This is a genomic window from Pseudomonas grandcourensis (genome assembly GCF_039909015.1).
GTDB classification, from domain to species: domain Bacteria; phylum Pseudomonadota; class Gammaproteobacteria; order Pseudomonadales; family Pseudomonadaceae; genus Aquipseudomonas; species Aquipseudomonas grandcourensis.
Genome location: NZ_CP150919.1, coordinates 162,501 through 393,186 on the forward strand (window position 1 = coordinate 162,501; position 230,686 = coordinate 393,186).

Consider the following 230,686-nt stretch of genomic DNA (forward strand, 5'->3'; position numbering starts at 1 on the left):
CATAGCTCAGCTGGGAGAGCGCCTGCCTTGCACGCAGGAGGTCAACGGTTCGATCCCGTTTGGCTCCACCACTAACTGCTTCTGATTGTATAAAGCTTAGAAATGAGCATTCCATCGAGACGATGGTGAATGTTGATTTCTAGTCTTTGACTAGTTCGTTCTTTAAAAATTTGGGTATGTGATAGAAAGATAGACTGAACGTTACTTTCACTGGTAACGGATCAGGCTAAGGTAAAATTTGTGAGTTGCTCTTAGGAGCTCAATCGAATTTTCGGCGAATGTCGTCTTCACAGTATAACCAGATTGCTTGGGGTTATATGGTCAAGTGAAGAAGCGCATACGGTGGATGCCTTGGCAGTCAGAGGCGATGAAAGACGTGGTAGCCTGCGAAAAGCTTCGGGGAGTCGGCAAACAGACTTTGATCCGGAGATGTCTGAATGGGGGAACCCAGCCATCATAAGATGGTTATCTTGTACTGAATACATAGGTGCAAGAGGCGAACCAGGGGAACTGAAACATCTAAGTACCCTGAGGAAAAGAAATCAACCGAGATTCCCTTAGTAGTGGCGAGCGAACGGGGACCAGCCCTTAAGTGGCTTTGAGATTAGCGGAACGCTCTGGAAAGTGCGGCCATAGTGGGTGATAGCCCTGTACGCGAAAATCTCTTAGTCATGAAATCGAGTAGGACGGAGCACGAGAAACTTTGTCTGAATATGGGGGGACCATCCTCCAAGGCTAAATACTACTGACTGACCGATAGTGAACTAGTACCGTGAGGGAAAGGCGAAAAGAACCCCGGAGAGGGGAGTGAAATAGATCCTGAAACCGTATGCGTACAAGCAGTGGGAGCCCACTTTGTTGGGTGACTGCGTACCTTTTGTATAATGGGTCAGCGACTTATTTTCAGTGGCGAGCTTAACCGAATAGGGGAGGCGTAGCGAAAGCGAGTCTTAATAGGGCGTCTAGTCGCTGGGAATAGACCCGAAACCGGGCGATCTATCCATGGGCAGGTTGAAGGTTGGGTAACACTAACTGGAGGACCGAACCGACTACCGTTGAAAAGTTAGCGGATGACCTGTGGATCGGAGTGAAAGGCTAATCAAGCTCGGAGATAGCTGGTTCTCCTCGAAAGCTATTTAGGTAGCGCCTCATGTATCACTGTAGGGGGTAGAGCACTGTTTCGGCTAGGGGGTCATCCCGACTTACCAAACCGATGCAAACTCCGAATACCTACAAGTGCCGAGCATGGGAGACACACGGCGGGTGCTAACGTCCGTCGTGAAAAGGGAAACAACCCAGACCGTCAGCTAAGGTCCCAAAGTTATGGTTAAGTGGGAAACGATGTGGGAAGGCTTAGACAGCTAGGAGGTTGGCTTAGAAGCAGCCACCCTTTAAAGAAAGCGTAATAGCTCACTAGTCGAGTCGGCCTGCGCGGAAGATGTAACGGGGCTCAAACCATACACCGAAGCTACGGGTATCACTTAGGTGATGCGGTAGAGGAGCGTTCTGTAAGCCTGTGAAGGTGAGTTGAGAAGCTTGCTGGAGGTATCAGAAGTGCGAATGCTGACATGAGTAACGACAATGGGTGTGAAAAACACCCACGCCGAAAGACCAAGGTTTCCTGCGCAACGTTAATCGACGCAGGGTTAGTCGGTCCCTAAGGCGAGGCTGAAAAGCGTAGTCGATGGAAAACAGGTTAATATTCCTGTACTTCTGGTTATTGCGATGGAGGGACGGAGAAGGCTAGGCCAGCTTGGCGTTGGTTGTCCAAGTTTAAGGTGGTAGGCTGGAATCTTAGGTAAATCCGGGATTCTAAGGCCGAGAGCTGATGACGAGTGTTCTTTTAGAACACGAAGTGGTTGATGCCATGCTTCCAAGAAAAGCTTCTAAGCTTCAGGTAACCAGGAACCGTACCCCAAACCGACACAGGTGGTTGGGTAGAGAATACCAAGGCGCTTGAGAGAACTCGGGTGAAGGAACTAGGCAAAATGGCACCGTAACTTCGGGAGAAGGTGCGCCGGTGAGGGTGAAGGACTTGCTCCGTAAGCCCACGCCGGTCGAAGATACCAGGCCGCTGCGACTGTTTATTAAAAACACAGCACTCTGCAAACACGAAAGTGGACGTATAGGGTGTGACGCCTGCCCGGTGCCGGAAGGTTAATTGATGGGGTTAGCTAACGCGAAGCTCTTGATCGAAGCCCCGGTAAACGGCGGCCGTAACTATAACGGTCCTAAGGTAGCGAAATTCCTTGTCGGGTAAGTTCCGACCTGCACGAATGGCGTAACGATGGCGGCGCTGTCTCCACCCGAGACTCAGTGAAATTGAAATCGCTGTGAAGATGCAGTGTATCCGCGGCTAGACGGAAAGACCCCGTGAACCTTTACTATAGCTTTGCACTGGACTTTGAATTTGCTTGTGTAGGATAGGTGGGAGGCTTTGAAGCGTGGACGCCAGTTCGCGTGGAGCCAACCTTGAAATACCACCCTGGCAACTTTGAGGTTCTAACTCAGGTCCGTTATCCGGATCGAGGACAGTGTATGGTGGGTAGTTTGACTGGGGCGGTCTCCTCCTAAAGAGTAACGGAGGAGTACGAAGGTGCGCTCAGACCGGTCGGAAATCGGTCGTAGAGTATAAAGGCAAAAGCGCGCTTGACTGCGAGACAGACACGTCGAGCAGGTACGAAAGTAGGTCTTAGTGATCCGGTGGTTCTGTATGGAAGGGCCATCGCTCAACGGATAAAAGGTACTCCGGGGATAACAGGCTGATACCGCCCAAGAGTTCATATCGACGGCGGTGTTTGGCACCTCGATGTCGGCTCATCACATCCTGGGGCTGAAGCCGGTCCCAAGGGTATGGCTGTTCGCCATTTAAAGTGGTACGCGAGCTGGGTTTAGAACGTCGTGAGACAGTTCGGTCCCTATCTGCCGTGGACGTTTGAGATTTGAGAGGGGCTGCTCCTAGTACGAGAGGACCGGAGTGGACGAACCTCTGGTGTTCCGGTTGTCACGCCAGTGGCATTGCCGGGTAGCTATGTTCGGAAAAGATAACCGCTGAAAGCATCTAAGCGGGAAACTTGCCTCAAGATGAGATCTCACTGGGACCTTGAGTCCCCTGAAGGGCCGTCGAAGACTACGACGTTGATAGGTTGGGTGTGTAAGCGCTGTGAGGCGTTGAGCTAACCAATACTAATTGCCCGTGAGGCTTGACCATATAACACCCAAGCAATTTGCGCTTAAAAGCCAGATTGCGGTGTGTGAAGACGAAACGAACCGAAAGTTCGGCTGTACTCACAAAAGCAGCACAAAACACCGAAAGCTATCACATACCCAATTTGCTGAAGCGAGGCCAGCCGGCCACGACTCAGTACCCGAATTTCTTGACGACCATAGAGCGTTGGAACCACCTGATCCCATCCCGAACTCAGCAGTGAAACGATGCATCGCCGATGGTAGTGTGGGGTTTCCCCATGTGAGAGTAGGTCATCGTCAAGATTAAATTCCGAAACCCCTATCTGCGTATGCAGGTAGGGGTTTTGTCTTTATAGTAGAAGCATCAAGAATTCGCTGACACGTCGCTATAGACGGATCGGCACACAGAATTTCTTGACGACCATAGAGCGTTGGAACCACCTGATCCCATCCCGAACTCAGCAGTGAAACGATGCATCGCCGATGGTAGTGTGGGGTTTCCCCATGTGAGAGTAGGTCATCGTCAAGATTGAATTCCGAAGCCCCTGTCTGCTAACGCAGACAGGGGCTTTGTCGTTTCAGGGGTACTGAAAAGCCCGTTGTGGAGCCTCTCCACAACGGGCTTTTTCATGTCTTACGCAAACAGCTTCAGCACATGGTTCATCGCATCATCGGCAAAACCCTGTACGAAATCCTTGAAGCCCGGCAGCGCCTCAGCGCCACCCTGCGCCGGTTCGGCAATGATGGTCCAGGTAGCTCGGGACTTGCCCACTTCCAGTGGTTCAACGCTCATCGCTGCCCACAGATTGGCCACACCCAAGGTGTTGTAGATAGTGCTCCATGTCATGTGCCGTGCCTGGTCGTCCCGGGAGTTGAGTTGTTCGACTACCAGATTGCCGTCCCTAAAGAATTTTTTGCGCAGCGATGATACGCCTTCACCCGTCATTTCGATGTGAGACAGCGCCGGGATGAAGCGATCGAAGCCGGCAAAGTTGCCGACTACGGCCCATACCCGAACTGCATCGGCGGGCAGGTCCACCGAGGACACCACGTGGCAGCCTTGAGGGTTTTTGATCAGGGTATCGGGTTGCAGAGTACTCATGGTCTTGCTCCGTTGGGTTGAGTCAGATGAAGTTGATTTCTTTGAGGTAGTCGCAGCCACGACGCAGCAGCGCCGGGGACTTTTGCGGGTAGTGCGCGCCCATTAGCCGAACACCGGCCCGGGCGTTGTCGTGACCGATCATCGAGATGTCGCCGATATCCTCCTCGAAGCCGTTGAGGTAGAACCCCAGCACGCCGAACAGCGCGTTGTCGCTGCCGACCTGGCCCAGTTTCTGTTGCCAGTCGGCGACGCTGACCATCGCGAATTCGCGCCCCGCCTCGCGGAAGGACGCCACGTAGTTGTCCCAGCTCAAGGGCTCGGGGTTGTGCAGGTTGAATACCGCTTGTTCCGGTTGATAACGACTGGCGTGGAAGGCGATGAATCGGGCGAGAAAGTCCACCGGCATCAAGTCGAAGTTCAAGGCGAACTCCGGCACCTGTCCCAGCTGGATCGAGCCCTTGAGCATCAGCATCAGGCGGTTCTTGTGCGGCTGGCACACGCCCGTGAGGCTGTTGAAGCTGATGTTCCCGGGGCGGTAGAGATTGACCCGCACCCCAAGCTCGCGCGCCCGTTCGAGGACTCGCTCGCCGACCCATTTGGACAGGTTGTAGCCGTTCTTGATGTAGATCGGTGGCGTCGGTGCGGCCGGTAACTCAAGCACTCGGCCGTCGGCCGATATCGTGCTGGAGGCCGAGAGTGTCGAGACGAAGTTGAAGATTTTTTTGCTGCGTCCTTCGCACAGGCGCAAGCATTCGAAAATCGGCTCGACGTTGTCCCGGGCGAGCGACTCGTAATCGAGGACGTGATTGACGTTGGCCGCGTTGTGCACCAGAGCGCCAAACTCCTGATCCAGTCGCCGGTAAACCTCGGGCGCCAAACCGAGTTCCGGCCGCGTGATGTCTGCCGCGTAAACCAGCACCCGGCTCCTATCCAGATGCTCCATACGGTTCTCCCGCAGCGCCTGGGCAAAGCGCTCGTTCGCCGATTGCCCGTTGCCGTCGCGAACCAGGCAGGCGACTTCGCTGGCACCCCAGGCCAGCAACGCCTCGACGATGTGTACACCGACAAAACTGTTGGCACCGGTGACGATCACTTTGTGCACATCGCCCATGCGGCTGACGGGCAGCGGCTGAACATCCAGTTCGCGGAAGGCATCGCGCATGGCCTGTTCACTCAGCACTTCTTCGCTGCCGGAACCGCGCACCAGAGTCGCCAGCTTCGCGAGGGTGGGCATTTCGATGAAACGGTTGATCGAGATGCTGCGCCCGAACTCCTCGCGCAGTCGCAGGAGCATGCGCGACAGCAAGATCGAGTGACCGCCCAGATTGAAGAAGCTTTCGTCGGTGGAAATGTCGCTTGCCGGCAGCTCCAGCAACTCGGCCCAGATTTCCAGCAGCCGGGCCTCATCGGCGCTGGCGGGCAGACGTCGTGGAGGGTGCTCGGTGGCGTTGAGCGGCAACTCCAGAAGCGCCTTGCGGTCGACCTTGCCATTACTGGCGTAGGGCATGACTGCCAGCTCGGTCCATGCAAGGGGGCGCATGTAGTCCGGCAGGTGCTGTGTCGCGTGGGCCTTCAGCGCTTGGCGAGCGCTGCCGGGAAGACCTTCCCGGGGTTGGGCAAGGAAAGCCAGAATCCGCCGCTGGCTATCGATGACCACGGCAACCTGGCGGTACAACTGGCTTTCGCGCAGGCAGCGCTCAATCTCTTGCGGCTCGACCCGGAAGCCACGAATCTTCACCTGATTGTCACGCCGACCGCACAGCTCGATCCCTTCAGCCGTCCACTTCGCCATATCCCCGGTGCGATAGACGCGCAAGGTCCGGCCATCAGGCAAGTTTAAGTGCAGATAGCGCTCAGCGCTTTGCTGCGGATTGTTCAGGTAGCCCAGGCACACTCCCGGGCCGGCGATGTACAACTCGCCGACCGTCTGTTCGGCCACCGGTTGAAAGTCGTCATCGAGAATCAACACCTGGCTGTTGGCGATTGGAGCACCCAGCGAACGGTTGTTGTCGCCTGCCTGGAGATTGCGCGCGGTAATCAGCACCGTGGCTTCGGTGGGCCCGTAGAGGTTGTAGAGCTTGCCCTGGCGGCTCAGTTGCTCGATGACCCACGGCTCGCAGACATCGCCGCCAGTCATCACATGGTCCAGGCACTGCAATTGCTCCAGCGGCAGGATGCTCAACAAGGCCGGCGGTAAAAAGGCGTGGCTCAGTTGCCGATGACGAATCAGCTCCACCAGTTGCAGCGGATCGCGGCGTTGGTCATCGCCGGGCACGATCAGTTCCGCGCCCTGCAACAGGGTGGGGAAGATGTCGATCAGCGACGAGTCGAAACCCAACGAAGAAAACTGCAACACCCGGCTCTGGCGCGTCAGCTGAACATAGTCGGCGTACCAGTGGGTGAAGTGCGCGAGGTTAGCCTGGCTGAGCAGCACACCCTTCGGATGGCCGGTGGTGCCCGAGGTGTAAAGGGCCATGCAGGGCGCATCGAGGTCGGGGCGTTGGCGCATCAAGGGTTGAGTGAGGTCTGCCTCATGGATGTCGATACTGCTGATGTCCAGCCCTGGCATCTCGCTAGCCAGGGGATGCTCGCCGTCATGCAGCAACAACACCGCGCCGGCATTCGACAGGATGTACTGCTGACGTTGCAACGGATGGCTCGGCTCCAGCGGCAAGTACACCGCGCCGCTGCCCAGGATCGCCAGGATTCCCGCATACAGCGCAGGACATTTGGGCAGGCAGATCCCGATGACGACCGGGCCTTGATGCTGCTCCAGCAGCGGTCGCAGACGTTGTTCGATGGCGCGGCTGTGGACGTACAACTGGCGATAGTCGAGGGTGTTGCCGTCGATGCTCAAGGCCGGGTGGTCGGCACTCTGGATGCACTGTTGCTCCAGTCTCTCGATCATCGGCGTTTGCGCGAGTTCTTGCAGTCGCGGGTCGGCGGTGGCATTGAGGCGATGCACGAACGCGAGGCTGTCCAGGAACCGCAGGCTCTCGATGCGCTCGAAGCGAACATGTACGGCAGGTTCGGCGAGACGAAAATAGTCGGCATCGCGCGAGTAGCGGCTGACCAGCAACGCCACGTGGTCAACCAGTGCTGCCATGGCCCGCATACGCAACGCCTGGCCGTTACCCGACGGTTCATCGGCGATGGGTACACGGGTCAGCAGCGTTGAACCATGGCTGCACAACACGTCCAGCGATGGCAGGACGGACGCCTGCGACAGGCCTAGGCCCAATTGCAAAGTCAGTCTTGGCGCCTGGCAGGCGAACGGAGGTGACGTGCCATCGTCGATCAGTAGATCTGCAGGCCCCGGTAGTTCGTCGAGTGCGGAAATCCGCGTCAGTGAGTGACCGTGTTGTTCGAGTTCCAGCGCCAGGTCGGTCAGGGCCTGGCTTTGGCCGCTAAGCAAAATGTCGAGACGTCTCATGATGGGCTCCTCGTCAAACCAGGTAGTCGCTGAGGGCGGTTTGTACGCACGGCGAATCGAGCAGCGAACTGCTGTGGAAAAACCGCACAATGTTGGCCACCAGCGGGTGATGGCGATTGATCGGGAAAGCCAGGGCCGACATTTCGCTCTTGAGGGCGTGGCGCGCCGCGTCGTTGATCTGCAATGCGTCGATCAGGCGGAAGTCGAAGGATTTCTGGATGTCGTTGGTCAGGTAATGAGCAATGAACACCGGCAGGATCTGCGCGATGCACTGGCGCTCATCAGCACTTGCTGTATGCCAGTAGATGCGCACCAGCCGCGCCCAGAAACCGGAATGGCGCCCCTCGTCCAGCAAGTGATCGGCCATCAGGCCCTTGATCGATTGCTTGACAGTGTCGTCCTTGGCGAACGCGGCGACATCACCGGTCACCGTGTTTTCGGCGATGGCCACGCAGATCAGCTCCACAGCGCTACGCAGGTGCTCCGGTGCGAGCGCCACGGCCGCCGGTATCGCCCGGCTCAGCTCGATCTCATCCGGCAACTCAATGGGGCTGATGCCGGTCATGGAGATGGTCTGTTGCATGAAATCCATCGCCACCAGGGCGTGGTAATCCTCGTCCACCACCACAGTCATGGCGTCGTAGCGGCAAGCGAACGGAAACTCGACCGCGAAGCGGTTCTTGGCGATGCTGCGGGCGGTTTTGTCGACGATCTCGGTTTCGAAGATCACCACATCGTTGATGAACTTGTAGAGCGTCTGCACCAGGGCGAAGTCGCGCTGTTCCGGGCATTCGCGCAGGAAGGTTTCGCTCAGCACCAGCGGTTGGCGGCTCAAGGGGTAGATCAGTTTGTCGTCGTTCTCCAACACGCGGCGCGGGCGGGTGCGGATGGTCGCCCGGCTCTCCCAGGCGTCGGCGAAGGATTGGTAGTCGGTGGCGTTCATGCGCTCACCTCTGTGACGGATTCGTTCATGCTCAGGCGCAAGCCGTCCCACAGGGCGATACGACTTTCCACGGCGGCAATGGCGCTGGCGTACACGTCTTCCTGCCGTTGCGGGTCGCTATCGACCAGTCGCGACAGGAGCTTTTCCGCTGCCGGACCGTGGTCCTCGGAATCGACCTCAATGTGCCGTTCGAGGTAGTACCGGAAAGTCGGCGCCTGTTCGATGCCGATGCCCCAATCGTCGAGGATGCGCTGGAACATCTGCGGGATAACGCTCTCGCGACCGTGAAGAAACGCCGCCGCCACACTGTGACCCGGCGCATGCAGTGCGGTGTGTAGGGTATGGCGGACGAAATTGGCGGCCGCCGGATCGACCTTGACGCTCTGCAAGGCCACTTCGTAGCTCACCCCCTCTTGCTGCAGGGCCACGAAGCGTTCGATGGCAACGGTGCAGGCGCCGACCTCGCGCATTGCATCCAGGTACAACTCGAAGTGGCTGTAATGACCCTGGGCCGGACGATCATCTGACTCCTCACCCAGTACGATCTCGTTGATCAACCGCGCGGCCTGGGGATCCTGCGGCGGCAGCCAGGGCAGTCGCACGCAGGTCAGCTCCTGTTGCAGACGCTTGGTCAGCGACATGAAGTCCCATACGGCAAACACGTGGGTTTCCATGAAGCGTCGCAGGACCGGTAGCGAATGTATTTCAGAGAAGATCGGGTGTTCGCCAAGTTCGGATTTTCTTTGCAGCAGACGTTCTTTAGTTGGTTTCATGGATGAGCCTTTAAGTGATCTCAGGTGAGAAGTAATCAAACACTGAAGTTCGCTGGAGGTTTTCTTCTGGCGAACGGGTACCTCAAACTAATTGATCTTTGTCAGTGCTGTGGATGCCGGATAGCTGAGGCGTTGCAGCCGTTTGTGGCTGGCGGCGAAGAAAAACTAATACACATGTAAAGTGTTGATCAAGTTGTTTTGTTATTATTTAAATATTCAACTTTTTCGAAGGTGATAAGTTCCAATAAAACTTTTTATATTGGTTTTATTTTGGCGTGGTTACTCCTTCCGACTTATATAAGTCAGAATTGAATAAAGAGTGAATGCCTCACTCGAAGTAACTTTTTTACGGGCGTCGTTGGGGGTGTCTGAGGGGGGGAAGTGGGACACGAGTGATGCCGATCCTTCCGTTCCCGTGATGAGGCTCCTTCCTTCGCTTCTGGGGGCAGGGACTGCTCCATTCGCACGGAGCGTCACCCGTTTTTTGTCCTGGTTATCCAGAGTGGGCGTAAATCGAGGTGGCCGCCATTACTGAGGCATCACGCAAACGTTGCAATGGTCGGGTTTCAAGGCGGCGGGGCTTTGGGGCGCGGTATGGCGTCGCAAGGGCGGTGTGGTATGGGGGCGGGGGATTTGTAATCAAATTATTCGCGGAGCATTTTTTGGGGGGATGCGCGGCAAGCGGGGTGAACCCTTCGCAAGGTTCCCCCGGGTTTGCCGCCGCGGGCTACTTCGACCTGTTCCTGGCCTGGGCTTCAGGGCTGTTGAGGTAGTGCGTAATGACCTCGACCCCTCGGTTCAGGTGATGCTCGAGCAACTGCACGGAGCGTTCGACGTCCCGGGCTTCGGCAGCCTGCAACAGTGCCTTGTGGTCATCCTGGGAAAGTTTGCCCAAGCCCATGGCTTCCAGGTTGAAGCGCAGGAACCGCTCTTCTTCGTTCAGGCCGTCTTCGACCAGTTTCAACAGCCGGCGATTCGGCGCCCGGGTGTAAAGCGCCATGTGGAACAGGCGATTGAGCCGGCCGATTTCGGTGTAGTCGCTTTCCGTTTCGAGTGCGTCGATGTAACGGGCAGCCTGTTCGAGATCTTCTTCCCGAAGCAGTGGCACCGAGAGACGCAGCGCTTCGGATTCCAGCAGGATACGCAGCGCATAGGTTTCCACGGCGTCGCCCTGGACCAGCGGCGCGACCACGGCGCCCTTATGGGCAACCACGTTGAGCAACGATTGTGCTTCGAGTTGACGCAAGGCTTCGCGTACGGGCATGCGGCTCACGCCGAACAGGTCGGCGAGGTCTTGCTGGCGCAGGGCCGCACCGCAAGGAATGCGCCCGTCTAGTATGGCCGCGCGCAGGGTTTCTTCGATCACCGAGCGTGCCATGTGTGCGGGAATTGGCCCGTTGACCTTGATACTGCTGAGAGGGTTGGGCTTTTGTGTCACTAAACGCACCCTGATTGATGGAATATTTTTGGATCCAAATGACACTAGTAACTGACTGACTGCTTGTCAAACAAGCTCTCGAGTGCCTTTCTTGCAGTTTAGCGCGCCGCCAGTGATCTCACCGTGCCATTGTCTTTTTCCGGGCTAACCTTCACCATTCGAACGACTCCCTCCTGCCTATCCAGGATGCCTCGCATTGGCGGCAAGTTTAACGATCCCCCGGGTTTTACGCTGGCTGTGCAGCGCATTGGTGCTGGCTGGTGTGATGCTGGGCAGCTTGAGCGCCGATTGGGATTTTTCCCTGATCAGCCGGCGGGCGCAGGCATTGTACGGACCTTTGGGAGAAGGTCAGCAACGCATTAATGATTGGCAATACTTATTGACTAGCCAGAAGCAGCTCGGCGAGCTGGAACAACTCAATGTGGTCAATCGCTTCTTCAATAAACAGCTGCGATACGTCGAAGACACCGATCTGTGGCATGAAGTCGACTACTGGGAAACCCCGATCGAAGCCCTCTGGAAAGGCGCCGGCGACTGTGAAGACTACGCTATCGCCAAGTACTTCAGCCTGCGGCACCTCGGTGTAGCCAGTGAAAAGTTGCGTATCACCTATGTCAAGGCGCTGACCCAGAACCGCGCGCACATGGTGCTGACTTACTATTCAAGCCCGGAAGCCGAGCCCTTGGTGCTCGACAGCCTGATTGATGCAATCAAGCCGGCAGGCCAACGAAAGGATTTGCTGCCGGTCTACTCTTTCAATGCGGAAGGGATGTGGTTGCCGGGTGCCAAGGGCAATAAAAAGGTTGGCGATACAAAGCGCCTTTCGCGTTGGCAGGATGTGTTGAAAAAAATGCAGGCCGAAGGATTCCCGGTCGAGACGACTAACTAGGAGCACATGCTCAGATGTCTTTGTTCAAACAGCTGTTGATTGCTATCTGTCTGTTCCTGGTGGTCGCCTTCACCGGCAGTTTCATGGTCAGTCTGGAGAGCTCGCGCACTCAGTACGTCAACCAGTTGCGCTCCCATGCCCAGGACGCCGCGACGGCGCTGGCGCTGTCCTTGACACCGAACATCGACGACCCGGCGATGGTCGAGTTGCTGGTCAGCTCGATTTTCGACAGCGGTTACTACGCGAGCATACGCGTGGTCGATCTGAAGAACGACCAGACCCTGGTCGAGCGCACGGGCATTCCTGCGGTCAACAGCGTTCCCGACTGGTTCGTCAAATTGATCGGCCTGGAGCCCGCCGGTGGTGATGCGATCGTCAGCCGTGGCTGGGAGCAGGCTGCCAGGGTAGAGGTGGTCAGCCACCCGATGTTCGCGCTGGCCAAGTTGTGGCAAAGCGCTTTGGGCAGCCTGGGCTGGTTGCTGCTATGTGGCGCGGTCAGTGCGGTACTCGGCGCACTGTTGCTGCGTCAGCAATTGAGACCGCTCGATTACATGGTCAAGCAATCCCACGCCATCGCCCGGCGGGAATTCCTCAGCTTGTCGGAGCTGCCACGTACCCCCGAACTTCGCCGGGTCGTGCAGGCCATGAACCAGATGGTCGAGAAACTCAAGGCGCTGTTCCAGGAGCAGGCCGAACGCAGTGAAAAACTTCGGGTCGAGTCCTATCAGGACTCGTTGACCGGGTTGGCCAACCGGCGTTATTTCGAGATGCAGCTGAATGCGCGGGTAAGCAACCCGGAGCAGGCCAGTTCCGGTTACCTGCTTCTGTTGCGAGTCAAGGATCTGGCCGGACTCAATCAGCGTCTCGGTGGCCAGCGCACCGATGAAGTGCTCAAGGCTGTCGGTGAGCAACTGTCTCGTGAGTGCGCCAAATACCCGGAAACCCAGAACCTGGTCACCCGTATCCGCGGCGGCGAATTTGCCGTGTTGGCACCGGGCCTGGTGCGCGAAGAAGCGCTGCAATTGGCACAGAACCTCGACAGTGCCTTGGCCAGTCTTCACGCTACCGGCGCCACCGATGTGGCTGCCGTGGCGTCTATCGGCCTGGCGCCTTTCGCTCACGGCGACTCACCGCAAACGGTGCTCAGCCTCGGCGACCAGGCGCTGGCGCAGGCCGAAGGCCAGGGCGAGCAGAACTGGGCCTGTATCGAGCACAGCCTCTCGGCCAGTGTCGGCGACGATCACCACGCCTGGCACCTGATGCTCGACCGGGCGCTGACACAGCAACGTTTCGAGCTGTATTTCCAACCGGTAGTGGCCGCACAGGACACGCAACTGGTACTGCACTACAAAGTGTTGTCGCGACTGCTCGACGAACACGGTCAGACCATCCCCGCCGGGCGTTTTCTACCTTGGCTGGAGCGCTTCGGCTGGACTGCCCGTCTGGATCGGCTGATGCTCGAGCGGGTGCTGGAGCAAATGAGCGGGCATGAGGAGTCGCTGGCGCTGAATCTGTCGTCGGCTACCCTGGCCGACCCGCAGGCGCAAAACAAAATCTTCGAAATACTGCGCGCGCACTCCAACCTCGGCCCGCGTCTGACCCTGGAAATTGGCGAAGAACAGCTACCTGACCAGGCGGTGCTGGAGCAACTGACCGGGCGCTTGCGCGAACTCGGGTTCTCCCTGAGCCTGCAACGTTTTGGTGGCCGCTTCAGCATGATCGGCAACCTGGCTCGGTTGGGGCTGGCCTACCTGAAAATCGATGGCAGCTACATTCGGTCGATCGATCTGGAGAGTGACAAACGTCTGTTCATCGAAGCGATCCAGCGGGCGGCGCACAGCATTGATCTGCCGCTGATTGCCGAGCGGGTCGAGACGGAAGGCGAGTTGTCGGTGATTCGCGAGATGGGGCTATACGGTGTGCAGGGCCAGTTGTTCGGCGAGCCCAAGCCCTGGAAGTAACTCTTTAGATCCGGGTTGTCAGTGATGCCATCATCGCGGGCAAGCCCGCGATGACGGCTGGAACAGTCACTGAAGATCAATGATCAGATCAACCCGCCTTCATCCTCATCGATCAACTGACTCAACCCACCCAACGCCTCACGCGCCTGGGTACGGTCCATCAGTTTGGCCTGGGCTGCCGTCGGCAGGTCGGTGACGCGTATCACGCCTTTCTGGGTCAGCACCTGAATCAAGTCATCGAGTACCCGGATCATTTCCAGGTCACTTTGCTTGAGCTGTTTGAGGCTGTTTTCCACAGCCGCGTTGGCAAACCAGGCCAGGATCTCATGATTGTCGGCCGCCAGCGTTTCCGTGGCCTCGGCATAGGCGGCGGGTTCCACGCGTACCAACAGGCCCTGCGCATCGCGTTGCACGTAAAACATTGAGCATCCCTCGGAATTGAACCAGCGTCGTGCTGTCAGCAGCATAGGTCAACGGCACGCCAGTATGTGGCGCAGCGACGAAATCGTCACCGGGCAGTGAGCGCAAACGTGACGGCCGCCCCATAGGGAGCGGCCGTTTTCATGCATCAGCTGTTGTTGTGATCGATTTTGATGGTCGGGTCGCTACCGGCAATCAGGTTGTGCAGGTTGGCGCTTGACCAGTTGTTGCCCTCCAGCTTGATCGTCACGTCCGGCGTGGCGGCTGCGGCGTTGCCAGAGTTGAACTGGCCGGCCGAGCTGACTTGCAGCGACGACACGCCATCGACCGTGCTGATCTTCAGGAAGTTGTCGATGGTGCTGCCGGTTTCGCCCTGCAACAGATCGCGCAGGTCGATCCGGTCGCCTTCGCTGGCCTTGAAGTCCTTGATCACGTCGTTGCCGGTGTCGCCCGCTTTCCAGACGAAGGTATCACCGCCGGAACCACCGATCAGGATGTCGTTGCCCTGTCCGCCCATCAACGAGTCGTTGCCGGTGCCGCCGAGCAAGATGTCATTGCCCTTGCCACCGTCGAGGTTGTCGTTACCGCCCGAGCCGAACAGGATGTCATTGCCCGCACCGCCCAACAGGGTGTCGTTGCCGTCATGGGCACCGGACACATCGAACGCGGTGTAATGCTCGGTGATGTACTGGTGCACGTTGCTGGCGGAGACTTTGCTCACGTCCACGCCGGATTGCTGCGCCACGAAGGCTTGCATGGCCTGGTAACCCTCGCCGGCAATGCCATTGAAGCTCACCAGGTCGCCGAACAGGATGTCGTTGCCTTCGCCCCCGCTGACGGTGTCGTGACCCGGCATCGTCGTTTCGGTGTGGCCGATGATCGAATTGGCCAGATCCTTCGGATCGATGTTGGTTTGCGGCGTCTGATTCGAGTCGTACGGCTTCAGGTCGTTGAGGCTCACTCCGCTGTTGAGGCCAATGGCCTCGACATTCGACAGGTTGCTCAGCAGTGCAAAACTGCCGGTGGAGTTGCTGGTGGTGTCCCAGTCGGTGTTGCTGCCGTCGCCATCACGACCCGAAAACTCGTAGGTGCCGTCACCCTGGGCATGCAGATAGCCGAAGTCCTTGGATGACCAGCCTCCGCTGCCGTTGCCGTTGCCGTTGCCGTTGTTGCCGTTGCTGGTCTTGGTCCAGACCGTCACTTGGCCCGAGGCGCTAATGTCGATCTGGTGCGTGCTGTCGGGGAACAGGCTGATCGCTTTACCCAGCTGATAGTTGCTGGTTGTGACCAGGCTATCGAGTGTGGTGCTGCCATACAGGGTCGGGTTGGTCGACTCGCCGCTCTGGTAGTAAGTCGGCTTGCCGTCAGTAATGAAATACGTGAGGTTCTTCGCCCCGGTGTTGGCTATGGCGCTCGCACTCTGGAACCAGTTGGCCGTGGTTTTGAACACGTCCTCGTAGTTGGTGCCGCCGCCGGACGACATCGAGTCCAGCGTCGCCTTCAACTGAGTCAGCGCATTGGAGTCATTGAGGTTCACCGATACCGACTTGTTGACCTGAGTATCGAAGTCCACCAGGAAGATGTTCACCGTGCCCGAGTTGCTGCCCAGGCTTTGCTTGAGGGTGTTGAACACCGACGTCAGCGAGTCCTTGGCCGAGTTGATCGACGAGGAACTCATACTGCCGGAGCTGTCGACCATGAAGGCGATGTTGTAGTTGGTGCCCGGCACCACAGTCAGGCCGCCGATGTCGGCGACGATGATGTCATTACCGTCGGTGCCGGTGACGGTGTCATCGGCCGCGGTGGCGGTGACGGCGTTGTAGGTCGCCGGGAACACGGTCACAGGGATCTGCGAAGTGCTGCTGGCCGAACCACCCAGGGTCTCGGTGGAGGTCGAGGTCACGGTCAGGTTGAACTGGCCGTTGTAGTACGGTGGTGGAGTGACGGCCAGAGAGCCGAGGCTCCAGCCTGTCACGTTGGCCTCGCCATTGGTCGCGGTGACCGTGAAGGTGTGTCCGGCGCTGTCGGTGAGCACCGAGCCGACAGGCATACCGCTGATCTTCAGGCTCAGGCTTTCCGAGCCGTCGGTGTCGGTCAGCGCGGTGGTGATGGCGGACAATTTCACACTGGTGCCTTCGGCGCCGGTATTGAATTTGTAACCGTCGTAGTAGCCTTCGCCATTGGTGCCGTGCAAGTCGGATACGGTCACGCCGGCATTCACCAGGTCCGACACACCGGTGTAAATCGGTACGCCGGCACTGCTCAGGTCGATCGGTGTGCTGCCATTGACCGACAGGTTGACGTCATAGCTGCCCGGGCCACTCTGGTTGTGGTGGTAGATGTCCAGGGTGTAGTAGCCGCTGGTGGTCGGGGTGTACGAACCATTGAGGTTGCCGCCCGCGCCCCAGGTGATCGCGGCGACGTTCTTGCCGCCGATGGTCACCAGCAGGCTGTCATCGCCAGTACCGCTGAAGGTGTAGGTCTTGCCGGCTTCGAGGTAGATCAGGCCGGAAGTTTTCGAGGCCGTACCGGCGGTCACGCTACCGTCGGACTGCACGTTGGTCACGGTGCCTTTGGAGTTCGGTGCGCCCGCGGCGTCGATCACGTTTTTCAGCGTGGTCGAGTCCGCGCCGTTTCCGCTGGTGCCCAGGCCCGACAGACCGGTCCAGACTTCCTTGATCAACCCGGTGGACCTTACGCTGTTGTCGGCAACGCTCAGGGTCGGGGCATCCGCCACTGGAGTGATGTCGATCTTGATCGTGCCGGTATTGCCCAGCGTCTGGCCGTCGGTTGGCTGGAACTGGAGTTGCGCGTAGTCAGCCTTTTGGTCGCCGGTGCCAGGGCCGTAACCGTCCACGCCCGATTCGTTGGCATCCGGCATGAAGCGCAGTTTGCCAGCGTCGATGTCGGCTTTGCTGAAGGTCTGGTTGGCGGCGACGTCTTTCCAGGTCGAACCGTCCAGGTACTGCAGTTTGCCCTCGCCCGGCAGTTGGGTGATTTTCACGCCCAGGCTGGTCGCCGGACTGTCGACGTCGCTGACGCCGAAGGTCGACCAGCCGAGGACCAGCGGCGTGTCTTCGATGCCGGTGACATTGGCCGGTGCTGCGACCGGTGCATCATTGACCGCCACCACGTTGACCGTGGTGGTCGCGGTGTTGGAGTAGTTGCTGCCATCGGTCACCGTCACGGTGATGGTGCGTGGCACGGTGTTCGGGTTTTCACTGTTGTTGGTGAAGGTGATGTTCTTGATCTGCTGCATGTAGTCGGCCAGCGTCGCGTTACCCGACAGGGTCAGGGTGACGGTGCCATTGGTGCTGTTGGCATTGATGGTGATGCCGTTGACGCTGTTGCCCAGGTTCAGCGCATCGCCGTCCTGACGGTTGGTCAGCACGATGGTCGCGCCGGTCAGCTTGGTGCTGTCCGGATCGGTGATGCTGATGTCGGTGTCGGCGATCGACACGCCTGCACCCGGGGTGTTCTCGGTGAAGGTCACCTTGTAGTCGGCCCCGGTAGTGCCGCTGGAGTTGTTGGCGTCGAGGTCCAGTACTGGTGGTGCATCGTTGTCGATGATCGAAGTGTTGACGCTGCCATTGGAAGCGCTGATCGCCAGTTTCTCGAAGTTACCGCCGGTGGCCGAGTCGATCTTGACCACGAAGTTTTCGGTGCTTTCGGTGATCCGGTCATCGATGGTCGAAATGTCGAACGGCACGCTGCTGGCATTCGCCGGGATCTTGACCGTCGTCACGCCAGTGAAGTCCACACCATTGGCTGCTGTGCCGGAGTAGGTCAGGGTTACGGTCACTTCACCGTGAGCCGGGTTGGTCAGCGCGAGGGTGTAATGCGAGGCCTGACCCTCGACGACGGAGGTATCACCCGAGATGCTGATGGTGGTGACGTCACCGGTGTTGGCCGGCGTATTCGGCGTACCCGAACCTGCTTCGTCGGTGACGGTGGTGGTGAACTGGTCCTTGCCTAGGGTCAGCTTCTCGAAATTGTCAGCGCCGCTGACCGATTCCAGCTTGTTGACGATCGGCGCTTGGCCGCCGGTATAGACGTCATCCTTGGCGATGATGGTGGCGGAAGCAGAGGTCCCGTTCGCTGGAACGGTGATTTTGGTGCCGTCCGACAGCGTGAACTCCAACGGACCGTGGTTATTGATCGGCAGACCGGCCGCGTTGGTCAGGGTCACGGTGTAGGTGATCGAGCCACCTTCGGCGACGGTGGATTTGTCCGCGGTCAGGGTGGCAATGACTTCGCTGACGGTGTCGGTGATGGCCACATTGGCCGCCGTACCGTCGATCACCAGGTTTTCGAAGGACTTGCCGTCGACGCTGGCCGAACCGACGGTCAGGCTCAGGTTGCTCGGGTCTTTGTAGACGTCGTCGCCCTGCACCGGTGCGGTGTAGATGGCCGACAACTTGCCCGCTTCAATGGTGACGGTGTCGCCATTGCTCAAGGTGACCTTGAGGTCGTGATCGAGCTTCTGGTCAACCTTGACGGTGAAGGTCGGCGCGACGTTTTCCTGCACACCGCCGTTGCTGGCGATGCTCACCGTGACCTTGTCGCCCTGGCCGGATGGCTCATCGGTGACAGTGGTAGTGAACTGATCCTTGCCCAGGGTCAACTTCTCGAAGTTGTCCGCGCCGCTGACCGACTCCAGCTTGTTGACGATCGGCGCTTGGCCGCCGGTGTAGACGTCATCTTTGGCGATGATGGTGGCGGAAGCAGAGGTCCCGTTCGCTGGAACAGTCACCTTCGTGCCGTCGGACAGCGTGAACTCCAACGGACCGTGGTTATTGATTGGCAGGCCGGCCGCGTTGGTCAGGGTCACGGTGTAGGTGATCGAGCCACCTTCGGCGACGGTGGATTTGTCCGCGGTCAGGGTGGCAATGACTTCGCTGACGGTGTCGGTGATGGCCACGTTGGCCGCCGTACCGTCGATCACCAGGTTTTCGAAGGACTTGCCGTCGACGCTGGCCGAACCGACGGTCAGGCTCAGGTTGCTCGGGTCTTTGTAGACGTCGTCGCCCTGCACCGGTGCGGTGTAGATGGCCGACAACTTGCCCGCTTCAATGGTGACAGTGCCGCCGTTGCTCAAGGTGACCTTGAGGTCATGGTCCAATTTCTGGTCGACCTTGACGGTGAAGGTCGGCGCGAGGTTTTCCTGCACGCCGCCATTGCTGGCGATGCTCACCGTGACCTTGTCGCCTTGGCCGGATGGCTCATCGGTGACGGTGGTGGTGAACTGGTCCTTGCCCAGGGTCAGCTTCTCGAAATTGTCAGCGCCGCTGACCGATTCCAGTTTGTTGACGATCGGCGCTTGGCCGCCGGTATAGACGTCATCCTTGGCGATGATGGTGGCAGATGCGGAGGTCCCGTTCGCTGGAACGGTGATCTTGGTGCCGTCGGAGAGGGTGAACTCCAACGGACCGTGGTTATTGATCGGCAGACCGGCCGCGTTGGTCAGGGTCACGGTGTAGGTGACCTGGCCACCTTCGGCGACGGTGGCTTTGTCCACGGTCAAAGTGGCAATGACTTCGCTGACGGTGTCGGTGATGGCCACATTGGCCGCCGTGCCGTCGATCACCAGGTTTTCGAAGGCCTTGCCATCGACGCTGGCCGAACCGACGGTCAGGCTCAGGTTGCTTGGGTCCTTGTAGACGTCGTCGCCCTGCACCGGTGCGGTGTAGATGGCCGACAACTTGCCCGCTTCAATGGTGACGGTGTCGCCATTGCTCAAGGTGACCTTGAGGTCATGGTCCAATTTCTGGTCGACCTTGACGGTGAAGGTCGGCGCGACGTTTTCCTGCACACCGCCGTTGCTGGCGATGCTCACCGTGACCTTGTCGCCCTGGCCTGAAGGCTCATCGGTGACGGTGGTGGTGAACTGGTCCTTGCCCAGGGTCAGCTTCTCGAAATTGTCAGCACCGCTGACCGACTCCAGCTTGTTGACGATCGGCGCTTGGCCGCCGGTGTAGACGTCATCTTTGGCGATGATGGTGGCGGAAGCAGAGGTCCCGTTCGCTGGAACAGTCACCTTCGTGCCGTCGGACAGCGTGAACTCCAACGGACCGTGGTTATTGATTGGCAGGCCGGCCGCGTTGGTCAGGGTCACGGTGTAGGTGATAGAACCACCTTCAGCCACGCTGGATTTGTCCGCGGTCAGGGTGGCAATGACTTCGCTGACGGTGTCGGTGATGGCCACGTTGGCCGCGTTGCCGTCGATCACCAGGTTTTCGAACGCCTTGCCATCGACGCTGGCCGAGCCGACGGTCAGGCTCAGGTTGCTTGGGTCCTTGTAGACGTCGTCGCCCTGCACCGGTGCGGTGTAGATGGCCGACAACTTGCCCGCTTCAATGGTGACGGTGTCGCCATTGCTCAAGGTGACCTTGAGGTCATGGTCCAATTTCTGGTCGACCTTGACGGTGAAGGTCGGCGCGACGTTTTCCTGCACACCGCCGTTGCTGGCGATGCTCACCGTGACCTTGTCGCCCTGGCCGGATGGCTCATCGGTGACAGTGGTAGTGAACTGGTCCTTGCCCAGGGTCAGCTTCTCGAAATTGTCAGCACCGCTGACCGACTCCAGCTTGTTGACGATCGGCGCTTGGCCGCCGGTGTAGACGTCATCTTTGGCGATGATGGTGGCGGAAGCAGAGGTCCCGTTCGCTGGAACGGTGATTTTGGTGCCGTCGGAGAGGGTGAACTCCAACGGACCGTGGTTATTGATCGGCAGACCCGCCGCGTTGGTCAGGGTCACGGTGTAAGTCACCGAACCGCCTTCAGCCACGGTGGATTTGTCCGCGGTCAAAGTGGCAATGACTTCGCTGACGGTGTCAGTGATGGCCACGTTGGCCGCGGTGCCGTCGATCACCAGGTTTTCGAAGGACTTGCCGTCGACGCTGGCGTCGGTGACACCAATCGAGAGGGTCTGGCCGTCCTTGTAGACGTCGTCACCCTGCACCGGTGCGGTGTAGATGGCCGACAACTTGCCCGCTTCAATGGTGACGGTGTCACCGTTGCTCAGGGTGACCTTGAGGTCATGGTCCAATTTCTGGTCGACCTTGACGGTGAAGGTCGGCGCGACGTTTTCCTGCACGCCGCCATTGCCTTCGATGCTGATGGTGACCTTGTCGCCCTGACCGGATGGCTCATCGGTGACAGTGGTGGTGAGCTGATCCTTGCCCAGGGTTAACTTCTCGAAATTGTCAGCGCCGCTGACCGATTCCAGCTTGTTGACGATCGGCGCTTGGCCGCCGGTGAACACGTCATCGGCAGCGGCGATGGTCGCTGTGCCAGTCGCGGTATTGGCCGGAACGGTGATCTTGGTGCCGTCGGAGAGGGTGAACTCCAACGGGCCGTGGTTATTTATTGGCAGACCCGCCGCGTTGGTCAGGGTCACGGTGTAAGTCACCGAACCGCCTTCAGCCACGGTGGATTTGTCCGCAGTCAGGGTGGCGATCACTTCACTGACAGTGTCGGTGATTTCGACCTTGGCTTCGCCACCAATGACCAGGTTCTCAAACGATTTGCCATCAACCGTCGCATCGCTGATGCCAACCGTGAGGGTCTGACCATCCTTGTAGACGTCGTCGCCCTGCACCGGTGCGGTGTAGATGGCCGACAGCTTGCCGGCTTCAATGGTGACGGTGTCACCGTTGCTCAGGGTGACCTTGAGGTCATGGTCCAATTTCTGGTCGACCTTTACGGTGAAGGTCGGGGCGAGGTTTTCCTGCACGCCGCCATTGCCTTCGATGCTGACGGTGACCTTGTCGCCATGGTTGTCAGTCGGGGTGCCCGAACCCGGTTCGTCGGTGACGGTGGTTTCAACTGCGGTCTGACTCAGGGTCAGTTTTTCGAAATTGTCAGCACCGCTGACCGATTCCAGTTTGTTGACGATCGGTGCCTGACCGCCGGTGAACACGTCGTCGGCAGCGGTGATGGTCATCGTGCCAGTCGTGGTATTGGCCGGGACAGTGATCTTGGTGCCATCGGTCAGGGTGAAAGTGAGTTCACCGTGATTGTTCAACGGCAGTCCGGCCGCGTTGGTCAGGGTCACGGTGTAGGTGATCGAACCACCTTCAGCCACGCTGGATTTGTCCGCGGTCAGGGTGGCAATGACTTCGCTGACGGTGTCAGTGATGGCCACGTTGGCCGCGGTGCCGTCGATCACCAGGTTTTCGAACGCCTTTCCGTCGACGCTGGCGTCGGTGACACCAATCGAGAGGGTCTGGCCGTCCTTGTAGACGTCGTCACCCTGCACCGGTGCGGTGTAGATGGCCGACAACTTGCCCGCTTCAATGGTGACGGTGTCGCCATTGCTCAGGGTGACCTTCAGGTCGTGATCGAGCTTCTGGTCAACCTTGACGGTGAAGGTCGGCGCAAGGTTTTCCTGTACGCCGCCATTGCCTTCGATGCTGACGGTGACCTTGTCGCCATGGTTGTCGGTCGGGGTGCCCGAACCCGGTTCGTCGGTGACGGTGGTTTCAACTGCGGTCTGACTCAGGGTCAGTTTTTCGAAATTGTCAGCACCGCTGACCGATTCCAGTTTGTTGACGATCGGTGCCTGACCGCCGGTGAACACGTCGTCGGCAGCGGTGATGGTCATCGTGCCAGTCGTGGTATTGGCCGGGACAGTGATCTTGGTGCCATCGGTCAGGGTGAAAGTGAGTTCACCGTGATTGTTCAACGGCAGTCCGGCCGCGTTGGTCAGGGTCACGGTGTAAGTTACCGAACCACCTTCAGCCACGCTGGATTTGTCCGCGGTCAGGGTGGCAATGACTTCGCTGACGGTGTCGGTGATGGCCACGTTGGCCGCGGTACCGTCGATCACCAGGTTTTCGAACGCCTTTCCGTCGACGCTGGCGTCGGTGACACCAATCGAGAGGGTCTGGCCGTCCTTGTAGACGTCGTCACCCTGCACCGGTGCGGTGTAGATGGCCGACAACTTGCCCGCTTCAATGGTGACGGTGTCACCGTTGCTCAGGGTGACCTTCAGGTCGTGATCGAGCTTCTGGTCAACCTTGACGGTGAAGGTCGGCGCGAGGTTTTCCTGCACACCGCCATTGCCTTCGATGCTGATGGTGACCTTGTCGCCCTGGTTGTCGGTCGGGGTGCCCGAGCCCGGTTCGTCGGTGACGGTAGTTTCAACTGCGGTCTGACTCAGGGTCAGTTTTTCGAAGTTGTCTGCGCCAGTGACCGATTCCAGTTTGTTGACGATTGGCGCTTGGCCACCAGTGAACACGTCATCGGCAGCGGTGATGGTTACAGAACCGGAGGTCCCATTCGCTGGAACAGTCACCTTCGTGCCATCGGAGAGGGTGAACTCCAACGGGCCGTGGTTATTTATTGGCAGACCCGCCGCGTTGGTCAGGGTCACGGTGTAAGTCACCGAACCGCCTTCAGCCACGGTGGATTTGTCCGCGGTCAGGGTGGCGATGACTTCGCTGACGGTGTCAGTGATGGCCACGTTGGCCGCGGTGCCGTCGATCACCAGGTTTTCGAACGCCTTTCCGTCGACGCTGGCGTCGGTGACACCAATCGAGAGGGTCTGGCCGTCCTTGTAGACGTCGTCACCCTGCACCGGTGCGGTGTAGATGGCCGACAACTTGCCCGCTTCAATGGTGACGGTGTCGCCATTGCTCAGGGTGACCTTCAGGTCGTGATCGAGCTTCTGGTCAACCTTGACGGTGAAGGTCGGCGCAAGGTTTTCCTGTACGCCGCCATTGCCTTCGATGCTGACGGTGACCTTGTCGCCATGGTTGTCGGTCGGGGTGCCCGAACCCGGTTCGTCGGTGACGGTGGTTTCAACTGCGGTCTGACTCAGGGTCAGTTTTTCGAAATTGTCAGCACCGCTGACCGATTCCAGTTTGTTGACGATTGGCGTTTGGCCACCAGTGAACACGTCATCGGCAGCGGTGATGGTTACAGAACCGGAGGTCCCATTCGCTGGAACAGTCACCTTCGTGCCATCGGAGAGGGTGAACTCCAACGGACCGTGGTTATTGATTGGCAGACCCGCCGCGTTGGTCAGGGTCACGGTGTAAGTCACCGAACCGCCTTCAGCCACGGTGGATTTGTCCGCAGTCAGGGTCGCGATCACTTCGCTGACGGTGTCGGTGATTTCGACCTTGGCTTCGCCACCAATGACCAGGTTCTCAAACGATTTGCCATCAACCGTCGCATCGCTGATGCCAACCGTGAGGGTCTGACCATCCTTGTAGACGTCGTCGCCCTGCACCGGTGCGGTGTAGATGGCCGACAGCTTGCCGGCTTCAATGGTGACGGTGTCACCGTTGCTCAGGGTGACCTTGAGGTCATGGTCCAATTTCTGGTCGACCTTTACGGTGAAGGTCGGCGCAAGGTTTTCCTGCACGCCGCCATTGCCTTCGATGCTGACGGTGACCTTGTCGCCCTGGTTGTCGCTCGGGGTGCCCGAGCCCGGTTCATCGGTGACAGTGGTAGTGAACTGATCCTTGCCCAGGGTCAGCTTCTCGAAATTGTCCGCGCCGCTGACCGATTCCAGTTTGTTGACGATCGGTGCCTGACCGCCGGTGAACGCGTCGTCGGCAGCGGTGATGGTCGCCGTGCCAGTCGCGGTATTGGCCGGGACAGTGATCTTGGTGCCATCGGTCAGGGTGAAAGTGAGTTCACCGTGATTGTTCAACGGCAGGCCGGCCGCGTTGGTCAGGGTCACGGTGTAAGTTACCGAACCACCTTCGGCCACGGTGGATTTGTCCGCGGTCAGGGTGGCAATGACTTCGCTGACGGTGTCGGTGATGGCCACGTTGGCCGCGGTGCCGTCGATCACCAGGTTTTCGAAGGCCTTGCCGTCGACGCTGGCGTCGGTGACACCAACCGTGAGGGTCTGACCATCCTTGTAGACGTCGTCACCCTGCACCGGTGCGGTGTAGATGGCCGACAGCTTGCCGGCTTCAATGGTGACGGTGTCGCCATTGCTCAGGGTGACCTTCAGGTCGTGATCGAGCTTCTGGTCAACCTTGACGGTGAAGGTCGGCGCAAGGTTTTCCTGCACACCGCCATTGCCTTCGATGCTGACGGTGACCTTGTCGCCCTGGTTGTCGCTCGGGGTGCCCGAACCCGGTTCGTCGGTGACGGTGGTGGTGAGCTGGTCCTTGCCCAGGGTCAGCTTCTCGAAATTGTCCGCGCCGCTGACCGATTCCAGCTTGTTGACGATCGGTGCCTGACCGCCGGTGAACACGTCATCGGCAGCGGTGATGGTCGCTGTGCCAGTCGCGGTATTGGCCGGAACGGTGATCTTGGTGCCGTCGGAGAGGGTGAACTCCAGCGGGCCGTGGTTGTTGATCGGCAGACCGGCCGCGTTGGTCAGGGTCACGGTGTAGGTGACCTGACCACCTTCAGCCACGCTGGATTTGTCCGCGGTCAGAGTGGCGATGACTTCGCTGACGGTGTCGTTGATAGCAACCGACGCAGGACCGCCAATGACTAGATTCTCAAACGTCTTACCGGCAACGCTAGCATCAGCGATACCCAGTGAGGCGCTGCCGCCATCCTTGTAGACGTCATCACCTTGCACCGGTAATGCATAGCTAACTTGAGTTGCGCCTGCGGCGATGACCACAGTTTGGCCATTGCTGAGAGTCACCGTCAGGTCGTGATCCAACTTCTGGTCGAGTTTGATGGTGAAAGTCGGTGCCTGGTTCTCCAGTACCGGACCAGCGCTTTCGATGGTAACGGTGACCTTGTCGATCACATCGGAAATCGTGGTCACGGCTGGCGTGGTGTTCGGCACCAGGTTTTCAAAGTTGCCGCCGGTGGTGCCGGCAATGGTGGTGCTGACGGTGCTGCCATTCACGTAAACGTCGTTGGCCGCAGTCGGCACGTTGACGCTGCCACTGGTCTGGCCCGCTTCAATGGTAATGACCGAGCCATTGCTCAAGGTCACGGTCATCGGCGTGCCGGCCGGGTTGCTCAGGGTCGCGGTGTAGGTGATCTGACCGCCTTCGGTGATGTTGCCGGTGGCGGTGAGGGTCAGCCCGGTGTTGTCCACGGAGTCGGTGATGGTGGTCACGGCCGGCGTGGTGTTCGGCACCAGGTTTTCAAAGTTGCCGCCGGTGGTGCCGGCAATGGTGGTGCTGACGGTGCTGCCATTCACGTAAACGTCGTTGGCCGCAGTCGGCACGTTGACGCTGCCAGTGGTCTGGCCCGCTTCGATGGTGATGACCGAGCCGTTGCTCAAAGTCACGGTCATCGGTGTGCCGGCCGGGTTGCTCAGGGTCGCGGTGTAGGTGATCTGACCGCCTTCGGTGATGTTGCCGTTGGCCGTCAGGGTCAGGCCGGTGTTGTCCACGGAGTCGGTGATGGTGGTCACGGCTGGCGTGGTGTTGGGCACCAGGTTTTCGAAGTTGCCGCCGGTGGTGCCGGTGATGGTGGTGCTGACGGTGCTGCCATTCACATAAACGTCGTTGACCGCAGTCGGCACGTTGACGCTGCCAGTGGTCTGGCCCGCTTCGATGGTGATGACCGAGCCGTTGCTCAAGGTCACGGTCATCGGCGTGCCGGCCGGATTGCTCAGGGTCGCGGTGTAGGTGATCTGGCCGCCTTCGGTGATGTTGCCGGTGGCGGTCAGGATCAGCCCGGTGTTGTCCACGGAGTCGGTGATGGTGGTCACGGCCGGCGTGGTGTTGGGCACCAGGTTTTCGAAGTTGCCGCCGGTGGTGCCGGTGATGGTGGTGCTGACGGTGCTGCCGTTGTTGTAAACGTCGTTGGCCGGGGTCTCGACCACAACGGTGCCGCTGGTCTGGCCGGCGGCAATGGTAATGGTCGAACCGTTGGACAGAGTGACGGTTACTGGCGTCTGCGCCGGATTGGTCAGTGTCGCGGTGTAGGTGATCTGGCCACCTTCGGTGACGGTGTTGCCGGCCGTCAGGGTGATCGTGGTGTTGTCCACGGAGTCGGTGATGGTGGTCACAGCCGGCGTGGTGTTCGGCACCAGGTTTTCAAAGTTGCCGCCGGTGGTGCCGGTGATGGTGGTGCTGACGGTGCTGCCGTTGTTGTAAACGTCGTTGACCGCAGTCGGCACGTTGACGCTGCCACTGGTCTGGCCCGCTTCGATGGTGATGACCGAGCCATTGCTCAAGGTCACGGTCATCGGCGTGCCGGCCGGGTTGCTCAGGGTCGCGGTGTAGGTGATCTGACCGCCTTCGGTGATGCTGCCGGTGGCGGTCAGCGTCAGCCCGGTGTTGTCCACGGAGTCGGTGATGGTGGTCACGGCCGGGGTGGTGTTGGGCACCAGGTTTTCGAAGTTGCCGCCAGTGGTACCGGTGATGGTGGTGCTGACGGTGCTGCCATTCACATAAACGTCGTTGACCGCAGTCGGCACGTTGACGCTGCCAGTGGTCTGGCCCGCTTCGATGGTGATGACCGAGCCATTGCTCAAGGTCACGGTCATCGGCGTGCCGGCCGGGTTGCTCAGGGTCGCGGTGTAGGTGATCTGACCGCCTTCGGTGATGCTGCCGGTGGCGGTCAGCGTCAGCCCGGTGTTGTCCACGGAGTCGGTGATGGTGGTCACGGCTGGCGTGGTGTTGGGCGCCAGGTTTTCGAAGTTGCCGCCGGTGGTGCCGGTGATGGTGGTGCTGACGGTGCTGCCATTCACATAAACGTCGTTGACCGCAGTCGGCACGTTGACGCTGCCAGTGGTCTGGCCCGCTTCGATGGTGATGACCGAGCCATTGCTCAAGGTCACGGTCATCGGTGTGCCGGCCGGGTTGCTCAGTGTCGCGGTGTAGGTGATCTGGCCACCTTCGGTGATGTTGCCGGTGGCGGTCAGGATCAGCCCGGTGTTGTCCACGGAGTCGGTGATGGTGGTCACGGCTGGCGTGGTGTTGGGCGCCAGGTTTTCGAAGTTGCCGCCGGTGGTGCCGGTGATGGTGGTACTGACGGTGCTGCCATTCACATAAACGTCGTTGACCGCAGTCGGCACGTTGACGCTGCCAGTGGTCTGGCCCGCTTCGATGGTGATGACCGAGCCATTGCTCAAGGTCACGGTCATCGGCGTGCCGGCCGGGTTGCTCAGGGTGGCGGTGTAGGTGATCTGACCGCCTTCGGTGATGTTGCCGGTGGCGGTGAGGGTCAGGCCGGTGCTGTCCACGGAATCGGTGATGGTGGTCACGGCTGGCGTGGTATTCGGCACCAGGTTTTCGAAGTTGCCACCGGTGGCGCCGGTAATGGTAGTGCTGACGGTGCTGCCATTGTTGTAAACGTCGTTGGCCGCCGTTGGCACATCGACGCTGCCACTGGTCTTGCCGGCTTCAATGGTGATGGTCGAGCCGTTGGACAGAGTGACGGTTACTGGCGTCTGCGCCGGATTGGTCAGTGTCGCCGTGTAGGTGATCTGGCCACCTTCGGTGACGGTATTGCCGGCCGTCAGGGTGACTGTGGTGGTGTCGACGGTATCGGTGACCTGGGTCACGGCCGGGGTCGTCGGCGGCGTTACTGTGATGCCGTTGCCGCCGCTGGTGCCGGTGACAGTTACTTCGATCTGGTTCGCGTCGTTATAGACAGTGTCGTTCGCAGCCAGTGGCACGTTGACGGTGCCGGTGGTTGAACCCGCAGGAATCACGATCACGGCGCCGTTGGACAAGGTGACAGTCAGGTCGCTCAGCGGTGCCTGGGTCAAGGTCGCGGTGTACACCAGCACGCCACCGGCCTCGGTGATGGTCGGCGTGGCACTGAGGCTGAGGGCTGAATCACTCGGGGTATTGGCGTTGGCATTAACGTTGGCGTTGGTGGACTGGCTACCCGGGATTTCCAGGGTCGTTTGCCCGGCAGAGTTGATGCCCGCGGTCGGGAAACCAATGGTCGGGTCGACGCGGCCAGCCGTGGCGTCAAGCATCACAAAGCTGTGACCGCCACCGGCGGCACCACCAGAACCCGACGCCGTCGGACCTGCAGCGGTGGCTTCAAGATCTTTGGTCGGGTCGGCGCCGGCGGCAATGGCTTGTTGCAGCTCTTCAACGGACGGCGCGGCTTGTGCGGTGGCGGCTGCCAGATCAGTGCCGGAGTCCGGGGCGTCAGCGCTCCACTGGGTGTCACGGCCCAGATCGAGGGTGCGGCCATCGGCCAGTTCCAGGGACACGGCACCGGAAAGGCCAGTGTCGATCTGGTCGCCGGCAAACAGTTTGTCGCCTTCAACGAGAACGCGGCGGATGCCCTCTGGGGACACCACGAAAACCTGACCGACAATGCTTTTGACGATGGCAACAACACTGCTCATTGAAGACTCTCCGGGGTGTCACGTTCAGTTGACTTCCATAGACCTGATGGCGTCTGCGCCGACCAGTCTGGACGTACATTGCAAAATAGATGCACAAGTTTGACACGGCAATTAGTCAATATTTTGGCTATATTTTTTCGCTATTAACTTTATGCCAAACTATTGACCTTCTGGGTCCCATCCTAAACAATCGTCCCAGTAATGTCACATTGATATTTGAGCTGTGACCTGTCCTCGGTATGTGATCCAGTTCCGCTTTTGAGCTTTCCGACATACGGTCATTCCGCTTGCCATCTTCCGACACAGCGCGTTCTGTTGCTGTGATTCAAGACAAGAAGTCCTGGGAAATTCCTACAATGCGTTCGCCTTTGTTCATGGCTCTACCTTTCGTCCTTTCAGCGTCATTCATCCAGGCGCAATCCTTACCAGAAGCCATGCAACAAGCGCTGGATGTCCATCCGGAGGTCCAGGCTGGCGTCAACAGCCGGTTGGCTGCTGATTATCAGTTGAAGGCTGCGAAGGGTGGGTACTTGCCACGGGTCGACCTGCTGGGCGGTTATGGTCGTGAAGGCACCGATAGCGTGACGACGCGAGACGGCAGCAACAATCACTTCGAAACCCTGAATCGTGGTGAGTCAAGTTTGCGACTGACCCAGATGGTCTTTGACGGTTTTGCGACGTCGAGCGAAGTAGGGCGTCAACAAGCCACCGTCAACTCCCGCGCCTACTCGCTGCTGAGTACCTCCGAGCGCACCGGGCTGACCGTGGCTCAGGTCTATCTCGACGTGCTGACCCGCCGCGAATTCGTGCGTCTGGCCGAGGACAACCTCAAGAGCCACCAACGCATTTACGACCAGATCCAGCTACGCACCCAGCGCGGCGTCGGCAGCGGCGCCGACCTTGATCAGGCCGAGGCGCGGATGGCCCAGGCACGCAACAACCTGATCACCGAGCAGACCAATCTGGCTGACGCCGAAACCAACTACCTCTCCGCTGTCGGCCAGATGCCGGATCAACTGGAACGCCCGGCAAGTTTCATGGCGCTGATGCCGGCCAACCTGAATGAAGCCCGTGCGCAGATGCTGGAAAACAGCCCGATCCTGCGCTCGGCCGAATCCGATATCGCCGCTGCCGAAAAGCAGTACGACACGGCCAAGTCGACGTTCTACCCGCGCTTCGATGCTGAGTTGGGTCGCACCGCGGACAACGATATTGATGGTCAGAACGGCCACAACAACGAATGGCAAGCCATGCTGCGCATGCGCTTCAACCTGTATTCCGGTGGCAGCAACAAGGCCGATCTGGAATCCAAGTCCTACCTGTCGAACCAGGCGCTGGATATCCGCAACAACGCCCTGCGCCAATTGAATGAAGAGCTGGGCCTGGCCTGGAACGCCCAGAACAATGCCAACGCGCAGGTGCCGATCGCCCAGCAATACGTCGATCACAGCACCGCCGTGCGTACCGCCTACCAGCGTCAGTTCAGCCTCGGAGAGCGCACCCTGCTCGATTTGCTCGACAGTGAGAACGAACTATTCTCCTCTTCTCGCCGTCTGGCGGAGATCAAGAACATTCAGTTATTTACTCAGTACCGAATCAAGGCGACCATGGGCGAGTTGCTCAAGAGCCAGGGAGTGGTCGCACCATTGGCATCCGTTGTGCAGAACGACGTGAAGCCCAAGGTCCAATTGCCCGGTATGAATTGAGCAGGACCTTCATTGTTCAATTGTTAGCCAAGAGTGCCGAGCGTGGAATCAGAAGTCAGTCGGGTTCAACTCATTCATGATCCGCGCGCGTTGCATGACGATCCGCTACTGGATGGTCTGCTCGCACTTTGCATGCTGCACCAGAAACCTGCCAGCGCGGCAATGCTGACCACCGGCCTGCCGCTGCCCGAGCAGCGCTTGAGTGTCGAGTTGCTGCCTCGTGCGGCCGCTCGCGCGGGGCTGCAAGGCCGGGTGCTGCAACGCAAGCTGGAGGATATTCCGGCGATTGCCATGCCGGCATTGTTGCTGCTCAAGGACGGTCGCAGTGCCGTCCTGCTCGGCTGGCAAGGTGAAGATCAGGTACGGGTGCTGCTCAGCGAAAGCGATGGCGGCGAGTCCCTGGTCAGCCGCGAACTGTTGGCCGACGACTACACCGGCAAGGTCTTTTTCGCCCAGCCGCAGCACAAGTTCGACGTCAACCACGGCACGCTGATTCCGCGTGCGCGCTCGTGGTTCCGCGACACCCTCAAGCGTTCGCGCTGGTTGTATGTCGACGCCATCGCCGCCAGTTTTCTGATCAACATCATTGCCATGGCCGCGCCATTGTTCGTGATGAACGTCTACGACCGCGTCGTGCCGAACCAGGCCGAAGCGACGCTCTGGGTGCTGGCACTCGGCATCACGGGCGCCTACCTCTTCGACCTGATCCTGAAAAGCCTGCGTAGCCTGTGCCTGGATCTGGCCGGCAAGAAAACCGACCTGATCATCTCGGCCACGCTGTTCGAGCGCATCGTCGGCATGGCCATGAAATACCGGCCGGCACGGGTCGGCAGCTTTGCCCAGAACATCCATGAGTTCCAGAGCCTGCGGGACTTCCTCGCCTCGCTGACGCTGACCAGCCTGATCGACTTGCCGTTCACCATCCTGATTTTCATCGTCATCGCGATCCTCGGCGGGCACCTGGTATGGATACCGGTGCTGGCATTCCCGATCGCCCTGGCCATCGGCTATGCCTTGCAGAAACCCTTGGTGGCGACCCTGGAACGGACCATGGCGCTGGGGGCCGAGCGTCAGTCGAGCCTGATCGAAACCCTGGCCGGCCTGGACGCGGTGAAGGTCAACAACGCGGAAAGCGAACGCCAGTATCAGTGGGAGCAGACCATCGGCACCCTCAGTCGTCTTGAGTTGCGGGTGAAAATGCTCTCCGGCCTGGCGATGAACATCACCTTGCTGATCCAGCAACTGGCCGGGGTGATCATGATCGTCTTCGGCGTGTACCAGATCATCGACGGTCACCTGAGCATGGGCGGCCTGATTGCCTGCTACATGCTCAGTGGCCGTGCGCTCAGCCCGCTGGCGTCACTGTCCGGACTGCTGACTCGTTATCAGCAGGCGCGGGTGACCATGACCTCGGTCGACCAGATGATGGAACTGCCCCAGGAGCGCAATTTCGAAGAGCGTCCGCTCAGCCGCAAGGTGCTGCAGGGCGGTATTGAGTGCCGCCAGCTCAACTTCACCTACCCGCAACAGCAGAACCTGGCGCTGAAGAACATCAACCTGTCGATCAGTCCCGGCGAGAAGGTCGGCATCATTGGTCGAAGCGGCTCGGGCAAGAGCTCGCTGGCGAAATTGCTGGTGGGGTTGTACCAGCCGGATGACGGCGCGCTGTTGGTCGACGGTGTGGATATCCGCCAGATCGACGTCAGCGAGCTGCGCTACAACATCGGCTACGTGCCTCAGGACATTCAGTTGCTCGCCGGCACCTTGCGCGACAACCTGGTTTCCGGCGCGCGGTATGTCGAGGACGAACTGGTGCTGCAAGCCGCAGAACTGGCCGGCGTCCACGAGTATGCGCGCCTGCATCCGCAGGGCTATGAACTGCAAGTCGGCGAGCGTGGGCAGAACCTTTCCGGCGGTCAACGGCAAAACGTCGCCCTGGCCCGTGCATTGTTGCTCAACCCACCGATCCTGCTGCTCGACGAGCCGACCAGCGCCATGGACAACACAGGTGAAGAGCGCCTCAAGCAGCGCCTGGCGGCGGTGATCGAAAACAAGACCATGGTGCTGGTGACGCACCGCGCATCGCTGTTATCGCTGGTGGATCGGCTGATCGTGATCGACCGCGGGCAGATACTCGCCGACGGCCCGAAAGCCGCGGTGATGGAAGCGTTGAAGAAGGGGCAGATCAGTGTTGCTTAAGTCGGGTAAGGATTCGATCCGTCGCTACTTCAAAGGCTCTGCTTCACTTGAGGGCCAGCCGCTGCCGGAGGTCAACAAGGCGCTGATCGAGGATGCGCCACGCGTGGTGCGGCTGACGATCTGGGCGATCATCGCGTTCTTTGTGTTCCTGATGCTCTGGGCCAATTTCGCGGTGATCGACGAAGTGACCAAGGGCGACGGCAAGGCGATTCCATCGTCGAAGATCCAGAAAATCCAGAACCTTGAAGGCGGTATCGTTGCCGAGCTGTTCGTCAAGGAAGGCCAGATCGTCGAAGCCGGCGCACCGCTGATTCGCCTGGACGACACGCGATTTGCATCGAACGTCGGCGAAACCGAGGCCGATCGGTTGTCGATGCTGCTGCGGGTCGAACGCCTGAGCGCCGAGGTCGATGATCGTCCGCTGAACTTCCCCGAGGACGTGCTCAAGGCCGTGCCGGGTCAGGCCAAAAGCGAAGAGTCGCTCTACATAAGCCGCCGCCAACAGTTGCACGACGAAATTGGCGGCTTGCAGGAGCAGTTGATCCAGCGCCAGCAAGAGTTGCGCGAATTCACTTCCAAGCAGGCGCAGTATCGCCAGCAATTGGGCTTCCAGCGTCAGGAAATCAGCATGTCCGAGCCGTTGGTGGCCCAGGGCGCGGTATCGCCGGTGGAAGTCCTGCGCCTAAGGCGTGCCGAAGCGGAGACCCGTGGTCAGCTCGACGCCACCACCCTGGCCATTCCGCGTGCCGAATCGGCAATCAAGGAAGTGCAGCGCAAGGTCGATGAAACCCGCGGCAAGTTCCGCAGCGAAGCCCTGACCCAGCTCAACGAAGCACGCACCGACCTGAACAAGGCCCAAGCCACTGGGAAAGCCCTGGAAGACCGGGTCAGCCGGACGCTGGTCACTTCGCCAGTGCGGGGCATCGTCAACAAGTTGCTGGTCAATACCATCGGCGGGGTTATCCAGCCGGGCAGCGACCTGGTGGAAATCGTGCCACTGGACGACACCTTGCTGGTCGAGGCGAAGATCCGCCCGCAGGACATCGCGTTCCTGCATCCGGGACAGGAAGCGACGGTGAAATTCACCGCCTATGACTACACCATCTACGGCGGGTTGAAGGCCAAGCTGGAGCAGATCGGCGCCGACACCATCACCGATGAAGACAAGAAGACCACCTACTACATCATCAAGCTGCGCACCGACCGGAGCCACCTGGGCACCGATGAAAAGCCGTTGCTGATCATTCCGGGGATGGTGGCTTCCGTGGACATCATCACCGGCAAGAAGACCGTGCTGAGCTACCTGCTCAAGCCGATCATCCGCGCGCGGGCTGAGGCGCTGCACGAGCGGTAATCTTCATCAAGGCTAATGACCTCATCGTCGGAACGCCGCCCGGAGCAAGCTCGCTCCCACAGTGGATTTGTGTTGAAACGCAATTTTTGTGTTTCCACTGACCCCTGTGGAAGCGAGCTTGCTCGCGATAGCGTCCGCCAAAACACCACAACCCTGTCAGAAAGTGACAAATAACGTCACACCACAATTCCTCCCTTCCCTTAGCAATCGCCATATCGTTATTCATTAACGGTATTTAAATTTCAATTCTTATATCTATAAAGTCAATCTCCTGCGTACCTGCCGACCAATCGGCGCGCCGCACGACACGAACCAACACGGGACCTCCGTGAGTTTCTGATCGACGCGCGCGCCTTTGAGCGTGCCGTGCGTGGGAGTGATTTATGTCTGCAGCTTCAGCTTCGCCAAGCATCGCGCCACAATTCTTTGAAGTCCGCCCGTTCAGCGGAGCGGTGGGTGCCGAAATCATCGGTCTCGACCTGTCCCGCCCGATCAATGATCAGGACTTCGCCCGTATTCACCGTGCGCACCTGGATCATCACGTGGTGGTGTTCCGCGACCAGCGCATCACTCCTGAGCAACAGATCGATTTCAGCCGCCGTTTTGGCGTGTTGCAGATCCATGTGCTCAAGCAGTTCCTGCTGGCGGGGCATCCGGAAATCCTCATCGTTTCCAACATCGTCGAAAACGGCCAGAACATCGGCCTGGGCGACGCCGGCAAGTTCTGGCATTCCGATCTTTCTTATAAGGAACTGCCGAGCCTGGGCTCGATGCTGCATGCCCAGGAGCTTCCCTACGAGGGCGGCGATACGCTGTTCGCCGACATGCACAAAGCCTGGGACAACCTGCCGCTCGCGTTGCGCAAAGCGGTGGAAGGTCGCTCGGCGGCGCACTCCTACACGGCGCGTTACAGCGAGACCAAGTTCGAAGGCAATTGGCGTCCGACCCTGACGCCTGAGCAACTCGCCCAGGTCGCCGAAGTCGTCCACCCGGTCGTGCGTACCCACCCGGAAAACGGCCGTAAGGCGTTGTTCGTCAGCGAGGGGTTCACCACCCGCATCGTTGGCCTGCCGGAAGACGAGAGCCAGCAACTGCTGACCGAGCTCTATGCCCACAGTGTGCTGCCGCAAAACATCTACCGCCATCAATGGCAGCCCCATGATCTGGTGTTCTGGGACAACCGTTCGCTGATCCACCTCGCCGCCGGATGCCCCAGCCATCTGCGCCGCAAGCTGTATCGCACCACCATTCAGGGCGACGCGCCTTTCTGATTTGTCGGAGATCTGATCATGTCCAAACGTCTTCCATTCGCACCGCTGGCCGCGGCCATCGGCCTGGGTTTCAGCCTGATCGCCGGCAGCCTGGTGGCGCCGACCGTGGCCCACGCCGAAGGTGAAATCCGCATTGCCGAACAGTTCGGCATCGTTTACCTGCTGCTCAATGTGGTGCGCGATCAGAACCTGATCGAGAAATACGGCAAGCAGGAGGGTATCGACATCAAGGTCGATTGGACCCAGCTCTCGGGCGGCGCGGCGGTCAACGATGCGTTGCTGTCGGGCTCGATCGACATTGCCGGCGCCGGTGTTGGTCCGCTGCTGACCATCTGGGACCGCACCCACGGTAAGCAGAACGTCAAGGCTGTAGCATCCCTCGGCAACTTCCCTTACTACCTGGTGAGCAATAATCCCAAGGTCAAAACCATCGCCGACTTCACCGAGAAGGACCGTATCGCGGTGCCGGCGGTGGGCGTGTCGGTGCAGTCGCGCTTCCTGCAGTACGCGGCGGCCAAGCAGTGGGGTGACAAGGACTTCAATCGCCTCGACAAGTACACCATCGCCGTTCCACATCCTGATGCCACGGCTGCGCTGTTGGCCGGCGGCACCGAGCTGAGCGGGCACTTTTCCAACCCACCGTTCCAGGACCAGGAACTGGCCAATCCCAACGTGCACGTGGTGCTGAACACCTATGACCTGCTCGGTCCGAACTCGCCGACGGTGCTGTTCGCCACCGAGAAATTCCGCAATGAGAACCCGAAAACCTACAAGGCATTCATTGATGCACTGACCGAAGCGGCGCAGTTCGCGCAGAACGATAAAGGCGCAGCGGCGGACACTTACATCCGCGTTACCAAGGCCAAAATCGACCGCGCCGCGTTGCTGAAAATCATCGACAACCCGCAGTTCGAATTCAGCGTCACGCCGAAAAACACTTACCCGCTGGCCGAGTTCCTCTACCGCGTCGGCGCGATCAAAAACAAACCGGATTCATGGAAGGACTACTTCTTCCAGGACGCCAAGCCGCTGCAAGGGAGCTGACCGAAATGAACGCCCCTTTGCAAGGCCACACGGTCAGCAAACCGATCGCAGCAGCCCAGGCGCTGCTGTCGGTCGATAACGTCAGCCTCGAATACCGCACGCCGCAGCGGGTGGTGCGGGCGACCCATCAAGTCAGTTTCGAGATCGATCCGGCGGACCGCTTCGTCCTGCTCGGGCCGTCCGGTTGTGGCAAGTCGACGTTGCTCAAGGCCGCCGCCGGCTTCATCCAGCCAGTGGAAGGCGAGATCCGTCTGCAAGGCCAGCGCGTTGATGCGCCTGGGCCGGACCGGATCGTGGTGTTCCAGGAATTCGACCAACTGCCGCCGTGGAAAACCGTGAAGCAGAACGTGATGTTTCCGCTTCTGGCCTCGAAAACCCTCAAGCGCAGGGAGGCCGAAGAGCGGGCGCTGCACTATCTGGAAAAGGTCGGCCTGGCGGCGTTTGCCGATGCTTATCCGCACACCTTGTCAGGCGGGATGAAGGCCCGGGTCGCCATCGCCCGGGCGCTGGCGATGCAGCCGAAAATACTGTTGATGGATGAACCCTTCGCCGCCCTCGATGCCCTGACCCGGCGCAAAATGCAGGAAGAATTGCTGCTGCTCTGGGAGGAAGTGCGTTTCACGCTGCTGTTCGTCACGCACTCTATCGAAGAGGCGCTGGTGGTGGGCAATCGCATTCTGTTGCTGTCGCCCCATCCGGGTCGGGTGAGGGCGGAAGTCCACAGCCACCAATACGATTTGCACAGCCTCGGCGGTGTGGCGTTTCAGGAGTCGGCGCGACGTATTCACCGACTGTTGTTCGACGAAGGTCAATCACCGCACGCCGAACATGAACTGGATTTCGCCGACATCCACATCGCTTATTGAGCCAGTTGAGAGGAGGGCCCGATGAGCCATTTATCATCCCCGCGTGAAGAGTTCGAAACGGTTTTGCAGCCACTGACCAGCGTGCCGCTGGAGCGTGAACTACCCCTTGGCCAACGACTGTGGCAGCAAGGTTGGCTGCGCAAAACCCTGATCCTGATTTTGCTCGCAGTACTTTGGGAAGCGGTTGCCCGGTATCAGAACAACGACCTGCTGCTGCCGAGCTTTGTGCAAACCGCCCATGCGCTGTATGACGGCCTGCTCAGCGGTGAATTGCTGGGCAAGGTGTGGATTTCCCTGGTGGTGTTGCTCAAGGGTTACCTGATTGGCATCGTCCTGGCGTTTGCCCTGACCACGCTGGCGGTGTCGACGCAATTCGGTCGCGATCTGCTCAGTACCCTGACCTCGATGTTCAACCCCTTGCCGGCCATCGCCCTGCTGCCGTTGGCGCTGCTGTGGTTTGGACTGGGCCAGCACAGCCTGATTTTCGTGCTGGTGCATTCGGTGCTTTGGGCTCTGGCACTGAACACCTACGCCGGCTTCCTCGGCGTCTCGGAAACCCTGCGCATGGCCGGGCGCAACTATGGCCTCAAGGGCATGCGCCTCGTGCTGTTCATCCTGATCCCGGCGGCGCTGCCGTCGATCCTCGCCGGGTTGAAGATTGGTTGGGCGTTTGCCTGGCGGACGTTGATTGCCGCTGAGCTGGTGTTTGGTGCGACCAGTGGGAAGGGCGGGCTGGGGTGGTACATCTTTCAGAATCGCAATGAGCTGTATACCGACAAGGTGTTTGCCGGGCTGGCGGTGGTGATTCTGATTGGGTTGTTGGTGGAGAACCTGGTGTTTGATTCGTTGGAGCGGGTGACGGTTAGGCGGTGGGGGATGGTGCGGTAGGGAGGGCACGCCGCTGTACTCCATGTCCCCTTAATCCTCATGAATTGCGTATTGAAGACACAGCCGAATGAAAAGACTCGCTGGAAGACCAGTCACGACCGCGTTCCAATTGATTGAGTCGATTCCAAGACTCTTCCAGATCTCTAAGGCTTGCTGCATGGGAATACTGATCGCTATGAATGCTATTCCCCGTCGTTGTATTGGAGGCATTTGTCCCACTGGATGCATTGCTAGAAATCGACTCGTTGCTTGGCCAGTGGTCTTTACGTGGGAGGACCTCCCCACCTTGTAAATAGTTCTCCTCCTTCATGGGTCTTCCACTGGGGTTATCGGGTCTTCCACCGGAGCTGACGACTTGGCGACTTGTACTTGATGATGGACCGTCTTGTGCGGTACGACTCACTCGCCAAGGTGTCCCTCCAGTTTGCGGTTCCCAGCCGCCCACATTTTGCGGCGCAAGATCACCGCCTGGAGACGGAACGCGATTTCTAGGGCCTGGCGCTCCCATGATAAAGCCGCCTATCTGAGACCAAGCGGTGTCCTGGCGACTCGGTGGCGAGGGGGTATCTGGACGGGAGCTTCGGCCAAGGGTAGACATGGCTTTGTATCTTGCGTTTGCCTTGACGTTGGCAATGGCGAGTTTTTGGGGAGTTCGATATCTAATGTTCTCCCGTACAAAAAGCTTGATCACATCCCAAAAATGCCCTGTCGGATCCACCCGATTCACCGGATCCCCCACGCAATACATATACGCATTCAACCCACCCCCACGAAACGGACTCCAGCTGTCCGGGCTGTGAAAACGCATCAACCGCGGGTTGTAGGCGCGGTAGCCGTTGCCCAGCAAATACCAACCGATATCCGCTTCACGCAATTGGCCATTGAACCCCAGCCGAGTCTCGACTTTCTGCTGCGCGAACTGCTCGCCGTAAGCTGAGTAGGCGATGGTTTTGGCCTGGCCATCGACGATTTCGCCAATGATGGATTGACTGCGGTCGGTTGCCAGCAGCACGGTGCGTTGCCAGGTTTGGTTGTGCTGAGCCATTTTTGGAGCCTTCCTGAAAGTTACGTGCCTTTAAGTTGTACGAATGATTGCGACAACTTTTCCGGTCCCCTCGTTCAGCAGAGAGGTGTGCTTCTTTGCGTCCAAAGTCGTTTGTACGTGGTTGTAATTAGAGGATTGGATTTGAGTATTTTCCGCTTTTGTTCGACCACGAAAAGTAGAGACGGCAGACTTTTGTTGAGCAGACTTTATTTGTTGCCTGACCTGATTAGGTCGTTCTGAGTATCCAATCGGGTGCGACGGAGCGATCTGCGATTTCGAAGTTGAAACTACACGACTTGGTGGAACAGGAAATGGCTCACTCCCTACCGTGGCAGCAATGACGGATTTTTTTGCGTTTCCTAGTGCGGCGGACATCTTTGAAGCACCGCTACCAATAAGGCTCGCGGTGCTGTTCATTGCGCTTTTTGTCGCATAGGCCGTTGTCCTGACAGCTTGCGTGGCAACATTGGTCACCCGTTCGGTGAGCCGCTGTAAGGCTCTGGAGAACGCCCATATCGATTTCCCCGTCGGATCCGAATTCATCACCGGCTCCCCGCCGCAATACATGTACGCATTCAACCCGCCCTCGCCAAACGGACTCAAGCTGTCCGGGCTCTGAAAGCGCATCAGCAGCGGGTTGTATGCACGGTGACCGTTGCCCAACAAATACCGCTCGGGTTTAACCTCACGTAGTTCGCCGTTAAACCCTAGCCGCGTCATGACCCCAAGCTGTGACGATTGTTGGCCGTAGGGCGAGTACGCAATGAGATTAAGATTGCCCGCATCGACTTCGATCAATACCGAGTTTTTGAGATCCCCAGCCAGCAAGACCGAGCGTTGCTGGCTGGGGTTCTGTAGATCGACAGTTTTGGCCTGACTCATATCGGGGGGCTTCGCGGAAGTGGGATACGGCTTAATGTTTTACTCGCTTGAGCCCAACTAGATAACTATCAGAACTGATAGTGGTTCGGGTCGCGCACCTGGGCCGGTACAGTCAAAGCATCATTCGGAGGATGTTTGCTAGCATTGCATCTGACTCAACCAAGATCAGCCACGAGTGCTCACCATGCAACTCCCAGACATGAACCTGTTGGTCGCCCTCGATGCCTTGCTCGACGAGGGCAGTGTGGTGGGCGCGGCGCGGCGGATGAACCTGAGCCCGGCGGCCATGAGCCGGACGTTGACGCGCATCCGCGAAGCCATTGGCGATCCGATCCTGGTGCGCGCCGGCCGTGGCCTGGTGCCGACCCCCAAGGCACTGGAATTGCGCGAACAGGTGCGCAGTGTGGTGGAGCAGGCCGGGTTGTTGTTTCGTTCGGCCGATGCGGTGGAACTGAGCTCGCTGCGGCGGCGGTTCAGTATTCGGGCCAACGACTTCTTTGTCGGCGTCTACGGCGGCAAGCTGTTCGACACCCTCGACCGGCAGGCGCCGCACTGCGAATTGCGTTTCGTCCCTGAAGGCGATGGCGATGATGAGGCATTGCGCGAAGGGCGGATCGATCTCAGCATCAGCAACACACGGCCGTTGACCCCGGAAGTGAAGATTCAGAACCTGTTTTCCACCCACTTCGTCGGCCTGGTGCGCGAGGATCATCCGCTGCTGGACGATGAGATCACGGCGGAGCGCTATGCGGGTTATTCCCATATCAGCATGTCCCGGCGTGGCATAGCCCGGGGTCCGATCGACACCGCGCTCAATGCCCTGGGGCTGGAGCGGCGGGTGGCGGTGATCGCGCCAAGCTTTCATGCGGCGATGTTTGCCTTGCCCGATTCCGACCTGATACTGCCGGTGCCCAAGGAAGCCTTGCTGAGTGTGCGACGGCTTGGACTGAAGCTGCGCTCGTTCGATTTGCCGATCCCGTTGCCGACCCTGATGCTGACCCAGGCCTGGCACCCGCGTTTCGACAAGGATCCGGCCCACCGCTGGCTGCGTGAGACGCTGAAATCCTGCTGCGATGAAACGTGGCTGGCTGCGCAACCTGAAAGTCACCGCTGACCCCCTGTGGGAGCGAGCTTGCTCGCGAAGGCGTTGGGTCAGTCAGTATCAATGTTGAATGATAAGCCGCATTCGCGAGCAGGCTCGCTCACACAGAGGCTCTTCATCATTGCGTCAAACACACTTATAACCTGCCAATAAGTTGATTTTCGTCAGGCATCACGCTTCCTAGAATGCTTCGGTCTTTTCACGCCGGAGCTTGCAGTACATGACTTCCCTTACGGCCCCGGCACCCGTCGCCGCGACCGGCCCGACAGCTTCACCACAGGTATTCGGCCCTCGAATCATCATCGGCCTGGTGGGCGTATTGCTGGCAGTGCTGGTGTCGGGCCTGAACGAGATGGTGACCAAGGTCGCGCTCGCCGACATCCGTGGTGCGTTGGCCATCGGCTACGACGAAGGCACCTGGCTGGTTGCCTGTTACACCGCGACGTCGGTGGCGGCCATGGCGTTCGCGCCCTGGTGTGCGGTGACGTTCTCGTTGCGGCGTTTCACCCTGTGGGCCATCAGCCTGTTCACCCTGCTGGGTGTGTTGTGCCCCTTCGCCCCGAATTACGAAAGCCTGCTGTTGCTGCGCACCTTGCAAGGCCTGGCGGGAGGTGCATTGCCACCCATGCTGATGACCGTGGCCCTGCGATTTCTGCCCGCCAACGTGAAGTTGTATGGCCTGGCCGGTTATGCCCTGACGGCGACGTTCGGCCCGGGCCTGGGCACGCCGTTGGCCGGGTTGTGGACCGAGTATGTCGGCTGGCAATGGACCTTCTGGCAAATCATCGCGCCGTGCCTGATTGCAATGGTCGCAGTGGCGTATGGCTTGCCCCGGGACCCGTTGCGTCTGGAACGCTTCAAGTCCTTCAACTGGCGCGGTGTGCTGCTGGGTTTTCCCGCCATCTGCATGCTGGTGATCGGCATTCTGCAGGGCAATCGCCTGGACTGGTTCGAGTCGAACCTGATCTGCGGATTGCTCGGTGGCGGGCTGTTGTTGCTGGTGTTGTTCTTGACCGGCGAGTGGTCGCAGCCGATTCCGTTTTTCAAGATGCAGATGCTCGGTATCCGCAACCTGTCTTTCGCCCTTCTGACCTTGGCGGGCGTGTTGGTGGTGTTGCAGGCGGTGATCATTATTCCGTCCGGCTACCTGGCGCAGGTCCAGGGTTATCGCCCGGTGCAGACCGCGCCGATCATGCTGCTGGCGGCGCTGCCGCAATTGATTGCGCTGCCGTTGGTGGCGGCGCTGTGCAACTTTCGCTGGGTCGATTGCCGCTGGGTGTTGGGCATCGGCCTGAGCATGCTGGCGCTGTCGTGCGTCGGCGGCTCGCAACTGACGTCCGCGTGGATTCGTGATGATTTCTATGTACTGCAATGGCTGCAGATTTTCGGTCAGCCCATGGCTGTGTTGCCGCTGCTGATGCTGTCCACCGGCAGCATCAACCCGATGGAAGGGCCCTTCGCATCGGCCTGGTTCAACACCGTCAAAGGCCTCTCGGCGGTCATCGCTACCGGGGTGATCGAGGCGTTGACCACGGCCCGTTTGCATTTTCACTCGACCATGCTAGTCGATCGCCTCGGTAACTCGCCGCTGGCCGAGCACGACAGCGCAGGCCTCGCTCATCGACTGCATGAGCAAGCGGTGGTGCTCACTTCCTCTGATCTTTACCTGTGCATGGCCGGTATCGCCGTGACCTTGATCCTGCTGATTTTCTGGCTGCCGACGCGGATCTTTCCGCCGCGCGCACCGACCTGAATGCTCCACTGATACAGAAGGTTTTCATGAACACTCAAGCAAAGCAGAAAGTCGCGGTTGCCGTGGCCGCCGCGTTGGCCGTCGGCGTGTTGCTGTACCTGGCGATGCCCGGCCTGTTCGGCAAGCGTACCCAGCAGAACACCAACGATGCTTATGTCTCGGCGGATTTCACTCTGGTCGTGCCGCGGGTTGCCGGGTTTATCAAGCAAGTGCTGGTGGAGGACAACCAGCAGGTCAAGGCCGGGCAGTTGCTGGCACTGATCGATGACCGGGATCTGCGCGCAGCCGCCGATGCCGCCGATGCCGAAACGCTGGTGGCCAGGGCACAACTGCAAAACGCCCGGGCGACCCTCGAGCGCCAGGTGTCGGTGATTGCCCAGGCGCAATCCTCGGTGGTTTCGGCCAAGGCGGAAACGGCCTTTGCCGAGCATGAGTTGAACCGCTACAACCACCTCGCCGGGGTGGGCGCCGGCACGGTGCAAAATGCGCAACAGGCGCAAACGCGCATCGACCAGGCTTCGGCACGATTGGCCAACGCCACGGCGGTACTGGCGGCGGAGCGCAAGCAGGTGGAGATCCTCACGGCCCAGCGTGATGCAGCCGAAGGTGGTCTGAAACGGGCGCAGGCGAAGCTGGAAATGGCCAGCTACGAGTTGTCCTATACGCGGATCGTCGCGCCACAGGACGGCATGGTCGGCGAACGCGCAGTGCGGGTCGGCGCCTACGTTACCCCGGGCAGCAAAATCCTCGCGGTGGTGCCGCTGGCGCAGGCTTACGTGATGGCCAACTTCCAGGAAACCCAACTGACGGATGTGCAGCCGGGACAGGCTGTGCAAGTGCGCGTCGACAGCCTGGGCGGTGCGGCATTGAACGGTCGTGTCGAAAGCATTGCACCGGCCACCGGGGTGACATTCGCTGCAGTCAAACCGGACAACGCCACTGGCAACTTCACCAAGGTGGTGCAGCGGATACCGGTGAAGATTGTGCTGGAGCCGGGACAGGCGCTGGCCGAGCGCTTGCGGGTGGGGATGTCGGTGGAGGCGAGTATTGATACTGGCAGTGTCGCTGCGAATGAGGTGACTCAGCGATGAGTCTTTTCGACAGAGGCATGTACCTGTGGCGAGGGGGCTTGCCCCCGTTCGAGTGCGTAGCGCTCGCCAAAGCCAGGGCCGCTTCGCGACCCAACGGGGGCAAGCCCCCTCGCCACAAGAGACTCGTTCAGTCAGTGGTTTTGGCGTTGAACTTACTGGCAGTCAGCGCCTGCACCGTCGGGCCAGACTTCAAAAAGCCCGAAGCCACCGAAATCACCGAATGGGCAAAGCCAGCCAAATCCGCCGCCAGCCAAGCCATCACCGAAACGATGACCGAGCGCTGGTGGGAGGTGTTCCGCGATCCGACACTATCGGCCCTGAGCCAACGCGCCCTGACCGACAACCTCGACCTGAAGCTGGCCAGCAGCCGTTTGCAGCAAAGTCGTGCGGTGCGTCAGGTCATCACCGCCGAGCGTTACCCCAACACGGCTGCCAGCGGTCGTTACGGACGCAACCGCAACAGCGGTGAAGGCCTGAACGATCCGTCAGGACACAACGGCCAGTCCGCATTCAACCTGTGGGATGCCGGCTTTTCCGCCTCCTGGGAATTGGATTTCTGGGGCCGCGTTCGGCGTGAAACCGAAGCAGCCGACGCCAACCTGGAAGTCGCCGAGAACGACCGACGCGGTGTGCTGCTGTCGGTGCTGGCGGAAACCGCCCAGGACTACATTCAACTGCGCGGTGTGCAGAACACCCGGCTCGTCACCGAGCAGAATCTCGACGTCGCCCGCCATAGCCTGAAACTTTCGCAACTGCGCCTGGCCGACGGCGTCGCGACGGACCTGGATGTCGCCGAAGCCGCCGCACAAGTGGCGGCCATCGAATCACGCCTGCCCGCCCTGGAGCAGCGCCAGTGGCAACTGATCAACGACTTGAGCCTGTTGATGGGCGAACCGCCCCAGGCATTGGCGGCGGAGTTATCCACAGACGCACCGGTGCCACAAACGCCGCGCCAGGTCGCCATTGGCTTGCCCTCACAACTGGCTGAACGTCGACCGGACATTCGTCAGGCCGAAGCACGGCTGCATGCCGCCACTGCCAGCATCGGCGTGGCCAAGGGCGATTTCTATCCGCGAATCACCCTGTCGGGGAACATCGGTTCCCAGGCCATGCAACTGAGCGATTTCGGCTCCTGGGGTTCGCGTTCGTTCGGGATCGGCCCGCAATTCACTTTGCCGTTGTTCGATGGCGGCCGCTTGCGTGGCGTACTCGAGTTGCGTGAAGCGCAACAACAGGAAGCCGCTATCGCCTATCAGCAAACCGTGCTGCGTGCCTGGCATGAAATCGATGACCAGCTGACCGCCTACAACGCCAGCCAGTTGCGCCGCGACAGCCTGGCCGAAGCCGTACGCCAGAACCGCATTGCGCTGGACACCGCGCAACAGCAGTACGTCGAGGGCGTGGTGGATTTCGTCACCGTACTCACCGTGCAAGGAGCGTTGCTGGCGACGCAGGAGCAGTGGGTCGAGAGCTCGACCGGCGTGTCGCTGGCGGCCGTCGGGTTGTACAAGGCGTTGGGTGGGGGTTGGGAGTCGGTGTACCCGTTGGCCGAGACGGCGCAGCGTTAATACACAGGCAATGATGGCCATCTGCTTGACGCTAGTCACCGCTGCCGTAGACTCGGTTGATCCGAAAGGGAGTACGGTCATGCGGATTTTCTGTGTGTTGGGGTTGGGATCGGCCCTCGTCGCGAGCGTTGTCCAGGCGCAAACGCCTGGGGTAGACGATCCGCTTGCGCAAATGGATGCAGGCGCCAGTGCTGCGACCAGCGCCGAGGCCCGCGGTGTATTGCGGGCCCGGGATCAGGCCGTACTGGCCAGCGAAGTGCCCGGGCGGATTGTCGAATTGCCGTTCAGCGAGGGGGAATCGTTCAAGAAGGGCGATACCCTGGCGCGTTTCGATTGCTCGGCCTATCAAGCGCAGCTCAATGCCGCTCAAGCGGCCAGCCGTGGCGCAGGTGAAGAACTGGCGCACAATCGGCAACTGGCCGCGCTGAATTCGGTCGGGCGTTTCGAAGTGGCACGTGCCGAGGCCAAGGTCAGCGAAACCCAGGCGCAGTCCCAGGTGTATCAAGTGCAGGTCAAGCGTTGCAGCGTGCTGGCGCCGTTCGATGGCCAGGTCGTCGAGCGCAAGGTACAGCGCTATGAAAGCGTACCTGCCGGTGCACCCTTGCTGGACGTGGTCGATAATCGCACCCTGGAAATCCATCTGCTGGTGCCCTCGCGCTGGATGGCCCGACTCAAGCCTGGCCAGACCTTCAGTTTTGTCCCCGATGAAACCGGCAAGCCGTTGGACGCGACAGTCAAACGCCTGGGCGCGCGAATCGATGAGGGCAGCCAGACCCTGCTGCTGGTGGCCAGCGTGCCTGACGCCAGCGGACTGCTGGCGGGCATGAGCGGCACGGCGCATTTCGCGGAGTTCAAGTGAACGCGCCGGTGAGCGGCGGTGCCGAGCAGGTATTCGCACGCTTTCTCGACCTTGAGCGCCAGACCCGCGCGGCCCAAACGCCCGCTCAATTGGCCTACAGCCTGGTCAATGATGGTCAGGCACTGTTTGGCTTTCGCCATGCGGCTCTGTTGATCGCCGGGAAGGTGCAGGCCGTGACCGGTGTCAGTACGGTGGAGCCGAATTCACCCTTTGTAGCGTTCGTCGAGCAGGCGGTGGCGCAGTTGTTCATGCGCGAACAGTTGCAGCAGGCGCGGGTCGTTGCCGCCGATGTCCTCAGCGAATCGCTGCAGGATGAATGGCAAAGCCTGTCGGCTGCGCAGGTGTTCTGGCTGCCGCTGATCGATCGCCAGGGCGAGGTGTTTGGCGGGTTGTGGCTGGCCCGGGACGTTGCGTGGAACCCTGCCGAACAAGTACTGCTGGCGCAACTGGGCGATACCTACAGCCACGCCTGGCAGGCGTTGCAACCGCGCAAGCCATGGCGTCTGCGCTGGACCCGCAAACGCCAGGCGTTGCTGGTCGGGTTGCTTTTGCTTGGGCTGTTGATCCCGGTGCGCCAGTCCGTACTGGCACCGGCCGAAGTGGTGCCGCTGGGCGGTCGGGTCGTGGCCGCGCCGCTGGACGGTGTGATAGCCGAGTTCCTGGTCAAACCCAACCAGACGGTGAAGGCCGGCGATCTGCTGCTGCGCTTCGAAAGCACCACGCTCAAGGCCCAGGCCGATGTCGCTGATCGCGCCCTCGGGGTTGCCGAGGCGGAGCTCAAGGCCAACTCCCAGCGTTCGTTCGCCGATGCCGAGTCCAGCTCGAAACTGGATTTGCTGGCCGCCCGGGCTGAACAGAAACGCGCCGAGCGAGATTACGCCCGTGAACTGCTCAAACGCAGCGAAGTGCGCGCCGAGCGCGATGGTATTGCGGTGTTTGCCGATGCTGAACGCTGGACCGGCAAGCCAGTGCAGACTGGTGAACGACTGATGGAAATCGCCGATCCGACCCAGGCGCAATTGCGTATCGAACTGGCCGTGGGGGACGCGATATCCCTGGAGCCCGGCGCTGAAGTCGCCCTGTTCCTCGACAGTGACCCGCTGCAACGGCATCTGGCCAGGCTCGAACGTTCGGCTTATGAAGCGCAACCCACGGCAGGCGGGCAATTGGCCTATCGGCTGGATGCGAATTTCGACACGGCCCCCCCGCGCATCGGTTTGCGCGGCACTGCAAAAATCTACGGTGACCGGGCGCCGCTGGCGTTGTACCTGCTGCGTCGACCGTTGGCCGGTTTGCGTCAGAGCGTGGGCTTGTAAGTGAGCCTGCCTGGCCTGCGTGCCGACCTGCAATTGTCCCCGGCAGCGCCGGCACTGGACGGTGCGCCCAGCTGGACGCTGGCCGACCCGGTGCGAGGGCGTTACTTCAAGCTTGGTACGACGGCCATGCGTTTGTTGCGCCACTGGTCGCTGGGTGAGCCTGAGCAGGTCCTGCACGCAGCCAATCGTGAGCCGGGACTGGCGCTGGACGCTACGGACCTGGAGCAGTTGCTGGTTTTTTTGCGCAGTCACGACCTGATTACCGCTCTCGATCCCCAGCAGCGCGCCAGTTACAGCCTTAAAGCAGATGCCCAGCGCCGCAGCTGGTGGCAAGTATTGCTGCATCAGTACCTGTTTTTTCGTATTCCGCTGTGGCGCCCCGAGCGTTTTCTCAATCGTGCCTGGCCTTGGCTGGAGCGCTTTGGTCCACGAGCGCTGCGCTACGGATTACCCGCTGTGCTGGGGTTGGGGGTGTTTCTGGTGTCGCGGGACTGGCAGCGATTTATCGCGACGTTTCCGCATTTGTTCAGCCTTGGCGGTGCATTGGCATTTGCCGTGGCCCTGTTCTTCGCCAAGCTCTGCCACGAGTTCGGTCATGCGTTCATGGCCAAGCGCGCCGGGTGCCGGGTACAAAGCATGGGCGTGGCGTTCATGGTGCTGCTTCCGATGTTCTATACCGATGTCAGCGATGCCTGGCGGGTCAATGATCGCAAGGCCCGGTTGCTGATTGGTGCTGGTGGCGTGCTGGCGGAGTTGCTGTTGGCATGCATTGCCCTGCTGGCGTGGTCGTTGCTGCCAGACGGTCCCGCCCGCACCGCGGCGTTCATGCTCGCCAGTGCCACGTGGATCACGACGTTGGTGGTCAATCTCAACCCGTTCATGCGCTTTGACGGTTATTTTTTGCTCAGCGATTTCTGGCAGGTCGATAACCTGCAAGGTCGGGCATTTGCCCTGTGCCGCTGGCGCCTGCGCGAGTTTTTGTTCGGCTACGGCGCAGCGGCGCCGGAGCCTTGGTCGCCGACAATGCAACGGCGTTTGCTGATCTGGGGGTATGGCTCGTGGTTATGGCGCGCGGCATTGTTTTTCGGGATCGCTCTGGCGGTCTATCACCTGTTCTTCAAAGTGTTGGGGATTTTCCTGATGCTGGTGGAACTGGTCTGGTTCATCTTTCTGCCCATCATGAGTGAGTGGCGCCAGTGGTGGAGCCGCCGCGAGCAGGCGCATGGACCGCGGGTGCTGCTCAGCGGCCTGGCGTTGCTCGGGCTGTTGTTGGTGCTCATCCTGCCGTGGCGCAGTGCCGTCGAGGTGCCGGCCATGCTGGAGGCGGGCCGGGTCAGCACCTTGCATGCACCGGTGGCGGCACGGATCAAAGCGGTGAAGGTGCATGACGGGCAGTCACTGGCGCAGGGCGATGTCCTGATCGAACTGGAGTCTCCGGATCTCGATTCGCGCCAGGCCATTGCGCGCCGGGAAATCGAGATTCAGCAGTTGCAAATGCGCCGACAGGCCAGCCGCAGCGAAACGGCTTCCGATGCCGCCATCGTCGAGCAGCGCCTGGCCGAAGCGGTCGCCGAATACCGTGGGCTGGCGGCTCAGCGCGAGCGATTGCTATTGCGTGCCCCCCATGCCGGCACCGTGCGTGACCTGCTGCCGCAATGGACGGTGGGGCGCTGGCTGTCGACCCGGGAGCCGCTGGCCCGGGTGGTCGAGGACGGCGCGCGCTTGCGCGGCTATCTGGCCGAGGCAGAGCTCTGGCGCGTGGCACCGGGTGCCACCGGACGGTTTATCGCCGATGATCCAATGCATCCGGCGATTGCGGTGCAACTGAGCGAAATCGACACCAACGGTGTGGCGTTTGTCGATCAGGAGGCGCTGACTTCTGATCACCACGGACCGATTGCCGTGCGTCGCGATCAGCATCAACGGGCCGAGCCGGTACAGGCGCAGTACGGTGCGCGGTTGACCACCCTTGATCAGGCCTCGACGCCTGTGCAGCCATTACGCGGCGTGGCGGTGTTGCAAGGCCGTGGCGAATCGGTGCTGGGCGTTGCCTGGCGACGCATGGCGGCGCTGGGCGTCAGGGAAAGCGGTTTTTAGACCGGTCGGCCCTTGTCGCCGCAGGTCGTTGCGTCAGCGGGCCAGCATCGACGATGCTCGGGCTGAAGGTCTAAAGTGGATCGCGAGTAACCTGTCACTGAGCGTTGTAAGGGGAGGCAATGGAGGCGCACAGAGAAACGCCGATGGGCGACACGCAGGGGTCGCGCGCAAACCCTGGTTTCGCCAGGGGCGCGCAACCGATGATTCGCTGGGCGCGGGAGCATTGGCTGGTGCCGATTCTGGTATTGGCGGCGCTGGTGCGCTTCTACGATCTGACGGCGGCTGCGATCTGGGGTGATGAGGGTTCCAGCCTGTTGTTGGCGCGTTATTCATTGCCGGAAATCTGGCTTCATTCGGCCTATGACGTGCATCCACCGCTGTATTTCATGCTGCTCCACAGTTGGATGGCGGTCTTTGGCGACGGCATTTTTTCGATCCGCTGCCTCAGCGCCCTGCCAGGCATCGCCTCGGTCGGGCTCGGCGTGTGGCTGGTGGATCGACTGGCCACCCGCCGCGCCGCAATAATCGCCGGCGTCCTGTTGGCGCTGCTGCCCACGGCGGTTCGCTACAGCCAGGAAGTACGCATGTATTCGCTGTTGGGGCTGTGGTTGCTCGGGGCGACGATTGCCCTGGTGTACTGGATTCGCAAACCGCAGTGCCGACGCTATCTGGTGATCTACGTCTTGCTCATGAGCGCGGCGTTCTACACCCATTACTTCACTGCGCTATGCGTGCTTTGTCATTGGTTGTACCTGGGCATCATCCGCGTACAGCCGGGGTATCGCCTGCGGCACATCCAGCGCGGCGACTGGTGGCTGGCGAACCTGGCCATTGTCGTGCTGTACCTGCCGTGGTTGCCGGGGCTGGTCGATCTGTTGCAGCACATTGATCAACTCAAGGCCAATGGTGATGTCGGCTGGGAAACGCCGGTCACCTTCGGGTCCCTGCCGTCCATGGCGTGGTCATTGTTGATCCAGGACGATGGCGAAAACCTGCCGCTGCTGGTGTTTGCCACCTTGCCGCTGGCATTGCCGATATTGGCAGGGGTGGCACTGGCGCGGGATCGAAGTGTGTTCCGGGGCAGTGCGTTGCTGGCGGTCTATACCTTTGTTCCGATGCTGCTGGTGTTCGCGGTGTCGTTCATTTCGCCGATGTTCATCGAACGCTATCTCACCGCCTATGCCCTGGGCCTGCCCATGCTGGCGGCGTTGGCAATCGATCGCCTGTACAACGGCACCCGCGTGTTGGCGCTGACGGTGCTGGTGCTGTTTGCCGGTGTCGAACTGGTGGGCCTGAACAACAACGCCACGGTAGACATCCATGACCAGGTCAATGTCATGGTCGATGACGTCAACCAGCACTTCCAGCCCGGTGATCAAATCGTCACCAGTGACATGCTCTGGTACTTGAGCTACGTCTATTACAACCGCACCGAAGCCAAGCCGCTGCTGTACACCCCGCTACATGCCGACGGAACCTCGAGTCGTCCGAATGACTATGGTTTCGGCACCCTGACGACCCTGGATGAGTACCTCGACAGCCTCGGCGATTTGCCCAAGGGCACCAGGCGAATCTGGTTGATCAGCACCGCCGACGTGCCGGATGAGTTTGCTCCTGTGCCGGCTCAATGGCGGCTGGGACGTCAGGTGAAGGCCGGTGGCGTTGTCGCCAGGTTGTATTTGTCCGCAATGGCCGGGAAATAGGCAGCGGTGAAGCTTAAACGTTTCATCTGCACATTGGCTGTTAAAAAGCCGATTTCCCGTGGGTTTGACTTCGAATTGATATCAAAACACCACTAGTCGAGGCTTCATCGATCGACTACGCTTTGTCCTACAAAGGACTATCAAAAACGGTGAAGGGATTTGCACCATTTTCATTTCATTTCCGGCTTGCCGCGCTCGGGCTCGACCCTGCTTTCTGCAATCCTGTTGCAGAACCCGCGTTTCCATGCCGGAATGACCAGCCCCGTCGGTTCCCTGTTTTCCGGTGTTCTGGATCAGTGCGGCGCTGGCAGCGAGTTCGGCGCGGTGATCGACACCGACATGCGCCGCCGCCTGTTGCGCGGTCTGTTTGACTCCTTCTACGCCGACAAGGCCGACAAATCGGTGGTGTTCGACACCAATCGCCTTTGGAGCGCCCGGCTGCCGGCCATCAACGACCTGTTTCCCAAGGCCAAGGTGATTGCCTGTGTGCGCAACGTCGCCTGGATCATGGACAGCATCGAGCGGCTTTACCGCGCCAATCCCTATGAAAACACCAAGCTCTTCGGCGATGCCGTCGAGCGCAACACCGTCTACAGCCGTTGCGAAACCCTGGCCCAGCGCAATCGCCTGGTGGGTTTTGCCTGGGCGGCGCTCAAGGAAGCCTATTACGGCGAATATGCCGACTCCTTGCTGATCATCGACTATGACTTGCTGACCCAGGCTCCGGAGCGGGTGCTGCGGCTGGTCTACGACTTTGTCGACGAACCCTGGTTCGAGCACGACTTCGAGCATCTGGCGTACGACGCCCCGGAATTCGATCAAGCCCTCGGGGTGGCCGGCTTGCACAAGGTCAGACCCAAGATTGCCGTACAGGCCCGGCGCACCATCCTGCCACCGGATCTGTTCAAGCAATACTCAGATTTGTCCTTTTGGCTCGATGGCTCTGCCAGCGCCGCCAATGTCATTCGTATGAAGTCCGACGCCGCGACCATTTGATCGCGGCGTTTTTCATTGATGCCTTACGTATATTCGTTCGAATTCGGGTGAGCAGCATGTGGTGGACCATTTTTGACGGGGCAAAGGCAAAGTCACGGGCAACCGAAGGCCAACGGACGCCAGCGGCGCCCATGATCATGTCTCTTGAACCGCGCATGCTGTTCGACGGCGCCGTCGCCGCCACGGTGGCCGATACCGCGGCCCAGGCCGACAGCCATTCCACAGCCGATGCCGCCAAGGCACCGACCGCCGATCACCCGACGGTCAGCAAGGACACCCACGGCCAGGCCGATGCTACACCGGCGGCCAGCCCCGTTGCGGTGCCCGGGCAGAGCGTGGTGTTCGTCGACTCCCGGGTGAAAGATTCCGACAGCCTGCTCCAGGGCGTAGCTCCCGGGACCCAGGTCGTGAAGCTGGACGCGGGCAAGGATGGATTGCAACAGATCGCCGACTACCTCGATCAGCATCAGGGCATCAGCTCGGTGCAGATCATCGCCCACGGCAACGCCGGCGACCTGTGGCTTGGCGACAGCTATCTGTCGGCCGACAACGTCGCCGCCCGCAGTGCGGTGCTGGCGGAAATCGGCAAGGACATCAACGCTGGCGGCGACATCCTGATCTATGGCTGCTACACCGCCGAAGGTGAGCGTGGCTTGAGCTTTGTCGATTCGCTGGCGCAAATGACCGGTCGCGATGTAGCGGCTTCGAGCAACCGCACCGGTGTGGGCGGCGACTGGGATCTGGAAATCGTCACCGGCAACATCGAGAGCGCCAACGTCCTCTCGACCACGGCCATGAGCGACTACCAGTGGGGCCTGGCCACCTGGAACGCCACCAACAACGCCAACACGGGCGTCGGCTCACTGCGTGCGGCAATTGCCTCGGCGCAGAACGGCGATATCGTCACCTTCAGCTCCAGCATGACGGTGCAGTTGACCTCCGAACTGCTGATCAACAAGAACATCACCGTCGATGGCGACCTGAACAACGACGGCGTGGCAGACGTGGTTCTCGATGGTCAGTACAAGACCAGAGTGATTGAAATAGCGTCCGGTAAAACCGTGATACTCGATGGTCTGGTGATTACGCGAGGCCTGGTGTCGGGTACCGGCGGTAATGGTGGCTACGGTTCCTCGGGCGCGATGGCCGGGGGGATTTTCAACGCAGGGATTCTGACCCTGAACAACGTTGCCGTGACCTCCAACGCGGCGGCCGGTGGCGGCGGTGGTGGCGGTGTCACGGGCGCCTTTTACGGCGGTGGCGGTGGCGGTGGCGGCGGTTTGGGCGGCCAGGGCGGTGGGCATGGCGGTACGGCAGGGCCGGGTACCGGAACGTTGGGCGGCGGTGCGGGGGGCGGTGGCGTCGGTGGTTACGGCGGCGGTTATGACGCGACCCACATGGGCGGTCGCGGCGGCACTACCACTGGCGGAGCCGGGGGGATTGGCGTTGCCTACTACAGCAACGGCGGTAACGGTGCGACGGCCTCCAATGGCACGATTTCCATTGGCGGTGGCGGCGGCGGGGCCGGTTGGGACAAGGTGGGTGGCGCCGGCGGCAACGCGGTGGGCGGGATCTACAACGCCAGCAGCGGCACCATGACCATCGTCGGCACGTCGACCATTAGCAACAACATTGGCGCCGGTGGCGGTGGCGGCGGCGGCGGTGGCTACGGCAGCAATGCCACCAATGGCGGCGCGGGCGGCAAGGGCGTCGGTGCGATCTGGAACAAAGGCACGCTGCTGATCACGGCAGCCAACTTCGCAGCCCTGTCCGGTAATGCCGCAGGCAGTGGTTCAGGTGGCGCTGCGCTAGGTGGGGGAACAACCGGCACCTCGCCAACCTCCGTCGCGACAATCTATAACGACGGAGGTGTACTCAACACCGCGTATTCGCCGCCACCTACCGCGACCATTGTAGTTGCTGATACGACTCTGAGCATCGGCGAAACGTCCCTGGTGACGATCACCTTCTCCGAGGTCGTGACTGGTCTCACCAATGCCGACCTGACGATTGCCAACGGCACGCTCAGTGCAGTGAGCAGCAGCAATGGCGGCCTCACCTGGACGGCAACGTTTACGCCCTCCGCCAGTATTTCCGATACCACCAACGTCATCACTCTGGACAACACCGGGGTGATAAACGGTCTGGGCACCGCCGGTGTTGGCACCACCAACTCCAATAACTACACGGTCGACACCGTACGCCCGACGGCCAGCATCGTGTTTGCCGACACGGCCCTCAAAGTCGGCGAAACCTCGCTGGTGACCATCACCTTCAGCGAGGCGGTCACCGGTCTCACCAACGCGGACCTGACGATTGCCAACGGTACGCTCACTACGGTAAGCAGCAGCGATGGCGGCATCACCTGGACGGGGACCTTCACTCCGACCGCCAGCATCACTGACGCGACCAACCTGATCACCCTGGACAACACCGGGGTCAGTGACCTGGCGGGCAACGCCGGCAGCGGCACCACCGATTCCGGCAACTACGCCATCGATACCGTACGGCCGACCGCGACCATTGTGGTGACGGACACCAGCCTGAGCATTGGCGAAACCTCGCTGGTGACCATTACGTTCTCCGAGGCGGTGAGCGGTTTCACCAACGCCGACCTGACGATTGCCAACGGTACGCTCACTGCGGTGAGCAGCGGCGATGGCGGCATCACCTGGACCGCGACCTTCACGCCAAGCGCGAACATCAACGACGCCAGCAACGTCATCACCCTGGCCAATGCCGGCGTGGCAGATCTGTCGGGTAATGCCGGCACCGGCACCACCAATTCGAACAACTATGTGGTCGATACGCTACGTCCGACCGCCACCATCGTGGTGACGGACACGGCGCTGAGAATCGGCGAAACCTCCCTGGTGACGATCACCTTCAGTGAAGCGGTCAGCGGATTCACCAACGCCGACCTGACCATTGCCAATGGCACCTTGAGCGCGGTGAGCAGCAGTGACGGCGGCATCACCTGGACGGCAACCTTCACGCCAACCGCCAGCATCACTGATACGACTAACCTGATCACCCTGGACAACACCGGGGTCAGCGACCTGTCCGGCAATGCCGGCAGCGGCACCACTGACTCCAACAACTACGCCATCGACACCGTGCGGGCAACGGCCACCATCGTGGTGACGGACACGGCGCTGAAAATCGGCGATACCTCGCTGGTGACGATCACCTTCAGTGAAGCGGTCAGCGGTTTCACCAACACCGACCTGACGATTGCCAACGGCACGTTGACCGCGGTCAGCAGCAGTGACGGCGGCATCACCTGGACGGCAACCTTCACGCCTTCGGCGAGCATCACCGACACCACCAACCTGATCACCCTGGACAACACCGGGGTCAGCGACCTGTCGGGCAACGCCGGCAGCGGCACCACCGACTCCAACAACTATGCCATCGACACGGCCCGCCCGACCGCCACGATCGTGCTGGCCGATACGACGCTGACAGCGGGCGAAACCTCGCTGGTGACGATCACCTTCAGTGAAGCGGTGAGCGGTTTCACCAACGCCGACCTGACGATTGCCAACGGCACGTTGAGCGCGATCAGCAGCAGCGACGGCGGGATTACCTGGACCGCGACCTTCACGCCAAGCGCGAACATCAACGACGCCAGCAACGTCATCACCCTGGCCAATGCCGGCGTGGCAGATCTGGCGGGTAATGCCGGCAGCGGCACCACCAGTTCCAACAATTACGTCATCGACACCACCCTCCCGACCGCCACCATCGTGCTGGCCGATAACGCTCTGAAAATCGGCGAAACCTCACTGGTGACCATCACCTTCGATCAGGCCGTGACCGGTTTCACCAACGCCGACCTGACCATTGCCAATGGTACCTTGAGCGCGGTGAGCAGCAGTGACGGCGGCATTACCTGGACCGCAACCTTCACCCCGACTGCCAGCATCACTGATGCGACCAACCTGATCACCCTGGACAACACCGGCGTGCAGGCTACCGCCACCGGTAACGTGGGTAACGGCACTACCGACTCCAACAACTATTCGATCGACACCGTCCGCCCGACCGCCACCATCGTGCTGGCCGATACGGCGCTGAGAATCGGCGAAACCTCGCTGGTGACGGTCACCTTCAGTGAAGCGGTCAGCGGTTTCACCAACGCCGACCTGACCATTGCCAATGGCACGTTGACCGCAGTCAGCAGCAGCGACGGCGGCATCACCTGGACGGCAACCTTCACGCCTTCGGCGAGCATCACCGACACCACCAACCTGATCACCCTGGACAACACCGGGGTCAGCGACCTGTCGGGCAACGCCGGCAGCGGCACCACCGACTCCAACAACTATGCCATCGACACGGTCCGTCCGACCGCCACGATCGTGCTGGCCGATCCGACACTGAGCGCAGGTGAAACCTCGCTGGTGACCATTACCTTCTCCGAGGCGGTCAGCGGATTCAGCAACGCCGACCTGAGCATCGCCAACGGCACGCTGAGCGCGGTGAGCAGCAGCGACGGCGGCATCACCTGGATCGCGACATTCACGCCAACTGATGGCGTGAATGACGCCAGCAACGTCATCACCCTTGCCAACACCGGTGTGACAGATCTGACGGGAAACACCGGCAGCGGCACCACCAATTCCGCAAACTACACGATCGACACCGTGCAGCCGACGGCCACTATCGTGATCGCTGATCCTGCACTGAAAATCGGCGAAACGTCGTTGGTGACCATCACCTTCAGCGAAGCGGTCACCGGATTCAGCAATGCCGACCTGAGCATCGCCAACGGCACCCTCAGCGCGGTGAGCAGCAGCGACGGTGGCATCACCTGGACGGCGACTTTCACACCGACCGCGAGCATCACCGACGACACCAACCTGATCGTCCTGGATAACAGCGGCGTGCAGAACGCCTCGGGCAACGTCGGCAGCGGCACCACCGATTCCAACAACTACGCCATCGATACTGTGCGCCCAACGGCATCCATCGTGGTCGCGGACGCGGCGCTGGCGGTAGGTCAAACATCGGTGGTGACCATCACCTTCAGCGAAGCAGTGACGGGTTTCACACTGGCTGATCTGACCGTGGACAACGGCACGCTCAGCGGGCTGACCACGTCGGACAACATTACCTACACGGCGACATTTACCCCAACGGTGGGCATCACCGACACCACCAACCTGATCACCCTGGACAACAGCGGTGTGGTCGACGTGGCGGGCAACGCCGGCAGCGGCACCACGGATTCGAACAACTACGCCGTCGACAGCCAACGCCCGACCGCGACCATTGTGCTGTCCGACCCGACGCTGAGTGCCGGCGAAACCTCGCTGGTAACCATCACCTTCTCCGAAGCAGTGAGTGGTTTCAGCAACGCTGACCTGTCCGTTCCCAACGGCACGCTGAGTGCGGTGAGCAGCAGCGACGGCGGCATCACCTGGACGGGGACGTTCACGCCGACCGTCGCGATCAACGACACGACTAACCTGATCACTCTGGACAACACCGGCGTCGCGGACCTGGCAGGCAACGCCGGCACCGGCACGACCAATTCCGCCAACTTCACCATCGACACCGTGTTGCCGACCGCTACCATCGTGGTCGCCGATACCGCCCTGAGCGTCGGCGAAACCACGGTGGTGACCATCACCTTTTCTGAGGCCGTGAGCGGTTTCAGCAACGCCGACCTGAGCATCGCCAACGGCACCTTGAGTGCGGTGAGCAGCGGCGATGGCGGCATCACCTGGACGGCAACCTTCACGCCGACCACCAACATCGCTGACAGCTCCAACCTGATCACTCTGGACAACAGCGGCGTGCAGAACGCCTCGGGTAACGCGGGCAGCGGCACCACCGATTCCAACAACTACGCCATCGACACCGTACGCCCGACGGCGACCATCGTCGTGGCCGACGACAGGCTGGCCATCGGTGAAACTTCGCTGGTGACGATCACGTTCAATGAAGCGGTAACGGGGCTCACTACCGCCGACCTGAGCGTGGACAACGGCACGTTGAGTAGCTTGAGCAGCAGCGACGGCGGTATCACCTGGACAGCGACCTTCACGCCGAGCGCCAACATCACTGACACGACGAATCTGGTGACCCTGGACAACACCGGGGTTGTTGACCAGGCGGGCAACACCGGCAGCGGTACCACGGATTCGAACAACTATTTGATCGACAGCCAGCGTCCGACCGCGACCATTGTGCTGTCCGACCCGACGCTGAGTGCCGGTGAAACCTCGCTGGTAACCATCACTTTTTCCGAGACGGTGAGCGGTTTCGACAACGCAGACCTGTCCGTTCCCAACGGCACGTTGAGTGCGGTGAGCAGCAGTGACGGCGGCATCACCTGGACGGCGACGTTCACGCCGAACGTGGCGGTCAACGACACGACCAACCTGATCATCCTGGACAACAGCACAGTCGCGGATCTTGCGGGCAACGCCGGCAGCGGCACGACCAATTCCGCCAACTTCACCATCGATACCGTGTTGCCGACCGCCACCATCGTGGTCGCCGACAATGCCCTGAACGTCGGCGAGTCCTCGCTGGTGACCATCACCTTCAGCGAAGCGGTGAGCGGTTTCAGCAACGCCGACCTGACCATCCCCAACGGCACCCTGAGCGCGGTGAGCAGCAGCGATGGCGGCGTCACCTGGACGGCAACCTTCACGCCGACCGCCAACATCACCGACGCCACCAACCTGATCACCCTGGACAACAGTGGCGTCGCGAACAGCTCCGGCAACAGTGGCACCGGCACCACCGATTCGAACAACTTCGCCATCGACACCCAGCGCCCGACCGCCACCATCGTGGTCGCCGACAATGCCCTGAGCGTCGGCGAAACCTCGCTGGTGACCATCACCTTCTCCGAGGCGGTGAGCGGTTTCAGCAATGCCGACCTGACCATCGACAATGGCACCCTGAGTGCGGTGAGCAGCAGCGACGGCGGCGTTACCTGGACGGCCACCCTGACACCATTGCCGGGTGTCACCGACATCAGCAACCTCATCCGGCTCGATAACAGCGGTGTGCAGGATGCGGCGGGCAACGCCGGCAGTGGTGTCACGGATTCGAACAACTTCGCGATCGACAGCCAGCGCCCGACCGCGACCATTGTCATGGCCGACACCGACCTGCGTCCTGGCGAAACGACCCTGGTGACCATCACCTTCAGCGAAGCGGTCAGCGGTCTGGACAGTTCTGATCTGAGCGTCGCCAACGGCACCCTGAGCGGGTTGAGCAGCAGCGACGGTGGCGTTACCTGGACCGCGACTTTCACGCCGACCGACAGCATCACCGACACCACCAACCTCATCACACTGGACAACGCCGGTGTCACCGACGCGGCAGGTAACGGCGGGAGCGGGGTGACCCACTCGGCGAATTACCTGGTGCAAACCAGCGTGCCGACCGCCAGCATCGTGATCGCCGACACGGCGCTCAAGGCCGGCGAAACTTCTCTGGTGACCATCACCTTCAGTGAGGCAGTCAGCGGTTTCAGCAACGCCGACCTGACCATCGTCAACGGTACATTGAGCAACGTCAGCAGCAGCGACGGCGGCATCACCTGGACGGCGGCCTTTACGCCGGCCTCGAACGTTACCGACGCCAGCAACCTGATCACGCTCGACAACACTGGCGTGGCCAATACGTCGGGTAACGCGGGATCTGGCACTACCGACTCGAACAGTTTTGCCATCGACACCGCACTGCCAACAGCGACCATCGTGGTTGCCGACGCGGCGCTGAGTACCGGCGAAACCTCATTGGTGACCATTACCTTCAGCGAAGCGGTGAGCGGTTTCGACAACAGTGACTTGGCCATCGCCAATGGCACCCTGAGCAATGTCAGTTCCAGCGACGGCGGGATCACCTGGACCGCCACCCTTACCCCGACAGCCGATATCACCGACACCAGCAACACCATCACGCTGAACACAGCGGGTGTGCAGGATGTGGCCGGGAATGCCGGCAGCGGTACGGTCAACTCCAATTCCTACGCCATTGATACCCAAAGCCCGACCGCCACTATCGTGGTCGCAGACGGATCGCTGGTGGCTGGTGAATCGTCGTTGGTGACCATCACGTTCTCCGAGGCTGTGAGCGGTTTCACCAACGCGGACCTGTCCATCCCCAACGGCACATTGAGTGCCGTGAGCAGTAGCGACGGAGGCGTGACCTGGACCGCAACCTTCACGCCAACCGCCAACGTGAAGGACACGACCAACCTGATCAGTTTGAGCAACGCCGGGGTGTTCGACCTGGCGGGCAATGCCGGAACCGGCATCAGCAGTTCGGCTAACTTCACCATCGATACAGTGCTGCCGACGGCCACCATCGTGGTTGCCGACACGCAACTCGGCATCGGCGAAACCACCACCGTGACCATCACCTTTAGCGAAGCGGTGAGCGGTTTCGATGTGTCGGACATCAGCGTTGCCAACGGCGTGCTGTCGAACCTGAGCAGCAGCGATGGCGGCGTGACCTGGACCGCGACCCTGACGCCCACCGCCAATATCAACGACGCAACCAACCTGATCGTGCTCGACACCGGTCGCGTGCAGGACGTTGCCGGCAACTTCGGCGCAAGCATCGCCATCTCCAACAACTTCGCGCTCGATGCGACCCGGCCGACGGTGAACATCGTGGTTGCCAACCCGAACCTCGGTATCGGCCAGACCACCACGGTGACCTTCACCTTCAGCGAGGCCGTCAGCAACTTCGATCTGTCTGACTTGAGCGTGACCAACGGCGACCTGAGCAATCTCGCCAGCAGCGATGGCGGCAAGACCTGGACCGCGACGTTCACGCCGACGGCCAATGTCACCGACCCAAGCAACTTCATCGCCCTGGACACCCGTAACGTCACAGATCTGGTGGGCAACACTGGCAACACGGTGGCGGTGTCAAACAATTACACCCTCGACAGCGAACTGCCGACTGCCACCGTGGTGGTTGCCAATCCGAACCTGGGCGTGGGCCAGACCTCGCAGGTGACCATCACCTTCAGCGAAGCGGTCAGCGGTTTTGATTTGTCCGACATCAGTATTGCCAACGGCATCTTGTCCGACCTGCGCAGCAGCGACGGCGGCAAGACCTGGACCGCGATGCTGACACCGACCGCCAACGTCAATATCGCCAGCAACGCGATCAGCATCAACCGCGCAGGTATCAGCGACATGGCCGGCAACAGTGGCAGCGGCGTGAGCCAGTCCGACAATTTTGTCATCAATACGGTGCCGACTTCCTCGGTTGTCGTTGTAACGGTAGACCCCGAGTTCCAAAGCAGCACCCCGGTGACGCTGCCCGATGTGCCCAACGTGCCGCTGCAACCGGCCATTTTCACGGCTCCGACGGGCAACCTCACTTCACCATTGACCTTCCAGCCGTTATTCGAACAACGGGTGATTGGCAACGGTATCCGGCCGTTGGGCGATATTTTCATGAACCACGGCGCATTGACCCCGAGTTTCATCGCGCAGGTTTTCAGCAGCAATGACAGCGGTGGCGATGGTTCGGGGAATGGTTTCCTCGGTTTCGGTGGCGGTGACGGCGGTGTGTTCAGCACCAGCACGTTGTCGAGCCTGTTCAACCAGGACAGCAGTAGCGAGCGCGATTCGTTGAACTCCTTCGGCAGTCAGTCGATCAAGTCCGGCGATGTTTCCCAGGGCCTGCGCGGGGTGTTTGGCGCACCGACCCTGGGCCAGCAATTGCAACAACTCAAGGACAACGAGCAGCAGCAGGTCGACCACCTGGCCGCCGCTTTGAAACTGGCCGGCATCAGCGAAATGCAGGCCTGATGAGAACTTTCACTTTTGATGCGGCACCCAGGGGCGATGCAAGGATGAATAGAAATCATAAGTTGTTCGGCGCCAGTCTGCTGGCACTGGCAATCAGCGGATGTGCAGTCACCAGTGAGCCGATCGAACGCAGTGTCAGTGAGCAGCGGGCCAAAAGTGACCTGCAAAGCATGTACAAGGGGCAGGAGCCCCTTGGCGGCCCGTTGACCCTGCACCAGGCCATGGCCCGTGCGGTGAAGTACAACCTCGAAGGCCGGTTGAAAATCATGGAGGAGGCCCTGGCCAAGCGTCAGCTCGACCTCGCCAGTTTCGACATGCTGCCGCGCATGGCGCTGGACGCCGGGTACGTGGGTCGCAACAACGTCAACGCCTCCAGCAGCCAGAGTGTGCGCACCGGCACACAGTCCCTGGAACCTTCGACCTCCCAGGACCGCGACCGTGATGTAGCGGACCTGACCATGGTCTGGAACGTGCTCGACTTTGGTGTCAGTTACATCAGCGCCAAGCAGCAGGGCGACCAGCGCCTGATCGTTCAGGAGCGTCGGCGCAAGGTGATCAACACCATCGTCCAGGACGTGCGCTCGGCGTATTGGCGGGCGATGGCCGCCGAACGCCTGCTGACGCAGATCGACAGCCTGATGGCGCGGGTTGAAACCGCGCGCAACGACAGCCAGAGCATGAGCCAGCAACGCATTGGCGATCCGGTGCAGGCCCTCGGTTATCAGCGTTCGTTGATCGAAGCGACACGCCAACTGGAAGAGCAACGCCGTGCGTTGTCTCTGGCGAAGACCGAACTGGCGACCCTGATCAACCTGCCGATGGGCACGGAGCTGACCCTGGCGACCGATAACGGCTATGAGATTCCCGAGCTCAAGGTCGATCTGGCCAGCCTCGAACAAGAAGCCCTGACCAGTCGCCCGGAACTGCGCGAACAGGATTATCAGACCCGCATCAGCGCTGCCGAGACCCGCAAAGCCATGTTGCGTCTGCTGCCGGGCCTGGAGTTTTCCGCTGGCGGACATTACGACAGCAACTCGTTCCTGGTAGAGCAAGGCTGGGCCGATTACGGCGTCAAAGTCACCTGGAACCTGTTCAACGTGATCTCGGCTCCCGCGGCGATCAACGTGGCCAAGGCCGGTGAAGAAGTCGCCGCCGCGCGCCGTCAGGCGATGTCAATTGCGGTGCTGGCGCAGCTGTATGTGGCCAATGCCAATTACCGCGAGGCCTTGCGCCAGTTCAAGACCAATCAGCAGTTATCGGACATCGACGGGCAAATCGTCGGTCAGTTGCGCAACCGCCACCAGGCGGACGGCATCGGTGAACTGGATCTGATCCAGGGCGAACTCAATACCTTGCAGGCCGATCTGCGTCGTGACCTGTCCTACGCCGACTTGCGCAATGCCTACGGGCAAATTTTCGCCAGCGCCGGTCTCGATCCGCTGCCGGATCAGGTGCAATCGACGCAAGTCCAGTCGATCGCCACGGCCCTGGCCAACCGCGAAGCGGCTTGGGCGGCGGGAGATATTAGGGTTCCGGAGGCCCATGCCCCAGCGCGTTGATGTGAAGCCCTCGACCGCCAGCATCCGCCGTGCCCGGCGCGGCGTTGATGCCCTGGGCCGGTTGGCGCTCAGGCTTTCGACGACAAGTCCGCCATGCCCTTGAGCAATTCGATCGGCAGCGGAAAGACGATAGTCGAGCTCTTGTCGCCGGCAATCGAACTCAGGGTCTGCATGTAGCGCAACTGCATGGCCCCCGGTTGGCGGCCAAGCATTTCGGCGGCCTGCATGAGCTTTTCCGAGGCCTGCAACTCACCCTCGGCGTGGATCACCTTGGCTCGCCGTTCCCGTTCGGCTTCGGCCTGTTTGGCGATGGCGCGGATCATCGATTCGTTGAGGTCCACGTGCTTGATTTCGACGTTGGCGACCTTGATGCCCCAGGCGTCGGTCTGGGCGTCGAGTACTTGCTGGATGTCCAGATTCAAGCGTTCGCGTTCGGCCAGCAGTTCGTCCAGTTCGTGTTTACCCAGCACCGCCCGCAGCGTGGTTTGCGCCAATTGGCTGGTCGCGGCCAGGAAATCCTCGACCTGGATGATTGCCTTCTGCGGATCGAGTACGCGGAAATACAGCACCGCATTGACCTTGACCGACACGTTGTCGCGGGTGATCACGTCTTGTGGCGGAACGTCCAGCACCACGGTGCGCAAATCCACCCGGACCATCTGCTGGACCACCGGAATCAGCAGGATCAGACCAGGGCCCTTGACCTGCCAGAAGCGCCCGAGCTGGAACACCACCCCGCGCTCGTATTCGCGCAGGATGCGGAACGTCGCCCCCGCCAGTGCGATGATCAACAATAGCAGCGCGACAAGACCCAATTGCAAACCCATGACTATTCTCCGCCCGGCGCCGCGTCAGCCGCGGCCACTTGCAGCAGCAAACCCTTGCGCCCCACCACCCGCACCTGTTGCCCAGGTTGCAGCGGCGTTGCGCTGAGCACTTGCCATCGTTCTCCTTGCAGATGCACCCAGCCGCCATAGGCGTTGCCGAGCTGTACTGAAGTGACCGGCGTTTCGCTGCCGACCAGCCCGGCATCACCGCTGACAGTGTGGCGCGGTCGGGTCTTCAGGGCATGAAACACCAGGTAGACCAGCAACAGCGCGCTGACCAGTCCCAGGCCTATCATCAACGGCACGGGCACTTCGGTATTGGACAGGATCACGGCACCGATCACGAACATCACGATGCCGCCCAGGCCGATCACGCCGTAATTGGGCAGGGCCGCCTCGGCGATCAGGAACGCGATGCCGAAGGTGATCAGCCAGATCCCGACGGGGTTGGGCACCAGCACCACAACCGTGTCGGCAGCACCGGCCGATCCGCTCAACGCCAACAGCAACAACAACGCAACTGCACAGCAACGCGTGTTCACTTGACCCTCCGGGAGAGTCGTGGAGTGGCTCTGCATACAGTTTAGTTGAGCCTTGGCCTGTATGAATTTTGCTCAATTGTCGTCGGCGGCCGATGGGCGGATTTCCCGCCGGATCGCGCCGGCGGGCCTAGACTTTTACTACGCAAGTAAAGCTTTAACCATCGTCTGCCAGCGATCATGGCGGACACCGAGGTGCATCATGCGTATGGCAAGAACCGTGCAGCGAAGCCTGGAAAAGGCTCAATGCGAATATGACATCGTCAGCCACCCACACTCGGCCAGCAGCCTTGAAACGGCGCGGGTCGCAGGTATTCCTGCCGAACGGGTGGCCAAATCGGTGATCCTCGACGATCACCATGGGCATTACCTGATGGCCGTGCTGCCCGCCAGCCGTCACCTTGACCTGAGCAAAGTCCGCAATAGCGGTGAGTGGCAGGTTTCCCGCGAAAGCAACCTGGCGCACCTGTTCGATGATTGCGAACGCGGTGCCGTACCGGCGCTGGGTGAGTCCTATGGGTTGGAGGTGGTGATCGATCCGCTGCTGACCCGGCAGAAAGACATCTATCTGGAGGCCGGCAACCACGTCAACCTGGTGCGCATGGACATGCCCGAGTTTCTGAAAATGGTGCCGCATGCCGAGGTGCGGGAGTTGAGTCATTAGGTCTGCAGTGTCTTCGCTGCCGTCATCGCGAGCAGGCTCGCTCCCACAGGTTTTGTGATCGACACAGATCCTTGTGGGAGCGAGCCTGCTCGCGAATGACCGCTCAGTGGTCCCTAAATTGGTTATCAGGAGTTCGTCATGGAAAACCCGACCCACAACCTTCCCTCCCTGTTCAAGCAACTCGGCCTGCCGGACGACGCCGAAAGCATCGATAAATTCATCGCCACCCATTCACCGCTAAAACCGGAGTTGCACCTTGCGGATGCATTTTTCTGGAGTCCGAGTCAGGCAGATCTTCTGCGTGAAGAGATACTCGATGACGCAGATTGGGCGGAGGTGGTGGATCAGCTGGATGTGATGTTGAGGAAGGGGCGGGGGGTGTGATTAGTCATCATCCGGGCGGCCACTTTCGAGAGGTATGGACCAGGGCCAGTATCCAGATGGCGTCCAGTCCCTGTTCATAAACAATGCGGTAACTCTGATGTGGAATCAGCTCGCGAGTGCCAGAAATGATCCCTGCAGGGCCGCTTTTCGGGTATTGGGCAAGCCGGGATAGCGCATCGCTGAACCGGTTGTCCATGTCGATGGCTGCTTTCGGGTTAACGGCATGCAGGTAATCCCAAATGTCTGCACGGTCCTGTGCTGCTTCTTTCGTCCATATTATTTTCATTCCGGTAGCTTGGCCCGCCTGCGCCTGGCAGCGAACTCTGCCTCGACTTCATCATTTGTCAGCCCGTCGCCGGCGCGCATCGACACGCGTGCGGTGTCGACCTTGCGCTGCAGGAATGCTTCGTACTCGCGAGACTCCCGTTGGGTTTGAACAAACTGACGCATCATTTCCCGAACGATTTGCGAGGCGGGGCGATGAGCGGCTTCTGCCTCGGCCATGAACTGTTCACGCAATTCAGACTCAAGTTTCATTGTAAAAACGGCTTGTTTCGACATGGCTGCCTTCTCGGTTGTCGTGCTGACAAAGTATATACATATTCAGTGCGGTGGCAGGTTCACCCCCTATGGCTTCGCGACGGATGGAAGCCAATTTGTTTCAAAACTTGACGGAAAATCCCCTCCAATGCAATATTGATAGTTAGCAAACTAACAGTGTGTGTTTTCCCTCGTGCCGAATAACCTCGACGTTCTCCAGATGAGCATCAGCAGCGCCATGGTGGTGGCCGCCAGGCATTGGCGCAAAATCTGCCAGACCACGCTGGCCAACTATGGAATCTCCGAAGCCTGCGCCGTTCCGCTGTTGATGATCGGGCGTCTGGGCGAGGGTGTGCGCCAGGTGACGGTGGCCCAGGCAGCGGGGATGGAGAGCCCGTCGTTGGTGCGCCTGCTCGATCAGTTGTGCCATGGCGGCTACGTCTGCCGCACCGAAGATGCACAGGACCGCCGCGCCAAATGCCTGAGCCTGACCGAAACCGGTCGGGAACTGGTGCAGGCGGTCGAAGTGGAGCTGGTGCGCTTGCGCCACGAAGTCCTTGAAGGCATTGACCAGAGTGATCTGGAAGCTACGCTGCGGGTACTGAGAGCATTTGAAGCGGCCACGCCGCCATCGGTGGCCAACTCTTGAACGGATTTTTCTCTGGCATGCCCCCGGCGCGGGACTGGTTTTACGGAGTCCGCACCTTCGCCGCATCGATGATCGCGCTGTACATCGCCCTGCTCATGCAAATGCCGCGTCCGTACTGGGCGATGGCCACGGTGTACATCGTTTCCAGCCCGTTTCTCGGCCCTACCAGTTCCAAGGCGCTGTACCGGGCGGTCGGCACCTTTGTCGGCGCTGCGGCGGCGGTTCTGTTCGTGCCGATGTTCGTGCAGAGCCCTTACGTGCTGGTGGTGGTGATTGCGCTATGGACCGGGACGCTGCTGTTTCTGTCCCTGCATTTGCGCACCGCCAACAACTACGCCTTGATGCTCGCCGGTTACACCTTGCCGTTGATCGCCCTGCCGGTGGTGAACAACCCGCTGGGGGTGTGGGACGTGGCCGAGGCGCGGACCGAAGAAATCTTTCTCGGCATCGCCGTGGCGGCGGTGGTTGGCGCCATGTTCTGGCCCCGGCGCCTGGCGCCGGTGTTCAATGATTCGGTGAGCAAATGGTTCACCGATGCATCGACCTACAGCCTGCGCTTCCTCAGCCGTAACGTGCAGCCTGAAGAAGTCAGCGCGCTGCGGGCATCGATGGTTGCCACGTTCAACTCCCTGGAGTTGATGATCGGTCAGTTGCCCCACGAAGGCTCGCGTCCGCAGACAGTACGCAACACCAAGGAATTGCGCGGACGGATGATTCACCTGTTGCCAGTGATCGATGCCCTCGACGACGCGCTTTATGCCCTCGAACGGCGCACCCCTGAGCTTGTGGACAAGTTCACCCCCTTGCTGGCCGCCACCACCGAATGGCTCGAGCACAAGGATGCCGATCTCGACCGCTGGCAAGCCCTGAAGGATCAACTTGAGGCCCTGCAACCGGCTCCCGAAGCGCTGGATGAGCGCAAGCAACTGCTGTTCTCCAACGCCATTTACCGTCTCGGCGAGTGGATCGATTTGTGGCAGGACTGCCGTAGCCTGCAATACGCCATCCAGTGCGAAAGCCAGGACAGCTGGCGCGCGGTGTATCGGCACTGGCGGCTGGGACGGCTATCCCCCTTCCTGGATCGCGGCCTGATGTTTTATTCCGCGGCTTCCACCGTCACCGCGATTATCGTCGCTTCGGTGCTGTGGATTCTGCTCGGCTGGACCGATGGCGGCAGCGCAGTGATCCTGGCGGCGGTGGCGTGCAGTTTCTTTGCCTCGATGGACGACCCGGCGCCGCAGATTTACCGGTTCTTTTTCTGGACAGCGATGTCGGTGGTGTTCGCCAGCCTTTACCTGTTTCTGGTCCTGCCCAACCTGCACGACTTTCCGATGCTGGTGCTGGCGTTTGCCGTGCCGTTCATTTGCGTCGGCACCTTGACGGTCAAGCCGCAGTTCTACCTGGGCATGTTGCTGACTCTGGTCAACACCTCGTCCTTCATCAGCATTCAGGGCGCTTACGACGCGGACTTCCTCAGCTTCGCCAACTCGAATCTGGCCGGTCCCATGGGGCTGCTGTTCGCGTTCATCTGGACCCTGATTGCCCGGCCGTTCGGTGCCGAACTGGCAGCCAAGCGCCTGACCCGTTTCAGCTGGCGTGACATCGTCAGCCTCTCCGAGCCGGCCACGTTGTCTGAGCATCGGCTTCTGGGCATACGGATGCTCGATCGGCTGATGCAGCATCTGCCGCGCCTGGCCATGACCGGGCAGGACTCCGGCGTGGCGCTGCGGGAAGTGCGCGTGGCGCTGAATCTGTTGGACCTGCTCGCTTATACGCCGCGGGTCCTTGGTGTGCCGCAGGTGCTGCTGCGCCAGGTGGTGGCCGAGGTTGGCGAGTACTTCAAGGCTTGTCTCAAGGCCGGTGAGCGCTTGCAGGCCCCGAGCCCGTTGCTGATGACCCTCGACCGCACCCGTCGCGCCCTCAGCGGTGCCGGTGATGACGAAACCCGTCGGCATCTGCTGCACGCCCTGAGCGGCCTGCGCCTGGCACTGTTGCCCGGCGTCGAATTCGTCGGTGCCGCCGAGTCCGAAGAACCGCTTCCCCATGGCATTGATGGAGCGCCTTTATGATCGGTGACCTGGATCTGAGCGGGGTGTTCCTGCCCACGCTGCTGGTGCTGATGGGCATTACGTATGTGTTGTACCTGTTGGTGCACGGGGTGCTGACGCGCCTGCACTTTTACCGTCTGGTCTGGCACCGGGCATTGTTCAACGTGGCCCTCTACGCCTTGCTGCTTGGCGCCGTGGACTCACTCAGTCGATACCTGATGACATGAAAAAACCGTTTCTAACCCTGGGTCGCGTGGTGTTGACCCTGCTGATCGTGAGCTTCGCCGTTGTCGTGGTCTGGCGCATGGTGATGTATTACATGTTCGCGCCCTGGACCCGCGACGGGCATATCCGTGCCGACATCGTGCAAATCGCGCCGGACGTGTCCGGGCTGATCCAGCAAGTGGAGGTGCGCGACAACCAGTTGGTCAAGCGCGGTCAGGTGCTGTTCAGCATTGATCCTGACCGCTTCAAGCTGGCCCTGCGCCAGGCGAAAGCGGCAGTCGCCGACCGCGAAGAAACCCTGGCCCAGGCCCAGCGCGAGGCCAAGCGAAACAAGGGCCTGGGCAACCTGGTGCCGGGTGAGCAATTGGAAGAAAGCCAGTCGAAAGTGGCCCGCGCCCAAGTGGCCTTGATGGAAGCCCAGGTGGCGGTGGACAGCGCGCAGCTCAACCTCGACCGCTCGGTGATCCGCAGCCCGGTGGACGGCTACGTCAACGACCGTGCGCCACGGGCCCAGGAGTTCGTCAGTGCCGGGCGTCCGGTGTTGTCGGTGGTCGACAGCAATTCGTTCCACATCGACGGCTATTTCGAAGAAACCAAACTGAACGGCATCCATATCGGCCAAAGCGTCGACATCCGGGTGATCGGCGACAATGCGCGCCTGCGCGGGCACGTGGAAAGCATCGTTGCCGGTATCGAAGACCGTGACCGCACCAGCGGCAATAACCTGCTGCCCAACGTCAACCCGGCCTTCAGCTGGGTGCGGCTGGCCCAGCGGATTCCGGTGCGGATTGCCTTCGATGACGTGCCGGAAGATTTCCGCATGATCGCCGGGCGCACCGCCACGGTATCGATCATCGACGATCAGAAGCGGGAGCCGGCGCAATGAGCAAGGCCTCGGGTTTGGCAGTCGCCGGATTAGGCTTGCTGCTGTCGGCGTGTCAGATGGTCGGGCCGGATTATCATTTGCCTGAAGAAGCGGCTGTCCATCGTCCAGACCTCCAGGGCGATCTGGCGGTCGACGGTAAAACCGTGGTGTCCGCGCCGGTGCCGGCCGATTGGTGGCGCCTGTACAAGGACCCGCGACTCGACCAGTTGGTGCAGCAGGCCATGGCCTCCAACACCGATTTGCGCGTGGCGGCGGCCAGTCTGTCGCGGTCTCGTGCGCAGGTAGATGAGGCCGAAGCAGCGGGTGGCTGGAGCGGCGGCGTGCAGATGGGCGCCCAGCGCTTGCAGGAGTCCGGCCAGGCTTTCCTGCTGCCGGAAAAAGTGCCGGTGGCCAACATCGGCGATATCGGCATCAGCGCGTCGTACCAGTTCGACCTGTTCGGCACCTTGCAGCGCGGCATCGAAGCGGCCAAGGCCAATGCCGATGCGACGCAGGCCGCCGCCGATACTGCACGCATCACTGTGGTGGCCGATGTGGTTCGCGCCTACACCCAAGTGTGCGCGGCCAATGAAGAGCGGGAAATCGCCCAGCATTCCCTCGACCTGCAAGCCCAGAGCACCACGCTGATCCAGCGCTTGCGCGATGCCGGGCGTGGCGACGAAACCCAAGTCACCCGCTCGCAGACCCAATTCAAATCCCTGCGCGCCGACATGCCGCGCTATGAAGCCGCCCGTCAGGCCGGGCTGTATCGCTTGTCGATGTTGCTGGCCAAGCCGGTGGACCAACTGCCGACCGGCACCGCCACCTGCGACGAGCTGCCGAAAATCGCGCAATTGATTCCGGTGGGCGATGGCGCCGCGTTGCTCAAGCGTCGTCCCGATGTACGGCAGGCCGAGCGTCGGCTGGCGGCCTCGACGGCCGGTATCGGCGTCGCCACGGGCGAGCTGTACCCGAACATCAGCATCGGCGCGACCATCGGTACCGTCGGTATCCTGGACGATCTCGGCGATCCGTCTACCAACCGTTGGGGCTTCGGCCCGTCGCTGACCTGGAACGTGCCGACCAACGGCGCCCGGGCGCGCATCCGCGAAGCCGAAGCGGTGACCCAGGCGACCCTGGCGCATTTCGATGGGGTGGTGCTCAACGCGATTCGCGAGACCCAGACCGGTCTCGCCCAGTACACCGCGCAACTGCAACGTCGCGATGCCCTGGCGGACGCCGAACAATCGGCAAAACTGGCGGCCGACCAGACCCACCGCTTCTTCCAGGCCGGCCGCGCCTCGTTCCTGGCCGACCTGCAAGCCACCCGCACCTACATCGACGTCACGGCGCAACTGGCGGCCGCGAACACCCAGGTTGCCGCCAGTCAGATCGATTTGTTCCTCGCCTTGGGCGGCGGTTGGGAAAGCGGACGAACGCAAGCGTCGAACTCCGGCAAACCCTGAGGCCGTTGCTATGCTTTGAAGAGTTGGAGGGGCGCCCCGTGCAAAGCGCCCTTTCTTCGCACAAGGCTCGCGCAGTTCAGGGGGAAACCAATAATGAAAAACCCTTATGCTCTCGGCTTCTGGTGCGCCATCGTGGCGTTGGTGCTGCTGTCGGCCACCTATTTCTACGGCATCATGCTGGCCCACCAGATCGACAAGGCTCTGGCGTTCCTCGACAGTGCCGCCGCGCTGATTGCCGTGATGTCCATTGCGGTGGTGGCCTGGGCCTCGGTCCAGAACCAGCGCATCAAGAAAAGACAACTTGAACAAGGCAAGACCCTGGTGCTGATCTGGGACACCAAGGTGGCGCTGCGCCGTGTCGAAACGGTGTTCGACCGCTATTTCTGGGGCAGTTACTGGCAACCGGGGCGCACCTTTCAGGAAGTCATGGGCGAATTGACCGGCACGCCGCTGGAAAAAAGCCTCGAGAGCCTGAAAAAACAATGCCTGGCGCTGGACCGGCAAGTGGCTGACGACGGTCGGCACTGGCTCAGCAATGCCCGGGAACTGGCCGATGTCGCCACGGCCATGGCCCGCGAACGCTATCAACTGGACGTCTGCGACCCGCGCGCGGAAGTGACGGGCGGGGCGGTGATCAACCGCGACTTCGAAGTGCTGGTGTACACCTGGACTGCGCGGCTCAAAAGCTTTGATCATCAGCTGGATGAGATCGAGGTCCAGTATTCCTGATTTGATGTTGGTTGTTATGCCGTCTTCGCGAGCCTGCTCGCGAAGGCGATCTAACGTCCGCCGAAACTCTCCACCCGTTATGACCCCCCCCCAAGACACTCTTTCACCTTTAAACATTGAGCCGTTCGTCGCGCCCGGTGCTAATCTGCAATTCACTGTCAGCGCAGTCGAGCCGCAACCCGTCATGGGTTCAGGGAAGACGACCTCACTTTCAACAACGGACATTGAACGGGTCATACATGAATAAATCAGCAGGCGTGCTACTGGGAATTGTTGTCGCAATCGGTGCCATCAGCGCAGGCGGGGCCTGGTTCACCGGCACCAAAATCGAAGGTGTGCTGAACACCTCGATTGCCGATGCCAACAAGGAATTGCAAGCGGCGATGGTCGGTTCCAACGGCACTGCGTCGCTGGAACTGGTGTCGCTGGAGCGACATGTATTCAGCAGCACCGCGCACTATCGCCTGAAGGGCGAAGGCGAAATGTTCGGTGAAGCGCCGGTCGAGTTGCTGTTTGTCGATCACATCGAACATGGCCCGCTGCCGTTCTCGCGCCTGATGTCGCTCAAGTGGCTGCCGGTCCTGGCGACCAGTCACTACGAGCTGGAAAAGACCCCGCTCACCGAGAAGTGGTTTGCCGCTGCCAAGGACAAGTCCCCGCTGACCGGCGTGGTCAATATCGGCTATGACAACGCTACCAATGGCACCTTCGAGTTGCAGCCGCTGGAAATGGCCCTGGATGACAAGTCGAGCATGAAGTTCTCCGGCCTGAGCATGGACGTCGACGCCAGCGCCAAGGCGCAGAAGGTCAAGGCCAATGGCTACATGGACAGCCTGAAGGTGACCACCGTTTCCGAAGACCAGGCGCCGGTGCAGGTTGAGTTGAACGGCCTGACCCTGGCCAGCAACCTGACAAAAAGTACCTACGGTTTCTACACCGGCGAGAACGTCGTTGAACTGGCCAGCGGCAAATCGACTTTCGGCGTCAAGCAGTCGGTGCTGGACTTCAAGAAATTCGAAATGAAGAACCTGACTGAAGAAAAAGGCAGCAACGTCTCCGGGCGTGCCGACTACAAGGTCGGCGATGTGTCCCTCAACGGCAAGACCATCGGTTCCGGTGCGCTGGCCATGAGCCTGAAGAACCTCGACATTCCGGCGACCCTGTCGTTGATGCAGGTTTACCAGAGCAAACTGCAGCCGTATGAAAGGGCGGCGGCCGAAGCAACGGCGGCCGGCCTGCCGGCGCCAGAGCTGAAGCTGACCGAAGCCGAAGAGGCGCTGCTTAAGTCCAGCCTGGAAAAACTGCTGGCGGCCGGACCACAAGTGGCCCTGGAAAACCTGTCGTTCAACACCGCCAACGGTGAGAGCCGCGCCAACATGGTGCTCGACCTGACAAAGCCACAAGCCATCGATCTGCCGACCGATCAGTTGGTCAGGCAGCTGATCGCGCTGCTGGACTTCAAACTGCAAGTGTCCAAGGCCATGCTGGTCGATGTGCTCACCGTGCAATCGCAAATCGACGGTCAGACCGACGCCAAGCTGATTGCCGACCAGGCCACCGCCACCGCAGACATGTTCAGCAGCATGGCGGTCGGCAGCCAACTGGCAAAACTGGACGGCAATAACATCGTCACCAATTTGCGCTACGCCAATAATCAGGTGGACTTCAACGGCCAGAAAATGACCGTCGAAGAGTTTGCCGGTTTTGTGATGAGCAAGTTCTCAGAGGCTGGCGCCACCGAATAACGGCGGCTGTCAGCTCTGTAACGCCCGGCCTCTGCATCGCGCAGGCGCCGGGCGTTTTGCTGTCCGGCATCTCTAGGGGACGTCGCGGATCAGGCGCCATGCCTCTTCCCAGGGCAACGGTTGTTTCATCCGCTCGGCGAGCATCGCCATGGCCCGGTCCATCTCGCAGGCTACCGCCGCCGATACCACGCCGTTTTTTCCGAACAAGCCGATGAACGGCGGATCGTAAGGGTCGCCCTTGAACTCGACTTCGTCCCAAGCCTCGGCGTGGCCGAGGTAGTCGTAGGTTTTACCGAAATGCCAGGTCCAGAAATACGGCACGTCGAGGTAATGCTCGTCACCGCCCAGCATATTGGCCGCGGCGATCCGCGCCTGTTGTTGGGCCAGTCGCCAGTGTTCGATGCGCAGGTATTGGTTGTTCAGTGGGAACGTTGCGATATCGCCAGCCGCCCAGAGGCCGTTGGCCACGCGCATTGCGCCATCGACACGCAGCGAGCGGTCCTGCTCCTTCGGCAACCCGGTAAAGGCGGTAGTGGCTGGGGTGACGCCGATGCCGACCAGCACCAGATCGGCCGCCAAGCGCTGGCCGTTGTCCAGGCGCACGGCCTCGACCTTGTCCGTCCCTTCGATCCGTACCGCATTGCCCTGGGTATGAAACACGACGCCATTGGCTTCATGCCGCGCGCGAATGGCTTTGCCGACCGTGTCACCGAACTGTTTGGCAAACGGCACTTCGTGGCGGGCCAGCACGGTCACGTGCAGGCCAAGCTGACGCAGGGACGAGGCGGACTCCATGGCAATGAAACTGTCACCGATGATCACCACCCGCTGGCCGGCGCTGGCGCTGTCCAGAATCTGCTGCGCATGGGCTTTGGAGCGCAGGACGAACACTTGCGGCAGGTCGGCGCCGGGCAGCGTCGGCGGGTTGGGCGCGCCGCCGGTGGCCAGCAGCGCGGCGTCGTATGTCAGTGATTGGCCGTCAGTCAGCCGCAGCGTCCGGTTTGGCGCATCCAGGCTTGCCACTTCGCCTCGCAGGCGCTCGATTCGCTGCTCGCGGTAAAAATCCTCGTCGCGCAGCGGCGGGACTTCGTCCAGCGGCATCTCCCCGGCGATCACGTATTTGCTCAGCGCTGTGCGGTCGTATCCGGCATCGGCTTCACGGTCGATCAACAGCAACCGGCCGCCGAAACCTTTCTCGCGCAAACACGCAGCCGCCGCCGTGCCTGCCGCGCCAGCGCCGACAATGATGAAAGTTCGTGGGTCGTCGGTCGGTGGCGGGTGGGCCCCCGGCATCGGCTGGTCGCCGACCCAGATGTCGCCGTCACGGACTTCGAGGGGATAGCGCTTGAGGCTGTCCAGGGCTGGCGGTTCACACAGCCCGCCATCCTCGATCCGAAACTGCGCCTTGTGCCACGGACAGGTCAGGCGCCCGTGGCATATCGCGCCGTCCGCCAGCGGGGCGCCGGCGTGCGGGCATTCGGCCTGATAAGCGCGCAGTTGTTCACCGGCCCGCAACAGCAGAATCTTGCTGTCCTGGACCTGCACTTCCAGACCCCGGTCTTCGGGCACATTGGCGACACGCGCAACGCGATGCAGAGTCATGATCGCTCTCCAGACAGACGTTTCACTTATGAGTCTGGTACTTATCGCGAGGTTCAGCCAATTGCCCCTGCCACGGCGCGAACGGTCCGGCTATAGTTTGCACGCCGACGACGGCCCAACACGCATAAGGTGCTCCGGTATGCCCCGATTGACCTCAATGAACCCTTGGCTCGCGGCCTTGGCAGTCGCCCTTTGCCTGCAGTTCCCGGCGCAGGCACAGGAACGCTTCACCCTGAACATTCCCGGCGTCTCCGATGACCGACTGTTCACGTCGGCCGCCGCCAGCGATTCCGCGGGTTGTGGCGGGCACAACATTTCCCCGGCGTTGAACTGGAACGCCGGCCCGGCAGCCACCCAAAGCTACGCCATCGTCATGCACGACCCTGACGGCCAGAAAGGCCAGGGCGTCGATCAGTGGGTGCACTACGGCATCAAGGCCGGCACCCACCAGATCCCGGCCGGCGCAGGGAGCAAACCCGGCCTCGAGGGCGTCGGCGGTACCAACAGCAAGGCAACCACCGGCTACATCGGCCCTTGCCCACCTGTTGGCGACAGCGCGCACCACTACATCGTCCAGATCTACGCCCTGGACCTGCCCCCGGACGCCTTGCCCGCCGGCCTGACCCGTGCGCAGTTGCTGGAAAAAATCAAAGGCCACGTCCTGAGAAACAGCAGCGTGGTGCGGCGTTATCACCGCTAACCGTCTTAGGGAATAAACTGAGGTGCGCAGCGCTCGGGGAATTTGGCATCCCGACCCGAAAGCGCGCACTATCAGGCTATAGCCGATGCGTTGGAGGATGCCGTGGCAAAAAAAATCGACCGCATCGCCCAAATGCTCAACTGCCCCCAAAAGGGCGAGGAACTGCGGCGAGCGATTACCGAGAGTCGCAAGGATTTTCTGCTGAATCAGCCGGAAGAAGACGTTGTTGAAGACGACGACCTTGAAGAGGAGTTCTTCGAGGACGATGATGAGTACGACGAGTTCGACTGGACGACAGAATGAAAAAAACCGCTTCGGCGGTTTTTTTGTGGGCCAGGACAGCACCGGTCGGAGATTCGTTGACCCTCATGCAGGGAATGGAACACTATAAGGTACTTTTTTTAGTACCTTTGGAGCCGTCATGGAGCAGCTACTTGCAAGCCGTTCGGTCAGTATCACCGAGCTCAAGCGCAGCCCGAGCACTGTCATCGAGCAAGCGGGTTCCGAGCCTGTTGCCGTGCTCAACCACAATCGCCCTGCCGCCTATCTTTTACCGCACGCGGCCTATCAACAGCTGCTGGATCGGCTGCATGCTGCCGAACTTCGTGAGGCCATTGCGGCCAGCCGCAACGATCCGCGTCCGGCCATTGCTGCCGATACCGTGTTTGCCGAGCTTGATGCGCTGATAGATGAGGTAGCAGCCGAGCAAAGCCGACCATGAGGCAATTGCTTTTCTCTGCATTGGCACGGGACGATCTGCTGCAAGTCGCTCGTTTTATCGCCCGAGACAACCCTGAACGGGCCCGGACGTTTGTGCGCGAGCTACGCACGCAGTGCACAGGATTGATCGAACAACCGAACCTGGGTGTTTCAAGAGACGATTGCGCCAAGGGATTGCGAATGCTTGCCCATGGCCGATATCTGGTTTTCTACTGTTTGATGGGCGACGAGATCAAGATCGAACGCGTACTGCATAGTGCGAGAGACATCGCCCGGCTGTTTGAAAAAAACAGCATTGATCATTAGGCGCCAAGCTTTCAAACACGCACAAAAAAGCCCCAGACCCATAAGGCCTGAGGCTTTCTCGTTACAACGTATGGTGCACCAGGCGGGATTCGAACCCACGACCCCTGCCTTCGGAGGGCAGTACTCTATCCAGCTGAGCTACTGGTGCAGCGGGCGCCATGATACGCATATGCACTGCGGGCGTCCATGCTGCTGAATCGCCTGCGTTTTTTTAAAGCTGTAACGCGCGTTTGCTACGTTGATCAGAAAAAATAGGCAAAAGCGTCGTTTTCGTTCTTTTTTTCGAACAGGCTATTGTCCTTTACCCCCTTTGATCCTAGGATTCGTTTGAGATTTCAAACGCTCTTGTCTGGGTGCTGAACCGCACGATTTGAATCAGTGCGCTATTTATGTGCTTCAGCCCGGTGAATGATTTCCCTGACGGCAGCCTATCGAGGCGCCTTTCTACAATCATAATTTGCTCCGCATTCATTGCGGTGCTGTTAAGGAAAGCCGACATGCAGCTTAAAGACACCCAGTTGTTCCGCCAGCAAGCCTTCATCGATGGCGCGTGGGTTGATGCGGACAATGGTCAGACGATCAAGGTCAACAACCCGGCAACGGGCGAAATTCTGGGCACCGTGCCGAAAATGGGCGCTGCCGAAACCCGCCGTGCGATCGAAGCCGCTGACAAAGCGCTGCCGGCCTGGCGTGCACTGACCGCCAAAGAGCGTGCGAACAAGCTGCGTCGCTGGTTCGAGCTGATCATCGAGAACCAGGACGACCTGGCTCGCCTGATGACCCTGGAACAAGGCAAGCCATTGGCCGAAGCCAAAGGCGAAATCGTTTACGCCGCTTCCTTCATCGAGTGGTTCGCCGAAGAAGCCAAGCGCATCTACGGTGACGTGATTCCGGGCCACCAGCCAGACAAGCGCCTGATCGTGATCAAGCAGCCAATCGGCGTGACCGCTGCAATCACCCCGTGGAACTTCCCGGCTGCAATGATCACCCGTAAAGCCGGCCCGGCCCTGGCCGCCGGTTGCACCATGGTGCTCAAGCCTGCTTCGCAAACTCCGTTTTCCGCCTTCGCCCTGGCCGAACTGGCCCAGCGTGCCGGCATCCCGGCTGGCGTGTTCAGCGTTGTTTCCGGTAGCGCCGGCGACATCGGCAGCGAGCTGACCAGCAACCCGATCGTGCGCAAGCTGTCCTTCACCGGCTCGACCGAAATCGGTCGTCAACTGATGTCGGAATGCGCCAAGGACATCAAGAAAGTGTCCCTGGAACTGGGTGGCAACGCTCCGTTCATCGTGTTCGACGACGCGGACCTGGATAAGGCCGTCGAAGGCGCGATCATTTCCAAGTATCGCAACAACGGTCAGACATGCGTCTGCGCCAACCGCCTGTACATTCAGGATTCGGTCTACGACGCGTTCGCCGAGAAGCTGAAAGTGGCTGTGGCCAAGCTCAAGATCGGTAACGGTCTGGAAGCAGGCACCACCACTGGCCCGCTGATCGACGAAAAAGCCGTGGCCAAGGTGCAAGAGCACATTGCCGACGCCGTTTCCAAAGGCGCCACCGTGCTGTCCGGCGGCAAGTCGATGGAAGGCAACTTCTTCGAGCCGACCATCCTGACCAACGTGCCGAATAACGCTGCCGTGGCCAAGGAAGAAACCTTCGGTCCATTGGCTCCACTGTTCCGCTTCAAAGACGAAGCCGATGTGATCGCGATGTCCAACGACACCGAGTTCGGTCTGGCCTCGTACTTCTATGCTCGTGACCTGGGTCGCGTGTTCCGTGTGGCGGAAGCCTTGGAATACGGCATGGTCGGCGTCAACACCGGGTTGATCTCCAACGAAGTCGCGCCGTTCGGCGGCATCAAGGCCTCGGGCCTGGGTCGTGAAGGCTCCAAGTACGGCATCGAAGACTACCTGGAAATCAAATACCTCTGCCTGGGCATCTAAGCCCGGCACGGCATTGCTTCAAGCGCAAAGGGCACGAGAGCGCTGTCCCTTTGCGCCGCTTCAAACCGGAATTTTCTCGGTGACCGGGAACGCCGTGGCAGTCGATCATCGCATGCTGCCGCCGTTGCTCCCCGTCGCTTTATCCTTGAACCACGCCGCCCGATGAGCGGTGAATGAGGAATGTATGAGCAAGACTAACGCTTCTTTGATGGCCCGCCGTACCGCTGCTGTTCCACGTGGTGTTGGCCAGATTCACCCGATCTTCGCCGAATCCGCGAAGAACGCGACCGTAACCGACGTTGAAGGTCGTGAGTTCATCGACTTCGCCGGCGGTATCGCCGTGCTGAACACCGGCCACGTGCACCCGAAAATCATCGCTGCCGTGACCGAGCAGCTGAACAAGCTGACCCACACCTGCTTCCAGGTTCTGGCCTACGAGCCGTACGTGGAAGTGTGCGAAAAAATCAACGCCAAGGTCCCAGGTGATTTCGACAAGAAAACCCTGCTGGTGACCACCGGCTCCGAAGCCGTGGAAAACTCGATCAAGATCGCCCGTGCCGCCACTGGCCGTGCCGGCGTGATCGCTTTCACCGGCGCCTACCACGGTCGCACCATGATGACCCTGGGCCTGACCGGTAAAGTCGTGCCTTACTCGGCCGGCATGGGCCTGATGCCAGGCGGCATCTTCCGCGCGCTGTACCCGAACGAACTGCACGGTGTGAGCATCGACGACTCGATCGCTTCCATCGAACGCATCTTCAAGAACGACGCCGAGCCGAAAGACATCGCAGCGATCATCATCGAGCCGGTTCAGGGCGAAGGTGGTTTCTACGTCGCTCCGAAAGAATTCATGAAGCGTCTGCGTGCCCTGTGCGACCAGCACGGCATCCTGCTGATCGCTGACGAAGTACAGACCGGCGCTGGCCGTACCGGTACTTTCTTCGCCATGGAACAGATGGGCGTTGCCGCCGACCTGACCACCTTCGCCAAATCCATCGCTGGCGGCTTCCCGCTGGCCGGTGTGTGCGGCAAGGCCGAATACATGGACGCTATCGCCCCAGGCGGTCTGGGCGGCACCTACGCCGGTAGCCCGATCGCCTGCGCCGCGGCCCTGGCCGTGATGGAAGTGTTCGAAGAAGAGCACCTGCTGGATCGTTGCAAAGCTGTTGGCGAGCGTCTGGTAACCGGCCTGAAGGCCATCCAGGCCAAGTACCCGGTGATCGGCGAAGTCCGTGCCCTGGGCGCGATGATCGCGGTCGAGCTGTTCGAAAACGGCGACAGCCACAAGCCGAACGCTGCAGCCGTGGCGTCCGTTGTGGCCAAGGCTCGCGACAAGGGTCTGATCCTGCTGTCCTGCGGCACCTACGGCAACGTTCTGCGCGTCCTGGTACCGCTGACCTCGCCGGACGAGCAACTGGACAAAGGCCTGGCGATCATCGAAGAGTGCTTCTCCGAGCTCTGATCCCCGGTGTGACCTGATCCACAAAAAACCCGCTTCGGCGGGTTTTTTCATGCCCCTGGAAACACATCCTGCGCTTTAGCGCTGTATCGAATGGCCAGCATTGGCTAAGGTTCCTGCATTGCCAGGGAGAGCTGTATGACAACTGTCATTTTACCCGCGGTTCCGAGAGTACTGATCGCCGAGGCCGACCCCTGGTCCCGGGATCTGCTCAAGGAAGTGTTGTTGAACGTACGCTGCGATGCGCGGCTGGATTTGTGCGCCGATGGCCAGCAAGCGCTGGAGCTATTGGCTGCCAACCCCTATGACCTGGTCATCGCCGACTGGGAGTTGCCGGGCGTCGATGGCCTGAATGTCCTGCGCAACGTCCGTCAGCGCAAACGCAATCCGCCGCTGCCGTTCATTCTGATGAGTAGTCGCAACGACAGTGCCAGTGTGCGCGAGGCCTTGCCGCTGGTGCCGGCTGCGTACCTGACCAAACCCCTGAATATGGAAAGCCTGACTCATCGGTTGCAGGGGTTGCTGCTGAATGCTGGCGAAGAAGTCTCGTGCGAAGTGCCGTCGCTGGCACCGGGCATGACGTTGTCGGTGTTTCTGGAGCGTCGCCGGGAATTGGCCGACGGCGCGCCGCTGATGACCGACGTGCAAGTGGCGGTCAAACGCAGCCTCAACCCCAGCGGCCTCGACCTGACGGTGCTGGAAGACGAAATCCGCACCGATCCGCAGGTCACAGCCGTGCTGATCGCCGCTGCCAACAGCGCGGCCCAGCACCACGGCGCCGGTGTGCAAACCCTGTCCCAGGCGCTGCATCGCTTGGGCACCGGGCAGAGCATGAACCTGATTCTCGGCCTGGCGCTCAAGCGCAGCGCACGGCTGAGCGATCCGCAATTGGCCGACTATGCCGAGCGTTACTGGGATCTGTCACTGCACACCGCTGAATACGCGAGAACCCTGGCGCGCCTGCTCGATCTGGATCAGGAGCGTTGCTACTGCGCTGGCATGTTGCATCGTCTCGGCGATCTGGCGTTGCTGCGCTGTTTGCAGGAATGGAAGCAGGCCGGTGGAGAACTGGACGAGCTGGAGGAAGTGGGCGAAGCGCTGGTTGAATTTGGCGCGGCCTACGGTTCGGCCCTGCGCACGCGCTGGCGCCTGCCATTGGAGTTGCGGGAGCTGATTGCGGCGGCCTACCAGCTCGGTGGCGGGGTTTACTCCCGCGAAGCGCTGGTGATGAACATGGCGGCGCAGATGGCGCGCCTGACCGAGCATGAGAGCATCGAGGCGCTGGCGAAGAGCCGGACGGCGCGGTTGCTCAAGATCGGTTTACCGGAGTTGATGCGTTTGCGCAGGAAGTAAGTACACCACCAACCCCTGTGGGTTCCAGGGTGATCCTGTCAGGCGGTAACTATCCGGTTCTTGCCGTCGCGCTTGGCCTGGTACATCGCGGCATCTGCGCGGGAAAACAGGTTTTCCACGTTTTCATCCGCGGCGGTCAGGCTGGTCAGGCCCTGGCTGACGGTGATGCCGAACGTCTGGCCTTCATGGGTGAAACGCAATCGCTGAATCTGCAGTTGCAAGCGTTCAGCCACTTGCAGGGCCATCTGCGGCGTACAGCCGGGAAACACCGCTGCGAACTCCTCACCGCCAATGCGCCCGAACAGGTCGCCACGGCGCAACGCTGCGCGGCCGCTATCGGCGATGCGTTGCAACACGTTGTCGCCTTCCTGGTGACCGTAGGTGTCGTTGACTATTTTGAAGTCATCGATGTCCAGCATCAGGAATGACAACGGCTCGCCCCGTTGCCGGGCGTGTGCGAACTCGCGGTGGGCGCATTCGAAGAAATGCCGGCGATTGCTGCTCTGGGTCAGCGCGTCGGTGGTGGCCAGGCGATGCAGTTCGGTTTCCATCCGCTTCTTGTCGGTGATGTCTTCGGCGATGCCGACGATGATCATTTGTTGCCCCGGCTCGGCCTGGCGGTTGACGTAGCATTTGTCGCTGAGCCAGCGCACCTGGCCATCGGCGGCAATGATTCGATACTCGCGGTCTTCGACGGCACCCTTGTCCAGCACTTCGGCCAGGCTGCGTTCGGCGTAGTCCAGGTCGTCAGGGTAAATGCTGTCGCGCCATTGATTGCAGTCGGCCTGCAGTAGCTCGGCCGAACGACCAAAGATCCGCTCAAAGGCGGGGCTGACGTAAAGCACCTGGCGGGTTTCCCAATTGAATGCCCATAGCACCGCGTTTACGCTCATCAGCAAGGTGTTGAGCAACTGTTCGCGTTCGCTCAGGCGTGCGACTTCACCTTGGGCGTGCATCAGCGCAATCAGGGGCTGCGCGGCCTCGGGCCAATGGGACGGAGATGAGTCTTGCAGGTTTTTTTCGGCCATCGACACAAATCTCAAAGGGCACGCCGCGTGTTGGATGGCGGCCAACACCAAGCCCGCCGGGGATGGCGAAGTGTCTTTGAGATAGGGCTTTTCGGGTGAAGTTCCCGCCTTTTGTGGCGAGGGAGCGGGCTCCCGCCGGGCGGTACTGATGGCGCGATATTGCAGTCACACCACATAACCCTGTGGGAGCGAGCAAGCTCGCTCCCACAGGTTTTTTCAGGCAGCGGCAGGACGCAGGGAGTAGGTCTTCAACTGATCGGCGAAGTCGCGCAGGGACTGAATACCGCTGGCTTCGGCTTCGTGTACCCAGTCCTTGATGGCCGCCAGCATGTCGTGACCATTTGAGCTGGTCTTGACCCAGATCTGCTGCAGGGCCAGGCGTTTCTCGTAAATTACCTTCAGCGCCTGACTGTGCTCGAGCATGTTCTGGATGCGTACATGGTGTTTGTCATCCAGCAGGCTGGTCTCCCGCGAAAGCAGGCGTTTGGCCCGGTGGAACTGGTGACGTACCGAGTGATCGACCTTTTCCAGCTCTTGCTTGACCAGCGGGCCGATCACCAGTTTGCGGTACTGGGCCATGATCTGGAAACGGTTGTTGAGGATCGCCATGGCGGTGTCCATGTCCAGATTGCCCTTGCCTTCGACGCGATGGGCAATCGGCGCAACCCGCTGGACCTTGGCCAGGCGCAGGAAGCTGAAGACTTGAATCCACGCCCAGCCCAGGTCGAATTCCCACTTCTTCACCGACAGTTTTGCCGAGTTAGGGTAGGTGTGATGGTTGTTATGCAGTTCTTCACCGCCAATCAGGATGCCCCAAGGCACCAGGTTGGTCGCCGCATCGCGGCATTCGAAGTTGCGGTAGCCGATGGCATGGCCCAGGCCATTGACCACGCCGGCGGCCCATACCGGGATCCACATCATCTGGATGGCCCAGATGGTGATGCCGATGGTGCCGAACAGCAGAAGGTCGATAACGCCCATGATCGCGATGCCGAGCAGCGGGAAGCGGCTGTAGAGGTTGCGCTCGATCCAGTCTTCGGGGCAGTTCTTGCCGTAGATGCGCAGGGTCTCCGGGTTTTCCGCTTCGGCGCGGTACAACTCGGCGCCTTTGCGCAGCACCGTGGACAAGCCCTTGATGACCGGGCTGTGCGGATCATCAACGGTTTCGCATTTGGCGTGATGCTTGCGGTGGATGGCGGTCCACTCGCGGGTGTTCTGCGCCGTGGTCAGCCACAGCCAGAAACGGAAGAAATGTTTAAGGCCCCCATTCAGCTCCAGGGAGCGATGGGCGGAGTAACGATGCAGATAGACCGTGACGGCGATGATCGTGACGTGGGTCATCAGCAGGGTGACTGCTACCAGCGACCAGGGCGACAAGCCAAGAAAACCTTCGTACCACATAGGCTGTAGGGCCCTCGATAAAGAAAAAACAGCCGTTGCATTATCACTAAGCCCACACAGAAAACCAGTCGCCCTTTCAGATAAGAGTGGCTGGATGTGTCTTTTAACTATAATTCCAACCTTTTTGTAGGGACATGGATCGCCGGATGTCTGCCACCTATCGCGATGCCTTGCGCGCAACGCTGCTCTATCTGTTGCTTTCTGTGGTTTGGCTGCAGATCAGTGGCTATTTATTAAACAGTTTCTTCGATAGCTCTGCCGAGCGACTGCGATGGCAACTGATCAACGGTTATGTCTGGGTGCTGTTCAGCGCCGGGTTGATCTTCATTGCCCGGGCGCGGTTGCTGCGGTGTCTGGGTATCGGCGCCAAACTGCGTGAGCGCGATGCCGACCGCATGCGCTTGCGCCAGGCAGCGGCTGTGTTCGACTGCACCCGCGAAGGCGTGCTGGTCACCGATCGGGAAGGCGTGATCGTCCATGTAAACCGGGCGTTCATGGAAATCACCGGTTACGGGTGTGAGGACGTGCTGGGTCAGCGGCCCAATCTGTTCAAGTCCGGGCGACATTCCCCTGAGTTCTATCAGGTGATGTTTGCCACGCTCGCCAGTGTCGGGGAGTGGAGTGGGGAAATCTGGAACCGGCGCAAAAGCGGCGAGATTTACCCGCAATGGCAAACGATCCGACTGATCCACGACGATTTCGGCCGGCCGAGCCAATATGTGGCGGTATTTACCGACATCAGTGCAATCAAGAACTCCGAACACGAGCTGATGCACCTGGCGCACCACGATCCGCTGACCGACCTGCCGAACCGCCTGCTGTTCACCGACCGTGCCGAACAGGCCCTGGCCTCGGCACAGGTGCACAAGCGTGGCTGCGCGCTGCTGATGATCGATCTCGATCACTTCAAGATGATCAACGACAGCCTCGGGCACACCATTGGCGACCAGTTGCTCAAAGCTGTGGCCGAGCGCCTGGGCGCCATGTTCGGCCCGGGCATCACCCTGGCCAGGCTGGGCGGAGATGAATTCGCCGTGCTCGCCGAAAGCTGTCCGCAACTGGTTCAGGCCGCTGCGTTGGCCCAGCGGATCATCGACGGCCTCAAAGCACCCTTCTCAATCGATGACCATCAGTTGTTCATCAACACCAGCATCGGCATCAGCCTGTTCCCCAGCGATGCCTTGAGCGTCGAGCAACTGCTGCGCAATGCCGACTCTGCACTGTTCAAGGCCAAGAGCACGGGACGCAATGATTATGCCCTGTACACCGAAGAGCTGACGGCCCACGCCCAGCAACGGGTGGAGATCGCCTTCGAATTGCGCCGCGCCCTGGACCGGCATGAGCTGCGGGTCCATTACCAGCCTGTTCACGACCTCAAGACCCGTCGCCTGATTGGCGTCGAGGCGCTGGTGCGCTGGCAGCACCCGCAGCGGGGCCTGGTGTCGCCGGCGGAATTCATTCCGGTCGCCGAACGCACCGGTCTGATTGCTGAAATCGATGCCTGGGTCATGGCGCAGGCGTGCCGGCAGATGTGCCAGTGGCAGCAGGACGGGGTGGTGCTGTCGTTCGTCGCGGTCAACGTTTCTTCGCGCCTGTTCGCCCGTCGTGAGCTTTACCAGCAGGTGGCGCAGGTCCTGCGCGAAACCGGGCTGGAGCCGGCGTTTCTGGAGCTGGAAGTCACCGAAAGCGCGGTGATGGAAGACCCGGAAGTCGCACTGGAACAAATGCATCGCCTGCGCGAGCTGGGTGTGCGCCTGGCCATCGACGACTTCGGCACTGGCTATTCATCGCTGCTGCGACTCAAGCGTCTGCCGGTGCAAAAGTTGAAAATCGACCAGGGCTTCGTCGCCGGATTGCCGTGGGATGAGGACGATGCGGCGATTTCACGGGTGATCATTGCCCTGGCCCAGAGCATGGGCATGCAGGTGCATGCCGAGGGGATCGAGCAGGTCGAACAGGCTGCTTTCCTCCTCGAACAGGGATGTGATCTGGGGCAGGGTTACTGGTTCGGGCGGCCGGTGCCGGCGCTGCAGCTGGATTGGGCTCATGCCCCGGTCATCACCTGATTTACAAAACCCCTGTGGGAGCAAGCTCACTCCCACAGGTTTTTTGTGTGTCTGAAAGAGGGGGATTCACCTCAAGCCCTTGTCCCTCCAGTTAATCTCTTCTGGTTATATAAACATTCTTAAATAGTCTTTTTAAGAATATCTACACCTCTCTAGTATTGCTCTCAAGCCGCAAGCAGTGCCGACACTGCGAGGCAACCTCTCAGTTGAAGGAGCAGCAATATGAGCGCATCCCTGCGTAGCGTCGACGGTCAAGACGAAGCCACCATCCTGCGTGAAATCCAGAGTGCCCTGCGCGATCTGCGCTTTGGTGCCGTGGAAATCACCGTGCACAACGCCCAGGTGGTGCAGATCGAACGCAAAGAAAAATTCCGTTTGCAGCAGCCGGGCAACAAGCCGGGCTGAGGCGAATCAGGCAACGCGATATCCCATAAGAAAAAGCCAACAATCCAAGAATTCCAGGAGCTTTCACCATGTCGTCGATTCGTCATTTCGCTTTGGCCGCCCTGGCCAGCGCCCTTTTTGCCGGTTCCGCCGTTGCCAAGGACTACGAGCTGCTCAACGTGTCGTATGACCCGACCCGCGAGCTGTACCAGGACTACAACGCCGAGTTCATCAAGTTCTGGCAGAAAGATCACGCAGGCGACACCGTGAAGGTCCAGCAATCCCACGGCGGTTCGGGCAAACAAGGTCGGGCGGTGATCGATGGTCTGCGTGCCGACGTCGTGACCCTGGCCCTGGCCGGTGATATCGACGAAATCGCCAAGCTCGGCAAATCCCTGCCTGCCGACTGGCAAAAACGCCTGCCGGACGCCAGCACGCCTTACACCTCGACCATCGTGTTCCTGGTGCGCAAGGGCAACCCTAAAGGCATCAAGGACTGGGGCGACCTGGTCAAGAATGACGTCTCGGTGATCACGCCGAACCCGAAAACCTCCGGCGGTGCACGCTGGAACTTCCTCGCGGCCTGGGCCTATGGCCTGAAAGCCAATGGCGGCGACGAAGCCAAGGCCAAGGAATACGTACAGACCCTGTTCAAGCACGTGCCAGTGCTGGACACCGGCGCCCGCGGCTCGACCATTACCTTCGTCAACAACGGTCAGGGCGACGTATTACTGGCCTGGGAAAACGAAGCCTTCCTGGCCCTGAAAGAAGAGGGCGGCGCCGACAAGTTCGACATCGTCGTGCCTTCGCTGTCGATTCTCGCCGAGCCACCGGTGGCGGTGGTCGACAAGAACGCCGAGAAAAAGGGCAACGAACAGATCGCCGAAGCCTACCTCAAGCACCTGTACAGCCCGGCCGGCCAGGAAATCGCGGCGAAGAACTTCTATCGTCCACGTGACAAGGATGTAGCCGCCAAGTACGCCCAGCAGTTCCCGAAACTGGAACTGGTGAGCATCGACAAGGACTTCGGCGGCTGGAAAACCGCACAGCCGAAATTCTTCAATGACGGGGGCGTGTTCGACCAGATCTACCAGGCACAGTAATCTTAAATAGCCATCAACGAGCCCCGGATTCACCTCCGGGGCTCAGTGCGTTCTCAACCAAGGACTTTTATGTCGCGTCGTATCTCCCCCGTCATACCCGGCTTCGGGCTGACGCTGGGCTACACCTTGGTGTACCTCAGCCTGATTGTGCTCATACCACTGGCGGCGATGTTCGTGCATGCCGCTCAACTCACCTGGGATCAGTTCTGGGCAATCATCTCGGCACCACGGGTGCTGGCTGCGTTGAAGCTCAGCTTCGGCACCGCCCTGTGTGCCGCGATCATCAACGGCATCATCGGCACGCTGTTGGCCTGGGTATTAGTGCGCTATACCTTCCCTGGACGAAAAGTGATCGATGCAATGATCGACTTGCCGTTCGCATTGCCCACGGCGGTGGCCGGTATTGCACTGACGGCGTTGTACACCCCTACCGGTCTGGTCGGTCAGTTTGCAGCGGATCTGGGTTTCAAGATCGCCTACACCCCTCTGGGCATCACCCTTGCCCTCACTTTCGTGACACTTCCATTCGTAGTACGTACCGTACAGCCAGTATTGGCGGATATTCCTCGTGAAGTCGAAGAAGCGGCGGCGTGCCTAGGGGCAAAACCATTGCAGGTTTGCCGCCATATCCTGCTGCCGGCACTGCTTCCGGCATGGTTGACCGGTTTCGCCTTGGCCTTTGCCCGCGGGGTCGGCGAATATGGTTCGGTGATTTTCATCGCCGGCAACATGCCGATGAAAACCGAGATTCTGCCGCTGCTGATCATGGTCAAGCTCGACCAATACGATTACACCGGCGCTACCTCCATTGGTGTACTGATGCTGGTGGTTTCCTTCGTCCTGTTGCTGCTGATCAACTTGTTGCAGCGGCGCATCGAAACCCCATAAGGAGGCGCACCATGTCCCAATCGTCTATTGCTGCCGCTTCCTCGAACGCTGCCCGCCGTGGCAGTGCGACTTCGCGGCGAATCCTGATCGGCCTTGGCTGGCTGATTTTTGCGCTGTTCCTGCTGCTGCCGCTGTTCATCGTGGTGTCCCAGGGCCTGAAGCTCGGCCTCGGGGCGTTTTTCACCGCGATCTTTGAGCCGGACGCGCTGTCGGCGCTGAAACTCACGGTCATCGCCGTATTGATTTCGGTGCCGCTGAACCTGGTGTTTGGCGTCAGTGCCGCGTGGTGCGTGAGCAAGTACTCGTTCCGTGGCAAGAGCATGCTGGTGACACTGATCGACCTGCCGTTCTCGGTGTCGCCGGTGATCGCCGGTCTGGTCTATGTGCTGATGTTCGGCGCCCAGGGCCTGTTCGGCCCTTGGTTACAGGACCACGACATCCAGATCGTCTTCGCCCTGCCGGGCATCGTGCTGGCAACGATTTTCGTCACCGTGCCGTTCGTGGCCCGTGAGCTGATCCCGCTGATGCAGGAGCAAGGCACCCAGGAAGAGGAGGCCGCGCGCCTGCTCGGCGCCAACGGCTGGCAGATGTTCTGGCACGTCACCGTGCCCAACATCAAATGGGGCCTGATCTACGGCGTGGTGTTGTGTACCGCGCGGGCCATGGGGGAGTTCGGTGCGGTGTCGGTGGTTTCCGGGCACATTCGCGGGGTGACCAACACTCTGCCGCTGCACGTCGAGATCCTCTACAACGAATACAACCACGTGGCCGCGTTCGCCGTGGCGAGCCTGTTGCTGATCCTGGCGCTCTTCATCCTGCTGCTCAAGCAGTGGAGCGAAAACCGTATTAACCGCCTGCGCGCCAGCGCCGCGGAGGAATAATTCATGTCGATCGAAGTGCGTAACGTCAGCAAGAATTTCAACGCGTTCAAGGCGCTGGACAACATCAGCCTGGACATCCAGAGCGGCGAACTCGTCGCGTTGCTCGGGCCGTCAGGCTGCGGCAAGACCACGCTGCTGCGGATCATCGCCGGCCTGGAAACCCCGGATCAGGGCAACATCGTGTTCCACGGTGAAGACGTTTCCGGCCACGACGTGCGGGATCGCAACGTCGGTTTCGTGTTTCAGCACTACGCCTTGTTCCGCCACATGACGGTGTTCGACAACGTCGCATTCGGCCTGCGCATGAAGCCGAAAAACCAGCGTCCGAGCGAAAGCCAGATCGCAACCAAGGTTCACGAACTGCTGAACATGGTGCAACTGGACTGGTTGTCGGATCGCTACCCGGAGCAACTCTCCGGCGGCCAACGTCAGCGCATTGCCTTGGCCCGAGCGCTGGCGGTGGAGCCGAAAGTGCTGTTGCTCGACGAACCTTTCGGCGCCCTCGACGCCAAGGTCCGTAAAGAGCTGCGCCGCTGGTTGGCGCGACTGCACGAAGACATCAACCTGACCTCGGTGTTCGTGACCCACGACCAGGAAGAAGCGATGGAAGTCGCCGACCGTATCGTGGTGATGAACAAGGGTGTGATCGAGCAGATCGGCTCACCGGGCGACGTCTACGAAAACCCGGCCAGCGATTTCGTCTATCACTTCCTCGGTGATTCGAACCGACTGCACCTGGGCGAAGACAAACACGTGCTGTTCCGCCCGCATGAAGTGTCGCTGTCACGCCATGAACTGGAAGATCACCACGCCGCTGAAGTGCGCGATATTCGTCCGTTGGGCGCGACGACGCGGGTGACGTTGAAGGTCGAAGGGCAGAGCGATCTGATCGAGGCCGAAGTGGTCAAGGATCACGACAGCCTGGTCGGGTTGGCGAAGGGAGAGACGCTGTTCTTCAAGCCGAAGGTCTGGCAGAAAGTCGCCAACATCTAAGGTCAAAAGATCGCAGCCTGCGGCAGCTCCTACAGGGGTGCAGCTTTCCTCTGTAGGAGCTGCCGCAGGCTGCGATCCTTTAAAGCGGCCTAAGCCGCCGCATTTTTGCGATTGACTCGAACACCCCCTGCCCGCGCCTCGATCTGCTCTTTCAGGTCATGCCGCATCCCCAGCATGAACGCCAACTCGGCCACCACAAACAACGGCCCGACAATCAACCCGGTCACGTCATCGACAAATGCCGGCTTGCGCCCTTCGTAGTGATGGCCGACAAACTGGATCGCCCAGCCGATCACGAACATCGCCACGCCGCTGCCCAGCCAGACCAGCGTGCTTTGTTGCGCCAGCACCTGACCTGCCCAGACACACAGCCCGAGCAACACCGTCATCAGCACCCCAAGGCGCAGTTCAAGGCGCAGGTAAAACCACGCTGAGGCCAGCGACACCAGCACCGCCGGCGAAAGCCAGCCCCCGGCCCACTGCGGACGTGACAGCAGCACGGCCACGGCCACCACGATCAGTGGAATACCGATAAAGTGCGAGGCAATGTTGCGCGGGTCACGGTGGTAGGCGGCGTATTGACTGAGGTGGTCGACGAGGCTTTTCATTGTTGTTCTCCTGTGGGGTGATTGATCATGCCCCGGGGTCACTTCCCGCTCTGTCAGCCAGGCGACAATCTCTAGGAGTTTTCATGGATATGCAGGTCTGGCGTCCACGCCTGATGAGCGGTCAGTGGTTCAGCCATTTGCCTGTTTCCCTACAGGATAGCCTGCTGTCGGCGGCCAGGCTGCGGCGCCTGTCGCCGGGTCAGCGGCTGTTCAAACGTGGCGATCCGCCCTGCGGCCTGTACGCGGTGCTTGAAGGCGCAGTGCGCGTCGGTGCCGTGAGCGAGCAGGGCAAGGAAGCGTTGCTGAGCCTGGTGGAGCCGCCGCACTGGTTCGGCGAAATCTGCCTGTTCGATGGCCAGCCACGCACCCACGATGCCTACGGCGTGGGCCAGTGCACACTGCTGCATATTCCCCAGAACACCTTGCTGGCGCTGCTCGACGAGCATCCGCAGCACTGGCGACATCTGGCGTTGCTGATGAGCCAGAAATTGCGCATGACCTTCATCAACCTCGAACAACTGAGCCTGTTGCCGGCCCCGGCACGGCTGGCGCATCGCTTGCTGATGATCGCCGAAGGCTACGGCGAGACCGCTCCCCCGCGCCGTGTTCTGCAACTGCCCCAGGAACAGTTGGCGTCGATGCTGTCTTTGTCACGTCAAACCACCAATCAAATCCTCAAGGATTTGCAAGGGCAGGGGATCCTGAATCTCGGCTATGGCGAGATCGAGATTCTTGATGCGCAGAGGTTGCGGGCGTTGGCGATGGTCTGATGCCTGATGCCTGATGCCTGATGCCTGATGCCTGATGCCTGATGCAGGGTGTCAGTAAATACAACTGGATTACAGATCACATATGCACCAAATACGATGCATAAATAAGTAATTTCAGAATATGCACTGTATGTGATGCAGCCTGGTCAAAGGCGGATCAGCGCAACCCATCCCGAAACTGCCCCGGCGTCATTCCCGTCCAGCGCTTGAAGGCGCGGCTGAAGCTGCTGGTGTCGGCAAACCCGAGCAGATAACTGATTTCGCTCAACGAACATTGTGGGTCACGCAAGTGCAGCAGCGCCAGATTTTCACGGCTTTCGTTTAGCAGCGTGTCGAACCGGTAGCCTTCATCGGCCAGGTGTCGCTGCAGGCTGCGCAGGCTCAGGTGCAGGGCCTTGGCGATGTGTTCGGCGCTGGGTTCGCCTTCGGGCAGTTGTTCTTCAATGGCGTCGCGGACCTTGCGTTCCCACGTCAGCGGCTTGAGTTGCGCCAGGGTGCGATTGAGCACGGTTTCATTGTGCTCGGCCAGTTCCGGGTTGGCGTCGTCCAGGTGGCTGTCGAAGTCGACGAGGGCGAATTCCAGTCGGTCTTCGTCGGCGCCGAAGTGCACGGGTGAGCGAAAGACTTTATGCCATTGGTGCGCGTCTGCCGGCTCCGGGCGGCGCAGGTAGGTCGCCAGCGGCGCGTAGTCGCGACCCAGGCGATTGCGGCAAGTGCGCACGTAAATCGCCATGAACGCGTCGATGGCTTCGAAGGCCGGGGCCGGATTACCCATCGGAACTTTCAGACGGAAACAGTAGCGATCTTCGACGCGGGTCAGCTCCAGCTCCAGCGCATCGCTGACCACTTGGTAATAGCGCACGATGCGCTCGAACACTTCACGCAGGCTGCCGCTGGCCACCAGCGCATAACCCAGCGCATGGAAGGTGGTCGGGCTGACGAAACGCGAAACCCGCAAACCGATCGCCGGGTCGCCGCTGGCCTGAACCGCCAGATTCCACAGGTGCGTGGTGCCCGACAGCGGGTAGCGCGCGTTCGGGTCGTCCATCAGTTGCGGGTCGAGCCCCGCTTGGTGGCACAGGGCGGTGCTGTCGATGCCCAGGGCATCGAGTTGCTTGCGCAGGGCGCGGGTCCAGCTGGCGAGGGAGGTCGGTTCAGTCATGCTGATTGGCGCTTCCGGTCAACAGGTTGGCGTTCTCGGCTACCGCCTTGCAGAGGTTCCCAAGGCAGGATGCAACCATCAATAACCAGAGGATGGAAGCATGAGTGGTACTTCTGCAAGCCCCCAACGACTGAATGCAGCTCAACGATCGGCCAAAATCCGTGAAGTGGTGCTGGCCAGAGGCGTCGAGCTGCGTGAGCAATACCCGATTCTCAAACATCAGGACGCCCTCGGCGCGGGCATTCTGGCCTTCGCCCTGGCCGGCATGGTCGGTTCGGCGGCGCTCTACATGACCGGGCACATGGCGTGGTGGGCGTGCCTGCTGCTCAACGGTTTTTTCGCCTCGTTGACCCATGAGCTGGAACACGACCTGATCCACAGCATGTACTTTCGCAAGCGGAAGGTGCCGCACAACCTGATGATGGGGTTGGTGTGGCTGGCGCGCCCGAGCACCATCAATCCGTGGATTCGCCGCCATCTGCACCTCAATCACCACAAGGTGTCGGGTTCTGAAACCGACATGGAAGAACGCGCCATTACCAACGGCGAACCATGGGGTATCGCGCGGTTTTTGATGATTGGCGACAACATGATGTCGTCGTTCATCCGCATGCTGCGGGCCAAGACCTGGGCCATGAAGTTCAGCATCATTTACCGCACGCTGAAGGTCTACGCACCGCTGGCGCTGATGCATTGGGGCGCGTGGTACGTGTTTCTCGGTTTCCACGCAGCGAACGGCGTTGCACATCTGATGGGCGCACCGATCGAATGGTCGGCAACGACGTTGTCGGTGATGCAGGTGATCGACATCGCGGCGGTGGTGATCATCGGCCCGAATGTGTTGCGCACATTCTGCCTGCACTTCATCAGCTCGAACATGCACTACTACGGTGACGTGGAACCGGGCAACGTGATGCAGCAGTGCCAGGTGCTGAACGCGTGGTGGCTGTGGCCGTTGCAGGCGTTCTGCTTCAATTTCGGCAGCAGCCACGGGATCCATCACTTTGTGGTGAAGGAACCGTTCTACATTCGGCAGATGACTGTACCGGTGGGGCACAAGGTGATGCGTGAGATGGGCGTGCGGTTTAATGATTTCGGTACGTTTGCGCGGGCTAACCGGTTTGAGGGCAAGGACGAAGTGGTCGGAGAGAAGGTGCGTACGGCTCAGGCTTGAGGCTTGTCTGTAAGGGCCCCATCGCGAGCAAGCTCGCTCCCACATTTGATCTTCAGTGGACACATAGTTTGTGAACAACTGAGATCCCCTGTGGGAGCGAGCTTGCTCGCGATAGCGGTGGTTCAGGCTGAATCAATCCGGCTGAAACGGCGACTCACTCAGGATCACCCCAGTCTCATCCACATACCGCTGCCAATGCTCGATCAAGGCATCAAGCTTCTGCGGTTGGCTCGACGCCAGGTCATGAATCTCCCCCGGATCACTGCCAAGGTCATACAGCTGCCAGGTCGCCGGCCCCACCGGCCCCGGGATGTACACCGCCTTCCATTGCCCTTGCCGAATCGCCCGTCGTCCAAACAGTTCCCACCCGGTGACGGTGTGCTCGTCATGCACTTGCGCCGTCTCACCCGACAGGAACCCAAGCCACGACTTGCCGCGAACTTCCGCCACGGGTTTGCCGTGCCATTGCTTGCCCGGATGGCGCACGCCGGCAAGATCCAGAATGGTCGGCGTGATGTCCATCACCGTGCCAAACCCGTGGCTGATCTGGCCCTTGAGCGGCAGCTGCGGGTAGTGCACCAGCGCCGGAACACGGATCCCGCCTTCGGTGGTGAAGGCCTTGAACAACCGCGATGGCGCGGTCGCCACTTGCGCCCAGTTCGGCCCGTACCAGACATAGGAGTTGGCGCGGCCGATATTGTCCAGGGTGTTGTCGTAATACTGGTTGAGATAGGTCAGCAACTGCGGGCCGAACTTCGGAAAGGCCTCCAGCAACGCCCCTTCGGCGCCGTTATCGGACATGAACAGGATGAAGGTGTTGTCCAGTTGCCCTTGCTGGCGCAAGTAATCGACGACCCGCCCGATGTTCCAGTCCATGCGCTCGACCATCGCCGCGTAAACCTCCATGGCCCGCGCGGAAATCTGCTGTTGCTCGTCGCTCAGGGCATCCCATCGTGCAGTCAACTGGATCAGCGGATGCGGTTCGACATCGGCCTCGATCAGCCCCAGTTTCTTGAGCTTTTCCAGGCGCTCAAGTCGCAGCACTTCAGGACCGGCGTCATAGCGCCCGCGGTATTTTTCCACCACATCGGCCGGCGCCTGCAACGGCCAGTGGGGGGCGGAAAACGGCAGGTAGGCGAAGAACGGCCGGGACTGGTCGCGCTCCTTGAGGTATTGCAGCAGCTTGTCGCCAAAGGCATCGGAGGAATAGAAATCCTTGGGCAGTTCATCGATGAATTGGTCGTCTTCGATGTACAGCGCCGGGGTGGATTTGAGCAGCCGTGGCGTCGTTTCATCGTAGGTCGGCTCGAAACCGTAATGGTTGGCGGCGCCGGGCAGCAGCGAAAACGAACGCTCGAAACCCCGGGCGTGGGGCGCCCGTTCAGCGGTCAGGCCCAGGTGCCATTTGCCGCTCATCAAGGTCTGGTAACCGGCCTCGCGCAGCAGCTCGGGCAGGGCAACCACGCGATCGTTCAGGTGCCCTTCGTAACCCGGTTTGCCGATCAGGTCCGGGGTCAATGCTTCGGCCATGGTGCCGATGCCGGCGATGTGGTGGTCGGTGCCGGTCAGGAGCATCGAACGGGTCGGCGAGCAGGTGGGCGCGGTGTGGAAATCGGTCAGGCGCAGGCCATTGTTGGCCAATGCATCGAGGTTCGGCGTGCTGATTTCGCCACCGAAGGCGCCGATGTCGGAAAAGCCCAGGTCATCGGCCAGGATCACTAGAAAATTGGGACGTTGCGGCATCAGGAATTTCCTTTTTCAGTAGGCAATGAAGGACAGCGGCAGATCGCGGACCTGCACCGGCACGTGGGGCTGGTAGTGATCGTCGCTGGTGAGTTCGTGAAGCAGTTCTTCGCGCAATTGGTGGAAGTCGAAACTGCTGCGCTGGCGCGGATGGGGCAGGGCGATGTCGACCACTTGCTTGATCCGCCCCGGACGCGGCTCCATCACCACCACGCGGTCGGCGAGGAAGATCGCTTCCTCGACATCGTGGGTGACCAGCACGGTGGTGATTTTTGCCCGGGCGCGGATCGCCAGCAGTTCGTCCTGCATCTGCTGGCGGGTCAGCGCATCGAGGGCGCCGAAGGGCTCGTCCAGCAGCAGAATCCGTGGGCTGGCCACCAGGCCGCGAGCAATGGCCACGCGCTGCGCCATGCCGCCGGAGAGCTGGTGCGGATAGGCGCGGGCGAAGTCGCCCAGGCCCACCAGTTCGATGAAGTCATGGATGCGCTTGTGCTTTTGCGTAGCGCTCAATGGCTCGTTGACCAGGCCCAGACCGATGTTGTCGGCCACGCTTAGCCACGGGAACAAGCGGTGTTCCTGAAAGACGATGCCGCGCTCGCCGCCGATGCCGGTGACGGCTTTTCCGTCGACGCTGATCTGCCCGCGAAATTGCGTATCGAGGCCCACCAGCAGCCGCAGCAAAGTGGACTTGCCGCAACCGCTGGAGCCAACGATGGCGACGAATTCGCCCTCGGCGATGTCCAGGTTGAACTCGCGAATGGCCTCAAGTGTGAAGCCGTCGACGTCGAAGGTTTTACCCACGTGATTGAAGCTGACAATCGGTGCGTTCATGCGTGTCTCCAGCGAGTGGCGCGGATTTCCAGGCGTTGGCCAATAAGGTTGAGCAGGGCACCGGTCAGGCCCACCAGCAGCATGCCGGCCATGATCAGGTCCATGCGCAGCAGTTGCTGGGCGCCGATCATCTGGCTGCCGATGCCACCGTTGGACGGCATGAAATACTCGGCGCCGATGGTGCCGAGCCAGGCATAGATCAGGCTCAGGCGAAGTCCTGCAAAAATCCCCGGCGCCGCGCCCGGTAGCACCAGTCGGCCGAGGCGCTGGCGCAGATTCAGGCGCAACACCTGCGCGGCCTCGTTCAGTTGCGGCGACAGGTGGGCGACGCTACGTTGAGTGGCGATAAACAGCGGAAAAAAGGCGGCCAGGGCAACGAACACCCACTTGGCCAATTCCCCCAGACCGAACCACGCGGTGAGCAGTGGCACCCAGGCGAATATGGCGATCTGGCGGATGGCGGCGAGGGTTGGGCCGAGCACGCGTTCACTGGTGCGCGACAACCCCAGCAGCAACCCCAAGGCAAACCCGAGCCCGCCACCGAGCAGCAATCCACCAAGGGTTCGGCCCAGGCTCAGGGCCATGCCGCCAAGCAGTGTGCCGTCGAGCAAACCATCCCGAGTGGTCTGCAGGACGGCCAGCGGGCTGACCAGAATGTTCGCGTCAATCCACTGCTGATCCGAGGTCAGTTGCCACAACGCCAGAAGCGCCAGTGGCAGTAGCCACGGTTGCAATCGCTGCCAGCCTTGATAACGCGGCCCGCGACGGATTTCGGCGGTGGCCGGGTGCGGCCAGTGCACCAGGTTCCTGTCCAGCAGACCGATGCCGCGATCCATCGCCACGCCGATCAAGCCGATCACCACGATGCACACGAACACGATGTCGAGCATGAACAACTGCCGCGCCCAGACCATCAGGTAGCCAATGCCTTCGCTGGAAGCGAGCAGTTCAACTGCGAGCAGCGAAGTCCAGCCGGCGGCCAGCGCGAGGCGCACACCGGCCATGAATGCCGGCAGCGCGGCAGGCAACACCAGGTGGCGGATCAACAGGTGCCTGGGCAGGCGCAACACGGCGGCGGCTTCGCGCAGCTTGGGTTGTGCATCGCGCACACCGACCAACGTGTGCAAGGTCACCGGCACCACGATGGCCTTGATCAGCACCACCAGTTTCAGCACTTCGCCGATGCCGAAAAACACCATGAACAACGGAATCCAGGCCAGGGTCGGGACTTGGGCCAGCCCGGCGAAGGTTGGAAATACCAGGCGCTCCAGTCGACGACTGAAACCCAGCGCCGCACCCAAAACAGCACCTGCGCTGATCCCGGCCAGCAGCCCCCAGAACAAGCGTTGCAGGCTGATCCACAAATGGCTCCACAACTCGCCTTGGGACAGTTCAACCGCGCTGCTCCAGACCAGGCTCGGCGCCGGCAGGATCTGCTCGCTCATCCAGTGATTGCGGCTGGCGAGCCACCAGAGCGTGAACAGGGTGATCGGCAGCAACCAAGGCAACAGCCGACGATTCAGGCTGGGCCAGAGGCGCTGGTTTTCCAGTGGTGGCGCGGCCAGCGGCAGGCTGAGAAGGGAAACACGGGCCATGGATGACCTCCGTTGTCGGCGTATGCAAAATCGATCTATAAAAATTCAAATCAATGCTATTGAGAGATAAGCAAAGCCATTTAAGGCCTCCAGCTCAGCTGCATCCAATGCATTCGAAGAATATTTTCGATGCCGTTCCTGCATACCTGGCCAAGAGCCCCGGATGCGTTGATATAGATCTAAATGGTCTAAAAATGTGAATTTATAGTATTTAAGTGTTGGTTCCACTTCGGCCTACTTTCGGCTTCTCAACGCCGTTGCCCAAGGAGCCGCACCCATGAACCTTCCCTTCAAGCGTGTCATCAGTCTGTTCGCCGCACCGGCCCTGGCAGGGCTGCTGGCTTTCACGGCCAACGCCGATGAACTCAAGGAAATCCGCATCGCCGTGCCGGATCTGAGTGCCGGGACCCAGCACAGTGGTGGCGGTGTCGTGGATGTGCTGCGTGATCAACAGATCTTCGAAAAGGCTTTCGCCGATCAAGGCATCAAGATTCAGTGGAGTTTCTTCAAGGGCGCAGGCCCGGTGATCAACGAGGCGTTTGCCAACGGTCAGGTGGACCTGGCCTACCTCGGCGATCTGGCGGCCATCATCGGCAAGTCCAATGGCCTGGATACGCGACTGCTCAGCGCCTCGGCGCGCGGGGTGAAGCATTACCTCGGCGTGGTGCCGGGTTCGGGGATCAAGACCCTGCAGGACCTCAAGGGCAAACGCGTGGCCATCTTCCGTGGCACCGCCAGCCAGTTGTCCTTCGACGCGGCATTGGCCAGCCAGGGGTTGAGCGAGAAGGACGTGAAAGTCATCAACCTCGATTTCAACGCGGCGGTGGCGGCGCTGGCGGCGAAGCAGATCGATGCCTCGTGGGGCGGTTCCGGGCTGACGGCGCTGCAAGCCAAAGGGCTGGCCGAGTTGCCGCTCAATACCAAGGATCTGGGCGGCGCCGGCAGTGTGCAGGCGGTGCTGATAGGGACCGGGAAGTTTGTCGATGCGCATCCGGAGGCGGTGGCGAAACTGCTCAAGGCCCAACAGCAGGCCGTGGAGTGGCTGACCCAGGACAGCAACAAGGACGCCTACATTCAGCTGGTGTCTGGGTTGGCGAGTTATCCACCGGTAATTCTTTCTCAGGATCTGAAGGATCAGAAGCTGAGCGAGGTTTTCCCGTCGACGCTTGATCCGGTGTTCCTCGGCAAATTGCAGGATGCGGTGGATTTGGCTTCGCAGCAGAAGCTGATTCGCAAGTCGTTCAAGGTCAGTGACTGGGTGGCGCCGGAGTTGGCGGCTGCCAAGCTTTGAATCTTCAGTGAGCTCACTGGCCCCATCGCGAGCAAGCTCGCTCCCACACTGACCGTGTGAACACCGGAGATCCCCTGTGGGAGCGAGCTTGCTCGCGATGGGGCCATCAAACCGCGACGCTGACCTGCTGCCTGTCGATCGCCACCAACGTCTCGATCATCGCCCGCGCCGCCGGTGACAAGCGGAACCCGGTGCGGCTGACGATCCCGCAGCGCGCATTCATGCTCTCGATGTTCTGCGGCAGGTTGCGCCAGTGCAGCAACACCAGTGAACCCTGGGCGATGTCCTCGACAAACGCCTCCTCGGTCCCCACGCCAATCGCATTCGATTGCAGCACCACTTTCACCAGCGCCGGAAAATGCTCGGTCTCGATGCTCGGTGAAAAGTCCACCCGCCCACTGAGGTTCGCCAGCAGTTTGCGAATGCCCGGCGGGATCATCGTGGTCGCCAGGGGGTAATCGAACATGTCGTTGGTCGACAGGCTCTCCTTGGCCAGCAGCGGGTGCCCCGGCCGACAGAAAAACACACCGCGTTTGGGCGTCAGGGCCTGGGTCTGGAAGTTCGGGTCGGACTCGAAATGACGGATGTCGGCGATGAAGAATTCGATCTCCTCGCGGCTCAGCGCACGGCTGAGTTTTTCCCAGTTATCCACCTCGAAACAGGTGCGCACTTTCGGGTGCGCATTGATGAACTGTGCCACTGCATCCGGCACCAGTTTCACCGCCGGTGCCGGGCCGCAACCGAAGCGCAGTTCACCGGCATCGAGCTTGGTCATCTGCGTCACTTCGGAACTGAGCAACGCCGCACCCTGCACCAGGCTGCGGGCATGTTGCAGTACCACCAGGCCTTCGGGAGTGGGGCGCAGATCCTTGTTGCCACGGTCCACCAGGACGCAGCCGAACTCGTGTTCGAGCCCCTGAATGCTGCGGCTGAAGGCCGGCTGGGTAATGCCCATGGCCTCGGCCGCGCGCACGAAACTGCGGTGTTCGTCGAGGGCGATGAAGTAACGCAACTGGCGAAGATCCATATGCTTTTCCGGCATCCTAAAAATAGCTCGAAGGCATTTGCGACGAGGGTTGACTGAGGTTTTAAATGCAACCTCTTATTCCGTCAACGAAGCATGTAGATATCTATTAGATCTAAATAGAATATAGATAGAGCAGTGTTTCGCGGCCGGTTCAACCGCAAGCAGTCTGATGAGGGTCTACCCATGAGCAATGCCGCTTTCGCAGTACAACCCGCTGTTCACGCGCTTGAAATCCATCCGGTGGCCGGTCGCATCGGTGCCGAAATCCGTGGCGTACAGCTTTCCGGCGAGCTGGATGCCGCCACTGTTGAAGCCATTCAACAGGCACTGCTGCAATACAAAGTGATCTTCTTCCGCGAGCAGACCCAGCTCGACGATCAGCGCCAGGAGGCGTTCGCCCACCTGCTTGGCGAACCGGTGGCGCACCCGACCGTACCGGTGCGCGAAGGCACGCGTTTTCTGCTGGAACTGGACGGTGCCGAGGGCCAGCGCGCCAGCTCGTGGCACACCGACGTGACCTTCGTCGAGGCCTACCCCAAAGCCTCGATCCTGCGTTCGGTGGTGGCTCCGGCTTTCGGCGGCGACACTCTGTGGGCCAACACCGCCACCGCCTATGACGGGTTGTCGGTGGAGCTGCGTGAGCTGGCCGACAAACTGGTCGCCGTGCACAGCAACGAATACGACTACGCCGGCACCCGGCCTGACGTCTCGGCCGAGAAGCTGGAGCGTTATCGCAAGATCTTCACTTCGACCGTCTACGAGACCGAACACCCGGTGGTCCGCGTGCACCCGGTCAGCGGTGAGAAGAGCCTGTTGCTGGGGCATTTCGTCAAACGGATCAAGGGCTATTCCCAGGCCGATTCGGCGCACCTGTTCGGCTTGCTGCAAAGCCATGTGATCCGCCAGGAAAACATCGTGCGCTGGCGCTGGAAGGCCGGTGATGTGGCGATCTGGGACAACCGCTCCACCCAGCATTACGCGGTGGATGACTACGGGACCCAGGACCGCATCGTGCGCCGTGTGACGCTCAAGGGTGAAGTGCCAGTAGGTGTGAACGGGCAGGTCAGCCAGACGGTGAAAGGGCCGGATATCGACGGCGTCTGAGCCGATGCCTTCGCAAGCAAGCTCGCTCCCACACTGACCGTGTGAACACTGGAGATCCCCTGTGGGAGCGAGCTTGCTCGCGATGGCGGCCTGGCAAGCAACAAAGAATTTACTTTGATCGGGAACCCCGCCTTATGAGTCCGTTGCACGTCGCTTCAACCTCTTCACCCCAACGGCTCAAACGCCTGCCACTGGCCTTGTTGCTGGCAGGCTGCGCCAGTTGGACCCAAGGCTATGCGGCCGAAAGCGCTACCCCGGAAAGCACCCCCGTTAAAGCAGCCACGGCCGACAGCGCACAATTGGAAACCGTGACAGTCACCACTCGCCGCCGTGAAGAAAGTTCGCAGGATGTGCCGACGCCGATGAGTGTGGTCAGTGGCCAGACCCTGGAAATCCAGCGGGTCTATCGCATCCAGGATCTGCAGCAGCTGGTGCCCAGCGTCAACGTCGCCTACATGCATGCGCGCCAGTCCAGCGTGTCGATCCGTGGCCTGGGCAACAACCCGGCCAGCGATGGCCTGGAAGGCAGTGTCGGCCTGTACATCGACAACGTTTACCTCGGCCGCCCCGGTATGGCCGTATTCGACCTGATGGACATCGAGCAGCTCGAAGTGCTGCGCGGTCCGCAAGGCACCTTGTTCGGCAAGAACACCACGGCGGGCGTGATCAACATCAGCACCCGCGCGCCGACCTTTACCCCTGAACGCAGCATCGAGTCTTCAGTGGGCGAGGACGGCTACTTCCAGACCAAGGGCACGATTTCCGGCCCGCTGAATGACGAGCTGGCGGGACGCTTTTCCGCGTATCGCACCCGCAGCGACGGCGATATCAAGAACGAATTCGATGGCCACGATTTAAATGGTGGCTCCCGCGATGGCTTCCGTGGGCAGTTGCTGTTCAAGCCCAACGAGTCATTCAACCTGCGCTGGATCGGCGACTACAACGAGGAAGATTCCAGCGCCGGCACTCGGGTGTTGTTCAACACCGGCCCGACCATCAATGGCACCAACCTGTATCAGGCCCGGGCCAACGCGGCGGGTGCGACACTGGTTGACGGCACGCATCGCAAGGTCAATCTGAACAACGACCAGCACGTCACCGTGCATCAGGGCGGTACTTCGGTCGAGGCCAACTGGACGCTGCCAAGCGACTTCACCCTGACCTCTATCAGCTCCTATCGCTGGTGGAATTTCACCCCGCGCAACGACGACGGCCTGAACGTAACCGCCTTCCGCAACGCCGGTGTTTCGGTGGAGGATAAGCAGTATTCCCAGGAGTTTCGCCTGGCTTCGCCTGCCGGTGGATTCTTCGATTACGTGCTCGGCGCCTACTACTTCGGTTCCGACCTGGACAACAAATCCTTCACCTTTTACGGCCCGCAAGCAGACATCTGGAACGGTACGCCAAACGGTGCATTGAACAACGTCGACAGCGTCGGCAATGGTCACATCGAAACCAACAGTTTCGCGCTGTTTGCCCAGGGCACCTGGCACTTGACCGAACGCCTGGATTTCACCGCCGGTCTGCGCGGCACCTATGAAGAGAAAAACGCCTGGGTCACCCGTGATGCGCCGGTGGGTGGTGCAGCGGTTACCGGTGCGGCCGCCGCAGCGAGGCGCGGTCGTGCCGGTGCTTTCGACTCCGGCGATCTGAATCAGTACAGCTCCAGCCCTTCGGGTTTGTTGAACCTGAGCTACCGCCTCACCGACGACCTGCTCACTTATGCCACCTTGTCCCATGGCGAAAAATCCGGCGGGGTCAATCTGGCGGTGGGCACGGCACCGGTTGCCGGCGCCGACTCGCTGCTGATCGGCACCGAGCGCGCCAACAACGCCGAGCTCGGTTTCAAGAGCACCCTGTGGGACCGTCGCCTGCAACTCAACGCCAACCTGTTCTGGACCCAGGTCAACGGCTACCAGACCAACGCCTACGACGACGTCAATCGTGTGCAATTCCTGACCAACGCCGGTTCCGTGCGCTCCCGTGGCGTGGAGTTCGAAAGCACCCTGATCCCGCTGCGTGGCCTGACGCTGAACATCAACGGCTCGTACAACGACGTCAGCTATCTCTCCTACAAGGATGCGCCGTGCCCGCCGGAAGTCAGCCTGGCGCCGGGTGCTCCAGCGTCCTGCGACCTCAGCGGCCATCAAGTGGTCGGCGCCTCGAAATGGATCGGCAACGCCAACGGCGAATACAAATGGAACCTGAGCAACGGCTTCGAAGAGTACGTCACCGCCAGCTATGCGTTCCGCTCCAAAGCGGTGGGCACGGTGGAAGGTTCCGACTTCGGGCAGATCCCGAGTTATGCGGTGGTCAACTTGTCCACCGGCCTTCGCGGTGACTTCAACCAGGGGCAGTGGGACGTTTCGCTATGGCTGAAAAACGCCTTCGACAAAACCTACTACACGACGCTTTGGACAGCCGCCAACGGTGGTTATGAAGGCCTGCTCGGCACACCGCGGACGCTGGGCGTGACCGGTCGATACGACTTCTGACGACGAAAAACCATGCCTTGGATGAATACTTTCAATGCGGGCAAGGCATCGTTTTCTTTCCACTACGCCGGAGCCCTTGAACGGCGGGCTCTGGCGGTAGATTGAAGGTTTTATATATTCGCTTAAGGTCTAAACATAAGTTTAAACATTACTTTAAGAACTAAGCGTTCAAGCCAATGATTGCTCTACCAGGACGTCGTCGGGGGCTGTTCAGTACGACGTTCCGGTAATTCGCAAAGAGACTGCAGGGAGTTAAACAATGGGCAATGTCCAGATCGCCGCCGGCGCACATGAAGTGCTGTGGCGCCAGGCACCCGGTGGTGAGTTGGTCGACCTCGGCCGACCGCATCGGGTGCCCTTGGGCCAGTTGCGTTTGCAGCGTGCGCCCAAAGGCGTCCTTCGTCGACGGGAAGCGATCGTGCTGGGCGTGCTGGCGTTGCTGGTGCATGGCGCGGTGATCTATTGGGTCAATCAGCAACCGACCACCGTGCTGCCCATCGTGCCACCGGAGATTCCGCCGATGACCATCGAGTTCTCGCGTCCGGCGCCACCGGTGGTCGAGCCGCCGCCACCGCAGCCTGTCCAGCCTGTGGTGGAGCCGCCTCCTCCCGTGGAAGACGAACTGGCGGTGAAACCACCTCCACCGAAGCCGGTTCCCAAGCCCAAACCTGTCGCCAAACCGGTAGCGAAGCCGGCGCCAAAAGCCGTTGAACAACCACCTGCGCCGCCACAACCGGCAGCGCCTGTCGCGGCCCCGGCGCCACTTGCACCGCCGGCGCCCGCACCTGTGACACCGGCCTCGGCCACCGCCGGCTACTTGAAAAACCCGGCGCCGGAATACCCCTCGCTGGCCCAGCGTCGCGGTTGGGAAGGCACGGTGTTGTTGCGTGTGCACGTGCTGGCCAGCGGCAAGCCCGGCGAGATCCAGCTCCAGAAAAGCAGCGGTCGCGATGCACTGGACGAAGCCGCGCTGAACGCGGTGAAACGCTGGAGTTTCGTGCCGGCCAAGCAAGGTGATGTCGCCCGGGACGGCTGGGTCAGCGTGCCCATCGATTTCAAGATTCATTAAACCGAAACCAATTTCGCGCGAAACGTTTACACGAGGAATACACCATGACGTTACTGGCATCTCCACTTGAATCCATCGAAAGCGCGGTGATCTGGCTGCTGGTGGTTTTTTCCGTCGCGACCTGGGGCCTGGCATTGCTCAAGGGCGTGCAGTTCGGTCGCCTCAAGGCACAGGATCGAAAGTTTCATCAACAGTTCTGGGCTGCTTCGAGCCTCGACTCGGCGGCGGAGCTGAGCGAAACCAGGCCCGGAGCGGCAGCCCGGGTTGCACAGGCAGGTTATGCGGCCATCCAGGTGGGCGAGGTGCCACAGGCGGCGGACTTGAGCCAGGTGATCAATCATCAGGATCGTCTGGAGCGTGCCTTGCGTCAGCAGATCGTGCGCGAGCGCCGGTCGCTGGAAACCGGGTTGGCGGTGCTCGCGAGCATTGGCAGCACCTCGCCGTTCATTGGTTTGTTCGGCACGGTGTGGGGAATCATGGAAGCGTTGAAAGGCATCAGTGCGGCGGGCTCGGCAAGCCTTGAAACGGTCGCCGGGCCGATTGGCGCGGCGCTGGTCGCCACCGGCGTAGGGATCGCCGTCGCGGTGCCGGCGGTGCTGGTTTACAACTATTTTTTGCGTCGTTTGAAACTGACGGCGGCGGACCTGGATGACTTCGCCCACGACTTCTACAGCCTGGCGCAGAAGAGTTCGTTCCGTGTGCTGATCCACCCGACGGCGCACAAGGTGGCGGCCCAGGGCAGTGCGCAGAAAGTGAAGGAGGCGTCCTGATATGGCCTTCTCCACGCAAGACACCGATGAGGTGCTCAGTGAGATTAACGTGACGCCGCTGGTGGATGTGATGCTGGTGTTGCTGGTGGTGTTCATCGTCACCGCACCGCTGCTGACCAACGCTATTCCGATCAACCTGCCCAAGACCGAAGCGGTGGCGCCGGTGGAGCAGAAAGACCCCTTGGTGGTGAGCATCGACGGTGCCGGCAAACTGTTTATCAACAAGGACGAGATACAGCCGGACTTGCTGGAGTTCAACCTCAAGTCGGCGAAGGCCAAGGACCCTGAGGTGCGCGTGCAGTTGCAGGCGGACGATGGGGTGAATTACGGCGAGGTGGCGCGGGCCATGGCGTCGATCGAGCGGGCAGGGATTACCAAGTTGTCGGTGATTACCGCGCGTTAACAGATTTTCGTTTTCCGGGGCCGTCTCCTTGGCAGGGTGCGGCCCTTTTTTTTCCTCTGTTTCAGCAACACCACCAATCCCACAGGTTTTGTATTTTATATTCGATTTGAGTCTTAATAAATAGCTTCTTATTCCTTAACGAATATAAATCCTCTCCCTATACTCGACCGGGAACAGACACGCAGCAGGAGAGCTCCCCCATGCGCAACGAATCAATTCGCTACCTGATTGTGCCGGGCTGGCAAGGATCGCCAGAAGATCATTGGCAAAGCCACTGGCAGAACAGCCTGCCGAACAGCGCACGGGTGGAGCAGGCCGACTGGCTGACGCCGCGTCGTGAAGACTGGGTCGCGGCGCTGGCCGAGGCGATTGCCGCCGACAGCACGCCGGTGATTCTCATTGCCCACAGCCTGGGTTGCATTACCGTCGCCCATTGGGCCGCGAGCGCCCCCGTGCAGTTTTTGCGTCAAGTGCGCGGCGCCCTGCTCGTCGCGCCGGCCGATGTCGAACGTCCGGCCTGCGCGCCGGCCTTGCGCAACTTCGCGCCGATCCCGACGGATCTGCTGCCGTTCCCCAGCCAGGTTGTCAGCTCCGACAACGACAGCGCCGTCAGTGCACCGCGGGCCCTGGAGCTGGCGCGTAACTGGGGCGCCGAGGCGGGGATTCTGGCGGGGGCAGGGCATATCAACGTGAAGTCCGGTCACCAGCGTTGGGAGCAGGGTTTTGCCTATCTCTATCGCCTGCAAAACCGCATGGAACACCGCGCCCTGCGCCGCGCCTGAACACTTTCCTTATTTAACGCCCCCGTCTCTCGGCGGTTTTGGGCGGGAGTCTGCCATGAGCTTTGAAACCTTCGGTCAGCCGCTGCTGACCTTTCCCGATGCTGAAAAAAGCCCCCTGAGCATCCGCGCCAAGGCGCTGGTGTTTGTCGATCCACGTTCACGGCAATTACGTGAAGACCTTGAGCAACTGGCCACGCGTTCAGTGTCAGTGCTGATCCGGGGCGAAACCGGCACCGGCAAGGAATTGCTGGCCCGCCATATCCACCGCGCCAGTGATCGCGGCGGGTTGTTCGTGTCGGTCAACTGCGGGGCCATCAGCCCGACCTACGCCGACGCCGAATTGTTTGGCTATGCGGCGGGCAGCTACAGCGGCTCGGCGAGCAGCCGCGCCGGGTGGTTCGGTTCGGCTAACGGCGGCACGCTGTACCTGGACGAAATCGGCGACCTGCCGCTGCCGATCCAGACCAAATTGCTCGCCGCCCTGGAAAACCACGAAGTCACCCGCGTCGGCGCTCACCAGCCAAGCCCGGTGGATGTGCGGCTGGTGGCGGCCACCAGCATCGATCTGGCCCAGGCGGTTGCCGTCGGAAAATTCCATGAACGGCTCTATCACTACCTCAGCGAAGGCCAGCTCGAACTGCCGGCACTGCGCGAGCGTACGGGTGACATCCTGTCGCTGGCCGAATACTTCCTCGGGATCTACAGCCAGCGTCTCGACTTGCCCGTGCCGCTGATCAGCGAAGCGGCGCAGCTTGTGCTGGAGCGCCACAGTTGGCCGGGCAATACCCGGGAGCTGGAAAACATCATTCACTTTGCGCTGTTGGTGAGTACGGGCGACGAGATATTGCCGGAACATTTGAACCTGGCGGAGCCCTCGATTTCACTCGAAAAGATCGAGCAACACATTGTTTATACAAGCAAAAATGGCACAGCCGGCGAGCGTTCGGCACTCAAGCGCTTGCTGGAAAGCCTGACGCAGACGCTTTAATGCGCTGTATGAACAAAATGGAATATGAAGCTGAATAAACGTTATTGTTCGGGAATAAAAAATCCCGGTATTGTCCGCTTCACGCCAGCGATAGCACTTCACTGGCACTCTCATATTCAAGCCGTCGCCACAAGCGACTGTGATTCTCGATAAGGACACTGCATGAAAAAGGTTCTGTTGTTCACCGCACTGGCGGCTGCCCTGACCACGGGCCTGGCCCAGGCTGGCGAGAAACTGGTGGTTGCCGCGACCCCGGTTCCACACGCCGAGATTCTCGAGCTGATCAAGCCAACCCTCGCCAAAGAAGGCGTGGACCTGGAAATCAAAGTGTTCACCGATTACGTTCAGCCGAACGTGCAGGTCGACCAGAAGCGTCTGGACGCCAACTACTTCCAGACCCTGCCGTACCTGAAGAGCTTCAACGAAGGCAAAGGCACTCACCTGGAAACCGTGATCGGTGTTCACGTTGAACCTTTCGGTGGCTACTCGAAGAAAGTCAAAACCCTGGCTGAACTGAAAGACGGCGCGACCATTGCCATCCCGAACGAAGGCAGCAACAGCGGTCGTGCCCTGATCCTGCTGCAGAAGGCTGGCCTGATCGAGTTGAAAGACCCGAAAAACGCCCTGGCCACGCCGAAAGACATCGCCAAGAACCCGCACAACTTCAAGTTCAAAGAGCTTGAGTCCGCGATGTTGCCGCGCGTGCTGGATCAGGTCGACCTGGACATGATCAACACCAACTACGCGCTGGAAGCAGGCCTGAACCCGGCTAAAGACGCTCTGGTGATCGAAGGTGCCGATTCGCCTTACGTGAACTTCCTGGTGGCCCGTCCGGACAACAAGGACAGCGTTGCCATCCAGAAACTGGCCAAGGCCCTGACCAGCCCGGAAGTGAAAGCCTTCATCGAGAAGAAGTACGGCGGCGCGGTACTGCCGGCGTTCTGATTCGCGAAGCAAACCCCTTCAAAGTTTCCCGCGCCGACGGCTGATTTAGCGTCGGCGTCTTTTTTGGGCGTTCGATTTACTTGTGGTGAGGGCGCTCCTTGCCACAAAAAACAACTTCAGTGCCTGCTGTAAAGCCTTCAGGCCGGCTTGGCCTTCAAGGCCCTGCGCAACGCCATCAATAATTTCAGAATGTCCTGCGGATCCAGCCGTTGCGGCGGTTGTACGTCTGCCATGTTCTCGTCCTTGTGAGATTTTGGCCGGGAGTCTGGCCAAAAGTGGTTCGTCCTTGGAGCGGCATTTCGAAAAAAAGATCCTTCCTACGGTGCAATGGAAAGTAGCTGTCGTCTCTTGTCTGGGCAAACCCGGGCGTCAGTTTTCTCCCTGCACTAACAGTTCTGCTAGGTGCAGGCGCATTTTAGCGGGTGCAAACTGCTTCCCTCGCCGGGAGTAGACCCTCATGAGCGCATTGACTCGCCCCCTCAATCGCTACCGCTATGATGCCCTGGACCGGCTGGTCGAGCTGGAGCCGCTGCAGCTGGAAAAACTGACCCGGTTCTACTGCGGCGAACATCTGGTGACGCTACTGAAAGGTCAGGGTGGGTACTGCGTGTTTCAATACGACAGGCAACTGCTGGCAGTGCAATCGTTTGACGGCGCCGAGCGCGACAGCCAGTTGCTGGTTACCGATCAGCAACGTTCGGTATTGCAGATGGCCGGTCCTGAAGGAGTTGTGCGTCAGGTCTACGCGCCCTACGGTCATCGGCGGGTCGAAAATGGTCCCGGCAGTTTGCTCGCATTCACCGGCGAAGCGGTCGATCCGGCCACTGGTCATTATCTGCTGGGTAACGGGCATCGGGCGTTCAACCCGGTGTTGATGCGCTTCAACAGTCCGGACAGCTTGAGTCCGTTTGGGCGAGGCGGGTTGAATCCGTATGCGTATTGTTCAGGCGATCCGGTGAATTTCAGTGATCCGACGGGGCGGTTTACCGGGTTGATCACGAGCCTGTTCAGCGTGGCCAATGCTCGAATCGCCATGTCGCCTGCCATCCCCTTCACGTTGGCCAAGGATGCGTTGCAATGGGGCGCAGCAGCCCGGTTACCCTACAAATACACCCTCGGGGCAGCAGGCTCGACTGTGGCGGGAGTGGCGGCGATGGCTTCAGCGCTGACGGGTGTTGCCACTGCCGTTGCGGGTATCACCGGGGACTCTGAGTCAGCTAAAACTCTCGGGTTTATTGCATTAGGATTAACCGGGCTAGCGGTGGTATCGAGAGCGACTGCTTACTGGGCTGCGCGTGATCCCAAGACCATCCCTGCCTTGAAGAGTTTTGTAGAGAACAAGGGGCGAGTCGTCACAGTGGGTGAAATATCGCCGGCCTCACCCTTGCCATCGGCACCACCTATGTCGCCGTCCTTTTTTTTCCCGGACCCGGCCCGGCCCTCGGCGCCGTTCCCAACACCACCACCAACACCAGGCACATTCAGATCAGGCCCCCTGAAGCTGGCTGGCAAGCGATCCTATGATGAAATGCTTGAAGTGGGAGCTAACCGGCCAATTTTGGTGGCCAGGCGTCAGCGATCGCCGCTCAATCAGAACAAAAAAATTCGACGGACCTGAGTGGCCCACCTCAAAATCTCACTCCGGCCAATACCAAGCCGGCTCATCCAGCATCCGCTGCCCGACAATCCCGGTCTGCCCGAGATTCTTCTCCAGCACGATGCAATTGCACTCAGGGTCCTCCTGCAACGCCGAAATCAAGCGCCGGGCATGGGACACCACCCACACCTGGCACTGCTCTGAAGCGCGGATGATCAAGCGCGCCAGCGCTGGCAGCAGGTCCGGGTGCAGGCTGGTTTCCGGTTCGTTCAATACCATCAATGTCGGCGGCCGTGGCGTCAGCAGCGCCGCGACCAACAGCAGGTAACGCAAGGTTCCGTCCGACAGCTCGGCGGCCGACAGCGGCCGCAGCAAACCTTCCTGAAAGAACTCGATGGCGAAGCGCCCGCCGGGCAGTGGTTCGATGTTCAGTCGTGCGCCGGGGAAGGCGTCGCCGATCGCCGTCCGCAAGGCCTCGGGGTCGCCAATTTCGATGATCGTCTGCAAGGCCGCCGCCAGATCGCGTCCGTCGTGATGCAGCACCGGCGTGCGGGTGCCCAGTTGAGGTTGACGTGCCGGGGCGTCGGCATCGCTGCGAAAGTGATCGTAGAAGCGCCAGCGGCGGATGAACTCGCGCATCTCCAGTACTTCCGGCGAACCGCGCAGGCTGCCGACCTGATCGAACAGGCTGTCGAAAGTCGGCGTGTGCTGCGCCAATACATCCCACTTGCGATCGGCGCGGGCACGGATCATCGGGCCGTCACGATCGACCAGCAGACTGGCTGGGCGATAGAACGCACCGGCCCACAGGCATTCGCGTTTGATCTGTGGGTCGAGGCTGAAATATGACGGAGTCGGTGAGCTGCGCCCGGGCAGCATGAAATGGCCATTGGAATCGGGCAGGCCCAGGCTGATCGAGTAGCCGAAGTCCTCTCCCGCAAACCCCAGGCGCAGGCGTTTGACACCCTGGCGCACGGTGGGCTCGATCGGCACTTCGCCGGTGCGCATGCGCCGGGAGAGGGTTTCCGGGCCGGCCCAGAAGGTCGAATCCAGGCCGCCTTCACGGGCCAGGGCATTGACCACGCCGCCGTGGGCGGTTTCCGCCAGCAGGCGCAGCGCGCGGTACAGGTTGGACTTGCCGCTGCCGTTGGGGCCGGTGATCAGATTCAGTCGGCCCAGCGGGATCACCAGTTTGTTGATCGAGCGGTAATTGGCCACGGCGAGGGTCTGGAGCATGTGGATTCCTGAAACGGTATGGAGCGAGTCGGCCATTGTCGGGTACGTGAAGGCGTCTATGGCAAGTGTTTTAGGCTGATTCCGCTTCGAATTTTTTCTTCATAAGACGCTCGTGCAAGGTTCCAATCCTGTTCTAAGCTCTCTGTCGTGTTGTACATGAAAAAGGCCAAGGAGTTTGCATGGTGGTTCCCGGATTGAAAGTAGTAATGGCCTTGAGTGTCGTCACCCTGCTGACGGCTTGCGACGAGAAAAAGCCCGTGCAGGAATACCTGCCGCGGGTGTTCGTGCAAGTCGTCAAGCCGGCGGATTACGCGGCCTCGGTTACCCTCACCGGTGATATTCAGGCGCGGATACAGACGGAGCTGTCTTTTCGTGTGGGTGGCAAGATCATCCAGCGTTCGGTTGATGTCGGTGATCGAGTGACAGCCAAGCAAGTGCTGGCCCGGCTCGACCCGAAGGATTTGCAGAGCAGTGTCGATTCGGCCCAGGCGCAAGTCGTCGCCGAACAGGCGCGGGTGACCCAGAGCGCGGCGGCGTTCGTGCGTCAGCAAAAATTGCTGCCCAAGGGTTACACCAGCCAGAGCGAATACGACTCGGCCCAGGCAGCCTTGCACAGTAGTCAGAGTGCCTTGAGCGCCGCCCAGGCGCAGTTGGCCAATGCCAAGGATCAGCTGAGCTATACGGCGTTGATCGCCGATGCGCCGGGGATCATTACCGAGCGTCAGGCAGAGGTTGGCCAGGTGGTGCAGGCGACCATGCCGGTTTTCAGCCTGGCCCGTGACGGCGACCGGGATGCGGTGTTCAACGTCTATGAATCACTGCTGGCCGAGAAGCCGAAAGATCAAACCATCGTCCTCAGCCTGCTCGACAACCCGGCGATCAAGACCACCGGCACCGTGCGCGAAGTCACCCCCTCGGTGTCGGCGCAATCCGGCACCGTGCAGGTCAAGGTCGGCCTCGACAAACTGCCCGACGGCATGCAGTTGGGCTCGGTGGTGAGTGCCACGGCCAGGGGATCGGGCAAGTCGGTCATCGAGTTGCCGTGGTCGGCGCTGACCAAAAACATCAGTGAGCCTGCTGTCTGGATTGTCGACGACAAGGGCAAGGCCCAATTGCATTCGGTCACGGTCAGCCGCTACCTGACCGGCAAGATCATCATCAGCGACGGCTTGAAGGACGGGGACAAAGTCATCATCGCGGGCGGACAACTCTTGCACCCGGACATGGAAGTCGAAATTGCCGAAAACACTTACAAGGATCTGACGTGGGGAGCCAAGCCATGAAGCCTTTATGGGCGTTGTCCATCGGGCTGGTGCTGAGCGCCTGTTCCAAAAGCGAACCGCCGCCGACGCCGGTACGGCCGGTGCTGTCGATCAAGGTCCAGACCTTGAACGAAGAGGACCTGGGCCGCTTCGCCGGCAGCGTCCAGGCGCGCTATGAAACCGATACCGGCTTCCGTGTGGGCGGGCGAATCGCCAGCCGTAACGTCGATGTCGGCACCGAGGTGGAGAAGGGTACGCTGCTTGCCACCCTCGACCCTTCCGACCAGCAGAACCAATTGCGCTCGGCCCAGGGCGACCTGTCGAAAATCCAGGCGCAACTGATCAACGCCAAGGCCACGGCCCAGCGTCAGCAAGCCTTGTTTGACCGCGGGGTCGGAGCGCAAGCGCAACTCGACGAGGCCAACACGGACCTGAAAACCACCCAGGCCTCCCTCGATCAGGCCCGGGCGGCCGTCAACCAGAGCAAGGACCAACTGGGCTACACCGAGCTGCGCTCCGACCATAAAGCCGTGGTCACAAAGTGGAGTGCCGAGGCCGGGCAAGTGGTGTCGGCCGGTCAGCAAGTGGTGACCCTGGCGCAACCGGACATCAAGGAAGCGGTGATTGACCTGCCGGATACCCTGGTCGATCAACTACCCAGCGATGTGGTGTTCCTGGTCGCTGCGCAACTTGATCCAAGTATCAACACCACCGCCATCATCCGCGAAATCGAACCCAAGGCTCAAAGCGCCACACGCACCCGTCGCGCCCGCCTGACCCTGGCCGAAACGCCGCCCGGCTTTCGCTTGGGAACGGCCATCAGCGTCACCCTGAGCTCGGCGATCAAGCCGCGCATCGAGTTGCCGGTCACCGCGCTGCAGGAGGTCGATGGCAAGCCACGGATCTGGGTGATCGATGCACAGAGTAAAACCGTCTCTCCCCGTGACATCCAGGTGATCAGCCGTACCGACAGCACCGTGGTGCTGGCTGGCGGCGTGAAGAACGGCGAGCGGGTGGTCAGTGCCGGTGTGAACAGCCTCAAGCCGGGGCAACAAGTGAAAATCGACGAGGACAGTCAATGAAAGGGCCTTTCAACCTCTCGGAATGGGCCCTCAAGCATCAGTCGTTCATCTGGTATCTGATGTTCGTCGCATTGCTGATGGGTGTGTTCTCGTATTTCAACCTGGGGCGCGAAGAAGACCCTTCGTTCACCATCAAAACCATGGTGATCCAGAGCAAATGGCCGGGGGCGACCCAGGAGGAAACGCTTAAGCAGATCACCGACCGGATCGAGAAGAAGCTCGAAGAGCTCGACTCCCTCGACTACGTGAAAAGCTACACGCGCCCCGGTGAATCCACGGTGTACGTGTACCTGCGCGACACCACCAGCTCCAAGGACATCCCGGAGATCTGGTACCAGGTACGCAAGAAGATCAACGACATCAAGTACCAGTTCCCGCAGGGCATACAGGGGCCGTCGTTCAACGACGAGTTCGGTGACGTCTTCGGCTCGATCTATGCCTTCACCGCCGATGGCCTGACCCTGCGTCAGTTGCGCGACTACGTGGAACAGGCGCGAATGGAAATTCGCGGCGTGCCGGGGCTGGGCAAGATCGAAATGGTCGGCCAGCAGGACGAAGTGCTGTACCTGAACTTCTCCACACGCAAACTCGCAGCGCTGGGTATCGATGAGCGTCAGGTGGTGCAGAGCCTGCAATCTCAGAACGCCGTGACCCCGGCGGGTGTCATCGAGGCCGGGCCGGAGCGGATTTCGGTGCGCACTTCAGGGAAGTTCGCTTCGGAGAAAGACCTGGCCGAGGTCAACCTCAAGCTCAACGACCGCTACTATCGTCTGGCCGACATTGCCGAAATCAGTCGCGGCTATGTCGATCCGGCCTCGCCGGAATTCCGCTACAACGGCAAACAGGCCATCGGCCTGGCGATTGCCATGCAGACGGGTGGCAACGTCCAGGCGTTCGGCAAGGCTTTGCACGCCCGTATCGACGAGTTGACCGCCGACCTGCCGGTGGGTGTCGGCATTTACAACGTCTCCGACCAGGCCGTGGTGGTGGAAGAAGCCGTCGGCGGCTTTACCAGTGCCTTGTTCGAGGCGGTGGTGATCGTGCTGCTGGTCAGCTTTGTCAGCCTCGGCGTACGCGCCGGGCTGGTGGTGGCGTGCTCGATTCCGTTGGTGCTGGCGATGGTGTTCGTGTTCATGGAATACAGCGGCATCACCATGCAGCGGATTTCCCTCGGTGCACTGATCATCGCCCTCGGCCTGCTGGTGGACGATGCGATGATCACCGTGGAAATGATGGTCACGCGCCTGGAGATGGGCGAGACCAAGGAGCAGGCGGCGACGTTCGCCTACACCTCCACGGCGTTCCCGATGCTCACCGGTACGCTGGTGACGGTGGCGGGCTTCGTGCCGATCGGCTTGAACGCCAGCTCCGCCGGTGAGTACACCTACACCCTGTTTGCGGTGATTGCCTGCGCAATGCTGGTGTCATGGGTGGTGGCGGTGCTGTTTGCGCCGGTGATCGGCGTGCACATCCTCAGCACCAAGGTGAAACCCCACGAAGACGAACCTGGGCGCATCGGCAAGGCCTTCAACGGCGGGCTGCTGTGGTGCATGCGCAATCGCTGGTGGGCCATTGGCATCACCGTGCTGTGCTTTGTACTGGCGGTGTTCAGCATGCGTTTTGTGCAGAACCAGTTCTTCCCGTCTTCGGATCGTCCGGAAATCCTGGTCGACCTGAACCTGCCGCAAAACGCCTCGATCGACGAAACCCGCCGGGCTGTCGATCGCCTTGAAGCCACGCTCAAGGACGATCCGGACATCGTGCGCTGGAGCACCTACGTCGGTCAGGGCGCGATCCGTTTCTACCTGCCACTGGACCAGCAACTGCAAAACCCGTTCTACGCGCAGTTGGTGATCGTCAGCAAAGGCCATACCCGTGAAGCCATGATGCAGAAGCTTCGCGATCGCTTGCGCAACGACTTCGTCGGCATCGGTGGTTATGTCCAGGCACTGGAAATGGGCCCGCCGGTAGGGCGTCCGATCCAGTACCGGGTCAGCGGCAAGGACATCGACCAGGTGCGCCGACATGCCATCGACCTGGCCACTGAGCTGGACAAGAACCCGCACATTGGCGAGATCATCTACGACTGGAACGAGCCGGGCAAAGTCCTGCGCATCGACATCGCCCAGGACAAAGCGCGGCAGTTGGGCTTGTCTTCCGAGGATGTGGCCAACCTGATGAACGGCATCGTCAGCGGCCAGACAGTGACCCAGGTCGATGACGACATCTACCTGATCAACGTGGTCGGTCGTGCGGTGGATTCCGAACGCGGTACGCCGGAAACCCTGCAGAACCTGCAAATCGTCACGCCTAGCGGCACGTCGATTCCCTTGCTGGCGTTCGCCACTGTTCGCTACGAACTGGAGCAGCCGTTGGTATGGCGTAGGGATCGCTTGCCGACCATCACGATCAAGGCGGCGATTCGTGATGAGATCCAGCCGACGGACCTGGTGAAAATCCTCAAGCCGTCTATCGATGCTTTCGCTGCCAAGTTGCCGGCGGGCTACAAGGTCGCCACCGGTGGTACGGTGGAAGAAAGCGGCAAGGCCCAGGGCCCGATTGCCAAGGTTGTGCCGCTGATGCTGTTCATGATGGCGACCTTCCTGATGATCCAGCTGCACAGCGTGCAGAAGCTGTTCCTGGTGGCCAGTGTCGCGCCGCTGGGATTGATCGGCGTGGTGATCGCTCTGGTGCCTACCGGTACGCCGATGGGCTTCGTGGCGATCCTCGGGATTCTGGCGCTGATCGGTATCATCATCCGTAACTCGGTGATCCTGGTGACCCAGATCGAAGAGTACGAGCAGAAGGGCTACGCGCCGTGGGATGCGGTGGTGCAGGCCACCGAACATCGACGTCGGCCGATCCTGCTGACCGCTGCGGCGGCGAGCATGGGGATGATCCCGATTGCCCGGGAAGTGTTCTGGGGGCCGATGGCCTACGCAATGATCGGCGGGATCGTCATCGCCACCTTGCTGACGCTGCTGTTTTTGCCGGCGCTGTATGTGGCCTGGTACAAGATTCGCGAGCCGAAGAAAGAGGCGCAGTAAAAGCGAGCGCTTCGCGCTCATCGCGAGCAGGCTCGCTCCCACAGGTTGACCGCGTTCAACTGTAGGAGCGAGCTTGCTCGCGATGGCGTCCGAGTTGACTACACAGTCTTACGCCAGACACTCGCCAACCAAGGCTGCTGCTCCCGCGGCAGCCCGGCCGGCCGGTAGTAATGCTCCAGCTCCACAAACCCCGCCTCGATCAACAGTTGCTGCCAGGCCGCCAGGTCGTGGTACGACCCATAACGCGGACCGTTCCAGCCTTCCTGATTCTCGCCACGGGGATTGGAACTGAACAACACCCCACCCGGTTTCAGCGCTCCCCACAATTGCTTCAACACCCGGGGTAACTCCTGACGCGGAACATGAAACAGCACCGCGTTGGCAAAAATCCCGTCGAAACGCTCGGCCGGCAAATCAAGCTTCAGGAAGTCCTGCTGCCACACCTCGCAACCGCTGTCCTCACGGGCCATCTGCGCGAATTTTTCCGAACCGTCGAGGCCGACTGCCTTGTGGCCCATACGGGTGAACGTCTGCAGGTCACGACCCGGCCCGCAACCAAAATCGAGAATGTCGAAAGGCGCTTCGCCCTGAATATGACGTAACAGAGCATCGATGTTCTGGCTGACGTCGTGATCACGGGTGCCTTCTCGGAAACTTTCGGCCGTCGAGTTGTAGTGGCCCAGGGTCGTGGTGGTGATCTGTTCGAGGTCGTCGGGTGTTTGCTTCATGGTCGGCTGCGCAGGCAATTTGGATTCACCGAATATACGCCAAGGCGCCGGGGGCTGCTGCGCAGCCCATCGCGAGCAGGCTCGCTCCTACATCGTGCCTTGCACAAATGTAGTGAGCGGCGAGGATCAACTGTAGGAGCGAGCCTGCTCGCGATGACGGTGGCACAGACAACAAATGACTCAGCCCTTTTTCATCCCCAAACACTCAATGGAGTGATCCACCATCGCCTTGGCAATCTCCAGCAAATGCCAGATCGAGTACACCATCGCCCGGTCGGCGCCCTTGAGTTGATCGCCACACTGATAGGCAGTGACCGAAGCACAGCGCAGCAGGTCGGCGACATAGAGCTGGGTGTCTTCAAAGCTCACGTCCTTGCTGACGTTGTAGAAGCGTATTTCATCGGTTGGTGCGGGTTGCTTGCCGGTGAGGTGGAAATCGATGGCTCGGTAGAGCGCGGAACGATCCCTGAGCAAATCGTCGGTGACGGTTTCGTTGGTAGGGTTTTCGGGAGGTGGATCGGGAACGGGTTTTTTCATTGGTAAAACTCCTAGAGCTAATTGGAGCCAACCGATGTCGCGACTAAACGAGCAGGGGTGGCGGCTGCACGCAGGTTAGTCGACCGGTCTCTAGGCAACCCGGCGCACCCGAGGGTGCCCTGCGCACAGCCACCATAACTTTCAGGCAATGAAAACACCTGGAATGAGGTGGCGCTGTACGCCTAGAAAGATCCGAGCGACTAAACCCGATCACTGATAAGCAGTGACGGACCGAGACTAGCCACCGGATTTGACAGGCGCAAGCGAGCGAAATGATCTAGGAAACGTCCTGCAAAGGAAAGGGAACGGGCCTTCGGAATCGCTGATTTTCCTGTGCGAAATATCGACAGGATCTTCACTTAGCGTTTGTTCAACCCCCGAGCCAACCGATCCCCACCGAGTTGAATCACCGCCACCACCGCAACCAGCAACACAATCACCGTCAACATGATCTGGCTGTCAAACCGCTGATACCCATACCGATAGGCAATGTCCCCCAGCCCACCCGCGCCAATCGCCCCGGCCATGGCCGACGAATTGATCATGGTCACCAGGGTGATGGTGAACCCGCCGACAATCCCTGGCAGCGCTTCCGGCAACAACACATGCCAGACGATGTGCCAGCGCCGGCAGCCCATCGCCTGCGCCGCTTCGATCAGTCCATGATCGACCTCGCGCAAGCTGACTTCGGCAATGCGCGCAAAGAACGGCGTAGCCGCGATGGTCAGCGGCACTACGGCCGCCCATACACCGTAAGTGGTGCCGACGATCAACCGCGTGAACGGAATCAGCGCCACCATCAAAATCAGGAACGGAATCGAGCGAAACAGGTTCACGAACGCGCCCAGTGCGCGGTTCAGCGCGGGGGCTTCGTAGATGCCGCCCCTGGAGCTGGAGACCAGGATCACTGCCAGCGGAATGCCCGCCAGCAGCGCGATCAACGACGACACGCCGACCATCAGGAACGTGTCGATGAAACCCTGCAGCAAGCGATCAAACCACATAGCCCAGTACCTCTACCTGTTGCGCCCAATGGGAGGCGCGTTGACGCAATTGTTCGGCACCGAGCGATGAGCCGGTCACTGCCAGCAGCAGTTGCCCGAGGGCATGGCCCTGAATCCGTTCCACGCCGCCTTGGAGCAATCGCACACGGCCTCCGAGGGCGCTGAACAGTGCCGCCAGGTCCGGTTCGTCGCGTTGGCTGCCGGTGAACTGCAAACGCAGGACCACGGCAGCGTCCGAGGATTTTGGCTGCGGCTGCAAACGGCTTTGCAGCTCTTTCGGCAATGCGTGTTGCAACGGCGCCAGCAGTGTTTTGCTGACCTCGTGCTGCGGATTGCCGAACACTTCCCACAGCGGCCCTTGTTCGACGATGCGCCCATGTTCCAGGACAACCACGCGATCACAGATTTCACGGATCACCGCCATCTCGTGGGTGATCAGCACAATGGTCAGGCCCAGCCGTTGATTGATCTCGCGCAGCAGGCCGAGAATCGATTGCGTGGTCTCCGGGTCCAGTGCCGAGGTGGCTTCGTCGCACAACAGAATTTCCGGGTCATGCACCAGCGCCCGGGCAATGCCCACGCGCTGTTTCTGCCCGCCGGACAACTGCGCCGGGTAAGCCTTGTGCTTGGCCTGCAAGCCCACCAGTTCCAGCAGTTCACGGACCTTCTGCTCGCGTTGTTCCTTGGGCACGCCGGCGACTTTCAGCGGCAGCTCGACGTTCTGCCAAACGGTCTTGGCCGACATCAGGTTGAAGTGCTGGAAGATCATGCCGATGCGCCGACGCAGCGCCACCAGGCGGTCTTCGTCGAACTCGCCGATGTCCACTTGATCGATCAGCACCCGACCGCTGCTCGGCTGTTCCAGGCGATTGATGGTGCGGATCAGCGACGACTTGCCGGCACCGCTGCGACCGATGATGCCGAACACTTCGCCGCGCTGGATCGCCAGGTCGATGCCGTGCAACGCGGCCACCGGGCCCTGCTGGCCGTTGTAGGTCTTACCCAGATTGATGAAGCGCACATGAGCACGATTGAGCTCGGGATGCAGCTCGGTTTGTTCAGCACGTTGAGGCTCTGGAAGCTCCAGTCGCCGTTGGATGGCGGCGGTCATGTTCAGCTTTCCCAGCCGGCTTGATAGAGCTTGCCGTGAGCCTTATCCAGCGCGGCGCGTACAGCGGGTGAGTGCTGGTAGATGTCGACGAACCTGATCAGGCGCGGGTCGGTTTTGCTCTTGGGCTGGATCACGAACTGAATCACGTATTCCTTGTGATCGAGGCCGTCGAACAGCAGCGCGGAGCCTGCGTCGAAGGTTTTCGACAAGCGAATGTAGGCGGGGTAGCCCTGCACCAGATCGGCATCGTCATAGGCGCGTACCAGTTGCACGGCTTCGACCTGGAGGATCTTGATGTGCTTCGGGTTGGCGATGATGTCTTCTTCGGTGGCCTTGTAGCCGACGCCGGGCTTGAGGGTGATCAGGCCGGCCTTGGCCAGCAGCTGCAAGCCACGACCGCTGTTGATCGGGTCATTGGCGATGGCCACGCTGGCGCCTTGCGGCAGTTCGTCGAAGCTTTTGTATTTCTTCGAGTAGAGGCCGACGTTGTTGATGATGCCTGGCGCGAACGGCACCAGGTCAAAACCTGCCGCAGCCTTGGCGTTTTCCAGGAACGGGATGTGCTGGAAGTAGTTCACGTCGATGTCGCCGGCGGCGAGGCTGACGTTCGGCGCGATCCAGTCGCTGAACTCCACCAGTTCGACTTTCAGGCCTTGTTTGCCGGCTTCTTCGACCGCCGCTTCCAGCGGAATGGCGAAGGCGGCGGTGGTGCCGATTTTCAGTGGGGCGTCGGCGGCGAAGGTTACCGAGCTGAACAGGCCGAGGGCCAGAGCCAGTGCTTTGACTGGGTGGGAGAGGTAGTTCTTTTTCATGATGAGTTATCCAGTCAGTGCATTAATTTTTTGGTGTCTGGTGGGGCTTGCTCGCGAAGCTTTTAGCGGCGGTAAGTCGAACCGGTATGTTGCTCAGGCAAAAACGCCTCTCGCTGAAACAGCTTTTCGCGCAAGGTGCCGCCGTCGTATGCCGTCTTGTACGAGCCCCGCCGTTGCAACTCGGGAATCACCAGCTCGATGAAATCCTCATAGCTTTCCGGCGTGACGATGCGGGTCAGGTTGAAGCCATCCAGCCCGGTTTCGGCGATCCACGACTCCAGTTCATCCGCCACTTGCTGCGGTGAGCCGACCACGGTGATGTAGCGACCGCCGAGGGCGTGTTGTTCCAGCAATTTGCGTCGGGTCCAGTCGTTGTTTTGCAGGTGTTTGGTGGCGGACTGGATCGCGTTGCTTTTCACGTACTGGATCGGTTCGTCAATTTCATATTGGGAAAAGTCGATCCCGGTGGACGCCGAAAAGTGCGCAACGCCGGCCTCGGCACTGGCGTAGCTCAGGTATTCGGCGTGCTTGGCCCAGGCCAGCTCTTCGGTGGCGGCAACGATCACGTTCAGGCCCATGAACACCTTGATGTCCTCGGGATTGCGCCCGGCGGAGGCGGCGCTGGTGCGCACCTTGTCCACCTGCACCTTGGTCGATGCCTTGGTCTGGCCGCTGATGAACACGCACTCGGCATGTCGCCCGGCGAACAGCAAGCCGCGATCCGAACTGCCGGCCTGGAACAGCACCGGCGTGCGTTGGGGTGAGGGTTCACAGAGGTGATAACCCTCGACCTGGTAGAACTCGCCCTTGTGCTCGACCTTGTGCACTTTGTCCGGCTGCGCGTAGATCCGTTGTCGTGGATCGTTGAGCACCGCGCCGTTTTCCCAACTGCCTTCCAGGAGCTTGTAGAGCACCTCCAGGTACTCGTCGGCCTGGTCATAGCGGCGGTCATGCTCGACCTGTTCGCTCAGGCCCATGGCCTTGGCGGCGCTGTCGAGATAGCCGGTGACTATGTTCCAGCCGACCCGTCCACGGCTCAGGTGATCCAGCGTCGACAGGCGGCGGGCGAACAGATACGGCGCTTCGTAGGTGAGGTTGGCGGTCAGGCCGAAGCCGAGGTTTTTCGTGACCGCCGCCATCGCGGAAACCAGCAGCAGCGGATCGTTGACCGGCAACTGGATCGACTCTTTCAGCGGCACGTCCACCGAGTTCTGGTAGACGTCGTAGACCCCGACGATGTCGGCGATGAACAGGCCGTCGAACAGCCCGCGCTCCAGCAGCTGCGCCAGTTCGGTCCAGTATTCGATCGTGTTGTAGCGGGTGGACGTGTCACGCGGATGCGTCCACAAGCCATGGTTGATGTGCCCGATGCAGTTCATGTTGAACGCGTTGAGCAGGATTTTCTTTTTCGCGGCGGTCATCAAATGGTCCCCCGCAGTGGCGGGTTTTCATCATTGAGGTAGTAATTACCCACGGCGTGATACTTCCAGCGCACCGGATCGTGCAGGGTGTGCACCCGGGCGTTGCGCCAGTGGCGGTCGAGGCCGTGTTCGATCAAGGTCGCCTGGCTGCCGGCCAGTTCGAACAGCGTGCTGCCGGCGGCCAGGGAGATTTCGGTGCTGAGGGCGCGGGCTTCGGCGACGGCAATCGACGCGGCCGCGACGGTTTCGGCATTCGTGTCGGCCTGGGCCTTGTCGAGGTATTCGCCGGCACGTTCCAGCAGTGCCTCGGTGGCATGCAGGCGAATGCTCAGGTGGCCGAAGCTCTTCAGGGTCAATGGATCGTCCGTGGCTTTTTCGTGGGTGGCGTCGATCCACGGCCGGGTTTTGGTGCGCACGAAGTGCAGCGCATCTTCATACGCGGCGCGGGCGATGCCGGTGTCGATGGCGGCGTGGAGAATCTGTGCCAGCGGGCCGACCGGGGTCGGGCGTTCGAAAGCGCTCTGAAAGGGGATGACATCTTCGGCGGCAACAAAGACATCTTCGAACACCACCGAACCGCTGCCGGTGGTGCGCTGGCCAAAGCCGCTCCAGTCGTCGATCACGCTCAGGCCCTTGCTGTTGCGCGGGACGAACGCCAGTTGCTGCACGCCGTTTTCATCCACCACCGAGGTGGGAATGCGCTGGGCGTAGATCGCGCCCGTGGCGTAGAACTTGCGACCATTGATGCGATAGCCGCTGCCGTCGCGAGTCAGGCTGGTGACGCGATCGTGTGCGGTTTTGGTGCCGAGTTCGGCCAATGCATTGCCGAAGCGCTGGCCGGCCAATACTTCGGCGTACAGGCGTTGCTTCTGCTCGTGGCTGCCGTTCACCCGCAGTACTTCGAGGGCATAGAAATGGTTCTGCGGAATCTGCCCCAGGGAGCCGTCGGCCCGGGCGATCAAGGCGATGACCTTGGCCAGGGTGATGTTGGAAACACCGGCGCCGCCGTATTCCTTTGGCACGCTGATGCCCCACAGGCCCGAGCGGGAAAACACTTCCAGTTCCGGGTGTGGCAAACGGCGCTCGCGGTCGCGTGTGGCGCTGTCGCGTTTGAAGTCTTCGGCAAGGTCGCTGGCGACGATCAGGGCTTGTTCATCGCTGGTGATAACCGCGACGGGGTGAGAACTTGTCATGTGTTTCTCCAGAGCTCTGGCAAAAAGTGTTCTGGTCGTCAGATCCAGGAATGGCGATTAGGCAGCGTGCCGTTGAGGCGATAGGCGCCAACCGCGTGATACTTCCAGCGCACCGGGTCGTGCAGGGTGTGCACCCGGGCGTTGCGCCAGTGGCGGTCGAGGTTGAATTCGGCGAGGGTCGCGCGGCTGCCGGCCAGTTCGAGCAGCTTTTCGCTGGCCAGCAACGAAATCTCGGTGGTCAGCACTTTGGCTTCGGCCACGGCAATCGAGGCGCGGGCGGCGGACTCGGCGGTGAAGGGTGCGGCGCTGACGTCATCGAGCACTTGGCCGGCCTTGCGCAGCAGCGCTTCGGCAGCGTGCAATTCGATTTTCAACCTGCCGATATCGGCGATCACGTACAGGTCATCGCTGGCCCGCTCGACCTTGGCGTCGATCCACGGCCGGGCGCGGGTTTTCACGAAGTCGATGGCGTCGTCGATGGCGCCTCGGGCGATACCGGCGTCGATGGCCGCTTGAATCAGCTGCGAGACAGCACCCTGGATGTTCGGCGTGTCATTGATCCGCCAGTTATCCACCACCAGCTCGGGATCGGCCTGCACGTTGTTGAGCAAAATCGTGCCGCTGGCGGTGGTGCGCTGACCAAACCCGGACCAGTCATCGACGATGCGCAATCCGGGTGTGCCGCGCCGGATGAACGCCAGCACTTGCTTGCCATCGTCGTTCAACGCTTTGACTGCGACCCAATGGGCGAACAGTGCGCCCGTGGAATAGAACTTCTGGCCATTGATGACGCCGTCAGCGGTGATGCGCGCCTTCAGTTCCAGGGTGTTTTTCGTGCCGCGTTCCGGCCCGGCATTGCCGATGCGCCGCCCATCCAGGACGCTTTTGAACAGCTGTTTTTTCTGCGCTTCGGTGGCGCTGCCGAGCACCAGGTTAAGAATGCCGAACTGGTTTTGCGGGATCTGCCCAAGCGCCGGATCTGCCGCGGAAATGATCGCGAAGACCTCGGCCAGGGTGACGAACGAAACCTGCGGGCCACCGTACTCGCGGGGGATGGAAATGCTGCCCAGGCCGCTGCGGGTGAACTGTTCGATTTCCGCCCACGGGAGCTTGCGCTGCCGGTCACGTTTGGCCGCTTGCAGGCGGGCGACTTGCGCCAGTTCGTGGGCCGCCTTGATGGCTTGAGCGTCGTTGCGCAAGACTTTTGCGGGCAACAACAGGGGGGCGATGTCCAGGTCACTCTGGACGTTTGCATCTGCCAGACTGGACATCAGTGCCGCTCCTTGGCTGCACGCAATGCCCTGGCGATCTGCACTGGGGTGATTGTGTTCCGGACCATACCTACCTCACATCTTATGGAAGCGCCGCTTGTGGCCGCGCATGAAAACAAGGATGTCCGGTGGTCCGGTGTATATACCCTAAACGTGTATAAATATTTTATGAACTAACTTTTAGGAATAAAGATAGAAGGATGATTCCACCGCAGAGGCCTTTTCATCGTCTACGGGGTTCAGCAGCCTTGAGGGGCTGTTTCTTCTGGACTTTCAGATAGGTATTTGCACACCCGATCTTCAGCGTACGGGCCGGCGCCCAGCGGGAGTTGTTGCCCACCCGGTCGAGAATGCAGTACGTCACTTCCAGCCGCAGGTCTTCGCCGGCTTCGAGGATGATGGTCGGCGGTATCCAGACCTGAATCGGCTGACCCACATCGGTGGACTTGAGCCGCGGCAGATCCATGCGCACATCGCCCCAGCGCAGGGTGATTTCGTCGTCGACGGCCATGTTCAGGTACGGCTCGATGGTCAAGGGAACACCGCGTTTGACCTGGCTTGGGTTGACCCCCTGACGGCGAATCGCCTCGGGAATGCTCACCGGTGCCAGGCGCTGGTTTTCATCGCCGCACAGCGCGGAAGGTTGGCCGCCCGGGCAGTCGAGTTTGATCTGCACGTTTCGGCTGGCCGAAACCACCGGATCTCGACCCACCTGCATGACCCGGTAGTGAATGCGCGAGGTCCCGTTGGCGACAAAGCTTTCAGGCACCCGCAGTTGCACTGGTTGGCCGACATCGCTGGCCGTCAGCACGCGGGAGGCTACGTAGCAGTTGTCCCAGAACAGTTCGATCAGGTCGCCTTCGTCCATGGCGGGGTAGGGCGCCACATCGATCAGCAGGTGCGCCGCGCAAGTGACGTTGATGCCGGTCTTGTTGGATTGCGCCAGGGTCGGGGCTGCAAGCCCGGATTTGTTCGAGGTGCTTTTCATGAAGTCTCCTTGAAGTCTTGCAACGAAGTCCGTTTCTGGGAAATCAAAAACTAAATATCGAACAGCAAAACCATTCATTACTTTTAATTGAAATAATGAATTTGGCGTGATGAGTGACGTTGGTTGGGGACTAGATAAGAGTTAGGGGGAGCAGGTGTCAATGATATTTATTAGTTATGGGTAGCGTGTGATGTTATTCAGAAAGTTCCTACGATGCGAAGTAAGTAAACCATGTCGGCGTGTCGAATTTTTCCGCTGAAAGTGGCCGAATACGGGAGGATTGGCACATGTGGTCGGTCAGGTGCCGGGAAAGGAGCTTGGTGGGGGAGAGGGCATTTAATTGTTGCGATGCATATATATGTACCGCGCACGCGTACAAAATATGTATGTCGAGCAGAGGGGGTTAGTTTGGTATTGATGAGTAATTTTTTGTGGGGTGTCACTTCCGTCCATGGAAGGTGACTATTGTTGGGTAGGGTTGTTAGTTGTGAGCGTTATTCAGGAACTTGCTCAGAAATTGTTTTGTCCGCTCTTCTTTCGGGTTGGCAAACAACGCCTTCGCTTCGCCTTGCTCGACGATCACACCCTTGTCGAAAAACACCACACGGTTGGCCACGTCCCGGGCAAAGCCCATTTCGTGAGTGACGATCACCATGGTGCGATTCTCTTCGGCCAGGCCGCGGATGGTCGCCAATACCTCGCCCACCAGCTCCGGGTCGAGGGCCGAGGTCGGCTCATCGAACAGGATCACTTCCGGTTCCATCGCCAGCGCCCGGGCAATCGCCACGCGCTGTTGCTGGCCACCGGAGAGGCGACGCGGGTAAGCGTCCTCCTTGCCCGCCAGGCCTACCTTGGCCAACAGTTTTTTACCCAGGGCAACGGCATCGGCGTGCGCGATCTTCTTGACGATGATCGGGCCTTCGATAACGTTTTCCAGAGCGGTGCGATGGGGGAACAGGTTGAAGTTCTGGAACACGAAGCCCACATGCTGGCGCAAACGCCGCACCAAGCTCTGTTGCTGGTTCAGGGGGCGGCTGGTATCGACTTCGATATCACCGACCTTGATCCGGCCGCTGGTGGGTTCTTCCAGAAAGTTCAGGCAGCGCAGGAAGGTGGTCTTGCCCGAACCGCTAGGGCCGATGATCGCGACCACCTCGCCTTCCTTGACCTCAAGATCGATGCCATTGAGCACGACTTGACCCTTGAACTGCTTTGTCAGTTTTTCCACGACAATCATTGGGTCAGGACTCCTGGTCGTGCCGATTGACCCGCGCTTCCAACTGGTTCTGCAGGTGCGAAAGCACCGTGGCCAGGACCCAGTAGATCAGTGCGGCGGCAAGATACATGGTGAAGATTTCGAAGGTGCGGGCGGTGATCAGCTGCGCCTGACGGAACAGTTCTGGCACCTGGATGGTGGCAGCCAGCGCAGTGTCCTTGACCAGTGAAATGAAGCTGTTGCCCAGCGGCGGCAATGCGGTGCGCATCGCCTGCGGCAGGATGGCCCGGCGCAGGGTCTGCGCGCGGGTCATGCCGATACTGGCAGCGGCTTCCCACTGGCCGCGCTCGATGGAGCTGATCGCGGCGCGCAGGATTTCACAGGCGTAGGCGGCCATGTTCAGCGAGAAGCCGATCAGGGCCGCCGGCAGCGGATCCAGTTCCAGACCCAATTGCGGCAAGCCGTAATAGATCACGAACAGTTGCACCAGCAACGGCGTGCCGCGAAAGAACGACACGTAGATGCGGGCGATCCAGCTCACCAGTTTGAAGCGCGACAGGCGCATCAGCGCCAGACCGAAGCCCATCACCAGGCCGAAGAACATCCCGCCCAGGCTGAGAATGACCGTGTAATACGCACCCTTGAGCAGAAAGGGCGCGGAGTCCAGTGCGAGTTGGAAAGCTTCTCCCATTATTGAGTGACGTCTGCGTTGAAGTATTTTTCCGAGAGCTTTTTCAGGGTGCCATCGGCGCGCAGCTTATCGATTGCCTTGTTCACCGCGGCCAGCAGTTCAGGCTCGCCTTTGCGCAGGGCAATGCCGGCTTCCTGGCGGGAGAACGCATCACCGGCGGCGGTGGTGTCCTTGGCCTTCTTGGCGTATTCCAGTGCAGCGAGGCGGTCGATCAGAATCGCGTCGATACGGCCGACACGCAGGTCCTGGAACTTGGTCGGATCATCTTCGTAGGTGCGGATGTCAGCGGTCGGCACATTGGCTTTGACCCACTCTTCGTAGTTGGTGCCCAGGCCTACGCCGACTTTCTTGCCTGACAGGTCGGCGGCGGACTTGATGTTCAGCTCGGCGGCCTTCTTCGTCAGCACCAGCGCTTGAATCCCGGAAACGGTGTATGGCTCGGAGAAGTCATACTTCTTCTTGCGCTCTTCGGAGATAGTCACCTGGTTGATCACTGCGTCCAGGCGCTTGGATTCCAGGGCCGCGAGGATGCCGTCCCATTTAGTTGGTTGCAGCTTGACCTTCACGCCCAGCTCTTTGGCCAGGGCTTCGGAGAACTCGACTTCGAAGCCGGCCAGTTTGCCGTCGGCGTCGACGAAACTGAACGGAGGGTAAGTGCCTTCCAGGCCGACGTTGATCACGCCAGCGTCTTTGATTTTTTGCAGTTGCTCACCGGCAACGGCTTGGCCAATCAGGCCGGCGCTCAGAGCCAGGCCCAGCGAGCCCACCAGCAGATTGCGACGTAGTGCGGAAAAATTCATGACAAGCCCCTGTGTTTTCTTATGGAAGACGCTTAAGGAAAGTTGGCAAATTCGGGATTCGGACGACTGCGATATCCTGCCCTAATGCAGCTTATGCGTCTCGCTGCAAATTCGCCTGCGGCGTGACTATAAGATGATGCCGTTAGATAGGAAAATAATAAATATTCTATTTGTTATTCGTTAATTGAATATGTGTTTCATAGGAAAAGATCGCAGCCTGCGGCAGCTCCTACAGGTGCATGCCGATCCATGTAGGCGCTGCCGCAGGCTGCGATCTTCTGGATTGCCTACAGAAAATCCTTGTAGGCAAACAACGCCGGAGCCCCGCCGGTGTGCAGGAAGATAATCGGACCTTCGTCGAAACGCTGACGGCCGATCCCGTCCAGCAAGCCCGCCATGGCCTTGCCAGTGTAGACCGGGTCCAGCAGCAAGCCTTCCTGACTCGCCAGCAGCTTCACCGCCGCCAGTGTGCCGGCATTCGGCTCGCCATAACGGGGGGCGAAATACTCGTCCCACAACTCGACCTTGAAAGCCTCCGGCAGATTCACGCCCAGCAACTCGGCGGTGCGTTCGGCCAGGCCTTGAACCTTTGGCCGCTGATCTTCATCGCTGCGCGAAACCGTCACGCCGATTACTGGCAGATCCGGCAGTACTTCACTCAGGGCCAGTGCCAGGCCGCTGTGGGTACCGGCGCTGCCCGAGGCCAGGACCACGGCGGAGAACTTCAGGCCGGTGTCCTTGATCTGCTCGGCCAGTTCCAGCCCGGCGCGCACGTAACCCAGGGCGCCCAAGGCATTGGAGCCACCGATCGGCACAAGGTACGGCTTCTTGCCGTTGCTGCGCAGTCGGTTGGCCAGGGCTTGCAGTTGCTCGTCGGCGTTGTCGAGGTTTTCCACCAGTTCGACCTTGGCATCGAACAGGTCGAGCAGCAGCCGGTTGCCGTTGCCGGTGTAATTGCTGTCGTCAGTGCCGAGGGGGTTTTCCAGAAGGGCTACGCAACCCAGACCCAACTTGGCGGCAATGGCGGCTGTCTGGCGAACGTGGTTCGATTGCAGCGCGCCCGCCGTGATCAAGGTGTCGGCGCCCTGGGCCAAGGCATCGGCGGCCAGGTATTCGAGTTTGCGCAGCTTGTTGCCGCCCATTGCCAGCGGTGTCAGGTCATCGCGCTTGACGTACAGGTCTCGGCCCAGCCAGGTCGACAGGCGTTCGAGTTTTTCCAGGGCGGTGGGCTGACCGAGCAGGTCGAGGCGGTTAAAGCGGGCGAGCTGTTGTTTGATCATGAGTCCGTACTGGCGGTTGAAGATTTCAGGACTATAGGCACGCCAAAAAGTTGGGGCAACCGCCAATCGCTTATAGCCAATCGAACTGAGCACAGCACTATTGGTTCTTAATTTGCCTCGCGGCCCTTGCCGTAAAGTAATCGCCGTCAGTGCGGCCAGACAGTCCGGCCGCCCGTGAGGAGTTTTTACCGTGAGTGAGCGTTCCAGCCATTGGCAATTGCAGACCATCGTCAGCCAGCTGCGCACTGCACGTGAACAGTGGCGTGCACAAAACGGCCGGGCCACCGGCGAGCAGGGCGGTCGCGAGTTACCGTCCCGGGCAGCCATGGCGGACATTCTCGAAGCCTTGTGCGGTGCGTTGTTCCCGATGCGCCTGGGGCCGGTGGATTTGCGTGAAGAGAGCGAAGACTTCTACGTCGGCCATACCCTGGATGTGGCGCTGAATGCGCTGTTGGCCCAGGCGCGGCTCGAATTGCGCTACGCCGCGCGCCACAGTGCCCAGGCCGAGACTGAAGTCGAAGCCCGGACCATCCAGATCATTCAGGATTTCGCCCTCGCTTTGCCTGGGTTGCGCAGCCTGCTGGACACCGACGTATTGGCCGCCTATCACGGTGACCCGGCGGCGCGCAGTGTCGATGAAGTGTTGTTGTGCTATCCGGGGATTCTGGCGGTGATTCACCATCGTCTGGCCCATCACTTGTACCGCGCAGGTCTACCGTTGCTGGCACGGATCAGCGCGGAAATCGCTCACTCGGCCACCGGCATCGACATTCACCCTGGTGCGCAGATCGGCCGCAGTTTCTTCATCGACCACGGGACGGGTGTGGTGATTGGAGAAACCGCGATCATCGGCGAGCGCGTGCGGATTTATCAGGCGGTGACCTTGGGCGCCAAGCGCTTCCCGGCGGATGAAGACGGTCAGCTGCAGAAAGGCCAGCCACGGCATCCGATTGTCGAGGATGATGTGGTGATTTATGCCGGGGCGACGATTCTCGGGCGGATCACCATCGGTCAGGGTTCAACCATTGGCGGCAACGTCTGGCTGACCCGCAGCGTGCCGGCGGGCAGCAACCTGACCCAGGCGAATTTGCAGAATGATGATGGGGCGCAGAAGTAGGCCTTTGAATCTCCGTTGTCTGGTCTGGCCTCATCGCGAGCAAGCTCGCTCCCACAGTGGATCTCTGGTGAACACAACTGTTGTGACCGGCATTGAACCCTGTGGGAGCGAGCTTGCTCGCGATTGGATTTCAAGCCGAATAGAGTTGTTTGTCTTCAGCACATTTCTCCCCTTGAGCTAGCGTAATACCACCACCACCGAGCCCTGCGATTAGTCCTTAGCCCCCTATCCATGTTTAACTTGAACGTTCATTCAAGTTAAACCGGCGGTTCGCTGCCCGCTCACAACAGGAGGCTTGCCTTTGCTGAGTCCGATTTCTACAGCCACGTTTTACCCCTTCGAGGTGCACCGAACATGAGTGCATCGTCCATCCCTCCAAGCGGCCTGATCCGCATGAATCCGCCGGTGTTCTGGTTCTCGGCGAGTTTCATCCTGTTGTTTGGTGTCGTTGTCATCGCCATGCCCGAGCAGGCCGGTGCCTGGTTGCTGGCGGCGCAAAACTGGGCGGCCAACACGGTCGGCTGGTATTACCTGCTGGCGATGACCCTGTATCTGGTCTTCGTGGTGGTCACCGCCTTGTCCGGCTACGGCAAGATCAAGCTCGGTGCCGACCACGACGAGCCCGAGTTCAGTTATTTGTCCTGGGCCGGCATGCTGTTCGCCGCCGGGATCAGCATCACGCTGTTTTTCTTCTGCGTGTCCGAGCCGCTGACCCACATGCTGCAACCGCCCCAGGGCGAGGCCGGTACGGCGGATGCGGCGCGCCAGGCGATGCAGATTCTGTTTCTGCACTGGGGCCTGCATGGTTGGGGCGTGTTCGCCTTTGTCGGCATGGCGCTGGCCTACTTTGCCTACCGACATAACCTGCCATTGGCCCTGCGTTCGGCGCTGTATCCGCTGATCGGCAAGCGCATCAATGGCCCCATCGGCTACGCGGTGGATGGCTTCGGCATCATCGCCACGGTGTTCGGCCTCGGTGCCGACATGGGCTTCGGCGTGCTGCACCTCAACTCGGGCCTGGACTACCTGTTCGGCATCGCCCACACCCAATGGGTTCAAGTCGGCCTGATCACCTTGATGATGGGCGCTGCGATCATCGTGGCCGTATCCGGCGTCGACAAGGGTGTGCGGGTGATGTCCGACATCAACATGCTGCTGGCCTGTGCGCTGCTGCTGTTCGTGTTGTTCGCCGGCCCCACGCAGCACTTGCTCAACACCCTGATCCAGAACCTCGGCGACTACCTCGGCGCCTTGCCGATGAAGAGTTTCGACCTTTATGCCTACGATAAACCCAGCGACTGGCTGGGCGGTTGGACGGTGTTTTACTGGGCCTGGTGGATTGCATGGTCGCCGTTCGTGGGCTTGTTCATCGCACGGATTTCCCGTGGCCGGACCATCCGCGAATTCGTCTTCGGCGTGCTGTTGATACCGCTGGGCTTCACCCTGGCGTGGATGTCGATCTTCGGCAACAGCGCCATCGATCAAGTGCTCAACCACGGCATGAGCGCGCTCGGCATGTCGGCCATCGACAACCCGTCGATGACGCTTTACCTGCTGCTGGAAACCTACCCGTGGAGCAAAACCGTCATCGCGGTCACGGTGTTCATCAGCTTCGTGTTCTTCGTCACCTCCGCCGACTCCGGCACCGTGGTGCTGTCGACGCTGTCCGCCAAGGGCGGCAACCCGGATGAAGACGGGCCGAAATGGCTGCGAGTGTTCTGGGGCGCGATGACCGCACTGGTGACCAGCGCGCTGCTGTTTTCCGGCAGCATCGATGCATTGAAGTCGGCGGTGGTCCTGACCTCGCTGCCGTTCTCGTTGATCTTGCTGTTGATGATGTGGGGGCTGCACAAGGCGTTTTATCTGGAATCGCAGAAGCAGATTGCGCAGATGCATTCCTTGGCACCGGTGTCCGGTTCACGGCGGGGCGGCTGGCGTCAGCGTTTGAGTCAGGCGGTGCATTTCCCGTCGCGGGATGAGGTCTATCGCTTCCTCGACACGACGGTGCGCCCGGCGATTGAAGAGGTGTCTGCCGTGTTCATCGAAAAGGGTTTGCACGTAGCGACACACCCGGACCCGGCCAATGACAGCGTCAGCCTGGAAATCGGCCACGGCGATCAGCATCCGTTCGTTTATCAGGTGCAGATGCGCGGTTACTTCACGCCGTCGTTTGCCCGTGGCGGCATGGGTTCCAAGCAGCTCAACAATCGCCGCTACTACCGGGCCGAAGTGCATTTGAGCGAGGGCAGTCAGGACTACGACCTGGTGGGCTACACCAAGGAACAGATCATCAACGACATCCTCGACCAGTACGAACGGCACATGCAGTTCCTGCATCTGGTGCGTTGATCGCTGGCAGGGCGCCGGGGCTTTTCAGCTCTCGGCGCTCAGCACCATGAACAACACCAGCGCCGCCACCGGAATGCTGAACACTACCGTGCCGATGGCCAGTTCCGTACTCAGCGACTGGTCGGCGTTCACCATGCCGATGGCGCCGTTGATCACCGTCAACGCCAGCCACAGGATCACGAAACTGTAGGTGAGTGTCTGGCGGCTGAAGCCGAGTTTTTCTCCGATGAACAGCATCATCGCGAGCAGGACCAGGCCGAAGGTGATGATGATCGTGGTGTGCATGGTTTCTACCATCCCTGCGATAGCTATCGCTTCTTCGTTGCTTTGGCGACTTTGTTCCTGTCGGCCCGGATCACGCAAGCCTGATGCGTTTTTGTTCAATTGCGCGGGCCAATCAAATTTCTGTGAAACGTTTCAGCATTTAGTCGAATCCAGGGTTTTCTGGTGTCCGTCCGGGCGTATGCTGGGCGACTGGCGAAGCAGTCGATACCAGATTCAAGACAGACAAGAGAGGATTCGATGACCTACACCGCTGCCGAAAACCGCTACGACTCCATCCCTTACCGCCGCGTGGGTCGCAGCGGGCTGGTGCTGCCGGCGTTGTCGTTGGGCCTGTGGCACAACTTCGGCGACAGCACGCCGATCGACACCCAGCGCGCGTTGTTGCGCACGGCATTCGACCTGGGCATCAACCATTTCGACCTGGCCAACAACTACGGCCCGCCGTATGGCAGCGCCGAGATCAACTTCGGCCGTTTACTGCGCGAAGACTTCAAGCAGTACCGCGATGAGCTGATCATTTCCAGCAAAGCCGGTTGGGACATGTGGCCGGGGCCTTACGGTCAGGGCGGCGGTTCGCGCAAGTACGTGCTGGCCAGCCTCGACCAGAGCCTGCAGCGCCTGGGCGTGGACTACGTCGACATCTTTTATTCCCACCGCTTCGATCCGGACACCCCGCTGGAAGAAACCGCCAGCGCGCTCGCCACGGCGGTGCAGCAGGGCAAGGCGTTGTACATCGGCATCTCTTCGTACTCCGGGGTGAAAACCCGCGAAATGGCAGCGTTGCTCAAAGAGTGGAAAGTGCCGCTGCTGATTCACCAGCCGGCCTACAACCTGCTCAATCGATGGGTGGAAAAAGACCTGCTCGATACCACCGGCGAACTCGGCACCGGCGTGATCGCCTTCACCCCGCTGGCCCAGGGTTTGCTGACCGACAAATACCTCAACGGCGTGCCGTCGGATGCGCGGGTCAATCGTCCGGGTGGTGGTTCGTTGCAGGCATCGCATTTGTCCGAGGCCAACATTGCCCAGGTGCGGGCACTCAACGAAATCGCCAAGCGTCGTGGCCAGAGCCTGGCGCAACTGGCACTGGCCTGGACCCTGCGCGATCCTCGGGTCACTTCGGCCTTGATTGGCGCGAGCCGGCCGGAGCAGATCATCGAGAACGTCGGGGCGTTGAAGAACCTGAGCTTTAGTGCGCAGGAACTGGCGGAGATTGACCGGTTTGCCCAGGAGGGCGGGATCAATCTTTGGGAGAAGCCTTCGACGGCTGAATAAGTAGTTGGCGCCGGATTATTCGGCGCCTTTCAGATCGCCATCGCGAGCAATGTCAGTACAAAAACTGGCTGTTCACCGAAAGAAAGGCACATCCCCCAACACCGTCGCCCGCTGCATCACCCGCCGCGCCGGCCGGTAATCGTCCACCGCGTAATGCTGGGTCACTCGGTTGTCCCAGAATGCAATGTCGTCCTGCTGCCAGCGCCAGCGAATGGTGAATTCCGGTCGGGTTGAATGGGCGAACAGGAACTTCAGAATCGCCTCGCTCTCGGTTTCCGACAGCTCGTTGATCTTCGAAGTGAAGCCTTCGTTGACGAACAGCGACCGCCGCCCGCTGACCGGGTGCGTGCGGATCACTGGATGCGACAGCGGTGGATTCTTGCGCCGTGCTTCTTCCCACTGGGCCAACGCCTCGGGCGTGTTGCCATAGCGTTCCAGCGGAAACGAACGGGTGAAATCGTGGGTGGCGGTCAGGCCTTCGAGCAAGGTTTTCAGCGGCGCCGACAGGGCTTCATACGCCGCAATCCCGCTGGCCCACAACGTGTCGCCGCCAAACTCCGGCAGCAGCTTGGCGCTGAGCACCGCGCCCATGGCCGGGGTCGGCAGGAAGGTGACGTCGGTGTGCCAGATCGCGTTATCGCGCACGTCGGTGACGGCGGTGTCGAGAATCAGCACTTCGGGTTGCTCCGGCACATTCGGGTAGATCGGGTGAATGTGCAGGTCGCCGAAATTCGCGGCGAATCGCGCCTGTTGCTGTGGCGTGATCGGCTGGTTGCGAAGGAACAGGACCTGATGCTTGAGCAGGGCCTGTTCGATGGTATCGCGCTGCTCCAGGTTCAGCGGCTGGCTGATGTCGACGCCGCTGATCTGTGCGCCAAGGGCGGAGCTTAGGGGGACGATGGTCAAGTCACTCATGGTGGTTCTCTTCAATCTGGAGGTGCCAACTGTGGGCGCGAGTAATCAGTGGGCCTGGCCATGCCAAGGCACCAGTTTGCGTTGCAGGGCACGCAGGCCCAGCTCCATCGCGAAGGCGATCAGTGCAATCACCAAAATCCCCAGCACCACCACATCGGTGACCAGAAACTGCGCGGCCGATTGCACCATGAAGCCCAGGCCGCTGGTGGCAGCGATCAATTCGGCGGCAACCAGCGTCGACCAACCCACACCCAGGCCAATGCGCACACCGGTCAGAATGTCCGGCAAGGCACTCGGCAAAATGACGTGGCGAATCAACTGCACGCGCGTTGCGCCCAGCGACTGCGCGGCGCGCAATTTGGCCGGATCGACCGTGCGCACACCGGTGGCGGTGGCGATGGCAATCGGAGCGAAGATCGCTAGGTAGATCAGCAGCACTTTCGACAATTCACCGATGCCGCACCAGATCACGATCAGCGGCAGATAAGCCAGCGGCGGAATCGGCCGGTAGAACTCGATCAGCGGGTCGAGCACACCACGGGCGATACGGTTGGCGCCGATGGCGATTCCCACCGGCACGGCGGTGAGAATCGCAAAGCCAAGGCCCAGGCCGATGCGACTCAGGCTCGCGCCGAGGTGCTGCCACAGGGTTGAGTCCATGTACCCCGAGGTCGCCAGCAGCCAGCCTTTTTGCAGCACGGCGGAGGGCGGTGGCAAGAACAGCGGCTCGATCAAGCCGGTCGCCGTTACGGCCCACCAAATAGTAATGAGAGCGACCAGTGTCAGCACGCTGATCCAGCGAGTGCTCAAACGGCGACTTGCCGGAATCACGGCTGAGCCCGGCGCTATCGCTGCGACGGGAATTTCGTAACTGCTCATGCGCGCTCCTGCCGCTGGGCGGCGCTGCGTTGGGAGAACACTTTGGCGAGTACGTGTTCGCGGGTTTCGATAAAACGCGGGTCGGACTTGATTGAGCGGGCCGACTCACCGGCGGCATAACGCTGACCGAAATCGAGGCTCAGGCGCTCGACGATTTGCCCAGGGTTGGGCGCCAACAGAATCAGGTCGGTGGCGAGGAACACGGCTTCTTCGATGTCGTGGGTAATCAGGAACACCGGTTTGGCGGTGCGTTGCCAGACTTGCAGCAACAGCTCCTGCATCTGCTCGCGGGTGAAGGCGTCGAGGGCGCCAAAAGGTTCGTCCATCAGCAACACGCGCGGGTCGGCGGCGAGGGCGCGGGCCAGGCCGACACGCTGCTTCTGGCCGCCCGAAAGCTGCCAGATGCGGCGCTGTTCAAAACCGGACAGATCGACCAGGGCGAGCATTTCCCTGGCACGAGCTTCGCGTTTGTCCCGGGCGATGCCGGCCAGCTCAAGGCCAAACCCGACGTTGGCCAACACGTTTTGCCATGGCAGCAACGCGTCGTCCTGGAACACTACGCCGCGCTCGGCGCTCGGGCCTTTGACGGGCACGCCATCGAGGGTGATGCGCCCGGCGCTGGGTTCGACGAAACCGGCAATCAGGTTCAACAGCGAAGTCTTGCCACTGCCGGACGGGCCGAGGGCGACCAGCAATTGCCGGGGCCCCAGGCTCAGGGAGATATCCGCCAACACCGGTTCCGGGTTGCCGGGGTACTGTGCGCTGATGCGCTCCAGCTGAAGCAAGGCCATCGCGTTGACTCCCAATCAGTTGGTGATGAACTTGGCGCTGACGTACGGCGCGTAGTCCGGCAGTACCGCCTCGACCTTGCCTTGTTCCTTGAGGAACGCCGCGGTGTCGGTGATGGCTTTGGTGGTCGGGGCGCCGAGGGTGAGCACCTGGTCAGCCGCCAGCGGGTAGACGTTGCCTTGCAGCAGCAATGGAATGTCGCTGGCCTTGGCACCAGACAGTTTTACAAGCTTGTCGACGTTGCCCTGGTTGGCGAGCCAGGCTTGTGGGTCTTTGCGGTAATCGGCGTAGGCGTCCAGGGTCACTTTGGCGAACGCGGTGACGATCTCCGGGTGCTTCTCGGCGAAATCCTTGCGCACGATCCAGGCGTCGAAGGTCGGTGCGCCGAACTTGGCCAGCTCGCCGGAGGTGATCAGTACCTTGCCGTTTTCCTTGGCGACACCGAGGGCCGGATCCCACACGTAGGTGGCGTCGATGTCGCCGCGTTTCCAGGCGGCAATGATCGCGGGTGGAGCCAAGTTGAGGACGGTGACTTTCGACGGGTCGATGTTCCAGTGCTTCAACGCGGCCAGCAGGCTGTAGTGGCCGGTGGATACAAATGGCACGGCGATTTTCTTGCCGATCAGGTCTTGCGGGGTCTTGATCCCGGAACCGTCGCGGGCGACCAGTGCTTCGGCGGCGCCGATCTGGGTGGCAATGAGGAACGTTTCTACCGGGACTTTACGGGTAATGGCGGCGGTCAGGGGGCTGGAACCGAGGTAGCCGATTTGCACGTCGCCGGAGGCGATGGCGGCAATGATGTCGGCACCATTGTCGAACTTGCGCCAGCTGATATCGGCCTTGGTGGCCTTTTCGTAAGCGCCGTCAGCCTGGGCGACTTTCGCCGGGTCAACGGTGGTCTGGTAGGCGACGGTGAAGTCGGCCGCCTGGGCAAAAAAACTCGCGGTAGCCAAGGAAGCGGCCGCCAGCAAGCGTAGAGGGAAAGTCAGTTTCATCAGAAAGCTCCTTGTCAGGCGACCGATTGTCGGCGTGAGAAAGAGACTAAATGATCTAAGAATTCGAAAATAAATAACTTTTTCGAATTAGCTTATGAGGGGAATACTTGAAGAGCGACTGTGGACTTGTGGCGAGGGGGCTTGCCCCCGTTCGACTGCGGAGCAGTCGCAAATCCAGGCATTGACTTCTGTCTGATAGGGCCGGGTTGCTGCTTTAGGGACCGCTTCGCGGCCCAACGGGGGCAAGCCCCCTCGCCACAGGGGACCTGCTTTGGCCGCTTAGTTACTGATCGCCAGAATGCTCGCCTGGTACGCCCCGACAAACACATCGAAGTCACCGACTTCGTTCTGTTCCAGTTCAGCCTGCTGAGCCAGCGACGAACGCGCCCGCTCTTCAAACCTCGCCTGTTCCTCAGCGGGCAAAGGCTCGCTGCGGAAGAAGTCGGCATGGGCCTGGCTCTGGCGCAAGGAGAACCGGGCGAAGCTTTCCTTGTGCTCGGCCATCGCCGCCAATACCTGGGCCGATGGCGTCAGGGACGGGTCCTGGACCTTGGCCATCTGGGCGTCCAGCGCCTTGCTGTGGGCATCGCCGCCATGGCTCTGGTCGAGCATCGCCGCCAGAGGGGCGATTTTTTCCAGCAGCTCGCCGGCCCATTCCTTCAGGTCAACCGGCTGGCCATCCCGTTGCAGTTGCAGGCCCGGACGGCGACCTTCCTTGACCACGCTGAGGAAGTTCGAGGTCGCGTTGCCGCAACTGGTGTTGGTCAGCAGCGGGCTGTCATTGAGCGCGCAGTACAGCAGGAACGCATCGAGGAAGCGCGACTCGGTAAGGTCGATGCCCATCGGCAGGAAGGGGTTGATGTCCAGGCAACGCACTTCGACGTACTGGATGCCACGGGCCATCAGCGCCTGGATAGGACGCTCGCCAGTGTAGGTCACGCGTTTCGGGCGGATGTTGGAGTAGTACTCGTTTTCGATCTGCAGGATGTTGGTGTTGAGCTGTACCCACTCGCCGTCCTGATGGGTGCCGACTTCGACGTACGGCGCATACGGCGTGGCCACCGCTTTGCGCAGGCTGTCGGTGTAGCTGTTCAGATCGTTGTAGCACGGCGTCAGGCCAGCCTGGGCGTTGCTCTGGTAACCCAGGTCGCTCATGCGCAGGCTGGTGGCGTACGGCAGGTACAGGGTTTGCGGGTCCAGTTGTTCCAATTGGTGCGAACGACCGCGCAGGAAGCCGGCGTCCAGTGCGGGTGACGCACCGAACAGGTACATCAGCAGCCAGCTGTAGCGGCGGAAGTTACGGATCAGCGCGATATAGGACGACGACTGGAAATCGCGGTCGGTGCCGACAAAGCCTTCGGCCTGCTTGAGCAACGGCCAGAGCTTTTCCGGCAGGGAAAAGTTGTAGTGGATGCCGGCAATGCATTGCATGGTCTTGCCGTAACGCAGGGCCAGACCCTTGCGGTAGACGTACTTGAGCTGCCCGATATTGGACGTGCCGTAGTAGGCGATCGGGATGTCTTCCTCGGCCGGCAACGGGCACGGCATCGACGGGCTCCACAGATACTCGTTGCCAAGCTTGCTGTAGGCAAAGCGGTGAATGCTGTCCAGGCTCGCCAGCGTATCGGCAGGATCGGGCAGGGCCGGGGTGATGAACTCCAGCAGCGACTCGGAGTAGTCGGTGGTGATCTGTTCATTGGTCAGCGCGGAACCCAATTCTTCCGGGTGCGGCGTTTGCGCCAGGCGACCTTCATCGGTCACGCGCAGGCATTCACGTTCGATGCCGTGAAGGCACTGTTCGAGCAGAGAGAGGTTAGCGCGCTCGCCGAGCAGAGCCAGGCGGCGGTTGAGAAGTTCGCTCAAGTTGGATTCCTTCACGCGTCAGTCGCCCCAATATGGGGGTGGGCAAGACGGTCTACAAGGGTGAAGTTAAAACTGGCGTTGTCGCCTGGTTTTGGAACTTGCCGCAATCGATGTGGGAGCGGGCAAGCCCGCTCCCACAGGAAATTCCGACACTGTGGTCACAACGCCGAAATTAACTCAAATCGATGACATCTAGCTACAGGACAGCGAACGTGCCTTGTGCTTTTGCGACCAGTTTGTCGCCCTGCACCACATCGGCCTCGACCACCAGTGTGCGGCGGCCCGGGTGGATCACCCGCGCCGTGCACATCACCTCGCCGTCAGAGACGGCGCGGATGTAGTTGATCTTGCACTCGATGGTTGCACTCTGCTGGTCAAAGCCGTGGGTGCTGGAACAGGCCAGCCCCATGGCAATGTCCACCAGGCTGAACAAGGCCCCGCCGTGCAGCTTGCCGCCGCGATTGCGCAGCTCCGGCTCCAGCGCCAGGGCGACTTGCGCCACGCCGCTTTCCAGACTGTGCAAACGGCAGCCCAGCAGCTTGAAAAACGCGCTTTCGGTCAGCCCGGCAGGGATGTCCATCAGCGTTTCTTCAACTGCTTGGCATTGGCGAACAGCGAAGCCATGGCATTGTTGCTCGGTGCTGCCGCCGTGGTTTCCTTGCGCGGTGCGGTGTTCTGGGACTGGCGTGGCGCCGACCCCGGACGCGCGCCGCGAGCGCCGTCGATTTTCTCGCCCGGGGTGTCGCTCATGCGCATCGACAGGCCAACGCGTTTGCGCGGGATGTCGATTTCCATGACCTTCACTTTCACCACGTCACCGGCCTTCACCGCTTCGCGAGGATCCTTGATGAACTTCTCCGAAAGTGCAGAGATGTGCACCAAACCGTCCTGATGCACGCCGATATCGACGAAGGCACCGAAGTTGGTCACGTTGGTCACCACGCCTTCGAGGATCATGCCCAGTTGCAGGTCCTTGAGGTCTTCGACGCCTTCCTGGAACTCTGCTGTCTTGAACTCGGGACGTGGGTCGCGCCCAGGTTTTTCAAGCTCCAGGAGAATGTCGGTCACGGTCGGCAGACCGAAGGTTTCATCGGTGTACTTCTTCGGATCGAGACGCTTGAGGAATGTGGCATCACCAATCAGCGAGCGGATGTCACGGTCGGTTTCAGCGGCGATGCGCTGAACCAGCGGATAGGCTTCCGGGTGAACCGCCGACGAGTCCAACGGGTTTTCGCCGTTCATGACGCGCAGGAATCCAGCGGCCTGTTCGAAGGTTTTCTCGCCCAAGCGCGCGACTTTCTTCAGCGCCGCGCGGGTCTTGAACGCGCCGTGCTCGTCGCGGTGGCTGACGATGTTCTGCGCCAGGGTCGCGTTGAGGCCGGAGATCCGTGCCAGCAGCGCGACGGACGCCGTGTTCACATCCACGCCGACGGCGTTCACGCAATCCTCGACCACCGCATCCAGGCCACGGGCCAGTTTAAGCTGCGACACGTCGTGCTGGTACTGGCCGACGCCGATGGATTTCGGATCGATCTTCACCAGTTCGGCCAACGGGTCTTGCAGGCGACGGGCAATCGACACGGCGCCACGGATCGACACGTCGAGGTCCGGGAATTCCTTGGAAGCCAGCTCCGATGCCGAGTAAACCGATGCCCCGGCCTCGGAAACCATAACCTTGGTCATCTTCATGGCTGGGTATTTTTTGATCAGTTCAGCGGCCAGCTTGTCGGTTTCGCGGCTGGCGGTACCGTTGCCGATGGCGATCAGGTCCACCGAGTGCTTGGCGCACAGGGCGGCGAGCACGGCGAGGGTCTGGTCCCACTTGTTGTGCGGTACGTGCGGGTAAACCGTGGCGTGATCCAGCAGCTTGCCGGTGGAGTCGACCACGGCGACCTTGCAACCGGTGCGCAGGCCAGGGTCGAGGCCCAAAGTCGCGCGCGGGCCGGCCGGGGCCGACAGCAGCAGGTCGTGCAGGTTGTGGGCGAATACGTTGATCGCTTCGGTTTCCGCGCCATCGCGCAGCTCGCCCAGCAGGTCGGTCTCCAGATGGGTGTAGAGCTTGACCTTCCAGGTCCAGCGCACCACTTCGCCCAGCCATTTGTCGGCGGCGCGGTTCTGGTTCTGGATGCCGAATTGCTGGCCGATCATGCCTTCGCACGGGTGCATGGTGCCCGGCAGTTCGTCGCCGACTTTCAGCGCGGAGCTGAGGATGCCTTCGTTGCGACCACGGAAAATCGCCAGTGCGCGGTGCGACGGCATGCTCTTGAGCGGTTCGTCGTGTTCGAAGTAATCGCGGAACTTGGCGCCTTCCTCTTCCTTGCCGGCAATCACGCGGGCACTGAGGGTGGCTTCCTGCTTGAGGTAGTTGCGCAGCTTGTCCAGCAGGCCTGCGTCTTCGGCGAAGCGTTCCATCAGGATGTACTTGGCGCCTTCGAGGGCAGCCTTCACATCGGCCACGCCTTTTTCCGCGTCGATGAAACGTGCGGCTTCGGTTTCCGGGCTCAGGGACGGGTCGTTGAACAGGCCGTCGGCCAGTTCGCCCAAGCCGGCTTCCAGGGCGATCTGGCCCTTGGTGCGGCGCTTCTGCTTGTACGGCAGGTACAAGTCTTCGAGACGGGTCTTGGTGTCGGCGAGCTTGATGTCGCGTTCCAGTTGCGGGGTCAGCTTGCCCTGCTCCTGGATGCTGGCGAGGATACTGATACGCCGTTCGTCGAGTTCTCGCAGGTAGCGCAGGCGCTCTTCCAGATGACGCAACTGGATGTCATCGAGGCTGCCGGTCACTTCTTTCCGGTAACGGGCGATGAAGGGAACGGTAGAGCCTTCATCGAGTAGCGCGACGGCCGCTTCGACCTGTTGTGGGCGTACACCGAGTTCCTCGGCGATGCGGCTGTTGATGCTGTCCATAAAACCACCTGACAAATTGTGAAAGCAGGCTCGCAGGCGCAGAGATAGGGCCTGGGCGAGTCTGGTTGAGCGGCCTGGCCTGCGCCGCTACCTGGATCAAAAGGTATCCCGTTGACCCGTGAAATCGAACAATTACTGCCGACGCCATGAAAAAAACGCGTCCGTCTGTAGTACCTGTCTGACGTTGCCTGACACAAAAGGCCGCGCATTATAACCAGCGTTCCGGCATTCGGGGACATCGCGGATTGCAGGTGCAATGGCCGGTTTTCTGGCGCTGGAGGAAAAATCTGCTAACAATGCACACGGTGCGTATAACGGCAGCTACGCCATAATGCGCGCCGAGATCAAAGGAGCATCCAATGAGCAGCACTGCACAAACTGCTGAAGGCGAAAAAATTCTTATCGTTGACGACGATCCGGGGCTCAGCAGCCTGCTGGAGCGTTTTTTCGTCAGCAAGGGCTACCGCGCCCGCGCCGTACCGAACACTGAGCAAATGGATCGCCTGCTGGCGCGCGAAGTGTTCAACCTGGTCGTCCTCGACCTGATGCTGCCCGGCGAAGACGGCCTGACCGCCTGCCGCCGTCTGCGCAACGCGAACAACCAGATTCCGATCATCATGCTCACCGCCAAGGGCGACGAGCTGAGCCGCATCAAGGGCCTGGAGCTGGGCGCCGACGATTACCTGGCCAAGCCGTTCAACCCGGATGAGCTGATGGCTCGCGTCAAAGCGGTATTGCGTCGCCAGTCGGCTCCGGTGCCTGGCGCACCGGGCAGCGAAGACGAAAGCGTGACCTTCGGTGACTACGAATTGTCCCTGGCTACCCGCGAGCTCAAGCGCGGTGAAGAAGTGCACATGCTCACCACCGGTGAGTTCGCTGTACTCAAGGCTCTGGTGATGAACGCCCGTCAGCCGTTGACCCGCGACAAACTGATGAACCTGGCCCGTGGCCGCGAGTGGGATGCCCTGGAGCGTTCCATCGATGTGCAGATTTCCCGTCTGCGCCGGATGATCGAGCCCGATCCGTCCAAACCGCGTTACATCCAGACTGTCTGGGGCGTGGGTTACGTGTTTGTACCGGATGGTACCGCCACCAAGTGATGGGCGATTTGTAGGAGCGGGTCATGCGGGCAACGGATCAATCGATCCTGTCCGCAGACTCGCGATCCGCAATATGCGAGCATCGCTCGCTCCTGCAAGTGTTTAACGGTTATCCATGAAAACCCCCGTTTGGTTCCCCCAGAGCTTCTTCTCCCGCACCCTTTGGCTGGTGCTCATCGTCGTACTCTTCTCCAAGGCACTGACCCTGGTTTATCTGCTGATGAACGAAGACGTGCTGGTGGACCGCCAGTACAGCCACGGTGTCGCCCTGACGCTGCGCGCCTATTGGGCTGCCGATGAAGAAAACCGCGGCAAGATTGCCGAGGCCGCGACCCTGATCAGGGTGGTGGGTGCCGGCGTGCCGGAAGGCGAACAGCACTGGCCTTACAGCGAGATCTATCAGCGGCAGATGCAGGCGGAGCTGGGTGCCGACACTGAAGTCCGGCTGCGCATGCATTCGCCACCAGCGCTGTGGGTCCGGGCGCCAAGCCTGGGCGATGGCTGGCTGAAAGTGCCGCTTTATCCCCATCCGTTGCGTGGCCAGAAAATCTGGAACGTGCTGGGCTGGTTCCTCGCGATTGGCCTGCTGTCCACCGCTTCGGCCTGGATCTTCGTCAGCCAGCTCAATCAACCTTTGAAGCGTCTGGTGTATGCCGCGCGGCAACTCGGCCAGGGCCGCAGCGTGCGCCTGCCGATCAGCGATACGCCGAGTGAGATGACCGAGGTTTACCGCGCCTTCAACCAGATGGCCGAAGACGTCGAACAGGCCGGCCGCGAACGTGAACTGATGCTGGCCGGGGTTTCCCATGATTTGCGCACGCCGTTGACACGCTTGCGCCTGTCCCTGGAACTGATGGGCGATCGCACCGACCTGACTGACGACATGGTGCGTGACATCGAAGACATGGACGCGATTCTCGATCAGTTCCTGGCGTTCATTCGTGACGGGCGTGACGAGTCGGTGGAAGAGGTTGACCTGAGTGACCTGGTCCGTGAAGTTGCCGCGCCGTATAACCAGACCGAAGAAAAAGTGCGGTTACGCCTGGAGCCTATCCAGCCGTTCCCGTTGCGCCGTGTGTCGATGAAGCGGCTGCTGAACAATCTGATCGGCAACGCGCTGCATCATGCTGGCAACGGTGTGGAGGTGGCGGCGTATGTATCCGGGGACACCAGCGCACCGTATGTGGTGCTGAGTGTCATGGATCGTGGTGCCGGGATCGATCCTTCGGAGCTGGAGGCGATTTTCAACCCGTTCACTCGCGGTGATCGTGCCCGGGGAGGCAAGGGTACCGGATTAGGTTTGGCAATCGTGAAGCGGATTGCTTCGATGCATGGCGGGAATGTTGAGCTGCGTAACCGCTCGGGCGGTGGGCTGGAAGCGCGGGTGCGGTTGCCGTTGGGATTAATGTTGCCGCGGGATGCCGTTTAAAACCTGAGTTTTTCAGTGGGGCTGATGGCCCCTTCGCGAGCAGGCTCGCTCCCACATTGACATGCAATCTCCTGTGGGCGCGAGCCTGCTCGCGAAGGCGGCATCCCTGCCGCCACAAGGCTCGAAGGTTAACCCTTGCCCTTGGTCCGAGTCATATTCGGCCCACCGTTCTTCTCCAGATGCTCGATGATGATCCCCGCCACATTCTTCCCGGTGGTGGTCTCAATCCCCTCAAGGCCCGGCGACGAGTTCACTTCCATCACCAGAGGCCCGTGATTGGAGCGCAGGATGTCGACACCTGCCACCGCCAGCCCCATGACCTTCGCCGCACGCAACGCCGTCATGCGCTCTTCCGGCGTGATCTTGATCAGGCTCGCGCTGCCACCGCGATGCAGGTTGGAGCGAAACTCGCCGGGTTTGGCCTGGCGCTTCATCGCGGCAATTACCTTGTCGCCGACGACGAAGCAACGAATGTCCGCACCACCGGCCTCCTTGATGTACTCCTGAACCATGATGTTCTGCTTGAGGCCCATGAACGCCTCGATCACCGATTCCGCAGCCGTGGCGGTTTCGCACAGCACCACGCCGATGCCCTGGGTGCCTTCCAGCACCTTGATCACCAACGGCGCGCCGTTGACCATTTCGATCAGGTCGGGAATGTCATCGGGGGAGTGGGCAAACCCGGTCACCGGCAAGCCGATCCCGCGACGGGACAGCAATTGCAGCGAGCGCAGCTTGTCCCGGGAACGGGCAATGGCCACCGATTCGTTGAGCGGAAATACCCCCATCATTTCGAACTGGCGCAACACTGCGCAGCCATAAAAGGTCACGGAAGCGCCGATCCGTGGAATCACCGCATCGAAACCCTCCAGCGGCTTGCCGCGGTAGTGGATCTGCGGCTTGTGGCTGGCGATGTTCATGTAGGCGCGCAAGGTGTCGACCACCACCATTTCATGGCCACGCTCGGTACCGGCTTCGACCAGACGACGGGTGGAATACAGACGCGGATTCCGCGACAGCACAGCGATCTTCATGCAACACCTGTGGAGGAGGTAGATACCGGGAACACCGGCTTGTCTTGTACGTACTTGATGCCCGGATTGACCACCAACTGGCCGTGGATCAGGGCTTTGGAGCCGAGCAGCAGGCGATAACGCATGGACTTGCGGCAGGCGAGCGTGAACTCGACCCGCCAGACCCGATCACCAAGGGCCAGGGTGGTGCTGATCACGTATCGCACCTGCGCGTGACCGTTTGAGCTTTTAATGGTTTTCCTCGTCACCAGCGGTGCTTCGCAGCGCCGGTGACGCAACTGAACCACCGTGCCCAGGTGCGCCGTGAAGCGCACCCACTGCTCACCGTCCCGGTCAAATGTCTCGATGTCGGTGGCATGCAGGCTGGAGGTGCTGGCGCCGGTGTCGATTTTTGCCCGAAGGCCAGCGACTCCCAAATCAGGGAGCGCCACCCACTCGCGCAGACCGACAACGGTCAAATGGTCAAATGTCTTCAAAATTGCTCAACCGGTAGAAACCGCAGTGGCCGCAGGCGGCCGGATTCGCGGTATTCACGCAGAATAATGATTAAAAGGCGACAGATATCTACGGCCCGGATTTCCAGTCTCCCAAGGAGGTTATGGAATGTCAGCATTGTAATCCGAGCCGGTGAAATTCTTGGTACGTCAGAAACGGTAGTACAGTTCACCAATATTTCAGAATGAGGAAATTCCATGGCACAAAAAAACGAAGAGGACGACAAAGTCCGCCTCGATAAATGGTTGTGGGCTGCACGATTCTACAAAACCCGCGCCCTGGCCAAGGCAGCGATTGAAAGCGGCAAGGTGCATTGCCGGGGCGAACGCTGCAAGCCGGGCAAGGAGCCGCGTATTGGCGACGAATTTGTGATTCGCACCGGTTTCGAGGAGCGCACGGTGGTAGTCATGGCACTGTCGATCGTTCGTCGCGGCGCACCGCAGGCGCAAACCTTGTATGCCGAAACCCTGGCCAGCATCGCCAAACGCGAAGAGGCCGCGGCGCAAAGAAAGGCCGGAGCCCTGGGCGTGAGCACCGACGGTAAGCCGAGCAAGAAACAGCGGCGGGACTTGTTCAAGTTTCGTGGCAGCAGTAACGACGACTGATCCAGATATTGCTCGGGCGAGTGCCGCGCACTCGCCAGGTTTCACCGTGCTTTCAGGCCAAGACTTGCAATTGACCCGTTGCGCATCCATATCTGTGCCTGGCCAGCAGTGCATCGCATGGACGATATCGCCGCTCGTCGAAAATCACACACAGTCTCTGACCTGTAGGCCATAACCACATTGCCAGCAGTGCAGAGCGGGAAACGACCCGGAACCCATCAGCGCTTGTTCCACCTTGCTTGGATCAGGCCCGGATTGTTCATAAAATGCCTTTCATGGCTGAATGTTGCGCACCCGAGGGTGGCGCAAGGTCAATTTCTTGTTTCCTGTAACCATTTTCACTACTTCAGATACCCAGACCTATGACCGATCACGCGGATAACGACTTCACACAACGCTTCATCTTCGATGACAGCGACACCCGTGGCGAGCTGGTCTCGTTGGAGCTCAGCTACGCCGAAGTCCTGGCCAAACACGCCTACCCGCAGCCGGTCGCGCAACTGCTCGGCGAGCTGATGGCGGCCGCATCGTTGCTGGTCGGCACGTTGAAGTTCGATGGCTTGCTGATTCTGCAGGCCCGCTCCGAAGGCCCGATCCCGCTGCTGATGATCGAGTGCTCCAGCGAGCGCGAGATCCGTGGCCTGGCCCGTTACGAGGCGGACCGCATTGCCCCCGACGCTACCTTGGCTGACTTGATGCCGGATGGCTCGCTGACATTGACCGTCGACCCGAAACGGGGCCAGCGCTACCAGGGCGTCGTCGACCTGGATGGCGAAACGTTGTCCGACTGCTTCACCACCTACTTCGTCATGTCCCAGCAGATTGGCACCCGCATCAAGCTCTGCGCCGATGGTCGTCGTGCCCGTGGCCTGTTGCTGCAACAACTGCCGGCGGACCGTTTGAAAGACGAAGACGAACGCGCCGCCAGCTGGCAGCACATCACCACCCTGGGCGGTACGCTGACCGCCGACGAGCTGTTGAGCCTGGACAACGAAACCGTGCTGCATCGCCTGTACCACGACGAGCAGGTGCGTCTGTTCGATGTGCAGAAGTTGCGCTTCCGTTGCAGCTGCTCGCGCGAACGTTCGGCCAATGCGCTGGTCAGTCTGGGTATGGAAGACGCGCAGCAACTGGTGGTCGAACACGGTGGCAACATCGAAATCGATTGCCAGTTCTGCAACCAGCGCTACCTGTTTGACGCGGCCGATGTCACTCAATTGTTCGCCGGCGCGGGTATCGAGACGCCGTCAGATACCCGTCACTAAAACGGTTCAGCGCAGGTAAATTCACTGCCTTGCGCCGGATTAACGCCGTTACGACAGGAGGGGCCTACTCTTTTTGGGCTTTTCTGGCATAATCCGGCCCACTTTTTTCGCGGTAGTAGTGCACGACTTTCTACTACAAAAACGTTTGGAGCACTCGGCCACTGGCCGACGGGGAACCTCATGACGCAAGCCAACAATGCCGTGTACACCGATCTGAGTGTTGATGATCTGGTTAAAGAAGCCCTCAACCGCGGTGAAGGCGAGCTTGCCGATACCGGCGCACTGGTTGTTCGTACCGGTCACCGTACCGGCCGTTCGCCAGTCGACCGTTTCATCGTTGAAGAGCCAAGCACCCAGGCCGCCATCGCCTGGGGCCCGATCAACCGCAAGTTCCCGGCCGACAAGTTCGACGCCCTGTGGGCTCGCGTTGAGGCATTCAACAACGCGCAAGAGCATTTCGTTTCCCACGTGCATGTAGGTGCGGCTTCCGAGCACTACCTGGCCGTGAAAATGACCACACAGACTGCCTGGCAGAACCTGTTCGGCCGTTGCCTGTTCATCAACCCGGAAAAGTACAACCCGGCTGGCCGTGATGAGTGGCAAGTGCTCAACGTTGCCAACTTCGAATGCGTGCCAGAGCGTGACGGCACCAACTCCGACGGCTGCGTGATCCTCAACTTCGCACAGAAGAAAGTGCTGATCGCCGGCATGCGTTACGCCGGTGAAATGAAGAAAGCCATGTTCTCGGTGCAGAACTTCCTGCTGCCGGCTGCCGACGTACTGCCAATGCACTGCGCCGCCAACATCGGCGAAGAAGGCGACGTGACCCTGTTCTTCGGTCTGTCCGGCACTGGTAAAACCACCCTGTCGGCCGACGAAAGCCGTTACCTGATCGGTGACGACGAGCACGGCTGGGGCGAAGGCGTTGTGTTCAACATCGAAGGCGGTTGCTATGCCAAGTGCATCGACCTGTCCGAGAAGAACGAGCCGGTTATCTGGAAAGCCATCAAGCACGGCGCGGTATTGGAAAACGTCGTTATCGACGATGCCAAGCACGCCGACTACGCCGATGTCAGCCTGACCCAGAACAGCCGCGCCGCCTACCCGCTGGAGCACGTTGCCAAGCGCTCCGAGAAGAACCTCGGTGGCGAGCCGAACGCTGTGATCTTCCTGACCTGCGACCTGACCGGCGTACTGCCGCCAGTGTCGATCCTCAACGAAGAGCAAGCGGCCTACCACTTCCTGTCCGGTTACACCGCTCTGGTCGGTTCGACCGAAATGGGTTCGGGCAGCGGCATCAAGTCGACCTTCTCCACCTGCTTCGGCGCACCGTTCTTCCCGCGTCCGGCCGGCGAGTACGCTGAACTGCTGATCAAGCGCATCCGTGGCTTCGGCTCCAAGGTCTACCTGGTCAACACCGGCTGGACCGGCGGTGGCTACGGCGTTGGCAAGCGCTTCAACATCCCGACCACTCGTGCCGTGATCGCAGCGATCCAGAGCGGCGCGCTGATCGGTACCGAGACCGAGCACCTGGACACCATCAACCTCGACGTGCCAGTGGCCGTACCGGGCGTTGAGACTGGCCTGCTGAACCCACGCAACACCTGGGCCGATAAGACCGCCTACGACGAAGCCGCCAAAGCACTGGCCGGCCTGTTCATCGAGAACTTCAAGAAGTTCGAAGTGAGCGACGCGATCAAGGCTGCGGGTCCAAAGCTGTAAGCGTTGGTTTGAGCTAACGAAGAAGCCGCCCCTCGGGGCGGCTTTTTTGTGCGCAAAATTCAGTTTTTCGCGGGCAAGTCAGAATGCGTCGGGCCGTCACAGGCCTTCGAGCTCATCCGTGTCCCAGCGTTGGGCCTTGATGGCCCGGTAGAGCATGCCGATGGTCAAAGGCACCTTCTCGCCGCGACCCTTGGCTTTTCGCTTTAGATTCACGTCAAAGCCGTCGGGCTGGAAATAGCGATAGCTGTCGAAGTCCACGAAATCGATGGCGAAGTGGTCTTCCAGGGTTTCGATCAAATGCCGGGCGTCTGCACCATTGCAGCCCAGGTCGAAATTGATCGAGGTGCCGAGGCTGATGGTTTTGCGTTCGGGGAAGCCGAGTTCTTCATGCAGCAGTTGCATGAGTTGCTGCATCAAGTGGTCGTCGGGGAGGTTGGAGGCGAGGTTCATTGGGGGAGATCCGTTTGGGCCTTAACGGATCTTATTGGTCGTCGGACTTGAGAGGAAGGGCCGGCTGAGTTGATTGCTTCTGGCTCAGCGTTTTCAGTTTGCACGGAGGGCCGACGTTCACCCCATAGGATCTCGTTCATTTGTTGCACGCTTTCCATTAGCTCATCAAAAAAACTGCTCATGGTTTCCTTCTGTATCCGATGAGGGCATTGAGTGGTTTGTTTCCATCCGAGCAATTTTTTGTTTCTTGATCGCTCCTGCGCAGTGCGTGGGAGCGATCTCCATTAAAGATCAGACCGGGGCTTTCCAGTTGAGCATGCGTTGCTGGGCGACTTTGAGCAGGTCGCAGCCGTCCTGGGTCAGCAGGTAGAGGGCGTGGGTGATGTGCGGGATGTCTTTGATGTCGCCGTGTTTGAAGCATTGGCAGTGCAGGGTTTGCAGCAGGTCACTGGAGGCCCGGATGCGTTGGAGGGCGGCTTCGAGGATGTCTTGGGGGTTGGCCTCTGTGTCGATGATCAGGGGCTGTGATTCGGTGAGATTGGTGTGGAGTGGGAGATAGCGTTCGTTGGTGAACGGGTTCCATTTGTTCATTTTATGTATTCTCAAATGCTTTAGATGAAACCACCGCCATCGTGACCAAGCGATGGGAGGTGGACTGTGTTCGGGTTGGTCAACCGGGAGAACACACAAAACCGGCACGCTCGAAGGCGTCCCAAACACAGCCACCATAAAGCGTGCAGACACTTGAGTGCCGGCAGCATACAACGGACGCGTTTATGTGTTCTATCGGGTGACCAAGCCCGAATCGCTGATTTGGCAGCGACACTCCGGACTATAGGAGTGGGTCACTGGTCATTGATAGCCGACAAGTTGTCTTGTTTTGTAGGACCTTGCCGAAGCTCTCATAGGTCGTTGCTGAAGGAGTTATCCACAGTGCGCCGCGTTATCGTTCATCGCTGGCAAGCCAGCTCCTACAGGGGGGCTGTGGTGGTGCTTCAGCCGGTGAATTTCGGCAAGCGCTGTCGGGCGATGTCGAGCAGGTCGTTGCCGTCCTGGGTCAGCAGGTACAGGGCGCCGACGATCTTGGGGATGTCGCTCGCTTCGGCCTGTTTGAAACAGGTGCAGTAAAGGGTTTCGAGCAGGTCGCTGGCGGCGCGGATGCGTTGTCGGGCGGCGTCGAGGATCTCGAAGGGGTCGGCCTCGGTATCGATGACCAGCACAGGGGTTTCGCTGTAGCGGGTCTTGAGCGGGTGATAGCGGGCTGTCAGCGTGTCGGTTTTTTTCATCGAGTGGGTCCTGTGCGAAATCGGCAAGTGTTCCCGGGCAGGCCGAGACACTGTTTTCAGCCGCGCCGGAAACTATAGAAGGGTGTGGCGTTGCGGGACAAGACGGCTGAAATGGACAGGCTTTGTAGGGGATTTATCGTGTTCCGAGGATAAGGCTTACACATTGTCGGAGGTTTGCGCGACGAAGCCGCTGGCGGTAAAAAAGCCTACGGGGTTATCAGTGAATCATCCGCTGTATCATCCGGTATCGTTTTGCCCCCGACCTTTTCTCGACTCGCTGCGATCGCCGGCTAGGCTTTTGACTCCGCAGCAGTCAACGGAGTGACAGCTTATGCACAACACCCTGGAACAGGTTTTCGGTTATCCACAATTTCGACCCGGTCAGGAGGCGGCCGTCAGTGCCGTGCTGGCGGGGCGCTCGGCGGCGGCGATTTTCCCCACCGGTTCCGGCAAATCCCTTTGCTACCAATTGCCGGCGCTGTTGCTGCCGCACCTGACGCTGGTGGTTTCACCGCTGCTGGCGTTGATGCAGGATCAGCTGGCGTTCCTGCAACGCCACGGCATCTCGGCGGGCAGTATCGATTCGGCCCAGAGCCGCGATGACGCCAGCGATGTCATGGCCCGGGCAAAGTCCGGTGAGCTGAAGATTCTGATGATCTCCGTGGAGCGCCTGAAGAACGAGCGTTTCCGGCATTTTTTGCAGCAAGTGCCGATCTCGTTGCTGGTGGTGGACGAGGCGCACTGCATTTCCGAATGGGGGCATAACTTTCGCCCGGACTACCTCAAGCTTCCCGACTATCAACGCCAGTTCAACATCCCGCAGGTGTTGTTGTTGACCGCAACGGCGACGCCCAAGGTCATTGCCGACATGCAGGCGAAATTCGCCATCGCCGCTGACGATGTGGTGACCACCGGTTTCTATCGCCCGAACCTCAATTTGCTGGTGGAGCCGGTTCGCGGAGCGGACAAGCGCCGACGTCTGGTCGAATGGATGAGCCAGCGTCCGGACCAGCCCAGCATCGTCTATGTCACCTTGCAGAAAACCGCCGAGCACATCGCGGAACACCTGAACCGCAACGGCATTCAGGCCGAGGCTTATCACGCAGGGTTGCCCCACGAGCAACGCGAGGCAATCCAGAAACGCTTCATGGGTGGTCAGTCCAACTGCATCGTTGCCACCATCGCTTTCGGCATGGGTATCGACAAGAGTGACATCCGCAACGTGGTGCATTTCGACCTGCCCAAATCCATCGAAAACTACAGCCAGGAAATCGGCCGTGCCGGGCGTGACGGGCAGCCGGCGGACTGCCTGGTGTTGGCCAACCGCGACAGCCTCAACGTGCTGGAGAACTTCGTCTACGGCGATACGCCCGAGCTTGATGGCATCCGTTGCGTGCTTGACGAGATGCATGCCGCAGCCACCGAAGGGCAGTGGGAGTTTCTGCTGGGGCCATTGGCCGATCAGAGCAATATTCGCCAGTTGCCGCTCAAGACCTTGCTGGTGCAACTCGAATTGCGCGGGTTGATCGCCCCGCGCTACGCCTACTACGCCGAATACCGTTTCAAGTATGTGCAGGAGCCCGAGGCGCTATTGGCGCATTTTGAAGGCGAGCGCAGGGATTTTGTCGCTGCGATCATCCAGACCTCAAGCCGCGCACGGACCTGGGCCACGGTGAATTTCGAGGCGTTGTACGAGCAGCATCAGGCCGAGCGCAGTCGGGTGGTCAAGGCGCTGGATTACTTTCAGGAGAAGGGCTGGGTGGAGCTCGAAAGCAAGCAGATGACCGAGGTCTACAGCGTGCTGCAAAGCGGGTTCGACAGCGTCGCGTTGAGCGAGGAACTGCACGGCTATTTCACTCGGCATGAGCGTACCGAGGTCGCGCGGATTCACGCGATGCTGGACCTGTTCGCCACCGACCGTTGCCTGGGTTATCGCCTGGCCGAGTATTTCGGTGATCACAATGCACCGCAGCAATGCGGGCATTGTTCGGTGTGTCATGGGCAAGTGGCGCGGCTACCGGCACCACCGGAGTTGCCGGCGCTTGTGGATAAGAATTTCGAGGCGCTGTGTGGCGGTTTTATCCACAGGCACGAGCAGCACACGGGCAAACTGCCCTCGGCTGAACGGGTGACACGGTTTTTGTGCGGGATCAGCGTGCCGTTGTTCACCAAGCTCAAGGCACGGTCGATTCCCGGGTTTGCGGCGCTGGAAGATTATCCGTATGCCGGGGTGCGGGAGTGGGCCGAGCAACATCTGGCAGGCTGAACCGTGGTCCTTGTGGGCGCGGGCTTGCGGTGTACTCAAAGGGGCACATCCATCCGCTGAATGTTGCTCATCACAGGAATAAATTTCAAAAAAGCCCGGTGGCTGACTATGGTGGTGGCTGTCTTCGGATCGCCAACAAGAGAACAAAACATGAGCCAGACACCGTCGAATATTCAGCGCGCCGCCGTCATCGGCGCGGGCACCATGGGCCGTGGCATTGTCATGTGCCTGGCCAACGCCGGAGTGGCCGTGCAGTGGGTCGACAACAATCCGCAAATGCTGGAGCAAGCGCTGGCCACCGTAGCGGACACTTACGCCCACAACGTGCGCCAGGGCCGTATTGATCAGAGCGAAGCCGATGCCCGCATCGCGCGCGTTACGGCGGCGGATGGTTATGTGGCCATCCGCGATGTCGACCTGGTCATCGAAGCGGTGTACGAAAACCTTGAACTCAAGCAGAAAATCTTCCGCGAGCTCGATGGCCTGCTCAAGCCTGGAGCGATTCTGGCGAGCAATACTTCGGCGCTGGACATCGACGCCATCGCCGCGGCCACACGCCGGCCACAGCAAGTGCTGGGTCTGCACTTCTTCAGCCCGGCGCACATCATGAAGCTGCTGGAAATCGTCCGTGGTGCGCAGACTGCTCCGGCGGTGCTCGACGCGGCGATGGCGCTCGGCCAGCGCATGGGCAAGGTCAGTGTGGTGTCGGGCAATTGCGACGGTTTCATCGGCAACCGCATGCTCAATACCTATGTGCTTGAAGCGCGAAAAATGCTGCTGGAAGGCGCGTATCCCTACCAGGTAGACGCAGCGCTGCAGGGCTTCGGTTTCGCCATGGGGCCGTTCCGCATGTTCGACGTGGTGGGCGTGGACCTGCAATGGCGCTCGCGCCAGCTATCCGGCATCGGGCAGGATGCGCCGGAAGTTCAGGTGGATAACCGTTTGTGTGAGCAGGGACGTTTCGGCCAGAAGAGTGGCAACGGCTTTTACCACTATGAACCGGGCAGTCGTCAGGCCGAACACGATCCGCAGGTGGATGCACTGGTGCTTCAAGTCAGTGAGGAACTGGGGTTCCAGCGCCGCGAGATCGGCCCGGAGGAGATTCTTGAGCGCTGCTTGCTGGCACTGGTCAACGAAGGCGCGAAGATCCTGCAGGAAGGCATCGCCGGGTCGGCTCACGATATCGATCTGGTCTACCTCAACGGTTACGGTTTCCCGGCAGACAAGGGCGGGCCGATGGCCTGGGCGGATCAGCAAGGGTTGGCGGACATTCACCGGCGCTTGATGGACCTTGAGACGCGTCAGGGCGATCACTGGAAACCGGCGCGGGTGATTGGAGAGCTGGCGGCGGCTGGCAAGGGCTTTGCTGACAGGTGATTGATGTGGCGCCTGTGAGGGCGCCATCGCGGGCTTGCTCGCGAATGATCACGACACGGTTTTCGCCTTAGACTACTGGATCAATTTCTGGAACCACCACCAATGCCCCATCGCACCGACTACCCCCACTTCCAGCCCATCACCACCCGCTGGCACGACAACGACGCCTACGGTCACGTCAACAACGTTACCTACTACAGTTTCTTCGATACGGCAGTGAACACTTACCTGATCGAAGTCGGCGGCCTGGACATCCATGACGGTGAGGTGGTGGGGTTCGTGGTGAGCTCCTCCTGTGATTACTTTGCTTCCATTGCCTTCCCGGATCGCATCGAGATCGGTCTGCGGGTGGGCAAGTTGGGCAACAGCTCGGTGCAATACGAACTGGCCGTGTTCAAGCAAGGGGACGACGAAGCCTGTGCGGCGGGGCGCTTCGTGCATGTGTTTGTCAATCGTGCGTCGAATCAACCTGTGGCGATTCCTGCAGGATTGCGCGGGGCGCTGGAGCGTCTGGTGGTTCAGTAAGGCAAAAAAAATCGCAGCCCTTGGGCTGCGATTTTTGTTGTACTTACCAGCGAGGCGCTCGAGGCCTTAGTCGCGGTAGTACTTGTGGTGCTTGCGATGGCCATAGGCATGGCCGCGGCCCGGATGGTCGTCACGGTAGTAGCGACGATCACCATGGCCGCGATAGTAACGACGATCGTCGTCATCATCATTATCGTACTCTTTGCCCATGTGGTTACCCAGCGCGCCACCGGCGCCGCCGCCTGCTGCGGCGCCGATCAGGCTGCCGGTGGTGCCGCCCAAGCTGCGGCCGACCACGTTACCGCCTGCAGCACCCAACGCACCGCCAATGGCTGCTTCGCCACGGCTGTGTTTGTTTGCGCCGACGGCGCTACCACCCGCGCCACCCAGGGCCGCGCCGATGGTGGAACCTGTACTGCCGCCTAACGACTGACCGACGACCGAGCCTAAAACCCCGCCCAATGCGCCGCCTACGCCGGCTTCGGTAGTGCCGCCAGCAGACGCAATACCGCTGACCAGGCCAAGGGACAACAAGAGAATCGAGGAGAACTTCATGGAGGAACCTCTAGGGGATGACGGCGCGATCCTGAGGCTCTGGAATGGGCGTGACAATCGAAATCCGACGAATAACACGACCTGTATACAATATTGCAAGTTACTGTTTTTGGGGCGGAACTTAACGTTTTTTTGCAGGTCTTTTACTTATTCGCAAAGGCCGTTTTCATAAGAAAGCGGCCTTTTTTGTGGGCGAAAGGAAAGTATTCGAACGGAGTCGTTCATAGGGTGAATCGGTCGACGCCTTCGCGAGCAGGCTCGCGATGGGGCCAGTTCAGACAACCTGTTACGCCGACCTGGCCATGATCAACCCGGTCTCACTCGCCGCTTCCAACCGGATCGCCACAAACTTCGATGTCGGCGTATCACTGCCATCGCCGGTGCTTTCCAGCGGCACCAAGGGGTTCACTTCCGGATAGTAGGCCGCCGCCTGCCCGGCCGGGATATCAAACGCCAGCAGGGTGAAGCCTTTTACCCGACGTTCGACGCCATCGTCCCAGAGCGAAACGATGTCGGCCTTTTGCCCCGGCTTGAAGCCCAGGCGGATGATGTCGGCCTCGTTGACGAACAACACGTCCCGCTGACCCTTCACGCCGCGATAACGGTCGTTGAGGCCATAGATGGTGGTGTTGTACTGATCGTGGGAGCGCAACGATTGCATGATCAGGTCCGGCAGTACTCCGGTGGCGCGGGTGCGTTCGTGCACCAGGTCTTTGGGCAGTGCGTTGGGGCGGAAATTGGCCCGGCCCGAGGCAGTGTTCCACTTGCGTGCGCCGGCACTGTTGCCCAGGTAGAAGCCACCAGGGTTCTTGATCTTCTCGTTGAAGTCCTTGAAGCCGGGAATGGTCTCGGCGATCAGGTCGCGGATGCGGCCGTAGTCGGCCACCAGCCAGTTCCAGTCCACCGGGTGGCTGCCCAGGGTTGCGGCAGCGATGCCGGCCAGGATCGCCGGTTCCGAGCGCATCTGGTTCGAAAGGGGCTGCAACTGGCCGTTGGAGGCGTGGACCATGCTGAACGAGTCTTCGACAGTTATCGCCTGCGGGCTTTGGGTCTGGATATCGATGTCGGTGCGGCCCAGGCACGGCAGGATCAGCGCGTCCTTGCCACGCGTCAAATGGCTGCGGTTGAGCTTGGTGCTGATCTGCACGGTCAGGTCGCAGTTTCGCAGGGCCTGGAACGTGCGCGGGCTGTCCGGCGTGGCCTGGGCGAAGTTGCCGCCCAGGCCGATGAAGACTTTCGCCCGGCCTTCAGCCATCGCATGAATCGCCTCGACCACGTTGTGGCCGTTGTCGCGTGGCACCTTGAACTGGAAGCGCCGCTCCAGGGCATCGAGGAACGCGACAGGAGGGCGTTCGTTGATGCCCATGGTTCGGTCGCCCTGCACGTTGCTGTGGCCACGCACCGGGCACAGACCGGCGCCCGGCCGGCCGATGTTGCCGCGCAGCATCATCAGATTGGCGATTTCCTGGATGGTCGCCACCGAATGGCGGTGTTGGGTGATGCCCATGGCCCAGCACATGATGACGTTCTTGCCCTTGGCGTACATGCGCGCGGCTTGCTCGATTTCCACCAGGCTCAGGCCGGACTGCTCGACGATCTGCTCCCACGGGGTGTCGTCGATGGTCGCAAGGTACTCCAGCACATTGACGCTGTGCTCGTTGAGGAAGTCGTGGTCGAACACCGCCGGGGCACCGGTTTTCTGCGCGTCGCGCTCCCAGAGCAGGAGGAATTTCGCCATGCCGCGCATGATTGCCATGTCGCCACCCAGGGCCGGGCGGAAGAACGCGGTGTTGGTCGGCTTGTCGCCGTTGGTGAGCATTTCGATCGCGTGCTGTGGATGCTGGAAACGCTCCAGGCCCCGCTCTTTCAGCGGGTTGATGCACACCACTTGAGCGCCGCGCTTCACCGCTTCGCGCAGCGGTTCGAGCATTCGCGGGTGGTTGGTGCCGGGGTTCTGGCCCCAGACGAAAATCGCATCGGCGTGTTCGAAGTCGTCGAAGGTCACGGTGCCTTTGCCGACCCCGACGCTTTGCGACAGCGCGACACCGCTGGCCTCGTGACACATGTTCGAGCAGTCAGGGAAGTTGTTGGTACCGTAGGCGCGCACGAACAGTTGATAGAGGTACGCCGCTTCGTTACTCGCCCGGCCCGAGGTGTAGAACTCGGCCTGATCGGGGCTCGACAGACCGTTCAGGTGTTTGGCGATCAGGGCGAAGGCGGCGTCCCAGCTGATCGGCTTGTAGCGATCGGTCTCGGCGTCGTAGCTCATCGGCTCAGTCAGGCGGCCCTGGTATTCGAGCCAATAGTCGCTTTGCTCCAGCAGCGAAGTGACGCTGTGTTTGGCGAAGAACTTGGCATCGACACGACGTTTGGTCGCTTCCCAGTTCACCGCCTTGGCGCCGTTCTCGCAGAACATCACCATGCCCTTTTCCGGAGAATCGCCCCAAGCGCAACCCGGGCAGTCGAAGCCACCGTTCTGGTTGGTCTTGAGCATGATGCGCAGGTTCTTCAGCGCGTTGTCGCTGGTCAACCAGGCCTGGGCCACGCTGATCAGTGCCCCCCAGCCACCGGCCGGGCCTTTGTAGGGCTTGAAGCGAGGGACGGGTTTCTGGTCGGCTTGACGGTGTTGACTCACGCTTGATTCTCCAACGTTGGGCTATAGACCCGCGGTGCATTCTTCTGTGGCAGATGGATGAGATTGAGGTTGTGGCGACGGGCCCATTGCACGGCAAGGCCCGTGGGCGACGACAGGCTGACCAGGGTCTGGATGCCGGCACGCAATACTTTCTGGATTAATTCGAGGCTGCAGCGGCTGGTGACAATCGCCAGCCCGCCAGCAGTCGGGATCTTCTGGCGGATCAATCCGCCGATCAGTTTGTCGAGGGCGTTGTGCCGGCCGATGTCTTCGCGGCCGAGCAACAACTCACCTTTATCGTTCATGAACACCGCCGCATGCACCGCACCGCAATGTTGGCCCAAGGGCTGGAAGGCGCCGATGCGCTCGCGCAGGCCATCAAGCCATTCGACCGGCGGCAACGGGGCGCCGGGCAATACCTGAAGGTCCGGCAACGCCTGCTCGACCGCTTCCACGCCGCACAACCCGCAACCGCTGGTACCGGCCAGTTGCCGACGCTGCTGCTTGAGGTTCCAGAACGCGCGGTTGGCGATGGTCACTTGTGCGTATTGCGCCGACCCCGAGCCGCTGAGTTGCAGGTCGTAGATGTCCGTGGCGTCCTGGATGATGCCGCTGCCCAGGCTGAAGCCGACGATGAAATCTTCCAGGTCCGTGGGCGTCACCAGCATGACCGCCTGGCTGATGCCGTTGAAGGCAATCGCCAAAGCAACTTCTTCGGCCAGCGCGGTGCTGGCCGATTCGGCGCTATCTGTTTTGGTACGGCGCAGATTGCTATAGCTGTACGTCTGGCTTGCGGCGGGCGCGGGCGTTTCGAGGGCAGGCGCCGCGCATGCAGGGCGCTTGGTGTTCATGGCATCACCGACGGTTTGATCAGCTTTAAGACTAGGCGCGGCAAGTTGTCACGTCTAATCGCTAATACTGATCTGCCGATAGATGCCGTCGATCAAGCGCCAATCAGCGATTGTTGATAGAGGGCAAAACAGGCTTCTGCCAGCGCCGAGCGTGGCGCGCTGCGACGCATGATCAGCCCCAGGCGGCCGAGGGTCTGGGCGTTTTCGATAGGTTGCAGGCGCAAGTGTTCGGTCAGGCCTTCGAGGCCGCCGTCCAATGGCATTACGGCGCAACACAAGCCGCCGTGCACGGCTTGTAACAGTTGATGCACGGCATCGGTCTGCAACAACGGCTGCGGGGTCAGGCCACGGCTGTGGAAGTTGTGGTCGATGGACTGGCGAAAGTGCATACCGCTGGTGAGCATGCCCAGCGGCAGTTCGATCAACGATTCCCAACTCAATGGCGCTTCGCCAAAGGTGAAGAAGCGTTGGTCGTAGAGCAGGCCCATGCGGGTTTCGCTGAAGGCCAGGGAGTCGAAATGGTCAGTGTCGAGGCGTTCCAAGTAGGAAACACCAAGGTCCAGGCGATTGTTCGCCAGTTGCTCGAGGATTTGCTCCGAACTCAGTGCCGAGAGCTCGAAGCGCAGGTTCGGATGCTCCCCGTGCAGGCGTTGCATCAGTGGCAGCGGATCGAAGCTCGACAACGGCACTACGCCCAGGCGCAAAGTCCCGACCAGATTGCCGCGACAGGCGGCTGCTTCGGCGTATAAGCCGTCGTAGGCCGCCAGTACGGTGCGCGCCCAGGCCAGCACCCGTTCGCCCGGCGCGGTGAAGCCTTCGAAGCGCTGGCCGCGATTGACCAGCGGCAGGTCGAGCTCTTCTTCGAGGCTGCGCAGGCGCATGGACAGGGTCGGCTGAGTGATGTGGCAGCGCGCGGCGGCCTGGCCGAAATGGCGGGTTTCGTCGAGCGCGATGAGGAATTTCAGCTGCTTGATGTCCATCTGCGCTCCTGGGGTTGGGAAGGTGCGGATTCTATCGCAAGCTGGGTCATTGGTCGGGTTGGATTCGTAAGTGACGACCGTGGTCTAGGCTTTGACGTCTGGAACCCGAAACCCAAGGAGAGTGCACCATGAGTCTTTTGAGCTTTGTGAAGGAAGCAGGCGAAAAATTGCTGGATCTGCTGACGCCAGGTAACGCCAACGCCAGTGAGCAGTTGAAGGAGCACATCAGCAAGGTCGGCCTGGGCAACCCGAACGTGCAGGCGACGGTCGATGGCGACAAAGTCACGGTGACCGGTGAAGTGGCGAGCCAGGAAGAGAAGGAAAAGATCCTGCTGGCGGTAGGCAACATCGCCGGGGTTGGCAGTGTGGATGATCAGATCACCGTGACCGGGCCGGTCGTTGCTGCGGCGGTGTTTGTCACCGTGGTGAAGGGTGACACCCTCAGCGCGATTTCCAAGCGCGTGTACGGCGATGCCAACAAGTACAACAAAATCTTCGAGGCCAACAAGCCGATGCTGTCACACCCGGACAAGATCTATCCGGGGCAGTCGTTGCGGATTCCCGAGTAACACGAGGCCCTACGGTCAATTAAAGCCCTGCAATCAAATCCCGATAATCCCCGACCGCCGCAAACTCCGCCGTATCCTTCGGCCCTTTGCGGCTGTCCGGCTCGCGCACGGCCAGCAAATGGGCCACGCCAAAGTCCCGTGCGCTACGCAGGATCGGCAAGGTGTCGTCGATGAACAGGCTGCGCGCCGGATCGAAATCGATATCGGCTTGCAGCGCATCCCAGAATTGCGGGTTTTCCTTGGGGAAGCCGTAGTCATGGGAACTGATCAAGCGTTCGAAATAGGGCGCCAGTTCGATTTTTTCCAGCTTCAACGACAGCGCATCCCGATGGGCATTGGTGATCAGCACCACGCGCTTGCCGGCCCGTTTGATCGCCGTCAGAAAGGTGTCGGCATCCGGGCGCAGGGCGATCAGATGCGCGGTTTCCAGTTTCAGGTCGCGCACCGACAGCTTCAGTTCGGCGCTCCAGAAGTCCAGGCAGTACCACTGCAACTGGCCGGCATGGCGCTCGAACAACGGCTGCAATTCCATCTCGGCCATGGCCCGGCTGACCCCGTGCAGTTCGGCGTAACGCTGGGGCAGGTGCTCCATCCAGAAGTGATTGTCGAAATGCAGGTCCAGCAGCGTGCCGTCCATGTCCAGCAGAACGGTATCGATGTCGGACCAGGGTAATGAAGGCATGGCAACGTCTCGGGCAGTAGAAAGATTTCTGGCGTAAATAATCGGGAAAGCCGCGTTATAGTAGCGCGTTCACGCCAAGGAGCTTTGCATGCGCCAGAAACCCACCATACTCGCCCGCGAAATTGTCGCCACCAGTCGATTGTTCTGCGTGGAAGAGCTGAAGCTGCGCTTTTCCAACGGCGTGGAGCGCACGTATGAACGCCTGGTCGGCAAGGGTGCCGGGTACGGCGCGGTGATGATCGTGGCGATGCTTGATGCCGAGCATGCGGTGCTGGTCGAGGAGTATTGCGGCGGCACGGATGCATATGAAATGTCATTGCCCAAGGGCTTGATCGAGCCGGGCGAAGATGTGCTGGCGGCGGCCGAGCGCGAGCTCAAGGAAGAGGCCGGTTTTGGCGCGCGACAACTGGAACACCTGACCGAGTTGTCGCTGTCCCCTGGCTACATGAGCCAGAAGATTCAAGTAGTGCTGGCTACCGAGCTCTACGAAGAGCGTCTGGAAGGCGACGAGCCAGAGCCGATGCGAGTGGACAAGGTCAATCTGCGTGAGCTCTCGGCGCTTGCACAAAACCCACAATTTACCGAAGGCCGTGCCTTGGCGGCGCTGTACCTGGCCCGAGACCTTTTGACTCAGCGCGGAGCGTTCCAGCAATGAATTTCCCACACCCGATGATGGCATCGGTGATTGAACTGGCCTTGCAGGCCGGTGATGCAATCCTGCCGTTCTGGCGCACAGGCACCACCGTCACGGCAAAGGCTGATGATTCGCCGGTGACTGCTGCCGACCTGGCCGCTCACCATGTGATTCTTGCCGGGCTGACGGCGCTTGATCCGAGCATCCCGGTGCTCTCCGAGGAAGACGCCAACATTCCCCAGGACGTGCGTGCCGGATGGCAGCGCTGGTGGCTGGTCGATCCGCTGGATGGCACCAAGGAATTCATCAGCGGCAGCGAAGAGTTCACCGTCAACATCGCTCTGATCGAAAACGGTCGGGTGGTGTTCGGTGTGGTGTCGATGCCGACCAACGGGCGTTTTTACGTCGGTGGTGCGGGACTCGGCGCCTGGCGTGGCGATAAAGGTGGCACGCCCGTGGCGATCAAGGTGCGTGATGCGTTAGCGCCCGGCGAGTCGTTCACCGTGGTAGCCAGTCGTCGCCATTCGAGCCCGGAGCAAGAGCGATTGCTGGCCGGGTTGAGCGCCAGCCTTGGCGAGCTGCAACTGGCCAGTATCGGCAGTTCGTTGAAATTTTGCCTGGTGGCCGAAGGGGCGGCGGATTGCTATCCGCGCCTGGCACTGACTTCCCAGTGGGACACGGCAGCAGCACAAGGTGTGCTTGAAGGCGCGGGCGGTGAGGTGCTGGAGTTGAGCGGTGAGCCATTCAGCTACCCGGCGCGGGAGTCGCTGTTGAATTCGTTCTTCCTGGCATTGCCGGCGAAGGCAGCCTGGCGGGAGAAGCTGCTGGAATTGGCGCGGTCCTGAGATCACCTTAACTTTGTGGCGAGGGGGCTTGCCCCCGTTGGGCTGCGAAGCTGCCCCAAAAACATGCAATCTCATTGTATCTGACACGCTGCGGACGCTGGACTTGGGAGTGCTGCGCACTCCAACGGGGGCAAGCCCCCTCGCCACAGGTTGTACAACACCATCACATTCAGCGGTGCAACACGTACTGCCCGACAAACCTCACCGCATCCTCGTCACGGCCTTCATTGACGACCCTGGTATGCAGCGTCAACCGCGCTCGGCTGTATCGCTGGAAGGTGGTCAGGAATTTCTTCCAGATCACCGGGTCCGGCGCCTGGCAAATGGCGTTGGCATCCCCCGTCACCGGTAGCGGATAGCTGATCTGCCCTTCCTGGATCACGATGTGGCCGTCGGTAATGCCTTCTTCCTTGAGACGCAAATGCAGCCAGCCCCAACCGGCCAGGACCGCACCGCAATACAGGCTGCCGCCGAACATGGTGCTCTTGTGGTTGACGTTGGCCTCCAGCGGCAAGTGCAGGCGCAGTTGCTGGTCATGCCAATCGAGCACTTTGAGGCCCATGTCCCGGGTGAGGGGAATGTCGTGATGGAGAACGGATTCCAGTTGTCGACTGTCGCGGCTCATTCAGGGGCCTCTGGCTTGAAGTGGATGATTGGAAGGTAGCTCAGTCGAGATCGTCAGGGTGGGCCGAGGCGGCACTGTCGGCGAAACTCAGACCGTGCTTGCGCAGTTTGTCGTGCAGGGTCTTGCGTGGAATGCCGAGGGCTTCGGCAACGCTACGCACCGAGCTGTGGGACCGTGCCAGTTCGGCGGCGATGAGGGTTTTTTCGAAGTTCTCCACTTGCTCGCTCAAGCCGCCGCTGACGACGTCGACCCTGTTGCCGGCGCTACCTTCCGGCGTGCTGTTGTCGAGGGCCAGCTCCAGCCCGAGGGCAAAACGTTCGGCGACATTTTGCAGCTCGCGCACGTTGCCGGGCCAGGTGTGGCGCAGCAGCAAGGCACGCTGTCCCGGCTGCAGTTCATGGGGCGGCAAGCCGTGGCGGGCACTGGCTTCATCGGCAAAATGCTGGAACAGCATCAGTGCGTCTTCGCCCCGTTCGCGCAGCGGTGGAATCCGCAGCGGCGCAACGTTCAGGCGGTAATACAGGTCAGCACGGAAACGCCCTTGATCCGCTGCCTGACGCAAGTCTTCCTTGGTGGCGGCGATGATGCGGATGTCCAGCGGGATCAGTTGATTGCCGCCCAGGCGTTCGACCACCCGTTCTTGCAGCAAGCGCAGCAATTTGACCTGCACATCCAGGCTCATGCTTTCGATTTCATCAAGGAACAGCGTGCCGCCATTGGCGAATTCGAACTTGCCGATGCGGCGTTTCTGCGCACCGGTAAAGGCACCGGGCTCGTGGCCGAACAACTCGCTTTCGACCACGGATTCGGCCAGGGCTCCGGCATTGATGGCGACGAACGGACCGTTTCGACGGCTTGATAAATCATGCAGCGCCCGGGCCACGACTTCTTTGCCAGCGCCGGTTTCGCCGAGGATCAGCACGTCGGCCCTGGTCGCCGCCAGGGCGCCGATCTGCTCGCGCAGGCGCAACATCGAAGGTGAGTGGCCAACCAGCCGCGTGCTCAGCTCGTTGCGATCGCTCAAGGCCAGCCGCAGGCTGCGGTTGTCCAGCACCAGCCGGCGCAGGGCCAATGCGCGGCGCACGCTGTCGAGCAGGGCGTCGCTGGCGAAGGGTTTTTCCAGAAAGTCATAGGCCCCGGCGCGCATGGCCTGCACCGCCAGCGGCACATCGCCGTGGCCGGTGATCAGCAGCACCGGTAGCTCAGGGTCTTGGGCGTGCAGTTCGGTCAACAGTTCGAGACCGTCCATGCCGGGCATGCGGATGTCGCTGACCACCACCCCTGGCCAGTCGCGTTCAAGTTGCGCGGCCAGGCCCTTGGCTTCGGCCAGCGGCAGGATTTTCAGGCCGGCCAGATCCAGCGTCTGGCTCAAGGCCTGGCGCAAGTGGGGATCGTCGTCGATCAACACGACCTGAATGCGGTTGTCGATGGTCATGCACTTCGGTCCTCGGACGGTTGCAGGCTCACGCCCGGTGCGCCTGCGCGCAGCTTCAGGGTAATCAGGGCGCCGCCCTCCTTGTGGTTGGCGAACGACAGTTCACCACCGAAGGCGCGCATCAGTGTTTCGCAAATCGCCAGCCCCAGGCCAAGGCCCTGGGTGCGGGTCTTGGTGGTGTAGAACGGCTCGCTGGCGCGCCCAAGGGCTTCCATGCAAAAGCCTGGGCCGTTGTCGCGAATGTACAGGTTGACGCCATCGGCGGTGGATTGGGCACTGAGCCAGAGTTTACGTGGCGGGCCTTTTTCCGTCAGGGCATCCAGGGCGTTGGCCAGCAGATTGCCGAGTACCTGGCGCAGGCGGGTTTCCCCGGCCTCGACCCACAGGGTGGCGGCGGGCAAGTCGCGGATCAGTTCGACTTCCATGCTGCGTCGACGCTTGGCCAGCAAGGCCAGGGCATCGTCCAGCGCCGGTTGCAGGGCGACGCTTTCCGGGGCATGCCGGTCGCGCCGGGCAAAGGCGCGCAGGTGGGCGATGATCGAGGCCATGCGACCGGTCAATTCGCTGATCAGCTTGAGGTTGCCGCGGGCATCGTCGGTGCGCTGGTGATCGAGCAACACTTCGGCGTTTTCCGCGTAGCTGCGAATCGCTGCCAGCGGCTGATTGAGTTCGTGGCTGATGCTCGCCGACATGGTGCCCAGTGCCGACAATTTGCCGGCCTGCACCAGATCATCCTGGGCGCGGACCAGCTCCTGCTGGGCCTGTTCGCGTTCCAGCACTTCCTGTTTCAGGCGCCGGTTCAGGCCTTCGAGATCACTGGTGCGCTCGGCGACCCGGCCTTCCAGCTCGCGACGGGCCTTGGCTTCGAAAGCGATGCGTTCGAGGTAATGGCGACGGCGCTGCATCATCAGTCCGAGCAGCAGCATCAACACCAGCAACGCTGCGCCACCGATGGCCACCACCGTGCGCACCGGGCGGTCGATCAAGGTGCGCGGGGCGAGGATGCTGACGTCCCAGCCGGTTTCGGCGATCTGCTGGGTCTGGGTCAGCCAGGCATTGGGATTGAGCTTCAGCGGTTTTGGATCGCGGGTTGGGTAGGGCTGGATCGCCGTGATGGCTTTGCTTTCGTCCTCGCTCAACGAACGGGTCGAGCGAAATCGCCACTCCGGTCGCGAGGTGAGAATGACCACGCCGTTGTGGTCGGTCAGCAGCAGTTGCTCCGGGGTTTTGCCCCAGAGGCTTTCGGTGTGGTCGAGGTCGACCTTGACCACCAGAACGCCGACGATTTTTTCGCCATCGCGCACGCCAGCGGCGAAGAAGTAACCGCGCTTGGCGGAGGTCGTGCCCAGACCGAAAAAGCGCCCGAGCCGCCCGGCCATGGCTTCGCTGAAATATGGCCGGAAGGAAAAATTGCGCCCGACAAAACTGTCGTGTTTGTCCCAGTTGGAGGCCGCCAGGGTCTTGCCGGTGGCGTCCATCAGATACATGACTTCGGCGCCGGTCTGGGTGGCGATGTTTTTCAGCAGGCGGTTGGCGTTGCCTTGGGTGACGCCATCGTCCGGCGCACCGAGCACTGCGCGCAAGGCCGGCAGGTCGCCGAGGATCTGCGGCAATACTTCATAGCGATGCAGGGTACCCAGGAGGTTGGCGACGTAGAGGTCGAGGGTCTGACGATTCTGACTGGCCAGCTCGCTGCGGTAATAACGCTCGGCGAGATGCTCCAGCGGCCACAGCAACGGCGCCAGGCACAGTGCCAGCAGGGCCAGGCTGCGCCAACGGGGTCTGGGGGGGAGAGTCGGTTTCATGAGCAGCATGCGCCTGTGGGTACAGGCGCATTATGCCTAGGCTTGCAGGCGCAGTCTGCGCAGTCTGCGCACTGTGGGTCAGGTGCGTTTTTGCGGCGAAGATGGCGGCGGGTTTTCAGGCGAAGACTTCGGCGTCCTTGAGGAATGCAGCGGCCTGGTCCTTTGCCGACAGTTGCGGCGTGCCTTCCAGTTGCCAATCGATAGCCAGGTCCGGGTCGTCCCAGCGAATGCTGCGCTCGGCAGACGGGGTGTAGTAATCGGTGGTTTTGTAGAGAAACTCGGCAAAATCGCTCAGCACTACGAAACCGTGGGCAAAGCCCTCCGGAATCCACATCTGGCGATGGTTGTCGGCGGACAGGACCACCGCAACCGACTTGCCAAAATGTGGCGAACTGCGGCGGATGTCCACGGCAACGTCGAGCACTTCACCGGCCGTGACACGAACCAGTTTGCCTTGTGTGTTCGTCAATTGGTAATGCAAGCCACGCAACACGCTCTTTTGCGAACGGGAGTGGTTGTCCTGAACGAACTGAGTGTCCAGACCGGTGGCTTCTTCGAAAGCCCTGGCGTTGAAGCTCTCATAGAAGAAACCACGATCGTCGCCAAAGACCTTGGGTTCAAGGATCAGAACACCGGGCAGGTCGGTGGTCACTACATTCATGGTGGCTCTCCAGCAGTGTGCGTTTAATGACCGCCATTCTTGCGCAAAGCGCCGACCGGGGCGAGTGCTCAAGTAAAAATCTACCGGCCTGTTCCAGCCCCTGCAAATGACCATTACCGGTTCCGGGGGGTTGCGTATCGCCCGAACCAGTGGCGATATAGGCGCCTAATAAAATTTCAGGGGTCGTTGTATGCCGCTCGCCACGTTGATTCATCGCGCCAGTTTGCCCAGCCCGCAGGTGTCTGCGGAGCAAGCGCTAGGGCTGCTGGAGGAACATTACGGGTTCAGCGGCAGGTTGCAGGCCCTTGGCAGCCAGCAAGACCTGAACTACCGCGTCGACAGCGAGCGGGGACGTTTCGTCCTGAAAATTTGCCGTGGCGACTACTCGGTACTGGAACTTCAGGCACAACATGCCGGGCTCAAGCATCTGGGCGAGCACCCCGATGTACATGTGCCGCGTGTTATCGCGGCGAAAGACGGCGCAGACCTGCTGTCGCTGGACGTGGGTGGCCAGGCGGTGCACGTTCGCCTGCTCGACTACATCGAAGGCCAGCCACTGACGAGCCTTGGCCATTTCAACCCGACGGTGGTGTCCGGCTTCGGGCGCCTGTGCGGTGAAATGGACCTGGCCCTAGCGGATTTCGATCATCCGGGGCTGGTGCGAACCCTGCAATGGGACGCCCGCCATGCTCACACCCTAATCGCGCACTTGCTGCCGGTGATCAAGGACGAAGCCCAGCGCAAACTGATCGTCGAAGCGTCCGGGCAAGCCGAGCGGCATTTGCAGCCACTGCAGGACAAACTGCCGGTGCAGGCCATTCACATGGACATCACCGACGACAACGTGGTGTGGCAGCGCGATGCGCAGCGCCATTGGCAGCTGCAAGGCGTGATCGATTTCGGCGACCTGGTGCGCACCTGGCGCATTACCGATCTGTCGGTGACCTGCGCCGCGCTGCTGCATCATGGCGAGGGCGATCCGTTCTGCATTTTGCCGGCAATCCAGGCCTATCACGCGGTCAACCCGTTGCAACACGAAGAACTGCTGGCGCTGTGGCCGCTGATCGTCGCCCGCGCGGCGGTGTTGGTGCTCAGCGGCGAACAGCAGGTCAGCATCGATCCGGGCAATGCCTACAGCCGCGACAACCTGGTCCATGAATGGGAAATCTTCCGTGTGGCCACGTCGGTGCCGTTGGCGTTGATGGAAGCGGCGATTCTCACCGCCGTCGGCCAGAACCTGCCCACCATCGGCAGCGAAGGTTTCGCACCGCTGTTGCCGAGCCTGGTGGGACGTGAGTTCGCGCTGATCGACCTGGGCGTGCTCAGTCCGCATTTCGAAGCGGGGAACTGGGAGCAGGAGGGCGTCGATCAGCGCCTGCTGGATGAAGCGGCCGTGGCACATGGCCTGGCGGCCAGTCGTTACGGGCAATACCGCCTGTCCCATACCCGCCCGGACAGCGCCGCCGAACCGGACACTTGCCCGTTGCACGTCGAGTTGCGTGTGCCCCAAGGCACGGCGGTCGAAGCGCCGTTTGCCGGTGTGGTGCATCACCCATCGGCGGGCGTGCTGCAACTGGATGGCCCGCAATTGAGTGTGCGGCTTTGGGGCGTCACGCCGTCGCTGCACAGCGGCGCGGCACTGGTCAAAGGCCAGGTACTGGGTTCGGTCAGCGGGCCATTGATCGTGCAGTTGTGCCGTGGCGCGTCGATCAATGCGCCGTTGTTCTGTACGCCTTCGCGCGCGGCGGCCTGGCAAGCGTTGTGCCCATCGCCGGCAGCTCTGCTGGGGCTGGCCTGTGATGCCGAAGCCGAGCTCGACGGTCCGACCTTGCTGGCCCGGCGCGATGCCAGCTTCGCCCGCACGCAAAAACACTATTACGTTGATCCGCCGCGTATCGAACGCGGCTGGCGCAACCATTTGATCGACATGCAGGGCCGTTCCTACCTCGACATGCTTAACAACGTCGCGGTGCTGGGCCACGGCCATCCACGCATGGCCGCCGTCGCCAGCCGCCAGTGGTCGCTGCTCAACACCAACTCGCGCTTTAACTACGCAGCCGTGGCCGAGTTCTCCGAACGCTTGCTGAAGCTGTCCCCTGACGGCATGGACCGGGTGTTCCTGGTCAACAGCGGCAGCGAGGCCAACGACCTGGCGATTCGCCTGGCATGGGCCTACAGCGGCGGCCGCGACATGCTCAGTGTGCTGGAGGCCTATCACGGCTGGACGGTGGGCGCGGATTCGGTGTCGACCTCGATCGCCGACAACCCCAAGGCCTTGAGTAGCCGCCCGGACTGGGTGCACCCGGTGACCGCGCCAAACACCTATCGCGGTGAATTCCGTGGCCCCGACAGCGCGCCGGATTATGTGCGCAGCATCGAACACAACCTGGCGAAAATCGCCGAGCAGAAACGCCAACTGGCCGGTTTCATCTGCGAACCGGTGTACGGCAATGCCGGCGGTATCTCGCTGCCCCCAGGCTATTTGCAACAAGTCTATGCAATGGTCCGGGCCAAGGGCGGCGTGTGCATCGCCGACGAAGTGCAGGTGGGCTACGGGCGCATGGGCGATTTCTTCTGGGGCTTCGAAGAGCAGGGCGTGGTGCCGGACATCATCACCATGGCCAAGGGCATGGGCAACGGCCAGCCACTGGGCGCGGTCATCACCCGCCGGGAAATCGCCGAGGCGCTGGAGGCCGAGGGTTACTTCTTCTCCTCCGCTGGCGGTAGCCCGGTCAGCTGCCAGGTCGGCATGGCCGTGCTGGATGTGATGGAAGAGGAAAAGCTCTGGGAGAACGCCCAGATCGTTGGCGGGCACTTTAAGAAACGCCTCGAAGCATTGATCGATATTCATCCGTTAGTGGGCGCGGTGCACGGTTCCGGTTTCTACCTGGGCGTCGAACTGATCCGCAACCGCGAAACCCTGGAGCCGGCCACCGAAGAAACCACCGCACTGTGCGACCGCTTGCGTGAGCTGGGGATCTTCATGCAGCCGACCGGCGATTACCTGAACATCCTCAAGATCAAGCCGCCGATGGTCACTTCGCGCCAGAGCGTGGATTTCTTCGTGGACATGTTGTCGAAGGTGCTCGCGGAAGGGCTGTAAACGCATCCCCTTGTGGGAGCGAGCCTGCTCGCGATAGCGGTCTTTCAGTCGAAAAAACTGTGACTGACATGGCCACATCGCGAGCAAGCTCACTCCCGCAGGGGTGGTGGTTTTAGTTCGATTGATATCGGCTTTTTATCGGTTGTTTTTGTAACGGTGGATGTAAGGTGCTTTAAAAGCCGATATTTATCGGATATAAAGTGGCCAGTCCACGGCGTGTACCAATGCGCTTCCATTTCTGTCAGGTATCAATGTCACTCCGGAGTCCTGAGCCATGACCACGTTGAACAGCACCCCTCGCGCCGACGGCTTCTACATGCCAGCCGAATGGGCACCCCAAACCCAGACCTGGATGATCTGGCCCGAGCGCCCGGACAACTGGCGCCTGGGGGGCAAACCGGCACAAGCCGCCCACGTGGCAGTGGCCAAGGCCATCGCCCGTTTCGAGCCTGTGACCGTGGCGGTTTCCGCCGGCCAGTACGAAAACGCCCGTGCCCGTCTGGACGTGCCGAATATTCGTGTGGTGGAAATGTCCAGTGACGACGCCTGGGTACGCGACACCGGCCCGACCTTTGTCATCAATAACAAGGGTGAAGTCCGTGGCGTGAACTGGGACTTCAATTCGTGGGGCGGCTTCGACGGCGGCCTGTATTCGCCATGGAACCGCGACTCGCAGGTCGGCGGCAAGATCCTCGAGATCGAGCGCAGCCCGCGCTACCGCACTGAAGGCTTCGTGCTTGAAGGCGGTTCGATTCACGTCGACGGCGAAGGCACCCTGATCACCACCGAAGAATGCCTGCTCAACCGCAATCGCAACCCGCACATGAATCGCGCAGAAATCGAAGCGGTCCTGAGCGCGAACCTGGCTGTGGATAAAATCATCTGGCTGCCGGATGGCCTGTTCAACGACGAAACCGATGGCCATGTGGATAACTTCTGCTGCTACGTGCGCCCGGGTGAAGTGCTGCTGGCCTGGACCGATGATCCGCAGGACCCGAACTACCCGCGCTGCCAGGCGGCGATGAAAGTGCTGCAAAGCAGCACCGACGCCAAGGGCCGCCCGTTCACGGTGCACAAGATGCCGATCCCGGGTCCGCTGTTTGCGACCGAGCAAGAGTGCGCCGGTGTCGATCCGGTCGATGGTACGCAGGAACGTAATCCGACTGTTCGTCTGGCCGGTTCCTACGTGAACTTCCTGATCGTCAACGGCGGCATCATCGCGCCGTGCTTTGACGACCCGCAGGATGGCCCGGCAAAGGAAATCTTGCAGAACCTGTTCCCACAGCATGAAGTGGTAATGGTGCCTGGTCGTGAACTGTTACTGGGGGGCGGCAATATTCACTGCCTTACCCAGCAACAACCCGCGCCGCACAAGGAGTGAGTTAGGTCGTAACAGCTTGAGTTGATTGCGAAATCCCTCGGGCTGTCGATCAGCCTCCAACGTTGCACGGAGCCCGCGGCCCCACAGGCCTGCGGGCTTTTTTGTATCCGTCGGGCCACACTTCAGACACCTTGGCACAGCTCTTGTATCTCTGCTGTTGTAACTCGGGGGAGGGAGGACTTCTATGTTCTGTCATAAACCTTGGATAAGTTAGCCGCTCACAAACCGGGAGAGAGCGCTGAAATGAACGCCGAAGTGAACGTAGTGAGCGACAAGGCGTTGCATCCCCTGGCAGTAAACAGCGAATCGCTCCAGATCCTGGCGCACTGGTTCAAGTCCAATGGAATGCGTCAGATCAGCGAAACTGATCCGCGCCGGACGATGATCGAGCGTTACCCTGCTGGTTTGTTCAGCGAGGCGGAACTGGATGCGTTGTGGGATGTGATGGAAGGATAAGAAGAACAACAACGGATTGAACAAAAAAAGCGCTGCCGGGATGGCAGCGCTTTTTTTTGCGCGCAGATTCATGCAATCACCGCGATCCCCTTGTGGGAGCGAGCCTGTTCGCGAAGGCGCCCGGTCAGTCAATGCAAATGTCGACTGACCCACCGCTATCGCGAGCTCCCACAGGGTTTAGTGACGCAATCATTCGACCGATTCAAGCAACAGACTGAAAGCCAATCCGGCGTTTTTCCAGGGCCGCTGCGGCACTAACCTGCCGACATCGAATTTTTCTGAATTTCTGTCGGAGCTCTCCCATGATCCTGCATTACATCTACGACCCCTTGTGCGGTTGGTGCTACGGCGCCAAACCGCTGCTGCAAGCCGCCCGGGCTGTGCTGCCCGTGATTGCCCACGGCGGCGGCATGATGACGGGGGCCAATCGGCAAAAGGTTTCGCCACAACTGCGCAATTACGTCATGCCCCACGACCGGCGCATCGCCGAATACAGCGGCCAGCCGTTCGGTGAAGCCTATTTCGAAGGTTTGCTGCGTGATCACACTGCCGTGTTCGACTCGGCGCCACCCATCGCTGCGGTGCTGGCTGCCGAGCAAATGACCGGTCGCGGGCTGGAGTTGCTGGGGCGTTTGCAAAGTGCTCACTACGTGGAGGGGCGTCGCATCGCCGATGAGTCGGTACTGTTTGAACTTGCCCAGGGCATGGGGCTGGACCGCGAAGCCTTCGAAAAAGCCTTCAGGGCGGCCGACACCGAAGGCCATATCAGGAACAGCCGGGCTCTTTTGGCCAAGGTCGGCGGGCAGGGCTTTCCGACCCTGGCGCTTGAGCACAATGACCAATTCACCCTGATCGATATCGGGCCATGGCTGGGCAAACCCCAGGCGTTTGCGCAGTGGCTGGGTCAGTCGCTGCCCGATCAGGGATCATCCGATTCCGTAGCAGCCTGCAGTCTCGATGGCTGCGTTGATTGAATATTCCTGCCGCGTAAAGCAATTTCTTAGATGGTTTTCGCCTGTTTTTAGAAGATTCATGAAATTGACACATCATTGAGGGCGCAGCTACGATTCGGCCCAACGCCTGTGGCCGACCGCCACGATCAAAAATTATAAAAAGGCCCGCCGCGAGAAATCGTGGGCGGGCCTTTTTGTTTTCGTCATGAAAAAAGAGCGCGATAGCGCCGTTTCGGCCGTTCGACACAGCGCGTATCAATCGGAAATAAGGAAAAGAACACGATGTTGAACAAGCGAATCAGCCTGATCGCTCTGGGGATGTTGAGTGCGACACAGGCCATGGCGAACGACCAGGCCGAATCCAAGGGTTTTGTTGAAGACAGCAGCCTCAAAGTGCTGCTGCGTAACGCCTACATGAACCGTGACTTCAAAGACGGCAACCCGGATAAATCCGAGTGGGGCCAGGCGGCCATCGGTACGTTCTCGTCCGGCTTCACCCAAGGCACCGTCGGTGTGGGTGTGGATGCTTTCGGGCTGTACGCACTGAACCTGGAGCGCAGCGAAGACCGTAGCGGCGCGCAAGGCATCGATTTCTTCAAAAAGGGCGACAGCGGCCAGCCGGCGGACGACCTGTCCAAGGGCGGCGCGGCGATCAAATTCCGCCTGTCCAGCACCACCCTGACCTACGGCGACCAGATGCCGGCGCTGCCGGTGCTGAACTACGACAACTCGCGCCTGCTGCCGGAAAGCTACACCGGCACCTTGATCACCTCTAAAGAGATCAAAGGTCTGCAACTGGACGCCGGTCGCTTCACCGCCGAGTCGCGCAAAAGCGCCGAAGGCCGTGACAGCGGTGGCTTGAAGTCGATCAACGTCTTGGGCGGTAGCTACCAGTTCACCGAACAATTCAAGGCTGCGCTGTACGCTTCCGACGTCGAAGACGTGCTGAAGAAACAATACGTGAACGCCAACTACGTGTTCCCGATCGACAAGGATCAGTCCCTGACCCTGGACTTCAACGGCTACCGCACCAAGCTGGACGATTCCTACGTCCGCGAAAACGGTATCACCGGCGACGACAACAAGATCTGGAGCCTGGCGGCCACCTTCATCACCGGCCCACACTCGTTCACCCTCGCGCACCAGCGCAGCACCGGCGACAGCAACCTGGGCTACGCCTACGGCGGCTACCAGAAAGACCAGGGTCGCGTCGGCGACGGTGGCAACACCATCTACCTGGCGAACTCCTACTGGTCCGACTTCAACGCCGAAGACGAACGCAGCTGGCAACTGGGCTACGGCCTAGACTTCAGCACCTTCGGTGTACCGGGCCTGAGCTACAACGTGGCCTACGTGCGCGGCGACAACATCACCACGTCCACCAGCGAAGGCGGCACCGAGCGCGAGATCTTCAACCAGATCAAATACGTCGTCCAAAGCGGCCCGGCCAAAGATCTCAGCGTGAAACTGCGCAGCTCGGTCCTGCGCGTGTCGCAGAAGTCGAGCGAGTACAACGTCAGCGGCAACGAAGTGCGTGTGTTTGTGGATTACCCGATCAATATTTTCTGATGAGGGGGTGTGGTGTCGAGGCCTGATGCAAGGCTGAGAATGAAGAAGCCCCGACTGGTTCGGGGCTTTTTTGTGCTGTTGATTTGCTCATGTCGTCAAAACTCGATTTCGGTAACACGTCTTTCGAACGTGTCGTCCGCGGCGACATGTTCGGAAGACGTGTCGCAAAAAGTGAAAAATTGCGACACGTTAAGGCCTCATGTCTACACTAGCGACATGAGAGAAGCCTTCTTCTGCTCAAAAAACATACAAGGTGATCAGGGTCGCATCCATGAATGAACCGGTGCCATGGCAGGCTGACAGGCCATATAACCAACTTCCGCTGCTGCCACCAGGAACTGAGCTGGAAACACGTGCAGTTCTCAAAAAATGTATTGAGGCACGCACCGCGTTGGCCGAGTTGAAACAGGCAGCAGAGTTGATTCCGAACCAGACGGTCTTGATCAATACAATTCCCCTGCTGGAAGCCAAAGACAGCTCGGAAATAGAAAGCATCGTTACCACCACGGATTTGCTGTTCCAGCATGCTCAAGACACGGAAAACCATGCGGACCCTGCGACCAAGGAAGCGTTGCGCTATCGAACAGCGCTCAATCAAGGCTTCCGGTCTCTAACGCAAAGACCGCTATCGACCAACACCGCTGTAGAGATCTGCCGCACGCTGAAGGGCGCACAACTGGATATCCGCCGTACGCCGGGAACACAGCTTGCGAATGACCGAACGGGTGAAGTTATCTACACCCCGCCAGAAGGTGAAGAGCACCTGCGCAATCTCCTCGCCAACTGGGAGCGTTTTCTGCACAACGAAACCGATCTCGACCCCCTCGTTCGTATGGCAGTCGGGCACTACCAATTTGAGGCCATTCATCCGTTTGTCGACGGCAACGGCCGGACGGGGCGGGTCCTCAATACGTTGTTCTTGATCCAGGAAGGCCTGCTGAACCTGCCGATCCTCTACCTCAGTCGCTACATCATTGCTCAACGTGCCGATTACTACCGACTCCTGTTGGAGGTGACGACCAAACAGGCGTGGGAGCCATGGTTGCTGTTTATGTTGAGTGCAGTAGAAGAAACTGCTCGGTGGACCACAGCCAAGATTGCCGCAATCCGAGCATTGTCTGAACACACCACTCAATTCGTACGTGATCAGCTACCCAAAACCTATTCGCGCGAGTTGGTAGATGTCATCTTCGAGCAGCCCTACTGCCGCATCAGTAACGTGGTCGACAAGAAAGTTGCACAACGGCAGGCTGCATCACGTCACCTCAAAGAACTGGTCGCCATTGGAGTTCTGGAAGAGATTCAGGTGGGCAAGGAGAAACTTTTCATTCATCCGAAGCTGATGCAGTTACTCATTCGCGACAATAATGAATTCAAGCACTACGTCGGCTAAAGCACGTGAGCCGAAACGAGAAAGCCCCGAACGATTCGGGGCTTTTTCTTTTTCACGCACCGGGTTTGCGTGACGACGTTAACCACCGTCAGCCTAAGCAGCCACGCTTGCTTCTAACTGATTACATCACGTAACGAATGAAGTTCCCGCCCCCACCTTTATCCCCTCCCCCCAACCCCATACATTCATCTCCAACGCCTCTCCCATCATCCCGACGGGAAGGTCACTGGAGTTTCCCTCATGCCTTTCGTAACCGTACGCATCACCCGCGATGGCGTTACCACTGAGCAGAAAGCTCAGGTGATTGCCGAGATCACTGAAACACTGGAGCGCGTGCTCAATAAACGCCCTGACCTGACCCACATCGTGATCGAGGAAGTCGACACCGATAACTGGGGTTACGCCGGCATCACCACCACCCAGTACCGCAAGCAATTGGCCGAGGCGGAGGGGAAGTCATGACGTCCTCCGTCACCATCGATTTCATTTCCGATGTGGTGTGCCCCTGGTGCGCACTGGGGGCGACGGCGCTGGAGCAGGCGATCGAGAACGTGGCCGGGGAAGTCTCGGTCGAGCTGACCTACAGGCCGTTTGAGTTGAACCCGGACATGCCGGCCGAAGGTGAGCAAGCGGTCGAGCACTTGATGCGCAAATACGGGAGAACCGCCGACGACGTCGCCGCCGGCAAGGCCATGCAGATCGCTCGCGGCGAGGCCATCGGCTTCACGTTCGATCTGGAGAAGCGCACGCACTTCTACAACACCTTCGATGCGCACCGCTTGTTGCTGTGGGCGTTGCAGGAAGGTCGGCAGGTCGAGTTGAAGAAGGTGCTGCTACAGGCCTACTTCAGCGAAGGCCAGAACCCGAGCGATCACTCGACGCTGGTGCCTCTGGCGACTGAAGCGGGGCTGGATGCGACAGGGGCGAGAGAGGTGCTGGCGTCCGACGCATTCGCCAGTGAAGTGCGAGAGCTCGAAATCTATTACCGCCAGCACGGCATCAGCTCGGTCCCGGCCATGGTACTGAACGGTCGACACCTGGTGTCCGGTTCGCAATCGGTCGAGTACTACGAACAGATGTTGCGACAAATGGCGAACGCCTGATTACAGATTTTCTACCCCATTCTTTATTGTCAGAGGTCTTCATCATGAGCATTTCGAAAAAAGTCATCGTCATCACCGGCGCATCCCAAGGTCTCGGCGACGGTATGGTCAAAGCCTTTCGTGAACTCGGTTACCGGATCGTCGCCACATCACGCTCGATCAAGCCGTCCACCGATCCGGACATTCTCACTGTGGCCGGTGACATCGGCGAGCCGGAAACCGCCCAGCGCGTCATCCGTGAAGCGATGTCCCATTTCGGTCGCATCGACACCCTGGTCAACAACGCCGGGATCTTCATCGCCAAGCCATTCACCGCGTACACCGCAGAAGACTACGCCAACGTGCTGTCGGTGAACGTCAATGGCTTCTTCTACATCACCCAACTCGCCATCGCCGAGATGGAAAAGCAAGGCAGCGGCCACGTCGTCAACATCACCACCAGCCTGGTGGACCACGCCATCGACGGCGTGCCATCGGTGCTGGCCTCGCTGACCAAGGGCGGCCTTAACGCGGCAACCAAATCTCTGGCCATCGAATACGCCAAGCGCGGGATCCGGGTGAACGCAGTCAGCCCGGGCATTATCAAGACCCCGATGCACGGCGAGGAAACCCACGCCGCACTGGGCAATCTGCACCCGCTCGGGCATATGGGCGAGATCGACGATATTGCACAAGCGGTCGTGTATCTGGATGGCGCCAAGTTCGTTACCGGCGAAATCCTGCACGTGGACGGTGGTCAGAGCGCGGGTCACTGAAGCGCTTTTTCAAACCCCGGAAACAACAAAGCCCCTGCATTTCTGCAGGGGCTTTGTTTTGTATGGTGCGGCACCAGGAGTCGATTCAGTTCATAACGTGTTGTTTCAAATGGTATTCATATGAACAGGCGGCTTTCATACCTCTATTGCTACCCTTTTCTCCCCGCATGCTTTTGCTATTATAGATAGGTCTCTGCCCATAGCTTGAGTAATGCCGCACTTGTGTAGGCCGCGTATGGCTGATAAGTATCATCTTTATGGATGTCGCCATAGTCGCATACGGATTTTATTATTATTACTTTTGGCTTCGGCTCGTCTGAATCATGCCCAGAGGTCATAACTCCATAGCCTTCCATATCAAATCCAAGAATCTTACGATGTTGGTCTTTTAGTTTGATAGTTATGCTTGGGTCTGCTACTACTGATGCGCCAGAGGCAAATGGACCAATATGTAATTTAAGCTGGGTGTCCGGTTTTTTAGCCGGCCAGTCATTATATATGGTTGAAAGCGAAATGTGATCGCTCTCTATTCGCTCGAATTGCTTCTTTATAATTGGGTCTAGAGATATTTGATGAGGTGATGGCTCAAATGTAGGCGTGCCATCAGTCTCAAGAGTGATTTTACCGCTGCCATAATCCCAACCAGGATCAGCCACAATAATATCGCCAACTTTGACTTTTGACTCCATTCCTGCAGCGATTCCTACCATCACCAAGTATTTTGGTCTGAATCTGGATATCATTTTACTGGCTAAAGCAGCGGCAGCTGGTAAGCCCATTCGAGGAGACGCTGCGGCATATATTTGTTTGCCGTTTTTTAGCGACCCCTGATAGTAAGTGGCAGGATCGTTAAGCACTTCGTATTCAGACCAGCCCCAGCTTTTTATATTAAGGACTGCTTTAAGCTCTGGAGAGCTCAAGGCAGCAATTACGCAAATTTCTGCGCCATAGGTCGGAGTCAGGTTTTTTGTAGATAGCGAGTTTTTAATCTGAATAAGCTTTTGCTGTAACTGCTCAGTCCAGCTATCTGAACCCTCATCATACATCATGACGCTCCATAGCCGTTTATCGAAAAAGCTTTGGTGGTCAGCTTTTATTGATGTGAAAGCCGTTAATCCTATGACCTCTCTAGGGGAGTTATATATTGAGCGCTCCTCTAATTCGGAAAGCAATTCAACACCACCGCTGGCGTGCGGGTCGCAGTCAAGGCGCTCTGGAAGCGATAGGTCGAGAATCATTAGGTCATAGCTTTTGGACTCCAAATAATCTCTTGCTTCATTAATGGTTCGAGCAACGTCTACCATCTCCAAAGAATAGCCGCGAACTGCTGATATACTTAAAAGTATGTTCTTTACTTTGGCCTGATTATCGTCTACTAGTAGTATTTGCGCGGTCATATGTTATCGCTTAGTTCTGTGTTGAGTTGACTATCGAGTGTATGTAACTGTCTAGCTCACTTAGCCACGCTTCACTTGAAGCGTTATAGTAGATCAGGCCGTGACAGGTTTCGGAATATTCTTTTTCGAGCAGCTCCCTGAGCCCATTCAGTGTCATGGTCTTCGGACCTGACCCAAAAATTTCGAATTGAGTCACAACGATAGCGGGGATTTTTATATCAAATCTGTCTAGTTGGGAAAGGAAGTCACAGCCTCCGAAAATATTAGTCCCTCCCCCAGGTTCGTCGGGAGTTATGTCATACGTCGGTAGCGTCATGTCTAGTATTATAAGATCTATTTTTTCATCGAATACAAAGTCTAGCCCCTTCTGTATGGAGTAGGCATTGATAATTGTCAGGTCCTGATAGTTTGCCTCAATGAAGCTGTTTAGTTGACTCCTTTTGTTTTCATCATCTTCTACTATCAGAATGTTCATTGCGGCGCTCTATTAAAGCTTGTTGTGAAGTTCACCGAAAAGCTCAGGTTATCATCAAAGTCAAATTTTAATATGTGGGCCTCGCCTATGAGATTCTTGACTTTGCTGAAGCCGCTAAGCTCCTCTTCATTAACTCTTCTTCGGTACTCACCGCTTTCAATTAAGATTTTGGCCTCCTCCACACGCTCAATGCCAGGTCCGGCTTTGGCACTAGTAGATATTTCATTGGTAACATGTATGTCCATTACTTCTCCTTGGATGCTGCACTGGACTTTTACATTGGGGCTGCGTATTCCTGAGTACTCTTCAATGTTATTGAATATTACATAAAATATATCAGAGAAATAAGTAAGCATGCTGGTGATGTTGATGTTGTCTCCGGTGATTTCTATATTGGGGCTGAAGTTTGGTTTTAGCCTTTTCACGCACTCCAGTCCAACCCTTACAAGCTGTTCAAATGAAAATACCGGTGGTTCATACGGGGAAGGCAAGCTAAACCATTCCTTAACAACATTTAACGACTGAGTATATGATATTTTAGCCTCGGTGATAGTGCGGGTTAGAGTGAGCGGTGGTGAATCAGGATGAAGGCTCAAGATTGACCTGTTCAATTGTTCAAATGCCGTTGCAGCACGTCTTTTTACTTCAATCTCGATGTGATTATTAATATCTTTTAGGCAAATGTCGATGCCGCGCCAAAATACGTGTGTACTGGCCTCAAAAAAATTTGCAAAATTAGTGTCTTCATCACTTACAATTTTTTGAAGTACCGTGAGATCTTTGCTAGTGACTATTTGCCGGAACCAACCGTCAGGTTTTTCGCTGCTTGAGATCTGTATTTTTTCGTTAACTAAATGTTCTATTAGTTCGTCTAGCTCTTTTGAAAAGGCTGAAAGCAATGCGTCAACTTCTTCGATGTATGGGAAATTTATTGAGGAAAGTTCTTTTGTCCAGTGTTTGTTGCTTAAGTAGTTTTTTCCATCAGATGAACGTTTAGTTATGATCTTGTGTTTTTCCAGCGCTCCTCTGAGTTGCCCGCTCAAAACCCCATGCCTTATTCTCATGCTCAAATAACAGTCAAGCCCATACTCAGAGTTGTAAAGGAACTCTATATACAGCGTCCAGTACAGCTCTATTAGTGAGTATCTGGTTTCGTTGTCAGGGAAAAAGAATTCGTCTTTTTTTAAGGGCGAGGAAATAAAGTTGATGAGTTTTGAGTCTTCTGAGTTTGTATTGAATTTTTCTGACTCCGCCTGGATGAGTAACAGCGATCTCAATCTGTTGAAGTCTTCATTGAGGTTACTGTCTGCCCAGCGCTTTAGCCCGGAAGTGTCAATTGAGATCTTGCTCTTCTCAATATGTCGGACTCCTGCAAATATGATCTGGGCTCGTGTTATTTCACGTGCTTCTTTCTCGTAAGAATCCTTGTTGTCGTGATCAAGTTGGATAAGCATCCGACAAACTAGCAGCCTTTCATTTTGTAAGTCGATTGAGCTTTTGAATACTCGTGATACTTTAATGATGTCAGCGATACAAATATTTTTGAGGTAGTAGATCAAAGAGGGCTTGCAGTGTTCGTTTAAATGTTCTGCTAAGTCGGATGGTTTTTTTAGCTTTAGAGATAAAAGGAAGTCCTCGTATGCGTACGCGCAAATTTTGCTATGGGCGTTGCTCAATGTCTTCGCAGCTATGTACAAAAGGATAGGCACTGAAATTTCAGATGCGAGCTCTTTGCGAAGATCCTTGTCTAGCGCGTCTACATACTCCTTCAGAGGAATGTGGGTTGCCAATGATGGATTGTCTATAAGTAAGACTGACGCTTCTCTAATACCTAGTTTAAAGTTTTTTTGAGCCAACAATGAACGCTGCCGATAAAGAATTGTGATTTTTCTGGTCTGGTGGCAGTCGATTTGGCTCCAGTTGAAGGTGTCTTGAATTATCGTAGTATGGTTTTGATTTTCAGAAAGTAGTTTTAGGTTGGCCTGTGTGCTAAAGTACTGATGCCACTCTTTAGTTGGAGTGAGGTTAAGTATGTCAAGATTGAATTTATTGCTAAATTTACAAGCTGTACCTTTATTAGGCTCTGTTATTGCCGGCCACGGGAAAAACACTTCGTTTAACCATCTGTTTATAGTTGATGATAGGTCGAACCGGCGAAGATTCAGTCTGAGCTTGAATAGGTAGGCAATGGATTTTGCTGCGAGTTTTCCGTTGATTCTTATGTCAATAAGCGCGTTGAGGATGCTAGTCCTCAGACTAATGGAAGATTCTGATGCTTGAGTGAGGTTTAGAAAAATTCGACAGTCAGCTTCTATGCTAATTGTCTGAGGTGAGTATGCTAGCGCTTCATTTTTGTGTATTAGATCAACACTTTCTTGCCATTTGCCACGTAGAAAAAGCTCTCTCAATGTAACCCATTCGGAACTTTCAAATTCTCCAGGCTTGAGTAAATTTATCAGTCTTTGGTCATTAGTTAAGGGTAGGATTTCTAAAAACTTAGAAACGATTTTTGATTTTGTAATATTGTTTAGCGTCGAGTCGTATGTGTAGAAGCTTATTCCTGCATCTATAAATGTAGAGTATAGGTCGATTAAGCTAGAGTTAGTTTCGTACTTTAAAACATCCTGGAGCATCTGTGAACTTGGAATGTCGGTCGGGAGACACTTGTACAGAATTGAGTTATCTTGCCCAGATCCTTCAAACTTGTTTACTGCGTCTTTAACGTATTTAATGTATTTTTCAGAAGTTACCGGTTCTTCATTCCTGAAACTAAATACCCAGGCATAAAAGCTGACATTTTTTACGGAATCTTTTTTGATTTCTGATAAAAAGTTTTTTTGTGCTTCTAAGCCCTTAGATGCTTGAAGGACGGCCATCTTTACTTCAATCAACCACAGCGATATACCAAATTCTTTCTCAATTTTACTCAAAGATAACTCGCAAGCGGTAAAGTCGCCCTTCCAGAATTGCAATTCTAATTCTTGGCTGATGCTGACGAAGTCTTTTATGCTGGCATGTTTTTGTTTTATCAATGAGCATGCCCAACTTATTTCGCAGTCTATGCTGGGGCTTATAAAAACTAAATCGCGTTTCAATCGGCTTACTGATTTGGGGAAAAGGCCTTTCAAACGTTCCTGAAAAATAAATTTCCCTTTTTTTTGGGCAGTAGATATCCATTTTACAAAGCTATCGAACTCGTTGAGCAGTACCTGTTTGCGTGCATTGCTCAGAGACGGGTTTTTCAGCTTCAGTGTCGATCCCTGTATTTTTCGTAAAGGGAGACTATTGAATGAGGTTTTTTCGTTCATGTCAGTCCTTGTGACAAAAATAATTCTGCGGAGTGTGGGGGGCAAGTGAGTTATTGTTGCAGGTTGTCATCCACATTATTGGTCCTTGGTTTAGATGTTTATTTCATTGCCTAAGTGCAAAAATGTGCAGTTGTCTGATTTTACAACCGCAAATCTATGACTGTCAGGTTGATTTTAAACTACCTTTCAAGATCCCTTCCCATTTTTGGTTGGCAGTAATGCACCATAAACAACGTTTTTGGTTTGCCGTACTAACCGCGTCCTCTTGAAAATTCCGGTAGCCTTACAGCAGGCTACATTGCTGAGCAAACAATACTGGAAGTTAGCACATCTAACCCTTCCCCACGTCATCCCGCCAAGAATGTTGAGTGTTATCAGGGATCAAGGCCCCTGCGACCTGTGAGGGTTGTCCACTAACGCGGGACTGGCGGCTCTTTACGACCGGGAGCTTGGGCCTCTCATGATCTGGCCTCCTGAGCACTTCCGAGGAAGTGGGCGGGTGGAGGTTGCGCTGGCTGACGAGACCAAAGCCGCGAGATCCTGAGTCAGGTGAAGGCAGTGACGCGATGACCGGGGCGTGCCTGACTGTCAGTCAGGTGCAGTCCATTCCGTGGGCTGCGGCACCATCATCTGCATCGCTGTTGCTGGTGACTTCGGTGTTTGTCACGCCGATTGTCACGAGGAGGAATGCCGCAAAGCCTTGTACGAGTTGGGCTGCAGCAGCGGTAGGAGCGCCCGTCTCTTTCCGGAAGAAAGAGACGGGCGCAGGTTGGCGCAATGAAATGGCCAAGCGGATAGGTTGCTGCAGGGCAGCTATAAAGGGGTATGAGTTGCCGCAGTGGGCACTCTGGTAGAAGTAGGCATCCATCACATCGCTGTGACCGAGCGAGCCGCCGGGCGCTAATCGCACTTTGGGAGAACCACCACGGTGTGGCGTAGCCTCAAAGGCTCTGGCTACCTGGGTTGCTGTCAACGACAGCGCTTTGCCCGATCCTTTCTACGCCTGTGGATAATTCGGGTCAAGGCTCGAATTTTCGGGAGTTCTGCGGCTGTGGATGAAATTATCCACCGGTGGAAATCAGTGGTTTTCCACAGACAGTTGTGTGGGCTTTAGATTTTTTAAGTGAGTTCCATCCAAGCAGGGCGGCTTTGCAGCCCTGTTTGGATGGACCCGCGTGGACAAGCGGATCGCTGAGATATGAAGACCGAGCGCTTACTCGGTTGCGCCACGTTTTGCTTTTAGGCGAGTGACGTTCGCTCCTGTCTGGTTCGCGAATTCGTGTGGAGTGACATGCTCCTGCCGGTTGGCCTCCAGGTACCGGCTCCACCAGTTCATGATCAGCCTGCGCTCCTCGATGAACTCAGCCTTATGGATATAGGCTGCTCGAACGTTGTTACGCTCCTTGTGGCTCATCTGCCGTTCAATGGCTGTCTCCGACCACAATCCTGACTCGATCAGTGCGCTGCAGGCCATCGAACGAAATCCATGCCCGCAGATATCGGTTTTGGTGTCGTATCCCATCGTCCGAAGCGCGTTGTTCACGGTATTTTCGGACATGGGCTTCCAGGGTTTGGCATCCCCTGCGAAGACCAATGCGAATTTGCCTGTGAGTGCATGGATTTTTTCGAGTAGCGCCACTGCTTGCGCAGATAAGGGTACTAAATGGATATCCCCTGCCATCTTCGTACCCCTTGTGGAAAAGGGTACTCCCTCCAATGCGGGTCGAGTGTCCGGTATCTCCCAGGTGCCGCGCTTGAGGTCGAACTCGCTCCAGCGTGCGAAGCGCAGCTCGCTGGATCGTACAAACACATGCAGCGACAGCATCACCGTCAGACGGGTAAGTGCCCGGCCTTTATAGATGTCGATACGCTCCAGCAGTTCCGGCAGTCGCGATAAGGGTAGAGCGGGGCGATGGACCACCCGCGGGGCTTTGATCGAGCCTTCGAGATCGTAAGCAGGGTTTATGGTGATAAGCCGGAGGCGTTTTGCCTCGCGCATGATGCTCTGCAGGTAGTTTTGTACCCTTAAAGCTACGTCTATCGTTCCGCGCTTCTTGATCGCTTCCAAGGGCTGCATGAGGTCATGGGTGTCGAGGTCGACAATGGCGCGGGCGCCGATCAGCGGGAGCACGTGGGTTTTGAGGCGGCTCATCACAGTCTTGGAATGGCCTGGTGCCCACTTGGCCGACATTTCCGTATGCCAGTCGAGCGCAACGCTTTCAAAGGTTCGGCCTTTGATTACGGCTTCCGCCTTGGCTTGGTGCTTGGTCTCTATAGGATCAACGCCATCCGACAGCATTCGCTTGACCTCCAAGCGCTTGCGGCGCGCATCGGCGAGGCCAATGACGGGGTAGTTGCCGAACGAGGTCAGTCCTTCGCGTCCGTCAGGTTTGACGTAACGGAGCCGCCAGCCTTTGCGGCCATTGGGTTGGACTAGGAGGTAGAGGCCATCGCCGTCGAAAAGCTTGTAGGCGCGGTCTGTAGGTTTTGCCAAGCGGCAAGCTGCGTCGGAGAGCGGAGCTGTGGTGCGCGACATAAGGGTACTCCCTTTTATCGAAGTGACCTGTATCCCAAACTCTACCCTTAAAACGGTTGGAATCCACCAGTTTCTGACGGAAACCGATGGAACGCCAAAACGAAAAAACCCGCCAGAAGGCGGGTTTTTCGGGGGTTCCAGAGATTTTGAAAGCCTTCTCTGGATCCTTGTATGGTGCCGGCACCAGGAATCGAACCCGGGACCTACTGATTACAAGTCAGTTGCTCTACCATCTGAGCTATACCGGCGTGTCAGGGCGACGATTATAGCGATTGGCTGGCTTCTGTAAACCCCTGAATTCTGACTATTTTTGCGCGGGCTTCAGGTCAGGCGCGCAGCAGGGTTTTCTTGAGTTTCTGGATGGCTTGCCAGGTTCGACTGTTTTGCATCGCGCGCAGCTGTGCTTCGGCCTGTTCGGCGCGTTGCAGGGCGGCGGCGAGTTGGTGTTCGGTGTCGCTGACGGGGTGGCTGAAGTTGTGGCCTTTGCAGAACTGGAACTCGTCCAGGTTGCACGGCGGGATGTCGAAGGCGGGTTTGAGGTTCAGGTGTTCTTCGGCGAGGTAGTAGGTGTTGATGCCATCGAACAGGATGGATTGGTAGCCCGCATCAATGACGAGGCTTTCCCAGGTCTGGTCGCGGTCCCAAGGGGTTTCGATCAGGATCACCCAAGGCCGCCATTGGCTGAAATCCATGCCACGCAGGACGGTCTCTTCGTGGCCTTCGACGTCGATTTTCAGGAAATGGATGTCGCGGCCCTGGGCGTGTTCTTCGCAGATGGAGGTCAGGGTGCGGGACTGGATCGTTTGGCTGCGCACGTCCATGCCAGCGTCTTTGTGCATTTTGGCAATGGCCGGGTCGAGGGTCGAGAGGCCGGTGCCGGCGATGCCGTAGAAGGTCAGTTCGTCAGCACTTTCCCCGGCTGCGCATTGCAGGTTGGTGTCTTTGGGGCGTTGCTGGCACAGGGCTTCGTAGTAGTTGGGCATCGGTTCGACGTTGATGCCGGTCCAGCCGTTGTCGTAGAACGCCTTGGTGACTGAGTCATGGGTGGGATGGTTTGCCCCGACGTCGATGTAGAAGCCGTTCTCGACGGTTTTGAGGGCGCGCCACAGGCGTATGTCTTCGAAATTCTGTGCGTAGGAAATGAACGTCACTGGCGCATCCTGTCGGAGAAATGTTCTTGTTTGTGGCCGCGCTGCCGGCGCCCTTGCGTGTGTGTATATCAAGAGTAATGAAAGGGTGCAATTTCCCCTGTCTGCGGTCCGGGATTAGGCATTTATGTCGTTTTGATTAAATGCTTATGCACATTGCAATTGGCGGCGCACTGGGTTTAGGCCGAATTTGTGGATCTGTTCTCATTTGTCCGCAAATAGCTGTTTTTTCGATTTTTTATGTGGGTGTACAAAAAATGAACAGTGTGGTTTTTGCCCTGAAACTGGCATGAATATTGGATCCACGATAATTCCATCAACAGAGTTATCCACAGGCCGGATGCGTTTAGGCGTGTTCGGCCAGGAGCAGGAAATTACGCGGCGTGAGTGGGGTTTCGCAGAAGGTGCCGACGCGGACGCTGTAGCCCTGCTCGGCGAGGAAAAGTGCCCGGTCAAGGACCAGCCAAAGCTCCAGCGGGCGTCGGAAAAGTCCGCGTAGTAGTTCAAGGTTGCGCACTTCGGCCAGTCGCTGCCAACCGGCGGCTTCGAGAGCTGGCCAATTTTGCGGGCCGATTGTGGATAACTCTTTGAGTGCGGCCAGGTGATGGCAGTAATCGGCGAAGGGTTTGTCCAGCCAGGCGCTGGGCAGGGAAGGGGTTGGCAGGTACTCGTCAATGCCGCGCAGTTGCCGTTGCAGCAAGTCGAAGCCCAGTCGTCGGGCCATGGAGGTGTCGCGTTGACGTCGAACGCGGGCGCCGGCAGTAACGGTTTCACTCATGGGCAGCGCGAGGTCGTCGAGGCAAAGCTGTAGGCCGGAGCCTTTGGCGGCCGAGGAAATCGGCGAGTACTGGGCAAGACTGATCCGGTTGTAGCAGCACGGCGCAATGGCGAGCTGTTTACAGCCTGTGGCGCTGGCGAGTTGAATCAGCCGCACATGCAAATCACCGCAGGCGTGAAGCGCGACGGGCGTGTGATACGCACTCAGTAGACAAGCGGCGTCTGCCGCGAGCACATCCTGTTCGATATGCAGCGCATGCAGGTGATGACGCTGACTGAGTGTCTGGCCGCTGGCTACCAGTGCCGGGTCGTATTCCAGGCACGTCAGTTGTTGCCCCGGTTGCAGCAGGCGGCGGCCCAAATGTCCTTTGCCCGAGCACCAGTCCAGCCAATGCTTCGGTGCTTCGGAAAACTGCAATCGACTGGCGAAGGCTTCGATCTGCTGCCATTTGCGCCCCGGTACATCGACGTTCAATCGATGGCCGGCCGTTTCAAGCACGCGTGCGGGCAATTCATCCACGGCACTCAAGGCAACGGACATTGTTGCCAAGGAAGCAAAGGGTTCCGGTGCATTCAGGAGGGCGGGTTGGTTGTGAGCGTTTTCCGCGTCTTCCAGCGTTCGCTCACGTAGCCATGCGGCCAGCTCCGGGTAGGACGCTTCCCATGGGAGCTGTAGATGAGTGAACGGCCGGGGTTTCCACAGTGCCTGATGCTCTGTCAGAAAAGCATCCAGCGCGGTGAAGCGGGCGAGCAGGGCCTCGCCCGTCAACACGTGGGAATCAACGCCCTTGGCAGGCATCGACGCGCAACCAGCGCTCCAGCAGCTTGAAACCGCGCACCAGCACGTACGCCATTACCAGGTAGAACATGCCCGCGGCGAAGAAGATCTCCACCGGCAGGTAGGTCCGGGCAATGATGGTGCGGGCCATGCCGGTCAGTTCCAGCAAGGTCACGGTGCTGGCCAGGGCGCTGGCCTTGAGCATCAGGATCACTTCGTTGCTGTAGGCCGGCAGGCCGATGCGCGCGGCGCGCGGCAGGATGATGTAGACCAGCGCTTTGGGTCTGGACATGCCCAGTGCCCGTGCCGCCTCGATCTCGCCCGGTGGAATCGCCTGGATGGCGCCCCGCAGGATTTCCGCAATGTAGGCTGCGGTGTGCAGGGTCATGGTCGCGGTGGCGCACCAGAACGGATCGCGCAGGTAGGGCCACATCGAACTGTTACGGATCGCGTCGAACTGCGCCAGGCCGTAGTAGACCAGGAACAGTTGAACCAGCAACGGCGTTCCACGGAAAAAGAAGATGTAGCCGTAGGGAAATGCCCGTACCCACCACAGGCGCGACGAGCGGGCGATGCCCAGTGGAATGGCCAGCAGCAAACCGGCGATGACGGCGATGGCTACCAGTTCCAGGGTCAGGGTTGCACCCTGGGCCAGTTTCGGCAGCCATTTGATGATGACTTCCCAATTCATTGGGTGCTCCTCGCGAAGCCGCGAGCGGCGCGTTTTTCCAGGAAGTGCATGCCGGTCATCGCCAGCACCGTCAGGCTCAGGTACATGAACGCGGCCACCATATAGAAGGTGAACGGCTGTTTGGAGACGGTCACGCCGATTTGCGCATGACGCATGATTTCTTCCAGGCCGATCACCGACACCAGCGCGGTGTCTTTCATCAGGATCATGAACAGGTTGCCCAGGCCGGGCAGGGCGATGCGCCACATCTGCGGCATGATCAGCTTGGTGAAGATGCGCCACTTCGACAGGCCCAGGGCCACGCCGGCTTCACGATGGCCTTTGGGGATGGCGAGGATCGCGCCGCGAAACACTTCCGTGGCGTAGGCGCCGAAGCACAGGCCCAGCGCAATCACACCGGCGGCGAAGGCATTGAGCTCAAGGTCGGGGTTACCGAAGAACTCGCCCAGGGCACGCATCAGGTTGACCGTGCCGAAGTAGATCAACAGCACCCAGAGCAATTCCGGGATGCCGCGAACCAGGGTCGAATAAGTGCCGCCAAGCCATTGCAGCGGCTTGTACGGGGAAGTCTTGGCCAAGGCGCCGAGCAGACCGAGCACCAGCCCCAGGCACAGGGCCGAGAGTGCCAGTTTCACAGTCATCAGCGCGCCAGCGGCGAGCGCCGGGCCGAATCCGTAGAGGTCGATAGTCATGGATTTCTTTTCAAATCGCGGCAGGCAAGGCCGAGAACCGGCGCCATCAGGCGCCGGTCAGGCAGGTCAGTATCAATAGATGCTGAACGGGAAGTACTTGTCGTTGATCTTCTTGTAGGTGCCGTCAGCGACGATTTCTTTCAGCGCGGTGTTCAGCTTCTCGCGGATCGGGTCCTTCTTGCGCACGGCAATACCGATCTTGTCGCTTTCTTCCACTGGGTCGCCCTTGAACTCGTAGCTACGGCCAGCATCGCTTTTCAGCCATTCGTAGTTGACGTACTTGTCGGCAAGGATGCCGTCCAGGCGGCCGGAAGTCAGGTCGAGGTAGGCGTTTTCCTGGGTGTCGTAAAGTTTGACTTCAACGCCCGGCATTTTGTCTTCCATGAAGGTGCCTGCCAGGGTCGAGCGCTGGGCGCCGATCACCTTGCCTTTCAAGGACTCCTTGTCGGTTTTGAAGTCGATGTCTTTCTTGGCGATGAACTGCAGCTTGTTGGAGTAGTACGGGTCGGTGAAGTCCACCGCTTGCTTGCGCTCGTCGGTGATCGACATCGAGGAGATCAGGAAGTCGAACTTCTTGGCGTTCAGGGCCGGGATGATGCCGTCCCAGTCGGAGGTCACGACGGTGCACTCGACTTTCATCTTGGCGCACAGGGCGTCGCCGATTTCTTTGTCGAAGCCGACGACATTGCCACTGGCATCTTTATTGTTGAACGGCGGGTAAGCCGCTTCGATGCCCATCTTCAGGGTTTCGGCCATGGCACCGGCGCTGAACGCCAGGGTGACGGCGGCAGCCAGGAAGACCTTTTTGTAGTTCTGCATGTGGATAGCTCCGTTAGCGGTTGCTGGACATGAATTGTTTGCAGCGCGCCGAAAGCGGGTTTTCGAACACCTGCTGTGGCGATCCTTGCTCTTCTACCAGGCCCTGGTGGAGGAACACCACTTCGCTGGAGACCTGGCGGGCGAAGCCCATTTCGTGGGTCACGAGCAGCATGGTGCGGCCTTCTTCGGCCAGCGCGCGGATGACATTAAGTACTTCCTGGACCATTTCCGGGTCAAGCGCCGAGGTGGGCTCGTCGAACAGGATGACCTTGGGCTGCATGGCCAGGGTGCGGGCGATGGCCGCCCGTTGTTGCTGGCCACCGGACAACTGCGCCGGGTAGGCATGGCGCTTGTCGGCGATACCGACCTTGGCCAGCAGGGCTTCGGCCACTTCGATGGCTTCGGCCTTGCTCTGGCCGAGCACACGGCGCGGGGCTTCGATGATGTTGTCGAGCACGCTCATGTGCGGCCACAGATTAAAGTTTTGAAACACAAAACCGATTTCGCTGCGCAGGCGATTGATCTGCTTGCCGTCGGCGGCAACCAGTTCACCGTTCTTCGCGGCCTTGAGCTTGAGTTCTTCGCCGGCGACCAGGATCTGGCCCTTGTGCGGGTTTTCCAGCAGGTTGATGCACCGCAGGAACGTGGACTTACCGGAGCCGGAGGAACCCAGGATCGAGATCACATCGCCGTCGCGGGCGGTCAGCGAGATGCCTTTGAGCACCTCCAGCGAACCGTAGCGTTTGTGCAAGTTGCGGATTTCAAGCGCGGGCGTGGCCTCAGCCATGTGCGTTCCTCATATATGTTGCGCTCCTGCTGTTGGCGGCCTTCCTGGCGAGGCGGCCAACCTAGCATAGCGTTTCAATGGCAGCCAACAGCGCTACGGACGGTAAACGGCTGGCGTGTGGCAGGTTGTCGCATCGGCGCAGCAGACTGTCGCCCCATCAACAACCGAACAGCTGTTTGAACCTTGCCGATCGATAGAAAGCGAGGTGGCTGCCGCAAAAAAAGGCGCGATGTTGCCAGCTTTGACAGGGTGTTGGAAGCGCTATCCGGCCAAATGCACAGCTTGCGCACTTTTAATGTGCGCGGAGCCATTTTCAGGTGTGTTTCCGGTGCGCTGATTCACCCCACAAAGTGGGTGGCAGGGTAACGCTCTGGCAAAGTGCCATTAAATTCAATGGGTTGCGATGACTCTCCGGTCTAAGCGAGATCGCCGGGCTAGAGGGTTTTGAAATATTTTGGCGCAATTATTGCGTGCAGAATCCAGAACGCCCCGTTGGCTTCTTTTTACGAGAAGGATTGCCAAACGGGATGCACGCATTCGCTTCTCCTTACAAAGGTAGTTTTAATGAGCAGTACCCAAAGCTCTAGTGGCCTCGAACAGGGGCTCAAACCGCGCCACGTGACCATGCTGTCGATTGCCGGGGTTATCGGCGCCGGCTTGTTCGTTGGCTCGGGTCACGCCATCGCCGCTGCAGGTCCGGCTGTTCTGTTGGCTTACGCCGCCGCCGGCATGTTGGTGGTGCTGGTGATGCGCATGCTCGGCGAAATGGCCGTTGCCTCGCCGGACACTGGTTCGTTTTCGACTTACGCCGACCGCGCGATCGGTCACTGGGCCGGTTTCACCATCGGCTGGTTGTACTGGTGGTTCTGGGTGCTGGTGATTCCACTGGAAGCCAACGCCGCCGCGACCATCCTGCATGCCTGGTTCCCTGGTGTGGACATCTGGGCCTTCGCTCTGGTCATCACGATGCTGCTGACCGTGACCAACCTCTTCAGCGTAAAGAACTACGGTGAGTTCGAGTTCTGGTTCGCCCTGATCAAGGTTGTGGCAATCATTGGTTTCATTGTTCTCGGCGTCCTGGCGATCTTCGGCTTCCTGCCGAACAGCCAGGTCAGCGGTGTTTCGCACCTGTTCGACACCCAAGGCTTCCTGCCAAACGGCATGGGCGCGGTGCTGGGCGCGATCCTGACCACCATGTTCTCCTTCATGGGTACCGAGATCGTGACCATCGCGGCCGCGGAATCGAAAGATCCGGGCAAGCAAATCTCCAAGGCCACTAACTCGGTGATCTGGCGGATCGGCTTGTTCTACCTCGTATCGATCTTCATCGTTGTGGCCCTGGTGCCGTGGAACGACCCGATCCTGGCCAGCCTTGGTTCCTACCAGACTGTGCTTGAACGCATGGGCATCCCGAACGCCAAGATGATCGTCGACATTGTGGTACTGGTTGCTGTGACCAGCTGCCTGAACTCGGCGCTCTACACGTCGTCGCGCATGATGTTTTCCCTGGGCAAACGCGGCGATGCGCCGGCGATGTCCACGCGCACCAACAAAAGTGGCACGCCTTACTGGGCAGTGATGTTGTCCACCGGCGCCGCGTTCCTGGCAACATTCGCCAACTACGTGGCTCCGGCTGCCGTGTTCGAATTCCTGCTGGCCAGCTCCGGTGCCATCGCATTGCTGGTGTACCTGGTGATTGCGATTTCGCAACTGCGCATGCGTAAGCAGCGTATAGCGCGCGGCGAGAAAATCGCCTTCAGCATGTGGCTGTTCCCGGGCCTGACCTACGCGGTGATCGTCTTCATCGTCGCGGCCCTGACCATCATGCTGTTCCAGGATGCCCATCGCGTGGAAATCCTCGCGACCGGCCTGCTCAGTGCTCTGGTGGTAGCGGCCGGCTTGCTGGTGGCTCGCCGCCGCAACCTGGAAAAACGCGGCGCGGTAGTGCTGAACTGATCCATACCGCGTAACGCAAAACGGCCGCTGTCAGTGATGACAAGCGGCCGTTTTTGTTTGAGTCGTAACCTTTACTCGGCTTTTTCTTCCGGAGCTTCGAGCGACTCGCGGTAGACATCCAGTGCAGCGCCGAAATCGGCGATGAACTGTGGCTCGCTCAGCCATGCCTGGGCGGCGTCGCGGTCCATGCCGTCGGCCCACATGCGGTAGTCGATCAGCATGTCGGCAGCCAGGTGGGTGGCGGCCATGCCTTCGTCGTCGGCATTTTCCGTGTCCAGCAGTTCTGGATGGTCGATGATGATGAAGGCGAGGTTCGTCAGCAGCACCGAGAGCATTTCGCTGCGGCTGACGGCTTCTGCGTCGCGCATTTTGCTGAACATTGCCAGGGTGTATTCCGGGATCGGCTCGTCGAGGTGGCCAAGGTCATCGTCCAGCGCGGCGGGTTTGCGGCCGTGGATGTTGATCTGCTTGGCTTTGGCTTTTGCGCGCTTGGCGCGTTTCTGTTGCTTGTTCAGGGAGGCCATGGGAACTCAGTTCGGTTTCTGTTGGGTTTGCGCGGCAATGGCGTCGGACGCCGCCACGTAGTCGGCCTGGAAGGCCGGTGATTCGATCCACGCCAGTGCGCCGGCTTCATCGGTTTCGGTCGCCCATTGGCGATACTCGATCAGAGCAGCGAGGATGAAGTCTGTCGCACCTTCTTCGCCTTCCTGCTCGTACACCAGTTCCAGCAGTGGGTCTTCGAGGAAGGCCGTGCACAGGGCTTGCTGGCTGATCTTTTCGGCGTCGATCATTTTCTTGAACAGTTCGGTCAGGTCCACCGATTCGAAGTCGATGCGATCGTCGTTCGGGTCCAGTTCCACCGGCGCGGCAGCCCGCTGGGTGCGGTTCTGCTTGGCTTTGGCCTTGGCGCGGGAGGCGCGTTTTTGCTGCTTGTTGGCTGAGGCCATGGGCGTCGTTCCGTATTCATTGAAAGGGCAAAAGGCCTAACTGCGTGGCACTCGCCGCCCGGGGGTATCGGGGGCCAGCTCGCCGTTTTGCAGCCAGGCCAATGCAATGGGCCATAGTGTGGCTTGGTATGCGCTACGAAAAAAGGCGAAATGTCCGACTTCTTCTTCGCCGATGTCTTCGGGATGGATACGCAGGTGAGAGTTTGTGCTGCCGGTGAAGTAGCCGAGCAGGCGTTCGATGGCCGGGACCGTACCGTAGGGATCGTCGCTGATACTGATGGCCAGGGTTTGCGCGGTGACGCCGGCAAAGGGCAGTTGCCCGGCGGTTTTGCTGATTGTGCGGCCGCTTGAGCGTTTCTCGTAGCGGGCGGTGGAGAGGCTCCAGTCACGGACCACGCCGGCGGGTGTGTCTTCCAGCCAGCCAAGGCGTTTGCCCGGAAAGTAGCCGTAGATCATCGTCACCAGCGGCATCAGCACATGCCACTTGGCGAACATGCGCCAGCGGTGGGCCGGCGCATAGTCGCGCCAGTAGGCAAATTGCGCACCGACCGTCACCAGGCGCCGGATCAGGTGCCCGGACGCCCCCAGGCCCGCTGCGCAGCCGCCAAAGCTGTGGCCGACCACATCGACAGGCTGCCCTGGGAACTCACGCTGTGCGCGCTTGAGCATCGCCTCGAAATCCAGCGCACCCCAATCGGTCCACGAGGCTTGAAGCCCCTTGAGCGATGCTGGCCGCGACTCGCCGATGCCGCGGTAGTCATAGGTGATGACATCGAAGCCGTGGTCGAACAGGTAGTCGGCGAAGCGCGAATAGTGGCGGCAACGGACCGAAGTGGCGGCATTGATGATGACGACCGGACCGGCGGCGTCCCCAGAAGGGTGCCGCCAGGTGAAGCCACCGAGGATGAAGCCGTCCGCGGCGGTTTCCTTGAACGGCTTGCCGGGGGTGGTATCCGGCCGCGGCAACTCGATGCGAGTGGCGGCCAATGGAGGCGTGTCCTGCAAATTCATCGGCGTCAGTCCTTTGCGGGTAGCTGCCAACGATAGTCCTGATGCCGTTGATGAACAATCTGTTCGCCTCAACGCGGTTGTTGATTGAGCAATCGTTCTTCAAGTTCCGCCCGTTCCCGATCCAGTGCGCCACGCAGTTCCTCTTCACTGGGCAGGACAAGCTTGTACTTGCTGGCGAGCAATTGTTCGATCAGCGCTTGTTCGATCTCGCTTTCCTGAAGCTTGCCGGCATTGGGTAAACCAAGAAACTCCAGTACTACCGGATCACGGATGAAATCCCGAGGGCCGGCCTTCATGTTTTGAATGTGGGTGGCGGCCTCCTGCTTAACGCTACCGCGATCGCGGCTCGCCAGCAGGCGTTCGTAGTACAACGTATTGATCTGGCGTTCCAGGGCGCGGCTTGACCAGTTTTGGGTGACTGATTCGTTCATGTACCAGAGACGAGCGCTGTCGTTGTCGACCCGAAGCAGGCGGCGGTAATGGGTCCAGCTCAATTCGGAACGCACTGCGTTCCAAATTGGAAAAGTTTGATAAAAATCTCGCATGTAGCGCAGGTTGCGTTCGTCAAAACCTTTGCCGAAGTCGGCACTGAGGACTTTTGCCAAAGTGGCCAGTAAGCGTTTGCCATATCTCGCCCGCCGAGCCCCTTCCTGTTCGAACTCGACAATATGTCGCCCGATCTGCCAACAGGTCTGCACTTGAACGGTATCGACCGCCCGAAGCGCCTTCTGACGTGCCTGATGGATCAATTTGCCAAGGTTGCCAAGCAGTGATGCCAGATGTGGGTCGTGAGTGTCGTTGGGTGTGAGGGTCGTCATGAGGTCTTCCGCAGCAGGTTGAACAGCGAAAGAGGATGACAAGTGTGCGCCTTTCGAAGATGCCGGGAGTTGCTGAGAAACAGGCAGGAAATACCGGGTTCGCCGGCAGGTCATGTCTGATGCTGGGCGAGGGCCGAGGAATAAATGACGTAGTACGTTTCGTACTCAGGTCAAATCAATCTAAACCCTACCCACCGGCTGGGAATCCAAAGAGTGTAACGATTGGGTTCTGCAGAACCCGGGAGTCGTCATCATGAAATACCTCCATACACTCCTGTTGCCCATCACCGCTGTAGGCGTGCTGATGTTTCCTGCGATGTCACCTGCCGCGAGCCTTGAGCCCATTGCCAGCCAGGGGGTGCAAGTGCAAAGCCAGGAGCAAAACGGCATCACCTACCTGTCCGGCGGTATTGGCGAGGATGAGTCCAAGGCCATCCAGCAGACCACCGGCTATAACCTGCACATGACGTTCTCTGCCGGGACGGGAAATGAATACACTTCTGACGTGAATGTAGTTATTCAGAAAGCCCCCGCGCAGACCGTGCTGACGCTCAACGACGCCGGTCCGCTGGTTTACGTGAAACTGCCTGCCGGGAAATACACCGTCATTGCGACGCATCACGGAGAAACACGGCATGACGTTGCCGATGTTGGCAGTGGTGCAGCCCGTAACCTGGTTTTCCACTGGAATGATGCGAGTTAGCGAGAGACAGAAAATCAAGGCGGGGCATCAATCCCTGAATCTTGCAGTTCAGGGTACCTGGGGGAATGTCTGGGTGTCTTCGCTTTCCCATTGGCATAAAAAACCCTGAATCCTGCGATTCAGGGTTTCTCGGTGCTTTGGTGCCAGAGACGACCCGTTATCAGACAAACAGGTCGGCAGTTTGCAAGTTGCTCACCCCCACCAACTGAATTTCGAACTCGGCGGCGGTGTCGGCGTCGGTGCTGCCGTAAAGAATGCCACCGGCGAAGCGTACCTGCCCTGTGGCATTACTGCTGAATGCACTGGAGCCGATGAAGCTGAACGCATCGTTGGCCGCCGTCGCCAGGTTGGCGTCCAGGGTCGACAGGTCGATCTTGTCGCCTTCGCTGGTCTTGAAGTCGCCAATGACATCGCGCAGGGCGGCGCCCAGGCCCATTTCATTCAAGGCATTGAAATCGAATGTGTCGGCCCCGGTACCGCCATAAAGCATGTCCAGGCCCGTGCCACCGATCAGCAGGTCGTTGCCGGCGCCACCGGTGAGTGTGTCATTGCCGGCACCACCGTTGAGGGTGTTGGCAAGGGCGTTGCCGGTCAGCTTGTCGTGATAGTTGCTGCCCGTGAGGTTTTCGAAGTTCAACAGGGTGTCTGAACCGGAGCCACCGGTGGCTTGCGCGGTGGTCAGCCCCAGGTTGGCCGTCACCGCCGCCGTGGCAAAGGCATAGGACACGGTATCGATACCGGCGGCGCCATTGAGGATGTTGTTGCCGGCCGCTGCATCGATGACGTTATTGAGGCTGTTACCGGTGCCGTTGGCAGCGCCGGCCGACAGCAGGAGCAGGTTCTCGACATTGTCAGTCAGGGTGTAGGCGCTGATGTAGCTATAAACGGTATCGGTGCCACCGGTGCTGGCGACAGCATTGGTTTCACTGACGACATCGCCGGCATTGTCGACGAAGTAGAAGTCGGAACCATCGCCGCCGATCAGGCGGTCGGCACCGGCAGCGCCGTTGAGTTGGTCGTTGCCCAGGCCACCGCTGAGGGTGTTGGCGGCCGCGTTACCGGTCAGCTTGTCGTGATAGTTGCTGCCCGTGAGGTTTTCGAAGTTCAACAGGGTGTCTGAACCGGAACCGCCGGTGGCTTGCGCGGTGGTCAGCCCCAGGTTGGCCGTTACCGCCGCCGTGGCAAAGGCATAGGACACGGTATCGATACCGGCCCCGCCATTGAGGACGTTGTTGCCGGCCGCGGCATCGATGACGTTATTGAGGTTGTTACCGGTGCCGTTGGCAGCGCCGTTCGCCAGCAGGAGCAGGTTCTCGACATTGTCAGTCAGGGTGTAGGCACCGATGTAGCTATAAACAGTATCGGTGCCACCGGTGCTGGCGACAGCATTGGTTTCACTGACGACATCGCCAGCATTGTCGACGAAGTAGAAGTCGGAACCATCGCCGCCGATCAGACGGTCGGCACCGGCAGCGCCGTTGAGCTGGTCGTTGCCCAGGCCGCCGCTGAGGGTGTTGGCAAGCGTGTTGCCGGTCAGCTTGTCGTGATAGTTGCTGCCCGTGAGGTTTTCGAAGTTCAACAGGGTGTCTGAACCGGAACCACCGGTGGCTTGCGCGGTGGTCAGCCCCAGGTTGGCCGTTACCGCCGCTGTGGCAAAGGAGTAGGACACGGTATCGATACCGGCGCCGCCATTGAGGACGTTGTTGCCGGCTGCTGCATCGATGACGTTATTGAGGTTGTTACCGGTGCCGTTGGCAGCGCCGGTCGCCAGCAGGCGCAGATTCTCGACATTGTCAGTCAGGGTGTAGGTGTCGAGGTAGCTATAAACGGTATCGGTGCCACCGGTGCTGGCGACAGCATTGGTTTCGCTGACGATATCGTCGACATTGTCGACATTGTCGACGTAGTAGAGGTCAGATCCATCGCCGCCAGTCATCCGGTCCACGCCACTGCCACCATCAAGGGTGTCGTTGCCGGCGCCGCCATTGAGGATGTCACTGTCTGCGCCGCCGATAAGGATATTGGCCAAGTCATTACCGGTTAGTGTATCGGAGTCATCAGTACCGATGACGCCCTCGATAGACACGAAAGTATCGTAGCCTTGGTACGTATATTGCGAACCGGTGTTGGACAGGTCGACTCTGACGCCGTAGTTGGAATAGGCATACGAAACAAAGTCGGTGCCCGCCGCGCCATTGAATATATTGTTTGATGAGTTGCCGACAAGGGTGTTGTTCAGTGCGTTACCTGTGCCGTTGATACTGCTATTACCGGTCAGAATCAGGTTCTCTAGATTGTCACCGAGTGTATAGCTGATTCCTGCCTGAACGACGTCGGTACCCTGGTTGGCAAGTTCAACAAGCGTATCGAGCGCATCCACGATATAGGTGTCGTCTCCCAGGCCGCCCAAGAGCCTGTCGCTGCCCGCTGCGCCGTAGAGTACGTCATTTCCGGCAAAACCATTGATGACGTCATTGCCCGAAGAGCCATAGAGCGAGTCATTCCCGGCAGTACCTTGCATGTTGTCATTGCCGGACGTACCGCTGACGATGCTGAACTTGTAGTAACCGGCTACGCCTGTGTTACCTGGAGTGGTTTCCAGCCCGAGAATGGCGGACTCATTGCCCGATTGCGGCAGTTCATACCAGGAGGCGCCGTCGCCAGTCGAGTAACCGGCGCGGGCAACGGTTCCTCCCAGTCCACCGGTGCCGCCACTGGCACTACCGGTTGTCCAGTTGACGGTTTCATACCGGAAGATGACATCGAAGTTGCCGCCGCCCGTCCCGACCAGCTGGAGTTGAAAGGCATTTAGTTTATCTGTCTTGCTGTTGTAATAACCGACGTCATCCCAAGTAACGGTCAGCGCGCCATTGCCTGTAGTGTTGAAGTCGTAATAGACAAGGTTGCTGCCTGTCGATATGCCGCCCGGCGTTGCACTGACCGTTCCGCCCCGGGTATCTACGTCGGCAAAAAAGGGAGCGATCATCGGCCTGCTGGAGCTTTGCATGCCGTAGGGGGTATAGGTGGAAAGGCCGCTACCAAAAGTGATGTTTCCGTTGTTATTGACGGAAATATTGGTGTAGTTGGTACCGAAGAAGTTGAGTCCGGCAGCCCCGAAAACATTGCTGATATTAATGTTGGAGGTGTAGCTATCATCGTTTCGAGTCAGCTGGTTCTCCCCGAAACCCGCTGCACCACCAAGACCGTTTATCAAGCTAGCCATATCAACACTCCTGTCGTTTGTTTAAAACGTTCTTGTCAGTTTGTTTTCGGGACAACCATGAAACATCAGATATGCAACGTCTGGCCGATCAGACAAACAGGTCGGCAGTTTGCAAGTTGCTCACCCCCACCAACTGAATTTCGAACTCAGCGGCGGTGTCGGCGTCGGTGCTGCCATAGAGAACGCCACCGGCGAAGCGTAATTGCCCTGTGGCATTGCTGCTGAATGCACTGGAGCCGATGAAGCTGAACGCATCGTTGGCCGCCGTCGCCAGGTTGGCGTCCAGGGTCGACAGGTCGATTTTGTCGCCTTCGCTGGTCTTGAAGTCGCCAATGACATCGCGCAGGGCGGCGCCCAGGCCCATTTCATTCAAGGCATTGAAATCGAATGTGTCGGCCCCGGTACCGCCATAAAGCATGTCCAGGCCCGTGCCACCGATCAGCAGGTCGTTGCCGGCGCCACCGGTGAGTGTGTCATTGCCGGCACCACCGTTGAGGGTGTTGGCAAGCGCGTTACCGGTCAGCTTGTCGTGATAGTTGCTGCCCGTGAGGTTTTCGAAGTTCAACAGGGTGTCTGAACCGGAACCACCGGTGGCTTGCGCGGTGGTCAGCCCCAGGTTGGCCGTCACCGCCGCCGTGGCAAAGGCATAGGACACGGTATCGATACCGGCGCCGCCATTGAGGATGTTGTTGCCGGCCGCTGCATTGATGACGTTATTGAGGCTGTTACCGGTGCCGTTGGCAGCGCCGTTCGCCAGCAGGAGCAGGTTCTCGACATTGTCAGTCAGGGTGTAGGCGCTGATGTAGCTATAAACGGTATCGATGCCACCGGTGCTGGCGACAGCATTGGTTTCACTGACGACATCGCCGGCATTGTCGACGAAGTAGAAGTCGGAACCATCGCCGCCGATCAGGCGGTCGGCACCGGCAGCGCCGTTGAGCGAGTCATTGCCGACGCCACCGTTCAGGTGATCATTGGCGCGGCCACCTGTCAGTGTGTCGTTACCCGCGCCGCCGTCAATGATCACGCTGCCGGCGCTGGTCCAGGTCAGGGTGTTGGCCAAGGCATCGCCTGTCAGGCTGGAAACCTTGTTGCTGTTCGCGTCAAAGCGCTGGGTATAGACGTCAACTTGCCCATTCACCCCATGGGACTCCCAGGCAATCACATAGCCGCCATCGGTCAATGCAGTAACCTGGCTGAACATTTGATTACCGGTAGTGGTGGTGTTGATGCGGGTTTCGGTACCAACCTTGACGCCGCTGGCATTGAAGAGTTGGGCGAAGATGCCATTTACATCACCGATGCCTTGGCCTGCCCAGGTCACCAGATAACCGCCATCCGTCATGGCGGTGACATTGGGCTCTTCCTGATTGCCAACGGTGGTGGTGTTCACCTGGGTTTCTGCACCCACTTTTACGCCTGTGGCATTGAAAAGCTGCGCGTAGACGTCGCCAGGGGCATCGGTTTCGTCATTGCCGTCGCCATCGTCGGGAGCTGATTGCCAGGTGACGACATAATTACCGCTATTCAGCACCTTGATCATGGGGTCAGTCTGATCGTCGGTAACCCTGGTATTGATGCGAATTTCTCCGCCCGATTTACTGCCGTCGGCCTTGAACCGTTGACCGAAGATGCCGGATGTATCGTCTGTCCCGTTACCTTCCCAAACCACCATCATGCCGCCATCGGCGAGGCCGGTGACGGTAGGGCCATCCTGGTCGTATTGAGTGGTGGTAGAGACGCGTGTTTCTGCACCTACCTTTGCCCCGCTGGCGTTATAGCGCTGCAGGTAACCGCCCCAGCCGCTGCCGTCCTGACCGTACGAAGCCCAGGACACTACAAAGCCGCCGTCTTTAAGCGCGGTGATCTCTGCGCTGTCCTGGACGCCGTTTCTGGTTGTGTTGACGAGTAACTCGCCTCCAACCTTGACGCCATTGGCGTTGTAGACCTGGGCGGCGATGTCCGACATATCGTCGAAGCTATCCGATTGCCAGGTGACTACGTAGCCGCCGTTGGCCAATGCGGTAATGGTGGGGTCTTCCTGTGCGCTGTTCGTAACATTGTTGACGAGGGCCGGCCCGCCTACCTTCACGCCACTGGCGTTATAGCGCTGGGTGTAGATGTAATCGGTGGTGCTTGTTCCCTGATCGCTCCACGCCACGATGTAACCACCATCTTTCAGAGCCGTGAGGGAGGGCTCGGAATGATGGCCAGTCGTAGGGTTGACGCGGATTTCGCCCAGGGTTGGCATTGCAAATTCCTTTTTGCGCAAAGAGAACACGGAAGTGACTTGCAGTTTACAGCGCAAAACGGTGGCGTCAAATTGCCATCATTCAGATGGTCAAATCAGTGCCGTGAGGCTGCTTGGCCCTGCCAGCTGTGTTTCGAACCAGACGGCTGAGTCGGCGTCGCTGGATGTGGATTGGGCGAGCTCTTGGCGATAGCTTCAAGAATTTCGAAAGCTATTTGTTTTTGAGAGGAGGGTGTGGGAGGGTCGGAAGGATGGGCTAAGGAAAGTGTTAAGGGCCTGGTCCGGAAATAGTCCAGCGGTCATTAAATCGCAGGCATAAAAAAACCCTGAATCTTGCGATTCAGGGTTTTCGGTATTTGGTGCCCAGAGACGGAATCGAACCGCCGACACGGGGATTTTCAATCCCCTGCTCTACCGACTGAGCTATCTGGGCAACGGGGCGCATTAAACTGGTTTTTCAGGGGGTCGTCAAGCAAGTTTTCAAAAAAATTTTAATTATTACCGTCGCTTACGTTCCGCCCCCCGATAAATCGGGGTTATTCCGACGGCGGTACGTAGCCTTCGGCCTTGGCGTAATCCTCGCCGGAGAAGTACTTGTCCATCTCGCCCTGAAGATATTTGCGATCTTCGGCGTTCATCATGTTCAGGCGTTTTTCGTTGATCAGCAGGGTCTGGTGCTTCTGCCAGTCGGCCCAGGCCTTTTGCGAGACGTGGTCAAAAATGTCCTGGCCTTTGGCGCCCGGGAAGGGAGCGCGCTCCAGGCCTGGCAATTCTTCTTTGTACTTGCGGCACATGATGGTGCGGGTCATGACGACTCTCCTGCGTTCAATACGGCGGCCGCGCGTTCGAGCAAGGTTTTGACCGGGGCGGCAAGGCCCAGGCGCGGCGGGGTGGCGAGGTTATACCAGAGCCAGTCAGCCTCGGCCACGTGATGGCCGGACTCCTGGACCTGAACCAGCCAGGGTTCGATGGATAACTGAAAATGGCTGAAGGTGTGCACCAGGCTCGGCAATGCCTGTTGGGTGCCCAGTTCCAGCGAGTGCTGCGATGCCAGGTGCGTCAGGTCATCGAGGTCGTCGAGTTCCGGCAGGCTCCACAAACCGCCCCACAGGCCCGTGGACGGGCGACGGTAAAGCAGGATCGCGCCCTCGCCGTTGGCGAGCATCGGCATCAGCGTGCGTTTCTGCGGGATGGCTTTGCGCGGCTTGGGGATCGGGTAGCGGGTTTCCAGGCCGAGCATGTGTGCCTCACAGCCCTTTTCCAGCGGACACAGCAGGCAGCTCGGTTTGCTGCGGGTGCAGAGCGTGGCGCCCAGGTCCATCATCGCCTGGGTGTAGGCGTTGACACGGGTCTGCGGCGTAAAGCGCTCAGCGTTGGCCCAGAGCTGTTTGGCGACCTTCGGCTCACCAGGGTAGCCCTCTTGCGCGGTAAATCGCGCCAGCACCCGTTTGACGTTACCGTCGAGGATCGGCGCGCGCAGGCCCATGCTGATGCTGGCAATGGCGCCAGCGGTGGACAAGCCGATCCCCGGCAAGTCAGTGAGTTTTTCCACATCCCGGGGGAATTCGCCGCCGTACTGCTCGACGACGATCTTCGCGGTCTTCTGCAAATTGCGCGCGCGGGTGTAGTAACCCAGGCCCGTCCACAGGTGCAGCACTTCGTCTTCCGGTGCCGCCGCCAGGGCTTCGACCGTCGGCAACGAGGCCATGAAGCGGTCGAAGTAGTTCAGCACGGTGCTGACCTGGGTCTGCTGCAACATGATTTCCGAGACCCATACCCGATACGGGTTGATGTCCTGCTGCCAGGGCAAATCGTGCCGGCCGTGGCGGTCGAACCAGTCCAGCACCGCCGTTGAAAACTGCTCGGCTCTCATCGCTTGAACAGCTCCTTGAGCGCGTCTTTCAGTTTCGGGTCGACCTTGTCGCCCCATTTCGCGTCGATTTTTTCGCTGATCCTGTCGCCAGCCAGTTTGGCCGCGACCTGGCTCATGCGCTCGTTATCCAGGCGGCAAGCCTTGGCGCCCAGCTCCAGCGGGCCGCGGCAGCGCAGTGGCCACTCGATGCCGACAAACTTGTCGCCGACCTGGCAGGCCGGGTCCGGCATGGCACTGGTATCGCCTTCGACGATGATGCCGACGCGGTAGTCCATGCCCAGCACTCGCAGATCGATGTCACCGTCACCGTTGACGGTCATGCCCGGGATGCGCACCTTCAGGTCCGGGTTGCTGGCCACGCCATTTCGGAAGGTCAGGTTGCCCTTGAGCTCCTGGAAGGGTGTGTCCTTGCCCCGGGGTTCGCCGCTGAGGGTTTTGCGGTTGAGCGTGGCGATGCCTTTGCACAGCTGTTGCTCAAGGTTGGCGTTGAGCAGCACGCCATTGTTGATGACGAAACTGGCGTTGCCGTTGAGGGTTTCGATCAACGCTTTCTGGCTGTTGCCGCTGCCGGTCAGGCTGCTGTTGAGCGTAACCAGGCCTTTGACCGGCGGGTTCTTGCCCTGGCTTTCGAGGATTTTTTCTGCCGGTACCCGGCTGATCTTCGTCTGCAGATTCAGCGCCGGCACTGGCTGGCGTACGTCGAGCGTGCCGGTGGTTTCGAAGTTGCCCTCGTACAGATCGCCGCGCAGGTTGGCCAGCGTCAGCAGGCCACCCTGGCCGGTGGCCTTGAGCGCGGCGTTATGGATCGGCAGTTTTTGCAGGGTCAACTGGCCGAAGGTCAGGTCGGCGTCCACATCGAGTTTGCTCAAGCGTTCCACGGGCAACAGGCGCTCGTTGCTCCACGCGTCCTTGGTCGGCGCGGGTGGCAACGGAGTGCTGCCGGCGCCGGCCATGGCATCGGCTTCGGTGCTCGCGACTTCGGCCTGGCGCACTTGTGTCGCGCTATTGGCCTCGGCGGATTTCGGCGGCAAGTAACGGTCGACATTGAAGGTGTCGGCCTTGAGTGCTGCGCGCAGCGATTGCTTGGCGAAATCTTCGACGGCAATGCGGCCGCTGAAGGTGCTGTCGTCGACTTTCAGGTTGAGGTTGTCGAGTGCCAGGCTGGTGGGTGTTGCCGCCAGACGGCTGACCAGTTCGACCTTGCTCAGGCTGCCTTCGGCCATGGCCGGGAGTTTCTGGCCGATGCTATCGACGAATTTCGCCAGGTCGAACTGGGCGATCGAGATGCCGCCGCTGACCTGTGGGGTCTTGTCGAGGTCGTTGACCTTCAGTTCACCCAGTGCCCGCAGTTGGTTGGCGGAGATCTTGATGCCGGTCCACTCGGCGACATTGGCGGCCTTGTCCAGCACCAGTTGGCCTTGGGCGGAGAAGGTCAGGGTCTTGCCTTGCAACGGATCGCCGGTCACTTCCCCGGAGAACCGCATGTCTTCGAGCTGATAGCGCTGCAATGCACGTGCGATACGTACTTCACCATTGAGCTCGGTACGCACTCGCAATGCCGGCTGGTTGGCTGACAGGAAAGCCGTGAGCTTGAGCGGAATGTTGACGGAGTCGTGAACCGCACCGGTGCTCAACTGGATGCTTTCGGCGCTGAAGCTCTTGCCGGTTTTCTCGTCGCTGTATTCGACCCGTGCGTTGTTCACGGTCAGGCTGTCGATGTCCAGGCGGATCGGCTGAGGCGGTTTTTCGGGCGCGACGCTGGTGGCGGGTGCAGGTTCACTCGCTGCGGGCGCAGAACTGGTCGTGGCGGTGTTGGCCGGTGCCGGCACCTTGCCGACGTCTTCCCAATTGCCGTGGCCGTCCTTGTCGCGGTTCAGGCGCAGGTTCAGGCCCTCGACGCGTACGTCACTCATCTGCACTTCACGGCGCAGCAGCGGCATTACGCGTACCGACAGGCCGAGCATCTGCAAGTCGGCAAACGGTTCGGTCGGCTTGATCAGGGTCGCCACACTGGCGTCGTGCAGCTCCAGGCCCAGCCACGGGAACAGGCTCCAGCCGATATCGCCATTGAGCGTCAGCTCGATGTGGGCTTTGTCACGGGCAATCTGGCGGATCTCGTCTTTGTAGTCGTTGGGATCGAAGAGGTGGGTCAGGGCAAAGCCCAGCGCCACAATGATCAGCAACAGCCCGAGAAGTACCAGACCCAGGATTTTGCCGAACGCTTTCATGGGCGAGTCCTTGTAATTAGTCGAATTCAAAATTTAGCCGGGGAGTATAGCGCCCCCGAACAGACGACCGGTCAGTGATCACGCCGGCAATACGTCCAGTGGCAGTTTCAGCTTGGCGGCCAGCGCCTGAGCCTCCAGATGCCCGGCAGGCGCCAGCAGGCGCAGAGGCATGCCTGATTGCGCGGCCATTTTCTGGGCTTCGGCGACCAGTCGCTCGGCAACACCACGGCGACGGGTAATTTTTCGCACACATATTTGGGACAAGTGCCAGGCGTCTTGGTGCCTTTGCAGGCGGGCCGCGCCCAGCAGGCGATCATTGAAGCGTCCGGCGATCAGTGTGCCATCGCGCAAACAGTCATCGATCAACTGCGCGGCCCCGGAAAACGGGGCGAACAGCCAGTCCGGGGCGTCGCTGTAGACCTTCTGCAGATCCTGCCGATCCTGGGCAGTGGCTTGGTTCAGCGGCTCGACAATGATCGGCATGGTGATTCCTGTGAGGTCATGAAGCGATAGAGATCAGTTGACGTACAAAAGGTGATGTCAGTTTGGTTTTTCTGTCACTTGCAAATGGTAACCTTTGCCCGTTCGTCCGTCCTTCTGCGACCTGTTGTCGCACAACAAGGTGCTCCACCAAAAAACGGTCATGCCTGCGTGCATTAAGGCCGGGAGCGGACTGTGGCTGGCGAACCATACTGACAATTGGGGGATACACAATGACCACGAGCATCACGGCGGACGGCTTCAGCGCCGACCAGCCTGCGTTCCTGTCCAAGGAGCGGATCATCGCCAAGCCCGGTTTCAACCGTTGGCTGGTGCCACCGGCCGCGTTGGCCATCCACTTGTGCATCGGCATGGCCTACGGCTTTTCGGTGTTCTGGTTGCCGCTGTCTAAGGCGCTGGGCATCACCGCTCCGGTGGCCTGCGCACCGGACATGAGTTTTATCGCACAAGTCTTTTCGTCCCAGTGTGACTGGCCGATCTCGATGCTCGGCTGGATCTACACCCTGTTCTTCATCTTCCTGGGCTGCTCGGCCGCCATCTGGGGTGGCTGGCTGGAGCATGCCGGACCGCGCAAGGCCGGTGTCGTATCGGCACTGTGCTGGTGCGGCGGCCTGCTGATTTCGGCGCTGGGGGTGTATACCCATCAGATCTGGCTGATGTGGATCGGCTCCGGGGTCATTGGCGGTATCGGCCTGGGCCTGGGCTACATTTCGCCGGTGTCGACCCTGATCAAATGGTTCCCGGACAAGCGCGGCATGGCGACCGGCATGGCGATCATGGGCTTCGGCGGCGGCGCAATGGTCGGCGCTCCGTTGGCGGCAGCGCTGATGGGGCATTTCGCTTCGCCAACCAGCGTCGGCGTCTGGCAGAGCTTCCTGGTGATGGCCGCGATCTACTTCGTGTTCATGATCGGTGGCGCGTTGTCCTATCGCGTACCGCCAACCGGCTGGAAGCCTGAAGGCTGGACGGCCCCGGCGAAAAAAGCCTCGAACGCGATGATCACTCATCGTCATGTTCACGTGAATGTGGCCTGGAAGACGCCGCAATTCCGTCTGGTGTGGCTGGTGCTGTGCCTGAACGTATCGGCCGGTATCGGCATCCTCGGCATGGCGTCGCCGCTGTTGCAGGAAGTGTTCGCGGGCAAGTTGCTGGGCAATGACCTGACCTTCGGTCAACTGGACGCCTCACAACTGGCTTCGATTGCCGCCATCGCTGCCGGTTTCACCGGTTTGCTGAGCCTGTTCAACATCGGTGGGCGCTTCTTCTGGGCTTCGTTCTCGGATTACCTGGGCCGTAAAAACACTTACTTCGTGTTCTTCGCCCTTGGCTTTGCCCTGTACGGACTGATTCCGAACCTTGGTCACCTGGGCAGCATCGCGCTGTTCGTGGCTGCGTTCTGCATCATCCTGTCGATGTATGGCGGTGGTTTCGCGACCGTTCCGGCGTATCTGGCGGATCTGTTCGGCACGCAAATGGTCGGTGCGATTCACGGGCGTCTGCTGACGGCGTGGGCTGCTGCTGGTGTGCTCGGTCCGGTGCTGGTGAATTACCTGCGTGAGTATCAGCTGAGCATCGGCGTCGAGCGTGCGGCGGCCTACGACATCACCCTGTACATCCTCGCCGGCCTGCTGGTGCTGGGTTTCCTGTGCAACCTGCTGGTGCGTCCGGTGGCGGACAAGTACTTCATGACCGACGCCGAACTGGCCGCCGAACAGGCGCTGGGCCATGACAAAGGCGCTGACAGCAGCACCGTGCTGGAGTGGAAAGCCGCGCCGGGCACCAAGCCGCTGGCGATTGCGGCGTGGCTGGTGGTGGGCATTCCGCTGGCGTGGGGTGTTTGGGTGACTCTGCAGAAGACGGCGGTGCTGTTTCACTAAGTAAGCGCATCACCCTTGTAGGAGCGAGCCTGCTCGCGATAGCGGTCTGACAGTCGACAATGATGTTGAATGTGAGGGCCTCATCGCGAGCAGGCTCGCTCCTACAGTTGTTTTGGGGTGTCTGAAATGGCTTGTATGGACATGTCTATCGCCGGCATCCCCGGATTCACTCCGTCAGGGATATCACCTCTCGTGTTTCTGTTTGGCGCCCGCAAGCCTATAATGGCTGCCTTTTTCGCCCAATGATTTTGCGGAGCTGGTGATGGCCGAACGTAAGGCGTCTGTCGAGCGCGACACTCTGGAAACCCAGATCAAAGCCTCGATCAACCTCGATGGCACCGGAAAGGCCCGATTCGATATCGGTGTTCCTTTTCTTGAGCACATGCTGGACCAGATCGCCCGTCACGGGTTGATCGACCTGGATATTGTCAGCAAGGGCGACCTGCATATCGATGACCACCACACGGTGGAAGACGTCGGTATCACCCTCGGCCAGGCGTTTGCCAAAGCCATCGGCGACAAAAAAGGCATCCGTCGCTACGGCCACGCCTACGTGCCGCTCGATGAAGCGCTGTCGCGCGTGGTGATCGACCTCTCCGGCCGCCCAGGCCTGCAGATGCACGTGCCGTACACCCGCGCCACCGTCGGCGGCTTCGACGTTGACCTGTTCCAGGAGTTCTTCCAGGGCTTCGTCAACCATGCGCTGGTCAGCCTGCACATCGACAACCTGCGTGGCACCAACACCCACCACCAGATCGAAACCGTGTTCAAGGCTTTCGGCCGCGCCCTGCGCATGGCCGTCGAGCTCGATGACCGCATGGCCGGGCAAATGCCGTCGACCAAGGGCGTTCTGTAATGCAGACAGTCGCGGTTATCGATTACGGCATGGGCAACCTGCACTCGGTGGCCAAGGCCCTCGAGCACGTCGGTGCCGGCAAGGTGCTGATCACCAGCGATGCCAACGTGATTCGCGAAGCCGACCGGGTGGTTTTCCCCGGCGTTGGCGCGATTCGCGATTGCATGGCGGAGATCCGTCGCCTCGGTTTCGATTCGCTGGTGCGTGAAGTCAGCCAGGACCGTCCGTTCCTCGGCATCTGCGTGGGCATGCAAGCCTTGCTCGACACCAGCGAAGAGAACGACGGTGTCGACTGCATCGGCCTGTTCCCGGGCGCAGTGAAGTTCTTCGGCAAGGATCTGGTCGAAGACGGCGAACACCTGAAAGTCCCGCACATGGGCTGGAACGAAGTGAAGCAGAAGGTCAGTCACCCGCTGTGGCACGACATTCCGGACATGGCGCGGTTCTACTTCGTGCACAGCTACTACATCGCTGCCGCCAATGCGCGGCAGGTGGTGGGTGGCGGTCACTACGGTGTCGATTTCGCCGCGGCGCTGGCCGAAGGCTCGCGTTTCGCCGTGCAGTTCCACCCGGAGAAAAGCCATACCCATGGCCTGCAGTTGCTGCAGAACTTCGCTGCGTGGGACGGTCGCTGGTAAATGGCAATCAAAAAGAAACCGCCGATTCTGACCCTCACTCCCGAGCAGGAGAGCGAGGCCAATCGCAAGATCAAGCGTTTCATGGAAGACCGCTTCGAACTCGACCTCGGCTCGTTCGAGGCGGCGGAGATTCTTGAGCTGTTTACCCGTGAAATTGCTCCGCACTATTACAACAGGGCGATTTTCGATGTGCAGACGCACCTCAAAGAGAGGTTCGAAAGCATCGAAAGCGACCTGTGGGCGCTCGAGAAAAACTGATTTCCGAGCCAAGCTGAACATACAAATTTGAAGGTTTGCCAGATGCTGATTATTCCCGCTATCGATCTTAAAGACGGTGCCTGTGTTCGTCTGCGCCAGGGCCGCATGGAAGATTCCACGGTGTTCTCCGATGACCCGGTGAGCATGGCTGCCAAGTGGGTGGAGGGCGGTTGCCGTCGTCTGCATCTGGTCGACCTGAACGGCGCCTTCGAAGGCCAGCCGGTCAACGGCGAAGTGGTCACCGCCATCGCCAAGCGTTATCCGAACCTGCCGATCCAGATCGGCGGCGGTATCCGCTCCCTGGAAACCATCGAGCACTACGTGAAAGCGGGCGTGAGCTACGTGATCATCGGCACCAAGGCTGTGAAAGATCCGGCCTTCGTCGCCGAAGCCTGCCGCGCGTTCCCGGGCAAAATCATCGTGGGTCTGGATGCCAAAGACGGTTTTGTCGCCACTGACGGCTGGGCTGAAATCAGTACCATCCAGGTGATCGACCTGGCCAAGCAATTCGAAGCCGACGGCGTGTCTTCGATCGTTTATACCGACATCGCCAAAGACGGCATGATGCAGGGCTGCAACGTACCGTTCACCGCGGCACTGGCTGCTGCAACAAAGATCCCGGTGATCGCTTCCGGCGGCATCCACAATCTGGGTGACATCAAGACCCTGCTCGACGCCAAGGCGCCAGGCATCATCGGTGCGATCACAGGCCGTGCGATCTACGAAGGCACCCTCGATGTCGCTGAAGCGCAAGCTTTCTGCGATTCGTACAAAGGCTGAGGACTGACCATGGCGCTGGCCAAACGCATCATCCCTTGCCTGGACGTGGACAACGGCCGGGTGGTCAAGGGTGTGAAATTCGAAAACATCCGCGACGCCGGTGACCCGGTGGAAATTGCTCGTCGTTACGACGAGCAGGGCGCCGACGAGATTACCTTTCTCGACATCACCGCCAGCGTCGATGGCCGCGACACCACGCTGCACACCGTCGAGCGCATGGCCAGCCAGGTGTTCATCCCGCTGACCGTGGGCGGTGGCGTGCGCACCGTGCAGGACATCCGCAACCTGCTCAATGCCGGTGCGGACAAGGTCTCGATCAACACTGCAGCGGTGTTCAACCCGGAGTTCGTCGGCGAAGCGGCACAGCATTTCGGTTCGCAATGCATCGTGGTGGCCATCGACGCGAAGAAGGTTTCGGGACCTGGCGAAACCCCGCGCTGGGAAATCTTCACCCATGGCGGTCGCAAGCCAACCGGCCTCGACGCCATTGAGTGGGCGAAGAAAATGGAAGGCCTGGGTGCCGGCGAAATCCTGCTGACCAGCATGGACCAGGACGGCATGAAAAACGGTTTCGACCTGGGTGTCACCCGCGCCATCAGCGATGCGCTGGGTATCCCGGTGATCGCCTCCGGCGGTGTCGGCAACCTGCAACACCTGGCCGACGGCATTATCGAAGGCCACGCCAGCGCGGTGCTGGCGGCGAGTATTTTCCACTTCGGCGAATACACGGTGCAGGAAGCCAAGGCCTATATGGCCCATCGCGGAATCGTGATGCGTTAAACATACCGGTACAGTCCAGTGGACACCATGGCGTACCCAAGGCACTCTTGGGTACGCCATGGATTTCGGTAGCCAGACATGCTTAAACGCTTTCTTCTCGTCCTTGCCAGCGCTTCTCTGTTGTTGATCAACGGAGCAAACGCTAAAGACAGCCCTGATACCGACCTGGTGTTGCTGACGGAGAACTTCCCGCCGTACAACATGGCGAAGAATGGCAAGAACTTCGCTCAGGACGAGAACATCAATGGCATCGCCACCGATATCGTCCGCGAGATATTCAAGCGCGCCGACATTAGCTACAGCCTGACGCTGCGTTTCCCTTGGGAGCGAATCTACAAACTCACCCTGGAAAAACCCGGTTACGGCGTATTCGTCATGGCGCGGTTGCCGGATCGCGAGAAGCTATTCAAATGGGTCGGCCCGATTGGGCCGGACGACTGGATCATGCTGGCCAAGGCTGACAGCAAGATCACCCTCGAAACCTTGAATGATGCGCGCAAATACAAGATCGGCGCCTACAAGGGCGACGCGATTGCCGAGACGCTGTCCAAGCAAGGTCTAAACCCGATCGTTGTACTGCGCGATCAGGACAACGCCAGGAAACTGGTCAACGGTCAGATCGACCTGTGGGCCACCGGTGACCCGGCCGGGCGCTATCTGGCGCGTCAGGAAGGGGTCAGCGGGTTGAAAACCGTACTGCGTTTCAACAGTGCCGAACTGTACCTGGCGCTGAACAAGGATGTGTCGGACGAGACGGTGGCCAAGCTCCAGGCGGCGCTGGACCAGATGCGCAAGGAAGGTCGGGTGGACGAGATCATGGCGCAGTATCTCTAACGCCCGACACCCTCATTCAGCCATGCGCATATCACTGTGCGAGCTTGCTCGCGATGACGGTCTGACAGTCGATAGAGATGTTGAATGTGATGGCGCCATCGCGAGCAAGCTCGCTCCTACAGGGGTTTTGCGGTGTAGCTGCTAACGGTACACGCCATTTTTCCCATGCGCCGCAGTCGCCCGGTTACCGCGCACACTGATCATCTGCCGGATATCAATCCACTCGATTCCCTGAGCTTTCAGCTTGGGCAGTTCGCGCTCCAGCACTGCGAGCGTCTGTGGATACGGATGCCCGATCATCACCGCCGAACCCTGCTTGTGCGCGAGGCTGATCGCGGTCTGCAACTGGGTCAGGATCGCTGCTTCAGTACGCTCATCGTCGAGAAACACATCCCGCGAAACGCTCGCCAAACCGATCTTCTGCGCTTCGGCTGCGGCCACGGTCTGGGCGCTGGTGCGGCTGTCGACGAAGAATTTATGCCGGCGCTGCAAATCCGCCATCAACCACGCCATGGCGGCTGGCTGTGCGGTCATGCGGCTGCCCATGTGGTTGTTGATGCCGCTGGTGTACGGGACCATTTTGAATGCGGCGTCCAGGCGTTTTTCCAGCTCTTCGATGGGCAACTCGGGGTGCCAGGCGAACGGTCCGGTGGCCGGGTCCATGGGCATGTGCAGGATGACGATCTTGCCGGCGCGATGGGCTTCGCGGGCGAATTCGGTGGCGTGGGGCGTGTCGGGCATGATTGCCGTGGTCACCGGGCCGGACAGGGCGAGCACGCGGCGATCCCGGGGCAGGTTCTGCCCCAGGTCATCGATGATCAGGCTCAGGTAGGCTTTGTCGGGCGTCGATCCGGCGGGCTCTGCGTGAGCAGCACCCGCCAGACAACACAACAGACCAATCAGTAACTGCAGAAACATCTCAACGGCCGGACGTAATGCTCAGCCCTTTGAGCAGGCTCAGGGCCTGGGCCAATTGGTAATCATCGTCCTGCGGCATCGGCTTGGCTTTGCCGCTGGAGCCGGTCGGTTTGTCGGCACCGCCGTTGCCATTGCCCAGGTGACCCTGCAAGTCAGCTTCCTTGAAGTAATCGCTGTCCTGCTCGCTGGTGATCTTGGCCTTGCGTACTTCGATGTCCGGCACGATGCCCTGGGCCTGGATGGAACGGCCGTTCGGCGTGTAATACAACGCCGTGGTGATCTTCAATGCGCGCTCGTTGTTAAGCGGCAGAACCGTCTGTACCGAGCCCTTGCCGAAACTGGTGGTGCCCATCAGCACGGCGCGTTTCTGGTCCTGCAGGGCGCCGGCGACAATTTCCGAAGCCGAGGCGCTGCCGCCGTTGATCAGCACGACCATTGGCACGGCTTCGCTTTCGTCCTTGCCGGTGGCAGAGAAACGCAGCTCGGAGTTGGCGATGCGGCCCTTGGTGTAAACAATCAGGCCTTTGGTGATGAAGTGGTCGACCACTTCCACCGCCGCTTGCAAGACGCCGCCCGGGTTGTTGCGCAGGTCGAGAATGATGCCCTTGAGCTTCTTGCCGTTGTCCTTGCGCAGCTTGGCCAGCGCCTTGGAGACTTCTTCGCCGGTCTTGACCTGGAACTGGGTGATGCGGATGTAGCCGTAGCCCGATTCCAGCAACTGGCTCTTCACGCTCTTCACCTGGATGACGGCGCGGGCCAGGGTCACGTCGAACGGCGTGCCGCCGTCGCGCACCAGGGTCAGGGTGATTTTCTGGCCGATCTTGCCGCGCATCTTGTCCACGGCTTCGGTCATGCTCTGGCCGCGGGTCGGCTGGCCGTTGATCTTGACGATGAAGTCGCCGGCCTGAATGCCGGCCTTGGAGGCCGGCGTGTCGTCAATGGGCGACACCACCTTGATGAAGCCGTCTTCGGCGCCGACTTCGATGCCCAGGCCGCCGAACTCACCGCTGGTGCTTTCCTGCAACTCGGCGAAATCTTCAGGGCCCAGGTAGGCGGAATGCGGATCGAGGTTGCTGAGCATGCCCTTGATGGCGTTTTCCAGCAGGGTCTTGTCGTCCACCGGTTCGACATAAGCGGCCTTGATCCGGTCCATCACCTCGGCAAAGGTGCGCAACTCATCCAGCGGCAGTGGCGCCTTGGTGGTCGCAGCAGTGCCCGCAGGCGCAACCGCCGGGGCTGGTTGAGCGGCAAACGCCAGAGGCGCGCCGATCACCAGGGCGATCGTCAGGGCCAGCGAGGTAAGGCGGGACAAATGCAGCATGTCTAACAAACTCCTGAATTAGGTAACGCGCTTATCCTTGCGCGCGGCACCATTGCGCCGGATCACTCGGGTGACCCTGCTGACGAATAGCAAAATACAGCGCTGGCGTGTCCTGCCCGCCACTGTTGCCGACAGTGGAGATGGACTCACCGGCTTTAACCACATCACCCGCAGACTTGAGCAGCGTCTGGTTGTGACCATAAAGACTCAAAAAACCGTTGCCGTGGTCGAGGATCACCAGCAACCCGGCGCCTCGTAGCCAGTCGGCAAACACTACGCGACCACCATGCACCGCATGCACGGTGCTGCCGGCAGACGCGCCGATCATCACGCCATCCCACTTGGTCCGGGCATCGTCGCCACGGCTTTCACCGTAGCGCGCCAGCAGTCGACCATCGACAGGCCAGGGAAGTTTGCCGCGGGTTGACGCAAACGGGCCGCCAAAGGTCTCGCCGGAACTGGAAACCAGTGCGCCAGGCGTTGATCTGACCGGCTTGCGTGGGGCGTCGTCGCCGGCATCTGCCTGCGCCTGGGCCTCACGTAAACGCTTTTTTTCGGCTTCCTGCTGGGCAATCAGCGCTTTTTGCCGCGCTTCTTCTGCCTCACGAGCCTGGCGTGCCAGGGTTTCTTCAATGGTTTTAAGGACTTTAGACAGGTCTGCCTGATCCTGCTCGCGCGACGCGAGTTTCTGATCGCGAGCCTTTACGTCGTCATTGAGCTTGGCCAGGACTTGCTGGCGCTCCTTGCGGACTTTCTCGAGCTCGTCACGCTGGGTGTCGAGGCTGCTTTGCTGCACCAGCAATTGCGCCTGCTGCATGGCGATGTCTTTCTCGACATTGGACAGTTGGCGCAGGGTTTCGTTGAAATTCTTCAACTGCTCCAGGCGAGCCTGGCTCAGGTAGTCGTAATAGGTGAGGGTGCGGGCGAATCTTTCCGGATTCTGTTGGTTGAGCAGCAACTTGAGGTATTCCTGGCGACCGTTCTGGTAGGCCGCCCGGGCCTGAATGGCGATCAGTCGTTGCTGTTCAATGCGCGCGCTCTGGAGTTTTTTTTTCTCAGCATCGAGTCGCTGCAGCTCGGCTTCGCTTTTCTTCAGCTCTTTTTGCAGGGCGTCGACCTGCTTCTCGAGCTTGCCCATTTCGGTTTCGGTGCCCTTGAGCTCTTTCTGCACGCCGGACTTTTCTTCCTGCAGCTTGCCCAGCAGCTTCTTCAGCTCGGCAATATCCTGACGCGTGGCGTCCAACTGTTGTTGGGTATCTGCGCGCTCGTCAGCAAAGGCCGGTTGGAGCAGGCAAGTCAGAGCTAGGGCTATCAGGACGCGGAGCATAGAGGCGGGCGGCACCAGGGAAAGGGACGGCCTAGTATGCCCGCCATGGGCGGCAAAAAAAATGCCCATTTCTGACTGTGTGATAACTGGATCGAAGTTGTCCCTGAAAACACCCCAAAACCACTGTGGGAGCGAGCTTGCTCGCGATGGCGTCCGATCATTCAACATAGATGTTGGCTGTCAGATTGCTATCGCGAGCAAGCTCGCTCCCACAGGTTTTGTGGCGTTTTGGAGATCCAATCAGACCAGAATCGAGGTCCCGGTCATTTCCGCCGGTTGCTCAAGGCCCAGCAGCATCAGCATGGTCGGCGCCACGTCCGCCAGCACGCCGCCTTCGCGGACCTTCAGGTCGCGCTTGCCGACATAGATGAACGGTACCGGCTCGGTGGTGTGCGCAGTGTGCGCCTGGCCGGTGGTTTCATCGGACATTTGCTCGACGTTGCCATGGTCAGCGGTGATCAAGGCTTCGCCTCCGACCTTTTCCAGGGCCTCGACGATGCGACCCACGCACAGGTCCAGGCATTCAACGGCCTTGACTGCCGCTTCGAACACGCCGCTGTGGCCGACCATGTCGCCGTTGGCGTAGTTGACCACGATCACGTCGTAACGCTGGTTTTCGATGGCGTCGACGATGCGGTCGGTGACTTCCGGTGCGCTCATTTCCGGCTGCAAGTCATAAGTAGCGACTTTCGGCGACGGAATCAGGATGCGCTCTTCGCCCGGGAACGGTTCTTCGCGGCCGCCGGAAAAGAAGAAGGTCACATGGGCATATTTTTCGGTTTCAGCGATGCGCAACTGGGTCTTGCCGTTTTTCGCCAGGTAGTCGCCCAGCACGTTTTCCAGGCTGCCGGCAGCGAAAGCCGACGGCGCAGGGATGCTGGCGGCGTATTGGGTCAGCATGACGAAACCGGCCAGTTTCGGCTGGCGGGCACGCTCGAACTCACTGAAGTTGTCTTCGACGAACACGCGGGTCAGCTCGCGGGCACGGTCGGCGCGGAAGTTCATGAACACCACGGCATCGCCGTCTTCGACTTTTACCGGCTCGCCGATGGAGGTGGCTTTGACGAATTCGTCGCTCTCGCCACGCTCGTAGGCCGCTTGCAGGCCTTCCTGGGCGGTGGCGGCGTTGAATTCGCCCTGGCCATCGACAATCAGGTTGTAGGCCTGGGACACGCGATCCCAACGGTTGTCGCGGTCCATGGCGTAGTAGCGGCCGATGATGCTGGCGATCCGGCCCTTGCCCAGGGCCTGGAAGGACGCGTCGAGCAGTTCGATCGACGACTGCGCGCTTTTCGGCGGAGTGTCGCGGCCGTCGAGGAAGGCGTGCAGATAGATGTTTTGTGCGCCGCGCTTGAAGGCCAGTTCGGCCATGGCGACCAGGTGATCCTGGTGGCTGTGCACGCCGCCATCGGACAGCAGGCCCATGAAATGCACGGCTTTGCCGGCGGCGACGGCTTTGTCCACGGCAGCGCAGATGGTCGGGTTCTCGAAGAACTCGCCGTCACGGATCGATTTGGTGACGCGAGTGAAGTCCTGATACACCACGCGGCCGGCGCCCAGGTTCATGTGGCCGACTTCGGAGTTGCCCATCTGGCCATCCGGCAGGCCGACGTCCATGCCGCTGCCCGAGATCAGGCCGTTCGGCACGGTGGCCCACAGACGATCCAGTACGGGCTTCTTCGCCGCGAAAATGGCGTTGGATTCGGGATTGTCGCTGTGACCGAAGCCGTCGAGAATCATCAGGACCAAAGGTTTAGGCGTGGTAGTCATGGAATCCGCTCTGGCTTAAGTAAAAAGGGGCAATGGAAAAGGGAGTCGCAGTTTAAAGCGAAGTTCCGGCCACGTCACCGCCGGACGGGGTTTGGCCCACCATAGTGGCTGTGTATACTGGCCGACATTTTAACGCCCTGGAACCTCCTTCGATGGTTGCTCACCTGATTGAATTCGCCACTAACCACTACATTCTCGTCGGTATCTTCGTCGTACTGCTGGCGTTGCTGATTGCCTATCAAATGCAGGGCGGCGGCCGTAGCCTGAGCACCGGCGAACTGACCGGGCTGGTCAACAAGGACGCAGGCGTGGTGATCGACATTCGTCCAACCAAGGATTTCGCCGCCGGTCACATTGTCGGTGCGGTGAACATTCCCCAGGACAAACTGGCCGCCCGCGTTGGCGAACTGGAAAAACACAAGGCCAAGACCATCATCCTGGTCGACGCAATGGGCCAGACCGCCGGCACCCACGCCCGCGAATTGATGAAATCCGGCTTCACCGCCGCCAAGCTGTCCGGCGGTATCTCCAGCTGGAAAGCCGACAATCTGCCGCTGGTGAAGTGATATGAGTAGCGTCGTCGTCTATTCCAGCGATTACTGCCCTTACTGCTCGCGAGCCAAGTATCTGCTCGAGAACAAAGGCGTGGCCTTCGAAGAGATCAAGGTCGATGGCAAGCCGCAGGTGCGCGCTGCGATGGCCCAGAAGGCCGGGCGTACATCCGTGCCGCAAATCTGGATCGGCAGCACCCACGTGGGTGGTTGTGATGATCTGTTCGCCCTGGAGCGCGCCGGCAAGCTCGACGCGCTGCTCAGGGCCTGACGGCAATACCCAAAACAAGCAAACCTAAAAGAACCCTGGATCAAGAAGGATCTGCGATGACTGACCAACAGAACACTGCTGCGAACGAAGAAGAAACTGCACCGCAATTCTCCTTGCAGCGCATTTATGTGCGTGACCTGTCCTTCGAAGCTCCGAAAAGCCCGGCGATCTTCCGCCAGCAGTGGGAGCCGAGCGTCGGCCTGGATCTGAACACCCGCCAGAAGTCGCTGGAATCCGACTTCCACGAAGTCGTGCTGACCCTGTCGGTTACCGTGAAAAACGGTGACGAAGTGGCGTTCATCGCTGAAGTGCAACAGGCCGGGATCTTCCTGATCAAGAACCTGGACGACGCTTCGATGAGCCACACCCTGGGTGCGTTCTGCCCGAACATCCTGTTCCCGTACGCTCGCGAAACCCTGGACAGCCTGGTGACCCGCGGTTCGTTCCCGGCACTGATGCTGGCTCCGGTGAACTTCGATGCGCTGTACGCTCAAGAGCTGCAACGCATGCAGGCTGCTGGCGAGACTCCGACTGTTCAGTAAGCATTTCTGAGCGTCGAAGCAAGTCCAATGTGGGAGCGGGCTTGCTCGCGAAAGCGGTTTTTCAGTCAACATTCATGTTGAAGCTGATGACCCCTTCGCGAGCAAGCCCGCTCCCACATTTGCTATGCGGTGTTATTTGAAGTCGTTCTGACGCCAGGCTTCGTAAACGGCCACCGCCACGGTATTGGACAGGTTCAGGCTGCGGCAGCCCTCGCGCATCGGCAGGCGCAGACGTTGCTCACCAGGCAGGGCATCCAGCACGTCGGCGGGCAAGCCCCGGCTTTCCGGGCCGAACAGGAACGCGTCGCCAGGGGCGAAGCTGGCATCGTGGAACGGCCGCGAACCCTTGGTGGTGAAGGCGAACAGTCGTGGATGGCCGAGGCTCTCCAGGCAGCTGGCGAGGTCCGCGTGGCGTTGCAGGGTGGCATACTCGTGGTAATCGAGGCCGGCCCGGCGCAGACGCTTGTCGTCCATCTCGAAGCCCAGCGGTTCGATCAAATGCAGGTGGCAGCCACTGTTGGCGCACAGCCTGATAACGTTGCCGGTATTCGGCGGAATTTCTGGTTGGAAAAGGATGACGTGAAACATGCACGGCTCCGAAGGCAAAGATGACGCGCATTCTACGCCGCAAGCAGGCGTGCGTTCGAAACTATTCCTGCGGGTAATGGGCTCGCTGGCGATTGTCGGGGTGATGGTCGGGATGATGATCGGTCGCCTGACCACGCCAGACCCCAGTCAGTTGCAGCAGGTGGAAGTGACGAACGACGGGCTGGTGGTGTGGTTCAACAATGAACCCAAGACCCACGGCGAGATGGTTGATGGCAGTGTTGCGCTGCTGTTTGGCGCCGAGGGCAAGGCGCAGAAAGGTCAGCTCAAGCTCGGCGGCAAGGACGTGAACTGGCGGGTGCGTTTGAGCGATGGGGGGTTGTTGCTGACGCTGGTAGCGGCCCGGCCCCTGCAGGGCCAATGGGCCGGCAGCGAGGTCGAAGACCGCTGGCGGCTGGAGATCCATCTCCGGGAGCAATAAAAGAGGGAATCCCCGGCCTGCCTGTACCAAGGTTCCCGAAACGGGAGGCTCGTCGCGAGTGCGGTGTGAGCCTGGTGTAAAGAAGGAACCCCTGACCTGCCTGTATCAAGGGCCCCAAAACTGCGGGGCTCGTCGCGGGTGCGGTGTGAGCCCGATGTAAAGAGGGGAATCCCCGGCCTGCCTGTACCAAGGTCCCCGAAACCGGGTAGGTGAACTGATTCACCTGAAAGGGTTATTGCAGGGGGCGTGCCAGTTTTCACAAAGAGAAACAAAAAATCGGATTGAAACGCTGAAAGCCCCGGAATTCGGGGCTTTCGTGTTTTTTCGAAAGGGATTCGGTTGCGAAAGCAGGCGGGGATTCGGAGCTGTTTTTGTGCGCGATTGCGGTTCACGGTGCATTGCGGCGGTGCATGGGGCGTGGTTATCGGCCAAAAAAGATCGCAGCCTTCGGCAGCTCCTACAGGGTCTTGCGTACGCCTGTAGGAGCTGCCGGAGGCTGCGATCTTTTCGCTTGCGACTAAATTCGAACGCCAGACTTAGCCCTCATCCCCCTCATCATCATCCCCGCCATCCACTTTCATCCCCAATTCCTTGATCTTGCGAGTCAGGGTGTTGCGTCCCCAACCCAGCAAGACGGCGGCATCGCGGCGGCGACCGGCGGTGTGCTTGAGGGCGGTCTCGATCATGATCCGCTCGAAGGCTGGTACGGCGCTGTCGAGCAGGCTCGACTGACCACGGGCAAGGGCCTGGTCAGCCCACTGGCGCAGGGCCTGCTCCCAGTTGGTGACCGGTGCAGAGTCCTGCGGCAGGCTCAGCAGTTCCGGCGGCAGGTCACCGATGTGCACTTCGCGACCCGAAGCCATCACCGTGATCCAGCGGCAGGTGTTCTCCAGCTGACGCACGTTGCCGGGCCACGGCAGGTTCTTCAGGTATTCCTCGGTTTCGCTTTTCAGCAGCTTCGGCTCGACTGCCAGTTCCTGGGCGGCGCGGCCGAGGAAGTGCTTGGCCAGGGTCGGGATATCTTCGCGGCGATCGGACAAGCGCGGGATATGGATGCGGATCACGTTGAGGCGATGGAACAAGTCCTCACGGAATTTCCCGGCGTGCACCAGGGTTTCCAGATTCTGGTGAGTCGCAGCGATGATGCGCACATCGACCTTCACCGGCACATGACCGCCGACCCGGTAGAACTCGCCATCGGCCAGTACGCGAAGCAAACGGGTCTGGGTATCGGCGGGCATGTCACCGATTTCGTCGAGGAACAGCGTACCGCCATCGGCTTGCTCGAAACGCCCGCGACGCAGGTTGGCCGCACCGGTGAACGCGCCTTTTTCATGGCCGAACAGTTCGGATTCCATCAGGTCTTTGGGGATCGCCGCCATGTTCAGCGCAATGAACGGCGAAGCGGCGCGCGGGCTGTGACGATGCAGCGCGTGGGCCACCAGTTCTTTACCGGTACCCGATTCACCATTGATCAGCACGGTGATGTTGGAGTGGCTCAAGCGTCCGATGGCGCGAAACACTTCCTGCATCGCCGGCGCTTCGCCGATGATTTCCGGGGTGCGGGTCAGGGTCGGGGCGACTTCCAGGCCTTGTTGTTCCTGAGCGTGCTGGTTGGCGCGCTTGACCAGGGAAACTGCCTCGTCGACATCGAACGGCTTGGGCAGGTATTCGAAGGCGCCGCCCTGATAGGACGCGACAGCGCTGTCCAGATCGGAGTGCGCGGTCATGATGATCACCGGCAGCCGTGGGTGCTGTTCGCGAATCCGCGCCAGAAGCTCCAGGCCGCTGGCACCGGGCATGCGGATGTCGGAGATGATCACGTCCGGCTGCTGGCGCGCCAGACGGCTCATCACGCCGTCGGCGCTGTCGAAGCTTTGCGTGGTCATGCCTTCCTGTTGCAAGGCTTTTTCCAGGACCCAACGGATAGAACGGTCGTCATCGACGATCCACACGGTTTCACTACGGCTCATGTCGATGTGGCTCCTTGTTCCAGTGGCAGAAAGATCGAGAAGGTGGTGTGGCCGGGGTGGCTGTCACATTCGATCAGGCCCTGGTGCTGGCTGATGATGTTCTGGGTAATGGCCAGGCCCAGCCCGGTACCGTCCGGACGACCGCTGACCATGGGGAAGAAAATGGTTTCCTGAAGTTCTGCCGGGATACCCGGACCGTTGTCGATGATCTCGATCTTGGTCACCAGGCGATGGCGCACGTGACCAATGGTGAACTGGCGCATGGCGCGGGTGCGCAGGCTGATGCGGCCCAGGCGCAGTTCATTCTGGGTGCTGATGGCCTGCATGGCGTTGCGCACGATGTTCAGTACGGCCTGAATCATTTGCTCGCGGTCGATCAGGACGTCGGGGATGCTTGGATCGTAGTCGCGCACCAAGGTGATGCAGCCCTGGCTTTCGGCCTCCACCAGATGGCAGACACGCTCCAGCACTTCGTGGACATTGCACATGGCCAGCGACGGCAGCTTGTTGGAGCCGAGCATGCGGTCCACCAGGTTACGCAGGCGGTCAGCTTCTTCAATGATGACGTTGGTGTAGTCGCGCAGGCTTTCTTCCGGCAGTTCCCGGGCCAGCAATTGTGCCGCGCCGCGAATCCCGCCCAAGGGGTTCTTGATTTCATGGGCAAGGCCGCGCACCAGCATCTTGCTGGTTTCCTGTTTCGACAGCTGTGCTTCTTCCTTGGTGATCCGCAGCAGGCGGTCACGGGGGTGGACTTCGAGCAGCAGCATCGTGTCGCCGTTGCTCAGGATCGGCGTTACCGCGTAGTCGACGGTCAGGGTCTGACCGGTGAGGGCGGTGAGCATGGCTTCGCGCTTGGTGAACGGGTGCGCTTGCTCGACGGCCTGGCGCAACGAGTTCAGTGCCTCGGTCGATTCAGTAAACAACTCACTGATGAACTGCCCATGGCTGCGCTGACCGCTGATGGCCAGCAGCATCTCCGCCGCCGGGTTCATGTACTCGAGGCGCAGTTCGGCATCAAGCAGGATGGTGGCAGTGGTGAGGTTGTCGAGTAGCAAACGGTGGAGTGCGTCGCTAATGGTCATCGGGACCTCTTTTAGGGCAGAGCATGCGCAAAAAAACGCTGATACGGTCAAAATGCAAAAACCAAACCAAGGCTCCGAAAAGAAGCGCTCAACGCCTGAAACAGGCGTTTGACGCTCGTTTACGTGGCGTTCTGCCAGCTTTCGCGGGTACTTTCGAACCAAAATGGGTTGGAATGTGAGTACGGTGCAAGCTATTGCACCAATATAGTGCGCAAACCTGAACGAGGTTAGAAAAGTCTCTGGAAAGGATTTTTTTCTTCGCCGGGTTTGTCGCTGAGCGGGCATTCCGGCCGCTGGCCGTAGTCTTCGAGGACGCAGGGTTTGATCCTGCGCTTCTGGGCGAGAGACGTGCGCTGCATGTGGAAAGGCTGGCTGGCGGTGCGTTCGACGATGCGCCCCTGTTCGTCGAGGATTTCCACGGACAGGGTATGGCTGCCGCGATCGATGTTGCTCAAGGCGAACACCGGGCTCAAGCCGGGTTCGGCGGTGGGCTGGCCGTCGAGCAGCAACCGGTAGCGGTGACCGGGTTGCAGGGCAGGTTCGTTGGTCGCGCTGACGATGACTTCGCCGGTGTTGCTGCGGATGGTTGCGTCGGGTTCCGGGATCAGGATGCGCAGCACCTCATAGTGGAACAGCGTTTCTACTTCAGGACTGCTCTGGGCAAGCAACGGCGCTGCGCTGGTGGGGGTGGCTGCCATTCGATTGGTCGTTGTCAGCGGTACGCGCCTGGCGTCACCGGGTTTGGGCTGGTCGGTGAAAACCCGATTACCCTGAGCGTCGACATACATGAAGACCTCTGCCGAGGCGGGCAGGGCAATCAGGCAGGCGATCAGCAGCCAGGCCTTCAAGGCTTGTGCACTCGCTGTACGGTGAATGTCACCGTTGGGCTCTGCTGCACGACGTTTTCGTCATCGATCACTTGCACGGCGAGGCGGTGTTCGCCGCGATCGATGTTCATCAGTTGCAGGGTCGGCACGTTGCCTGGCTGGCCGTAGGGTTGACCGTCCAGCAGCAGGCGCAGCAGGTGGGGATCTTGCAGGCGCGGCTTGATCAGTACATTTATCGTGAAGGTGCCATTGTTGGCGCGCAGGGCTTCGGTGCTGGGCAGGCCTGTCAGCTCCAGCACGTCATAGGTCTTGTGGGGCAGTTCTTTACGACCGGTCTCAGCAGCGGGCGCGACTTCGCCGGCAGGCTGGCGTTCGACGCTGTTGAGGGGCGGCAAGTCGACCGGTTGAGCGCTGACGCCGTCAGGCGGTTGATTGCTGTACGCGGTGGCGCCGTTGGTGTCCGTGTACTTGTAGATCTGCGCCGTGGCGGGCAGAGCGATCAACAGCAGGATGAATAGAAAACCACGACCCATGGAATCGACCGGAAGCGAAAATGTTGGGTTGCAGCATAGGTCAGGCTTGGCGGTTATCCCAAGCCGTTAACATCTGGGCATGATTTCCCGAGGCTGCTGAACACATAACCCCCCCCACAGGGATGTGCGTCAGTCGTTGAATCGAGGGCAATAAAAAAGAGGCCTCCCGAAGGAGACCTCATTTTTGTCACGCCGCGTGTTGCGGCGCTACCGGATCAGCAGCTGTAGTACAGCTCGTATTCCAGTGGGTGTACGAAAGTACGTACTTTGATTTCTTCTTCGCTTTTCAGGGCGATGTAAGCGTCGATGAAGTCGTCGCTGAAAACGCCGCCTTTGGTCAGGAACGCACGACCTTTGTCCAGCTCTTCCAGGGCTTCCTTCAGGCTGCCGCAAACTTGTGGGATCTCTTTGGCCTCTTCAGGCGGCAGGTCGTACAGGTTTTTGTCAGCTGCGTCGCCAGGGTGGATCTTGTTCTGGATGCCGTCCAGGCCAGCCATCAGCAGTGCGGCGAAGCACAGGTACGGGTTGGCAGCCGGATCCGGGAAGCGTGCTTCGATACGGCGGGCTTTCGGGCTCGACACGTAAGGAATACGGATCGAAGCGGAACGGTTGCGAGCCGAGTAGGCCAGCATCACTGGAGCTTCGAAGCCTGGAACCAGACGCTTGTAGGAGTTGGTAGCCGGGTTGGTGAAGCCGTTCAGGGCCTTACCGTGCTTGATGATGCCGCCGATGAAGTACAGGGCGGTGTCGGACAGGCCGGCATAGCCTTCGCCAGCGAAGGTGTTCTTGCCATCTTTCCAGATGGACATGTGAACGTGCATGCCCGAACCGTTGTCGCCGTACAGTGGCTTCGGCATGAAGGTCGCGGTGCGGCCGTAAGCGTCAGCAACGTTGTGTACAACGTACTTCAGGGTTTGGGTTTCGTCGGCTTTCTTCACCAGGGTGTTGAACTTGACGCCGATTTCGTTCTGGCCGGCAGTCGCCACTTCGTGGTGGTGAACTTCAACGGTCAGGCCCATTTCTTCCAGTGCGTTGCACATGGAGGTACGGATTTCGTGGTCGTGGTCGAACGGCGGAACCGGGAAGTAGCCGCCTTTGACGCCTGGACGGTGGCCTTTGTTGCCGCCTTCGATGTCCTGGTCGGACATCCACGAACCTTGTTCAGAGTAGATCTTGAACATGGAGCCGGAAATGTCGGACTTGAACTTCACCTGGTCGAAGATGAAGAACTCTGGCTCTGGACCGGCGTATACGGTGTCACCGATAGCGGTGGCCTTCAGGTACTCTTCGGCGCGCTTGGCGATCGCACGTGGGTCGCGGTCGTAGCCTTGCATGCTCGAAGGTTCGATGATGTCGCAGACCAGGATCAGGGTCGGCTCTTCGGTGAACGGATCCAGGACAGCGGTGGAGTCGTCCGGCATCAGGATCATGTCGGAGGCTTCGATGCCTTTCCAGCCAGCGATGGAGGAACCGTCGAACATTTTGCCGACTTCGAAGAAATCGTCATCCAGCGCATCGCGAGCCGGCATGGTCACGTGGTGCTGAGTGCCTTTGGTGTCCGTGAAGCGCAGATCAATCCACTTGACGTCATGATCTTTGATGAGTTGAACCGACTTCGACATAGTGTCCTCCGGGTGGCTTCGGGCTAG

The 230,686-nt window shown here is 59.8% G+C and carries 181 protein-coding genes, 4 tRNA genes, 3 rRNA genes and 2 pseudogenes (1 of these 190 running past the window's edge); 98 read left to right on the forward strand and 92 right to left on the reverse strand.

From position 1 onward, the window contains the following. From AABM52_RS00760 to rrf (AABM52_RS00775), 4 genes are all read left to right on the forward strand, one after another. Positions 1 to 71: transfer RNA gene (locus AABM52_RS00760), tRNA-Ala, on the forward strand (it extends 5 nt beyond the left edge of the window). Positions 72 to 319: 248 nt separating this feature from the next. Next, a 23S ribosomal RNA gene (locus AABM52_RS00765) occupies positions 320 to 3,211 on the forward strand. 165 nt (positions 3,212 to 3,376) lie between these two features. Further along, a 5S ribosomal RNA gene (gene rrf, locus AABM52_RS00770) occupies positions 3,377 to 3,492 on the forward strand. A 110-nt stretch (positions 3,493 to 3,602) separates the two neighbouring features. After that, positions 3,603 to 3,718 (forward strand): 5S ribosomal RNA (gene rrf / locus AABM52_RS00775). Between the two features lie 105 nt (positions 3,719 to 3,823). Here rrf (AABM52_RS00775) and AABM52_RS00780 read toward each other — a convergent pair. The 5 genes from AABM52_RS00780 to AABM52_RS00800 all read right to left on the reverse strand — a co-directional run bounded on the left by AABM52_RS00780 (position 3,824) and on the right by AABM52_RS00800 (position 10,878). Then, positions 3,824 to 4,291, reverse strand: a complete 468-nt coding sequence (locus AABM52_RS00780; RefSeq protein WP_347909960.1) for an SRPBCC family protein — start codon at positions 4,289 to 4,291, stop codon at positions 3,824 to 3,826. A gap of 22 nt (positions 4,292 to 4,313) precedes the next feature. Continuing rightward, the gene (locus tag AABM52_RS00785) at positions 4,314 to 7,724 is read right to left on the reverse strand and encodes a non-ribosomal peptide synthetase (protein ID WP_347909961.1); all 3,411 of its coding nucleotides are present in this window, start codon (positions 7,722 to 7,724) and stop codon (positions 4,314 to 4,316) included. A 13-nt stretch (positions 7,725 to 7,737) separates the two neighbouring features. Continuing rightward, on the reverse strand, positions 7,738 to 8,667 hold the full coding sequence (locus AABM52_RS00790) for a diiron oxygenase (RefSeq protein ID WP_347909962.1): 930 nt from the start codon (positions 8,665 to 8,667) through the stop codon (positions 7,738 to 7,740). Next, entirely contained in the window at positions 8,664 to 9,440 is a 777-nt protein-coding gene (locus AABM52_RS00795) for a DUF3050 domain-containing protein (protein WP_347909963.1), read from the reverse strand. The genes AABM52_RS00790 and AABM52_RS00795 overlap by 4 nt, the downstream gene beginning before the upstream one ends. A 727-nt stretch (positions 9,441 to 10,167) precedes the next feature. Beyond that, positions 10,168 to 10,878, reverse strand: coding sequence for a GntR family transcriptional regulator (locus AABM52_RS00800; RefSeq protein ID WP_347909965.1), 711 nt, complete (start codon positions 10,876 to 10,878; stop codon positions 10,168 to 10,170). A 196-nt stretch (positions 10,879 to 11,074) separates the two neighbouring features. On the opposite strand from AABM52_RS00800, the gene lapG reads away from it, so the two are divergent. After that, on the forward strand, positions 11,075 to 11,767 hold the full coding sequence (lapG, locus tag AABM52_RS00805) for a cysteine protease LapG (RefSeq protein ID WP_347909966.1): 693 nt from the start codon (positions 11,075 to 11,077) through the stop codon (positions 11,765 to 11,767). A gap of 14 nt (positions 11,768 to 11,781) precedes the next feature. Next, a complete protein-coding gene (lapD, locus tag AABM52_RS00810; RefSeq protein WP_347909967.1) occupies positions 11,782 to 13,728 on the forward strand; it encodes a cyclic di-GMP receptor LapD in 1,947 nt (648 codons plus the stop codon). A gap of 83 nt (positions 13,729 to 13,811) precedes the next feature. On the opposite strand, the gene AABM52_RS00815 is transcribed toward lapD, so the two are convergent. Further along, positions 13,812 to 14,150, reverse strand: coding sequence for a tryptophan synthase subunit beta (locus tag AABM52_RS00815; RefSeq protein ID WP_347909969.1), 339 nt, complete (start codon positions 14,148 to 14,150; stop codon positions 13,812 to 13,814). 146 nt (positions 14,151 to 14,296) lie between these two features. Further along, positions 14,297 to 29,401, reverse strand: a complete 15,105-nt coding sequence (locus AABM52_RS00820) for a retention module-containing protein (RefSeq protein WP_347909970.1) — start codon at positions 29,399 to 29,401, stop codon at positions 14,297 to 14,299. A gap of 356 nt (positions 29,402 to 29,757) precedes the next feature. On the opposite strand from AABM52_RS00820, the gene AABM52_RS00825 reads away from it, so the two are divergent. From AABM52_RS00825 to AABM52_RS00855, 7 genes are all read left to right on the forward strand, one after another. Continuing rightward, positions 29,758 to 31,107 (forward strand): TolC family outer membrane protein, encoded by a 1,350-nt coding sequence (locus AABM52_RS00825; protein WP_347909971.1) that lies wholly within the window; start codon positions 29,758 to 29,760, stop codon positions 31,105 to 31,107. A 42-nt stretch (positions 31,108 to 31,149) separates the two neighbouring features. Continuing rightward, on the forward strand, positions 31,150 to 33,306 hold the full coding sequence (locus AABM52_RS00830) for a type I secretion system permease/ATPase (protein WP_347909972.1): 2,157 nt from the start codon (positions 31,150 to 31,152) through the stop codon (positions 33,304 to 33,306). Then, the gene (locus AABM52_RS00835; RefSeq protein ID WP_347909973.1) at positions 33,296 to 34,660 is read left to right on the forward strand and encodes an HlyD family type I secretion periplasmic adaptor subunit; all 1,365 of its coding nucleotides are present in this window, start codon (positions 33,296 to 33,298) and stop codon (positions 34,658 to 34,660) included. Before AABM52_RS00830 ends, AABM52_RS00835 begins: the two co-directional genes overlap by 11 nt. A 383-nt stretch (positions 34,661 to 35,043) precedes the next feature. Further along, positions 35,044 to 35,931, forward strand: a complete 888-nt coding sequence (locus AABM52_RS00840; RefSeq protein ID WP_347909974.1) for a TauD/TfdA family dioxygenase — start codon at positions 35,044 to 35,046, stop codon at positions 35,929 to 35,931. Positions 35,932 to 35,949: 18 nt separating this feature from the next. Further along, the gene (locus AABM52_RS00845; protein WP_347909975.1) at positions 35,950 to 36,975 is read left to right on the forward strand and encodes an ABC transporter substrate-binding protein; all 1,026 of its coding nucleotides are present in this window, start codon (positions 35,950 to 35,952) and stop codon (positions 36,973 to 36,975) included. A gap of 5 nt (positions 36,976 to 36,980) precedes the next feature. Then, positions 36,981 to 37,841 carry an ABC transporter ATP-binding protein gene (locus tag AABM52_RS00850; protein ID WP_347909976.1) on the forward strand — a complete coding sequence of 287 codons (861 nt, stop codon included), beginning with the start codon at positions 36,981 to 36,983 and terminating at the stop codon, positions 37,839 to 37,841. 21 nt (positions 37,842 to 37,862) lie between these two features. After that, the gene (locus tag AABM52_RS00855) at positions 37,863 to 38,729 is read left to right on the forward strand and encodes an ABC transporter permease (RefSeq protein ID WP_347909977.1); all 867 of its coding nucleotides are present in this window, start codon (positions 37,863 to 37,865) and stop codon (positions 38,727 to 38,729) included. A gap of 37 nt (positions 38,730 to 38,766) precedes the next feature. On the opposite strand, the gene AABM52_RS00860 is transcribed toward AABM52_RS00855, so the two are convergent. Further along, positions 38,767 to 39,774 carry an RHS repeat-associated core domain-containing protein gene (locus tag AABM52_RS00860; RefSeq protein WP_347909978.1) on the reverse strand — a complete coding sequence of 336 codons (1,008 nt, stop codon included), beginning with the start codon at positions 39,772 to 39,774 and terminating at the stop codon, positions 38,767 to 38,769. 30 nt (positions 39,775 to 39,804) lie between these two features. Then, positions 39,805 to 40,656 (reverse strand): RHS repeat-associated core domain-containing protein, encoded by an 852-nt coding sequence (locus tag AABM52_RS00865; RefSeq protein WP_347909979.1) that lies wholly within the window; start codon positions 40,654 to 40,656, stop codon positions 39,805 to 39,807. Between the two features lie 184 nt (positions 40,657 to 40,840). Here AABM52_RS00865 and AABM52_RS00870 point away from each other — a divergent pair, with 184 nt between their 5' ends. From AABM52_RS00870 to AABM52_RS00925, 12 genes and pseudogenes are all read left to right on the forward strand, one after another. Continuing rightward, positions 40,841 to 41,770, forward strand: coding sequence for a LysR family transcriptional regulator (locus AABM52_RS00870; RefSeq protein ID WP_347909980.1), 930 nt, complete (start codon positions 40,841 to 40,843; stop codon positions 41,768 to 41,770). Between the two features lie 6 nt (positions 41,771 to 41,776). After that, positions 41,777 to 41,866, forward strand: a pseudogene (locus tag AABM52_RS00875) (metal ABC transporter ATP-binding protein); the annotation flags it as partial. Positions 41,867 to 41,978: 112 nt separating this feature from the next. Then, the gene (locus tag AABM52_RS00880) at positions 41,979 to 43,511 is read left to right on the forward strand and encodes an MFS transporter (RefSeq protein WP_347909981.1); all 1,533 of its coding nucleotides are present in this window, start codon (positions 41,979 to 41,981) and stop codon (positions 43,509 to 43,511) included. Positions 43,512 to 43,537: 26 nt separating this feature from the next. Continuing rightward, positions 43,538 to 44,602 carry an HlyD family secretion protein gene (locus AABM52_RS00885; protein ID WP_347909982.1) on the forward strand — a complete coding sequence of 355 codons (1,065 nt, stop codon included), beginning with the start codon at positions 43,538 to 43,540 and terminating at the stop codon, positions 44,600 to 44,602. Then, a complete protein-coding gene (locus AABM52_RS00890) occupies positions 44,599 to 46,170 on the forward strand; it encodes an efflux transporter outer membrane subunit (protein WP_347909983.1) in 1,572 nt (523 codons plus the stop codon). The genes AABM52_RS00885 and AABM52_RS00890 overlap by 4 nt, the downstream gene beginning before the upstream one ends. A 79-nt stretch (positions 46,171 to 46,249) precedes the next feature. Beyond that, on the forward strand, positions 46,250 to 47,029 hold the full coding sequence (locus AABM52_RS00895) for an efflux RND transporter periplasmic adaptor subunit (RefSeq protein WP_347909984.1): 780 nt from the start codon (positions 46,250 to 46,252) through the stop codon (positions 47,027 to 47,029). After that, on the forward strand, positions 47,026 to 48,345 hold the full coding sequence (locus AABM52_RS00900; protein ID WP_347909985.1) for an HlyD family efflux transporter periplasmic adaptor subunit: 1,320 nt from the start codon (positions 47,026 to 47,028) through the stop codon (positions 48,343 to 48,345). The genes AABM52_RS00895 and AABM52_RS00900 overlap by 4 nt, the downstream gene beginning before the upstream one ends. Continuing rightward, positions 48,346 to 50,442, forward strand: coding sequence for a biotin/lipoyl-binding protein (locus tag AABM52_RS00905; protein WP_347909986.1), 2,097 nt, complete (start codon positions 48,346 to 48,348; stop codon positions 50,440 to 50,442). Between the two features lie 119 nt (positions 50,443 to 50,561). Beyond that, positions 50,562 to 52,145, forward strand: coding sequence for a glycosyltransferase family 39 protein (locus AABM52_RS00910; protein WP_347909987.1), 1,584 nt, complete (start codon positions 50,562 to 50,564; stop codon positions 52,143 to 52,145). A gap of 159 nt (positions 52,146 to 52,304) precedes the next feature. Continuing rightward, on the forward strand, positions 52,305 to 53,141 hold the full coding sequence (locus AABM52_RS00915; protein WP_347909988.1) for a sulfotransferase: 837 nt from the start codon (positions 52,305 to 52,307) through the stop codon (positions 53,139 to 53,141). 56 nt (positions 53,142 to 53,197) lie between these two features. Further along, complete coding sequence (locus AABM52_RS00920; protein WP_347909989.1) at positions 53,198 to 62,941, forward strand: Ig-like domain-containing protein; 9,744 nt, start codon at positions 53,198 to 53,200, stop codon at positions 62,939 to 62,941. Positions 62,942 to 62,985: 44 nt separating this feature from the next. Next, on the forward strand, positions 62,986 to 64,500 hold the full coding sequence (locus AABM52_RS00925) for a TolC family protein (protein WP_347909990.1): 1,515 nt from the start codon (positions 62,986 to 62,988) through the stop codon (positions 64,498 to 64,500). A 68-nt stretch (positions 64,501 to 64,568) separates the two neighbouring features. Here the strand turns inward: AABM52_RS00925 and AABM52_RS00930 are convergent, their stop codons facing one another. Together AABM52_RS00930 and AABM52_RS00935 are read right to left on the reverse strand one after the other, a co-directional pair. Continuing rightward, the gene (locus tag AABM52_RS00930) at positions 64,569 to 65,327 is read right to left on the reverse strand and encodes a slipin family protein (protein ID WP_347909991.1); all 759 of its coding nucleotides are present in this window, start codon (positions 65,325 to 65,327) and stop codon (positions 64,569 to 64,571) included. 2 nt (positions 65,328 to 65,329) lie between these two features. Continuing rightward, on the reverse strand, positions 65,330 to 65,869 hold the full coding sequence (locus AABM52_RS00935; protein ID WP_347909992.1) for an NfeD family protein: 540 nt from the start codon (positions 65,867 to 65,869) through the stop codon (positions 65,330 to 65,332). Positions 65,870 to 66,068: 199 nt separating this feature from the next. Here AABM52_RS00935 and AABM52_RS00940 point away from each other — a divergent pair, with 199 nt between their 5' ends. Together AABM52_RS00940 and AABM52_RS00945 are read left to right on the forward strand one after the other, a co-directional pair. Then, positions 66,069 to 66,530, forward strand: a complete 462-nt coding sequence (locus AABM52_RS00940) for an aminoacyl-tRNA deacylase (protein ID WP_056726988.1) — start codon at positions 66,069 to 66,071, stop codon at positions 66,528 to 66,530. A gap of 138 nt (positions 66,531 to 66,668) precedes the next feature. Beyond that, positions 66,669 to 66,914, forward strand: coding sequence for a DUF2789 domain-containing protein (locus AABM52_RS00945; protein WP_347909993.1), 246 nt, complete (start codon positions 66,669 to 66,671; stop codon positions 66,912 to 66,914). 7 nt (positions 66,915 to 66,921) lie between these two features. Here AABM52_RS00945 and AABM52_RS00950 read toward each other — a convergent pair whose 3' ends face one another. Together AABM52_RS00950 and AABM52_RS00955 are read right to left on the reverse strand one after the other, a co-directional pair. Next, positions 66,922 to 67,200, reverse strand: coding sequence for a type II toxin-antitoxin system RelE/ParE family toxin (locus AABM52_RS00950; protein ID WP_347909994.1), 279 nt, complete (start codon positions 67,198 to 67,200; stop codon positions 66,922 to 66,924). Next, complete coding sequence (locus AABM52_RS00955; RefSeq protein ID WP_347909995.1) at positions 67,197 to 67,475, reverse strand: antitoxin of toxin-antitoxin stability system; 279 nt, start codon at positions 67,473 to 67,475, stop codon at positions 67,197 to 67,199. The genes AABM52_RS00950 and AABM52_RS00955 overlap by 4 nt, the downstream gene beginning before the upstream one ends. A 199-nt stretch (positions 67,476 to 67,674) precedes the next feature. On the opposite strand from AABM52_RS00955, the gene AABM52_RS00960 reads away from it, so the two are divergent. The 7 genes from AABM52_RS00960 (at position 67,675) to AABM52_RS00990 (ending at position 75,181) form a co-directional block, all read left to right on the forward strand. Further along, positions 67,675 to 68,103 (forward strand): MarR family transcriptional regulator, encoded by a 429-nt coding sequence (locus AABM52_RS00960; RefSeq protein WP_347909996.1) that lies wholly within the window; start codon positions 67,675 to 67,677, stop codon positions 68,101 to 68,103. Next, positions 68,100 to 70,172: an FUSC family protein gene (locus AABM52_RS00965; RefSeq protein WP_347909997.1), complete on the forward strand. Its 2,073-nt coding sequence runs from the start codon at positions 68,100 to 68,102 to the stop codon at positions 70,170 to 70,172. The genes AABM52_RS00960 and AABM52_RS00965 overlap by 4 nt, the downstream gene beginning before the upstream one ends. Continuing rightward, positions 70,169 to 70,378: a DUF1656 domain-containing protein gene (locus AABM52_RS00970; protein WP_007987399.1), complete on the forward strand. Its 210-nt coding sequence runs from the start codon at positions 70,169 to 70,171 to the stop codon at positions 70,376 to 70,378. The genes AABM52_RS00965 and AABM52_RS00970 overlap by 4 nt, the downstream gene beginning before the upstream one ends. Next, on the forward strand, positions 70,375 to 71,262 hold the full coding sequence (locus AABM52_RS00975; protein ID WP_223541566.1) for an HlyD family secretion protein: 888 nt from the start codon (positions 70,375 to 70,377) through the stop codon (positions 71,260 to 71,262). The genes AABM52_RS00970 and AABM52_RS00975 overlap by 4 nt, the downstream gene beginning before the upstream one ends. Next, positions 71,259 to 72,707 (forward strand): efflux transporter outer membrane subunit, encoded by a 1,449-nt coding sequence (locus tag AABM52_RS00980; protein ID WP_347909998.1) that lies wholly within the window; start codon positions 71,259 to 71,261, stop codon positions 72,705 to 72,707. Before AABM52_RS00975 ends, AABM52_RS00980 begins: the two co-directional genes overlap by 4 nt. Positions 72,708 to 72,800: 93 nt before the next feature. After that, positions 72,801 to 73,436, forward strand: a complete 636-nt coding sequence (locus AABM52_RS00985; protein ID WP_008049928.1) for a hypothetical protein — start codon at positions 72,801 to 72,803, stop codon at positions 73,434 to 73,436. A 239-nt stretch (positions 73,437 to 73,675) separates the two neighbouring features. Further along, positions 73,676 to 75,181, forward strand: a complete 1,506-nt coding sequence (locus AABM52_RS00990) for a YdgA family protein (protein ID WP_347909999.1) — start codon at positions 73,676 to 73,678, stop codon at positions 75,179 to 75,181. Positions 75,182 to 75,253: 72 nt separating this feature from the next. Here the strand turns inward: AABM52_RS00990 and AABM52_RS00995 are convergent, their stop codons facing one another. Continuing rightward, positions 75,254 to 76,783, reverse strand: coding sequence for an FAD-dependent oxidoreductase (locus AABM52_RS00995; protein ID WP_347910000.1), 1,530 nt, complete (start codon positions 76,781 to 76,783; stop codon positions 75,254 to 75,256). Positions 76,784 to 76,922: 139 nt separating this feature from the next. Here AABM52_RS00995 and AABM52_RS01000 point away from each other — a divergent pair, with 139 nt between their 5' ends. The 4 genes from AABM52_RS01000 (at position 76,923) to AABM52_RS01015 (ending at position 78,509) form a co-directional block, all read left to right on the forward strand. After that, complete coding sequence (locus AABM52_RS01000; RefSeq protein WP_347910001.1) at positions 76,923 to 77,483, forward strand: YbhB/YbcL family Raf kinase inhibitor-like protein; 561 nt, start codon at positions 76,923 to 76,925, stop codon at positions 77,481 to 77,483. A gap of 42 nt (positions 77,484 to 77,525) precedes the next feature. Beyond that, entirely contained in the window at positions 77,526 to 77,786 is a 261-nt protein-coding gene (locus AABM52_RS01005) for a hypothetical protein (RefSeq protein WP_347910003.1), read from the forward strand. Positions 77,787 to 77,904: 118 nt separating this feature from the next. Then, entirely contained in the window at positions 77,905 to 78,204 is a 300-nt protein-coding gene (locus AABM52_RS01010) for a type II toxin-antitoxin system prevent-host-death family antitoxin (protein WP_347910004.1), read from the forward strand. Then, positions 78,201 to 78,509, forward strand: a complete 309-nt coding sequence (locus AABM52_RS01015) for a type II toxin-antitoxin system RelE/ParE family toxin (protein ID WP_347910005.1) — start codon at positions 78,201 to 78,203, stop codon at positions 78,507 to 78,509. The genes AABM52_RS01010 and AABM52_RS01015 overlap by 4 nt, the downstream gene beginning before the upstream one ends. A gap of 71 nt (positions 78,510 to 78,580) precedes the next feature. Here the strand turns inward: AABM52_RS01015 and AABM52_RS01020 are convergent. Beyond that, positions 78,581 to 78,657: transfer RNA gene (locus AABM52_RS01020), tRNA-Arg, on the reverse strand. Between the two features lie 349 nt (positions 78,658 to 79,006). On the opposite strand from AABM52_RS01020, the gene gabD reads away from it, so the two are divergent. From gabD to AABM52_RS01035, 3 genes are all read left to right on the forward strand, one after another. Then, on the forward strand, positions 79,007 to 80,449 hold the full coding sequence (gene gabD / locus AABM52_RS01025; RefSeq protein WP_116264428.1) for an NADP-dependent succinate-semialdehyde dehydrogenase: 1,443 nt from the start codon (positions 79,007 to 79,009) through the stop codon (positions 80,447 to 80,449). A gap of 184 nt (positions 80,450 to 80,633) precedes the next feature. Further along, on the forward strand, positions 80,634 to 81,911 hold the full coding sequence (gabT, locus tag AABM52_RS01030; RefSeq protein ID WP_223457262.1) for a 4-aminobutyrate--2-oxoglutarate transaminase: 1,278 nt from the start codon (positions 80,634 to 80,636) through the stop codon (positions 81,909 to 81,911). Positions 81,912 to 82,046: 135 nt separating this feature from the next. Further along, the gene (locus tag AABM52_RS01035) at positions 82,047 to 83,261 is read left to right on the forward strand and encodes a response regulator (RefSeq protein ID WP_347910006.1); all 1,215 of its coding nucleotides are present in this window, start codon (positions 82,047 to 82,049) and stop codon (positions 83,259 to 83,261) included. Positions 83,262 to 83,299: 38 nt separating this feature from the next. Here the strand turns inward: AABM52_RS01035 and AABM52_RS01040 are convergent, their stop codons facing one another. Further along, on the reverse strand, positions 83,300 to 84,289 hold the full coding sequence (locus AABM52_RS01040; protein ID WP_347910007.1) for a sensor domain-containing diguanylate cyclase: 990 nt from the start codon (positions 84,287 to 84,289) through the stop codon (positions 83,300 to 83,302). Positions 84,290 to 84,505: 216 nt separating this feature from the next. Further along, complete coding sequence (desA, locus tag AABM52_RS01045) at positions 84,506 to 85,690, reverse strand: delta-9 fatty acid desaturase DesA (protein ID WP_347910009.1); 1,185 nt, start codon at positions 85,688 to 85,690, stop codon at positions 84,506 to 84,508. Positions 85,691 to 85,836: 146 nt separating this feature from the next. Here desA and dibA point away from each other — a divergent pair, with 146 nt between their 5' ends. The 6 genes from dibA (at position 85,837) to AABM52_RS01075 (ending at position 92,005) form a co-directional block, all read left to right on the forward strand. Continuing rightward, positions 85,837 to 87,756 (forward strand): phosphodiesterase DibA, encoded by a 1,920-nt coding sequence (gene dibA / locus AABM52_RS01050; protein ID WP_347910010.1) that lies wholly within the window; start codon positions 85,837 to 85,839, stop codon positions 87,754 to 87,756. Between the two features lie 222 nt (positions 87,757 to 87,978). After that, on the forward strand, positions 87,979 to 88,161 hold the full coding sequence (gene oscA, locus AABM52_RS01055; protein ID WP_007975618.1) for a sulfur starvation response protein OscA: 183 nt from the start codon (positions 87,979 to 87,981) through the stop codon (positions 88,159 to 88,161). Between the two features lie 68 nt (positions 88,162 to 88,229). Next, positions 88,230 to 89,243, forward strand: a complete 1,014-nt coding sequence (locus AABM52_RS01060) for a sulfate ABC transporter substrate-binding protein (protein ID WP_007994492.1) — start codon at positions 88,230 to 88,232, stop codon at positions 89,241 to 89,243. A gap of 69 nt (positions 89,244 to 89,312) precedes the next feature. Then, the gene (gene cysT / locus AABM52_RS01065) at positions 89,313 to 90,131 is read left to right on the forward strand and encodes a sulfate ABC transporter permease subunit CysT (protein ID WP_347910011.1); all 819 of its coding nucleotides are present in this window, start codon (positions 89,313 to 89,315) and stop codon (positions 90,129 to 90,131) included. Positions 90,132 to 90,142: 11 nt separating this feature from the next. After that, the gene (cysW, locus tag AABM52_RS01070; protein ID WP_007972954.1) at positions 90,143 to 91,012 is read left to right on the forward strand and encodes a sulfate ABC transporter permease subunit CysW; all 870 of its coding nucleotides are present in this window, start codon (positions 90,143 to 90,145) and stop codon (positions 91,010 to 91,012) included. A gap of 3 nt (positions 91,013 to 91,015) precedes the next feature. After that, a complete protein-coding gene (locus AABM52_RS01075; protein ID WP_347910012.1) occupies positions 91,016 to 92,005 on the forward strand; it encodes a sulfate ABC transporter ATP-binding protein in 990 nt (329 codons plus the stop codon). Positions 92,006 to 92,094: 89 nt separating this feature from the next. Here the strand turns inward: AABM52_RS01075 and AABM52_RS01080 are convergent, their stop codons facing one another. Beyond that, positions 92,095 to 92,613, reverse strand: coding sequence for an Mpo1-like protein (locus AABM52_RS01080; RefSeq protein WP_347910013.1), 519 nt, complete (start codon positions 92,611 to 92,613; stop codon positions 92,095 to 92,097). Between the two features lie 83 nt (positions 92,614 to 92,696). On the opposite strand from AABM52_RS01080, the gene AABM52_RS01085 reads away from it, so the two are divergent. Continuing rightward, the gene (locus AABM52_RS01085; protein ID WP_347910014.1) at positions 92,697 to 93,383 is read left to right on the forward strand and encodes a Crp/Fnr family transcriptional regulator; all 687 of its coding nucleotides are present in this window, start codon (positions 92,697 to 92,699) and stop codon (positions 93,381 to 93,383) included. Positions 93,384 to 93,540: 157 nt separating this feature from the next. On the opposite strand, the gene AABM52_RS01090 is transcribed toward AABM52_RS01085, so the two are convergent. Then, positions 93,541 to 94,545, reverse strand: coding sequence for an AraC family transcriptional regulator (locus AABM52_RS01090; RefSeq protein ID WP_347910015.1), 1,005 nt, complete (start codon positions 94,543 to 94,545; stop codon positions 93,541 to 93,543). A 100-nt stretch (positions 94,546 to 94,645) separates the two neighbouring features. Here AABM52_RS01090 and AABM52_RS01095 point away from each other — a divergent pair, with 100 nt between their 5' ends. Beyond that, entirely contained in the window at positions 94,646 to 95,719 is a 1,074-nt protein-coding gene (locus AABM52_RS01095) for a fatty acid desaturase (RefSeq protein WP_347910016.1), read from the forward strand. Between the two features lie 132 nt (positions 95,720 to 95,851). Here AABM52_RS01095 and AABM52_RS01100 read toward each other — a convergent pair whose 3' ends face one another. The 3 genes from AABM52_RS01100 to AABM52_RS01110 are packed head-to-tail and all read right to left on the reverse strand — an operon-like array spanning position 95,852 to position 99,888. Next, positions 95,852 to 97,462 carry an arylsulfatase gene (locus tag AABM52_RS01100; protein ID WP_347910017.1) on the reverse strand — a complete coding sequence of 537 codons (1,611 nt, stop codon included), beginning with the start codon at positions 97,460 to 97,462 and terminating at the stop codon, positions 95,852 to 95,854. Between the two features lie 15 nt (positions 97,463 to 97,477). Then, on the reverse strand, positions 97,478 to 98,293 hold the full coding sequence (locus tag AABM52_RS01105) for an ABC transporter ATP-binding protein (protein ID WP_347910018.1): 816 nt from the start codon (positions 98,291 to 98,293) through the stop codon (positions 97,478 to 97,480). Further along, on the reverse strand, positions 98,290 to 99,888 hold the full coding sequence (locus AABM52_RS01110) for an ABC transporter permease subunit (protein ID WP_347910019.1): 1,599 nt from the start codon (positions 99,886 to 99,888) through the stop codon (positions 98,290 to 98,292). The genes AABM52_RS01105 and AABM52_RS01110 overlap by 4 nt, the downstream gene beginning before the upstream one ends. Positions 99,889 to 100,165: 277 nt before the next feature. Here AABM52_RS01110 and AABM52_RS01115 point away from each other — a divergent pair, with 277 nt between their 5' ends. After that, positions 100,166 to 101,179, forward strand: a complete 1,014-nt coding sequence (locus tag AABM52_RS01115; RefSeq protein ID WP_347910020.1) for an ABC transporter substrate-binding protein — start codon at positions 100,166 to 100,168, stop codon at positions 101,177 to 101,179. Between the two features lie 106 nt (positions 101,180 to 101,285). Here AABM52_RS01115 and AABM52_RS01120 read toward each other — a convergent pair whose 3' ends face one another. After that, the gene (locus tag AABM52_RS01120; RefSeq protein ID WP_347910021.1) at positions 101,286 to 102,206 is read right to left on the reverse strand and encodes a LysR family transcriptional regulator; all 921 of its coding nucleotides are present in this window, start codon (positions 102,204 to 102,206) and stop codon (positions 101,286 to 101,288) included. 183 nt (positions 102,207 to 102,389) lie between these two features. Here AABM52_RS01120 and AABM52_RS01125 point away from each other — a divergent pair, with 183 nt between their 5' ends. The 9 genes from AABM52_RS01125 to AABM52_RS01165 all read left to right on the forward strand — a co-directional run bounded on the left by AABM52_RS01125 (position 102,390) and on the right by AABM52_RS01165 (position 112,380). Continuing rightward, positions 102,390 to 103,310, forward strand: a complete 921-nt coding sequence (locus AABM52_RS01125; protein ID WP_223502504.1) for a TauD/TfdA family dioxygenase — start codon at positions 102,390 to 102,392, stop codon at positions 103,308 to 103,310. Positions 103,311 to 103,444: 134 nt separating this feature from the next. Continuing rightward, complete coding sequence (locus tag AABM52_RS01130) at positions 103,445 to 105,805, forward strand: TonB-dependent receptor (protein WP_347910022.1); 2,361 nt, start codon at positions 103,445 to 103,447, stop codon at positions 105,803 to 105,805. Between the two features lie 259 nt (positions 105,806 to 106,064). Next, complete coding sequence (locus tag AABM52_RS01135; protein WP_347910024.1) at positions 106,065 to 106,874, forward strand: energy transducer TonB; 810 nt, start codon at positions 106,065 to 106,067, stop codon at positions 106,872 to 106,874. Positions 106,875 to 106,918: 44 nt separating this feature from the next. Continuing rightward, complete coding sequence (locus tag AABM52_RS01140; RefSeq protein WP_347910025.1) at positions 106,919 to 107,644, forward strand: MotA/TolQ/ExbB proton channel family protein; 726 nt, start codon at positions 106,919 to 106,921, stop codon at positions 107,642 to 107,644. Position 107,645: 1 nt separating this feature from the next. Continuing rightward, positions 107,646 to 108,047: a biopolymer transporter ExbD gene (locus AABM52_RS01145; protein WP_007972930.1), complete on the forward strand. Its 402-nt coding sequence runs from the start codon at positions 107,646 to 107,648 to the stop codon at positions 108,045 to 108,047. Positions 108,048 to 108,247: 200 nt separating this feature from the next. Continuing rightward, positions 108,248 to 108,829 (forward strand): alpha/beta hydrolase, encoded by a 582-nt coding sequence (locus AABM52_RS01150; RefSeq protein WP_347910026.1) that lies wholly within the window; start codon positions 108,248 to 108,250, stop codon positions 108,827 to 108,829. Between the two features lie 55 nt (positions 108,830 to 108,884). After that, on the forward strand, positions 108,885 to 109,817 hold the full coding sequence (locus tag AABM52_RS01155) for a sigma 54-interacting transcriptional regulator (protein WP_347910027.1): 933 nt from the start codon (positions 108,885 to 108,887) through the stop codon (positions 109,815 to 109,817). A gap of 162 nt (positions 109,818 to 109,979) precedes the next feature. Next, positions 109,980 to 110,762, forward strand: a complete 783-nt coding sequence (locus tag AABM52_RS01160; protein ID WP_347910028.1) for a MetQ/NlpA family ABC transporter substrate-binding protein — start codon at positions 109,980 to 109,982, stop codon at positions 110,760 to 110,762. A gap of 457 nt (positions 110,763 to 111,219) precedes the next feature. Further along, entirely contained in the window at positions 111,220 to 112,380 is a 1,161-nt protein-coding gene (locus AABM52_RS01165) for an RHS repeat-associated core domain-containing protein (RefSeq protein WP_347910029.1), read from the forward strand. 18 nt (positions 112,381 to 112,398) lie between these two features. On the opposite strand, the gene AABM52_RS01170 is transcribed toward AABM52_RS01165, so the two are convergent. Then, positions 112,399 to 113,595: an AAA family ATPase gene (locus AABM52_RS01170; RefSeq protein ID WP_347910030.1), complete on the reverse strand. Its 1,197-nt coding sequence runs from the start codon at positions 113,593 to 113,595 to the stop codon at positions 112,399 to 112,401. Positions 113,596 to 113,774: 179 nt separating this feature from the next. Here AABM52_RS01170 and AABM52_RS01175 point away from each other — a divergent pair, with 179 nt between their 5' ends. From AABM52_RS01175 to AABM52_RS01185, 3 genes are read left to right on the forward strand one after another with little or no spacing between them, the layout of a single operon-like run. Next, positions 113,775 to 114,878 carry an efflux RND transporter periplasmic adaptor subunit gene (locus AABM52_RS01175; protein ID WP_347910031.1) on the forward strand — a complete coding sequence of 368 codons (1,104 nt, stop codon included), beginning with the start codon at positions 113,775 to 113,777 and terminating at the stop codon, positions 114,876 to 114,878. Next, complete coding sequence (locus AABM52_RS01180) at positions 114,875 to 115,939, forward strand: efflux RND transporter periplasmic adaptor subunit (RefSeq protein WP_347910032.1); 1,065 nt, start codon at positions 114,875 to 114,877, stop codon at positions 115,937 to 115,939. Before AABM52_RS01175 ends, AABM52_RS01180 begins: the two co-directional genes overlap by 4 nt. Further along, on the forward strand, positions 115,936 to 118,986 hold the full coding sequence (locus AABM52_RS01185; protein ID WP_347910033.1) for an efflux RND transporter permease subunit: 3,051 nt from the start codon (positions 115,936 to 115,938) through the stop codon (positions 118,984 to 118,986). Before AABM52_RS01180 ends, AABM52_RS01185 begins: the two co-directional genes overlap by 4 nt. Before the next feature lie 98 nt (positions 118,987 to 119,084). Here AABM52_RS01185 and AABM52_RS01190 read toward each other — a convergent pair whose 3' ends face one another. From AABM52_RS01190 to AABM52_RS01250, 13 genes are all read right to left on the reverse strand, one after another. Beyond that, entirely contained in the window at positions 119,085 to 119,714 is a 630-nt protein-coding gene (locus AABM52_RS01190) for a class I SAM-dependent methyltransferase (protein WP_347910035.1), read from the reverse strand. Positions 119,715 to 119,894: 180 nt separating this feature from the next. Further along, complete coding sequence (locus tag AABM52_RS01195) at positions 119,895 to 120,251, reverse strand: hypothetical protein (protein WP_347910036.1); 357 nt, start codon at positions 120,249 to 120,251, stop codon at positions 119,895 to 119,897. Between the two features lie 359 nt (positions 120,252 to 120,610). After that, on the reverse strand, positions 120,611 to 121,255 hold the full coding sequence (locus AABM52_RS01200; RefSeq protein WP_347910037.1) for a methionine ABC transporter permease: 645 nt from the start codon (positions 121,253 to 121,255) through the stop codon (positions 120,611 to 120,613). Beyond that, positions 121,245 to 122,366: an ATP-binding cassette domain-containing protein gene (locus AABM52_RS01205; RefSeq protein ID WP_347910038.1), complete on the reverse strand. Its 1,122-nt coding sequence runs from the start codon at positions 122,364 to 122,366 to the stop codon at positions 121,245 to 121,247. The genes AABM52_RS01200 and AABM52_RS01205 overlap by 11 nt, the downstream gene beginning before the upstream one ends. Before the next feature lie 2 nt (positions 122,367 to 122,368). Further along, complete coding sequence (locus AABM52_RS01210; protein WP_347910040.1) at positions 122,369 to 123,178, reverse strand: MetQ/NlpA family ABC transporter substrate-binding protein; 810 nt, start codon at positions 123,176 to 123,178, stop codon at positions 122,369 to 122,371. A 62-nt stretch (positions 123,179 to 123,240) separates the two neighbouring features. Then, the gene (locus tag AABM52_RS01215) at positions 123,241 to 124,599 is read right to left on the reverse strand and encodes an LLM class flavin-dependent oxidoreductase (protein WP_347910041.1); all 1,359 of its coding nucleotides are present in this window, start codon (positions 124,597 to 124,599) and stop codon (positions 123,241 to 123,243) included. Beyond that, positions 124,599 to 125,792, reverse strand: coding sequence for an SfnB family sulfur acquisition oxidoreductase (locus AABM52_RS01220; protein WP_347910042.1), 1,194 nt, complete (start codon positions 125,790 to 125,792; stop codon positions 124,599 to 124,601). The genes AABM52_RS01215 and AABM52_RS01220 overlap by 1 nt, the downstream gene beginning before the upstream one ends. A 38-nt stretch (positions 125,793 to 125,830) precedes the next feature. Beyond that, positions 125,831 to 127,063: an SfnB family sulfur acquisition oxidoreductase gene (locus AABM52_RS01225; RefSeq protein ID WP_347910043.1), complete on the reverse strand. Its 1,233-nt coding sequence runs from the start codon at positions 127,061 to 127,063 to the stop codon at positions 125,831 to 125,833. A 223-nt stretch (positions 127,064 to 127,286) separates the two neighbouring features. Then, a complete protein-coding gene (locus AABM52_RS01230) occupies positions 127,287 to 128,051 on the reverse strand; it encodes a hypothetical protein (RefSeq protein WP_347910044.1) in 765 nt (254 codons plus the stop codon). Positions 128,052 to 128,532: 481 nt separating this feature from the next. Continuing rightward, entirely contained in the window at positions 128,533 to 129,288 is a 756-nt protein-coding gene (tcyN, locus tag AABM52_RS01235; protein ID WP_347910045.1) for an L-cystine ABC transporter ATP-binding protein TcyN, read from the reverse strand. A 4-nt stretch (positions 129,289 to 129,292) separates the two neighbouring features. Next, positions 129,293 to 129,958 carry a cystine ABC transporter permease gene (gene tcyL, locus AABM52_RS01240; RefSeq protein WP_046040764.1) on the reverse strand — a complete coding sequence of 222 codons (666 nt, stop codon included), beginning with the start codon at positions 129,956 to 129,958 and terminating at the stop codon, positions 129,293 to 129,295. Further along, positions 129,958 to 130,758 carry a cystine ABC transporter substrate-binding protein gene (tcyJ, locus tag AABM52_RS01245; RefSeq protein WP_060543969.1) on the reverse strand — a complete coding sequence of 267 codons (801 nt, stop codon included), beginning with the start codon at positions 130,756 to 130,758 and terminating at the stop codon, positions 129,958 to 129,960. The genes tcyL and tcyJ overlap by 1 nt, the downstream gene beginning before the upstream one ends. Before the next feature lie 287 nt (positions 130,759 to 131,045). Further along, a complete protein-coding gene (locus tag AABM52_RS01250; protein ID WP_347910046.1) occupies positions 131,046 to 132,038 on the reverse strand; it encodes a D-cysteine desulfhydrase in 993 nt (330 codons plus the stop codon). 190 nt (positions 132,039 to 132,228) lie between these two features. Between AABM52_RS01250 and epsC the strand changes: the two genes are divergently transcribed. After that, positions 132,229 to 133,155, forward strand: a complete 927-nt coding sequence (gene epsC, locus AABM52_RS01255; RefSeq protein ID WP_347910047.1) for a serine O-acetyltransferase EpsC — start codon at positions 132,229 to 132,231, stop codon at positions 133,153 to 133,155. A 393-nt stretch (positions 133,156 to 133,548) separates the two neighbouring features. Further along, a complete protein-coding gene (betT, locus tag AABM52_RS01260; protein ID WP_347912574.1) occupies positions 133,549 to 135,504 on the forward strand; it encodes a choline transporter BetT in 1,956 nt (651 codons plus the stop codon). A 24-nt stretch (positions 135,505 to 135,528) separates the two neighbouring features. Here the strand turns inward: betT and AABM52_RS01265 are convergent, their stop codons facing one another. Continuing rightward, positions 135,529 to 135,789, reverse strand: coding sequence for a hypothetical protein (locus tag AABM52_RS01265; RefSeq protein ID WP_347910048.1), 261 nt, complete (start codon positions 135,787 to 135,789; stop codon positions 135,529 to 135,531). Positions 135,790 to 136,026: 237 nt separating this feature from the next. On the opposite strand from AABM52_RS01265, the gene mgrA reads away from it, so the two are divergent. Beyond that, a complete protein-coding gene (gene mgrA, locus AABM52_RS01270) occupies positions 136,027 to 137,064 on the forward strand; it encodes an L-glyceraldehyde 3-phosphate reductase (RefSeq protein WP_347910049.1) in 1,038 nt (345 codons plus the stop codon). Positions 137,065 to 137,136: 72 nt separating this feature from the next. On the opposite strand, the gene tauD is transcribed toward mgrA, so the two are convergent. The 7 genes from tauD to AABM52_RS01305 form a co-directional block, all read right to left on the reverse strand. Continuing rightward, complete coding sequence (tauD, locus tag AABM52_RS01275; protein ID WP_347910050.1) at positions 137,137 to 137,979, reverse strand: taurine dioxygenase; 843 nt, start codon at positions 137,977 to 137,979, stop codon at positions 137,137 to 137,139. A gap of 45 nt (positions 137,980 to 138,024) precedes the next feature. Further along, positions 138,025 to 138,858 (reverse strand): taurine ABC transporter permease TauC, encoded by an 834-nt coding sequence (gene tauC, locus AABM52_RS01280; RefSeq protein WP_347910051.1) that lies wholly within the window; start codon positions 138,856 to 138,858, stop codon positions 138,025 to 138,027. Then, the gene (gene tauB / locus AABM52_RS01285; protein ID WP_056726923.1) at positions 138,855 to 139,649 is read right to left on the reverse strand and encodes a taurine ABC transporter ATP-binding subunit; all 795 of its coding nucleotides are present in this window, start codon (positions 139,647 to 139,649) and stop codon (positions 138,855 to 138,857) included. The genes tauC and tauB overlap by 4 nt, the downstream gene beginning before the upstream one ends. A gap of 15 nt (positions 139,650 to 139,664) precedes the next feature. Beyond that, complete coding sequence (gene tauA / locus AABM52_RS01290; RefSeq protein ID WP_046040783.1) at positions 139,665 to 140,642, reverse strand: taurine ABC transporter substrate-binding protein; 978 nt, start codon at positions 140,640 to 140,642, stop codon at positions 139,665 to 139,667. A gap of 279 nt (positions 140,643 to 140,921) precedes the next feature. Further along, positions 140,922 to 142,505: a glutamate--cysteine ligase gene (gshA, locus tag AABM52_RS01295; RefSeq protein ID WP_347910052.1), complete on the reverse strand. Its 1,584-nt coding sequence runs from the start codon at positions 142,503 to 142,505 to the stop codon at positions 140,922 to 140,924. Between the two features lie 196 nt (positions 142,506 to 142,701). Further along, positions 142,702 to 143,085, reverse strand: a complete 384-nt coding sequence (locus tag AABM52_RS01300; protein ID WP_347910053.1) for a PaaI family thioesterase — start codon at positions 143,083 to 143,085, stop codon at positions 142,702 to 142,704. Then, a complete protein-coding gene (locus tag AABM52_RS01305; RefSeq protein WP_347910054.1) occupies positions 143,085 to 145,409 on the reverse strand; it encodes a Tex family protein in 2,325 nt (774 codons plus the stop codon). The genes AABM52_RS01300 and AABM52_RS01305 overlap by 1 nt, the downstream gene beginning before the upstream one ends. Before the next feature lie 359 nt (positions 145,410 to 145,768). Between AABM52_RS01305 and ompR the strand changes: the two genes are divergently transcribed. Together ompR and AABM52_RS01315 are read left to right on the forward strand one after the other, a co-directional pair. Beyond that, positions 145,769 to 146,509 carry a two-component system response regulator OmpR gene (ompR, locus tag AABM52_RS01310; protein WP_007972873.1) on the forward strand — a complete coding sequence of 247 codons (741 nt, stop codon included), beginning with the start codon at positions 145,769 to 145,771 and terminating at the stop codon, positions 146,507 to 146,509. Positions 146,510 to 146,624: 115 nt separating this feature from the next. Continuing rightward, positions 146,625 to 147,938: an ATP-binding protein gene (locus AABM52_RS01315; RefSeq protein WP_223457366.1), complete on the forward strand. Its 1,314-nt coding sequence runs from the start codon at positions 146,625 to 146,627 to the stop codon at positions 147,936 to 147,938. Between the two features lie 128 nt (positions 147,939 to 148,066). Here AABM52_RS01315 and rimK read toward each other — a convergent pair whose 3' ends face one another. After that, positions 148,067 to 148,972, reverse strand: coding sequence for a 30S ribosomal protein S6--L-glutamate ligase (gene rimK / locus AABM52_RS01320; protein WP_007972871.1), 906 nt, complete (start codon positions 148,970 to 148,972; stop codon positions 148,067 to 148,069). Then, positions 148,969 to 149,430, reverse strand: coding sequence for an ATP-dependent zinc protease (locus AABM52_RS01325; protein WP_191624865.1), 462 nt, complete (start codon positions 149,428 to 149,430; stop codon positions 148,969 to 148,971). The genes rimK and AABM52_RS01325 overlap by 4 nt, the downstream gene beginning before the upstream one ends. Before the next feature lie 234 nt (positions 149,431 to 149,664). Here AABM52_RS01325 and AABM52_RS01330 point away from each other — a divergent pair, with 234 nt between their 5' ends. After that, entirely contained in the window at positions 149,665 to 150,072 is a 408-nt protein-coding gene (locus AABM52_RS01330; RefSeq protein WP_095942247.1) for an RNA-binding S4 domain-containing protein, read from the forward strand. Positions 150,073 to 150,205: 133 nt separating this feature from the next. Here AABM52_RS01330 and AABM52_RS01335 read toward each other — a convergent pair. After that, a pseudogene (locus tag AABM52_RS01335) lies at positions 150,206 to 150,335 on the reverse strand (phosphoesterase); the annotation flags it as partial. A gap of 99 nt (positions 150,336 to 150,434) precedes the next feature. Between AABM52_RS01335 and hslO the strand changes: the two are divergent. Beyond that, the gene (gene hslO / locus AABM52_RS01340; RefSeq protein ID WP_347910055.1) at positions 150,435 to 151,337 is read left to right on the forward strand and encodes an Hsp33 family molecular chaperone HslO; all 903 of its coding nucleotides are present in this window, start codon (positions 150,435 to 150,437) and stop codon (positions 151,335 to 151,337) included. 180 nt (positions 151,338 to 151,517) lie between these two features. Then, entirely contained in the window at positions 151,518 to 153,059 is a 1,542-nt protein-coding gene (locus AABM52_RS01345; protein ID WP_347910056.1) for a phosphoenolpyruvate carboxykinase, read from the forward strand. A 96-nt stretch (positions 153,060 to 153,155) separates the two neighbouring features. On the opposite strand, the gene AABM52_RS01350 is transcribed toward AABM52_RS01345, so the two are convergent. From AABM52_RS01350 to AABM52_RS01360, 3 genes are all read right to left on the reverse strand, one after another. After that, positions 153,156 to 153,509: a DUF1493 family protein gene (locus tag AABM52_RS01350; protein WP_347910057.1), complete on the reverse strand. Its 354-nt coding sequence runs from the start codon at positions 153,507 to 153,509 to the stop codon at positions 153,156 to 153,158. 291 nt (positions 153,510 to 153,800) lie between these two features. Then, positions 153,801 to 154,100: a hypothetical protein gene (locus AABM52_RS01355; RefSeq protein ID WP_347910058.1), complete on the reverse strand. Its 300-nt coding sequence runs from the start codon at positions 154,098 to 154,100 to the stop codon at positions 153,801 to 153,803. A 404-nt stretch (positions 154,101 to 154,504) separates the two neighbouring features. Then, positions 154,505 to 154,795, reverse strand: coding sequence for a hypothetical protein (locus AABM52_RS01360; protein ID WP_046040800.1), 291 nt, complete (start codon positions 154,793 to 154,795; stop codon positions 154,505 to 154,507). A gap of 331 nt (positions 154,796 to 155,126) precedes the next feature. On the opposite strand from AABM52_RS01360, the gene AABM52_RS01365 reads away from it, so the two are divergent. The 3 genes from AABM52_RS01365 (at position 155,127) to AABM52_RS01375 (ending at position 158,963) form a co-directional block, all read left to right on the forward strand. Next, positions 155,127 to 157,061 carry an ATP-dependent DNA helicase RecQ gene (locus AABM52_RS01365; RefSeq protein WP_347910059.1) on the forward strand — a complete coding sequence of 645 codons (1,935 nt, stop codon included), beginning with the start codon at positions 155,127 to 155,129 and terminating at the stop codon, positions 157,059 to 157,061. Between the two features lie 150 nt (positions 157,062 to 157,211). Continuing rightward, a complete protein-coding gene (locus AABM52_RS01370) occupies positions 157,212 to 158,438 on the forward strand; it encodes a 3-hydroxyacyl-CoA dehydrogenase NAD-binding domain-containing protein (RefSeq protein ID WP_347910060.1) in 1,227 nt (408 codons plus the stop codon). 102 nt (positions 158,439 to 158,540) lie between these two features. Beyond that, the gene (locus tag AABM52_RS01375) at positions 158,541 to 158,963 is read left to right on the forward strand and encodes a thioesterase family protein (protein ID WP_347910061.1); all 423 of its coding nucleotides are present in this window, start codon (positions 158,541 to 158,543) and stop codon (positions 158,961 to 158,963) included. A gap of 66 nt (positions 158,964 to 159,029) precedes the next feature. On the opposite strand, the gene AABM52_RS01380 is transcribed toward AABM52_RS01375, so the two are convergent. The 4 genes from AABM52_RS01380 to AABM52_RS01395 all read right to left on the reverse strand — a co-directional run bounded on the left by AABM52_RS01380 (position 159,030) and on the right by AABM52_RS01395 (position 163,984). Further along, a complete protein-coding gene (locus tag AABM52_RS01380) occupies positions 159,030 to 159,518 on the reverse strand; it encodes a glycine zipper domain-containing protein (protein WP_347910062.1) in 489 nt (162 codons plus the stop codon). Positions 159,519 to 159,804: 286 nt separating this feature from the next. Next, complete coding sequence (locus tag AABM52_RS01385; protein ID WP_347910063.1) at positions 159,805 to 162,153, reverse strand: FdhF/YdeP family oxidoreductase; 2,349 nt, start codon at positions 162,151 to 162,153, stop codon at positions 159,805 to 159,807. Continuing rightward, complete coding sequence (gene fdhD / locus AABM52_RS01390) at positions 162,150 to 163,004, reverse strand: formate dehydrogenase accessory sulfurtransferase FdhD (protein ID WP_347910064.1); 855 nt, start codon at positions 163,002 to 163,004, stop codon at positions 162,150 to 162,152. Before fdhD ends, AABM52_RS01385 begins: the two co-directional genes overlap by 4 nt. Positions 163,005 to 163,096: 92 nt before the next feature. Next, positions 163,097 to 163,984: a LysR family transcriptional regulator gene (locus AABM52_RS01395; RefSeq protein WP_347910065.1), complete on the reverse strand. Its 888-nt coding sequence runs from the start codon at positions 163,982 to 163,984 to the stop codon at positions 163,097 to 163,099. A 128-nt stretch (positions 163,985 to 164,112) separates the two neighbouring features. Between AABM52_RS01395 and lysM the strand changes: the two genes are divergently transcribed. Further along, a complete protein-coding gene (lysM, locus tag AABM52_RS01400; protein WP_046040810.1) occupies positions 164,113 to 164,553 on the forward strand; it encodes a peptidoglycan-binding protein LysM in 441 nt (146 codons plus the stop codon). 19 nt (positions 164,554 to 164,572) lie between these two features. Here the strand turns inward: lysM and yrfG are convergent, their stop codons facing one another. Continuing rightward, entirely contained in the window at positions 164,573 to 165,235 is a 663-nt protein-coding gene (gene yrfG, locus AABM52_RS01405; RefSeq protein WP_347910066.1) for a GMP/IMP nucleotidase, read from the reverse strand. 88 nt (positions 165,236 to 165,323) lie between these two features. Between yrfG and nudE the strand changes: the two genes are divergently transcribed. Then, positions 165,324 to 165,890 (forward strand): ADP compounds hydrolase NudE, encoded by a 567-nt coding sequence (gene nudE, locus AABM52_RS01410; protein WP_347910067.1) that lies wholly within the window; start codon positions 165,324 to 165,326, stop codon positions 165,888 to 165,890. After that, complete coding sequence (gene cysQ / locus AABM52_RS01415) at positions 165,887 to 166,714, forward strand: 3'(2'),5'-bisphosphate nucleotidase CysQ (RefSeq protein ID WP_347910068.1); 828 nt, start codon at positions 165,887 to 165,889, stop codon at positions 166,712 to 166,714. Before nudE ends, cysQ begins: the two co-directional genes overlap by 4 nt. A gap of 169 nt (positions 166,715 to 166,883) precedes the next feature. Here the strand turns inward: cysQ and AABM52_RS01420 are convergent, their stop codons facing one another. From AABM52_RS01420 to rfbC, 4 genes are all read right to left on the reverse strand, one after another. Beyond that, the gene (locus AABM52_RS01420) at positions 166,884 to 167,339 is read right to left on the reverse strand and encodes a YiiD C-terminal domain-containing protein (protein WP_008003181.1); all 456 of its coding nucleotides are present in this window, start codon (positions 167,337 to 167,339) and stop codon (positions 166,884 to 166,886) included. 40 nt (positions 167,340 to 167,379) lie between these two features. Continuing rightward, positions 167,380 to 168,774 carry a sigma-54 dependent transcriptional regulator gene (locus tag AABM52_RS01425; RefSeq protein ID WP_347910069.1) on the reverse strand — a complete coding sequence of 465 codons (1,395 nt, stop codon included), beginning with the start codon at positions 168,772 to 168,774 and terminating at the stop codon, positions 167,380 to 167,382. Beyond that, positions 168,771 to 170,579 carry an ATP-binding protein gene (locus AABM52_RS01430; protein ID WP_046040890.1) on the reverse strand — a complete coding sequence of 603 codons (1,809 nt, stop codon included), beginning with the start codon at positions 170,577 to 170,579 and terminating at the stop codon, positions 168,771 to 168,773. The genes AABM52_RS01425 and AABM52_RS01430 overlap by 4 nt, the downstream gene beginning before the upstream one ends. Positions 170,580 to 170,694: 115 nt before the next feature. Continuing rightward, entirely contained in the window at positions 170,695 to 171,240 is a 546-nt protein-coding gene (gene rfbC / locus AABM52_RS01435) for a dTDP-4-dehydrorhamnose 3,5-epimerase (RefSeq protein ID WP_347910070.1), read from the reverse strand. Positions 171,241 to 171,430: 190 nt separating this feature from the next. Between rfbC and AABM52_RS01440 the strand changes: the two genes are divergently transcribed. The 9 genes from AABM52_RS01440 (at position 171,431) to AABM52_RS01480 (ending at position 181,953) form a co-directional block, all read left to right on the forward strand. Next, positions 171,431 to 174,343 carry an aminotransferase gene (locus AABM52_RS01440; RefSeq protein WP_347910071.1) on the forward strand — a complete coding sequence of 971 codons (2,913 nt, stop codon included), beginning with the start codon at positions 171,431 to 171,433 and terminating at the stop codon, positions 174,341 to 174,343. A 274-nt stretch (positions 174,344 to 174,617) separates the two neighbouring features. Continuing rightward, positions 174,618 to 175,724, forward strand: a complete 1,107-nt coding sequence (gene aguA / locus AABM52_RS01445) for an agmatine deiminase (RefSeq protein WP_347910072.1) — start codon at positions 174,618 to 174,620, stop codon at positions 175,722 to 175,724. Between the two features lie 243 nt (positions 175,725 to 175,967). After that, positions 175,968 to 176,180: a hypothetical protein gene (locus tag AABM52_RS01450; protein WP_007972820.1), complete on the forward strand. Its 213-nt coding sequence runs from the start codon at positions 175,968 to 175,970 to the stop codon at positions 176,178 to 176,180. 302 nt (positions 176,181 to 176,482) lie between these two features. Beyond that, positions 176,483 to 177,154 (forward strand): DsbA family protein, encoded by a 672-nt coding sequence (locus tag AABM52_RS01455; protein ID WP_347910073.1) that lies wholly within the window; start codon positions 176,483 to 176,485, stop codon positions 177,152 to 177,154. 261 nt (positions 177,155 to 177,415) lie between these two features. Then, positions 177,416 to 178,702, forward strand: a complete 1,287-nt coding sequence (locus tag AABM52_RS01460) for an OprD family porin (protein ID WP_347910074.1) — start codon at positions 177,416 to 177,418, stop codon at positions 178,700 to 178,702. Positions 178,703 to 178,973: 271 nt separating this feature from the next. Further along, entirely contained in the window at positions 178,974 to 180,095 is a 1,122-nt protein-coding gene (gene fic, locus AABM52_RS01465; protein ID WP_347910075.1) for a protein adenylyltransferase Fic, read from the forward strand. A gap of 240 nt (positions 180,096 to 180,335) precedes the next feature. Continuing rightward, complete coding sequence (locus tag AABM52_RS01470) at positions 180,336 to 180,557, forward strand: 4-oxalocrotonate tautomerase family protein (RefSeq protein ID WP_007972813.1); 222 nt, start codon at positions 180,336 to 180,338, stop codon at positions 180,555 to 180,557. After that, a complete protein-coding gene (locus AABM52_RS01475) occupies positions 180,554 to 181,198 on the forward strand; it encodes a DsbA family oxidoreductase (protein WP_347910076.1) in 645 nt (214 codons plus the stop codon). The genes AABM52_RS01470 and AABM52_RS01475 overlap by 4 nt, the downstream gene beginning before the upstream one ends. Before the next feature lie 44 nt (positions 181,199 to 181,242). Further along, on the forward strand, positions 181,243 to 181,953 hold the full coding sequence (locus AABM52_RS01480; RefSeq protein WP_347910077.1) for an SDR family oxidoreductase: 711 nt from the start codon (positions 181,243 to 181,245) through the stop codon (positions 181,951 to 181,953). 179 nt (positions 181,954 to 182,132) lie between these two features. On the opposite strand, the gene AABM52_RS01485 is transcribed toward AABM52_RS01480, so the two are convergent. From AABM52_RS01485 to AABM52_RS01535, 11 genes are all read right to left on the reverse strand, one after another. Further along, the gene (locus AABM52_RS01485; RefSeq protein WP_347910078.1) at positions 182,133 to 183,350 is read right to left on the reverse strand and encodes a response regulator; all 1,218 of its coding nucleotides are present in this window, start codon (positions 183,348 to 183,350) and stop codon (positions 182,133 to 182,135) included. A gap of 10 nt (positions 183,351 to 183,360) precedes the next feature. Further along, a complete protein-coding gene (locus tag AABM52_RS01490; RefSeq protein WP_347910079.1) occupies positions 183,361 to 183,825 on the reverse strand; it encodes a response regulator in 465 nt (154 codons plus the stop codon). Continuing rightward, a complete protein-coding gene (locus AABM52_RS01495; protein ID WP_347910080.1) occupies positions 183,822 to 187,133 on the reverse strand; it encodes a hypothetical protein in 3,312 nt (1,103 codons plus the stop codon). Before AABM52_RS01495 ends, AABM52_RS01490 begins: the two co-directional genes overlap by 4 nt. Positions 187,134 to 188,346: 1,213 nt before the next feature. After that, positions 188,347 to 189,669, reverse strand: a complete 1,323-nt coding sequence (locus AABM52_RS01500; RefSeq protein WP_347910081.1) for an integrase arm-type DNA-binding domain-containing protein — start codon at positions 189,667 to 189,669, stop codon at positions 188,347 to 188,349. A 172-nt stretch (positions 189,670 to 189,841) separates the two neighbouring features. After that, a tRNA-Thr gene (locus AABM52_RS01505) sits at positions 189,842 to 189,917 on the reverse strand. Between the two features lie 78 nt (positions 189,918 to 189,995). After that, entirely contained in the window at positions 189,996 to 190,820 is an 825-nt protein-coding gene (locus AABM52_RS01510) for an FkbM family methyltransferase (protein WP_347910082.1), read from the reverse strand. A gap of 343 nt (positions 190,821 to 191,163) precedes the next feature. Beyond that, the gene (locus AABM52_RS01515) at positions 191,164 to 192,393 is read right to left on the reverse strand and encodes a methyltransferase (protein WP_347910083.1); all 1,230 of its coding nucleotides are present in this window, start codon (positions 192,391 to 192,393) and stop codon (positions 191,164 to 191,166) included. After that, complete coding sequence (locus AABM52_RS01520; RefSeq protein ID WP_347910084.1) at positions 192,374 to 193,063, reverse strand: ABC transporter permease; 690 nt, start codon at positions 193,061 to 193,063, stop codon at positions 192,374 to 192,376. The genes AABM52_RS01515 and AABM52_RS01520 overlap by 20 nt, the downstream gene beginning before the upstream one ends. Next, a complete protein-coding gene (locus AABM52_RS01525) occupies positions 193,060 to 193,755 on the reverse strand; it encodes an ABC transporter permease (RefSeq protein ID WP_150726502.1) in 696 nt (231 codons plus the stop codon). The genes AABM52_RS01520 and AABM52_RS01525 overlap by 4 nt, the downstream gene beginning before the upstream one ends. A gap of 72 nt (positions 193,756 to 193,827) precedes the next feature. After that, positions 193,828 to 194,574 carry an ABC transporter substrate-binding protein gene (locus AABM52_RS01530; RefSeq protein WP_347910085.1) on the reverse strand — a complete coding sequence of 249 codons (747 nt, stop codon included), beginning with the start codon at positions 194,572 to 194,574 and terminating at the stop codon, positions 193,828 to 193,830. Between the two features lie 13 nt (positions 194,575 to 194,587). Continuing rightward, positions 194,588 to 195,361, reverse strand: a complete 774-nt coding sequence (locus tag AABM52_RS01535; RefSeq protein ID WP_347910086.1) for an ABC transporter ATP-binding protein — start codon at positions 195,359 to 195,361, stop codon at positions 194,588 to 194,590. A 564-nt stretch (positions 195,362 to 195,925) separates the two neighbouring features. Between AABM52_RS01535 and gabP the strand changes: the two genes are divergently transcribed. After that, a complete protein-coding gene (gabP, locus tag AABM52_RS01540) occupies positions 195,926 to 197,317 on the forward strand; it encodes a GABA permease (RefSeq protein ID WP_347910087.1) in 1,392 nt (463 codons plus the stop codon). Positions 197,318 to 197,388: 71 nt separating this feature from the next. Here the strand turns inward: gabP and AABM52_RS01545 are convergent, their stop codons facing one another. The 4 genes from AABM52_RS01545 to AABM52_RS01560 form a co-directional block, all read right to left on the reverse strand. Then, a complete protein-coding gene (locus tag AABM52_RS01545; RefSeq protein ID WP_347910088.1) occupies positions 197,389 to 197,841 on the reverse strand; it encodes a hypothetical protein in 453 nt (150 codons plus the stop codon). A 6-nt stretch (positions 197,842 to 197,847) separates the two neighbouring features. Continuing rightward, positions 197,848 to 198,264, reverse strand: coding sequence for a hypothetical protein (locus AABM52_RS01550; RefSeq protein WP_347910089.1), 417 nt, complete (start codon positions 198,262 to 198,264; stop codon positions 197,848 to 197,850). A gap of 36 nt (positions 198,265 to 198,300) precedes the next feature. After that, positions 198,301 to 199,275 (reverse strand): alpha/beta fold hydrolase, encoded by a 975-nt coding sequence (locus AABM52_RS01555; protein WP_347910090.1) that lies wholly within the window; start codon positions 199,273 to 199,275, stop codon positions 198,301 to 198,303. A gap of 68 nt (positions 199,276 to 199,343) precedes the next feature. Continuing rightward, a complete protein-coding gene (locus AABM52_RS01560) occupies positions 199,344 to 200,093 on the reverse strand; it encodes a DUF1016 N-terminal domain-containing protein (protein ID WP_347910091.1) in 750 nt (249 codons plus the stop codon). Between the two features lie 253 nt (positions 200,094 to 200,346). On the opposite strand from AABM52_RS01560, the gene AABM52_RS01565 reads away from it, so the two are divergent. Then, on the forward strand, positions 200,347 to 200,796 hold the full coding sequence (locus AABM52_RS01565; RefSeq protein WP_347910092.1) for a carboxypeptidase regulatory-like domain-containing protein: 450 nt from the start codon (positions 200,347 to 200,349) through the stop codon (positions 200,794 to 200,796). Between the two features lie 160 nt (positions 200,797 to 200,956). Here the strand turns inward: AABM52_RS01565 and AABM52_RS01570 are convergent, their stop codons facing one another. From AABM52_RS01570 to AABM52_RS01605, 7 genes are all read right to left on the reverse strand, one after another. Further along, positions 200,957 to 204,019 (reverse strand): nidogen-like domain-containing protein, encoded by a 3,063-nt coding sequence (locus tag AABM52_RS01570; protein WP_347910093.1) that lies wholly within the window; start codon positions 204,017 to 204,019, stop codon positions 200,957 to 200,959. A gap of 88 nt (positions 204,020 to 204,107) precedes the next feature. Beyond that, positions 204,108 to 206,270 (reverse strand): calcium-binding protein, encoded by a 2,163-nt coding sequence (locus AABM52_RS30545; RefSeq protein ID WP_367576103.1) that lies wholly within the window; start codon positions 206,268 to 206,270, stop codon positions 204,108 to 204,110. Between the two features lie 357 nt (positions 206,271 to 206,627). Next, a tRNA-Phe gene (locus AABM52_RS01585) sits at positions 206,628 to 206,703 on the reverse strand. A 103-nt stretch (positions 206,704 to 206,806) separates the two neighbouring features. Continuing rightward, positions 206,807 to 207,079, reverse strand: coding sequence for an oxidative damage protection protein (locus tag AABM52_RS01590; protein ID WP_007989188.1), 273 nt, complete (start codon positions 207,077 to 207,079; stop codon positions 206,807 to 206,809). Beyond that, the gene (gene mutY, locus AABM52_RS01595; RefSeq protein ID WP_347910094.1) at positions 207,076 to 208,143 is read right to left on the reverse strand and encodes an A/G-specific adenine glycosylase; all 1,068 of its coding nucleotides are present in this window, start codon (positions 208,141 to 208,143) and stop codon (positions 207,076 to 207,078) included. Before mutY ends, AABM52_RS01590 begins: the two co-directional genes overlap by 4 nt. After that, positions 208,140 to 210,371, reverse strand: coding sequence for an AsmA family protein (locus AABM52_RS01600; protein WP_347910095.1), 2,232 nt, complete (start codon positions 210,369 to 210,371; stop codon positions 208,140 to 208,142). Before AABM52_RS01600 ends, mutY begins: the two co-directional genes overlap by 4 nt. Positions 210,372 to 210,449: 78 nt before the next feature. Beyond that, complete coding sequence (locus AABM52_RS01605; protein ID WP_347910096.1) at positions 210,450 to 210,854, reverse strand: acetyl-CoA sensor PanZ family protein; 405 nt, start codon at positions 210,852 to 210,854, stop codon at positions 210,450 to 210,452. Between the two features lie 230 nt (positions 210,855 to 211,084). On the opposite strand from AABM52_RS01605, the gene AABM52_RS01610 reads away from it, so the two are divergent. The 7 genes from AABM52_RS01610 (at position 211,085) to AABM52_RS01640 (ending at position 216,895) form a co-directional block, all read left to right on the forward strand. Beyond that, entirely contained in the window at positions 211,085 to 212,749 is a 1,665-nt protein-coding gene (locus AABM52_RS01610; protein WP_223457481.1) for an OFA family MFS transporter, read from the forward strand. Between the two features lie 262 nt (positions 212,750 to 213,011). Then, on the forward strand, positions 213,012 to 213,605 hold the full coding sequence (hisB, locus tag AABM52_RS01615) for an imidazoleglycerol-phosphate dehydratase HisB (protein ID WP_347910097.1): 594 nt from the start codon (positions 213,012 to 213,014) through the stop codon (positions 213,603 to 213,605). After that, positions 213,605 to 214,243 carry an imidazole glycerol phosphate synthase subunit HisH gene (hisH, locus tag AABM52_RS01620; RefSeq protein WP_008047713.1) on the forward strand — a complete coding sequence of 213 codons (639 nt, stop codon included), beginning with the start codon at positions 213,605 to 213,607 and terminating at the stop codon, positions 214,241 to 214,243. The genes hisB and hisH overlap by 1 nt, the downstream gene beginning before the upstream one ends. Then, a complete protein-coding gene (locus AABM52_RS01625; RefSeq protein ID WP_110659522.1) occupies positions 214,244 to 214,501 on the forward strand; it encodes a DUF2164 domain-containing protein in 258 nt (85 codons plus the stop codon). A 42-nt stretch (positions 214,502 to 214,543) separates the two neighbouring features. Then, on the forward strand, positions 214,544 to 215,281 hold the full coding sequence (gene hisA, locus AABM52_RS01630) for a 1-(5-phosphoribosyl)-5-[(5-phosphoribosylamino)methylideneamino]imidazole-4-carboxamide isomerase (protein ID WP_027617356.1): 738 nt from the start codon (positions 214,544 to 214,546) through the stop codon (positions 215,279 to 215,281). A 9-nt stretch (positions 215,282 to 215,290) separates the two neighbouring features. After that, the gene (hisF, locus tag AABM52_RS01635) at positions 215,291 to 216,061 is read left to right on the forward strand and encodes an imidazole glycerol phosphate synthase subunit HisF (protein WP_347910098.1); all 771 of its coding nucleotides are present in this window, start codon (positions 215,291 to 215,293) and stop codon (positions 216,059 to 216,061) included. A gap of 78 nt (positions 216,062 to 216,139) precedes the next feature. Then, positions 216,140 to 216,895 (forward strand): ABC transporter substrate-binding protein, encoded by a 756-nt coding sequence (locus tag AABM52_RS01640; RefSeq protein ID WP_347910099.1) that lies wholly within the window; start codon positions 216,140 to 216,142, stop codon positions 216,893 to 216,895. A gap of 141 nt (positions 216,896 to 217,036) precedes the next feature. Here the strand turns inward: AABM52_RS01640 and AABM52_RS01645 are convergent, their stop codons facing one another. From AABM52_RS01645 to gpmI, 4 genes are all read right to left on the reverse strand, one after another. After that, on the reverse strand, positions 217,037 to 217,813 hold the full coding sequence (locus tag AABM52_RS01645) for a divergent polysaccharide deacetylase family protein (RefSeq protein WP_347910100.1): 777 nt from the start codon (positions 217,811 to 217,813) through the stop codon (positions 217,037 to 217,039). A 1-nt stretch (position 217,814) separates the two neighbouring features. Further along, positions 217,815 to 219,134, reverse strand: a complete 1,320-nt coding sequence (locus AABM52_RS01650) for a S41 family peptidase (protein ID WP_111286749.1) — start codon at positions 219,132 to 219,134, stop codon at positions 217,815 to 217,817. 31 nt (positions 219,135 to 219,165) lie between these two features. Then, positions 219,166 to 220,461 (reverse strand): murein hydrolase activator EnvC, encoded by a 1,296-nt coding sequence (locus AABM52_RS01655; RefSeq protein ID WP_347910101.1) that lies wholly within the window; start codon positions 220,459 to 220,461, stop codon positions 219,166 to 219,168. Between the two features lie 240 nt (positions 220,462 to 220,701). After that, the gene (gpmI, locus tag AABM52_RS01660; protein ID WP_347910102.1) at positions 220,702 to 222,231 is read right to left on the reverse strand and encodes a 2,3-bisphosphoglycerate-independent phosphoglycerate mutase; all 1,530 of its coding nucleotides are present in this window, start codon (positions 222,229 to 222,231) and stop codon (positions 220,702 to 220,704) included. A 152-nt stretch (positions 222,232 to 222,383) separates the two neighbouring features. Here gpmI and AABM52_RS01665 point away from each other — a divergent pair, with 152 nt between their 5' ends. The 3 genes from AABM52_RS01665 to secB are packed head-to-tail and all read left to right on the forward strand — an operon-like array spanning position 222,384 to position 223,595. Then, a complete protein-coding gene (locus AABM52_RS01665; RefSeq protein ID WP_110659530.1) occupies positions 222,384 to 222,797 on the forward strand; it encodes a rhodanese-like domain-containing protein in 414 nt (137 codons plus the stop codon). Between the two features lies 1 nt (position 222,798). After that, positions 222,799 to 223,053, forward strand: coding sequence for a glutaredoxin 3 (gene grxC / locus AABM52_RS01670; RefSeq protein WP_008047737.1), 255 nt, complete (start codon positions 222,799 to 222,801; stop codon positions 223,051 to 223,053). Between the two features lie 56 nt (positions 223,054 to 223,109). Continuing rightward, complete coding sequence (gene secB, locus AABM52_RS01675) at positions 223,110 to 223,595, forward strand: protein-export chaperone SecB (protein WP_347910103.1); 486 nt, start codon at positions 223,110 to 223,112, stop codon at positions 223,593 to 223,595. 132 nt (positions 223,596 to 223,727) lie between these two features. Here secB and trmL read toward each other — a convergent pair whose 3' ends face one another. Further along, positions 223,728 to 224,183 carry a tRNA (uridine(34)/cytosine(34)/5-carboxymethylaminomethyluridine(34)-2'-O)-methyltransferase TrmL gene (trmL, locus tag AABM52_RS01680; protein WP_347910104.1) on the reverse strand — a complete coding sequence of 152 codons (456 nt, stop codon included), beginning with the start codon at positions 224,181 to 224,183 and terminating at the stop codon, positions 223,728 to 223,730. On the opposite strand from trmL, the gene AABM52_RS01685 reads away from it, so the two are divergent. After that, on the forward strand, positions 224,182 to 224,622 hold the full coding sequence (locus tag AABM52_RS01685) for a hypothetical protein (protein WP_347910105.1): 441 nt from the start codon (positions 224,182 to 224,184) through the stop codon (positions 224,620 to 224,622). The two genes, trmL and AABM52_RS01685, sit on opposite strands and share 2 nt — an antisense overlap. Before the next feature lie 536 nt (positions 224,623 to 225,158). On the opposite strand, the gene ntrC is transcribed toward AABM52_RS01685, so the two are convergent. From ntrC to glnA, 5 genes are all read right to left on the reverse strand, one after another. Beyond that, entirely contained in the window at positions 225,159 to 226,595 is a 1,437-nt protein-coding gene (gene ntrC, locus AABM52_RS01690) for a nitrogen regulation protein NR(I) (protein WP_046040882.1), read from the reverse strand. Beyond that, positions 226,592 to 227,677, reverse strand: coding sequence for a nitrogen regulation protein NR(II) (gene glnL, locus AABM52_RS01695; protein ID WP_008047753.1), 1,086 nt, complete (start codon positions 227,675 to 227,677; stop codon positions 226,592 to 226,594). Before glnL ends, ntrC begins: the two co-directional genes overlap by 4 nt. Positions 227,678 to 227,904: 227 nt before the next feature. After that, on the reverse strand, positions 227,905 to 228,525 hold the full coding sequence (locus AABM52_RS01700; RefSeq protein ID WP_347910106.1) for a DUF4124 domain-containing protein: 621 nt from the start codon (positions 228,523 to 228,525) through the stop codon (positions 227,905 to 227,907). After that, on the reverse strand, positions 228,522 to 229,037 hold the full coding sequence (locus AABM52_RS01705; RefSeq protein ID WP_347910107.1) for a DUF4124 domain-containing protein: 516 nt from the start codon (positions 229,035 to 229,037) through the stop codon (positions 228,522 to 228,524). Before AABM52_RS01705 ends, AABM52_RS01700 begins: the two co-directional genes overlap by 4 nt. Before the next feature lie 215 nt (positions 229,038 to 229,252). After that, positions 229,253 to 230,659 carry a glutamate--ammonia ligase gene (glnA, locus tag AABM52_RS01710; RefSeq protein ID WP_110660758.1) on the reverse strand — a complete coding sequence of 469 codons (1,407 nt, stop codon included), beginning with the start codon at positions 230,657 to 230,659 and terminating at the stop codon, positions 229,253 to 229,255. Between the last annotated feature and the right edge of the window lie 27 nt (positions 230,660 to 230,686).

What these genes read in the sequence shown, in the direction of transcription:
- AABM52_RS00955 (WP_347909995.1), bottom strand. Translation starts at nt 67,475, where the DNA reads ATGTCGAAACAAGCCGTTTTTACAATGAAACTTGAGTCTGAATTGCGT.
- AABM52_RS01485 (WP_347910078.1), bottom strand. Translation starts at nt 183,350, where the DNA reads ATGACCGCGCAAATACTACTAGTAGACGATAATCAGGCCAAAGTAAAG.
- ompR (WP_007972873.1), top strand. Translation starts at nt 145,769, where the DNA reads ATGAGCAGCACTGCACAAACTGCTGAAGGCGAAAAAATTCTTATCGTT.
- dibA (WP_347910010.1), top strand. Translation starts at nt 85,837, where the DNA reads ATGTCTGCCACCTATCGCGATGCCTTGCGCGCAACGCTGCTCTATCTG.
- AABM52_RS01380 (WP_347910062.1), bottom strand. Translation starts at nt 159,518, where the DNA reads ATGAAGTTCTCCTCGATTCTCTTGTTGTCCCTTGGCCTGGTCAGCGGT.
- nudE (WP_347910067.1), top strand. Translation starts at nt 165,324, where the DNA reads ATGCGCCAGAAACCCACCATACTCGCCCGCGAAATTGTCGCCACCAGT.
- aguA (WP_347910072.1), top strand. Translation starts at nt 174,618, where the DNA reads ATGACCACGTTGAACAGCACCCCTCGCGCCGACGGCTTCTACATGCCA.
- AABM52_RS01345 (WP_347910056.1), top strand. Translation starts at nt 151,518, where the DNA reads ATGACGCAAGCCAACAATGCCGTGTACACCGATCTGAGTGTTGATGAT.
- AABM52_RS01520 (WP_347910084.1), bottom strand. Translation starts at nt 193,063, where the DNA reads ATGAATTGGGAAGTCATCATCAAATGGCTGCCGAAACTGGCCCAGGGT.
- AABM52_RS01515 (WP_347910083.1), bottom strand. Translation starts at nt 192,393, where the DNA reads ATGCCTGCCAAGGGCGTTGATTCCCACGTGTTGACGGGCGAGGCCCTG.
- AABM52_RS00785 (WP_347909961.1), bottom strand. Translation starts at nt 7,724, where the DNA reads ATGAGACGTCTCGACATTTTGCTTAGCGGCCAAAGCCAGGCCCTGACC.
- AABM52_RS01095 (WP_347910016.1), top strand. Translation starts at nt 94,646, where the DNA reads ATGAGTGGTACTTCTGCAAGCCCCCAACGACTGAATGCAGCTCAACGA.
- rfbC (WP_347910070.1), bottom strand. Translation starts at nt 171,240, where the DNA reads ATGAATGTAGTGACCACCGACCTGCCCGGTGTTCTGATCCTTGAACCC.
- AABM52_RS01155 (WP_347910027.1), top strand. Translation starts at nt 108,885, where the DNA reads ATGAGCTTTGAAACCTTCGGTCAGCCGCTGCTGACCTTTCCCGATGCT.
- AABM52_RS01165 (WP_347910029.1), top strand. Translation starts at nt 111,220, where the DNA reads ATGAGCGCATTGACTCGCCCCCTCAATCGCTACCGCTATGATGCCCTG.
- AABM52_RS00910 (WP_347909987.1), top strand. Translation starts at nt 50,562, where the DNA reads ATGGAGGCGCACAGAGAAACGCCGATGGGCGACACGCAGGGGTCGCGC.
- fic (WP_347910075.1), top strand. Translation starts at nt 178,974, where the DNA reads ATGAATGAACCGGTGCCATGGCAGGCTGACAGGCCATATAACCAACTT.
- AABM52_RS01195 (WP_347910036.1), bottom strand. Translation starts at nt 120,251, where the DNA reads ATGAAAAAACCCGTTCCCGATCCACCTCCCGAAAACCCTACCAACGAA.
- AABM52_RS01085 (WP_347910014.1), top strand. Translation starts at nt 92,697, where the DNA reads ATGGATATGCAGGTCTGGCGTCCACGCCTGATGAGCGGTCAGTGGTTC.
- grxC (WP_008047737.1), top strand. Translation starts at nt 222,799, where the DNA reads ATGAGTAGCGTCGTCGTCTATTCCAGCGATTACTGCCCTTACTGCTCG.
- AABM52_RS01150 (WP_347910026.1), top strand. Translation starts at nt 108,248, where the DNA reads ATGCGCAACGAATCAATTCGCTACCTGATTGTGCCGGGCTGGCAAGGA.
- gabD (WP_116264428.1), top strand. Translation starts at nt 79,007, where the DNA reads ATGCAGCTTAAAGACACCCAGTTGTTCCGCCAGCAAGCCTTCATCGAT.
- ntrC (WP_046040882.1), bottom strand. Translation starts at nt 226,595, where the DNA reads ATGAGCCGTAGTGAAACCGTGTGGATCGTCGATGACGACCGTTCTATC.
- tcyN (WP_347910045.1), bottom strand. Translation starts at nt 129,288, where the DNA reads ATGATTGTCGTGGAAAAACTGACAAAGCAGTTCAAGGGTCAAGTCGTG.
- AABM52_RS00790 (WP_347909962.1), bottom strand. Translation starts at nt 8,667, where the DNA reads ATGAACGCCACCGACTACCAATCCTTCGCCGACGCCTGGGAGAGCCGG.
- tcyJ (WP_060543969.1), bottom strand. Translation starts at nt 130,758, where the DNA reads ATGAATTTTTCCGCACTACGTCGCAATCTGCTGGTGGGCTCGCTGGGC.
- secB (WP_347910103.1), top strand. Translation starts at nt 223,110, where the DNA reads ATGACTGACCAACAGAACACTGCTGCGAACGAAGAAGAAACTGCACCG.
- tauA (WP_046040783.1), bottom strand. Translation starts at nt 140,642, where the DNA reads ATGAAACTGACTTTCCCTCTACGCTTGCTGGCGGCCGCTTCCTTGGCT.
- hisB (WP_347910097.1), top strand. Translation starts at nt 213,012, where the DNA reads ATGGCCGAACGTAAGGCGTCTGTCGAGCGCGACACTCTGGAAACCCAG.
- lysM (WP_046040810.1), top strand. Translation starts at nt 164,113, where the DNA reads ATGAGTCTTTTGAGCTTTGTGAAGGAAGCAGGCGAAAAATTGCTGGAT.
- cysT (WP_347910011.1), top strand. Translation starts at nt 89,313, where the DNA reads ATGTCGCGTCGTATCTCCCCCGTCATACCCGGCTTCGGGCTGACGCTG.
- tauB (WP_056726923.1), bottom strand. Translation starts at nt 139,649, where the DNA reads ATGGCCTTGCTTCAGCTGGAGCGCATCAGCGCACAGTACCCCGGCAAC.
- AABM52_RS01625 (WP_110659522.1), top strand. Translation starts at nt 214,244, where the DNA reads ATGGCAATCAAAAAGAAACCGCCGATTCTGACCCTCACTCCCGAGCAG.
- AABM52_RS01110 (WP_347910019.1), bottom strand. Translation starts at nt 99,888, where the DNA reads ATGGCCCGTGTTTCCCTTCTCAGCCTGCCGCTGGCCGCGCCACCACTG.
- AABM52_RS00870 (WP_347909980.1), top strand. Translation starts at nt 40,841, where the DNA reads ATGCAACTCCCAGACATGAACCTGTTGGTCGCCCTCGATGCCTTGCTC.
- AABM52_RS01640 (WP_347910099.1), top strand. Translation starts at nt 216,140, where the DNA reads ATGCTTAAACGCTTTCTTCTCGTCCTTGCCAGCGCTTCTCTGTTGTTG.
- AABM52_RS01035 (WP_347910006.1), top strand. Translation starts at nt 82,047, where the DNA reads ATGACAACTGTCATTTTACCCGCGGTTCCGAGAGTACTGATCGCCGAG.
- AABM52_RS00920 (WP_347909989.1), top strand. Translation starts at nt 53,198, where the DNA reads ATGTGGTGGACCATTTTTGACGGGGCAAAGGCAAAGTCACGGGCAACC.
- AABM52_RS00820 (WP_347909970.1), bottom strand. Translation starts at nt 29,401, where the DNA reads ATGAGCAGTGTTGTTGCCATCGTCAAAAGCATTGTCGGTCAGGTTTTC.
- AABM52_RS01645 (WP_347910100.1), bottom strand. Translation starts at nt 217,813, where the DNA reads ATGTTTCTGCAGTTACTGATTGGTCTGTTGTGTTGTCTGGCGGGTGCT.
- AABM52_RS01160 (WP_347910028.1), top strand. Translation starts at nt 109,980, where the DNA reads ATGAAAAAGGTTCTGTTGTTCACCGCACTGGCGGCTGCCCTGACCACG.
- AABM52_RS30545 (WP_367576103.1), bottom strand. Translation starts at nt 206,270, where the DNA reads ATGCCAACCCTGGGCGAAATCCGCGTCAACCCTACGACTGGCCATCAT.
- AABM52_RS01685 (WP_347910105.1), top strand. Translation starts at nt 224,182, where the DNA reads ATGCACGGCTCCGAAGGCAAAGATGACGCGCATTCTACGCCGCAAGCA.
- fdhD (WP_347910064.1), bottom strand. Translation starts at nt 163,004, where the DNA reads ATGAACACCAAGCGCCCTGCATGCGCGGCGCCTGCCCTCGAAACGCCC.
- AABM52_RS01370 (WP_347910060.1), top strand. Translation starts at nt 157,212, where the DNA reads ATGAGCCAGACACCGTCGAATATTCAGCGCGCCGCCGTCATCGGCGCG.
- AABM52_RS00825 (WP_347909971.1), top strand. Translation starts at nt 29,758, where the DNA reads ATGCGTTCGCCTTTGTTCATGGCTCTACCTTTCGTCCTTTCAGCGTCA.
- AABM52_RS01605 (WP_347910096.1), bottom strand. Translation starts at nt 210,854, where the DNA reads ATGCCGATCATTGTCGAGCCGCTGAACCAAGCCACTGCCCAGGATCGG.
- AABM52_RS00850 (WP_347909976.1), top strand. Translation starts at nt 36,981, where the DNA reads ATGAACGCCCCTTTGCAAGGCCACACGGTCAGCAAACCGATCGCAGCA.
- AABM52_RS01420 (WP_008003181.1), bottom strand. Translation starts at nt 167,339, where the DNA reads ATGAGCCGCGACAGTCGACAACTGGAATCCGTTCTCCATCACGACATT.
- oscA (WP_007975618.1), top strand. Translation starts at nt 87,979, where the DNA reads ATGAGCGCATCCCTGCGTAGCGTCGACGGTCAAGACGAAGCCACCATC.
- desA (WP_347910009.1), bottom strand. Translation starts at nt 85,690, where the DNA reads ATGTGGTACGAAGGTTTTCTTGGCTTGTCGCCCTGGTCGCTGGTAGCA.
- AABM52_RS01545 (WP_347910088.1), bottom strand. Translation starts at nt 197,841, where the DNA reads ATGGCCTCCCTGAACAAGCAACAGAAACGCGCCAAGCGCGCAAAAGCC.
- AABM52_RS00795 (WP_347909963.1), bottom strand. Translation starts at nt 9,440, where the DNA reads ATGAAACCAACTAAAGAACGTCTGCTGCAAAGAAAATCCGAACTTGGC.
- AABM52_RS01570 (WP_347910093.1), bottom strand. Translation starts at nt 204,019, where the DNA reads ATGGCTAGCTTGATAAACGGTCTTGGTGGTGCAGCGGGTTTCGGGGAG.
- AABM52_RS01225 (WP_347910043.1), bottom strand. Translation starts at nt 127,063, where the DNA reads ATGTCCAGTCTGGCAGATGCAAACGTCCAGAGTGACCTGGACATCGCC.
- AABM52_RS01355 (WP_347910058.1), bottom strand. Translation starts at nt 154,100, where the DNA reads ATGAACAAATGGAACCCGTTCACCAACGAACGCTATCTCCCACTCCAC.
- AABM52_RS01475 (WP_347910076.1), top strand. Translation starts at nt 180,554, where the DNA reads ATGACGTCCTCCGTCACCATCGATTTCATTTCCGATGTGGTGTGCCCC.
- AABM52_RS01000 (WP_347910001.1), top strand. Translation starts at nt 76,923, where the DNA reads ATGCCCCGATTGACCTCAATGAACCCTTGGCTCGCGGCCTTGGCAGTC.
- gabP (WP_347910087.1), top strand. Translation starts at nt 195,926, where the DNA reads ATGAGCAGTACCCAAAGCTCTAGTGGCCTCGAACAGGGGCTCAAACCG.
- AABM52_RS00930 (WP_347909991.1), bottom strand. Translation starts at nt 65,327, where the DNA reads ATGGGTTTGCAATTGGGTCTTGTCGCGCTGCTATTGTTGATCATCGCA.
- AABM52_RS01665 (WP_110659530.1), top strand. Translation starts at nt 222,384, where the DNA reads ATGGTTGCTCACCTGATTGAATTCGCCACTAACCACTACATTCTCGTC.
- AABM52_RS01170 (WP_347910030.1), bottom strand. Translation starts at nt 113,595, where the DNA reads ATGCTCCAGACCCTCGCCGTGGCCAATTACCGCTCGATCAACAAACTG.
- lapD (WP_347909967.1), top strand. Translation starts at nt 11,782, where the DNA reads ATGTCTTTGTTCAAACAGCTGTTGATTGCTATCTGTCTGTTCCTGGTG.
- yrfG (WP_347910066.1), bottom strand. Translation starts at nt 165,235, where the DNA reads ATGCCTTCATTACCCTGGTCCGACATCGATACCGTTCTGCTGGACATG.
- AABM52_RS01365 (WP_347910059.1), top strand. Translation starts at nt 155,127, where the DNA reads ATGCACAACACCCTGGAACAGGTTTTCGGTTATCCACAATTTCGACCC.
- AABM52_RS01200 (WP_347910037.1), bottom strand. Translation starts at nt 121,255, where the DNA reads ATGTGGTTTGATCGCTTGCTGCAGGGTTTCATCGACACGTTCCTGATG.
- AABM52_RS00860 (WP_347909978.1), bottom strand. Translation starts at nt 39,774, where the DNA reads ATGGCTCAGCACAACCAAACCTGGCAACGCACCGTGCTGCTGGCAACC.
- AABM52_RS01655 (WP_347910101.1), bottom strand. Translation starts at nt 220,461, where the DNA reads ATGCTCCGCGTCCTGATAGCCCTAGCTCTGACTTGCCTGCTCCAACCG.
- AABM52_RS00885 (WP_347909982.1), top strand. Translation starts at nt 43,538, where the DNA reads ATGAACACTCAAGCAAAGCAGAAAGTCGCGGTTGCCGTGGCCGCCGCG.
- cysW (WP_007972954.1), top strand. Translation starts at nt 90,143, where the DNA reads ATGTCCCAATCGTCTATTGCTGCCGCTTCCTCGAACGCTGCCCGCCGT.
- AABM52_RS00945 (WP_347909993.1), top strand. Translation starts at nt 66,669, where the DNA reads ATGGAAAACCCGACCCACAACCTTCCCTCCCTGTTCAAGCAACTCGGC.
- AABM52_RS01305 (WP_347910054.1), bottom strand. Translation starts at nt 145,409, where the DNA reads ATGGACAGCATCAACAGCCGCATCGCCGAGGAACTCGGTGTACGCCCA.
- AABM52_RS01500 (WP_347910081.1), bottom strand. Translation starts at nt 189,669, where the DNA reads ATGTCGCGCACCACAGCTCCGCTCTCCGACGCAGCTTGCCGCTTGGCA.
- tauD (WP_347910050.1), bottom strand. Translation starts at nt 137,979, where the DNA reads ATGAGTGACTTGACCATCGTCCCCCTAAGCTCCGCCCTTGGCGCACAG.
- AABM52_RS01495 (WP_347910080.1), bottom strand. Translation starts at nt 187,133, where the DNA reads ATGAACGAAAAAACCTCATTCAATAGTCTCCCTTTACGAAAAATACAG.
- AABM52_RS01080 (WP_347910013.1), bottom strand. Translation starts at nt 92,613, where the DNA reads ATGAAAAGCCTCGTCGACCACCTCAGTCAATACGCCGCCTACCACCGT.
- AABM52_RS00815 (WP_347909969.1), bottom strand. Translation starts at nt 14,150, where the DNA reads ATGTTTTACGTGCAACGCGATGCGCAGGGCCTGTTGGTACGCGTGGAA.
- hisF (WP_347910098.1), top strand. Translation starts at nt 215,291, where the DNA reads ATGGCGCTGGCCAAACGCATCATCCCTTGCCTGGACGTGGACAACGGC.
- AABM52_RS00895 (WP_347909984.1), top strand. Translation starts at nt 46,250, where the DNA reads ATGCGGATTTTCTGTGTGTTGGGGTTGGGATCGGCCCTCGTCGCGAGC.
- AABM52_RS01105 (WP_347910018.1), bottom strand. Translation starts at nt 98,293, where the DNA reads ATGAACGCACCGATTGTCAGCTTCAATCACGTGGGTAAAACCTTCGAC.
- gpmI (WP_347910102.1), bottom strand. Translation starts at nt 222,231, where the DNA reads ATGACTACCACGCCTAAACCTTTGGTCCTGATGATTCTCGACGGCTTC.
- AABM52_RS01650 (WP_111286749.1), bottom strand. Translation starts at nt 219,134, where the DNA reads ATGCTGCATTTGTCCCGCCTTACCTCGCTGGCCCTGACGATCGCCCTG.
- AABM52_RS00890 (WP_347909983.1), top strand. Translation starts at nt 44,599, where the DNA reads ATGAGTCTTTTCGACAGAGGCATGTACCTGTGGCGAGGGGGCTTGCCC.
- AABM52_RS00840 (WP_347909974.1), top strand. Translation starts at nt 35,044, where the DNA reads ATGTCTGCAGCTTCAGCTTCGCCAAGCATCGCGCCACAATTCTTTGAA.
- AABM52_RS01190 (WP_347910035.1), bottom strand. Translation starts at nt 119,714, where the DNA reads ATGAAGCAAACACCCGACGACCTCGAACAGATCACCACCACGACCCTG.
- AABM52_RS01440 (WP_347910071.1), top strand. Translation starts at nt 171,431, where the DNA reads ATGCCGCTCGCCACGTTGATTCATCGCGCCAGTTTGCCCAGCCCGCAG.
- AABM52_RS01525 (WP_150726502.1), bottom strand. Translation starts at nt 193,755, where the DNA reads ATGACTATCGACCTCTACGGATTCGGCCCGGCGCTCGCCGCTGGCGCG.
- AABM52_RS01550 (WP_347910089.1), bottom strand. Translation starts at nt 198,264, where the DNA reads ATGGCCTCAGCCAACAAGCAGCAAAAACGCGCCTCCCGCGCCAAGGCC.
- AABM52_RS01250 (WP_347910046.1), bottom strand. Translation starts at nt 132,038, where the DNA reads ATGATCAAACAACAGCTCGCCCGCTTTAACCGCCTCGACCTGCTCGGT.
- AABM52_RS00995 (WP_347910000.1), bottom strand. Translation starts at nt 76,783, where the DNA reads ATGACTCTGCATCGCGTTGCGCGTGTCGCCAATGTGCCCGAAGACCGG.
- AABM52_RS01470 (WP_007972813.1), top strand. Translation starts at nt 180,336, where the DNA reads ATGCCTTTCGTAACCGTACGCATCACCCGCGATGGCGTTACCACTGAG.
- AABM52_RS00950 (WP_347909994.1), bottom strand. Translation starts at nt 67,200, where the DNA reads ATGAAAATAATATGGACGAAAGAAGCAGCACAGGACCGTGCAGACATT.
- AABM52_RS01215 (WP_347910041.1), bottom strand. Translation starts at nt 124,599, where the DNA reads ATGACCGCCGCGAAAAAGAAAATCCTGCTCAACGCGTTCAACATGAAC.
- AABM52_RS01060 (WP_007994492.1), top strand. Translation starts at nt 88,230, where the DNA reads ATGTCGTCGATTCGTCATTTCGCTTTGGCCGCCCTGGCCAGCGCCCTT.
- hisA (WP_027617356.1), top strand. Translation starts at nt 214,544, where the DNA reads ATGCTGATTATTCCCGCTATCGATCTTAAAGACGGTGCCTGTGTTCGT.
- AABM52_RS00845 (WP_347909975.1), top strand. Translation starts at nt 35,950, where the DNA reads ATGTCCAAACGTCTTCCATTCGCACCGCTGGCCGCGGCCATCGGCCTG.
- AABM52_RS01180 (WP_347910032.1), top strand. Translation starts at nt 114,875, where the DNA reads ATGAAGCCTTTATGGGCGTTGTCCATCGGGCTGGTGCTGAGCGCCTGT.
- AABM52_RS01145 (WP_007972930.1), top strand. Translation starts at nt 107,646, where the DNA reads ATGGCCTTCTCCACGCAAGACACCGATGAGGTGCTCAGTGAGATTAAC.
- AABM52_RS01090 (WP_347910015.1), bottom strand. Translation starts at nt 94,545, where the DNA reads ATGACTGAACCGACCTCCCTCGCCAGCTGGACCCGCGCCCTGCGCAAG.
- cysQ (WP_347910068.1), top strand. Translation starts at nt 165,887, where the DNA reads ATGAATTTCCCACACCCGATGATGGCATCGGTGATTGAACTGGCCTTG.
- AABM52_RS01175 (WP_347910031.1), top strand. Translation starts at nt 113,775, where the DNA reads ATGGTGGTTCCCGGATTGAAAGTAGTAATGGCCTTGAGTGTCGTCACC.
- AABM52_RS01330 (WP_095942247.1), top strand. Translation starts at nt 149,665, where the DNA reads ATGGCACAAAAAAACGAAGAGGACGACAAAGTCCGCCTCGATAAATGG.
- AABM52_RS01395 (WP_347910065.1), bottom strand. Translation starts at nt 163,984, where the DNA reads ATGGACATCAAGCAGCTGAAATTCCTCATCGCGCTCGACGAAACCCGC.
- AABM52_RS00780 (WP_347909960.1), bottom strand. Translation starts at nt 4,291, where the DNA reads ATGAGTACTCTGCAACCCGATACCCTGATCAAAAACCCTCAAGGCTGC.
- AABM52_RS01430 (WP_046040890.1), bottom strand. Translation starts at nt 170,579, where the DNA reads ATGAAACCGACTCTCCCCCCCAGACCCCGTTGGCGCAGCCTGGCCCTG.
- AABM52_RS01375 (WP_347910061.1), top strand. Translation starts at nt 158,541, where the DNA reads ATGCCCCATCGCACCGACTACCCCCACTTCCAGCCCATCACCACCCGC.
- AABM52_RS01010 (WP_347910004.1), top strand. Translation starts at nt 77,905, where the DNA reads ATGGAGCAGCTACTTGCAAGCCGTTCGGTCAGTATCACCGAGCTCAAG.
- AABM52_RS01115 (WP_347910020.1), top strand. Translation starts at nt 100,166, where the DNA reads ATGAACCTTCCCTTCAAGCGTGTCATCAGTCTGTTCGCCGCACCGGCC.
- AABM52_RS01120 (WP_347910021.1), bottom strand. Translation starts at nt 102,206, where the DNA reads ATGGATCTTCGCCAGTTGCGTTACTTCATCGCCCTCGACGAACACCGC.
- AABM52_RS01040 (WP_347910007.1), bottom strand. Translation starts at nt 84,289, where the DNA reads ATGGCCGAAAAAAACCTGCAAGACTCATCTCCGTCCCATTGGCCCGAG.
- AABM52_RS01530 (WP_347910085.1), bottom strand. Translation starts at nt 194,574, where the DNA reads ATGCAGAACTACAAAAAGGTCTTCCTGGCTGCCGCCGTCACCCTGGCG.
- AABM52_RS01360 (WP_046040800.1), bottom strand. Translation starts at nt 154,795, where the DNA reads ATGAAAAAAACCGACACGCTGACAGCCCGCTATCACCCGCTCAAGACC.
- AABM52_RS01125 (WP_223502504.1), top strand. Translation starts at nt 102,390, where the DNA reads ATGAGCAATGCCGCTTTCGCAGTACAACCCGCTGTTCACGCGCTTGAA.
- AABM52_RS01450 (WP_007972820.1), top strand. Translation starts at nt 175,968, where the DNA reads ATGAACGCCGAAGTGAACGTAGTGAGCGACAAGGCGTTGCATCCCCTG.
- AABM52_RS01555 (WP_347910090.1), bottom strand. Translation starts at nt 199,275, where the DNA reads ATGAATTTGCAGGACACGCCTCCATTGGCCGCCACTCGCATCGAGTTG.
- AABM52_RS01600 (WP_347910095.1), bottom strand. Translation starts at nt 210,371, where the DNA reads ATGAAAGCGTTCGGCAAAATCCTGGGTCTGGTACTTCTCGGGCTGTTG.
- AABM52_RS01300 (WP_347910053.1), bottom strand. Translation starts at nt 143,085, where the DNA reads ATGGACATCCCTGCCGGGCTGACCGAAAGCGCGTTTTTCAAGCTGCTG.
- AABM52_RS01265 (WP_347910048.1), bottom strand. Translation starts at nt 135,789, where the DNA reads ATGCACACCACGATCATCATCACCTTCGGCCTGGTCCTGCTCGCGATG.
- AABM52_RS01075 (WP_347910012.1), top strand. Translation starts at nt 91,016, where the DNA reads ATGTCGATCGAAGTGCGTAACGTCAGCAAGAATTTCAACGCGTTCAAG.
- tcyL (WP_046040764.1), bottom strand. Translation starts at nt 129,958, where the DNA reads ATGGGAGAAGCTTTCCAACTCGCACTGGACTCCGCGCCCTTTCTGCTC.
- AABM52_RS01100 (WP_347910017.1), bottom strand. Translation starts at nt 97,462, where the DNA reads ATGCCGCAACGTCCCAATTTTCTAGTGATCCTGGCCGATGACCTGGGC.
- AABM52_RS01130 (WP_347910022.1), top strand. Translation starts at nt 103,445, where the DNA reads ATGAGTCCGTTGCACGTCGCTTCAACCTCTTCACCCCAACGGCTCAAA.
- AABM52_RS01230 (WP_347910044.1), bottom strand. Translation starts at nt 128,051, where the DNA reads ATGAAAAGCACCTCGAACAAATCCGGGCTTGCAGCCCCGACCCTGGCG.
- AABM52_RS00980 (WP_347909998.1), top strand. Translation starts at nt 71,259, where the DNA reads ATGAGCAAGGCCTCGGGTTTGGCAGTCGCCGGATTAGGCTTGCTGCTG.
- AABM52_RS01015 (WP_347910005.1), top strand. Translation starts at nt 78,201, where the DNA reads ATGAGGCAATTGCTTTTCTCTGCATTGGCACGGGACGATCTGCTGCAA.
- AABM52_RS00970 (WP_007987399.1), top strand. Translation starts at nt 70,169, where the DNA reads ATGATCGGTGACCTGGATCTGAGCGGGGTGTTCCTGCCCACGCTGCTG.
- AABM52_RS00990 (WP_347909999.1), top strand. Translation starts at nt 73,676, where the DNA reads ATGAATAAATCAGCAGGCGTGCTACTGGGAATTGTTGTCGCAATCGGT.
- AABM52_RS01140 (WP_347910025.1), top strand. Translation starts at nt 106,919, where the DNA reads ATGACGTTACTGGCATCTCCACTTGAATCCATCGAAAGCGCGGTGATC.
- tauC (WP_347910051.1), bottom strand. Translation starts at nt 138,858, where the DNA reads ATGAGCAGTTACGAAATTCCCGTCGCAGCGATAGCGCCGGGCTCAGCC.
- AABM52_RS00865 (WP_347909979.1), bottom strand. Translation starts at nt 40,656, where the DNA reads ATGAGTCAGGCCAAAACTGTCGATCTACAGAACCCCAGCCAGCAACGC.
- AABM52_RS00975 (WP_223541566.1), top strand. Translation starts at nt 70,375, where the DNA reads ATGAAAAAACCGTTTCTAACCCTGGGTCGCGTGGTGTTGACCCTGCTG.
- AABM52_RS01590 (WP_007989188.1), bottom strand. Translation starts at nt 207,079, where the DNA reads ATGACCCGCACCATCATGTGCCGCAAGTACAAAGAAGAATTGCCAGGC.
- betT (WP_347912574.1), top strand. Translation starts at nt 133,549, where the DNA reads ATGAATCCGCCGGTGTTCTGGTTCTCGGCGAGTTTCATCCTGTTGTTT.
- AABM52_RS01425 (WP_347910069.1), bottom strand. Translation starts at nt 168,774, where the DNA reads ATGACCATCGACAACCGCATTCAGGTCGTGTTGATCGACGACGATCCC.
- gabT (WP_223457262.1), top strand. Translation starts at nt 80,634, where the DNA reads ATGAGCAAGACTAACGCTTCTTTGATGGCCCGCCGTACCGCTGCTGTT.
- mutY (WP_347910094.1), bottom strand. Translation starts at nt 208,143, where the DNA reads ATGAGAGCCGAGCAGTTTTCAACGGCGGTGCTGGACTGGTTCGACCGC.
- AABM52_RS01490 (WP_347910079.1), bottom strand. Translation starts at nt 183,825, where the DNA reads ATGAACATTCTGATAGTAGAAGATGATGAAAACAAAAGGAGTCAACTA.
- hisH (WP_008047713.1), top strand. Translation starts at nt 213,605, where the DNA reads ATGCAGACAGTCGCGGTTATCGATTACGGCATGGGCAACCTGCACTCG.
- AABM52_RS00925 (WP_347909990.1), top strand. Translation starts at nt 62,986, where the DNA reads ATGAATAGAAATCATAAGTTGTTCGGCGCCAGTCTGCTGGCACTGGCA.
- AABM52_RS01220 (WP_347910042.1), bottom strand. Translation starts at nt 125,792, where the DNA reads ATGACAAGTTCTCACCCCGTCGCGGTTATCACCAGCGATGAACAAGCC.
- AABM52_RS01135 (WP_347910024.1), top strand. Translation starts at nt 106,065, where the DNA reads ATGGGCAATGTCCAGATCGCCGCCGGCGCACATGAAGTGCTGTGGCGC.
- hslO (WP_347910055.1), top strand. Translation starts at nt 150,435, where the DNA reads ATGACCGATCACGCGGATAACGACTTCACACAACGCTTCATCTTCGAT.
- AABM52_RS01480 (WP_347910077.1), top strand. Translation starts at nt 181,243, where the DNA reads ATGAGCATTTCGAAAAAAGTCATCGTCATCACCGGCGCATCCCAAGGT.
- AABM52_RS00985 (WP_008049928.1), top strand. Translation starts at nt 72,801, where the DNA reads ATGAAAAACCCTTATGCTCTCGGCTTCTGGTGCGCCATCGTGGCGTTG.
- AABM52_RS00855 (WP_347909977.1), top strand. Translation starts at nt 37,863, where the DNA reads ATGAGCCATTTATCATCCCCGCGTGAAGAGTTCGAAACGGTTTTGCAG.
- AABM52_RS00960 (WP_347909996.1), top strand. Translation starts at nt 67,675, where the DNA reads ATGAGCATCAGCAGCGCCATGGTGGTGGCCGCCAGGCATTGGCGCAAA.
- rimK (WP_007972871.1), bottom strand. Translation starts at nt 148,972, where the DNA reads ATGAAGATCGCTGTGCTGTCGCGGAATCCGCGTCTGTATTCCACCCGT.
- AABM52_RS01210 (WP_347910040.1), bottom strand. Translation starts at nt 123,178, where the DNA reads ATGAAAAAGAACTACCTCTCCCACCCAGTCAAAGCACTGGCTCTGGCC.
- AABM52_RS01350 (WP_347910057.1), bottom strand. Translation starts at nt 153,509, where the DNA reads ATGAACCTCGCCTCCAACCTCCCCGACGACCACTTGATGCAGCAACTC.
- mgrA (WP_347910049.1), top strand. Translation starts at nt 136,027, where the DNA reads ATGACCTACACCGCTGCCGAAAACCGCTACGACTCCATCCCTTACCGC.
- trmL (WP_347910104.1), bottom strand. Translation starts at nt 224,183, where the DNA reads ATGTTTCACGTCATCCTTTTCCAACCAGAAATTCCGCCGAATACCGGC.
- AABM52_RS01315 (WP_223457366.1), top strand. Translation starts at nt 146,625, where the DNA reads ATGAAAACCCCCGTTTGGTTCCCCCAGAGCTTCTTCTCCCGCACCCTT.
- AABM52_RS01455 (WP_347910073.1), top strand. Translation starts at nt 176,483, where the DNA reads ATGATCCTGCATTACATCTACGACCCCTTGTGCGGTTGGTGCTACGGC.
- AABM52_RS01610 (WP_223457481.1), top strand. Translation starts at nt 211,085, where the DNA reads ATGACCACGAGCATCACGGCGGACGGCTTCAGCGCCGACCAGCCTGCG.
- glnL (WP_008047753.1), bottom strand. Translation starts at nt 227,677, where the DNA reads ATGACCATTAGCGACGCACTCCACCGTTTGCTACTCGACAACCTCACC.
- AABM52_RS01185 (WP_347910033.1), top strand. Translation starts at nt 115,936, where the DNA reads ATGAAAGGGCCTTTCAACCTCTCGGAATGGGCCCTCAAGCATCAGTCG.
- AABM52_RS01560 (WP_347910091.1), bottom strand. Translation starts at nt 200,093, where the DNA reads ATGACGACCCTCACACCCAACGACACTCACGACCCACATCTGGCATCA.
- AABM52_RS01705 (WP_347910107.1), bottom strand. Translation starts at nt 229,037, where the DNA reads ATGGGTCGTGGTTTTCTATTCATCCTGCTGTTGATCGCTCTGCCCGCC.
- AABM52_RS01205 (WP_347910038.1), bottom strand. Translation starts at nt 122,366, where the DNA reads ATGACCGCCGCCATCCAACGGCGACTGGAGCTTCCAGAGCCTCAACGT.
- AABM52_RS01535 (WP_347910086.1), bottom strand. Translation starts at nt 195,361, where the DNA reads ATGGCTGAGGCCACGCCCGCGCTTGAAATCCGCAACTTGCACAAACGC.
- AABM52_RS00880 (WP_347909981.1), top strand. Translation starts at nt 41,979, where the DNA reads ATGACTTCCCTTACGGCCCCGGCACCCGTCGCCGCGACCGGCCCGACA.
- AABM52_RS01460 (WP_347910074.1), top strand. Translation starts at nt 177,416, where the DNA reads ATGTTGAACAAGCGAATCAGCCTGATCGCTCTGGGGATGTTGAGTGCG.
- AABM52_RS01565 (WP_347910092.1), top strand. Translation starts at nt 200,347, where the DNA reads ATGAAATACCTCCATACACTCCTGTTGCCCATCACCGCTGTAGGCGTG.
- AABM52_RS00940 (WP_056726988.1), top strand. Translation starts at nt 66,069, where the DNA reads ATGCGTATGGCAAGAACCGTGCAGCGAAGCCTGGAAAAGGCTCAATGC.
- glnA (WP_110660758.1), bottom strand. Translation starts at nt 230,659, where the DNA reads ATGTCGAAGTCGGTTCAACTCATCAAAGATCATGACGTCAAGTGGATT.